Consider the following 230686-nt stretch of genomic DNA (forward strand, 5'->3'; position numbering starts at 1 on the left):
CCCTTATCGTCACGCTTGCCCGGGCCGACGGCCAGGATTTCGCCCTGATCCGGCTTTTCTGCTGCGGCTTCGGGGATCACGATGCCCGACGCGGTCTTGGTTTCTTGATCCAGACGCTTGACGATCACGCGATCATGCAAAGGACGAAGGTTCATACATACTCCTCTCTTGATTGAGACTGAAGAACGCTTGGAAAACCCGGCTGGCCGAGCCAACCGGCGAAGTTGTTAGCACTCTCGTGCGACGAGTGCTAATTATATGGACAGGTGGTGACAAATTCAAGAAGGGAGGGATCGTTGGCGAGTTTCGTCCAACTTTGAAGCTGGTTTACTTCAGCTTGAGCCGCGAGCGTGCGCAGCAGGACAAATTACCCTTGTACATACAAGGGCTTACGGTCACGAATCGCCGTAATCCGACGCGGCAACCTTTACGTTTGGCCCGCCAGATTCGATGTGCGAGGCAACCCACGCAAGGTCGGTAAAAACCCTTACTACCCGGAGCTTCAAGCTACGCTGCTTGAAGCTCTTGAGGGCCGCATAAGGTTTAGGCGGCAACCACGGAACCCGCAGCGAGCCGCTTGCGCCAGGCAATCCAGCCGACAACAATCGATAGTATCGCCACGACAAGCGGCGCCACCCCATGTCCGTATTCGCCGTGCACTGTCACGGTTGCCAGCGCGGCCAACATCACGGTGCAGCCGAGCGCCGCGCCCCACAGCCGTGTCCGTGCTCGCGCCAGCAGAACGGCGGTCATGAGTTCCAGCGAACCGGTCACAAAATGGAACCAGTGCGGGTATCCCCACTTCAGGTATTCCTCGAAGATGGATCGCGGGGCGACGATGTTGCTGAGTGATCCCACGACGAAAAAAGCCGCGAGAACCAAAGGTAATATCTGGCGCCAGGAAAACTTGGACATTCGTTCTACCTTCTCCGATGAGGGCGCTGCCGAGCATCAGTGTGGCCGCCTGGTCGACGAGCCGACACGATCTACTCTGTTCATGCCGTGGTGGCCTTGTAGGCCGCCGCAAAGACATCGCGAGGCGATGTCGTGCCCGCGACGTGCTCGGTGCCCGCAACGCCGAGGTCCATCCAGCCCGCGTTGACGGCATCGAACATCGCTTCGGCGGGTCCGGTGTGGCCCTTCGGAATGCCGAACTGTTCGAACGCTGCCGCCCACCCGGCCCGCGGGATGGCAAAGGCCTTGACGTCGCGCTGCAAGACTTCGCCCAGTTGGGCGGCGACTTCGTCGGCGCTGACCATCGAGCCAAGCTCGACAACGCGATGCCCGGACCACGTCGGCCCGGTCAGCAGCGTCACCACCTGGGCGCCGATATCGTCGGTCGCGATCATGGTCGACTTCCGGCTCGTCGGGTTGTAGTAGACGGGTAGCGTGCCGTCCTGGGCAACGTGCAAGCCGTAAAGGAAGTTTTCGAAAAACCCGCCGGCTCGCACATAGGCGATCGGCAACGTCAGGTGGCGCAGCCCCTCCTCAAGAAGCGACAGGGCCGTGATCATTCCTAGCCCGCTGGTTCTGTTCGCACCCATCGACGACAGCACAACCACCCGCGGCGGCACTGCCCTGGCCAGCGCTTCGACATAGTTCGCGATCACGCTCTTTGCTTCCCTGAAATCCGGCGACGGGGCCCAGACCGCCGGCAGCATGACAAATGCACCTTCGACTCCTTCGAGCGCCCTCTCTACGGCGGCCGCATCATTCCAGTCGCCGTCGACCAGTTCCACACCCTGATCCGCCCAATTCGCCGCCTTCTCGCGATTGCGGACCAGCGCCCGGACTTTCTTGCCTTGCGCCAAAAGATGTTGCGCCGTTGCCCCGCCTACGCGTCCCGTGATTCCCATAACCAGAAACATGTACTTCTCCTGAAATTAGTATCCTGCGACTCCACCACGCGCCCGGCCCAGAGGTCCGTAGGAGTGAGGAACGGTCTTTGTTTGAGGGCAGGTCTATCATAGAGACCTCTGCCTTCCATCGTAAGGAGGCAGTTTTTTGTTACCAGAAGAGTTAAAGGGAACCCGAATGAGCACGTCCCAGAATGCGATCGACAGATTCAGCCGATATCAGCGTCAATTGGCCGACGCCCAGCCGGCACACTGCGCGGTTCGCGACGTGCTGGACCGCATCGGCGACAAATGGAGCATGCTCATGGTCATGGAGCTCGCGACGCGATCGCAGCGCTTCAGTGAGCTTCACCGGGCCATCCCGGACATTTCCAAGCGCATGCTGACCCAGACACTGCGCGATCTCGAGCGCGACGGACTCGTCACTCGCCATGTTTTTTCAACGAGGCCGCCGACCGTCGAATATCGTTTGGCCGCACTAGGCCAATCCCTGCTGGAACCGATGGCGGCCCTCGTCGATTGGGCCGATCGTCGTTATCCGGAGATCCATGCCGCGCGCGTCCGCTTTGACGACGCACCCGGTGATGTCCCGCGCTAGATGCCTGGCCTGATGTGAGGGTGATGGCGAAAGCCTGAAGCGGTCAGCTTATGTTGGGCTTCGCAGATGGCGCGGTAGGACGCATCACTCGTTTAGTACTCGACCTGGGACGCTGAGGCGAAAACCGCATTGAGAACGCGTAGCAGGCGCGCGAAGCACGTTGGCGCCGACGCGGTTATACCGCAGAGGCCATCACATTTTCTCTGACGGCGCGACCCATTGCGTCGCCTTGCCCGAATCCAGGGCTTCCACCAGCGCGGCGAGCGGCATTGGCTTGGCGATGTAATAACCTTGGGCTTGCCCCGCGCCGATTTCGCGCAACGCAGCGAGCGTCATCGCATCTTCGACACCTTCCGCCACTACACGCAGGTCAAGCGATTCCGCCATGCGCACGATCGCCCGAACAATAGCCCGCGTGCGCGGATTCGACGATAGGCCGAAGGTGAACGACTTGTCGACCTTGAGGCCGCTAAAGCGATACTCGTGGACATAGCTGAGTGACGAAAAACCGGTCCCGAAATCGTCCAGTACCACGGACACGCCGTTGTCGGCCAAGCGCTGCATCGTACGCCGTGCTATCTCTGGCTCCGCAATCAGCGCGCCCTCTGTTAATTCCAGACAGATGCGCGACGGCGCGACTCCGTGCTGCTGGAGGAGCGCGAAGACGTCGTCCGCAAAATCCTCGCGAGTCATGCTGTAACTCGAACAGTTCACATGTACGGGCGGCCAGCCGGCGAGCCCCGGCTGGGCGAGTATCACTGCGATACGATTGAGCATGTATAGATCGAGCCGGCCCATGACCCGGAGTCCTTCCATCGCAGGCAGAAATTCTCCAGGAGTGAGCACGCAGCCGTCTGGCTGGCGCCAGCGAATCAGGGCTTCGAGCGCAGTCAAGCGACCGGTGGCGGTACAGACGATCGGCTGAAAGAAAGGCACGAGTTCATCGTCTTTTTTTAGCGCAGCGCGCAAGCTGCCTTCCTGTTGCATCTGATCCGAAACCTGGCGTCGCAATTCCTGATTGAACACCACGTAACTGTCACGCCCGCCGTTTTTTGCCCGGTACATCGCCGTATCGGCATCGCGCAGCAGGTCCGCCGGTTCGCCGTGAAAGTCATCGTCAGCGGAGACAATGCCGATACTGCATGACGAAAAAACCACGTGATCGCCGATAGAAAACGGCACGTCGAATGCTGACAGTATCCGCTCGGCGAGCTCGATAGCGTCTTCGACGGAAGCCTCGGCGGAGAGGATCGCGAATTCATCTCCGCCGAGGCGCGCAAGCATGCATTTATCCGCGAGACAATCACGCAGCCGCGTGGCCGCCGACACCAGCAACTGATCGCCGAAATGGTGACCCAGACTGTCGTTCACGACTTTGAAGCGATCGAGGTCGAGAAACATTACTACCAGTTGCTGCCCGGCGTCGCGGTGCCTCGTCCATTCCGCACCAAGCCGCTCGAGCAAATAACGGCGATTAGGCAGACCGGTCAGTGCGTCGTGAAAGTTCTCGTGCCACAGTTGCGCGTTTGCCTCGTCGAGCTCCCGCGTGCGCTCCTGAACGCGTGCTTCCAGCTCGACGTTGGCAGCATGTAGTGCATCGGCGGCGCTGCGTCGTGATAACGCAGTGTCGATGTGACGTGAAACGAAGGTCAGCAGTTCCTGATCGCGCGGCGTGTAGTGGACGTCCGGGGAATAGCTTTGCACTGCAAGCATGCCCCGCACGTTTCCGCCTTCGAAAAGCGGGATGCCGAGCCAGGAACGCAGCTTGAGCTGATCGTGGTCAAGTTCCACCTTTCCTTCGCGAATGAGGCATTCTGCATCGGCGCGATTCAGTAGACACGGCCGGCGCAGCGAGATCACGTATTCCGTGAAACCTCGTTTGCGACGTCGCGGAGCCGGCTGATGGTGAACGAGTTCATCGGCGTAGTAAGGAAACGAAACCGTTTCGGTATTCTCATCGTAAAGCGCGATGTAGAAGTTATGCGCGTCGAGCAGTTCTCCGAGGATGCCATGCAGATTGCGGAAGAACCCGACCATGTCTCCCGGCGCGCTAGACAGCTCGGCGATTTTGAAAAGCGCACCTTGCAAATGTTCCGCGCGTTTGCGCTCCACTACCTCCTGACGCAACGCAGTGTTGAGTTCTGACAGTTCGGATGTTCGCCGGGTGACGGTTTCTTCCAGATTGGCGCGATGAAGAATCCGGTCCAAGGCCATTGCAACGTGACCCGCGACTACCAGAAACAACGCGCGGTCTTCGGCGCTATAACTGCGCGACACGTCGTACACCTGCATGGCAAGCATGCCGAATACTTCATCCGATGCATTTTTTAGCGGGGCGCCCATCCAGAACTCCGGGCGGTCGCCAACGCAATAGAAACGCCCCTGCTTTTCAGCCTCGATAATCCCCGCAGCGTCGATCAGCAACGGCTGTCCACTGGTCAGCACGTGGCCTGTCAATGACAGGCGGTCCGGGTCGACGACGTCGTAGCTTTCCGGCTCGAGCGCCTCAACGTCGATAACATCGACGTAATACGGATAGGTGATGCGTCCGCTTGCCTGTTCATACAGCGCGAGATAGAAGTTTTCCGCGTCGATTATCGTCGCGAGCTGTCGGTGCACGGCGAGCAGGAAAGCCGAGCGCTCGCGGACAGTGCTGGCTATGTAGGCGATCTCGTACAGTACCTGCTGCGTCTTCTGCGCGCGCGCGAGCGCGTCGGCAAGCAGTTGCACTCCCAGCGCATTCGCGAATGCGGCAAGGGCCGCCTCATGCGGCTGGGCAGGCGGTGCAAGGAGCCATCCGAAAGCGCGGTCGCTGGGTCCCGTCGGCCAGCAATGCAGAGCTTCCGCCTCGCAAAACTCGCTGAGTTTATTGTTGGCCAGAACTTCCGGCCATACCCGGTGTGTGCGGGCATGCGCCGCCAGATGGAGTTTTTGTCCCGCGCGATACCATGCCCATTCTCTCCCGCGCAGAAGGTCGCCCGACGCTCGAAGGAGATTATCGATCGATGCTGTCGCCTCTGTTGACGCAGACAGGTGCATCGCTGGACTTCCGGCAACTGTCGTCGGATTGTCGTCCTTCACTCCTGTCAAGCCGCGATGGTCCCCGGAAACGATATTCATCGACGCTCCATGCAATATTGGTCTTGCATGCCTCCACATCCAGTAACGATCTCTATGGCGTCGGAGCTTTTTTAGAATTTGGCTGCCGACACTCGCTTAACGGCAACTGGGGGGGTTTCCTTTATGGCGACATCATTTCCATGTGGGCAGCGGTTTTAAGGACATCGCGGTACAAGTGCCGCTCCAGGCAACGCCTCACCGTAAAACCTCGGCCACTTCGGCCGTTCGCGACGACCGGGCACTTGAGCGCGTCCGATAATTAATTGAGTGGAAAAAGGTTCAGGGCAATAACCCCGTCCATTCTGGATATCGTTTCCTTTTCAACGCCTCGGGCAGTCCAGTGCCAGGACTCTCCGTGCTCCCGATGTCCCGTCCAAGGGAAATCCCTGCCCTTTTATTCCCATTGAGCGGGAATATGATTTTTGAAATTCGAGAATGGTCTGGCATTCTGCGCTCTTGATGGATCGTGGATAGCGTGATCGTGAATGTGGAACAGGGTGTGACAGGGGCCGAACGGGTGTTGCTGGTGCTGGCCGCGCTCGCCAGTCATGGCAAGGCGATGTCGGTCAAAGATCTGCTAGCCGTGACCGGGCTTGCGCAAAGCACACTGTACCGTCAGATCGCGCTGCTCAAGCGCTGGGGTTTCGTCGCCGAAAACGCCGGTTACTACGCGCCCGGTCCGATCAGCTTGCAACTCGCGCTTGGCTTCGATGTGAATTCTCTGCTCGTCGAAGCGAGCCGCACTGAGATGCAGCAGCTCGCGCGCGCGTCGCAGGAAAGCATTGGGCTGGTGGTCGCGGTCAGGCATCAGGTGATGTGCCTTGAGATGGTCGACAGCCAGCATTCGTTGCGCTGCTCGTTCGAGAAAGGCCGCGCCGTGCCGCTCAAGGCGGGCGCGTCGGCGAAATCCCTATTGGCATTCATGGCCGACAGGGCGCGCGCCGAAGTGCTCGACAGCGTGTTTGGCAACGACCCCGTCGGCCGTGCCGCGATCGAAGCAGAACTTCAACAGATTCGAGCCCAGGGCTACGCCGTTAGCGACAGCGAAGTCGACCTGGGCGTGTGGGGAGTCAGCGCTCCGATCTTTCATCACAGTGGACGCAGCGCCGGCAGCAGCGCGTCGATCACGTTGATGGCGCCATCAACGCGCGCCATCGGACGAGAAAGCCAATTAATCGACGGGACGCTACGTACGGCCCGCGCCATTTCCGAGCATATGCAAACCGATTAGCGGGACGAAGCTTTTTCAATTTCATCCGTAAATTGGGCGCTCGAATTAACCGCATCACTTGATAGAACCACAAGGAGCCTACCCCATGAAGCTGCAACGACTGTTGTCCCTCGCATGCGTGACGTTCGCCGTGACGTTTGGCGGATTTTCCGGCGCGGCGTCAGCACAAACGCCGGAAGTGCTGAACGTCGCCACCGACGCCACTTTCCCGCCGATGGAGTACACCGAGAACGGCGCGCGCACCGGCTTCGACGTCGATCTCATGAATGCGCTCGCGAAAGTGATGGGCAAACGCGTGCAATGGACCGACATTGACTTTAAAGGGCTGATTCCAGGTCTGATCGCGCATCGTTTCGACGCTGCGATCTCCGGCATCTACATCACTGACGAGCGCGCGAAAGTGATCGACTTCACCGATTCCTACTACGCGGGTGGGCTGGCCGTGCTGGTCAAAAGCGATTCACCGATCAAGACGGTGACCGATCTGAACGGCAAAAAAGTCTCAGTCCAGGTGGGCACTAAGTCCGTGAACTTCCTACGCGATAACTTCCCGCAGATCAATCGCGTCGAGGTCGAGAAGAACCAGGAAATGTTCGACCTGGTTGGCATCGGCCGTGCAGACGCTGCTGTGACGGGTAAGCCGGCCGCCTATCAAGTTGCGAAAACGCGCACCGGCTTCCGTGTACTCGACAAAACGCTGACGACCGAAGCGTACGGCATCGCCGTGCGCAAAGACGAGCCGCAGTTGAAGGCAGCCTTCAACACCGCGCTCGCCAGGATCAAAGCTGACGGCACGTATGCGGCGATCGTCAAGAAGTGGTTCGGCGCGAGCGCGCAATAAACGGCTGGACACGAAATGGAACTTGATTTCTCGCCGGTGATTGCCGGTTGGCCAGACATCATGCAAGGCGCGTTAGTGACGGTCGAAGTGACCGCCGCGTCACTCGCGCTCAGTTGCGCGCTTGGCCTGTTGATCGGCATCGGTCGGCTGACGCCGCAGCGGCGCATCGTGTACGGCTTCTGCACCGCTTACCTGACGTTCTTCCGCGGCACGCCGTTGCTTGTGCAACTCTTCCTGCTGTTCTTCGGCCTGCCGCAATTCGGCATCCTGCTGCCGGCGTTCTTGTGCGGCATGCTGGGGCTCGGTCTGTATTCGGCGGCTTACGTATCGGAGATCGTCCGCGGCGCGATTCAGTCGGTCGATCGCGGGCAGATGGAAGCGGCGCGTTCGATCGGCATGTCGTCAGGGCAGGCGATGCGCGCAATCATTCTGCCGCAGGCCATCGTGCGGATGATCCCCCCGCTCGGCAACGAATTCATCGCGTTGATCAAGAACTCGGCGCTGGTGTCGCTGCTCACGATCGACGATCTGATGCATGAAGGCCAGAAGATCATCAGCGTGTCCTATCGTTCGCTTGAAGTGTATCTCGCTATCGCGCTGGTGTATCTGGTATTGACGCAGGCGACCAATTTCGCGCTGCATCGCGTTGAACGTCGTTTGCGTGTGGGAGGAATGGTGCAATGAATACCGTGGCCAAAGTCAACCAGCCTATCGTTAGCATTCGCGGTCTGACGAAATCGTTCGGCTCGCATACCGTGCTCAACGGCATCGATTTCGACATTCAACCGCAGCAGGTCGTGGTGGTGATCGGGCCGAGCGGGTCGGGCAAGAGTACCTTTCTCCGCTGCTGTAATGGACTCGAACAGGCAGAAGGCGGCACGATCGACATTTGCGGGCATCGGTTAGTCGACCACGGCGAGATGCTCAAAGAGCGTTCGCTGAATGCTCTGCGCACCGAAGTCGGCATGGTGTTTCAGTCGTTCAATCTGTTTCCGCACCTGTCGGTGCTGCATAACATCACCGTGGGACCGCGCATGTTGCGTGGCGCCAGCAAGGCGCAGGCCGAAGCGGCTGCTATGGCGTTGCTGGAGAAGGTCGGGCTCGCGCACAAGGCGCATGTGATGCCGGCGAGTCTCTCGGGTGGTCAGAAGCAACGGGTTGCGATTGCTCGCGCGCTAGCGATGCAGCCACGGGTGATGCTGTTCGACGAGCCGACGTCCGCCCTCGATCCCGAACTGGTAGGCGAAGTGCTGCAAGTGATGAAGCTGCTCGCGAGCGAAGGCATGACGATGGTGGTCGTCACACACGAAATGGGCTTCGCGAAGGAAGTGGCCAATGTGGTGGTAGTCATGGACGGCGGTATGATCGTCGAAGCGGGGCCGCCCGCAGAGATTTTCTCTGCGCCATCACAGCCGCGCACACGCGCATTCCTGCAGGCGGTGTTGTCGCGCGCATGAGAGTCCCATTCGATGACAAGGTGTGGGCAGGCCGTTCCGACGACGGCGAACCCGGCGACACACGACGTGTTTTCAATCAGGTGATGCCATTCGGTAACGCTGCGGACGTGCAGCGCGATGCGCCGGTGATCGTCGGCTTCGGCTCCGATGAAGGCGTGCGCCGCAATCAAGGTCGGATTGGCGCAGCGCATGCTCCGAAGGAATTGCGCCGTGCGCTCGCGGGTTTGCCGGCGAAATCGGCGATGGCGGCACTTGCCGACGCAGGCGACGTGGTGTGCGACGACGGCGACCTCGAAGCCGCGCAAGTGGAACTGGCCCAAGTGGTTAGCGAAGTACTGGCGAGCGGTGGGCGGCCGTTGGTGTTCGGCGGCGGTCATGAGGTCGCGTGGGGTACGTATAGCGGTTTGCGGCTGCATCAGCAGCGTGAAACCGACAATGCAGCAACGCCATTGGCATTGCGCAGTTTGCTGATCATTAACTTCGACGCTCATTTCGATCTGCGCCAGAAGCGTCCCGCGAATTCCGGCACCCCGTTCGATCAGATCGCGCTTGACTGTGCGGAACGAGGGGTGCCATTCAACTATGCGTGCTTCGGTATCAGCGATCTCGGCAATACCGCTTCGCTTTTCGCGCATGCGGAGCGACTCGGCGTGCGCTACGTGTTGGACGTCGATACGCAGGAAACGCAACTGCCGCAGCGCCTGAATGAGCTTCAGAAATTGCTGGACGCGGCGGACGACGTCTATCTGACGATCGATCTCGACGTGTTGCCGGCCGCCACGGCGCCGGGTGTGTCGGCGCCCGCTGCGCTAGGCGTACCGCTATCGGTGGTCGAAGCGATGGTGCTGCGCGTGCGGGCTTCGGGCAAGCTGCGCGCGGCGGATATCGCGGAGTACAACCCGGCGCTCGATCAGGACAGGCGCACCGCGAGAGCGGCCGCCCGACTCGCGTACCGGTTGCTTTAAATCACGTCATCGCGCTCACCGTATCGCGTGAGTAGAAAAAACGGCTCGCCGGATTCCCGAACTGGACCGACCGAGTTCAACAGTTCCCGAGTGGGCCCGATGGGGCTGAGTTCCGTATCGCACGGGACTCCGGCGTTTCAGTTTGAGCTCGATGCGTTTGCCGACGCATGCAAGCCAATGCGCGAACGTCTGCTGCAGGCCGATAACTATTTAGCCCCCATCCCAGTACGAACGTCCGTTGTTTGGTGCGCATCTGCCGTTTGAATGGCCCGCTGAACACGAAGGCGAACGGCTGCAACTGGCCGGAAATTGTCCACGATCCAGGCGTCGGCGTCGAACGTCCAGTTCTGGCCGGCTAGTGCCCAACGACCAATGGCGGCTCGTGGCCGCACTGCGTCCCAGGTCCGAGAGGGCCGCGTCTGCGAGGCCCGCGTTTCGTGCGAAAGCATGAACAAGCCGGAACGGACTGATGACGTCACCGCAAGCGGTGGCCATTGATACTCACGGTCTCTGAATATGCTAGTGACAAATGTCGAAGGAGGTATCAGACATACCAGTAGGATGTGTTGCCTTGTTGGTTGGCCGTGACGTTGAAACAATGCTTGTGAGTCAACGGGCTCGATCCCGGTCAGGGAAGCGACGAAACAGACGCGTTCAATTCAACGAGGGAACTGGCGATGCGCATCTCGTTTTTGCATACGATCAATGACAACCAACGCATATTCGAGGACGCGGCAATAAATCTTGGTTTGCGGACCGATAACCTCCGCCATGAAGTCCGGTCGGATCTTCGTGAGGCTGTTCAACAAGCGGGTGCATTCCCAGCCAGCGTGAAGGAGGAGACGAAACGTTGTCTTCTGGCTCTTGCGGCGGACGCAGATGCCGTCATCCTGACTTGCGCGACGCTTGGACCGGCTGTGGAAGGAATTGAAAGCACGTCGGTTCCGATTGTGAGAGCAGATGTCGCGTTAGCCGCGGCGGCAGGCAAGATTGGTGGAAAGACCGCCGTGCTGTGTGCGGTTGAGGCTTCCGTCGAGCCTACGAGACGCCTTTTCGCGCGGTATGCGAGCCACTCTGTTACGTCATTGGACGTCATCCACGTTGAAGGTGTGTGGACGCTGTTCCAGAATGGCGACGTCGACGAATGCTTCGCTGCTATCGCGGCATCGGCGGATCAAGCATATGAAGAAGGCGCAACTCTTGTTGCATACGCTCATCCCTGGATGGCCCCGGCGGTGAACCTCGCGCGCAGAGGAAGGCAGCCGCTTGATAGCCCCCAGGCTGCGTTGCGCGCCGTGATGCAGCGAGGCGGTGACCCTTCGCTCGGCTTCTGACATTCGACGGTGGTGCCGATTGTTGGATTGTTGACGATCTTCGCCGCACCTTTGAATGTCTCAAGTGGCCGACTGCACGCGTTCGTCGCCTGCACCAGATTCGCGTCAACGGTGGACGAACCAAACCGCCCCACAAGCGCCGCTGGTATTTTTTTCGGAGCGGACGTTCGACACGGCGAGTCAGCCGTTTAGCTCATGGTGCCAGTAGTGATTTCGACCAATGAAGTCAAATGGTTCTGGCCACGCCCGCCTGTCCCTGATGGGCTGGTGCCTGGGAACGCTGGAGGAGACCGTTCGCTTCCAGGCCAGAGGGCGCCCGGAGGGTGGCGCGAAGAAGCGTCTTTCCTGGCGCATTGCCGCAGTCAGCGACTGAGTAGTGCTGAACCTGGCCGAAGCGCTCTATCGGCAGCGGGAGCTTTTCACCAATCGGACCATGGTCCTATTGCGCCTAGGTAAAACTGGAACAGATTATATTGGGATGGGGCGCATTCAACTCGGTGCATGTCCATTCATCTGTGAGCAGTTAGGACTAGCGCAACTGGAATGCCGCGCGAACAGCCCGCATCGTGGACCGAGGTCCTTCAACGATCTGTCGTAGCCGATTTGGAGAGAACAATGAAGATGACCAAAACATTCATGATGTTGGTGGGCCAGTAACAAGCTGCTGCTCGGGTCTGCCGCGGCTACGCCGGGTAGATTACTCCCGGGAAAATCCGGGAGCTCGCGCCTTGTCGCCTTCGCGTAAGATCGTCGTCAGACGATCACGATCCGGGTGTACCTGCATCTCACCCTTCGTCCGCCCACGATGCACGACAAATGCAAGCGGTTCCGCTCGAAGCAGCACTCGATACCGTGTCTCGCGGTCGCGAAGGGCTCGCGTGAATCGGGGACCACGGCGTCGCCCCCATTCACGCCTATACGGCCTTTTGATCCTGCGGTGACTACGACGATCTGCGCCGCGGCGGCTTGGATGCCGTGCGCTTGAGGTCAGCCGTTCTGTCGATGGTCGTCAGGCGGCTGGCAGCGTTGCCAAGGTCGTCCGGGGCCGCGAGCACGGTGCAATGTATCGCCCCAGTCAGTGGCGCGTCACAGCGCGCGACTTGAAACCGCTGGCGTCGCTCGCTTGTCTGGTCCATCTTCGAACCTGCGGAGAGCGGCATGATGAACCTACGAAGTCTTGTTGCGGCGATCGTCGTCGTCCTGCTGACTTCGTGCGCAAGCCTTCCACCGCAAGCCGGCCGCGTGCCCACCCACGCGCTCACCGATACGCAGGCCACGCGCCTCGGCGCAGCGTTCACACCGCGAGACCAGCAGCATCCGGGAGAAAGCGCGTTTCACCTGCTGCCCGACTCCGTCGACGCGCTCGTCGCGCGCGTTGTGTTGATGGAATATGCTGACCGCTCGCTCGACCTGCAGTATTACATCTGGCACGCCGACCTGACCGGCCGTGAACTCGCCGCGGCCTTGCTGAGAGCGGCAGACCGCGGTGTGCGCGTGCGCGTCCTGCTCGACGATCTGGGCACGAATGCGGACGACCAGATGCTGCTGGTGCTCAGTTCGCATCCGAACATTGAGATCCGGCTCTTCAATCCTGTCGCAAACCGCCGGTTCAAGACGCTCGGCACGGCCACCGAGTTTGCTCGCGTCAACCGGCGTATGCATAACAAGGCGTTGATCGCCGACAACCAGGGCGCAATTCTCGGCGGGCGCAACATCGGCGACGAATACTTCGGCGCGTCGAGCACCGTCGCGTTTGGCGATCTCGACGTGCTGGTGCACGGGCCCATCGTACGGAATGTTTCGACGGCGTTCGACGAGTACTGGAATTCGGACGCGTCGTATCCGATCGAGAACCTCCTCGGCCGTCAGGCCGATCCATCGGCGCTAGCGGCTGGCCGCGCGAAGCTGGATGCCTGGCTTGCGTCCAACGAAAACGGTGCGTATGTGCGGCAGGCGAAAGCGCGGCTGACGCAGGTGATCCAGTCACGCGATGCCGAGTTTTCATGGGGCAAGGCGACGCTGCTCTATGACGACCCGTCTAAAATCACGCGCACGCCCAGCGACGCTGAGGGACATCTGATCTCGCAGTTCAGGGCGTTGAAGCTGGAGCCGACCCAGCACTTGCTGATCGTCTCGCCGTATTTCGTGCCCGGAAAGCGCGGCGTGGCATGGTTGAGCGGCCTGACGCAACACGGCGTGCACGTGACGGTGCTGACGAACTCGCTGGCGGCAACGGATGTCGCCGCGGTGCATGCGGGCTATCAGCGTTACCGGAAACCATTGCTGGAAGCGGGCGTGCAACTGTACGAACTGAAACCCGTTGCGACAACCAGCGGCACTGTCGACAAGAACAAGTCAGTGTTGGGCTCGTCAAAAGCGTCATTGCACGCGAAAACCTATGTGTTCGACCGCAAAAGTGTCTTCATCGGCTCGATGAATTTCGACCCGCGTTCGGTGGAGTTAAACACCGAGATAGGTATCTACTGCGAAAGCGAGCGTGCCGCCCGGCAGGTGACCGACCATGTGGAGTCGAGCCTCACCCGCGGAGCGTGGCGGCTCGAACTACGCACCGACGTGACCGGCGCGAGCCATATCGTCTGGAACGATACGGCCGAGGACGGCACCGTCACGGTATTAGATTCCGAGCCGGAAGTATCGGCGCTGCGCCGCGCAGGCATCTGGTTTCTCGGCATTCTGCCGATCGAGTCGCAGCTATGAATTCTGTTCTGGCTGGAAGTCGAACGCCATGGAGCCGGTTGCTGGTCGATGAGCGACGGACGCGAACTCGTCGTCCTATATACGATAAGGTCCTCTATCGCATACGGGTCGATCATAAAAAAAACAATCTCACTGTTTGCTCTGGTGACACCAGGCCCTGATCGCTTAAATGAAAATCACCGTCGGGCGTATGGCCCGTCTGCCGAATCATCGGTCGTCGTCGCTTTGCAAAATGGCGGTTCGTCGCTCGTCAACAGACGTTCAGCAACAGAGTGCGGAGGACCGTTCTTGGCCGACTGTACTCGTTTGTCGCCGGCACCAGATTCGGGTCAACGGCGGACGAACCAAACCGACCCACAAGCGCCGCTGGTATTTTTTCGGAGCGGACGTTCGACACGGCGAGTCAGCCGTTTAGCTCATGGCGCCAGTAGTGATTTCGACCAATGAAGTCAAATGCTTCTGGCCACGAGGGTTCGTGGTCCGCCTCTACGTGAAACGTCACGCCGCCCGAAAAACAAAGGCAAAGTACGAAAGCATCTGTCCGTGTGACAGTGGTCACGGACCTACCAATCAATTCGACGAGCGTGTCGCAGAACCCTGCTGCCCCTGCCGAATCAGATTTTCTCCATCTGCAACTGTAGTCTTCCCTTATCTCACCACTCGCTATCCGGAGACGGACACGGAAAGTGTCCACGATCCAGGCGTTGGCGTGGATTGACCGGACGTGCCCCAACCCAAAAGCTCCACCAACGCCCACCCGCCACCCGCACCTCGACGCGACCATCCCTTGTCGCCCCGAAGCGCTCACCACATCAACTCATTTGTCGATAACAGGTTTGCGATCCAAAGCGGCCGTCGTTCTGACCACCGCTGACCGCGAACCGCCTTCCTCCTGCTTTCCACCGCCTAACGCCGTCTCGAGCTTCTTTCGATCGAGTCCGCCTTCCCACGCCGACACCACGATCGCCGCCACCCCATTGCCGACGATATTGGTCAAAGCCCGGCATTCGGACATGAAGCGGTCGATGCCGAGGATCAGCACCATCGCGCTCACGGGAACCGTCGGCACGACCGACAGGCTCGCGGCGAGCGTGATGAAGCCCGCGCCGGTTACGCCGGTCGATCCCTTCGAGGTCAACATGGTGACGAGGAGCAAGGTGATTTCCTGCGCGAACGACAAGTGCGTGTTGGTCGCCTGCGCGAGGAACAGCACGGCGAGCGTCATGTAGATGTTGGTGCCGTCGAGGTTGAACGAGTAACCGGTCGGCACGACGAGCCCGACGACGCCGCGCGGGCAGCCCAGCCGTTCCAGCTTGTCCATCAGTTGCGGCAAGGCCGCTTCCGACGTCGAGGTGCCGAGCACGATCAGCAATTCGTCGCGGATGTAGGCGAGAAAGCGCCACAGACTAAAGCCGCACAAGCGCGCGACGATGCCGAGCCCGACCGCCACGAACAGAAATGCGGTGAGATAAAAAGCGCCGATGAGCTTGAGCATCGGCACCAGCGAGACGATGCCGTATCGGCCGATCGTGAAGGCCATCGCGCCGAAGGCGCCGATCGGCGCAAGACTGGTGACCATCCGCACAATGCGAAAGAACGCTTTCGAAAGTGTCTCGACCAGTTGCGTGACCGGCGCGGCGGGCGCACCCATCAGCGCGAGCGCGGTGCCGAACAGCATCGCGATCAGCAGCACGGGAAGGATATCGCCCTGAACCAGCGCGCCGAGAAACGTCTCCGGGATCACATGCGCGATAAATCCGGTGATGCCCTCGCCATGCGCCGCCTGCGCCGCATAACCCGACACGGCGCGCGCGTCGAGCGTGGACGGATCGACATTGAAGCCCGCGCCGGGCGCGAGCACGTGCGCGGCAAGCAAGCCGATCGCCAGCGCGAACGTGGATGCGGCTTCGAAATAGAGCAACGCCTTGCCGCCGACGCGTCCGACCTTCTTCATGTCCTGCATGCCCGCGATGCCGGTTACGACTGTGCAAAAGATCACCGGGCCGATGATCATGCGCACGAGCTTGATGAACAGATCGCCAAGCGGCTTAAGCGCGACCGCCGTTTGCGGCGCGAAATGTCCGAGCAGCACCCCTGCGGCGATGGCCGCGAGCACCTGAACATAGAGAATCTGGTAGATCGGCTTGCGTTTCATGTGTCTCCTCCGTTTTCGAGGCAAAGGGACGCCCTTCCCTTCTTCGATCGGAGGGGAATCGGCGGGTTTGAAACAAGGAAAGCCGCCGCGTCGCGCGGCGGATGGGTGCTTACATCACCTGCGCCCAGGGATGCCTGGCGAAATGCCGCTGTTCGAAGGCTTCGATCGCGGCGAGCGAGTCGAGCGTCAGATCGACGGTATCCATGCCTTCGATCACCATGCGCTTGTGGCGCGCGCCGATCGCATAATCGAACCGGTTGCCCGAGCCTGATGTCACCGTTTGCCGTTCGAGATCGATCGACAACAGAGTGCCAGGCGTTTCGCTTGCCTCGCGCGTCAGGGCATCGATCGCGTCGCGCTCCAGTTGCACGAGCAACAGGCGGTTGTTCATCGCGTTCGAATAGAAAATCTCCGCGAAGCTCGGCGCAATCACCGCCTGAAAACCGTATTGCTGCAAGCCCCACACCGCATGCTCGCGGCTCGATCCGCAGCCGAAGTTCGCACCGCCGATCAGCACGGTCGCGTTCGCGTACGCGCGCTGGTTGAACACGCAGTCGTCGCGCGGCGCGCCGCGCTCGTCGAAGCGCAGGTCGTACAGCAGACCGTCGGCGAGACCCGCTTTGTCGATGATGCGCAGGAACTGCTTCGGCATGATCTGGTCGGTGTCGAGGTTGTCGATGGGCAGCGGCGCGGCGCTGCCGCGAATGGTCGTGAGTCGGGTCATGATGTGTGCGCCTCCAGCGTGCGGACGTCGGTGATGCAGCCGGTCAGCGCGGCGGCCGCTGCCATCGCCGGGCTCATCAGATGCGTGCGGCCGCCGCGTCCCTGACGGCCTTCGAAATTGCGGTTGGTGGTGGATGCGCAGCGCTCTCCGGCGTCTAGCACGTCGTCGTTCATCGCGAGGCACATCGAGCAGCCCGGCTCGCGCCACTCGAAGCCCGCATCGATCAGTGTCCGCGCGATGCCTTCCTGTTCGGCGGCCCGCCGCACGCTGCCCGACCCCGGCACGACCATCGCGCGCACGCCGGGCGCAACCTGCTTGCCGCGCACGATGCCGGCCACGATGCGCAAATCTTCGATGCGTCCGTTGGTACACGAGCCGATGAACACGCGGTCGACGCGCGTGCCGGCAATCGGCCGCCCGGCGGCAAGTCCCATGTAGTCCAGCGCGCGGCGCAGCGATGCGGCGGCCTCGGGCGTCGCTTGCGCGGCCTCGGCGGGAATCGGCTGATCGATGGCGACGGCCTGATCGGGGCTCGTGCCCCAGGTGACGAACGGCGCAATGTCGCCCGCGTCGAAGCGATGCTCGGCGCCGAAACGCGCGTCGGCGTCGGAATGCAGGCCGCGCCAGTCCGCGAGCGCGGCTTGCCATGCCGCCTCGTCGAGCGACGGCGTGTGGGCGCGCACGTAGTCGAACGTGATCGCGTCCGGTGCGATTAGCGCGGCCCGCGCACCGGCTTCGACGGTCATGTTGCACAAGGTCATGCGCGCCTCGGCCGACAGCGATGCGATCGTCGAACCGGCAAATTCCACCGCGTAGCCGCGCGCGCCCTGTGCGCCGATCCTGCTGATGATCCAGATAACGAGATCCTTCGACGACGTGCCATAGGCAAGCGCGCCGTCGATGGTGATGCGCATGGTCTCTGCGAGCCGGTACACGAGCGTCTGCGTCGCCAGAACGTGCTCGACTTCCGACGTGCCGATGCCGAAGCCGAGCGCACCGAGTGCGCCGTATGTCGTGGTATGGCTGTCGCCGCACAGCACGACCATGCCCGGACGAATCAATCCGAGCTCCGGCGCGACGATATGTTCGATGCCTTGCAGCGGATCGTCGGCGGCGAGAAGCCGTATGCCGGCGCGTTTGCAGTTACGCGCCAGGTTCTGTGCCTGCAACAGCGACGCCGCATCGCGAATCACGCGCGGCGACTCCGCATGCGTCGGAATGATGTGGCTTACGACCGCGAGTTGCTGGCGCGGACGGCGCACCGCGCGGCCGCGGGCATCGAGCCCGCTGAACGCTTGCGGGCTGGTGTACTCGTTCATCAGATGCAGATCGGCGTACAGCAGCACGTTGTGTTCGTCGATACGCGCTACGGTGTGCGAATCGACGAGCTTTCGGTAGAGGGTCTGGTCTGACATAACTTACTCGCTGAGAAAAGGCAGCACGCGCTCGAGCAGCCGCTGTGGCGCTTCTTCGGGAATGTAGTGGCCGCAAGGCAGGGCCTCGCCCTGCACGTCCGGCGCGTACGCCCGCCACTCGGCAAGCGGATCGAAGCATTGCTCGATCACACCCTGCGCGCCCCACAACGCCATGAATGGGCAGTCAATCCGCTGTTGCGAGGCCAGCGTCGCGCGATCGTGTTCAAGGTCGATCGTCACGCTCGCGCGATAGTCTTCGCAGATGCCGTGCGCCGTCGCCGGATCGGATAGGCAGCGCAGATATTCCGCGTAAGCCGCCGGCGTGAACGGCGCGAGGCCGGCGCTGCGCGCGCCGATGGTCTGCTTCAGATAGAGATCGGGGTTGGCGCGGATCAGCGTCTCAGGAAACGGCGCGGGGCGCACCAGCATGAACCAGTGCCAGTAGGCGCGCGCGAAATCGAACGAGGTCTGTTCGTACATGGCGAGCGTGGGCGCGACATCGAGCGTCACCAGGCGCGTCACGACTTGCGGATGATCGAGCGCCATGCGCGCCGCGACCCGCCCGCCGCGATCGTGACCGATCACCGCGAAGCTCTCGTGGCCGAGACCGCGCATCAGTTCGATCTGATCGAGCGCCATGCGCCGCTTCGCATAGTTGGCGTGAGCCGGGTCGCCGGGCGGCTTGCCGCTGTCGCCGTAACCGCGCAGGTCCGCCGCCACCACCGTGAAACGCTCCGCCAGCGCGGGCGCGACTTTATGCCAGATCGCGTGCGTTTGTGGATGCCCGTGCAAGAGCAAAAGCGCGGGACCGCGCCCGCCCTGAATTGCATGAATGCGCACGCGATCGACGGTTGCCGATGCGTCGCTGAAGCCTTCGAACATGGTTGTCTCCTGATCGCAATCCGAGTCTAATTGATGACTCATGCGATTTGGTTTCCTGAAAAGCATTCCGGTAGTAACCCACAGGAACGAATCGACCGAACAAAACGGAGCTCGGGATGGATAGTTTTTCGGATCTGAATCTGTTCGCGCTCGTGGCGCGGCATCGCAATCTGGCGGCGGCCGCGCGCGAGTTGGGCGTGACGCCACCGGCGGTCAGCAAACGGCTGGCGCAACTGGAACGGCGCCTCGGCGTGCGGCTGATGAATCGCACGACGCGGAGGCTGAGCCTCACGCCCGAAGGCGAGCTTTATCTGGCGAACGGCTCGCGCATTCTGGACGAGTTGTCGGAACTGGAGCATCTCGTGATGCAGAGCCGGGGCGAGCCTACCGGCCTGCTGCGCGTGAACGCTTCGTTTGGATTTGGGCGGGCCCGCATCGCGCCGGCGGTATCGGAATTCGTCACGCGTTATCCCGCGATAAAAATCCTGCTGCATCTGACGGACCGTCCGATGAGTCTTCAGGACGAAGGTTTCGATCTCGGCATTCGCTTCGGCGAAGTGCCGGATGCGCGCATCAACGCGCGGCTCCTGCTCGAAAACCGGCGCATGGTGTGCGCATCGCCCGGCTATGTGGCGCGGCATGGCCGACCGTCCGTGCCGCACGATCTGACGCGGCACGCCTGCATCGTCTTGCGCGAGAACGAATCGGCCTACGGCACGTGGCATTTTTCGCGCGGCAAACGCTCGGAAACGGTCAAGGTCGACGGCGCCCTATCCAGCAACGACGGCGGTGTCGTCCTGCATTGGGCGCTCGAAGGCCGCGGGATTGTCGTGCGTTCGCAGTGGGAAGTGGAACGGCATCTGGCGCGCGGCGAACTCGTGACGCTGCTGGACGACTGGGCGCTACCGGATGCCAATATTCACGCGATCTATCTGGAGCGCAATCAGCTCTCGGTCAGGCTCAGGGCCTTTGTCGACTTTCTCGGCGAGTTTCTGCGCAGGCCGGGCGGCTTGATGTAGCTACGTCGAGAAGGAAAGCCGCACCGAAACCATTCTCGCACTCAGCGTGCCCTACATCCCCCAACGCAACGACGGCGTATGAACCGGGCTGTCCCAGTGGCGTGTCATTTCCTCGTCCAGCATACATAACGTAATCGACGCGCCCGCCATCTCGAGCGAAGTCGTCAGCGCACCCACCTGGGCCCGGCCAACCTTCAGGTCGCGTTGCTCAAGCCATGCACGCGTCGAGTTAAAGAGCAGGTAAAGCTCGCCAAGCGGTGTTCCGCCGAGGCCGTTGATGAGCACCAGCAATTCAGCGCCGGGTTGAGGCGCGAGGTCATCGACGATCGCTTTGAGCAGTTCTCCCGCAATCGCATCGGCGCCTGCGAACTTTGCGCGGCGCCGGCCCGGCTCGCCGTGAATGCCCACACCCACTTCGATTTCGTCATCGCCGATCTTGAACGTCAGCGTTCCCGCGGCCGGCACGGTGCAACTGCTGAACGCAACACCCATCGAAGCGGTGCGCTTGTTGATCCGGTCACCGAACGCCTTGCACTGTTCAAGGTCGGCGCCGCTTTCGGCCATGCTGCCCACCAGCTTCTCAACGATCACTGCGCCAGCCACACCACGCCGCCCGGTGGTGTAACTGGAGTTTTCGACTGCCACATCATCGTTGATCAGCACCATCGCGTTCGGGATCTCCGACATCTCCGATGCCATTTCGAAATTCATCAGGTCACCGGAATAATTCTTCACGATGAATAGCACACCCGCACCGGTGTCGACAGCATCGGCAGCGGCCATCATCTGATCCGGCGTAGGAGATGTGAAGACCTGGCCGGGGCAGGCTGCGTCGAGCATTCCATAGCCCACAAAACCGGAGTGCAACGGCTCATGCCCAGAACCGCCACCCGATATCAATGCCACTTTGCCTGGTTTGAGCGTCTTGCGTCGCACGTACACAGGCTCGTTGTTGAGTACGACCAGGTCGCTATGCGCGGATGCAAACCCCGCCAGACTTTCGGCGAGGAAATCGTCGACGTGGTTGATGAATTTTTTCACGGTCTGGCCTCCTTTCACACCGGGTTGCGCGCCAGATGCGCGCATACGGCTGTAATCATGATCTGACTGGAACGCGCACCAGGGTCGATATGACCGCGCGAGCGTTCGCCCAGAAACGATGCCCGCCCTTTGGTCGCGAGCATATCGCGGGTGGCGAGCATGTTCTGCTCGGCCACCTGCGGCAATTCATCCAGCACCGCTTTTCGCAACGTAAGTGATTCGACGGCCGCAAGCTCTTTAAAGCGCTCGGCAACGGGAATCAGCACGTCCATCATCGTCTTGCTGCCTGCGCCCGTCTTACCCCGCTGCGCGACCGCTTCGACGCCCGCCGCAAACATGAGGGCGGTGCCCGCAACATCCAGCGGAGTGTTCGCCGATGCTTTCGCCATCCCGTGCAGCAACGAAAAGAACAGCGGCCCGGATGATCCGCCGACCGTCGACAGCACCTTGTTCGCCGCGAGTTCCAACGCGGCCCCAAACGTTTTCCCTTCGATGTCCGCACGCAAGGCAAGCAACGCCTCCATGCCGCGCAGCAGATTGAAGATGTGATCGCCATCGCCGATCTGCTGGTCGAGCACGGCTATTTCGTCCGTGTGTTCCTTGAGCGCTGCATACGCGGCGTCGATACACTCCATGACCGTTTTGCCGTTCATGTCGGGATCCTCCTGCCGTCTGCACGGAAATATAAGAGGCTGCGTGCGGGCAGCGACACGCCCACGGACTGCCCCGGGCTGAAATTGCGTTCGACCATCGTGGTCGCCACAACCACGGTTCCTGCATGCTCCAGAATCAACAGATGACGCAGCGGCGAGTACTCGAGCACCTTCAGGTCGAGTGCGTCGCGTGCAGGATGGGCGCCGGGTGCATCGCGCGCGTTGCCCTCGTGCAGCAGCACGTCTTCAGGACGAATCGCCACGGTTGCCGTACCGGTCGGCACCGCTGCCGAATCGAACAGCGTTGGCGGCAACAGGTTGATCGGCGGCGAGCCGAGCCGCTGCGCCGCGCTCAATGAAACCGGATTACCGTAGACCTCGCGCGGTGTGCCGAGCTGCACCAGACGGCCGTGTTCAAGAATGCCGATGCGGTCGGCCAGTGTGGTGGCTTCCACCTGATCATGCGTGACATAGAGAATCGTCGCGCCAATCTTACGATGCAGCCGTTTCAACTCGATACGCAATTCCTCACGCAGTTTTGCATCGAGCGATGACAGCGGTTCGTCCATCAGAAAGACTTTCGGCTCGCGCACGAGCGCACGCCCAATCGCAACGCGCTGCATTTCGCCGCCCGACAAATGCGTTGCCATGTTGTCGAGCTTCGCCTCCATGTGCAGCATCTGCGCGACCGCATGCACCCGCGCGCGGACCTGTTCCTCGCTGCTGCGACGACGGGGCGAACGCAGCGGAAACGCGAGATTGCCAAACACACTCAGATGCGGATACAACGAGTATTGCTGAAAGATAAACGCGACATCGCGATCGGAAGGATGCACGCCGGTGGCGAGCGCGCCGTCGATCAGCACGTCGCCGGCATCGGGACCTTCCAGTCCTGCAATGAGGCGCAGCGTAGTGGTTTTGCCCGCGCCGCTCGGTCCGAGCAGCACGACGAATTCGCCGTCTTTCACGTCGATCGACAGGTCGTCCACCGCAACGATGTTGCCGAAGCGCTTCGATACATTGCGTAGCTGGACTTCAGCCATGACCGACTCCGTTGACAGAAAGCGTGGAAGCAGCGCCCGGCAGCAGGCGCTCAGTAGTGGCGTCATAAAGCAGCGTGCGTTCTTTCCGAAACGACAGACCGACGCTCGTGCCCGCGGCAACGCCATCGTCTTTGCTGACGCGCACGCGCACGACGCCGAGCGCCGTTTCAACCGCCAATACCTGATGCGAGCCGAGGTATTCGTCGGCGATCACCCGACCGCGCAGCGGCCCGTGCTCGTCGATCACGACGTGCTCCGGTCTGATTCCCAGCAATACGCGTGCGGCAGCGGCATCGCAACGCGGCACGCAAACCGGCGCGCCATGCAGACTCACCTGCTCCTGACCTGCGGTCACCGCTTCGTCGACGGGCAAGAAATTCATGGGCGGACTGCCGATGAAGTTGCCGACGAACACGGTCGCGGGGAAGTGATAGATCTCATGGGGCGAGCCCGCCTGCAACACTTCGCCCTGATTCATCACGACGATATCGTCCGCCATGGCCATCGCCTCACTCTGATCGTGTGTGACGTAGACCGTGGTGGCAGCAAGCGCGTTGTGCAGTTTGCGTAGTTCCAGGCACATCAGTTCACGAAAGTCCGCATCGAGCGTGCCGAGCGGTTCGTCCATCAGGAATGCTTTCGGTTGCCGCACGATTGCGCGGCCGAGCGCGACGCGTTGCCGGTCGCCACCGGACAGGCCACCGGTCTTACGATCGAGAATGTTCTCGATGCGCAGCATATGCGCCGCTGCATCGACCCGCGCGGCAATCTCGCTGCGTGACACGTGTTCGTTCTTCAGCGGAAACGCGATGTTATTGCGCACCGTCATGTGTGGATACAGCGCAAACATCTGGAACACGAAAGCAATGTCGCGTTGCCGGGCGCGCAACGCAGTGACATCCTCACCGTCGATCAGGATCTGTCCGGAAGTCGGCAGCTCGAGCCCCGCGATCATTCGCAGCGTTGTGGTCTTGCCGCAGCCTGACGGTCCGAGCAGCACGACGAAGCGTCCGGCGCCGATGGTCAGGCTGGTGTCGCGCACCGCGACAAAATCGTCGAAGCGCTTCTGAAGATGAGCGAGAACGATCGTGGACATGATTCAGTCTGGAAAATGGCTGGTGACGACGAACGCGAGCGCGCCCACCAGAAGCACCGGAAACGACCAGGTGAAGAGCGCCAGCGAAAACGGCTGCACGAGCATCGCCGCGCCCAAGCCGATCAGTACCGTCGATGCGCCCTCGCTGTACCTGCGACGTAACAGCCAGCGATGCGGAGCAATGTCTTCGCGTTTCATTTGCGCACGGCTCCGAAGGTGATGCCGCGTAACAGATGTTTGCGCAGCAGAACGGTGAAAAAGAGAATCGGCAGCACGAATAATGTCGTTGCAGCCGCAACGGCCGGCCAGTCCTGACCGCCTTCTCCGATGATGAATGGAATGAATGGCGGCATGGTCTGCGCATCGCCGCTTGTCAGCAGCGAAGCAAATGCGTATTCGTTCCATGCAAAGATCAGGCAGAAGATCGCTGTAGCGGCAATGCCCGTCGTCGCTTGCGGCAACACCACTTTCACGAAGGCCTGCAAACGCGTGTAGCCATCCACTAGCGCGGCTTCTTCATACTCGCGCGGGATCTCGTCCATGAAACCTTTAAGCAGCCACACCGCCAGCGAGACATTCACCGCCGTATACAGCACAATCATGCCGACATAGCTGTCGCTCAAACCGAGCGCGCGATACATCAGGTAGATCGGAATGGCGACGGCAATGGGCGGCATCATCCGTGTGGAAAGAATGAAGAACAGCAGATCGTCGGACAGCGGCACCTTGAAGCGCGAAAACGCGTATGCCGCGAGCGTGCCGAGAAATACCGCGAGAAACGTCGAGCCAAATCCAATGACAAGCGAATTCATGAAGCGCGGCACAACCTTCGAAGGTCCGGCGATCACCATGTTGCGCTTGCGCACCTCACGCTCATACCAGGTCCGCGCAGGCGGCAGGCTCGCAATGAACTCGGGTGTCTGCCGCGACCGGATCGTAAGCAGGTTCACATAGCCTTCCATGGAAGGCTGAAACAGCACGACGGGCGGATACGCTATCGCATCTTCCTGCGTCTTGAAGCTCGTCAGGAAGATCCAGACCATCGGTAACGTAGCTATCAGCGCATATGTGATAACGACCGCAGCCGCGAAGCGCCTGGCGCGCGGAGATGACGCCACCACGGAATGTTGTGTCGCAGTCGGTCTCATCGCTGTTTGATCCGGTTAAGTGCCTTCACGTAAATATTCGCCGCACCGAATACCGTCACGAACAGAATGATCGCGAGCGCGGACGAATAACCTGTCTGCCACTTTTCGAAGGCGGCGCGCTTGAGCGTGATCGATACCGTTTCGGTGACCGAGCCCGGGCCGCCCGATGTCAGCAGGTTGACCATATCGAACATCTTGAAGTTTTCGATGCCGCGAAACAGTACCGCGAGCATCAGGAACGGCATGGTCATAGGCAACGTGATCGACCAGAACTGACGCCACGGCGTCGCGCGGTCCACTTCCGCGGCTTCGTAGATATAGTCGGGAATCGAGCGCAGGCCCGCGAGGCAGATGAGCATGACGTACGGCGTCCACATCCACGTATCGACCATCACAATGGTCCAGGGCGCGAGCGCTACGTCGCCGATCATCTGGAACGACGCCGGCGCGATGCCGGTGAAGAAGCTGACGATATCGTTGAAAAGCCCCGTCTGCGGTTGCAGCAGGAACGTCCAGAAGTTGCCCACTACAGCAGGCGAAAGCATCATCGGCAGCAGGATGAGCGTGGTCCAGAAGCTATGTCCGCGGAACTGCCGGTTGATCAGCAAGGCAAGCCCGAATCCCAGCAGCACCTCCAGCCCGACCGACCAGAACACGAAACGCGCGGTCACCTGCATCGCGTACCAGATATCTTCGTCGGTCAGGATGTCGACATAATTGTCGATGCCGACAAAACGCGCCGGCACGCTCGGCATGTTCGACTTGAAGTTGGTGAACGACAGGCGAAGCGCCCAGATCAACGGAAAGATGTTGATCGCGAGAAGCAGCAGAATGGTCGGGAGGATGAAGAGCCACGCGATGGTCCGATCCGACAGTCCGCTTAACCGCTTCGCTATGCGCGTCGACGCTCCCGCTTCGAGACTCGTGGGAGAAAAAGGCTTATCTGCCAACATGCCTGGCTCCTTTAAGCGGACCGGAGACAGGCCGTTCGGCCGCCGCCGGTCCAGTCAAGCCCAGCTAAAAACTACTTTCCTTCTTGCTTGAAGACCTTGGTCCAGTCTTTCACCAGCAGATCCAGCGCATCTTTGGCCGTGCCTTTATCGGCCACGACGTAATCGTGCACACGCTTTTGCATGTCGAGCAACAGCTCCGCATAAGCCGGCTCTGCCCAGAAGTCTTTGACGATCGCCATCGACTTCAGGAACGCGGGTGCGAACGGCGCGCTATTCGGAAAGTCCGGTGCGTCCACCACTGATTTAGCTGCCGAATAGCCACCCAGTTGCCACCATTTCTTCTGCACGTCGGGTTGCGCGAACCACTTGATATATTCGAGCGCGTCTTCTTTATGGTCCGAGTACGAGACGACCGAGATGCCCTGCCCGCCCAACTGAGTGTATTGCTTCGTCTCACGCGGATTCACGAAGAAGCCGATCTTCTCGCCACCGACATTCGGGTCTTTATAAAGCCCTGGGAAGAACGCAAACCAGTTCATCTGCATTGCCACCTGACCCGACTTGAACGCGTCGAGCCCCTCCTGCATGTAGGCGTTGGTCATGCCTGGCGCCGTGCAGCACTTATAGAGCGCCTTGTAGTACTCGAGCCCCTTCACCGCGCCTGGCGAGTTCACGAAGCCGTCGAGGTGATAGGGCTTCTTGGGATCCTGATACTCGAAGCCGAAGTTGTATAAGGCATTGGTCGCGCCCATCGTGATTCCCTCGGAGCCGCGCTCCGTGAAGATATACACGCCATAGACCGTCTTGCCGTCGATCTTTCGACCCTGGAAGAATTGCGCAGTCTGCTTGAGTTCCTCGAGCGTAGTGGGCGGCGCAAGCTCACGGTTGTACTTCTGCTTGAATTCCGCGCGAAGTTCCGGGCGCGCAAACCAGTCCTTGCGGTACGTCCATCCGACCGCGTCAGCCATCGCAGGTAAAGCCCAATAGTTCGGCGTATTCTTTGGCCACTCCGAATATCCCACCACCGTTGCAGGCACGAAGTCGTTCATGGAAATCTTGTTCTTCGTGAAGAAGTCGTTGAGCTTCACGTAATGTCCATTGACCGCCGCGCCGCCAATCCACTGACTGTCGCCAATGATGAGATCGCACAGCTTGCCGTGCGAATTGAGTTCATTGATGAAGCGGTCAGCGTAACTGGTCCACGGTACGAACTCGAACTTCATCTTGATGCCGGTCTTCGTCGTGAAATCCTTCGACAATTCGACCAGTGCATTGGCGGGATCCCATGCCGCCCAGCAGAGTGTCAACTGCTTGTCCTGTGCCTGCGCGCCCGTTGCAGTGCCGAGCCCCAGCGATATGAGGGTTGCCGCCACTACCCTCGCTGACGTTAGACGTACCATGTCTCTTCTCCTTGTCTTTCTCGCGTCTCCAACCTCATGACATTCAGCGCCCATGCGCCGGGCACCGCATTTCGGCTCTGGCAGATCAGAAGTCGATCCGCGTGTCGCGAGCGTCAGGCATGCGCATTCTCACGAAGATAAATCCGGGTTTCCGGCGTGGGGATGGCAAGCGCTCCCCGAACGTCGTTAAGAAAATTAATCGCGGCGAGCCCCGCCCAATGAACAATGCCGCGCACGTCCTGACCGAGTATCACGTCGATCGCGCGTTCCGAGAGTTGGGTGCGCGTCTCCGCAGTGCATTCGTGGCCAATCAGGACGAGGTGAGCCTTGTCGCCGGACTCCTGCAATGCCGCTGCAATGCCGGAGATGCCGCCGCCCGTCACATACACGCCGACCAGATCTGCATGGCGCGCACGTAGGCCCTGTACCGCGAGGCCGGCACCATCGTCGTCTTCGGCGAAGTCCGGTTCGGCGATCCAGCGCAGGTTGCGGAAGTCCTCCTCCAGCACTTGCGAAAAGCCGGTGCGGCGTTCCACCTGGTCATGCAGACGCGACGATCCCGATAGCACGGCTACCGTGCCGAGCTTCGCGCAAAGGAAGCGCCCCATCAGTAGTCCTGCCGTGCGTCCGGCAATCCGGTTGTCGACACCCACATACGCGGCGCGCCGGCTCGCAGGCAAATCGGAGAACACGGTGACGACCGGCACCTGAGCGTCGCTCATCTCTTCGATGAAACGCTCAACCCACGGATAGTCCAGAGGCGCGAGCACGAGCGCGTCGTAGTCGATCACTTCGGCGGCGAACGCCGCGGTCTCGCGTTGGCTGGAAAAATCGCAGCGGTAAAACGAGGGGATGATGCGGTGCTCGCGAAAGAAGCTGGCCGACAGCGCAATATCGCGCTCGACGTGATCGAGGAAGCGGGAGTTCACTTGCGGCAGCACGAACGCGACCCGGAACGAGTTGACCTTTGCCGGCCGGCCACGGCTCGCCCGCTCGTCACGCAGATTCGCGAGTGCAAGATGCACGCGTTCGGCCGTTTCCGGACGCACAGCCTGATCGTCGCGCAGGACACGATCGACCGTAGCCACGCTGACGCCAGCCCGACGCGCAATCATCGTACGAGTAGCCGGCATGGGTCTCCTCCGGTGCCGAGCGAAAGAATTATTTTGTTTTACTGAAGGTAGTTTTTCCCACGAAAAATGCAAGCTTTTTCGCCGCGGAAAAAGCGTCATCGGTTTGATGGACGTGAACGCGGTGGTCTCTGGTAGCGCCAGCAAGTGCGACGGTCGACGCAGCGGGCCTACAGATCGGGGGATCGCAGGGAAAGTCGATGGCGTGCGGCGGCTATTAGCGCCCGAGGAGAACCCCGGCCAACTGTCGTGTCGACCGCGGTATGGGTATTGGGTGAGTGTTTAGAAAAAGAGGAACTCTCGGTCGTGAGTCAGGACTCATCCTGCCTTTAGGCTTTTAATCGCCGGAGCCATTTCGAACTTCGCGAACCGGACGTCCGACACGGTCGGACGGCGCGGAATTCCTGTGATGAGCCCACTCACGCAGCTTATCCAGTGCGCCGCCTGAATGCGGGTTAGCAAAGTGAAACAGGACCGTCGACCTGATGCTATGCGGCAGACAAGCCTGATTCGCGTGGAGCGATCGCATTCCCCAGAAAAAATACATGTTGCCTGGCTCGAGCGGTACGACGCGTGCGCCGAGCGCGCGCTGCACGCTTTCGGCTGCAAGTACCCGGCGCACCAGCGAGTTTTGCACTACGGCTTTCTCGACCAGGTTGATCACCGATGAAGAGCGGATCTTGCGCAGGTTCGGATACATCACGAGGTCGCCGCGCGGCTCGTTCGGGCCGTTTGGAATGATCAGCGGCAAGAGCGCGGTGACGACGTAGGTGTCGTAGTGGAACAGGTTTGATGCCTTGAGTCCGAGATCACCCGACAGCACCCGAAGCGCGGAGACGATATCGATGTCGGGCACGGCTCGCCCGGTGCCGCGCCGGTACAGTCCGGCGAGTATTCGGCGCAGGTCGGGCGAATCACCGAATGCCGCGAGCGGCGAGGCGTCGAGCCAGGGATGGCCGGCATAGATGAAATGCTGGCGCTGATGCTTGTCCAGTTCGCGCTGGACATAATCGCTCGCCATTGCAAGTTCAACGGGTGAAAGGACATCGTGAAGTGCGCTTATGCCGACCGCGTCCATCTCACGGCTCAATGCGTCGAGGCTTTCATCGGTCACCTGCTTCAATCTGGAGTCCAGAATTTGATCGGGCGGACTTTCCATGATTCCTCACACAAGGTTGTCGCAGGATAGATACGTCGTGTTTTTTCCGAATCGTCCAATTTTGCCTACAGTGTGTCATGCGCCGACTATGAGTTATGTGCGACAGAGCATATGGCGGTTCACGTTCACGTTAAAGAACATCGCGTTCTGCGACTAGTTTTGCGCCCGTGTGCTGAAGGTTGCTTGCCAGGAGCATTCCCGCACGGTGAACTACCGGATAGCCGGCACCGATGTTAAGCACGAGGGGAATGAGATCCAGGCTCCTGAAGCCGACAATAGTGGCGGATGTGAATTCCGTTCATAGCTCTTTCGGTTCTCGCCACACGCTGCCCGAATCGCTCAGCATATTCGCGCAAAGTATTGCGCGCCGACACGCTCTTTTATTAGCGATAGCCCGCGATGTGATCTAAGATCGAAAGAACGTGCGTGCTAAACAGCCTTCTCAATAGGAGATATCCAATGGCAGCATTCGTCGATCATCCGGCGATTTTGTTTCTGGTTCTCTTCGTTTTATTCATTGCGGCAGTTGCATTCGGGGTGTTTGTCTTGCGCCGTCTATCTCCATTGCATGAAGACGAACGCGACGATTTCAGCGCTGTCCAGGGCGCCACGCTCACGTTGTTGGCTTTATTGATCGGTTTCAGTATTTCCATGGCGGTGAACCGCTATGACCAGCGAAAAGTCCTTGAAGAGGCAGAGGCAAACGCAATCGGTACGGAATTCGCAAGGGCCGATTTGACGGAGCCAAACATCCGCGACGAGATGAAGGCCGCATTGATCCAATACACCCGCTTGAGGCTGACAGAGTTTCGGACCCGCGATCACGCCGAGCGCAAACAACTCGACGGTGAACTCGCAGCGCTACAGTCGAAATTGTGGCTGCAGGCAACCCACGTTGGAAAAAGTCAGCCCACGCCCATCGGGGCGCTCGTCGTTGCGGGCATGAATGACGTGCTCAATTCGCAGGACTATTCAGAGGCCGCAAGAATCAATCATATTCCGCTCGGCGCATGGGTTTTGATGATCGTGATCGCAGTTTTCGGATGTGCGGTTCAGGGTTATGGCGCCAAAGGGAAGCGCCGTACTGCACTGCTCATGACTATTCTGCCCGTGACGATCTCATTGTCACTCGCCCTGATTGCCGACATAGACAGTCCGCGCGGCGGGATCATCCGCGTGCAACCGCAGAACCTGGCGAGGCTTCTCCAGTCGCTGGAAAAGTAGTGGCTGGTTCTGACAGCCTGCTTATTCAGATTGGAATGCGCGACAAGTAGTACCGCTGGTTCGTGCTATTAGCTAATGCAGCCCAAACCCGCAAGCGTCGCTTCCACTGCCTCGTCGATTGGCGTATTCGGCTCGTGCCCTAACGCAGCGATCAATCGGGTGTTTCGCATCCGGACAGGCGTTTGCCACAAATAGCGCATCTCGCCCAATTCGCGAAACGTCGCATTAAACGGTGACGCGAGCTTGACGAGCGCCCACGGAAATCCGCCGACGCCCGGTTCTCGCCCCGTGCGCCGCGCCACGACTCTGCGAATGGCCGCCACGAGTTGAGTACCGTCCTCGTCCCAGTGGCCACCCATATGAAAGCGCGCGAAAGGCTCCAGCGTGTCGCGCCGCGCAAGCAGCTCGAGCATCGTATGCGCTACGTCAGGCAAATAAGACCACTGATGGCCGACGCCGCGCGCGCCCGGATAACTGACCTTTGCGACGGGCTTTCCCGGTTTGACGAGACCCTGCGAAAACCAGTTATTGCGCGCTCGCGGGCCGAAGAAATCACCCGCTCGCACAATCAACGCGCGCAACCCTTCTGTGGTCGCGCGTTGCAGCCGAGCCTCCATTTGCACGCGAATTGCGCCTTTCTTTGTCACCGGATGCTGAGGCGCATCTTCATCGAGCAGCGCAAACGCGTCCGGCCCATAGTTGTACACCGTGCCCGGCAGCACGATCGTTGCGCCTACCGCTTTCGCGGCCACGATGGTGTTATCCAGCATCGGCAGAACAAGCTGTTCCCAGCGCCTGTAGCCCGGTGGATTGACCGCATGCACGATGACCGACGCGCCTTGCGCCGCGCGCAGCACGTCCGCATGATTCATCGCGTCGCCCTCCACCCATTCGATGCCGTCCGTGCGCGGTCTTAATGCACTCGACGCACTCGACGACCGCTGCATCGCCCGCACATGCCAGCCTGCTGCAAGCAGTTGCCGCGCAAGTTCCCCGCCGATGCCGCCCGTTGCGCCAAGTACGAGTACCGTTTCATGTGCCACGTCAGTTGCTCCATTCATATTTCGATGAAGCCATTCTCCGACTTTTACTGGCACAATAAAACTAGCGAACTCCGTTGACCCGATATACAAAATTGCATGGCTGACAACATTGGTTGGGAACTGTATCGCACGCTGCTTGCAGTGCTGCAAGAAGGCTCATTGTCGGGCGCCGCGCGCTCACTCGGCATCACGCAGCCCACGGCGGGCCGTCATATCGAAGCGCTCGAACGCGCGCTGAAAGTATCTCTATTCACGCGCTCACAGACGGGTTTGCAGCCGACCGACATCGCCCTCGCCCTGCGGCCGCACGCAGAGACGATGCAGAGTACGGCGGCGTCGCTGGAGCGCGCGGCGAAAAACGACGCCGCCCAGGTGCAAGGCGCGGTGCGCGTGGCGGCGAGCGAGGTCGTCGGTGCGGAGGTGCTGCCGCCCATCATTGCGGCGCTTCGCGAGCGCTATCCGCAACTCGTCGTCGAGCTGGTGCTCTCCAATCGCGTGGAAGATCTGCTCAAGCGCGAGGCCGATGTCGCCGTGCGCATGATGCGGCCGAAGCAGACGCAGCTCGTCGCCCGGCGCATCGGCAACATCGAGCTCGGCCTGCATGCGCGGCGCGATTACCTCGCGAAACACGGAACGCCGCGCAACGCGGCCGCACTGTGGGAACACGCGATCATCGGCTACGACAGGCCGAGCGCGTTCGTGCGGGATGCCAGCAAGGCCTTTCCAGGGTATTCGCGCGCGGGTCTGTCGATTCGCACGGACAACGACCTCGCGCAGCTCGCACTGATTCGCGCGGGTGCCGGCATCGGTGTGTGTCAGGTCGCGCTTGCGCGTCGCGACAAGTCGCTGGTTCGCGTGCTGCCGAAGCTCGTCGCGCTACGGCTCGATACATGGGTGACCATGCACGAGGATCTGCGCAGCAGTCCGCGTTGCCGCGCGACGTTCGATGCGCTCGTCGAAGGACTCACGGGCTATGTGCGGTAGTCCTTGGAGGCGTCGGGATTGTCATGCGTTATGGGCAAGCAACCGCCCGCCATAAGCTCATTCCGTTACCGGCTTTTCCACCGCAGCCGCCTGTCCGCCGACGGTCTCCAGATAGTGTCCGTAACGCCGGCAGCAGGTTTTCCAGCCGAACTCGTCGAGTGCCTTGCGATGACTCGCATTGTTGGCATACGTCTGCCACGACTCGTTGACCGAGCGCAGGATTGCAGGCAGTTCGCTGGCGTCGTTAAAGAGAATCACGTTGTCGAACTTTCTTGCTGCCCATTTCATGAACGGTGTGGAGCGCGCGATCAGAACCGGTACTAGTCCAATAGCCTCGAAGAAGGCGCCGCTGACCAGCATCGAGTCGGCCGAGTGCGGGAGAATCAGCACGTCACTGTCGGCGATGCTTTGCGCAAACTCGGCGTCGGTGAGAAAGCGGGATTCAAGGCGCACCGCGTCTCGCAACGACTTTCTATCGATGATCTCGTTCAGCGTGGAGACGTAAGCGTCGGTGCCGTGCCCCGCTATATGCAACTTGCAATCGGCCGGCCAGACATCGAGCACCGCATCGATCTGCTTATACGGACGGATCACGCCGAGCATCGTATAGAGCGGCGCCGATCGTTCCGGCCTTGCATTACGCGGCTGATGACCGGGCGAGTCCCAATACAGCGGATGAGGCAAATACTGGGCGCGGTACTGCACCTGAAAGTCCGGCGCGTGCACCACGCGAAAATCCGCAAGACGGCGCACGAATGCAATGATGCGCATCGACAGGCGCCGGTTGAATCCCTCCGTATCGTGTACGGCCTGGTCGTGCACGAAGTACACGACCTTGGCTCGCCCGAGCAGCATCAGAGAACAATAGAAAGCGAAAAGCAGTGAGCCGCCGAAGCTCAGTTGCGCAGTGCCCTTCTGTCGCCTGAACGGCCGGTACTCGAGCCAATGAAATACGAGAACATTTTCCGGCTTGAACAGGTCGGCAAAGCCGCCCTTTAACAAGCCCTTGATCGACAACGGAGCAACATCGTAGCCGACCGACCTGTACAGATCTTTTTGAATCTCTATATAGCGGTTGGTCGGATTCGTAAAAGGACACATCAGCACGCGTCGCCGCGGCCGTTTCGCTTCATCGCTTCCATGAGCGCTACTGGCCTCGTGAATAATCTGCGACATTCGACAATCTCCGGTCAGAGTGCACTCGCGGAACAATAGGCGCGAACGTAATTCCGACGTCTTCAATTCCCGTCGTTATGAACGCTTCCAGCGAATATCGAGTGATTTAATCAGTATGTTCAGTCGAGCTTAGCATGCAAAAAACGGCATTGTGTGGCCGCAATCACCTGAAAACGCGCCAAGTTGCGCCCGCGCCGCCGATTCGATGTCCGAAAGTGTGGACCGAAGACATGCGCCCCGGGTCACCCGGATAGCCCCGCCGCCGCTCCAAAAATCGGCACGCGACGAAAGCGGAAAAAACGACTTGCTGCTCTTGGGGTCAAAGCGCAAATAATGCAGGGCGTCCAGTCCCCATACATCAGGCGAAAGCGTGATTTTTTTGGGATACGAGCGTTGATCGGAAACGATCCTGCTTTCTGGCGGAATACGGCTATTTTTCATTTTGAGCCGATGCGGTTCCGGGTAAGATCTACCCCGTTCGCAATAGCAGTCCGCAAAATTTACGCGGTCCGCACGATTCCCGGACAAACGTTTGCGTGAGCGTCCCTGGATGTCGTGGGCCGCGCACGGTGACGTCGGTTGATTTCCTCTGTTGATTGAACCCGTTGGCGCACGCGTTCGTGCACGAGCGTTCCTGCCCGTGCGCGCTGAATCAAGGTTTATTCCGGCGGCTTTAACCAGTTCGATAAAACAACCAGCAAGACGCCTTAAAAGCACGCGGATTTCCTGGACGATCAGTAGTGCCAATAAAAATAACGTTTCGAGTTTCGTAATAAGCAATTAACCAATATAAGAACACAACTTGTCTTTATTCGGGGATCTTCTCGATAGTGGAATAACTCATAATGTTGAAACGACGGCAATTTATTGGTGCGCTGGGCGCACTCGGCGGAAGCGTGATTTTGAGCGCCTGCGGTGGCAGCGGCGCGGAAGATGCAAGCGCAACTACTTCTGGCGCCAGCGCGCAGAAGACAAGCGCGACTGCAAAGAGCGCATCTGCAGACGGCTCGGCAATGCCGCCGGCCGCGTCTCTGATCGATGGCGCGGGCGCTACCTGGACTATTTCGGGCGGTGTGGTTTATCGCAACGGCGCGAAAGCCGGGATCAACTACAACGTCTCGCTCGTGCTGTGGGTCAGCGGCGCGATCTATCACCAGAACACCAGCGGTCAGTTCTATCAGTGGACCGGATCGGCATGGCAGTCCTCGAGCGATCCGCGGCTCGGCACCACGTCGCCGGATGGCACGACCATGCCGTCGGCCTCACGCATCATCGACAAGACCGGCGCAGTCTGGACGCTCACCAATGGCGTGATTTCGAAAAACGGCAAGGTGGTGGGCAACAACTACAACGTGTCGCTCGTGCTCTGGTACGGCGGCAAGATCTATCACCGCAATACGAGCGGACAGTTCTACGCCAATGCCGAAGTCGCCGCTGAATGGCTCGCTTGCAGCGATCCGCGCACTCCCATCGCGGCGAGCGCAGGCAGCTTCTTCGGCATGAACGGTCACTTCGATTACACGTACACGCCCGCGCAGGTCGTGTCGATCCTGAAGGGCCTGGGTTGTACCAGCTACCGCGTCGGCTGCACGGCGGACCCGGCTCAACTGAATGCCGTGGTCAAGCTCGCGCAGGCGTTCCAGTCGGCCGGCATGACGCTGCTCGTCTTGCTCGACCTCGGTCTTCGCGACAGCAGCGGCAAGCTTCTGGCCGGCGAATCCGCCGCCTACAACGCCACTTATGGACCCGCCTTCACGGTCGCCAATACGCTCAAGCAATACGGCGTGACGTTCTATGAATGCGGCAACGAATTGACCCGTGACCGGGCCATCATCATCGATTCGACGAACGCAGGGACCAAGGCACTCGACTTCAACAACGCGAACTGGCCGGTCATGCGTGGCGCAATGCGCGGCATGATCGACGGCGTGAAGGCGGCTCAGCCGGGCGCCAAGTGCGGCGTCAACTTCTGCGTTGCGGATGTCGGTGCGTCGGATGCGTTGTGGGACGGCACGCAACCGGACGGCAGCTTCGGCTATCCGAAGGTGCGCTGGGACATCACGACGTGGCACAACTACGAGGTCTACGGCGACATCTTCAACATCGGCACCGATGGCGCCGGTCCCGGCTTCGATCTGCCTACCTACTGCAAGGCGAGGTACGGCGTGCCGTTCTTCATCACCGAGTGGAATACGGGCCCCGAACAGGCGCAGTCGTACCGCGCGAGTTACATCACTTCGCAACTGGGTTCGTTCTACGCGGCACGCAAGACGCACAACATTCAGACCGTGATGTACTACGTGCTCGATAGCGGCAACAACACGTTCGGCATTATGACGAACGGGACCGCGTTGAATCCGCCGTATGGTGCGTTCACCGCTTTCACGTCGAGCCACGTCGATAGCTGATACGGCGAGTTCCTCGCATCTATACTGCGAATCTGGCCTCCCGCTGCACTCTGGCGGGAGGCCATTTTTTTGCCTGGAAGTGAGCGCAGATCAGCGTCGGCACACGCGCCCCATGCATACCGGCACGCGACGCAGGTATGCTTACTGCTCCATTGCGGCAGTAGACCGCAATGCGTCACAGCCTGTCGCTAGAGAACACGGAGAAACGCCATGCGCCTTGATGATGAAGTGGAAAGCCAGAACGTCGAAGACCGGCGAGGCGGCGGTATGCGGGTAGGCGGCGGCATAGGCATTGGAACGATCGTCATCGCGCTGGCCGCGTCGTATTTCTTCGGCATTAATCCGCTGACGATCATCAACGGCGCGCAAGTGCTGCAAGGCAATGCGCCGCAGGCGAACGCACCGACCAACGCGCGCCCCGCCGACGATGCCGGCAGCCACTTCGTGCGCCGCGTGCTCGGCAACACGGAACGCACGTGGCAACACATTTTCCGCACGCAGTTCAACCAGGATTATCCGGCGCCCAAACTCGTGCTGTTCAGCGACGCCACACCGACGGCGTGCGGCACGGGCCAGTCGGCGATGGGTCCGTTCTACTGTCCGCCCGACAGCACCGTCTACATCGACCTGTCGTTCTATCGCGACTTGCGCGACCGCTTCGGCGCAAGCGGCGACTTCGCACAAGCCTATGTGATCGCGCACGAAGTCGGGCATCACATCCAGAAGGTGCTCGGCATCTCCGACAAGTACGAGGCCGCGCGTGCACGCATGTCGCAAGCGCGGGGCAATGCGCTGTCCGTGCGCCTCGAATTGCAGGCGGATTGTTTTGCGGGCGTGTGGGCCGCGGTCGCACAGCAGATGAACGCGAAGCTGATGGAGCCGGGCGACTTCGAGCAGGGGCTGAATGCTGCCGGCGCGATCGGCGACGACCGGTTGCAGCGGCAATCGCAAGGACGCGTGGTGCCCGAAGCATTCACGCACGGCACGAGCGAGCAGCGGCAACGGTGGCTCAGGCGCGGCATGACGAGCGGCGACATTCGCCAATGCGATACCTTCTCGGCGCAATCGCTATGAGTTTGAGCGCCGGCTAACCAGGAAATACCCGTCGGTGCTATCCCTACAAACAAAAAACTAACATTACATTTCACTTTCGACTATAAAGGCAAGGCACGCGGTGAACAGCCTTGTCTCACTGCCTGCCCTCAGCCCGCCGGCCTTGCCGGCGGGCTTTTTTTGACTCTTTCGAATGAGTCGGCAGCATTCCTTCGTTTTCCTTTCTTATCACAAAAGACGTCGTCAGAACGTCGGGTTTCTTTCGCTTGACTTACTTGATATATCACATACTGTATCGATTCGACCACCGACTTCAAGACGCGTTAAAGACGTCCAACGGTTGTCCGCGGAGCGTGGCGTCCGCAATCACAAGACAAGGCATGTCAAAGGAGACAGCGATGGAAACGGATCACCAGAAGGGAGCGTCGTGGGTAGCGTCACCGTGGGTGCAACTCGTGTTCGGCGTCATCTGTATGGCGATGATTGCGAACATGCAGTACGGCTGGACTTTGTTCGTCAATCCGATCAACGAAAAATACCAATGGGGCCGTGCTGCGATCCAGGTCGCGTTCACGATCTTCGTCGTGACCGAAACATGGCTCGTGCCGGTTGAAGGCTATCTCGTCGACAAATACGGGCCGCGTCCGGTGGTGGTCGGAGGCGGCCTGCTGTGCGCGATCGCGTGGGCGCTCAACTCGGTCGCCGGATCGCTGCCCGTGCTTTACATTGCCGCGGCGATCGGCGGCGTGGGCGCGGGCGCGGTCTACGGCACTTGCGTCGGCAACGCGCTGAAGTGGTTTCCAAACCGCCGCGGCCTCGCTGCGGGGATCACCGCAGCGGGCTTCGGCGCGGGATCGGCGGCGACCGTCATTCCGATTTCGAACATGATCAAAAGCAGCGGCTATGAAGCGACTTTCCTGTGGTTCGGTCTCGGCCAGGGAATCATCGTAGTCGCGCTCGGGCTTGCGCTGCTCGCGCCGCCGGCCAGTCTGCTCGCGTCGGCGAAGAGCGCCCTCAAGCGCGTCGTCTATAACGCGACGCCGCGCGAAGTGGTGAGCTCGCCAATATTCTGGGTGATGTACCTGATGTTCGTGATGATGGCCGCAGGCGGTCTGATGGCGACCGCGCAACTCGGGCCGATTGCGAAAGACTTCGGCCTGCACGATTCGCCCGTTTCGTTGCTCGGCCTGACCTTGCCGGCGCTGACGTTTGCATTGACGATCGACCGCGTATTGAACGGTCTGACGCGCCCGTTCTTCGGCTGGATCTCGGATCGCATCGGCCGCGAAAACACGATGTTTCTTGCGTTCGCGATCGAAGCGGTCGGCATTCTCGCGCTGTCGAAATACGGCCAGAGTCCGGTCGCGTTCGTCGTGCTGACCGGCATCGTGTTCTTTGCATGGGGCGAAATCTACAGCCTGTTCCCCGCGACCTGCGGCGACACGTACGGCCCGAAATTCGCCGCCACGAATGCAGGATTGTTGTACACGGCGAAGGGCACGGCCGCGTTGCTGGTGCCGTTCACGAGCGTGATCACCGCGGCAACCGGCAACTGGCATGCGGTCTTCATGCTTGCGTCAGGCATGGCGGCCGCGGCCGCGCTGCTCGCGCTATTCGTGCTCAAGCCGATGCGCCGCGCACATGCCGCGCGGCACGCGAGCCCTGCAACGGAAAGCGTCTATAGCGGCGGCTCATTGATCAGCGAATCGGCACGCGTGTCTGCCGATGGCGGTTGACGGAAGTTGTATCGAACGCACGGGCGGCATCGCGCGCGTCGGTAACGGCGCGCGCCGCCGCTTTTGGCCCAAGTTTCTGGCCCAAGCTTCTGGCCCAATAAAGTCGACGGAAGCTGGCTCTTCAGGATTGACCCGTTTCGGCGCACACTGCGTGCACGAACTCAACGGAGCAATCATGTACGTCCCAGCCCATTTCAACGAAGCACGCAAAGACGTGCTGCACACGCTCATCGCGCAGAATCCGTTCGGCACGCTGATTACTCACGGCGCGAACGGCCTCGACGCGAATCACATTCCGTTCGAGTTGGCGTCTAACGAAGGCGAGTTCGGCGTGCTGCACGCTCACGTGGCGCGCAATAACCCACTTTGGCAGGACGTGGCCAATGGCGACGAAACGCTGGTCGTGTTCCGTGCCGGCGACGCGTATGTTTCGCCGACCTGGTATCCGAGCAAGCACGAAGCGCACAGACAGGTGCCGACGTGGAACTACGTCGTCGTGCACGCGCATGGGCGCATCACGATTCGCGACGATGAGAAGTACGTGCGGGGCGTCGTCGCGCGCCTCACGCGTACGCATGAGGCAGGCGAAACGCAGCCGTGGAAGATGGGTGACGCGCCGGCCGAATACATCGACGCAATGCTCAAAGCGATTGTCGGCGTCGAGATCGAGATCACGCGGCTCGTCGGCAAGAGCAAGCTCAGCCAGAACAAGGACGCGCGCGACATTCAGGGCGCCGGCGAAACATTGAAGGCGCGCGAGAACCGGATCGGCGATCAGATGCTCGCGTGCCTTGCAGAGAAGCCATAACGCTGCCTGCGTGGCGGCACCCTCCGGACACTTGCTTTATTCCGGAGGAGTGTCGGCAGGTTATTACCCGAACATTTATTGCCCGGTGTAGCCGAGCGGAACCGTCGAGTTGTTCTTCGCCACGGTCGCGTTGCTGGACACAATGTACTGCGGCACTTCGGTAAGGGTCAGCGTCACTGAACCGTTGCTATACGGAACCGTGCTGACGTTCCCGTATCCATCGATCTTCGTCACGTTGCCCGACGTACCGGCATTGTCGACCTGCAGCGTATAGCTCGTCGAATACGTCTGGCTGTACACGCCGCCGCTCGTCGGCCATTGCGCATTGCTGTGCGCCCACGCGGCCGTCACCACCTTGCCGTTGCCCAACTGCTGGAACGCGTACGCGAACGTGCCTGACGGCGCGCCCTTCACGCGGCCCAGCGTGTTGGTGCCGTCGAGAACGCGCGTCATCGTCGCGAACGCCATTGCTTCGGGTTTCGGCGAGAGGTTCGTCGCGCCGAACGCACCCTGGGCGTTGTTCAGATCGAAGAACGAGCCGTATCCGACTTCGCCCGGATAATCGGGACCGTAAAAGAGCGTGGTCACTTGCGCTCCGCCGCCGAGCACGATGATGTGCGAGCGCACGCCGACTGCCGCATGAGCAAACAACTGGTTTTGCGACGGCACGTTCGGGCCATAACTGAGGCCCGGATCGTAGCTCGTGCCCGCTTCCGTGAAGAAGAGCTTCATGTTGGGCTTGCCCGCCTGCATCACCGAACGCAGTTGCGTCATCTGATTGTCGAGCGCATTGGCCTGGTTCGCGGCATCCGGATCGGCGTCCTGCAACTCGGGCGGATGTGCCGGATACGTGCCCGCATTCCAGTAGCCGTGCGTCGACACCGCGTCGATGTAATTCCACAGGCCGAGCGCGCCGAACTTCTTCAGATAGCCGGTCGTGCAGGTATCGCAATTGGCGGCGAACGGGTTGCCCGTGCCCATCACGACCGCGTTCGGATCGGTCGAGTGGATGCCTTCGTAAGCGGCCTTGTACATAGCGACGAAGTTCGCGTCGCTATCCGCCCAGCCAAGGCTCGGCTCCCACGTCACCTGATAGTAGTTCTTCTGCTGATTCGGATAGTTGGCAGCCCGAATCGAACTCGTGTTGGTCCCGACGCGCGCCATGAAGTCCTTGAACTCCGTCATGTTCGACGGCGCGTAATAGCTGTCGTTGAACTGGCCCGTCTTCGAATCCCATGCGGGCAGGCCGTCGAGACGCACGATACGCATCTGATCGGGATTGGCCTTATAGAAAGGATCGAGATCGTTCACGCTCGGCGTGTACGTGTACGGCCCATTGGGTTCCATCGTCGATACCTGGCGGTCGTCGATCGTCCACGAAATGCCGAGCGCACGCAGCGCCGCGATGTTGCCGTTGAAGCCCTGCATGCCGAAGCGATGCTGGTCCTGATGCGCGTAGGCCACCGTGCCGATCGCCGAACTCAGGTCAGGCAGCACGCCGAAGGTTGCAATGCCAGTTGGCCGGGTGCCGCTTTTCGGCAGCGTGCCGCCCGCGGAGCGCAACGTTGCAGTCAGCGCGCCGTAGCCGGCCCACGTCGACTTGCACGACAACGTGTTGGTCTGCACGCCTGAGCTAACCGGGAAGCTGCCCTGCGTCTTGATCGCGCCATTCGAATCCGCGACGGACCAGACGACCGTGTCGGCGCCCGGCGCGTTCGTCGTGATGGCGATCTTGAACGCGGCGTTGTTCGGGAAGACGCGCAGACCATCGCTGGTCGGCGTATCGGCGCTGATGATGCCGTTGGCGGTGCCGCCCGCGGTTTGGGCCGGCGTGCCGCAGGAGATCGCTGCGTTCGTTGCGACGGATTGCGTCGGTGTGGGGCTTGGCGTTGGTGTGGCGGTCGGGGTCGGGGTCGGGGTCGGCGCGGGTGCAGGTGCAGGTGCAGGTGCAGGTGCAGGTGCAGGTGCAGGTGCCGGAGCGGGCGCAGGCGTAGGTGCGGGTGCGGGCGTAGGTGCTGGCGCGGGTGCAGGCGCCGGTGCTGGCGCGGGTGCCGGTGCAGGCGCAGCGGCCGCCCGCATCCAGCAAGCCTTGTCATAGCCATACGCCGGATCAGTTGGCGAAACGGCGCCCATATAGCAACCCACGCCATTGCTGAACGTGCGGGGACTCGTCAGCATCGTCGACGGCGCATTGGGCGGCACCGCACCGAATACGACCGAAGCCGTGCCGAGGAACGAGCACTTGCCGTTCTCCTGCGCGCACAGCTTGTATTGCTGACCCGCGACCGTCACCGTGCTGGCTTGCGCTTGTGCGTTTTGCACACCAAAGGATGCCAGCGCCGTTGTCGCCGCGATCCCAATCAACCTCGAATATCTAACCATTGTCCCTGTCTTGCGAAGAAGAGTTATCCCCGAAAATGGAACGGCATCGGACTGGCCGTGCCGTCTTTGTCTTGTCGGATAAAAAGAAAAAGCGTCCCCCCGGACGCAATGCGGTCCGTCTGAACGTGTCAAACGCGGGACGAGCGAAGACCAGCGCGGCTATGTTTTACGCGCTCATTTAGAAAACAGGACTACAAGAACCGTTTGTCTTTCGTTGTGCTTCCAACCATTAGGATGGCTAACTGACAATGAAAGCCAGTTGTTTTCCCGTCATCGATCAATGCTGTTGGTTGGACACACCGTCTGTCACGCGCGGCACACCCGGCGACAGACGTCAAGCGAGCGGTAAGAAGAACGCAGGCATGCTAGCCGGCGTCGTTGTTACCAGTACTGCGCGGCACCGCAAGGGCACCGGGATGGAAATCTTGCTGAGACTCACCGCGATCCGCGCGCCACAGGTAGTACTTACGGGTGCGCTGGCGGAAGAATTATAAACGTTTCAAAACTGCAACGAAGTGCGCTCACGGGCCGATAAGTAGCGATCCTGCCCCTGCTCCCGATGCTGAGGCCGGACTTTCGCAAATGCGCGGCTCTGCGAAAAGCCTGCCTCGCGATCGCGGCGAAAAGGTAAAACCTGTAATCGTCGGCGGATAGGCGAATTGGGGACGGCGATAGCGCGCCGCGCACGCCGCTTTCCGCCACTACTTCGCCGGTACATCGGCAATACTTCGGCAATACTTCGCCACTGAGTGCCCGCGCGAACGCCGCGTGCCACGCATCGTTCTACTTGCACTATGCTTTTGTGAAGGGCGTCAAACACATGCGAACCCCACGGCGCATGTCCTGATTGGACTGCACCATGGCGTTTTCGCGCGTTATGCAACGCACTGACCTCGCGCACCACAGTGGTACGCTGAGGAAAGCAGCCTTCGCGGCAGTGAACCGCCGTTTGTGCGGCGAGATCCACGCAACCAGAACGCACCGCGAAGCGCAATTGCCGGCGAACGGCTCAACATCGCTGCGGGAGCGACTGCGATGGGATACAAAACCTATACCCTGATGACCTTGATGGCGGTTAGCAACGTGGCCTTCGCGTGGCAGCCGGTCATCTATCCGATTCGAAGTCAAAGCGCGTATCAACGCAGCGTCGACAGCGCGATGTGTTACGCGACTGCAAACAAGCAAACCAAAGTCAACATGGCGCACGAAGCCCAGACGCCGCCGCCGAAGCCGGCTGGGACCAAAACATCGTCGACGGGCGCGCCATCGCGTCCGCCGTTGCCTCCCAGTACTTTTTCCGCGACGCCACCCGGCACCGCGATTCCCGACGGCATGGAGCCAGCAGCACCCACTGCGGCTTCCGCTGCGAAGCCCGGTACGGCAACGGCCGCCGCCGCAAGCAATGCGGCTTCCGCGACACCCGCGGCTCCGGCGAGCGAAGCGCCGAGCGCGACCGCGACGGCGACCGCGAATGCCGGGCACGCAGCATCAGCGACTGCGCCGGCGTCGGCATCGGCGGCAATCGCGGACAAAGGCGCCTCCGAGCCCGCTACCACGGCAAGCGCGCCGGGCGCCTCGCAACCCGGCATGGCCGCCTTGCCGCCTCTGCCCGCGCCCGAGCCGCCCATGACGCGCTACTGGGCCGCCTACGGCGCGTGCATGCAGGCGCGCGGTTACGTCGTCGCACAGTAAGCGCCTGCTGCTGCAAGCATGACTTGCGGCGGCCGCGCGCCGGCTGCCGCAAGCGAATCCGACGCCCGCAACCTCGCCATCAATAACGACATGAATACAGACCAGATCAATACTTCGGGATGCGAACAATGTGGAGCGCCGCTCGCCAACCGCATGATGCCTTGCGCGTCATGCCGTGCGCGCAGCACTCCTTCGTACGGCGCGATGGTGCCGACTCTGACCGTGCGGCTCAACGAAACTCGCCCGCTGCCGCCAAGGCGGCTTCCGGCTCGCAGAGTGTGGAGTCCGTCGCGTGCGCTGGCGAATCCGTATGCGACGATCGAAGAAGCGGTCGTGGTCCAGAGCGCTTATCGGCGACTGCGCGAGCCGCTCGTGCTTGCCGCGTCCGCGCTGGTCGTCGCGTCGGCGGTGTATGCGGGCTTCATACACAGTAGCGATGAGGGTGTCGAAGGGGAACCTGTCGCTGTGTCGGGTGCTGTTAAGAGACCGAGTGTCGTGCCGGCTATCGCAGCCGTCGAGCGCCCTACTCCGGTATCTTCAGTGCGTTCGGCTGCCGAAGTCGCTGCGCCGCGTGGAGAGCCGGCGCCCACGCCGTCGGTGGCAGTGGCGGCTGCATCGCCAAGGTCGTTGCCCGTGTCGTCGTCCACGGCATCGCGAGCACCAGCGTCGCCGTCCGCGTCGCCCTCACTCGCCGCGCGTCGCGTCGCGCCCGCGGCTCCAGTCGTGTCAACTGCCGCAACGCCCGCAGCTACGACCATAGCAATCGCCTCCGCACAACCGAAACCCGTCCCCAGCGCCCCGCCTCCGCTCACCGCGGAAGAAAAAGCGCGCGCCGATCTGTCACGGCATCTGCGCGCCGCGCGCGCGAGCCTGCAGAACAACAATCTCTCGGCGACGAAGGTGCGCGTCGCCGCAGCCATGGTGGTGCAGCCTCAAAGCCGTGAAGCGCAGAACCTGCGCGCCGCCATCAACACGCGCGAACAGCAGCGCGACGCACTGCTGAGTCTCGCGCGAGGCTGCGGCTACATCGCGCGTTGGGACTGCGTGTCGCGCAATGCGGGCAGCGCGTTGGAGATCGATTCGAGCAGCAGGGAAGCGCGGCATCTCGTGACACTGGCGATGCAGGAGTCGGCGCTCGCAAGCGTGCAAGCGGTGGAATCCGAGCCGAGCCCTGCGCCCGATACACGCGACATCAACGCTCATCACTGAACGCGCGACGCACAGCGCCTAACGCGCCGATACCGCCGGGCACACCTGCCGTGCAATCGCGCGGTATCGCTCGGCCGTGTCTCGCAGCGTGAGTCCCACGAGCGATCTTTGCACGCGCTCCTGGCTTAACGCCATGACGATGGCGTCGGCGTAACAACGAATGTCATCAGTGTCGACGAGTTGCACGCCAGGAAAACTATTCGCGAATGCGAACGCCGGTATCCTGCTCGCGACGATCGGCACGCCTGAAGCCAGCGCCTCGAGAAACGCCACGCTATGTCCTTCCGAGCGCGACGGCATCACGAACACGCTCGATTCCGACAGCACCGTCGCGACGTCGCTGCGCGGACCGGCCACGACGACGCGCTCCCCGATGCCCAGCTCCGTTGCAAGCGCAACGACCGCGCGCTGATAGTCAGGGTCCTCGACCACGCCATAGAGCACGAGTCGTGCGTCCTCGATCCGCGTCAGTACTTCGCTAAAAGCCCGCACGGTAAGCAGTTGATTTTTCACCGACGCATATCGGCCGATCTGCACGATTTGCGGCACGCTGCTCACGCGCTCGCCACCGTCGGTGAATGCGAAGCGCGCAAGGTCGACGCCGTTCGGCACGACCGTCATCGACGGATGCACGCCGATCGCCTGGACATAGTCCATCACGCCTTGCTGTGAGACGCCGATCACGACGCGCGCGCGGCCGGACAGCACATGCTCGACGCGCCTGAAGAGCGGCCGCTCGAAGTCATTGGTCGCGGAATGCATCACGTAGACGACCGGCGCGCCGAGCGGCAACGCGCGCGCGTAAAACGAAGGAATTGTTGCGTGCGCGAAGATGACGTCGGGCCGAAACCGCCGCACCGCGACGAACAGATTCCACAGCTTGCCGAGGGCGTGGTGCCGCTTCGGCGGAAACCAGCACTCCACGCCGTGCGCATGCAATTCATCGGCGAGCGACGCGAAATCGGCATGCGCGGGCAACAACGACGCCATGCACACCGCCATTCCTTCGGAGCACTGATCGAGCGCGAGATCTTTCGCGAGCACTTCGGCGCCCGACAAACGCGGCGCCAGTACGAGGTGGAAGACACGCATCATGCCGTCCTTGCCTTTAAGGTTCTGTAGAGCATCCACGCCGCGGCGCAGCCGAGGCCCAGCGTCATCGACCATGCAATGCCCGTCACGCCCCACCAGCGCACCGCGAGCGGCGCGCTGACGAGCAGCACCACCACCTGAATCGCGGACGCATGCACAGTGGCCTTGGCATCGCCGATTGCGCGCAGATACGACACGAGTACCGCGATCAACGCACCGATTGCCATATTGATGACCAGTATCCTGAAGAGCGGCACTGCCGGCAGCCAGGCTGCGCCGAGAATCAATGAGAACATCGGCTCGGCAATGAGCCGCAGCAGTTCGACAAAAGCAGCAAGCCCAACCGCGGCCACGAGCAGATAAATCCTGATGAGCCTGGAAGCCGCCTGCGCATTGCGCCGATGATGCGCGGCAAAAGTCGGAAACAGATACTGCGACATCGCGATCGCCGCATCGGCGAGCAGCATCTGCGCGAGGCGCGACGACATCTGATAGCCGCCTAGTTGCGTCGGCCCGAGCAGCTTGCCGACCACCACCTTGTCGAACTGATTCAGCAGCAGGTTAATGACGCTGCTTGCCCAGATCCATCGGCTGAAACCGACATACTGGCCGATGCCCGACCACACCGCGCGCACCGGCGGCCGCGGCGTCATGGTGACCCACGTCAGCACGCTCTTCAACGTTTCTCCGGCAACGAGGCCGATCAGCACCGACGCCGCGCCCGCGCCGAGATAAGCGAGCGTGAGCCCGACGGAACAATCGACAAACGCGGCCGCCACCTCGACTCCCGCTATATGCTGAAAGCGCCGCTCGCGCTGCACCACGTAATAAGCCGGCGATGCAAGCCCGCGCAACAGCGGCAGCAACGCAGCGAGTTGAATCAGCACGAGCGATCCGTCGAGATGAAACTGACTCGATAACAACGGCGCCGACGCAACCAGCAGCAACGAAATCAACACGCCGCGCGCCGTCAGCGTCGTCCATACGGCGCTGAGCTGCGGGCGCGTCGGCGCATGCTCGCCCTGAATCACCGCTTGCGCGAGTCCCGTGTCGGACAACGCCTCGGCAATCGCAACCGCAAGCAAGGCCACGCTGACGCTGCCGATTGCCGCCGGTCCGAGCATGCGGCCAATCGCCAGAAACTTGATCGCCACCAGTCCCCGCACCGCGAACTGTTGTAACAACACCCATGTCGCCGCGCTCGCGCCGAAGCTGCTCGCTATCGAGAGCGCGGGAAGCCTGATCGCCCGCAAGCTGGTTCTCCGTCGAATTCCAGCGCTGTAGAGCGGTTAGCAGCGCGTCATGACTCGCTGTGAACACCGCCGCGCCGGATTGGATTGAATTGGTCGCGCCAGCAAGCTGGCAATGGTTCATCTGGAACCGTAAGCATGACCTTACCGCGAGAGATTCGCCGTCAACCGCCATCAACCAGGCCGCTTCAGCCGCGGCCCTTGCGTGGTAGTACGTTTACCCACACAACGCGCGAATCAGGCAGTTTTGCGGTTGCTGGCAGTGCTAACGTTATTCATCTGATTGCATCGCAGAGCCCGCGGCGCGCGTCGTTTCGTCCATGCCGCTTGCACTGATGCAATTCCCCAACCCATGCATGTTGACTCCCGCCTATGCCTACCGACGTGATCGAACCTGACTTTGTCCTGATCGTTGAGCCGAATCTCACCGGTCATCGCTGGCGCTACGCGGAGTGGATCATGCAGGCGTGCGCGGAGGCCGGCTATCCATGCATTCTCGTCACGGAATGCGCGAATGAAGATCATCGGCTCGCGCGGCAGATTACCGCTGCAAATCGCGCCGATCAGCAGATTGCATTCGTCGATCCGGAAGAAAGCCGCACGCACCGTTTGCGGGAACGCAATCAGTACTGGCGCTTTCATCACTACTTCGAACGCGCGTATCGCATTCTCAGCCGCGCGCAATCGATCCGGCTTGTCGTCGTGCCGTATGCCGATTACTTCTTCAATGGCCTGCCCTTTCTCGGCTCGCCATTCGGCAAGACACCGTGGATCGGCATCACGATGCGCTCGACGTTTCATCATCACAAGGTCGGCATCAAGGCGCCCGATCGTCCGCTCGTCAATGCGATCAAGGCGCAACTGTTCAGGCGTGCGGTTCGCACGCCGGGTCTGCGCACGTTGTTGAGCATCGATCCGACCTTGCCCGAATGGGCGGCGCACCACGTATCGAAAGGCAGTGCGAAGGTCGCTTATGTGGCCGACCCGTTCCCCGACGAGCGCGCGGAAGATCCCGCGCTTGCGCGCGAGCGACTCGGCCTCGACCCCGGGCAGCGCTATCTGCTCGTCTATGGCGCGATTACCGAACGCAAGGGCATTTACGAACTCGTCCACGCAATGACGCGCCTCGAACACGCGCCGACGTTGATTGTCGCGGGCGAGCAGGATGCAGGCACACGCCACTTCATGCGCAACCATGTGCGCAGTCTCACGCCCGCGCCGGTCGTGCTCGACTCGTTTATTTCCAACGACATGGAGCGCGATCTGTTTTCCGCATGCGATGCGGTATGGCTCGGCTACAAAGGTCACTACGGCATGAGCGGCGTGCTCGTGCAGGCATACCGCTTTGGCAAGCCGGTGATCGCAACGGAAGACGGTTTGATCGGCTGGTTCAGCAGACGCTGCGAATTGGGACCGATTCTGAGCGACCTGAGTTCGGCGTCGATCGGGAAAGCCATTACCGAAACGTTGACCTCGTGGCCGCACGAACATTCGGCTGCGGCCCCGCGCGACAATCTTCTGTCGCAAAACACGCTCGGCGAATTCAAACACACTTTGCTGCAGCAGATGGCGTGATTCAAAAGCTCTCAGCGTGACCTGACGTGACGTGATGCGCCGGCTTAAAAGCCGGCGCACGTCATGAATAAGCCCGCGCTTTCAGGACAACTGCCCGCCTGCCACCGGCACTTCCTCGCGCACCGAGCTGCTGCGCTTTTCCGGGAACAGCGCATTGCGCATCAGCATGAACGGATACTCGATTGCGCGCGTGGTCACATAGCCGATCCCGATCGCAATGACGAACTGCGCGGAAAGCGCCACGATCCAGATGATGCTCGGCGCGAAGCCAAGCGCAGTCGCCTTGCGAATCAGCATCTCGCCCGGCGCAAGCGCGAGCGAGTGCCACAAGTAAATACCATACGAATAAAGACCGACCCACGCGACGCCGCGATAAATCCACGTCGTCCGCAGCGACCCGGAGTACTCCAGAACGAAAACGATGAGCGCGGCAAAGCCGAGTGCCTGAATCGTGTAGCCGATGCTTTCGTCGAGCGCGATATGTTTCGTGGCCAACGCGAGCCATGCGCACAGCAGCCCGACGCAGCCGACCAACAGCCATTTGCGCATCGCGATCTGGTGATAGATGCCGGGCTTCATCCAGTAGATCGCCGAGAGAATCACGCCGATCAGTAAACTGTCGATACGGTACTGCGTGTATGCGAATGCGCCTTGCAAATCCCCATCCGCAACGGCAAAACAACGCGCTATGAGCGTTACCGCACAGATGCCCGACAGTACGCCGATAATCGTCCACGCGCCGAGCCGCAAGCGTGAGAAAAGCAATAAAAGCGCCGGCAGCACGAGATAGAAATGTTCTTCCACCGCGAGACTCCAGGTCTGCGTGATCGAGGTGCCGAAGTAGTTCTGAAGATGCGTGAGGTTCTGGAAAAGAAATGTATTCCACGGATGCCGCCCGGCGAGCATGTGAAATATGATCAGCACGTAATACGCGGGCCAGATGCGGAACATGCGTCGCACAATGAAGCGCCGTGCGTCGACGTGGCCTGTTTCGGCGTATTGCCGCAGCAGCAGTCCGCCCACCAGAAAGCCGCTCAAGGTAAAGAAGAGATTGACGCCCTCTCGCCCGAAGCTCTTTAGCGGGTACTCGATAATCTGGAGTAGAACATTACTGGTGTGAACAGTACGAAAGTGAAAGCCCATTACCGCAATAATGGCGATGCCGCGAACGAAGTCGAGTTCGATCGCCCGTCTGGCTTTCGCGGGTCCCGTCCCGCCAAATAGCTTCATGCTGTTTTCCCCTTTTTCCGTTTTATCGGCCGCATTGTCCTGTTTGCATCATGGGTGGCGGGAAGCAGGTATGAGCGCCAAGATCAAGGCATTCAGCGACAACATCGGCCAGCTTGCGTGCGTCTTGCAGGCATAGCCCTTTCCACTGTCGCCAGAATCCAGGCAGCCGGAGACGAACCGCATTGGCGACGCGCACAAGCATAAGGTTGCGCGCACAATGACCCGACGCGAGACCGTCCGCTTAGACGACGGCAAATGACGGCGACGGGGAGGAAACAAGAATGCGCCATCAGTATGCAACGCCATGGATATGGATCTTTCTTTTACCGCTTGCACTGGACTATAAGGCCACCAACGCAAGCACCGGGCACTTCGCCCAGTTCATCTTTGTCATTCCAGCAATGGCGGCAGGGCTCGCCCTTCTGCTGATCGCACCGCGCTTTCACGAGCGCTCTCCGTTACGCTCGGTCGTCACCGCAAGCATGCTGTTGTGCGTGTTCGGCAGCGTCGTCGCGCAACTGATTCAGGACAACGACAGCGGCAATTATTTGCGCGTGCTATTGCCGTTCATCCTGTTTCTGCTCGGCTACCTGGTCGCGTGCCGGCCGTGGAGCGAGCATCGAATCGCTCAATTCGAAAAAGCACTGTTCCTCGGCAATGTGATTAGCCTTGTGTTCACGTTTGTCTACGGCATTGCAACGGGCGGCGGTCTCGAGGAGGTGCGCTTTCGCATCATCTCCGTGACGCTGCTCGGACTGCAAGGCGTGCTGCTGCATGAGTTCGTCGTCGCCAAACGCTATTCGCTATACACGGTGGCCGTATTCGCGGGCACGGTGATCGTCGAATTGCTGAGCGTCACGCGCAGCCTGCTGGTCGGCACCGTGCTGTTGTTCCTGATCGCGATGGCGCTCAGCGCACCGTCGGTGCGGCAAATCTGGCGCGCCGTCGGTCGCGGTGTCGTGGTCGCCTCGGTGCTGGCGGGCGTGGCGGGCATTGCGGCACTGGCCGTTCCGAATGTCGCGGAACACTGGACGCAGCGCATATTCTTCTCGGAAGCAACTGTCTCCGGCAAGGACCCGACCACCATCACGCGTCTCGCCGAAATGCGCGATCAGTACGACCAGGTGAGTGCGTCGCCGGAAACGCTTCTATTCGGCGCGGGCTACGGGCACTACTACCGCTATTCGCCGGTCTATTTGCCGGACCTTGCGGGCCAGTTCAGCAAGCAGGACTTTTACGCGATCAACGAATGGGCCGCGGGTCACAACTTCTGGGTCTATCAGTTGTTTGCGGGCGGACTCGTATTCGGCATCGCGATGCCGCTTGCCACGCTCGGCGCGCTCGCGATGTGTTTCTTCGCCTATCGCTACTGGCGCAAGGTCGTACCTGATGCACCGATGCTGCCGGTATTCGGACGCGCCATCATGCTGTTTGCCGCATTGCCGGCGACGTCGATTGGCGGCAATCCTCTCGGCCCGCGCTTTTCGGGTCTGGTATTCGGCATTGGACTCGGTCTGATGATCGCCACTTATACGCGTTTGCAGCTCGCGCTGCCCGCACGCGCGAATCGCGTGCGTAGCGCCCGGCGTATGCGGCCCGGCGCGATGCCGGACTTGCCGGGACGCATTCAACCTGGCATGGGCCGCCCGGATCTCGCCGGCACCCTCGGCATGTCGCACACGGCACAACTGCCGGGTTCCAACCGACCGGACATTGCGCGATGAAAATCCTCCACGTGCTTGCAAGCGTCGATCCGCGCGCGGGCGGTCCCGTTGAAGGCGTTCGCCGCAGCGGCATCGCGATGCAGGAAGCCGGCCATGAAATAGAAGTGGCCACTTGCGATGCGCCGGACGACCCGTACCTCGCGGCTTTCCCATTTCCCGTTCATGCGTTCGGCCCGACTTCGAATCGCTATAGCTATAGCGCGTATCTCGCGCCGTGGCTCGCGAATCACGCGAAGCGCTTTGACGCCGTGATCGTTCACGGCTTGTGGCAATACCACGGTTTCGCGACATGGAAGGCGCTGCACGACAGCGACGTGCCGTATTACGTGTACGCGCACGGGATGCTCGATCCGTGGTTCAAGGAAGCGTATCCGCTCAAGCATCTAAAGAAATGGCTTTACTGGCCGTGGGCGGAGTACCGCGTGCTGCGCGACGCGCGCGCGGTGATCTTCACGACCGAAGAAGAGCGCACGCGCGCACGGCAATCCTTCTGGCTCTATCGTGCGCGCGAGCGCATCGTGCCGTTCGGCACCACGGTGCCCGAGGTGGACGTAGCGTCGGCGCGCGAAGCGTTTTTACAGGCCGTGCCGGGCGCACGCGGCAAACGCATCGTGCTCTTTCTCGGCAGAGTACACGCGAAGAAAGGCTGTGATCTTCTGATCGATGCATTCGCGCGCGTGGCGCAACGCGACGACGCGCTGCATCTCGTGGTTGCCGGGCCCGACGAAACCGGCTGGGCCGTGAGCCTGCGGGCTCAGGCGCAAGCCGCCGGAATCGCGCATCGCCTGAGTCTGCCCGGCATGCTGCAAGGCGATCTCAAGTGGGGCGCTTTTTACGCGAGCGACGTGTTCGCCTTGCCGTCGCATCAGGAGAACTTCGGTGTTGCAGTGGCCGAGGCACTCGGTTGCGGACTGCCCGCGCTGATCTCCGACAAGGTCAACGTGTGGCGCGAAATCGAAGAAGACGGCGCGGGACTGATAGCAACCGACACAGTCGACGGAACCGAGAAGAGCCTGATTCGCTGGCTCGAGCTAGACGACGCCGCACGCGCAGCGATGCGTGTGCAAGCCGCGCGCACTTTCCATGCGCGTTTCCGCATCGACACCATGGTGAGTGCGTTGACGAGTTTGCTGGAAACGAGAGGCGGCCGCGACAGCGAAGCGAACCGCAACAAGCTCGCCGGGTTGCGCGAGGCGAGCCAGCCAAGCCGCTGAATCGCACGAAAAAAACGGCGCTCATTCGAGCGCCGTTCACGTTTGCGGCGGCAGCGCGTTGGCCGCGCCGCCTTCTCTTCTACTTCATTGTTCCTTCATCAACGACGTCAATGTAGATGCTGCGATGGGCAACGTCTCGACCGGAGACTGCGCCGGTGCGCTCACGTTATTCGCCGCTTCCGCATGCGTTGCGCCGACGACGTGCGGCACATCGAGCTGACGCGCCAGATGTCCGGCGAGCCTGAGCGACAACGCGGCAATCGTAATGGTCGGGAAGTTTGCGCCGACAGTCGGAAACACCGAACTGCCGCCCACATACAGATTGCTGATGCCATGCACCTTGCAATCGCGATCGACTACGCCTTCGCGCGGCGAATCGTGCATGCGTGTCGTGCCCATGTGATGCCACGTGCCTTCCAGCTTCTCCGGCCACGCCCTGCCTTCGAGCGGCGCGTCGAGCTCGACATCGGCGACTCGGGCCAACTGCAACTCTCTTGCGAATCCGGCGAATGTTTTATCGAACGTGCGCTTCACCTGGTCGCCGAGACGCCACTCCACTTTCACGCGCGGCATGCCGAAACGATCGCGCTTATCCGCGCACAACGTTACACGGCTGTCCGGATTCGGCACTGCCTCGACGATGGCCTGCAGCGTGACGTCGGTGATGAGTGCGGGCCATTGCAGCAAGCGCGCGAGGCCGTACCCGACCGTGTGCAGCGGATGCGCGACCATCGTCGCGATGTCGGCTGTGAGCCTGCGTCCGGGCTGGTCCTTGAGCATCAGCGCTTCCTTGCAGCGAATCAACGCCTCTGAGCCCGCACTCGCCTCGCCGTACCAGCGCGAATAGAGCCACACGCGGGAATTGAGCAGTTGTTCGCGCTCCATCATTTCGCGCTTCGGTGCGAACTGCGACGAGATCTTCGTGCCATGCGCCGAGACCGCGGCATTCTGGTAGTGATACTTGATGTCGTAGAGCTTGTTACGCGGGACGCCCTGGCGGAAGCGAACCTTTCCGCACATCATTCGCGGATGGTCCATGAAATAGCGTCCGACGAGATCGTTAGTGTTCCCAAGTCCTGCTGCATGCACATTGTTCGAAGCGAGCAACAGTCGCGCGTTCTCGATCCCGCCCGCAGCCAGTACGAAGATGCGCGCCTTCACGGTCATCCGGCGGCCGCTGAGCGTGCCCACCTGCACGCGGGTAATCGTGGTGCCTTGCGCATCGGCGTCGATATTGAGGACGTTCGCGTGCAGAAAGACGCGCACCCGCGTGGAGCGCCCCAATTCCTCGCGATACACCTTGCCGAAGCGCACCGGCGGGCTGAACTGCGCAACGGTGTCGCGCATGTCGCCGGTGCCAAGCGGTAGACGGCGCACGTCGGAGCGGCCAATCTCGCGCTCCCAGTATGCGGGGTCGAAGTTCTGCGGACCGAGCTTCAGCAATTCATGCGTGCGCGCGTAGTACGGCGCGAGTTCTTCGAGTCCGAATGGCCAGCCGCTATGCGGAATCCAGTCGCGCTTCTCGAAGTCCCACGGATCGAGCGGACGGCACCAGCCGCCCCAGCAGTTGCTGCTGCCGCCGAAATAGCGGCTGCGCGAGCCGTCCGCGAATCGATACGGCAGTCCGGCATTTTCGCCGCGATATAGGTCGCGCGTTTCTTCGTCAGGCGCAAACCCGCCGCTTTCCAGCAGGCAGGTATCCACCCCGGCGGCCGACATTTCGCGTGCGAGCGTGATGCCCGCGACGCCTCCCCCGATAATGCAGACCGTCGTTTCGATGACCGTATTTTGTTCGACATTGCGAGTATCGATGAACATCCGCAGCTCCCGTGTTCTTCATCATGATTTTTTAAGGCGTCGTCGGCTTGCGGGCCTATGGCCGGCAAGCAACGCGCCCCTATGCCGTGACCGGATGCATCAATTGTCCGGTTGCCACGACATCGGTCTCCTCAGCGTATAAAAGCTGCGGATCTATTTCTGTGCTTCAGGTCACGGAAGAAAACGCTTCCGCAAAAAACGACACGGGTTTCCGCCGTACACGCCGCCGGCTTCGAGCGAGCGATGCACGACGGAGAGCGGTGTGACGACCGCCGAGCGGCCTATCGTCACGCCCATTTGCACGACGCATTTCGACGTGATCCACACGCCGTCCTCGATCACGATCGGCGCGACGCGCAAGTCCATCGTGGTGCTCATATCGTGCGAGCCGGCTGTCAGGAACGTTCCCTGAGAAATGCAAACATTGGAGCCGATGCGAATCGGCGCCTGGTTATAAATCCATACGTCGACGCCGAACCAGCACTTGTCGCCCACTTCGAGATTCCACGGCGCCTTCACCCGCAATGGATGCACGAAGCGGCAGCCAGTACCGATCCGCGCGCCGAACAGACGCAGCAACGCGACGCGCACGGATGAGAGCGGCAGCAGCTTGTTATTGATGACGCACGCCTCGACCACAAACCATATGAGCTCGACGAGCGCGCTGCGCCCCGCACGATAATTGCCCTTTCCGGCGAGGCTCAGGTCGATCACGCGATGCTCGGTGTCGGCACTTTCGGTTGGCGGCGCACAAGCGAGCCGCGGATCGTCTGCAATATTGCCCATGATTCTTCTCCATACCGTGCGCCGTACGCGTATGCGCAGGGATACTAATCAATCTCGATGCCTGTCTTTGGCAGACTCGCTCTTCTTCACTACGTGGCCGCGCAGGCAAGCGTTTTGGCGGCTGCGTGCATGGATTTTGGCGCACGATGTTTTCATTGGACTGCATCAACCCGGGGACCACAATGACAACACTGATTCGACACACCGCCCACTGCATGCTTCTTCTCACCGCCGTTTGCGCAGCACCCGCATTCGCGCAGAAGGCCGCGCCGGCCATGACCGCCACGGCGCCGACCGGCTATGGCGCGCCGGCGCCCGCTCCAGTCGATCGCCGCGCCGTTCAGCGCAAGCGCGAACAGAAGCTGCTGGGCGCGCCTGACGGCTACGTCGCTGGCAATCCGCGGGACGCCAATATCGACAACGGGCGCCGTGCAGCCCTGCTCGACGAACAACGCATGACTGTCACCGATGGCGAGCAAGCCGGCAAGCCGGGTGCAGCGGGCAAGCGCAAGGCGCCGCCCGTCGCGAACGGGCAGTTGCGTGTCGCCGATGCGGCAGCGCGTCCGCGCGCCGACGACAAGCTCGTGCCGCAAGGCGCCGCCAAGGCCACCTACGCCGATCCGTACACGATGGGTAAGCGTTCCGTCTACCGTTCGCCGTGGTGATCGCGCACTCATGATGGCCGCGGCCGGATCATTCCGGCGCGGCGTCCTCCGTGGTCGCCGGCTTCGCATGCGTCACGACCACCGCTGAAGGCCTGGCGTCGAAGTAGGTAGCGCTCGCCTTCAAGCGCCTTCTTCCTGCCGCGCGGCACAGCATGCCGATGCGCTCTTCGAAAGTACTAATTGTCGAGTCCGGCGAAAGCGCGCTCTCCGCGTAATCGCGCGCGGCTCGTCCGAGCGCCGCGCGCCGCTCGGGATCGTTGGCGAGAGCGGTGATCGCGCCGACCAGCGCCTTCACGTTATCGGGCGGCACGACGACGCCGCGCGCATGCACCGCTTCGTGCAGCGCGGTGCCGCGCCGAGCCATCGCGATCGTCGCGCGGCCGCTCGCGAACATGCCGGTCAGCTTCGACGGCATGACGAGATCCGCTGCATCGGCGCGTTGCGGCAGCACGTGAATGTCCGCGAGATTGAGCAGTTCGTTCAGGCGCTCCGCCGGTTGAAGCGGCAAGAAGACGCAGTTCGGCAACGTTGCGCAGCGCTTCTCGAGGTTCTCTCTCGCCGCGCCGCCGCCACAAAATACGAACGTGACGTCAGGACGGGACGCGAGCGAAGCAGCGGCTTCCGCAAGCGTTTCAATGCCCTGCTTCGCGCCCATGTTGCCGGAGTACAGCACGACTTTCTGCGCGTCGGACAGGTTCAACTCGCTACGGTATTCGCTCGCTCGCGACAGCGGATAAATGGCCGACACGTCGACCCAATTGGGCAGACACACCACTTTCGAAGGCGCTACGCCTTTCGCCGACGCGCGCGCGCTCATCTGCCGCGTGATCGACGAGACCGCGTCGAAGCGCCGCAACAACTGGCTTTCGACCCAGCGCGCGATTCGCGCCGCGCGCGAGCCTTTCAGAAGGCCGAGTTCGAACGCCGCATCGACTTCGTAATCCTGAATGTGCAGCCACGCACTGGCGCGCGCCACGCGAGCCAGCGCAAGGCATGCCGGCGCGCATATCAAGGTCGGCGCGATCAACACGACTGCGTCGGGGCGCCATAACGCCTGCAAGGCGAGCACAGGCAGCGAGGTCGCCGCAAAGCTTGCCAGATGAATCATCCGCTTCAGGCCGCTCGGTCGCGACGGCACCCATAGCGGCGCGCGCCAGATCGCGACGCCGTCGCGCTCTTCCCGCCGATAACGCCACGACGCATAGCCCGGCGAAACCTGCCATTCAGGGTAGTAAGGCGGAGCGCATACCACCCGCACCTCGTGCCCTCGACTTGCGAGCAGCGCGGCCATTTCAGCCGTGTACTTGCCGGTCCCCGTGAGCTCGGGCGCGTAATTGAGGCCGTAGATCAGGATCTTCATTGTGCGTATCTAACGTGTTAAAGCTTCCATGCCCGACCTCGCGGCGGCGCCGCGACACCCGTCAATCGCTCAGCATCAGCGCACAGCCCCGGGCAATATTGGCGGCTGCGGAAGGCGGATCAAACCGGCGAATCACTTCCATGCAACGGTGAGCGGTGCCGCTCGCATCGGCGAAGGCTTCCATTGCTTTTAGCAGCGTGCGCTGCAATCCGGCGACGTCGCCGGCGGTAAACGAATAGCCGCTCACGCCGTCGATCACGAGTTCCGGCACGCAGCCGCAACTCTCGCTGACGACAGCCGGACAGCCGTGCGCGAGCGCTTCGTTGACGACGAGACCCCACGGCTCGCTGAAGCTCGGCAGCACCATGCAGGTCGCGCCGTAGTACTCGCGCGTGAGCGGCTCATCCTGCAAGCTGCCCGCGAAGGTCACGGCGTTCTCAAGGTGCAATTCGACGGCCTTCGCACGCAATGCGTCGGCCATCGGCCCAGTGCCGACAATGCGCAATTGCGCAGCGGGTACGCGTTTTTGCAAACCGGCAAACGCTTCGATCAACGTGCCGACGCCCTTCTCTTCCGACAGACGCCCGACGTATAGAAACACCGGCGGATTGCCGGCGCGCGCGGCGACGCGTTCGACCAATGCCCGCTCCGGCGAAAAAGAACCGGGCAGTGCGGCGGCCTGACAGGGTATAAAAATCTTCTCGCGCTTCGCGCCGAGCGACAGCAGATACTCGCGGCTGCGCTCGCCGAAACCGAAATAGCCGTCGCACAGCGAGAAAAACACGCGCTTCGGAATAGACGTGAGAAGCTTCTTCGGACGATCGCGTCCGGTCGAATCGCAGAACACCGCGCGCCGCTTGCCGGTCACAATGCAAGCCGCAAGCATCGCCCAGTATTCCGGACGGTGATAACCCGGCAGCACGATCAGATCGGACTTCGCCTTCAGCACTTCCCACGTCAGCCGCGCGATCATCTTGATCGTCGGCACGTCTTCGTAACAGCCGTCGAAGAGCTTCTGCATCGGATACCGATGGTACGAATAGTCGACCTCGGAAAAGCCGATGCGGTCGTGCTCGGTATCGGCGATCTGCACCATCCGGTAGCGAATTGCTCCGGATGCCGAAATATTATGCAGCGCAGAAAAGACGACACCTTTGTGACGCGACCATACGACGTTATGGAAGATGGTGACGGATGCACTCATTTTTATGCAGCTCCTCGAAAAGACGTCATTGCACGGCGGCCGCGGTCGGCGACCCGGCATAGGATTCGACGAATTCCCGATACGTCGACGCGATTCCCTGCTCCAGTCCGATCGTTGCCCGCCAGCCCATCTGCGCGAGGCGCGAGACGTCGAGCAGCTTGCGCGGCGTGCCATCGGGTTTCGACGCGTCGAACACGAGCTCGCCGTCGAAGCCGACCACCTTGCAAATGCACTCCGCCAGTTCGCGTATCGACAGATCTTCGCCGACGCCCACGTTGAAAAGCCCTTCCATCACGTTGTTTTCGAGCACGAACAGCGTGGCCGCGGCGAGATCGTCGACATGCAGGAACTCGCGGCGCGGTGTGCCCGAGCCCCATACCGTCAGCGTATCGGCGCCGTTCAGCTTGGCTTCGTGCGCCTTGCGCAGGAGCGCCGGCAACACATGACTGCTCTTGAGATCGTAGTTGTCGTTCGGGCCGTACAGGTTGGTCGGCATCAGCGATACGTACTGCGTGTTGTATTCGCAGTTGTACGCCTCGCAGAGTTTCAAACCGGCGATCTTCGCGATGGCGTATGCGTCGTTCGTCGGCTCGAGCGACGAAGTCAGCAGATACTCCTCGCGAATCGGCTGCGGGCATTGCTTCGGATAAATGCACGACGAACCGAAGAACACCAGCCGCTCGACCTGCGCCCGATACGCGGCGTGAATCACGTTCGTTTCGATCACCAGGTTTTCATAGATGAACTCGCCCGGCCGCGACGCGTTAGCGAAAATGCCGCCCACGCGCGCCGCCGCCAGCAGCACGACGTCGATCTTCTCGGCCTCGAAAAAGCGGTTTACAGCGGCCTGATCCATGAGATCGAGCTCGAGCCGCGTGCGCGTGACGACGTTCGTGTAGCCCGCTGCGACGAGCCGCCTGACGAGAGCCGAGCCGACCATGCCGCGGTGCCCCGCGACGAAAATGCGTGACTGTTTGTTCATCGCATCACTCGTGATGTTCGAGCGCCGTGAAGCCGGCGAGCGTGACGAGCGCGTCACGACGTGCAATCTGGAAGTCGGAGCGCACCATCTCCTTGACGAGCGCGGCAAACGGCGTGGTGGGTTGCCAGCCCAGCTTCGCATGCGCCTTCGACGGATCGCCGAGCAGCGTCTCGACTTCGGCCGGCCGGAAGTAGCGCGGATCGACACGCACGATCACGTCGCCCGGCGACATTCTGGTCTCGCGCCCTTCCACTTTGTCGACAATGCCGATTTCGTCGACACCGCTGCCTTCAAAGCGCACCGTGACGCCCAGTTCACCCGCGGCATGCTGGACGAACTGACGCACGCTGTACTGCACGCCGGTCGCAATCACGAAGTCCTCCGGCTGCTCCTGTTGGAGCATGCGCCACTGCATCTCGACGTAATCGCGCGCATGGCCCCAGTCGCGCAACGCCGACAGATTGCCGAGATAAAGCGTCTTCTGCATGCCGACCGCAATACGCGCAATCGCACGCGTGATCTTGCGCGTCACGAAAGTCTCGCCACGCACCGGCGATTCGTGATTGAACAGAATCCCGTTGCAGGCATAAAGACCGTACGCTTCGCGATAATTGACCGTTGTCCAGTACGCGAACATCTTCGCCACCGCATACGGACTGCGCGGATAGAACGGCGTCGTCTCCGATTGCGGCACTTGTTGCACGAGGCCGTAAAGTTCGGACGTCGACGCCTGGTAAAATCGCGTCTTATTCTGCATACCTAAGATACGCACCGCCTCCAAAATCCGCAGTGCGCCAAGACCATCGGCGTTGGCCGTGTACTCCGGTTCCTCGAACGACACCGCAACGTGGCTTTGTGCCGCGAGGTTATAAATCTCGTCCGGCTCCACGCGCTGAATCACGCGCAGAATGCTGGTGGAGTCCGTGAGATCGGCGTGATGCAGAAAGAGGTGCTGTTCCGGATCGTGTGGGTCTCGATAGAGGTGATCGATCCGGTCTGTGTTAAACAGCGACGACCTGCGTTTGATGCCGTGCACGTCGTAGTTTTTGGCGAGCAGCAGCTCGGCGAGGTACGACCCGTCCTGCCCCGTGATCCCCGTGATCAGCGCGACCTTGCGTTTCATGAAGGCTTCTCCTTGTTAACTTTTCAACACTTGTAGCGAGAAACTCGGCCGCGATTTCAGCCCGCTATGCTGTCATATCCGTAATATCCGCCTTGATAACCCGAGCCGAGGAAAGCCCCTTCCTGCGGCACGTCGGTGAGCAATACGCCTCTGAGTCCAACCCCGCCATTACGAAGACGCTTGGCGGTCTCGGCAATTTCATTCAACGGATGACGGCCGTGGCGAACCACCAGCAGCGTCGTGCCCGCGTGCTTGCCGATCAGCGTCGAATCGGTGACGGCGAGTACCGGCGGCGTATCGATGATCACGAGGTCGTAGCGTGATTTGAGTTCGTCGAGCATCGTCTGGAAGCGCGAACTCATCAGCAGTTCCGAAGGATGCGAGGGCAGCGTGCCCTTGGCCAGCACATCGAGTCCGGGCAGCACGTCGCGCTGGATCATCGAAGTCAGGTCGCCGCCGCTCAGCACGTCGGACAAGCCCGGTTGATGTCCGATGCCGAAGTGCGAGTGCACGTCGCCGCGCCGCATGTCGCCGTCGATAATCAGCACGCGCTTATTCGCCGATGCGACGAGCGCCGCGAGATTCACCGACAGAAACGACTTGCCTGCGTCGGGCCGCGAGCCCGTAATCATCACGACGTTATTTGCGGCATGGTCGAGCGAAAGTTGCAGTGAAGTACGGAGATTGCGCACGCCTTCGACCGCAATGTCTTCCGGCGCCTGCTGCGCGAGAACATGCAGACCACGCCGGCGCAGCATGACGTCCTCTTGCAACCGCAACTGCGTCTGGCTGCGCGGCACCACCGCGAACACCGGCACGCCGAGCACGGCTTCCAGTTCGTCGGGACGCTCCACGCCGCCATACATCGCGCGCTTGAAGAAGGTCAGCATGATGCCGAGCACCAGACCGCCGCCCAGCGCAATGAGAATCGCGATCACGCGCTTCGGACGCACCGGCTCATCGGGTGCTTCGGCGAAATCGACCACGCGCACGTTGCCGACCTGGCCCGCCTTCGCGACGCGCAACTGCTGCGCGCTATTGAGCAGATTCGTGTACAACTCCGTGTCGACATGCACGTCGCGCAACAGACGCAACGCGGTTTGCTCCGTATCCGGCATCACCGACACGCTGCGGTTCATGTTGACCTGCGCGCCTTGCAGCGCTGCGATCTGCGCATCGAGCGAAGCGACTGCCGGGTGATTCGCCGTGAAGCGTTGCGACATCTCGGCGCGCTGCGTTTGCAGATCGAGCAGCTTCGTCTTGTTGTCGACGATCTGCTGAAGCAGCAGGCGGCTCTCTTCGCCGAGATCGACCGTGCCGTGCGTATTGCGGAACTTGTTGTAGCGCTGCTCCGCTTCGTCCAGTTCCTTGCGCAAGCCCGGCAATTGCTGGTCGAGGAATGCGAGCATGTGCTCGGCTTCCGTCGAACGGCTTGCAACGTCCTGGCGCACGAACTCACGCGCCATGCTGTTGACGATCGCCGCGGTCAGCGCGCTGTCGCCGCCTTCGAGGCTCGCGCGGATCACGCCGGATTGCAGCGTGGTTTCCTGCACGACGAGCGCCTTTTGCAAGCGGTCGACGGTGCTAAGCGTCGACGCACGCGACAGCTCGAATTGCGAGCCGGCCGCGCCGGTCAGCGCATCGACACGCAACGCGATAGGACCGTCCGCCGTATCCGTCTGGACCGTTTCGCCGACGTGGCCCGACAGGATCGCAATGCCGTTCCTGTCGCGCAGCACGTACGAGCGGTCGTTGCCCGCGACCAGCGTGAAGGTGGTGTCGTACATCTCCTTCGACGTGTCGAAGCGCGACACCGAAATGCTCTCGTTGCCCCACGCATAGCCGGACAGGTTGATGAACTGGGGCAGTTTGAAGCCCCATTGCCCGTTCACCAGCCCGGCAATCAGCCCTCCGATCACCGGCATGTAGCGCGGCGTCGCCGTGATGTCGAGATGCAGCTTCTTGACGGTCTCCTCCGTCACGAGACGCGACTTCAGCAGCTCGATTTCCGCTGCCGTCGACGGTTTCGTGTCGAACATGCCGGTGAGCGGCGGCAAGGAATCCTTGCCGTTCGCGTTGGCATTCGCCGTCTTGTCCTCGACGTGAAACAGCACGTCCGCCCGGTACGTCGGTGGCGCAAGGAAAGCGTACGCGCACCCCAGCGCGAGCGCGATCAGCGTCACGGTTGCAATAGTGCGCCAGCCCCGCACGATAGTGCGGAGATAGTCCGAAAGATGCAACTCATCCGCTGCGGACACGTCCGTATAGCGGTTCTCGAAGTTGATTGCCATGTTTGGTCTCACCCAGCATAACCCGCGGTTTTTCTGAACTGCTTTATACGTTTTTTACTTTGCTGCTTGTTTTGCTGCTTACTTCGCTACTACCACGCCGGTCACAGCCGCATTGATCGCCGGCAACAACAGGTTCAGGATACGGTTGAAACGAACCAGCCCGCCCTGGCCCACATACACGACGTCCTTCGGCTGCAACTCGAACTGGTTCGCAAGGATCATCGATACCGGCGAGCTCGCGTCGAGGTGATAGATCTGCGGCGATTCGCTCGCGGAATTTCGGATCACGAACAATTGCCGCGTGGAAGCCGTAGCCTGGTCGAAGCTGCCGCTGTCCGAAATGGCCTGCGAGAGCGTCAGCGAACCGTTGCGCATCGGCGTGACCGTCGCCGGCTTGTTCACTTCACCCATCACGTAGACACCGCTATCTTCACGCGAGGCCACACGCACTGCGTCGCCCGCCTGCAGATAGATGTTCGACGGGTTCTGTCCGCGCTTGAGCAGGTCGTCCATGTTCAACTGATACGTGACGCCATTGCGGATCAACTCGACACGGCTGCGGTCCGCGTTCGGGCTGAAGCCGCCGCTCTGGCTGATCGCACTCGTCAGCGACATCGTGATGTCGTTCAGCGACTGCGCGCCCGGCGTGCGCACTTCACCGTCGATGAAAATCTGCGCGTTACGGAAAGAGGCCACGCGCACCGTCACTTCCGGCTTCTGGTACACCTTGCTCAGGCGGTTATACAGTTCCTTCTGGATCGCGCTGACGTCTCTGCCCGCCACGTGAACCGTGCCCGCATACGGAAACTGGATATCGCCTTTCTCGTCGATGAGAAAGCCCGAGGCCGCATCCGAAGACTTGGCGTTCTGCGCCGGTTGGCCGAGCGCCGCTGCGAGTTCGGGGTGATCCCACACGACGATCTGCAGCACGTCGCCAGGGCCGACACGGTATGGGCCCGGCTTGCCGAAGAGCGCGAGCGTTGCCGGCGGCAACGGGGCACTGGTCTGGTCCGCGTGCATCTTGCGCACGAGCGACAGATTGATGTCCGTGATGGGTATCGTCTGCTGCTGCGACGGTTCGGTGCTGAAATCGCCGCCCGTCTCCTGAAGAGTGGCCGGCGTGTCCATCCGCTGACCAGGCGCGGCGGCGCAGCCCGCGAGCAGTGCGGCGATTGCGAAAACCGAGAGACTTCCCGTGCGTGTACCAAGCGAGCTCATAACTTTTTCCTCCTTGCGCAAGAGCGAATGTCTCAGGAAAGAGGCACCGCCTTGCGTGCTTTGTTAACAACTAGTAAGCGTTTCGATGCACCAGTCCGGCGACAATCGTCGCGCCGATGATCCGCATGTCGAGTGCAAACGACCAATGCCCCAGGTAGTACAGGTCATGTTCGACGCGACGTTCCATCTTTTCGATGCGGTCGGTCTCGCCACGAAAGCCGTTGATTTGCGCCCAACCTGTAATACCCGGCTTGATCCGATAGCGATTGATGTAGCCCGCGACCACTTTCTGATAGAGGTCGTCGTGCTCGAGCGCATGAGGACGCGGTCCCACGACCGACATGTCGCCACGCAATACGTTAAAAAACTGCGGTAATTCGTCGAGGCTCGTACGGCGCAGGAACGCGCCGACTTTCGTCACGCGCGGATCATTGCGCGTCGCCTGGCTGACGGTGCCCTTCTCTTCCGTATGCATGCGCATCGAACGGAATTTGTAGATCGTGAATACGCGTCCATCAGCGCCCTTGCGCTTCTGCCTGAAAAACACGGGCCCACGCGACGAGAGCTTTACCGCGAGCGCAATAGCAACCAGCAGCGGCGCAAGACAGAAGAGCGCGGTAGCTGCGAACAGGCGATCGAAGATCTCTTTCTTCAGCATCGAGCTCGCCGAAAGAGGCGACGCCACGAGGTTGATTGCAGGCACACCGAGCAACTCGATCACACCGCTGCCCTCGAAAAGCGCGAGACTGCGCACGTCGGGCATGAAGCGGATGTTCACCAGATCGTCGCGAAACTCGCTGACGAGCGAACAGATCAGCGGCTCCTCCGCGAGCGACAGCATCAGCCACAATTCATGAACGTCATTCGTGCGGATGTATTCGGCGAGCGCATCCACGCTATCGAAAACCGGCACACCTTTACTATTCACCGGCGATTGATCCGGCTTCGTGTTGTAGACCGCCGTCGCGCGAAAACCCGTGGTCGGCGCGGAATCGATGCGGCGAATCAGCGCGTCGCATTGCGAGCCGCTTCCCACTATCGCGACCCGATGCAGATTCATCCCCGCGCCGCGTGCACGCGCAAGCACCGCATGCGTGATGAGGCGATACGAGATCAGCAGGCCGCCCGTCACGGCAGTCCAATACGAGAACCACAAACGCGAAACGAAGTCGCTGCGATGCAACGAGTACATCAATACGAGCGCGCTGCCCTGCACGATCAGCCACGCGAGCGACACCTGTCCCGCGAGCGCGAGCTTCGAGCGGCCGCGCCATGATTCATAGACGCCGAACGCCGGAAAGATCGCGAGCGCGAAGGCAGCGGCGAACATCACCAGCGCCCAATAGAAACCCGATTGAGCGAGGTAGTCGAAGCGGATCTGCGACGCCACCGCCGCTCCTACGAGCACCAGCGCGACATCGAACATTCGCGCGAGCAAATCCTGAAACCTGCGCATTTTGCTTACCTCGTACTGACCGTTCCTGTCCGCAACCCGCCGCGACCGCTGCTTATGAGCAGCGGCCGTAGTTGTCGTTGAATCTCACGATGTCGTCTTCGCCCAGATACGTGCCCGACTGGATCTCAATGATCTCGAGCGGCACTTTCCCCGGGTTTTCCAGCCGATGCCGGATGCCAAGCGGAATGTAAGTCGATTCGTTTTCGCTCAGCAGGAATTGCTCTTCGCCGCGCGTGACGAGCGCGGTGCCGCGCACCACGACCCAATGCTCGGCGCGGTGGTGATGCAGTTGCAGCGAAAGCTGCGCGCCCGGCGTAACGACGATGCGCTTCACCTGAAAACGCTCGCCGTGGTCGATCGAATCGTAAAAGCCCCACGGACGATGCACCTTGCGATGCGCGTCGGCCTCCGGTGCGTTCTGCGCCTTGATGCGCGACACGAGGCCCTTGACGTCCTGCACATGCGAGCGGTCCACCACGAGCACTGCGTCGGCGGTTTCTACCACCACCACATTCGTCGTGCCGACGCAGGCGACGAGGCGTCCTTCCGAATGCGCATAGCTCGACACCGCGCCCTCGAACGCCACGCGGCCACGGCCCGCATTGCCGTTGGCGTCTTTTTCCATCGCCGCCCACACGGCGTCCCATGAACCGAGATCGGACCAGCCGGCTTCGAGTCGGACCACCACGCCTGCGGGCGACGCATCTTTTGCGTTGGCGTTGGCGTTGGCGTTTGCCGTGTCGGCGGCAGCCGCGTCCGCTGCTTCACTCAAACGCTCCATCACCGCGTAATCAATCGAATCGGCAGGCGAACTCAAAAACGCATCGACGAGCGGGCGGAAATACCCGCCTTCGCTACGACCGCCGCTGAACGCGCGCTCGCAAGCCGAGTGCATGTCCGGCTGCAAACGCGCGAGCGTGTCCAGCCAGACGCTTGCGCGTACAACGAAGATGCCGCTATTCCACCAATACGTTCCCGCTGCGACGTACTGCGCCGCGATCTCTTCCGCTGGCTTTTCCACGAAGCCGTCGATGGCATGCGCGCCGTCGCCGACCGTGGCGCCGATGCGGATATAACCGAAGCCCGTATCCGGACGCGTCGGCGGCACGCCAAGCGTCGCGATCGCGCCGCGTTCGGCGTAACGTGCCGCGTTTTCGAGCGCGGCCTGCAACGCGTTGACATCCGCGATCGAATGATCCGCCGGCATCACGACGAGAATTCCGTCCTGGCCTTCGGCGCAAGCGAGCGAGGCCGCGAGCGTCAGCGCGGGTGCCGTATCGCGGCGCGCAGGCTCGACAATCAGACGCGCTTCCACACCGTTCTCATGAAGCTGCTCGGCGATCACGAAGCGGTGTTCTTCACCGCATACGATGATCGGCGAAGCATCGACCTGCCAGCCCGCGGGAAAATCGTTCATGCGTCGTGCGGTGGCTTGCAGCAGCGAATCGGAGCCCACCACGTCGATGAGCTGCTTCGGAAAGTTTTCGCGCGACACGGGCCAAAGACGCGTGCCGGAACCACCCGCGAGAATGACCGGGACGATGCGCGTGCAACGCGCGCCGCGTGCGTCCTCACCAGCATGGGACGACGTATTATTTCCAGCTCCCTGATTCAACATATCTGCAATCCTTATGACTCTTGCAAAACAACCCGCCGATGCTACTGGCCGACCATGCGGCGGCTCTGTATCCGGAACTCGGTCGGCGAAATTCTCATTCGCTTGCGAAACACCTTGGCGAGACGGTCGCCGTTGCCCATGCCCGTGCGGCGCGCGATTTTGTCGACCGGCAATTCGGATTCGGTCAAGAGGCTGCACGTCACGGCAAGGCGTTCGTGCAACAGAAAACTCGATGGCGTGATGCCCATTTCCATCTTGAAGCGGCGCAGGAAGTTGCGTTCGCTCATCGCCGCGAACTGCGCGGCGTCCGCAATCGAAATCGATTGCTGGCAGTTTTCCTGCAGCCAGCGAGCCGCCGCGCGTACCTTGTCGCCTGGCGTCAGCGCGCCGTCTTCGCTAAGAAGCGGCGCGAGGTTCGAGCACGAATCGGCAAGCAGGCGCTCAGCAACGGTGCGCGCAGCCGCCGCGCCCAGGTCGCGCTTGATCATGCCGAGCGCGCTGCGCATCGACTCGAGACGATCGCCGGCGTCGGCGCCCTGCTCGCTCTGACGCGGTGTTTTCGCCGACTCGTCGCGCAATGCATAGGTGCCGCTTGCGTCGGGCAAGTAGGCCGCGTCGAGCAGCGCGCGTCCTTCCGCGATCGGCCGGATCATGCCGGTGTTGTGCCGCACGCGGCGCAGCCACGCGATCAGGCGCTCGTCCCGCGCCGCCGCGATGGCGCCCTTGCCGCCTGCTACGTACAGCGCGTCGAAGCCGCTGTAATGTCGCGCGTCGAGTCCATCGGTCCACACGCGCAGAGCCGACGACGACGTCACCATGCCGCCATCGGCGGAGAGGAAGCACACGTCGTATGAACAGCCGCTCGGGCCCGAGGAAGCCAGTTCATTCGCTGCCTGGAACACTTCGGCTACAACGCCGGCGCCTTGCAGCGAGCAGTCGTTGAACATCAGTATCGCGATGCGGCGCATGCCTTTGTTCGGTGCGTGCACCCAACGCAGCATGGCAGACTCGAGACTCGCGCAGGTCATAGCTATCCTCACCAGAAAACGGATTTACTTTCACCATCAACGGCCACGCCGGGGCCGACTCTGAGCAGTGCATCATAGCCACCACTAGTCAAGTATTTAGCCGCCATGACCGATAGTGCTGACATGTTGGCGCATTGACAGGAGTAGCTCGCGGTGATTTTCGGCAATATTCCGCCAACACCGAATTGCACCGAATTAATTGCCGATTCGACATATCATTGAATTGGCGTTGTGCGAATCTTAGTTCAAAGCAGAAGTCGATTTCGTTCGCCACCGCACACTGGTTCGCTACTCAAAAAAGGGCGGTTACAATTCGATCCGCACGGAACCAGGGCCAAAATAAAGGCGTTTTCGCCAATGAATGGAGCGGTTGCGCACAAACTCTCCCGCTTGTGGAGATTTCCCCGCGCAACCGCCGCGCAGGTTTCGGCTGACGATAGGAACCGCGCACTTCAATAACGCGAAGCAGTGTCTAATATAGGCACCTTGCACGGCCTTTCGGTTATTTAATTTGTTCTTATTGGGTGCATTCAATATAAATACGGCGATTAATGTTTCAGACCTGAAACATGGGGAATAACGGCCGTTAAGATGACAGCGCAATTGACGGACCCGCGGCGGATCGCGCGAGACGCGCGCCAGTCGGAAACGGCCAGAAGCTTGCGGAAATGCACTATGCGGTTTCCGCAACATGCAGCAACGGACACTACGTCGCGGCGGCTCTGGCCTGGTGAATTAGCAGTTTGACGACGTTCGCGCGACGAGACACAGCGCGAGCAGCACGGGATACACGGGGGATGGTATGTCGAATTCAAACAGGCATCGCGCAGTGCGAAGCATTATAAGGTCCATGTCGGGGCGCACGGCTGCATGTGCGGTTCTTTTCGCGGCGCTCTGCGTATCGGCAGTTGAATGCCAGGCAGCGGCGGCGCAGGCCGATACGAAGGCGTCTGACGGCAAGGGCCTGCGTTGCTCGGCGCCTTCGTCGCAAGCAAGCGCGGCATCCACAGGCGATCTGATCGAAGCGGATACACCGAGCGACGGCACGCGTCTCTTCGCCGCATCGAAACCGTTTGCGCTTGTGTTCACCACGCGCGCGCCGCAAAACGATACGCTCATCTGGCAGATACGCGACACGTGGAATGTTGTGCGTGCAAGCGGTCGCTTCAGCGTCGCCGCTGGCGCAATGTCATGGACGCTCAATTGCGCATCGCCGATAGCGGGCTATTTCGCCGTGTCCGCATCGCTCGAACGCGCGCAGGGTGAACTGTCATCGCGCGGCACGCGGCCGGCCGGCATCGCCACGTTCGGCGTGCTGCCCGATACCGCGGCCACGCTACCGGCCGTACGCTTTCCGTATGAAGACCTGCATCGGTTCGGCGGCCAGGGCACCGCGTATCTCGCGCCCGGTCAGCATTGCTGCGACGGCGACGGTTATCGTCCGGTCTATACCGCGCTCGGCCTCACGTGGATAAACGACAACCGCAACTGGTACATGGAAGAGCCGGACAAGCCCGGCACCTTCGATCCCGCGAAGAAGCAACTCACGCCCTACCTGCAACGAGGCGACCTCTTGCGTCTGATCCAGCTCGACGGCATTCCCAAATGGGCGAGCACGACGGGCAAGCAAACTCATAGCTATGCACCCACTTCACTCGCGCAGATGAAGGAGTACATGGCGAAGGTCGGCGCGGAATCGAATCGCGTTCGCACGACTTATTTTCCGAAGCAGCGCGACAACTACTATCAGGTCACCTGGGAGCCCGACGCCGACGGCGGTTTGCCGTGGCGCGACAGCGACGCGAATTTCGTCGCGATGTACCAGGCCGTGTGGGAAGGCATCCATCAGACAGATCCGCATGCGGTGGTGATGGGCCTCACGTATTCATCGGTGCAAGGCAACGTGACGTGGATGCGCCGCTTGGGTCCGCTCGGCATCGGCCGCTATATGGATGGCATGACCGTGCACGGCTATTACGACATTGGCACGACGCCGTCGCATCCGCCGGAGCGCGTGGCCGACACGCGCAATCAGGGCACGGTGTCGGGCGCGCTCGCTGCGTCGATGCGCGCGTTGCGCCATGAAATGCGGCAATACCTGAAGCCCGGCGCGCCGCTGTTCGTGACCGAGACGGGCATCAGTTACGACATCGGCGAATCGTATGGCAAGCGCTATCCGGGCGCTGACGTGCTGTATGCGCAAGCCGCGGTCGTCGCGCGCACGCATCTGATTCTGCTCGGCGAAGGCGCCGACATGACCTACGTGTTCTATCTCGCGGACATGCCGGACGCGGCGCCCGGCTACGGCATCTTCTTCGAACTCGAACACGCCAAAGGCGCGTATGGTCCATCGCGCATCAGCCCCAAACCGGCGGCGCTCGCGGTGGCGGCGATGACGCGCATCGTCGACGGAACGAGCACGCTCGGGCCTCTCAAAGCGTTGCCGAACGGCGTCCATGCGTACGCATTTCGAAGGCTCGGCGGCGGCAAGATCGTGACCGCGCTCTGGACTCACGACAACGACAAATGGAGCGCGAAAACCGGCTTCAACGCGGGGCAAAGCGTCGAATATCGCTTGCGTGTCGACGCGCCCGGCACGAGCGGCGAAGTCACCACGCTCGACATGATGGGCAACGCGGCGGCGGTGCCGTATCGCGACGGCGTGGCAACGTTGAAACTGTCGCCCACGCCTTTATACGTGGTGTCGAGTAACGCCGACGTATTCAAGGACGCTGTCACTACGCCGGAAGGTTACGTCGCCCGCTAGCCAATCCGGCTCGAAGTCATGCGGCGAGAACTAGGCGAACTACGAGATCTACGAGAACTACGCGAACCGCGATAGCTAGCGCACAGAACACCGCGGCCGCCGCAATTAGCATCTGTATCGACGCGCGGGGGGCGCTAATAATGAACGGGGTTGCGTGGATCATGCTCGTGCTGGGCGCGATAGCCGGCGCATTCGCGTTTGCGGCGGCAGGCACACTCATGCTTTTGCTGCTGATCGCGGACGTCGCGCAAAGACTGACTCGCGACGACGACAACCGTGGCGACTATTAACACTGCTTGCGCCACGGAAATCGCCGTGGCAATAGCGAGCTTGCTCGGGAACCCGCATGCTGACGGAAATCGACTTCCTCGATGTTGTTCGTTTGACGCCGCTCGTTGCGATCGATCTGCTCGTTCGCGATGCAGACGGACGCGTTCTGCTCGGTCATCGCCGCAATCGGCCCGCACGCGGCACATGGTTCGTTCCCGGCGGCCGCATCCTCAAGGACGAAACGCTCGACGCCGCTTTCTCGCGCATCGCCGACGCCGAACTCGGCATCGCGAAACTCGCACGTTCCTCGGCGCGCTTCGAAGGCGTATTCGAACATCACTACAGCGATAATTTCGCGGGCGAGCCTGGCGTGTCGACGCATTACATTGTGCTTGCTTATGCGTTGTCGGTAGCGAGTGCGCAGCCGGTCGGCCGGCCCGATCAGCACAGCGAATATCTGTGGCTCACGCCTCACGAACTGCTCGCACGCGACGATGTCCATGAAAACACCAAGGCGTATTTCCGTTAGTGTTTCCGCTAGTATTCCCGCTAAGCAGCCACCGTATGCGTAGTGTTAGCCCGCCAACGCGGAACGTCAGATGATTGCAGTATGATCGAGCGCACTATAAAAGGCTCGAATGCACATGCGATCATCGGCGGCCCGTGTTGTTCGGAGAATATGCGTAGCGCTGCTCGCGTTGGCCGTGTTACCAACGGCAGCGCGCGCGGCGGACTGCAAGGCGGGAACGCTCGTCACCGTCGTTGCGCATCTGGACGACGATCTGCTGTTCGTCGATCCCGCGATTAGCGAGCGTCTCGATGCCGGATGGTGCATCACCACAGTTCATCTGATCGGCGGCGCAAACGGCGCGAGGCTGCCCTATGTGCTGACGCGCGAGCAGGCCTCGCGGCTCGCGTATGCGCGCATGGCCGGTGTGCCCGACGCATGGAACGAGTCGAGCGTCGAGATCGCCGGCAAGCTCGTGCATGAAATGGTGCTGAAAGCCAAGCCGCAGGTTCGGCTGCTCGAACTGCGGCTGCCGGGCGGCGGCGTGCGCGGCGGCCGCGAGCCGCTCGGCTTGCTATGGGAACAGCGCGCAACGCTATCCACGTATCCGATCAACGCGGACGGCTCGGGGCGCATGAAGTACGATCGCGAGTCGCTCTCCGCGACACTGAAGGCGATTCTCGCTCAGGCCACGCTGATCTACACACTTAATCCGGACACCGTACCATTTGTCGAGCACCCGGATCACATTCTCGCCGCGCGCATAACGCGTCATGTCGCGCAGACGCTCGGCAACAGCGTGCCGATCGTCTACCACGTGACCTATCCCACCGGCGGCTGGCCCGGCAATCTTCCTGCTGCCGAGGTGCAACGCAAGCGCGACATCGTCGCGAGCTACTTTTCCGTCGACGGAAGCGAGTCGTCGCATGTGTTCGGCGAATTCCAGTGGGACGGCAACTGGATCGCCCGACGCTATGCGTTCGCGGACCGCAGCGATCGCCGTGTGCCGGACTTCGTCGCGCGCCCGATCACGCTATTCAACGTGGCGACGAACCGCTGTGTGACCGCGCCCGGCATGAACCAGGCGCCCACACTCGGCGCGTGCAACGGATCGGCCGCGCAGCAATGGCGATGGGAACCGCTCACGGTGTATCCCGGCAATGCGCGCAACGCCGCGCTCGTGAGTGTGGCCACGTCGCAATGCATTGCCGAGCGCGACGGTTATCTGCGCGCGGAAAGCTGCGATCAATGGGACCTCGCGCAACGCTGGACGCCTTGGGACTTCGGCCTCGTCTACACGCCGATGCGTCACTGCCTCGGCGAAACCGGCGGCAAGCTGACGATGCGCGGCTGCGCGGCGCTCACCACGCGTTACCGCTGGGCCACGACACAGCACATTCAGGCCAACGATCTGCGGCTCGCGACCGCCATGTATGCCGACGTGACGGGAACGGGCGACGCGTCCGCCGTCTACGTGCAACGGCAGCACGACGGCCCTGGATTCGATGTCTATGTCGCGTCGCTGGAACGCGCCGCGCCGCCGGCGCTGTGGTACAAGGCCGCGGTTCCATTCGATGCACGCGCCACCGCGCCAAGCTGCGCGGGCGACAAGTTGTGCTTCGACAGCGCGCGCTTTCTGCTCGGCGACTTCGACGGCGACGGCAAGGCGGATCTGATGATCGTCACCGCGCGCGAGAACGGCACCGCCTTCTGGCTGCTGCGCAGCGCGGGCGATCATTTCGACGCGCCGCGCATCTGGCTGCAAACAAGTACCGCGTTCAAGCCCGAGCTGACGCAGCAATACGTCGCCGCGGATTTCACCGGCACGCATCGCGCGAGTGTGCTGTTTGCACAGAAGCGCGCGGACAGCGGACTCGATCTGTGGCTCGCGTCCTCGAACGGCGCGGCAAGCACTGCTGCGGCGCCCACGCTCGTCGTGGAAGCCAAAGGTCTCGCGCAGAATGCGACGCTCTTGCCGTTCGGCAAGGCGGGCTCGCGCTCATCGCTCGTCGCGCTGGAGACGGGGCAAGAACGCGTGTCGCTCACGGTCATACGCAACGGCAACGCGGGCATGACGATCGGCGAACGCAAAATGCTGCCGGCCGGCTTCATGCCAGGCTTCGTGAAGCCCGCGGTCGCGTCGCTGCACGGCGAAGATCGCGACACGCTGCTGCTGGTCACGCCGCGCCTCGACGGCACTGACGCCGACGAGTTGATCGACATTGCCGCGCTTGCCATCGCCGACGCGACTGTCGTGCCCGCGCATGTCGCTTCGTTGCGCGGCATGTCGTGGTCGGATGTATTCCCGGCTTACGTGCGGGATAGACATGGCGCGGCGCTCGCGCTTTATCGTCGAGTGGACGCGACGCTCGGCGACTTCTACTTCACGGGCGGCGCTCCGGCGCTGTCGCGCTATCCGCTGAAAAACGGCCTGACGCCGGGCACGCCGCAGGATCTCGGCGAATTGCCGGGGCTTTTTTCGGAGACGGTGCGAATCGACCGGCTCGCTCAATAACGTCGTGTGACGCGTAAAGAAGCGGCCGGTCGATCGTGTCAGGCAGACATGCGCAAAGGCTCGGCGAACTTGCGCACGATCGACATGTAGCGATCCGCCGTGTCATGCAACGTATAACCGGCGAGCTGCCGGTGCGCGCGCGGCGTATTCAGCGCGTTAGCGAGCGCATGGCCGTACGCTTCGACATCCGTCGTATCGACGAGGCTCACGCCGGGCAGGCTGCTCGCAAAGCCGAACGAAGGAATCCGGTTCGCGACGACCGGAATGCCGGACGCCAGCGCCTCGAGAAAGCCAATGCTCTGCGCTTCGAAACGCGAGGGCATCGCGAACACGCGCGACGAACGCAACACCGCGGCGACGTCCGAGCGCGGTCCGCATACGGTCACTTTGCTCTCGAGTCCAAGCTCTCTGACTAGCGACACCACCGCGCGGTGATAGTCGAGTTCTTCGACCACGCCGCAAAGCAGCAGACGCGCTTCGGGCTCCACCTGCAAGACGCGCTCGAACGCGCGAACGGTGTGGAGTTGACTCTTTGCTTCGATGTACCGGCCGAGCTGCACGATCTGCTTCGGCGGCACCGCGCTGTCATGCGCAGGCGTGGCGTCCGGCGCGGCGAATTGCGACGCGTCCACTCCATTAGGAATCACAACCATCGACGGATGTCTGCCGATCTCGCGCATATAGTCGTCGAGATTCTGCTGCGAGACGCCGATGATCGCGCTTGCCCGGCGCGACAGCAATCGTTCCGCGCGTTTGAGCGCGCCGTTCTCGAAGTCGTTGACGCCCGAGTGCATTACCCATGCGATAGGCGTATGCACCGGCAACAAACGCACATAGAGCGCCGCAAGCGTCGCATGCGCAATGATGAAATCCGGCCGAAACTCGCGCACTACGCGATACAGGTGCACCAGCTTGCCCGCGCGTCCATGACGCACTTGCGGAAAGCGGCACATCACGCCGGCCGCGTTGAGTTCCGCGCGAATGTCGGCGAAATCGTCCTGCTGCGGCAGCAGCGAAGTCATACAGACTTCATGCCCGGCACGCTGATGATGAATTGCAAGCCCTTTGACGAGTACTTCTGCCCCCGACAATCGTGGTGCGTGAACCAGTTGAAGAATCCTCACGATTTATCTCTCTGATGACCGCCCGCTTCACAGCGGCGAGATGATCCGCGCACGTGACCAAAAACGGCCCACTCGACGCTCTCATCCGATAGTTAGTATGTGGCGCGCATTCGTGACGCGCGTCGTCTCCGAAACCCGCGACTTGCCGATGCACCGGCAACCGTCGCCAGAAAACGTTACACCCAACATCCTGCAAATTTGCGCCAAGGCCAAGACTTCTTCCGCTGTGAAATGCGCGGTATCGCCCATTCCGGACGCAAATCCGCCGCCGCTGCCGTTGCGATCCGAACGACCGCGCGGCGCCGCGAACTCGTGGCGGCAATCAACGTGCGCTACCGCACATTGCCGGAAAGATTATTGAAGCGCGAGCACGTTTGTTCTCGCGCCCAGTGCGCTACTTCGAGATGTCCTCCAGTGCGACGTCGCGCGTCTTCGGCCCGAGTGTGCCGATAGCGAGCATCACGATCACCATCGCACTCGAAATGAATGCGAACACGCCATTCACTCCAAACTCTCTCAGGCATCCGGCGATCACGAATGCGGAGAACATCGCCGAAATCCGGCTCCACGAATAGACGAAACCGACCGCGCGTGCGCGAATGCTGGTGGGAAAGAGTTCGGCCTGATACGCGTGATAACTGTAGGAAATGATGTTGCCGGCCAGCACGAGACACACGCCGAGACTCACGAGCAGCACCGTTTCGCGCGCCTGGCTGAACAGCAGCCCGCACACGACGTTGACCGCGGCCATGCAGATGATCACCGTCTTGCGCTCGAAGCGGTCCGCGATCAGCAAGCCGAGCAGAGGTCCGAGCGGCGCGGCCACGGCGATGATGCTCGCGTACATCAGGCTCGTCGTCACCGTGATGCCCTGCTTGATCAGCAAGGTCGGAATCCAGTTCGCAAAGCCGTAATAGCCCATCGTCTGGAAGACGTGAAAGATGATCAGCATCAGCGTGCGCTTGCGATACGGCGGCACGAGCAGATCGCGGAACGCAGCGCGCGCCCGCACCGGCTCGGGCAATGCAGGCTCCGGCAGTGCACGTCCATACTCGCGTTCGACTCGCGCCTCGAGCCGCGTCATGATCGCGTCCGCTTCGTCGAGGCGGCCTTTTTGCGCGAGCCAGCGCGGACTCTCCGGCAAACCGAGGCGAATCCACCAGACGACGATCGCGCCGACCACGCCGGTCAATACGACGAGACGCCAGCCGTCGAGACCGAAATATCGATGCGGCACCAGCAGATACGAGAGAAACGCGACGATCGGCACCGCGCAAAAACCCACGGCCTGCGAGCACGCGGACGCGCGGCCGCGCACATGCTTCGGCACCAGTTCGGAGATGTACGTGCCGATCGTCACGATCTCCACGCCGATGCCGATGCCCGCGATGAAACGCCACACGTTCAGCCCGAGCGCCGTGTCCTGAAACGCCATGACGATGTTCGCCGCCGTGTACCACAGCAGCGACCACGTAAAGATCGCGCGCCGCCCGAAGCGATCAGCAAGAAAACCGCAAGCCGCCGTGCCGATGAAAAGCCCCGCGAACAATGCGGCGATAAAGCTCGCGACACCGCTCGTGCCAAACAGACCATGCGTCGTCGCGGTGAGAATGCCGCTCTTCACGAGGCCCGGCGCGATGTAGCCGGAGAACATGAGGTCGTATAGTTCGAAGAAGAGCCCGAGGCTCAGCAACATCACCAGCTTCCAGATGGAACGCGTGGCCGGCAGGCGGTCGAGCCGCGCCGAAATGCGCGCGCCGCCCAAGGCGATTTCTTCGGCACGGCCGCCCGCCGCTGCGCCGGCGCCCGAAGGCAAGCCGAGCGCGCCGGCATCGCCGAGCGCTGTTGCATACACTGTTTGATTCGACGACTTCATCGTCTGTCTCCTTGAATGCCGGTCTGTTGCCGGTTAAGCCTTGGTTGACCGCGTGCGCGACAAGAAACCCGCTATGCGGCTTCGCGCGGCGTCTGATTTGAACCGCTCGTCAACGAGGCGATCCGCGCGTCGTCATAACCGAGTTCGCGCAGCACCTCAGCCGTGTGCTCGCCGATCTTCGCGATCGGCTGACGCGGCTGCAAACGCTCACCGTCGATTGAAATGGGCAGCAGCGGCATCGCGGTTTCGCTGCCGTCGTCGAGCGTGAGACGCGCGAGGCCGCCGCTTTCGTTCAGATGCGGATCGTCGAACAGTTCTTCGGGCTTCACGATCGACGCGAACGGAATATGGTCGCGTTCGAACAGCGGCACGAGCGCCGCGCCGTCGAATTGCTTCAGCGTTTCGCCGAGCGTCTGCAACAGCCATGAGCGCGCGAGCACCCGATCGTTGTTGGTTGCGAGACGGGGGTCGGCGAGCAGATCCGCGCGGCCGAGAATCCCGCACAACGCGCGCCATTGACCGTCGCCCGTTGCGGCGATGAACATCTGCTGGTCGCCGGCCAGCGTGAACACGTCATAGACGGCCCATGCGCTGATGCGCTCGGGCATCGGCGCAGGCGCCACGCCGGTGGCCGCGTACTGCTGCATGTGCTGCGCGGACAGCAGCACGCAGTTCTCGAAGAGCGCGCTCTGCACTTCCTTGCCGCGTCCGCTCACATGCCGTTCGTGCAGCGCGGCCAGCACGCCGATCGCGCCGAACATGCCGCCCATGATGTCGTTGACCGAACTGCCCGCGCGCAGCGGACGGCCCACGGGGCCCGTCATATACGCGAGGCCGGCCATCATCTGCACGACTTCGTCGAGCGCGAGCCGGTGCTCATAAGGCCCGTTGAGAAAGCCCTTGTGCGAAACGTAGATGAGCTTCGGGTTGCGCTCGCGCAGCGACGCGTAGTCGAGACCGAGGCTCGCCATGCGGCCCGGCTTGAAGTTTTCGACGAACACATCGGCGGTATCGACGAGCTCATGCAGCGCGGCAAGTCCCGCCTCGCTATCGAGGTCGAGCGCGACGCTCTTCTTGTTGCGATTGAAGGTGCGGAAAAAACCCGCGCCGGTGCCGAGCAGGCGCCGCGTGCCGTCGCCGCGCGGCGGCTCGACCTTGATGACTTCGGCGCCGAGATCGCCGAGGATCATCCCGCACGTCGGACCCATCACCATATGCGAAAGCTCGATCACGCGAATGCCGGCGAGCGGCAACGCGCGTTGCGGCGCGTCGGCGGCGGAATTGTCGGTAAAAGAAGAGGCGTTCATTGCGGCACCTGCGAGCGCGAAGAGGTTGAAGATTGGCTGGGTTGGGAGATCGCGAACTGCTTCGGCACACCGGCGCGCGCGAGGTAGCCGTAGAGCGGCTCGCCCGGCAAGGCATCGGCGAGCACGTCGCGCGACGCGATCAGGCGGGCAAGGTCGATGCTCGTTTCATAGCCCATGCTGTCGAGCATGAACACGAGGTCTTCGGTGTTGACGTTGCCCGTCGCGCCAGGCGCATGCGGGCAGCCGCCGAGGCCGGCGAGCGACGCGTCGAATTCGCGGATGCCGTGTTGCAGCGCGATCAGCGTATTCGCGAGGCCGAGGCCGCGCGTGTCGTGGAAATGCAGCGAGCGCAGCTTGTCGCCCGCGACGCCGCGCACGAGTTCGATGATCTCGCCGACCTGACGCGGCGTGGCTTCGCCGGTGGTATCGCCGAGCGCGATCACATCGGCGCCTGCGTTGACGGCGTCGCGTGCGATCGCCGCGATGTCCGCGTAAGGCACCGCGCCTTGCAGCGTGCAGCCGAATACCGTCGACAAACCGGCGATCAGTTGCACACGCCGCGTGCCTGCGCCTTGCGCGCTGTCGATCGCGTCGCGCATGGTTGCAAACGCATCGATCATTTCGGCGGGCGTCTTGCGCACGTTCGCGAGGCTGTGCGCGGTGCTCACCGAAATCGGCGCGACGATCCGATGGACGCCCGCTTCGAGTGCGCGTTGCGCGCCCTTCAGATTGGGCACGAGCGCGGTCACGATCAGATCGCGGTAGCCGAGTGCGTGAGCGATGACTTCGTCGGCGTCGGCCATCTGCGGCAACAGTTTCGCCGGCACGAACGACGCCACTTCCATGTACCGCACGCCGGCGGCATACGCGGCATCGATCCAGCGGCGCTTGAATTCGGTGGGCATGGTTCGCGCGATGCTTTGCAGACCGTCGCGCATGCCGACTTCGGTTATGACGACGCGTTCCTTCGTATCGCTCATGTCGCTCATGTCGCTCATGGGTTGAATTCCTGCGGAGAAATGCGGGGAAATGAAGCACGGATCACAGCGTGCCTGCGCGCGTGCGCGTAGCAAAGTCTGCGTTGACGAAGCACTCCATCGCCGTTGACGATGGCCGGCGAAGCAAGCGGGACGGCCGTGCGGCGTCGCAGAGGGGAAACCCTTAAGGGCTTTTCAGAAGGGGCGGCGCGTGCGTGGAGCGTGAGTAGTTAGCGCAACCGCGGCGCAACACCCTAAACCGCGCGCAGCAAATGCTCCAGCAGATGCGACGCGGCAAGCGTCAGCGCGCCGCGGTCGCGCACGCAGATCACGAAGCGCCGCTCGGCCCATGCGTCGCGCAACGGCACGGCGACGATGCCGTATTCGTCCGCGGCATGGCGCGGCAGCGCTTCGCCTGGCAGGATCGCCACCGCGAGGCCGGCCTGGATGAAGCGATACGCGGCGTCGAAGGTCGACACGTACGTGCGGTAGTTCAACTCGCGCCCTTTCTCGGCCGCGATCCGCTGCATCAGCGCATTGACCGATGCATTCGACGAGAGCCCGAGATGATCGAAGGCGAGCGTTTGCTCGAAGTCGACGTTGGCCTCGGCGGCGAGAGGATGACCGCGCGGCACGATCAGCGCGAGATGGTCGGCACGGTACGGCAGCGCGTCAAGACTGCCCATCGACACGACGTCGCGGCAAATGCCGAGATCGGCAACGCCTTCCTCGAGACCGCGCACGATCTCCGCGCTCACGCGCTCTTCGACATCCACGCGAATCTGCGGATTGGCCTTCAGGAATTCGGACAAGGCCTCGGGCAGAAACTCCACCATCGACGACACGTTCGCCAGCACGCGCACGTGCCCGCGCGCGCCGGCTGCGTACTGGCTGAGTTCGGCCTGCATGCGTTCATGGCCGCGCATGATGAGCCGCGCGTGCCGCAACAGCGCCTCGCCGGCGGCCGTCGCGCGCACGCCGCGCTGACTGCGCGAAAGCAGCGCGACGTCGACGAGCGCTTCGAGATCGGCGAGCCGCTTGCTGACCGCCGAAGGCACAATGAACTCGCGCTCCGCGGCGCGCGCGATGGTGCCTTCCTCGCACACGGCGATGAACAAGCGCAACGTCACCTGATCGATCTGCCACATGGGCATCGGCTCCAAGGATTTGAGTGCGGAAAATTATGCCCGAGGAGAAGCGGCAGCCGTGCGAGGCCAGGGTATTCACGGTTAGTGACATTGTGGGGAGTGGAAGCTTGCTCGCGGGATGCGCTGTGGCTATGCTGGGCGATGGTCGTGGGAGGCGGCGGGTTGCAGCTTTTAGACACACATCGCTCGCCCCACGCTATCCGAACAACAACCACCGGAACCCGCCATGTCGATGACCAGCCTCTTCTTCACCGCCGCCGGCGTCGGCCTCGCGATTGCCGCGCCGGTCGGCCCGATGGGCATGCTCTGCATTCGCCGCACGTTGACCGGCGGTCCGCGGGCGGGGCTTGCCATTGGCCTCGGCATTGCAACGGGCGACGCGTTGTATGGCCTGATCGCCGCGCTCGGCCTCGTCAGCATCTCGCAGTTCATGCTGGCTTATGACCGGCCGCTGCATCTGCTCGCCGGCTTGTTCCTGCTGTATCTCGGCGTGCGCACGCTGCTGCAAAAAGCGCCGGCAGACACGGCCAACGGCGAACCAGACGGCAACAGCAACGGCAAGCTCGCGCAAGTGGGCCGCGCCGGCGCGTTGCGTGCCTACGCAAGCTCGCTGCTGCTCACGCTGACGAACCCGCAAACGGTCATCATGTTCGCCGCGCTGTTCACGACACTCGCGCCGCGCGGCGCATTTTCATCGACGATCGCGCTGACGACCGTCGGCGGCGTGTTCTGCGGCTCGATCGCGTGGTGGTGTTTCCTCGTGACCGCGGTGTCGCTCGCGCGGCATGCGATCGGCAGCAAGCTGCGGCTCGCGATCGACCGGTTCGTCGGCATCATGCTGGCGGCGTTCGGCGTCGTCGAAATTCGCCGCGCGCTCTGAGCGGCGCGCCGCTCACAACCCTCGCGGCACGCCCGCTTCCGCGCATTCCGTACGCTCCGGCGTCAGTTTTGCGACAATAGCGGCTTTCGCCGCGCCGGGCGCCGCCTTCTTTCCAGTTTGCCGACCCGCGTCGGCGGTCGAGGCACGCGCGCCGCCCGTGCCCTAACCGTCAATCCACCGACCGCCCGCGGTCTCTTCAATGGCTCTTCCGCATATCGATCTGCTGTACTCCGCGTCCGGCCTGTTCGTCGGCTTTCTGGTCGGACTGACGGGCGTGGGCGGCGGCTCGCTGATGACGCCGATTCTGGTGCTGCTCTTCAACGTGCATCCGGCGACGGCCGTCGGCACCGACCTCCTGTACGCGGCCGCCACCAAGGCGACGGGCACGCTGGTCCACGGCCTGAAGGGTTCCGTCGACTGGCAGGTGACGCTGCGGCTCGCGGCCGGCAGCGTGCCCGCCGCGACCATCACGCTGCTGCTGTTGCACCGCTACGGGATGGACACGCCGGGCGCGAGCCGGCTGATCCAGCTTGTCCTCGGCGCCGCGCTGCTCGTGACCGCGGTCGCGCTCGTGTTCCGCCCGCAACTCGCCGCGCTGGGCGCGCACCGCCGCCGCACGCCGAGCCAGGGGCGCACGCTTGTGCTCACCATGCTGACGGGCGCGGTGCTTGGCGTGCTGGTGTCGCTGACTTCGGTGGGCGCGGGGGCGATCGGCGTGACCGTGTTGCTGCTGCTTTATCCGCTGCTGCCGACCATGCGCATCGTCGGCTCGGACATCGCGCATGCGGTGCCGCTCACGCTGCTCGCGGGAGCGGGCCATTGGCTGCTCGGTTCCGTCGACTGGTCGATGCTGCTGTCGCTGCTGGTCGGCTCGCTGCCGGGCATCGCGATCGGCAGCATGCTGTCCGCGCGCGCACCCGATGCGCTGCTGCGCAATCTGCTCGCCGCCACGCTCACGCTGGTCGGCGTGCGTCTCGTGCTGGCCTGAGAGCGGCGCTGGGGGTGGTGCTGAGGGTGCCCGCCGCCGTGACGCGAATCATCTGAAGAAGCGGCAGGTGAGATCGGCCTCGAACTGTCTGACCCATTGACCCTGACGGTCGTAATAGGATTGCGCCCAGCCGCCGCGCCGCACGGTGACGAGGCGTCCCTGGGCGGGATCGGCCGGATCGGCGTGAACGCTGACGTCGAAATGCGCGGGCGCGAAGCCGTGCCGCGCGCAGACCAGTTCGAAAGCGGCGCGGTCGGTGATGGGCAGATCGGTATAGCGCAGGAGCGTGGTTTGCATGGCGATGACTCCGGTTCTCCATGCACACAGTACGCTTTGGGCAGCGTCCCAAATGTGTCATTGCGCACAGTCGGACGACGGCGCAGCGCCGCACCGCATCGAGCTGCGGCGACGCCATCGTCGCTGCTTGCGAATGATCGCGCGTAATCGCGTGACGAAAAAAAGCTCCGGCAGGATTGCCGGAGCTTTTTCGCATGCATCGAACGGCGCATTGCGTCGGGAGCCGCGCTGAGAGCCGAATAAAGAGCCGTGTAAAGAGCCGTGTAAAGAGCCGTGTAAAGAGCGGCTTCCGGCGCTATCTCGCCCACTCACGCAGCCGGTCAGCGCGCCGTCATGGCGGGCTGACCGATGCGCCCGCTCGTCACGCTTACTGCTGCATCACCGACAGCTTGTTCGACACCGACGTCACGCCCGCGACGCCCTTCGCTGCCTCGCCGGCCGCGTCGATCTGGCCTTGGTCGGGCACCGAACCCGTCAGCGTCACCGCGCCGCCGCGAGCACGCACGGAGATGTTCGACACGTCGACGCCTTGCGTCTTCGAGATCGCGGCGCGCACCTTGCGGCCGAGCTGGCTATTGGCCTTCTTGCTCGCCTTCGCGCTGGCGGCGGGGGCGGCTGTCGTGCCGGTTGCCGTTGCATCGCTTGCCTGAGCATAGACGTTGCATGCCACCACCATTGCCACCACCGAGCCCAGCGTCTTCAGAAAACCGACCGATTTCATATTTCTTCTCTCCTTAGCTTCATATTGGACCGCTTGAATAAGCGGCTTCGTTACGACTACCTGCGGCCCTGGCCGAGGCGCGACAATGCGCGCGGCGAGGCAATGGCCGGCTATGGGCGGCGACACGAGATGCGAGAGGCACAAAGAGAGACCGGCTGCCTATACCGCACGCGCTGACGATACTGACGTGCATGCGATGCGGTACGGAAACCGGCAAGCCGCGAGATCCGCCGACGCGCCCGGTTCTTGTCTGTCGTGCCGGGTCGCGCCGCGCGAGACGTGTGTTCGCGGCAGCGATGCACAATTTAATCTAGCCGGGCCAGAAGCGCAAAGGGTTTAGTCATACGCGATGCGGGTCAGTGGCGATTCACCGGCGGGCGCAGTCACCCCGCAGTCACCCGCAGTCACCTTTTGTTACGGCTTTCTCGGCGCGCGCCGACGCCGCGCATTCCGCCGCCGCGGCAATCTCAGGTACCATCGGCGCCACGCGCAGCGCCGCATTTCAGTTCACCTTCGACAGTCGCCGTCCCCGTCATCCGATGAAGCCAGTCCCCGGCCGCCTACGCCCTCCCCGCCTCGTCGCGCGTTTTGTCGCGATCTCATGGCGCGACCTCGCGGTCTCGTTCGGACCGATCTTCCTGATCGCCGTGGCCGCGATCTGGGTCGCCGTGCGCCTGATCCAGCCCGCGCCGCCCAGCACGCTGACCATCAGCGCCGGTCCCGAAGGCAGCACCTTCTGGAACGCCGCGCAGAAGTACAAGGAGATTCTGGCGCGCAACCGCATCACGTTGAAGGTGCTGCCCTCCGAAGGATCGCTGCAAAACCTCAAGCGGCTGTCCGACCCGAACTCGGACGTCGACGTCGGCTTCGTGCAGGACGGCATGGCGCCCGGCGCGGCGAGCAACGGGCTGATATCGCTTGGCAGCGTGTCGTATGTGCCGCTCGCGATCTTCTATCACGGCCCGACGGTTGCGCGGCTCGCCGAATTCAAGGGCCAGCGCCTCGCGGTCGGCGCCGAGGGCAGCGGCACGCGACAACTGGCGCTCGCGCTCCTCAAGGCGAACGGCATCGAGCCCGGCGGCACGACGAAGCTGCTGCCGCTTTCGGGCGACGACGCCGCGCAGGCGCTCGTCTCCGGCAAGGTGGATGCGGCTTTTCTGGCCGGCGATTCCGCGCAGCCCGCGGTCATGGGCAAGCTTTACCGTACGCCGAATGTGCAGTTCTACGATTTCGTCCAGGCCGACGCGTACACACGGCGCTTCCCGTATCTGACGCAGCTGGAATTGCCGATGGGCGCGTTCGACCTCGGCAAGAATCTGCCGTCCGCGCCGATTCACATGGTCGCGCCGACCGCCGAACTGGTGGCGCGCGACTCGCTGCATCCGGCGCTGTCGGACCTTCTGATCGACGCCGCGCGCGAGGTGCACGGCAAGGCGAACATCATGCAGCGCGCCGGTGAATTCCCCGCGCCGCTCGCCCACGACTTCCCGATCAGCGACGACGCCGCGCGCTACTACAAGTCGGGCAAGGGCTTCCTGTACCGGGTGTTGCCGTTCTGGCTCGCGAGCCTCGCCGACCGTCTGCTGGTGGTGGTCGTGCCGCTTATCGTGCTGCTGATTCCGGCGCTGCGGCTCGTGCCGTCGCTGTATGCGTGGCGCGTGAAGTCGCGCATCTATCGCTGGTACGGCGCGCTGATCGCGATTGAGCGCAGCGCGCTCAGCGATCATTCGGCGGCCGAGCGGGCGTCGCTGCTGCAACGGCTCGACGCGATCGAGGATTCGGTGAACGGTCTGAAGATGCCGCTCGCCTATGCCGACCAGTTCTATGTGCTGCGCGAGCATATCGGCTTCGTGCGGGCAAGGCTCACGCAGAGCCGCGATGGCCGGCGCGAGATGTCGGAAGCGTTCGATACCGCGGACGACGAAGCCGAGGAAGCGGAAGCTGCGGCCATCGAAGCAGACGGCACCGACCAGGCGGACAGCGCGGACCAGCCCGGCAAACCCGCCGAAACCGACGCCGCGCCCGCCGCGCCGAATGAAGCCGCCGAGATCGGCGAAACCCGCGCCGACGAGCGCCGCAAACCAGATTGACGGTGCAAGCCGCTGCGGCACCGCGTAAGATCATTACAATTCCGACGATCTAGCAGACGCATCCGCCGATCTGTCGGACAGGCAATCCGGGAGACATATATGACCGTTGGCATCGACGCCGCGCAGCCGCTGTGGTTCTACGATTTCGTCTCGCCGTTCACGTACCTGCTGCTCGAGCAACACGACAAATGGCCGGGCTTCGACTTCGCCTTCACGCCCGTGGTGCTGAACGACCTGTATCGCCATTGGGGGCAGCGGCCGGCGTACAGCGTGCCGGCCAAGCGCACCTTCATGTACCGGCACGCCCTCTTTCGCGCGGAACAGCTCGGCATTCCCTACAAGATGCCGCCGGCCCATCCGTTCGACTCGATGAAGCCGCTGTTGCTCGCCACTGCCGCGCAGGCGGACGTGGTGTGCGTGCGCGAAATCTTCCGCTTCATCTGGCGCGAGGGCCGCGATCCTTCGACCGACGAGGCGTTCGCCGAACTGTGCGAGCGCGTCGGCATGCCCGATGGTCCGGAGCTCATCAAGAGCGAGGAAGTGCAAGCCCAGTTGCGGCGCAATACGGCGGATGCAATCGGGCTCGGCGTCTACGGCGTGCCGACCTTTCGTCTGAACGACCAGTTGTTCTGGGGCGAGGACGCGCTGCCGATGGTGCTGTACTGCGCGCGCACGCCGAACTGGCTGGAATCGAGCGAAGTCAAGCGGATCAGCGCGTTGCCCTCGGGTCTCGCGGACCTTTGAACGCGGAGCACGCGGCGTGACGCGTGGTGGCCGCAAGCGCGGCATGACGCTCGGTGGCCGCGCTTGCGGGGCTGATGCCGGTCATACCGTGGCCGCTATGGCCGCCGCGGTGCAATCGGGCCTAAGGTTATAACCTTTGCGCGATGCATGACCCGCGTGTTGCCGGGCCTGCGCGCGGCTGACTTTCGGGCACCGGGGCACAACGCCCGCTCGCCTTCGCTTGGCTTCTACCATGGACGACACCGCCGCCTCCCTCGACATCTGGCTCGTGCGCGTGCTGCGCACGCTGCTTGTCGAGCGCAGCGTCACGCAAGCCGCGCTGCGGCTCAATCAGACTCAGCCCGCGATCAGCACGGCGCTGCGCAAGCTGCGCGAGACGCTGAACGACCCGATCCTCGTACGCGGCAAGTCGGGCATGGTGCCGACCGAATACGGCGAATCGCTGCTGGCGTCGGCGCAACGCGTGCTGCGCGAAGTCGATTTCGTGGCCACGCCGCACGGCGATTTCGATCCGGGCCGCTCGCGCCGCACGTTTCGCGTGGCCGCGCCCGATTATCTGAACGACTTCTTCATGCCGACCGTGATCGCGCAGTTTCGCGAGGCGGCGCCGCATGCGCGGCTCGAAATCGATTCGCTGAATCCGATGCTCGATCATTCCGCCGCGCTCGATGCCGGCGAGCTCGATCTCGTGATCGGCAACTGGCCGAAGCCCGATCCGCGTTTCGAGCGCAGCGATCTGTTCTCGGACACTGTCGTGTGCATGATGCGCGCGGATCATCCGCTGACGCGCGCGCCGCTCACGCGCGAAGCCTATCTCGCCGCGCCGCATCTCGCGCCGACGCCGTATAGCGGCGCGCGCGGCGGCGCGATCGACACGGGTTTCGCGCGCGCGAAAGCCGAGCGGCGCATCGTCGCCACGCTGCCCTACTTCGGCCTCGTGCCGCAGACGCTGCTGCAATCGGATCTCATCTTCACGACGACGCGTCGTTTCGCGACCCACTATGCGAGCATTCTGCCGCTCGCGGTGGTCGAGGCGCCGATTCCGTTTCCGCGTATCAAGTGTTATCAGATGTGGCATCCGCAGCCGGATCGCCCGAGTGATCTCGGCTGGCTGCGTGCGTTGATGTCCGGGGTGTCGGATGGGCTGGTCGCGCAGAAAGCGCGGGGGGCGAGGCGGGCGCGGTGAGTTGTGGCGTGATGGACTCACGCGCTCGATGCGTTTAAGGCTGTCCGGGCGCGTTGGACGTTTATCGCTTAGACGCTGAGAGGCCGCTTGTATTCCGCCTCCGTTTGCATTGAAGCACACGCAGCAGCCCGCCGCGCGCGAACCTGCAGCAACTCCGCGCACACCGCGACGGCGATCATCGCAGGCGCCTTATCGACGATGCCGGGCACGCCGATCGGACACGTCATCTGCTCAAGCCGTTCAAGCTCCACGCCACGCTCCAGCAAACGCCGCTCGAACCTCACGCGCTTCGTCTTCGAACCGATCATGCCGAAGTAAGAAAAGTCGGTCCGCCGCATGATGCGTTCGGCGAGCGAAAAATCGAGCGCATGGTTATGCGTCATCACGAGAAACCAGGCGCCGGGCGGCGCGGCGTCGACGATCGCATCGGGCGTGTCGGTAGCTTCGATCTGCACGTTCGCGGGCGTTTCGTCGGGAAAGAGTTCGTCGCGCTCGTCGACCCACTGAACCACGCACGGCAGATTGCCGAGCAACTCGATCAGCGCATGACCCACGTGTCCTGCGCCGAACAGCACGATGTGCATCGGCGCCGCGCGCGGTGCTTCCACCGCGCTGCGCCGCCCGATCTGAATGGAAGAGCAGTCTTTCATCGCGCTCATCCCTCTTCTCTGTTAGCGGCGCGCCGCGGACGTGGCCGCCCGCACCGCACCGATTGCCTTGAGGATCTCCTCGCTCGTCGCGGGCGCGTTCAGCGGCGGATTCACCTTGTGATCGCCGACCGCCGACACCGCGTCGCGAATCGCAAAGAACACGGAAAACGGCAGCAGCAACGGCGGCTCGCCGGTTGCCTTCGAACGATGAATGCTGTCCTCCGCGTTGCGGTTCTTGAAGAGGCGCACGTTGAAGACCGGCGGCGTATCGTTGACGGTCGGAATCTTGTACGTGGACGGCGCGTGCGTCATCAGCTTGCCGCCTGCGTTCCACCACAGCTCTTCGGTGGTGAGCCAGCCCATGCCCTGAATGAACGCGCCTTCCACCTGGCCGATGTCGAGCGCCGGGTTCAACGACGCGCCCACGTCATGCAGCGCGTCCGCGCGCAGCACGCGCATTTCGCCGGTCAGGGTGTCGATCACGACTTCCGATACGGCCGCACCGTACGAGTAGTAATAGAACGGCCGGCCTTGCAGCTTGGCCTGATCCCAGTAGAGCTTCGGCGTCGCGTAAAAACCGTCGGACCACAACTGGATTCGCGCGAGGTACGCCTTCGCGATCACTTCTTCGAACGGCAAGACCGCCTCGCCGACGATCACGCGATCATGCGCGAAGCGCACGTCCGAAGCCTTCACCTCGCCCGCGCCAAAACGCTCGGCGGCGAACGCGGCGAGGCGCTCGCGCAGTTGACGCGCCGCGTCCTGCGCGGCTTTGCCGTTCAGATCGGAACCGGTCGATGCCGCCGTCGCCGATGTATTCGCGACCTTGCTCGTATCGGTCGCGGTCACGCGAATGCGATTGAAGCCGACGCCGAGTTCATGCGCGACGACCTGCGCGACCTTCGTGTTCAAGCCCTGGCCCATTTCGGTGCCGCCGTGGTTCACGAGCACCGAACCATCGGTATAAATATGCACGAGCGCGCCGGCCTGGTTGAAATGCGTGACGTTGAACGCAATGCCGAACTTGACCGGCGTGAGCGCGAGGCCTTTTTTGAGCACCTCATTGTTTGCGTTGAATTCGTCGATGGCCGCGCGGCGCGCGCGGTATTGGCTCGTCGCTTCGAGTTCGTCGATCAGTTCGTGAATCACGTTGTCTTCGACGACCTGGCCATACGGCGTCTGATTGCGCTCGGTCTTGCCATACAGATTGCGGCGGCGCACGTCGAGTGAATCTTCGCCGATGGAGCGCGCGACGTTGTCCAGAATGTATTCGATCGCGAACGCGCCTTGCGGACCGCCGAAGCCGCGAAACGCGGTGTTCGATTGCGTGTTGGTCTTGCCGCAAAAGCCGTCGATGGCGACGTCCGAAAGCCAGTACGCGTTGTCGAAGTGACACAGCGCGCGCGTCATCACGGGGCCGGACAAATCCGCTGAAAAACCGCAGCGCGAAGTCATATCGACGGCGACGCCTTCGATCACGCCCTTGTCGTCGTAGCCGACTTCATACGTGTAGTGGAAGTCATGGCGCTTGCCGGTGACCATCATGTCGTCGTCGCGATCGGGGCGCAGCTTGACCGGGCACAATAGCTTCCAGGCGGCGAGCGCCGCGCAGCACGCGAACAGACCCGACTGCGATTCCTTGCCGCCGAACCCACCGCCCATGCGCCGGCATTCGATCAGCACGTTATGCGATGCAACGCCCAACGCATGCGCGACGAGATGCTGCATTTCCGTCGGATGCTGCGTCGAACAGTAGACGTGCATGCCATCGTCGTCCTTGGGCACCGCGTAGGAAATCTGGCCTTCGAGATAAAACTGTTCCTGGCCGCCGAGCAGCATTTCGCCGGCCTCTCGATGCGCGGCTCGCGCGATCTTCGTTCCCGCTTCGCCGCGCGCGAGCTTCATCGGCGGCAACACGTATTGATTGGCGGCGCGCGCCTGCTGCGCAGTGAGGATCGCGGGCAGTTCCTCATAGACGATCTCGGCGCGGCGTGCGGCGAGCCGCGCGATTTCGTGCGACGTCGCGACCACGATGAAGACCGGCTGACCGACGTATTGCACGATGCCATCAGCGAGAATCGGATCGTCGCCGTGGACGATCGGCGCGACATCGTTCGCGCCGGGAATGTCGTCGGCCGTGAAGACGGCGACGACGCCGGGCGTCGCGCGCACTTTGTCGAGCGACATCGACACGATCTTCGCATGCGCTTTGGCCGACAGCCCGAGCGCCGCGTGCAGCGTGCCCGCGACCGTGGGAATGTCGTCGGTGTAGGTGGCGCGGCCACTCACGTGCAGATGCGCCGATTCATGCGGACGCGATACGTGGACCTGCGTGAAGTCGTCGAGTGCCTGAGCGTCTTTCAGGAATGGTTCGGCATGCTGATTCATTGTTGTGTTCTCCGTGTTGCTCGTGGATCGCGCGCGTCAGGCGCTTGCGGCGGCGTTAAGCTGCCCGCCGATGTCAACGTCAACGTCGACGCCGGCAGGCGCGCAGGCCGCCTCGACGGCGCGCACGTCGAGCGCGCTTTTCGGCAGCGGATTATGCGGACGCGTTTCGAGCCAGAAACGATACAAGGTGTTTTTCGCGGCTTCCAGACGATAGTTGCTGGTCGCGCGCATGTCGGAGAGCGGCGCGTAGTCGTTGCCGAGCGCGAGCATCGCGGCCTGTGCCGTCGCTTCGTGCCATTCGGCATCGCGCAGCACGGCTTCGGCATGCGCCGCGCGCTTCGGCGTTGCGGCCATGCCGCCGAATGCGATGCGCGGCTCGCGAATCAGCTTGCCGTCCGCGATGAACGAGAACGCCGCGCACACGGCCGAGATGTCCGAGTCGAAGCGCTTCGACAGCTTGTACGTGCGAAATTGCAGCTTCTCGCGCACGCCGGTGCGAGTCGGCACCTTCACGCTCACGACGAACTCGTGCTCGGCCATATCCTTCTTCTGATAAGCGAGGTACAAATCTTCGAGCGGCATTTCGCGTTCGATCGCACCGCCGCGCACAATCACGCGCGCGCCCAACGCGATGAGGCCGGGCATGGAGTCGCCAATCGGCGAGCCGTTGGCGATATTGCCGCCGAGCGTGCCTGCGTTGCGGATCGGCAGCGACGCGAAGCGTTGCCACATCTCCGTCAGTTCGGGGTACTGCCTGGCGATCTCCGCATAGGCTTTTTCGACGGTCACGCCCGCGCCTATTTCGATCCACTCGCCGCGCGTTTCGAGCTTCTGCAATTCGGCGATCTGCCCCACGTAGACCACATTGCCGAGCTCGCGCATCTGCTTGGTGACCCACAAGCCGATGTCCGTGCTGCCCGCGAGAATGCGCGCGGCCGGCTCGGCCTCTTTGATCTGCGCGAGCGCTTCGACGGTGCGCGGCGCGTGAAAGCGCTGACCGGCGTGTTCGTAGTGGAAGGTGTCGTCGCGTTGCAGTGTGGCGAGCGAGCGCGCCAAGGCGTCGACGTTGACCGGCGCCTTGGGCGCGGGCGCTTCGAACATGCGCACGGCTGCATCGACGATCGGACGATAGCCGGTGCAGCGGCACAGATTGCCCGTCAGCGCATTGCTGATCGTTTCGCGCGACGGCACAGTCCGGTTCGCGCAGCTATGTTCGTGACCGTGCTTTTCATACAGCGACCACATCGACATGACAAAGCCCGGCGTGCAGAAACCGCACTGCGAGCCGTGGCATTCGACCATCGTCTCCTGCACCGGATGCAGCGAGCCGTCAGGCTGGCGCAGGTCTTCGACGGTGAAGAGCGCCTTGCCGTCGAGCGTCGGCATGAACTGGATGCAGGCGTTGACCGTCTTGAAGTCGACGCCGCCCGCTTCGTTGCGCTCACCGATCACGACCGTGCAGGCGCCGCAATCGCCTTCGGCGCAGCCTTCCTTGGTGCCCGTGCAATGCGCGTCCTCGCGCAGATACTGCAAGACGGTGCGGGTGACGGGCGCGTCCGTGATCTCGCGGATCGCGTTGCGGTGGTAGAAGCGAATCGGCTCAGTCATGTCTCGTGCTCTCGATGTTCTCGAATCTCGTGTGCGGCTGCCAGCGCCGCGGGGATGGTTCGAAAACTATCACCGTCAATAAATAGAACCCATAGCGGCAATCGCATGCGGGACATATTCGCAAAGCGATATTGAGATGAGTTTGGCGGGCAGTTGGCTTATGTTGGGGTGGCCGGATTGAGGTGTTTTCCGTGCTGACGCTGCATTTCGGACAGTGTTTGTGTTTCCCCGCGGTCGTGTTGCTCGGCGAACGGAGCGTTTCATGCGACGTAAGCGGCATTTTCGCGGCGTTTCACGCCCGCTTTCGTCCGATCATTATTAAGCAAACGCTGCACGAGGATCGGTTCCATGGGAAAATCACGCCTTCCCGCCGTTTTCAAGTCTCGTTTTCCCCATGTCCACCGATTCAGCCACACCTCGCAGCGAACTGGCGACGACCCTCCAGATCATTCCGGTCGTCTTTTTCACGTTTCTTTGCTACCTGACGATCGGCATTCCGCTCGCCGTGCTGCCGGGCTACGTCCACGACGACCTTGGCTACAGCGCCGTGCTCGCGGGCGCGGCGATCAGCGTGCAATACCTGGCGACGCTGGCGTCGCGGCCGCTCGCCGGCCGTTCCGCCGACACGCTCGGGCCGAAGCGCACGGTGTCGATCGGCTTGCTCGGATGTGGCGCGAGCGGCGTTCTGTTGCTGCTGGCCGTGTTGTGCGGACGCTGGCCGGTGGCGAGTCTCGCGCTGCTCGTCTGCAGCCGGCTCGTGCTCGGATTCGGCGAGAGCCTGTGCGGCACCGGCGCGATTCTCTGGGGGATCGGCCGCGTGGGCACGAGCAACAATGCGCGGGTCATCTCATGGAACGGCATTGCCACGTATGGCGCGCTCGCCGTCGGCGCGCCGCTCGGCGTGGCGATTGAGCGGACGGTCGGCTTCGCGGCGCTCGGCATTCTCGTAATGCTGCTGGCGGCGCTCGGCTTCTATCTTGCGCGCTCGATCGCGCCGGTGCCCCTCGTGCATGGCGAGCGCATGTCGTACCGAAGCGTATTCACGCGCGTGCTGCCGCACGGCATCGGCCTCGCGCTCGGCTCGGCCGGTTTTGGATCGATCGCGACGTTTATCACGTTGTTCTATGCGGCGAAGCAGTGGCCGAACGCGGCGTTGTCGCTGACGGTATTCGGCACGCTCTTCATCGGCGCGCGCCTGCTGTTTGCCAACACGATTAAAACCTATGGCGGATTCCGCGTTGCGATTGCTTCGTTTTCGTTCGAGTGTGCCGGCTTGCTGATGCTGTGGCTCGCACCCGAGCCGCATGTGGCGCTGGCGGGCGCGGCGCTGACGGGGTTCGGATTCGCGCTGGTTTTTCCGGCGCTTGGCGTCGAAGCCGTCGGGCTCGTGCCGCCCGCAAGCCGGGGCGCGGCTTTGTCGGCTTATTCGGTGTTTCTCGACTTGTCGCTCGGCATTACCGGTCCGTTGGCCGGATACATTGCCGGCGAGTTTGGATACGGGTCGGTGTTTCTGTTTGCGGCTATTGCGGCGGCAGCGGCTGTTGGGCTTTCGTCCTTCCTTTATCTTCGCGATGCGAGGGTTGGGAAGATGCCTGCGGCGCTTTGAGGTGCAGCTGCGTCGGTGGGGTTCCGACGCAGATGATTCGTCCTGTGGTGTTGCACCTATCCCGCCTGTGGTCCGTACTCGGTGACCACAGGCGGCTTCGGTTTCGGGTTCGGCGGATTCGGCACGCTCTGCTGCGGTGCGTTGCGCCGGATCGTGTCATCGCTGGCACCCATCAGATTCAACGTGTTGTCGCGCGCCTCGATTTTCACGGGGTCCGTTTTCTTCCACTGCTTCTTCGGGATCACCAGCTTCCACGTCGCGTCCTTGCCGGCGTTGCGGAAGAAGGCGACCACTCCAACGTATTCCGCGTCGCCGTTCATCGGCTCGCTAATGCTCGCGCTCGCGTCGGGCCGTAGCACGACGTCTTTCGTCGCCAGCAGGTCCGCTTTTAGCGCATCCAGATCGTTCGTTTGCAATTGCTGGTAATCGAGCTGCTGGAACGTCTGCGGCGTCTTCAGTTGATAGATCCGCACCACCGTCGACAACGATTGCCCGTCGCCGTTTGCATTCAACGATGACCGGCTCACGAGGTCCACGTTCATCGTTTTCACTTGCGTCGTGAACGCCCATTTCGCTGCGTCCACTGTGCTGTCCGTCACCGCCTGCCCGACCCCGCAGCCGGTGACGGCAAGCATGGCCAGGACAACGATTCCACTGGTTCGAAGCTGCCGCATCATCCTTTGTTCCTTTTAAGTCCCACGTCCGTTTGAACGCCTGTTAGTGCGCGGGTCGCGATGAATCGCGCCCGTGGCTGTTGCCGTGAGTGGCGTGCTGTTCGCTGCTGCCGGTCCACTCGCCGAGCTGGACGCGTGCAAGCGCCGCAGTTGCGTCGTGTCGCCGAGACTGCACAAATGCTATGCCAGCGTCACGGCTCGCGCCGGGTCGAGCGCGGTTAGCTCGCCCGTCAACGCGTCGATCCGCGCGCCGAGCGCAATTTTGTCGGCATCCTTACGATTCGTCCGGATCTTCAGGAGGCGCAGCAGGTGATGCTTGGCTTCGAACGCAAGAGACGGCTCCCACGCGGCCAGCTCGAACCGTTGCGCGGTGCGATCGACTGTGGTCAGCAGATGGAGCGCCGTGTCCGCGCGGTCGGCGCGCTCGGCCACGCGCGCCATCACCAGTTGCCGCACGAAACGCTCGCGCTCGCCCAGTCCGCCGTGCTGCACGGGCAGGCGTTGCAGCCATGCAAAGGCCGCGTCCAGTCCCTGCTGTGCGGCAAGATCGGACGCCTGCGCCTCGGTTTCCGCCCAGTCGCTATCCGCCGACGAAGCGCTCACCGGCGCTACCGCATCGCCGCGCTCGACGTCGCGCACGGTCGCATAGCGCGCGATCCATTCGAGCGTCGCGTCGTCGGCGAACGGCGAGCCGTCGGAGAACGCAAGCTGGTCCAGGCCCGGTAAGCGCTCGAGCGTCAGCGCGCAGTCGGTTGCCGCCAGATCGCGGACCTGCGCATATTCACCGCCCGCCTGGTCCTGGGCGCTGAATGCGTAGTACTGCAGGTCGAGCCAGAAATGATTTGCGCCTTCGGCAAACGCCGCCTCCACGCGATCCAGCAGTTCGGGCCATTGCTTTTGCAACAGCAGGCGCTTCAGGTGCGAGCGCAGTTCGGCACGCGGCGCGACGAGCCGCGTCTTGCCGCCCGCTTCGTGCGGCGGCACTTCGGTGAGCGTGTCCCAGCGCACGCAGCGCATCAGACGGTAGGCCGCCAGATACCCATGCGGCTGCTCGCGCAGAAACTGCGCCATCTGACGCGCGCGATCCAGCAGTTCGCGGGTCGAAGAGACTTCGGTGGCCATTGCCGGCAACGCGGACGGAATCGAGCTGGACGGCGTGTCGCTACTCACACTGTGCGCAGGCAGCGGCGTTTCCACGCGGCTTTCGAAGCGGCGAAATAGCGGGTCGAGCTGAGGGCGCGCGTCTTCCGGCCATTGCGCCGTGCGCTCGGTGATCAACGCGAGCGCGGATAGCGTGCGTTCGAGCAGCGTGTCCGACAGACCTTGCACGCGGTCGAGCCGGTCCGCGAAGGTACTGCCCGCGAGCCATTCGAGCGCGGCCTTGCGCGTCCCGGCGCGAGCGGGCAGCAACGCCTCGCCAAAACGGTCGATGAGCGCCGACAGCAGCTCGAATCCCGACGCAACGCCTTCGGCGCCGTCGCGACGCATGCGTCCATAGACGTTGTACACGGCGAGGCGCGCGTCTTTCGCGTTCTGCTTAAGCAGGCGCTCGGTGGTGTCGACGATCAGCGTGTCGTCGATGTCCGACAGCCGCGCGACCTCCTCCTTGATCGCGAGGAAGTCGTCGTCGTAACCGGGGTCGGCGCCGACAGGTGCTCCCTCGCTGATCGGGCGCAGCCAGTCGTCCCACCGTCCCTGGGTCGAACGGGCAAGGTCGGACGGCGTGCGTGCGCCGAACAGCGCGCTTAGAAGATTGGTCAGCATGAGGGCCCTGCGGATCGTTCGACGGCCAACGCAGCGACTGCCACGTTTCCTGCGGGTTGCAGTAGTGCAGGCTTTGCCCGTCGAGCGTCTCGAGCATCAATAGCGTGCACGTCACGCCCGCTCACCAATCTCGGGTTTGTTACGTACTTGTCGAAGTTTTCCTGCAGATCGGCCATCGCTCACGCTCCCCTTTTGGTATCGCCGCGCACGCGCTCCTTTCGTGCTGCTTACTAGTACTGCCACATGTTTTTGGGGAGTAACGGTAACCGTTTCCGCACGCGCCGTGAATAGCGTCGAAGCTATTTTTTCAGTCTTGACGAATTTTTTCAAAATGCAAATTTCAAGACGAAATCCATGTGTTAAATATTCGCCATTGACGTTGGTTGTACTGATTGATGTCTCAACACTCAAGATCCTTAAGGACATAAAAAATGGCAAACAGCTTCCAGAACGAAGTACCAAAAGCAAGAATCAATATCAAGCTGGACTTGCACACTGGAGGCGCGCAGAAGAAGGTGGAACTCCCGCTCAAGCTGCTAGTCATGGGCGACTACAGCAACGGTCAGGACACGCGAGCGCTCGCGGAACGGACCAAGGTCGACATCAACAAGAACAACTTCAATTCGGTGCTCGCGGATTACAGCCCGAAAGCAAAGATCGCTGTCGAGAACACGCTTGCAGGTGACGGCTCGGAATTGCCGGTCGCGCTCGAATTCAAGTCAATGGACGACTTCAGGCCGGACGTCGTGGCGAGCAAGGTGCCCGAACTTCGCGCGCTGATGGCCGCGCGTAATCTGCTGCGCGATCTCAAGTCGAACCTGCTCGACAACGCAACGTTCCGTCGTGAACTTGAAAAGATCCTCAAGAACCCGGCCTTGTCCGATCGCCTGCGTACCGACCTGCAGCAAATCGGTGAATCCGCACCGGCAGCACAACAATAATCGCCGATCATCGAGGAATCTCAACCATGGCAAACAACCAAACGGCAGTTCACGATTCGGCGGCGGCAGACACAGTTGTGCTGGACGCCCCGGGTAAAAGCGTCTACGAATCCCTCTGCGAAAAAATCAACCTGACGCCTGTCAAGCAGACGCGTCCGTTCGACTCGTTCCAGAACGCGGACTCGCTGTCGGAATCCTCGCTCGACGAGCGCGTCGCCCAGGCAATGGGCGTGTTCCTGAAAATGATCAAGGACTCGTCGCAGCAGGTGGATCGTCTCGACAAGAGCCTGCTCGACTTTCATATCGCCCATCTCGATCGGCAGATCAGCCGTCAGCTCGACGCGATCATGCACAACGAAACGTTCCAGCAGATCGAATCGGCATGGCGCGGGCTGAAGTTCCTGGTCGATCGCACAGACTTCCGCAAGAACGTGCGGATCGAAGTGCTGGACGTGTCGAAGGAACAGTTGCGCCAGGACTTCGAGGACACGCCCGAAGTCATTCAGAGCGGCCTGTACCTGCACACCTACATTCAGGAATACGATACGCCGGGCGGCGAGCCGATCGGCTCGATCATCTCGAACTATGAGTTCGACCGCAGCGCGCAGGACATCGCACTGCTGCGCAATATTTCGAAGGTGTCGGCGGCTGCCCACATGCCGTTCATCGGCTCGGTGTCGCCCAAGTTTTTCGGCAAGGATTCGATGGAAGAAGTCGCGAGCATCCGCGACATCGGCAACTATTTCGACCGCGCCGAATACCTGAAGTGGAAGAGCTTCCGCGAATCGGACGACGCCCGTTATATCGGTCTCACGCTGCCGCGCTTCCTCGCCCGCTTGCCGTATGGCCCGGACACCGCGCCGGTGCGTGCGTTCAACTATGAAGAAGCGGTCAAAGGCCCGGATCACACGCGTTATCTGTGGGCGAACGCGTCCTTCGCGTTTGCCGCCAACATGGTGAAGAGCTTCATCAAGAACGGCTGGTGTGTGCAGATTCGCGGTCCCCAGGCAGGCGGTCTCGTCGAAGATCTGCCGATCCACCTGTATGACCTCGGCACCGGTAACCAGGCCAAGATTCCGAGCGAAGTGCTGATTCCGGAAACGCGCGAGTTCGAGTTCTCCAACCTCGGCTTCATTCCGCTGTCGTACTACAAGAACCACGACTTCGCGTGCTTCTTCTCGGCACATTCGGCGCAGAAGCCGGCGCTGTACGACACGAAAGAAGCCACGGCGAATAGCCGCGTCAACGCCCGTCTGCCGTACATCTTCCTGCTCTCCCGTATCGCGCATTATCTGAAGCTGATTCAGCGCGAGAACATCGGTACGACAAAAGATCGCCGTCTGCTCGAGCTCGAACTGAACACGTGGGTCAAGTCGCTTGTCACCGAAATGACGGACCCGGGCGACGACCTGCAGGCATCGCACCCGCTGCGTGAGGCGAAGGTGATCGTTGAAGACATCGAGGACAACCCGGGCTTCTTCCGCGTCAAGCTTTTCATCGTGCCGCACTTCCAGATAGAAGGGATGGACATCAACCTGTCGCTCGTCTCGCAAATGCCGAAGGCAAAGAACTAGGTATCGCTGTCAGACCGGATTGAGTACTTCCCGCGTCGCGGCCCACGTGGCGCCGCGCGGGTATGCAGTTCGCGGTTTGCAGTCGATGCGAAACCGTGCGTCCAGGGGATTTGTTCGGGACGTTTCAGGCATTAATCAATAACGATGAAGATAACAAGACCGCTGTGGGCACACGGCATTTTCATGACGCCCCAGCATTTCCAGCAACAGGCGCTGTGGGACCGGTATGCTGACGAGCGCATTGCGCGCATCGGCAGTCCCGATCCTTGGGGAGTCAGCCGCGTTGCTTTCGACACGCAAGCGTTGTCGATCAATCGTTTGCAACTGTCGTCGCTCGACGTGCGCCTGCCCGACGGCACTTTCTTCGACACCGAATCCGCCGATCACCTGCCGCCCGCGCGGGACCTGAGTGAAGTGCCGGCGCACGCCGAATCGGTCGTCGTGCTGGCTGCGCTGCCGCTGATTGATCCGCAGGGCGGCAACTGCATCGAATCCGGTGAGAAGCCGGCGCGCCCGCGCCGCTTCACGCGGGAATATCTGCAAGTCGCGGATCTCAACGGTGAGGGCAAGGAAGAAATCAGCGTCGAGCGGCATGCGCTCGCGCTGCTGTTCGATTTCGAAGAGGCGGGCGACTACGTGACGTGTCCGGTCGGCCGCTTCGTGCGCAACGCGCAAGGCCGCTTCGAAATGGATGCTGCGTTCGTGCCGCCGTGCCTCGTGCTGTCGGCGAGCGGTCAATTGACGAGCCGCATGAACCGGCTGTCGGAAATTCTGAGCGCCAAAAGCGCCAGCCTTGCGGTGCGCCGGCGGGAGCGTTCGGACCAGATCGCTGATTACGCGGTCGCGGACGTGTCGCTCTTCTGGCTGCTGCACAGCGTGAATAGCACGTGGCCCGAACTCGCCCGCCTATGCCAGGCGCCTAACCAACACCCCGAGCGGCTCTACGGCGTGCTGGCCCGCCTGGCCGGCTCGCTGCTCACCTTTTCGACCACCGAAACGCTGCAGGCCATTCCGCCGTATGCGCACGATGCGCCGGAGCCGGTATTTGCGGAACTCGAATCGCTGATTCGTACGCTGCTCGATACGGTGATCCCGTCGCGCGTCGTGCCGATCGCTCTGGAACGGATTCGCGGCACGGCATGGCTCGGCAAGATCAACGACGAGCGGCTGGTCGAAGGCGCGGACTATTACCTGTCCGTTCGGTCCGGCTTGCCCGCTCACGCGCTGCTCGAACAGTTGCCGCGCTTGTGCAAGGCAGGCGCGCCCGACGAGGTCGAGCAGATCGTCAACTCCGCGCTGTCCGGCATCCCGCTGCGCACCATGTCGCGGCTTCCCGCAGCCATTCCTGTTCGCATCGAGAATCAGTATTTCGCGCTCGATAGCGCGCACCCGGCGTTCAAACGCATGGTGGATGCACGCGCGTGCCAGTTCTATATTCCGGCCTCGATGCCGGACATTTCGCTCGAACTCTACGCGGTGCTGCCGACATGACGTCCATCCCGATCGGCCGCAACCTCGCGCCGCCTTCGCTGCTGCCCGTCGCATTGCGCAACACGGCGTTGACGGTCGCCCTTCTCGACACCGATCCCGCGCCGCAGTCGTTCAATGCCTTCAAGGGCAAGTGCAAGGAGCAGGTGCGAAGCCTGCGCGAGGAACTGCAGTCCGCGGGTCATCCGCAAGACGTGATTGAAGATGCCGTCTACGCTCAGTGCGCGCTTCTCGACGAAAAGGCGCTCAGCAATTTGAAGGGCGACGACCGCGACGCATGGGAGCGCGTGCCGCTGCAAGTCGACGAGTTCCACAGCAACGAGGCGGGGCATGAACTGATCGCGCGTATCGAACGCCGTCTGGCGCAGCCGCAACCTGTGCTGCCGCTCCTGGCCATCTTCGGCGCCGTGCTGGACCTCGGCTTCACGGGCAAATTCGCCCTCGCCGCGAGCGACGCTCGCGTCGCCCTCGTCAAGGCAATCGGCGAACGGCTCGGCCGCGCGCACGACACATCCGGCCCCGTCGCGATCAAACCGCTTGCGTCGAACCACTGGGCGGGGCGGCTCTCGCCGCTCGCCTGGGTTGTCATCGCGTGCGTCGTCGCGGGTGTCGCCTATGTGGCGCTCGATCAATGGCTCAATGCGGCCGTCGCCCGGATCGCACATTGATGGAGCCGCGTTTGACTGGTTACCCGAGCGGTTATCCGTACCGCACGCTGTTCGTGTGGGTCGCGCTGCTGGCGCTGACCTGGCTCGGGCTATGTTCGCCCTGGCCGGCGGGATGGAACGCGTTTGTCGCGGCGCTCGTGGTTTTTGCCGCGCTGGTCGCGGTCGTGCTCGGCACCAAGCGCGCGCGACTGCGGGGCGAGGCGACGCACCATGTGCTGCACGCCGTCGATGCGGCGCTCAGCTCGCTGCCTGCCGACGTCAAACGCAATACGCCGCTCGTGATCGCCGTTGCCGACGGCGGCGAACTGCCGGGCCCATTCGGCTCGGATTTCGTCCGCATTACCGACGCCGCCATCTGGGTGCGCAACGACGACCCGGCGAAGCTGATGTATCTCGCCGACGCACTGAAACGCTGGCGTGACGGCCAGGGGCCCGACGCGGTGGCCTATCTGCTGGCCGCAGATCAGGCCACAGGCGCCGTCACGTTGCAGGCGGCGTTGAGGCGCTGGCGTTCCGCAATCGGGGAAGCGAGCCGTGCCGTCGGCTATCCGTTGCCCTTGTGCGTCGCGTTATACGCGCGAGAGGCCGGACAAAGCCCGGATGACTGTCCCTGGTTCGGTGTGTCGGGCGTCGAGGGCATGCAGCCGGAGACCTTGCCCGACATCGTTGCTGCGCGGCTTGCGCAATACACGTACATGGCCAGTCCGGAAATCGCTGATGAGCGCAAGTGGCGGGCATACCGCGCCGCGCGTCTCGACGCTTTGTCACGTTGGGCAGGTCAGCTCGTTGTGCCCACATTCGTCAGTAATCACCGCGGCGCGCTGCAGCTTGCGGCGCTGGGCGTGACGGCGATCGAAGGACGCCCAGCCGCGGAATCGTTATACGGCCAGTTCGTCAGCGGCATCACCGAACTCCCGCTCGCTGCTGCAAACGGCGGCGTCCGCGCGCCGCGCCATTGCCCGCTGCCCGAGCCGTTGATTCGCGGAATACGGCCTCAGCCTGCAAGACGCGCGCTGCCGCGTGCGCTCGCGCACGCGTTCATCTGGCTCGCCGCCGGCTTCTGCGCGGCCGCCGCCGCGTCGGCCTGGCAGAATCGCGCGCTGGTCGAGCGGGTCGCGGGCGATATGGCTCGCTACAAAGCCATCCCGCCTGCGCAGGACGCGGCGCGCGTCGACGCGCTCAAAGCCGTCAAGCACGATCGCGACGAACTCGAGCGCTATGCGAGCGCCGGCGTACCGCCGCGGCTCGGCCTCGGCTTCTATCGCGGAACCCCGCTGGTCGCGCCACTCAACGCGCTGATTGCCGGCTATCAGCCGCCGCCCGCGCCGGTCGTGCCGCCCACCATCGAGTTGGACAGCATGTCGCTGTTCCGTTCGGGCAGCGCGGTGCTGAATCCCGGTTCCAACCGGGTGCTGATCGGCGCACTGGAAATGATCAACGCATACCCGGACAAGCGCGTACTGGTCGCGGGTCATACCGACTCGATCGGCAGTCCGGCGAGCAATCTCAAGCTGTCCGAAGCGCGCGCCGCATCGGTGCGCGACTGGCTGGCGGACGCATCCGGCATCGCGCCGACGCGCTTCGCCATCCAGGGCTACGGCGACACGCGTCCCAAAGCTCCTAACAGTACGGAAGCGGGACGCTCGGCGAATCGCCGGGTCGAGATCACACTGGTCCCGGATTGCCGGGACACGTTTGAAGAAAGCAGGAATGGCAACGGCCGTTCCATCCCCCAAGGCCACACGGCCTGTTCATTCGAGTAGAAGGAGAAAAACAAAATGGCTATTCCGGCATACATGTGGATCAAGGACGACGGCGGCGCGGACATCAAAGGCTCGGTCACCGTGCAGGGTCGCGAGGGCAGCGTCGAAGTCGTGGCGTTCCAGCACGGCGTAAGCATTCCGACCGATTCGAACACCGGCAAGCTGACGGGTGCCCGCGTGCATCTGCCGATCACGTTCACGAAAGAAACGGACGCGTCGTCGCCGTACCTTTATAAGGCAGTGACGAGCGGCCAGACGTTGAAGTCGATCGAAATCAAGTGGTACAAGATCGACGACGCCGGCAAGGAAAAGGAGTACTTCAACACCAAGCTGGAGAACGTGAAAGTCGTGGCCGTGAATCCGAAGATGCACGACATCAAGAACCCCGAGTTCGAAAAACACAACCATCTGGAAGACATCCAGTTGCGCTACGAGAAGATCACGTGGTCGTACAAGGACGGCAACATCATTCACACCGACACCTGGAACGAACGCTCGTAATCGCGCGCTCGGTTCGGCACTGACGAGAGCTGGTCCTTACGATCTTCGGAAAGTACGGACCGGCCCTTCGTCGGTCATTGCCTGCCAGCGCATACGCGGACCGGCGCTCACCGTTCTCTCACAGCCTCCACTCGCCGCATTTTTAGCCGCTCGCCGCCATGACTCATCGCGACTTCTCCCCGTATCTGCGCCGCCTCAACGATCACTGCGCTCAAGCGCTCGCCGACGCCGCGAGTCTGTGCGCGACGCGCGCCCATCGCGACATCGAGGTCGAACACTGGTTCATCAAGCTGCTCGAACTGGGCGACGGCGATCTCGTGGCGATCATGCGCCGCTATACGCTCGACGTCGACGGCATCTGGAACGGTCTGCTTAGTGCAATCGACCGCTTGCCGCACGACTTGCGCGGCAAGCCCGGCTTGTCGCATCGCCTGGGGCAACTGCTCGAGGCCGCGTGGCTGCGCGCATCGCTCGAAGCGCAAGCGCCGCTGATCCGCTCCTCGCATCTGCTGGCGGCGCTCGCCGATGCGCCGCATCTGCTGCGCGCGCCCGACGCGTGGGCGCTGCTGTCGCTGTCGTCCACGCAGATCGAGCGCCTCACGCCGGAACTCAACTGGACGTCGATCGAAGCGCCCGCCGCCAAGCCCTCCACGCAGCACGCGGACAGCACACCGACTACCGGGCACGCGCCGGACAGCGCGATGCAAGACGACTTCGACTTCGATTTCGACCCGGACCTCGATCCCGATCCGCTCTCCGCGGCGCCGCGCGCAAACGGCTTCGCGAACCCGGTATCGGAAGCGTTAGACCGCTTCACGATCGACGTCACGCAGAAAGCGCGCGACGGCAATATCGACCCCGTGTTCGGCCGTGACACCGAAATCCGTCAGATGGTCGATATTCTCGCGCGCCGCCGCAAGAACAATCCGATTCTGGTGGGCGAGCCTGGCGTCGGCAAGACCGCGCTCGTCGAAGGTCTCGCGCTGAAAATCGCCGAGGGCGACGTGCCCGCAGCGATCCGCGACGTGCGCCTCTTGACGCTCGACCTCGGGCTGCTGCAGGCAGGCGCGGGCGTCAAGGGCGAATTCGAGCAACGTCTGAAAAACGTGATCGAGGCGGTACAGCAATCGGCCACGCCGATCCTGCTCTTTATCGACGAAGCGCATACGCTGATCGGCGCGGGCAATTCGGCGGGCAGCGGCGACGCGGCGAATCTGCTGAAGCCGGCCCTCGCGCGCGGAGAGTTGCGCACGATCGCGGCGACCACATGGTCGGAATACAAGCAGTACTTCGAGCGCGACGCGGCGCTCGAACGGCGTTTCCAGATGGTCAAGGTCGACGAGCCCGACGACGACAACGCGTGCCTGATGCTGCGCGGCCTGAAGGAGCGTTATGCGCGGCACCACAACGTGCACATCACCGACGCCGCAGTGAGCGCGGCCGTGCGTTTGTCGCGCCGTTATCTGACGGGGCGTCAATTGCCCGACAAGGCCGTCGACCTGCTCGACACCGCGGCGGCGCGCGTGCGCATGAGCGTCGATGCAACGCCAATCGCTATCGCCGCGCGTCGCGCGGAACAGGCCGCGCTGCGTGTCGAGCGCGATGCGCTGGTCGACGATCAGGGCGCGACATCGGTGGATATGAGCGCGCGGCTTGCAGCCATCGACGCACGCCTTCTGGCAGTCGCCGCCGAAATAGACAACCTCGAACAGAATTACGCGGAGCAGAAAAAAGCCGTCAGCGCGCTAACGGATCTGCGCGCGCAGTGGCGCGCCGCATCGGACGAATCCGCGCGGCGCGATCTCCAGCCGGAGATCAAAGCGGCGCACGCGCTGCTGACGAAGCATGGCGACGAAGCGCTGATTCACGCGGAAGTCGACGAAGCCACGATCGCAAGCGTCATCGCGGACTGGACGGGCGTGCCGGTCGGCAGCCTGCTCGAAGACGAACTCACCACGCTGCTCGAACTGGAGACGCGGCTCGCGCGAACGGTCGTCGGCCAGGACGACGCACTCGCCGCGCTCGGCAAATCGCTGCGGGCCGCCAAAGCCGGCTTGAAGTCCGAAGACGCGCCGCTCGGTGTGTTCCTGCTCGCCGGTCCGTCCGGCGTCGGCAAGACCGAAACGGCGCGGGCACTCGCTGACCTGATGTTCGGCGGCGAGCGCGCGCTCGTCACCATCAACCTGTCCGAGTATCAGGAAGCGCACACGGTCTCGCAACTGAAGGGCTCGCCGCCCGGCTACGTCGGCTATGGGCGCGGCGGCGTGCTGACCGAAGCGGTGCGTCAACGTCCGTACAGCGTCGTGCTGCTCGACGAAGTGGAAAAAGCGCATCGCGACGTGCTGAATCTGTTCTATCAGGTGTTCGATCGCGGCTTCATGCGCGACGGCGAAGGTCGCGTGATCGACTTCCGCAATACCGTCATCGTGATGACGTCGAATCTCGGCAGCGACGAAATCATGGCCGCGGTCGAGGCGGCGCAACAGGTGTCGCAAGAAGTGTCGCAAGAACCGCCGCAACACGCATCGGAAGACCAGACCACCATCGACGCAAACGCCAACGCACCAGCAGGCGCCACCGTCACCACCGCGATGCTGATGGAAGCCATTCGCCCGCAACTGGTCCAGCATTTCCAGCCCGCGTTGCTCGCGCGCTTTCAGACCGTCGTCTATCGGCCGTTGTCCGCGGAAGCGCTCGCGCAAATCGTGCGGATGAAGCTCGGCAAAGTCGCGCAACGCATCGAGAAGCGCTTCGCGGTGCCGCTCGCCTGCGACGATGCGCTCGTCGCCGAACTCGTGCGTGCGTGTCTGTTGCCGGACTCGGGCGCGCGCAACATTGACAGTCTGCTCGATCAGCAGATTCTTCCGGTGCTGTCTCGTGAACTGCTCGAACGGGTCGCGAATCGGCAGTTGCCGTCGCAAATTCGCCTGGGCTATGCGGACGACGCAGGCATTACCGTCGATTTCGACTGCGACCCCGCGCATATGGAAGAGGCGACAGCATGAGTCGCGGCGGCCCGGTCTCTTCGAAACAGTGACCGGGCATTTTGCCAACGGCGCGCGCATTGACGACTACGAGGCCGCGACGCCGCGACGCAGAAGTTCTATTCGGTGCAGGACAACATCCAGCGCATTCTAATAGCCGGCGCAACGGGCTTGCTCATTTGCCGGACTATGGGCTCGACGATCTGTCGGAGATTTATCGGCACTTGCCCTCATGCGCGCACCAGCTTCAGCGCGTGATCGAAACCACCGTGCTGAAGTACGAGCCGCGCGTGCGGGCGGTCCGGATGGGGCAGACGCGCCTCAACATGCTGAGGCCCGATCTGGATCGCACCTGAGCGTCGCACCGCCTGCCGTGAATGCTGCGAATGCAGCGCATGCGGCAAACGCCAAAGCGCGATCCAAAGCCCTACTTCCCTTCGGACAATCCCCGCTCCAACGCCGCGACGCCGGCCGGCAAATCGACCTTAACCCCAAGGTCCACCATCGTCCGACCCAACGCGTGCACGGTCCTGAACAGATTGTGCTCGCGGCACTGCTCGCCCATCTGACCGATGCGGACAATCGGCAATCCAAACGATCCTGAAATTTCCACCTGATGCTGCCGCGAAATATGCGCGCACACGTCGCCGGGACTCAAGCCATCGGGCACCTCGATGCCCACCACCGAATTCAACCGGCACGCCTTCGGCGCATACAACTGCAAACCGAGCGCCGTCACGCCTTCCTGCAACGCGACCGAACACTTCAGATGCCGCGCGAAACGCTTCTCCAGCGTCTCGGCGCACACGAGCCGCAACGCCTCGTGCAACGCAAGCACGCCCGACACTGGCGCCGTGTAGTGATACCCCGCGTTGTGCCAGAAGTTTTCCGCGAGCGACGCATCGAGACACCAATGCGCATTCGGCGCGGTGCGTCCCTTCACCCGCGCCCAGGCGGCATCGGAGAACGCAATCAGCGAGACGCCGGGAATCGACGACAAACCCTTTTGCCCGCCGGTGATCACGGCGTCGATGCCCCATGCGTCCATCGCGAGCGGCATTGTGCTCAACGTGCAGACGGCGTCGACGATCACCAGCGCGCCCGCCGCTTTCGCCAACGCCGCGATGTCCTTCAGTTGATAATTCCAGACCGTATTCGACGTCTCGCCTTGCACGACCGTGACGATCTCGGGGCGCTCGCGGCGAATCGCCTCGGCAATCTCGTCAAGACTCGCCACCGACTGGTCGCCGACTTCAAGCGTGCTCACACGCGCACCGACGCGGCGGCCCATCTCGGCCATCCGTCCGCTGAAAAAGCCGTTCTTGATGCTGAGCACGCGCGTGCCTTCCCACGCGAGATTGGAGATCGCCATTTCCATCGCGGCCGAGCCCGGTCCCGCGACGCCCAGCACCCACTTCGAATGAGTCTGGAACACGTAGCGCGCCATGGTCTTCACCTGGCTGATCACCTTCACCATGGTCGCGCCCAGGTGATTGATCACGATCGTGTTGGCCTTGGCGACGGCGGCGGGAATCGGCACGGGGCCGGCGCCCATCATCAGCAACGGCTCTTCGGGAAGAATGGCGTCGAGCGATTCGACAACCGGACATGGCACAGCAGTAGACGTAACGTTGAACGATGAAGTCGGCATGATCGGCACTTGAAGGAAACGGCAAACACGGAACGCACAGCAGCCAACGGCCTCGCCAGCAGTGACACTGGCGAGGCCGGTTTTCGATCATTCACCGATCCGCGCAATTGCGCAAGTTTTTTGACCATGCCCGAGCGGGCGGCGTCATTTCACCTTGCTTTTATCGAGCTTCTTGCCTGTCTCCGCATTGAAGCGCTCGACGTATTCCTCGATGAGCCGCCGCATCGCGCGTCCGATCTGCCGGTAGTCCGACTCGTTGAGATTGGCGAGCGACACGCGCCCCGACGCATGCTGCGTGCCGAAGCCGAGCCCCGGCAACAGCACCACCCGCGCCTCGCGCGCGAGCCGGAACAGCAGTTCGGTGGGCTGCGTGTTCTTCAATTGCCACTCGACGAACTCGCGCCCGAACATCCGTTCGCCGAGGAACTCGGCGTCGAGAATCGTGTAGTAATCGACCTGGTTCGGATCGTCGTCCTCGAACGAAATGCCGAGTTCTTCGTAGAGCGCCTGCTTGCGCTTGCGGATCAGGCGCTTCAACGCGTTCTTGTACGCGTCGGGCGTGTCCATCAGCGAGAACAGCGAAAAGAGCACCATCTGCACCTGCTGCGGCGTCGACAAGCCCGCCGTGTGATTGAGCGCGACGGTACGGCTGTCGGCAACCAGACGGTCGATGAACTTGAGCTTCTCGGGCTCCGTCGTGATCGATTCATAACGCTCGTGCAACTGCTCCTTCGCCTCTTTCGGCAACTCGGCAATCAACCTGTCGAGCACATTGTCGCGATGCGTCGCGATGGTGCCGAGACGCCAGCCGGTCGCGCCGAAGTACTTCGAGTACGAGTACACGAGAATCGTATTCTTCGGCGCGAGCGCGAACAGCGACACGAAGTTGTCCGCGAACGTGCCATACACGTCGTCGGTGAGAAGGATCAGATCCGGGCGTTCCTTGACGATGTCGGCAATGTATTGAAGGCTCTCGTCGTCCATCTTCACCGAAGGCGGATTGCTCGGGTTCACGAGAAAGAACGCCTTGACCTTTGGATCGCGCAGCTTGTCGAGTTCCTCTTTCGAATACTGCCAGTTGCTCTCGACGGCGGCGTGAAGATTCACCACGTTCAACTGATAGTCGTTCAGTCGCGGAATCTCGATGTACGGCGTGAAGATCGGCATGCCGAGCGCGATCGTATCGCCGGCTTTGAGCAGGTGATTCTCGCGCATCGTGTTGAAGATATACGTCATGGCCGCCGTGCCGCCCTCCACGGCGAACACGTCGAACTCGCCGACGAACGGATGCTGCCCGATCATCTCGCGGCGCAGATACTGGCCGACAATTATTTCGGATAGCTTAAGCATCCGGTCCGGCACCGGATAGTTCGATGCGAGGATGCCTTCGCACATTTCATACAGGAAATCGCCCGCGGAAAGTCCCAACTGATCGCGCACATACGACACCGCGCCGCGCAGAAAGTCGATGCCGGGCACGCCCTTGTTCTCGCGCAGGAACAGATCGAAGCGCTCTTCGAGACCATCGCGCCGCGGGAATCCGCCGACGCCCTCCGGCATGTACGCGAACGAACGCTCCGACTCGCGCATCGCAAAGAGGCCGAGTTGCCAGAAGCCGTGACGCGGAATCGTCGCGAGAAAATTCGGGTTGCCGCGCCCGGCGTTGAGCATCGCCGCGTTGGCCGGACGCTCGACCGCGCCGCCGCCCGCGGCCTTGATGAGTTCATCCTTCAATTCGAACGGGCTCAGCGCGGCTAGACCCGCTTGCGCCATATCGCCATGTTTGCTGTCGCCCTTCTCTTTTGCCATGATGCGTTCTCCAATGAGCCAGATGAAAGCGCCGCCGCGAGTTGCTCTGCGTGATGCCGCGGCCGGCGCGAAGAGACCGATACAACGCTCCGCTAGACGAGCCCCACCACCAGCGGCCCGAGCAACGTCAACGCGACGTTTGCAATCGCATACGTGATGGCGAACGGCACGGTCGGCACCGCGCTTTCCGCCTTGTCGAGCACGCCGCCGAACGCCGGGTTGGCGCTGCGCGAGCCCGTCAGCGCGCCCGCCAGGATGGCCGCGTTGTTGTAGCGAAGCACGTAGCGGCCGAACAGCATCGTGAGCAGAAGCGGGAACAGCGTGACGAATACGCCGAGCAGGAAGATCGTCATGCCGCTCTGCTTGACGGTCACCACCGCCTGCAAGCCGGAATTCAGGCCGACCACGGCGACGAACGCGGCGAGTCCGAAGTCCTTCAGCAACTGCGAAGCGGCCGTGGGCATCACGCCGTACATCGGATGCTTGCCGCGCATCCAGCCGAACAGTAGGCCGGCAAGCAGGCAGCCGCCGCCGGAACCGAGCGTGAGCGGAATGCCGCCGACATTGACGACGATCAGCCCGATCAGCAAGCCGAGCACGAGACCTACACCCATGTAGATGAAGTCGGTCTTGATGGTGTACGGCAGTTCGTAACCCGCGGCGTCGACGGCACGCTTTGTGTCTTTCGGCGATCCGTAGAACGTGATGACGTCGCCGTGTTCGAGCTTTGTCTCGGGCAAAAGCGGCAGCGGCTGACCGGCGCGCGAAATGCTCTGGATATACACGCCGTGGCGCATGTCGCGGTCCACGATCTCGCGTGCCGCGGCGATTGTGGTGTGGTTCATGCCTTTGCGCGTGAACACGCCTTCGCGCGTTTGCATGACGACGCCCACGTCGCCGATGTCGGCGACCTCGCTGCCGTTCGAGCCGAATTCGACGACGGCTTCGCGACGGCCCACGACCAGCACGACGTCGTCGGGTTCGAGGATCAGATCGGGCGTCGGGTCGAGCGTATGACCGCCGCGCTTGACGCGCTCGATGGTCAGCAGATCGCGATGCAGCGTCTCGACCTCCTTCACGGATTTGCCCGCGCTGACGTCGATCCGGTACGCGCGCCCCACCAGTTCCGGCAACGCGCGCAGTTGTCCCGGTCCTTGCGCCGGCGCGCCCGCTGCAAGCTCGCGTTCGGCTTCGATGGACGCATCGCGCAGGCTCTGCCCCATGAACTTCGGCAAGATGTTCACGCACACGATGATCGCGCCGAGCGAGCCGAACACGTAGGTCACCGCGTAGGCAATCGCGACGTCCGATTGCAGCGCCTTGACCTGGTCCGCTGGCAAGCCGAGGCGCGCGATCGCGTCGCCCGCCGTGCCGATAATCGCCGACTGCGTCAGCGCGCCGCCTGCGAGGCCGGCCGCGAGTCCCTTGTTCAAATGGAACAGCTTCGCGCACACCACGACGGTGATGAGCGCCGTGACCGCGAGAAAGACCGCCATCGCGATTTCGCGCAGCGTCTTGCGGTTCAGCGAATTGAAGAAGCCGGGACCAGAGTCATAGCCGACCGCGTAGATAAACACCGCAAACATCACCGATTTCACGCCGTTGTCGATCGTCACGCCGGCCTGGCTGATGACCACGGCGGCAAGCAGCGAGCCGCCCACGCCGCCCAACTGGAATTTGCCGAAGTTGATCTGGCCGATGAAGTAACCCGCCGCCAGCGACAGAAACAACGCTATCTCAGGTGATTTCTGGAAGATTTGGTGTAGCCAGTCCATCGTGCCCTCGCTTTTTAGTTTGTCATACTAATTACCAGCCACTGCCGCGAGCGCACGAGCGACGCCAGACGGCACTGCTGACTGCCTAACCCAACTTGCCGGCAACGCCGACCACGACCGGACCCATCAACGGCAAAAGGATGTTGGAGAGCGCATAGGTGATCGTGTAGCCGATCACCGGCGTCGAATTGCCGGCCACGCCGACCAGCGCGCTGATCGCGGGCGTGCTGCACTGCTGACCGGCGATCGCGCCGAGCAGCATCGGCGTGTCGAGCTTGAGGAACACGCGGCCGATCCATAAGGACAACAGCCCCGGCACGAGCACGAGCAGAATGCCCGCCGCCGGCAGCGCGAGGCCGTACTCGCGCACGAGCCTGATCGCATCCGGTCCCGCCGACAAACCGACCGCGGCGATAAACGTGGCGAGCCCGAAGTCCTTGAGAATCTGCGCCGCCGCCGAAGGCAACGAGCCGACGAGCGGATAGCGCGAGCGAATCCAGCCGAATAGCAGGCCCGACAACAGACATCCGCCGCCCGTGCCCAATGCGAGCGACACGCCGCCGATGCGCCCGCCGAGATGACCGATCGCCATGCCCGCGAGCACGCCGAGGCCGAGATAGACGAAGTCGGTCTTCTGCGTGGCGACGAGCACATAGCCGAGACGCCGGGCGCCGCGCTCCACGTCGGTCTTCGCGCCGACGAGCGTCAGCACGTCGCCGCGATTGAGTTCCGTGCCGGGCAACGCGGGGATCGTCGAGTCGAGCCGTGTGACGGCCGCGATATAGACGCCGCGTCCCTGCTCCGGGGCCGCGCGTTCGCGCAGTTGAGCGACGGTGAGACCGTGCGCGTCGCGCCGCGTCAGCACGACGTCGCGCGTCTCCGCGAGGACCTGGCCGAAGTCCGCGCCGTCCACTTCATCGCCGAGACCCGGCCCCGCCGCGACGATCGCTTCGCGCCGGCCGCCTACCAGCACGAGGTCGCCGGACGCGAGCGCGAGTTGCGGCTCGACGGGCACGTCCGAGCCGTTGCGCCGCACCTGCTCGATGGTGAGATTGAAGCCGTGCTGCTGTTCGATGGCGAAAACCGTCGCTCCATGAGCGCCGTCGATGCGGAACGCGCGGCCCACCAGCGCAGGCGCGGCGGCGCGCTGTCCGTCGCCTAGTGCGCCATCGCCGCCGAGCGTGCGCCACATTTTTTCCGCCTCGGCGCGCAAATCGATGCGCAACAGCAAGGGCGCGAACTGACTGGTAAAGAGCACGATGGTGATAAGCCCGAACAGGTAACTCACGCTGTATGCAGTGACGACGTTGGCCTGCAGGCGCACCGTCTCAGCTTCCGCGAGACCGAGCTTCGCGATCGCCTCCGACGCTGTGCCGATCACCGCGGACTCCGTTGCCGCGCCGGCCAGCAGGCCGGCTGCGGTGCCGGCGTCGAGCCGCATCACGGCCACCGCGATGACGATCAGCGCGAGCACCGACACGATCTCGATCACCGACAGCAGCCCATAGCGCCAGCCCCGGCCGATATTGGCGAAAAACTGCGGCCCGCCCGTGAAGCCCAGCGCAAAGATGAAGAGCGCGAATGCAATGTTCTTCAAATCGGGGGCGAGCCGCGCGCCGGTCTGACCCAATAGCAGCGCGACGATCAACGTGCCGCAAACGCCGCCCAATTGAATAGGGCCGATACGAAAGGAGCCGATCAAATAGCCGATTGCGAGGCTCGTGAACAGCGCGATCTCCGGTTGAGCCCTCAGCAATTCAGCGATCATGTTGGCCGGCCAATTTATAGGTTCGATTAGCGATCTGCTCAATAACGCCGACTGCAAATTGCGTGACTGCTTTCGTGAAGACTGTTCTGATCTGGGTCAATGGTTCAACTGGACGGTTCAATTAAACGCCATATGACGGAACAGGCAGGCAGCGCAATACGAACGCCGCACTGAACTACTGCGTCATTGAAAAAGACAGCATTTGCAATCGGACCACGCCGATGGCTTTGCAGGGACAAATTGCCACACGTACCGTGCGTGCGGCGCGTTTTACCGTTTCCGCCCAAGACAGCCTCTGGCGCTCACGGGCTTTTTTAAATTATGTAAGTTGAGAAGACCTGTCAATGTTATTTTTTTCGCAGTTGTTCTTGACTTCGCGAATAGCGGACCTATGGAAAGGCACCGTCTAGCCGTTTTATTGCATTGCACCTTTTGATGAATTCCTTATACTCGTTTTCATTGAGCGCTAAAGCGCCGTCTTCATAAAACTGCGAATTGCGCAGCGCCGGTATGCGATTAAATGGAGTGAGCAATGCGCATGATCCTGTTCAGCAGCCGTCAATACGACGTCGAGACTTTCACCGAAGCCAATGCCGCGCATCGCTATGAACTGCATTTCCAGGAATCGCATCTGAACAGCGAAACCGCCGTGCTCGCGCGTGCCTATGAGGTCGTGTGTCCGTTCGTCAACGATCGTGTCGATGCCGCGACGCTCGAACATCTGCATGCCGGCGGCACGCGCATGATCGCTTTGCGCTCCGCAGGCTTTAATCACGTCGATCTCGCAACGGCCGAGCGCCTCGGCATTGCCGTCGCCCGCGTGCCCGCTTATTCGCCGCACGCCGTCGCCGAGCATGCGGTGGGCCTCGTGCTCGCGCTGAACCGGCGCCTGCCGCGTGCGGTCGCGCGCACGCGGGAGGGCGACTTCTCGCTGCATGGACTATTGGGCTTCGATCTGCACGGCAAGACAGTCGGCGTGATCGGCACCGGCATGATCGGCCGCGTGTTCGGACGCATCATGTCGGGCTTCGGCATGCGCGTGCTGGCGTACGATCCCGGCACGCCCGCCGACGATCTGCTCGCGCTCGGCGCGCGCTACGTGACGCTCGACGCGCTTCTCGCGGAATCGGACATTGTCAGCCTGCATTGTCCGTTGCTTCCGGCAACGTACCATCTGATCGACGCGGCCGCGCTCGCCCGAATGAAGCGCGGCGCGATGCTGATCAACACCGGGCGCGGCGGGCTCGTCGAAAGCAATGCGCTGGTCGGCGCGCTGAAGGACGGTCAGCTCGGCCATCTGGGGCTCGACGTCTACGAGGAAGAAGGCGGTCTGTTCTTCGAGGACCATTCGAATCTGCCGCTGCAAGACGACGTGCTCGCGCGTCTTCTGATGTTCCCGAATGTGATCGTCACTGCGCATCAGGCGTTTTTTACACGCGAGGCGATGAACGAGATCGCGCAGACCACGCTCGCGAACGTCGCCGCGTGGCAAGCGGGCACGCCTCGCAACGCGGTGCATGCGAACGACCAGGCGTCGTCGGGCCTGCCTGGCTGAAGCCGGAAATCTACCCGCCGCCCGCGTTCAGCGGAACGGGGCGAATCGCCGTGCGGGCGTCGTCCGGTGCGCCGCATATCTCGCGCAGCAACGCAGCCTCGCGCTCGTGCACTTCCACCGGAAACCAGCGCGCCCCGGCATCGGCGAGATAGCGCGCGCGATGCTGCCCGTTGCGAAACGCCACCACGCCTTCGCGCTCGAAACCGAGCCACCCGAGCAGGCCCGGCGCGCGGCGCGTCGAGATCGTCACGTAGGGCATCTGCGGAATGCGCGGATTGTCCGGATCGAGAAACTCGCGAATGCCGCGCACCTTTCCCGCATGCCATTCGGCAACGGGCTTCAGAACATAATCGGTGTTGTCGCGATCGGCGCACGCGAGCAGCTTGCGCACGTCGACCACGACGACCTGATGCCGCGTGCCGTCGGCGACAAAGACGCGTTTCAGACGCACGTGGTCGTACCATGAATGCCGGTCGAGCGGGACGATCCAGACGGTCTCCGCGCAGGCCGGCGCACCCGCGGACGGTGAATTGGCGAGAGGCAAAGGCAGGCTCGATAAGCTGGCGGCAGCTCGCCAGCGCGTTAAGAGAGCGCTAACGCTACGAGTCGATTGTGAAAGAAGCATGTCAAGCCACGGTATTAACTGCTGTGCATGAGCGCTGCACTGGCGCCCGAACGAATCAACGAACGGGCGAACGCGGACCTTCAGGGAGACGACGATGATAAGCACGCAAAATTTCAACCAATATGTGCGTATCGAAGCTAACCGTGATAACGGCGTAGCAACCATCGTGCTTGAGCGTCCGGAGCGGCGTAATGCGGTCGACCGTCTCGTCGCCGATGCGTTGAGCGCCGCGTTTCAATGCTTCGAAGCCGAGCCCGCGTGGCGCGCAGCCGTGCTGTTCGGCGCGGGCGGCACCTTCTGCGCGGGCGCGGATCTGAGCGCGCTCGCCGACGACACGCGCCGCAACGAGATTCACGCGGACGGCAGCGGTCCCGGACCGATGGGACCGACGCGCATGCATTTCACGAAGCCGGTGATCGCGGCGATTACGGGCTATGCGGTCGCGGGCGGCCTGGAGCTGGCCGCCATGTGCGACCTGCGTGTCGTCGAGGAGGAGGCGGTGCTCGGCGTGTTCTGCCGCCGCGTCGGCATTCCGCTGATCGACGGCGGGACGATTCGCTTGCCGCGGCTGATCGGCATGTCGCGCGCGCTCGATCTGATACTCACCGGCCGCGCGGTGAGCGCGCAGGAAGCGCTCGCTTTTGGCCTCGCGAACCGCGTGGTCGCCAAAGGCGAGGCGCGCGCGGCGGCCGAGCAACTGGCCGCCGAACTCGCGGCCTTTCCGCAGGCGGCGCTGCTGGCCGACCGCCGCTCGGTGCTGGAAAACAGCATGCTGGACGATCTCGCCGACGCGCTGCGGCGCGAAGGCGCCGGCGGCTATGCGGCGGTTTTCGACGAAGGTGTTGCGGGCGCCGAGCGTTTTACGAAGGGCGCGGGACGTCACGGCAAGGCGTCGGATTAAAAACAACAGCCGCGCCGTGCACACGACTGAGCGCCCAGCACTATCGTTTTGACTTAGGTAAAATCCCTAACTGTTTTGCTTTCAGCACGGCGCACGCGCTTTCGCCCCGAAAACGCGCGCCGTCCGCGCGACGTCTCGCGCCGCGCCGATCCACAGTCCGCCGCCATGCCTTTGCCCCTGCTTGCTCTCGCCATTGCCGCCTTTGGCATCGGCACCACCGAATTCGTCATCATGGGGCTCCTGCCCAACGTCGCCCGCGATCTGTCGGTGTCGATTCCGGCTGCCGGCATGCTGGTCTCCGCTTATGCGCTCGGCGTGACGATCGGCGCGCCGATCGTGGCGATCGCCGTCGCCAACATGCCGCGCAAGAAAGCGCTGATGAGCCTGATCGGCGTATTCATCGTCGGCAATCTGCTGTGCGCGCTTGCGCCGGGCTACGCGGTGCTGATGGCCGCGCGGATCGTCACCGCGTTCTGCCACGGCGCGTTCTTCGGCATCGGCTCGGTCGTGGCCGCGGGGCTCGTCGCGCCGAACCGCCGCGCGCAGGCCATCGCGCTGATGTTCACCGGCCTCACGCTGGCGAATGTGCTCGGTGTGCCGCTCGGCACGGCGCTCGGCCAGGCCGCCGGCTGGCGCGCGACCTTCTGGGCGGTGACGGGCATCGGCATCGCCGCGGCCGCCGCGCTCGCGGTCTGCCTGCCGGCGAAGATCGAGATGCAGAAAGCGAGCCTCGTGCGCGAATTCGGCGTGCTGAAAAATCCGCAAGTTCTGATGGTGCTCGGCATCAGCGTACTGGCGTCGGCAAGCCTCTTTTCCACTTTCACGTACATCACGCCGATTCTCGAAGACGTGACCGGTTTCACGCCGCACGCGGTCACGCTCGTACTGTTGCTGTTCGGCTTGGGGCTGACCGTTGGCAGCACGCTCGGCGGCAAGCTCGCGGACTGGCGGTTGATGCCGTCGCTGGTGGCGTTCCTGCTCGCCATCGTCGCGATTCTGACGATCTTCGCCGGCACCATGCATGCCGAAATTCCGGCGATGATCACGATCTTCGCGTGGGGCGTTCTGGCGTTTGCGATCGTGCCGCCGTTGCAGATGCTGATCGTCGACCGCGCGAGCGATGCGCCGAATCTCGCGTCGACGCTGAATCAGGGTGCCTTCAACCTCGGCAATGCGACGGGCGCCTGGCTCGGCGGCATGGCGATCGGCGCGGGCGCGCCGTTGACTACGCTGCCGTGGGTCGGCGTCGCCACTTCCGTCGGCGCGCTGCTGCTTACGCTGTGGTCGGTGTCGATCGACCGGCGTGCACAAAGGATGGCGGTGGCGGGGTGAACGCCAGGAGCGCAGAGTGAGGCCAGCCGGGCGGCCTTTCTGGGCCATAGCCGGCCGGCGCCTCAGGTTCACCCCCGCGCCGCCACAATCTCCCCGACGCAAGCCCCAAAGCCCACGCGATACCCATCGCCCTGACACCATCCGGCGAGCGTCAATTCATCGCCGTCCTCAATGAACGTGCGCGTGCCGCCGTCTTTCAGTTCAAGCGGCTTCTTGCCGTTCCACGTGAGTTCGAGCAGGCTGCCGTACGAGTCTTCGGTCGGGCCGCTGATCGTGCCCGAGCCCATCAGGTCGCCCACTCGCGTATTGCAGCCCGACACCGTGTGATGCGCGAGTTGCTGCGCCATCGTCCAGTACATGTGCCTGAAGTTGGTTCGCGCGATGGTCGTCGCCTGTTTCGCTGCATGAGGCCGCAGCTTCACTTCGAGCGCGATGTCGAACGCATGGTCGCCGTCGTGCCGCAGATACGCAAGCGGCTCTGGCTCCTGCACCGGCTGCGCGACGCGGAACGGTTCCAGCGCATCGAGCGTGACGATCCACGGCGAGATCGTGGTCGCGAATGTTTTTGCATTGAACGGACCGAGCGGCACGTATTCCCATTGCTGAATGTCGCGGGCGCTCCAGTCGTTCAGCAGCACCATGCCGAAGATGTGCGCTTCCGCGTCCGCACATGCAATCGGCTCGCCCAACGCGTTGCCGCCGCCGATCACAAAGCCGGTCTCGAGTTCGATGTCGAGCTTGCGGCACGCGCCGAACACCGGCCGGTCCTGATCGGGCAACTTCAATTGACCATTGGGCCGACGCACCGGCGTGCCGCTCACCACCACCGACGACGCGCGTCCGTTGTAGCCGATGGGCATCTCCGACCAGTTCGGCAACAGCGCATTCTTCGGATCGCGAAACATCGAGCCGACGTTCGTCGCGTGCTCTTTCGAAGAATAAAAGTCCGTGTAGCCGGGAATCTCCACGGGCAAATGAAGCCGCGCGTCGGCCGCACGCACCAGCACTTTGGCGCGCAGTGCCGCGTCGTCGCGCAACGTCGCGGTGTCGCGTGAAAGCAGGTTGCTCAACTGGATGCGCACGCTGCGCCACGCGTCGCGGCCTAGCGCGATGAAGTCGTTCAGCGTATCGCGCGCAAAAACATCGGCGTTCGACGGCAGCTTCAATAGCCCCGCCGCCTGCAATGCGGCCAGATCGACGATCTCATCGCCGATCGCCACGCCCGCGCGGCGCGTGTCGTTGCTCGTGTCGTTGGCCGTGTCGCTGAAAATGCCGAACGGCAAATTCTGGATCGAGAAATCGTGACTCGGCTCGTTGGCCGACTCGACCCAGCTTTTGCGCGACGGATCGAGCGTCGCCTGAAGATCGCTCACTGCGCTCATCGTTGCTCCGGATTGAAGTGTTTCTTGAGACCTTGCCAGCACTCGTAGTAATGCGCCTGAAGCTGCGCGGTTTCGAGCGCAAAGCGCGTCGGCTTGATCAGCGTGCGCGTTTCGAACATGAAGGCCATCGTGTCGCCGACCTTGTTCGGTTTCGACGTGTCGCTATGCGACGCTTTCTCGAAGGTCTCCGCGTCGGGGCCGTGGCCGGACATGCAGTTATGCAGGCTCGCGCCGCCCGGCACGAAGCCTTCGGCCTTCGCGTCATAGACGCCATGCACGAGGCCCATGAATTCGCTCGCGACGTTGCGATGGAACCACGGCGGGCGGAACGTATCTTCGGCGGCGAGCCAGCGCGGCGGAAAGATCACGAAGTCGATCGTATCGACGCCCGGCGTGTCGCTCTGCGATTGCAGCACGAGAAATATCGACGGGTCCGGATGATCGAAGCTGATCGAGCCAATCGTGTTGAAGCGCCGCAAGTCGTACTTGTACGGCGCGTAGTTGCCGTGCCACGCGACCACGTCGAGCGGCGAATGGCCGATGTCCGCGCGCCACAAATTGCCGTTCATTTTCGCGACGAGTTCGAAGTCGCCTTCGCGGTCCTCGTAAGCGGCATGCGGCGTGAGAAAGTCGCGCGGATTGGCGAGACCGTTCGAGCCGATCGGGCCGAGGTCCGGCAAGCGCAGCAACGCCCCGAAGTTTTCGCAGATGTAGCCGCGCGCATTGCCGTCGGGCAGGCTCACCGCGAAGCGCACGCCGCGTGGAATCACCGCGATCTCGAACGGTTCGACGTCCAGCCGGCCCAGTTCGGTTGCGATATGCAGGCGCCCTTCCTGCGGCACGATCAGCAGTTCGCCGTCGGCGCTGTAGAAGAAGCGGTCTTGCATCGAGCGATTCGCCGCGTACAGGTGGATCGCGCAGCCGCTCATCGATTCGGCTGCGCCGTTGCCGGCCATCGTCACCCAGCCGTCGATGAAATCCGTGGGCACGGTCGGCATCGGCAACGCGTCCCAGCGCAACTGGTTGGGCGGCGTCGGCGGGACGTCGGCGAAATTGGCGACGAGCCGCTCCGAAGGCAGCGGCGCGAACGGCTTGTGCACCGCCGCCGGACGGATGCGGTACAGCCACGAGCGCCGGTTGTGGCCGCGCGGCGCGGTGAACGCGGTGCCCGACAATTGTTCGGCATACAAACCATAGGCGACGCGCTGCGGTGAATTGCGCCCTGCGGGCAGCGCGCCCGGCAGCGCTTCGGTCGCGAATTCGTTGGCAAAGCCGGACTGATAACCGGGCTCGATTTCGAGCCGCGAACTGGCGCTATCCGGCTGACGTGTTGAGGTGTCCATGCAAGTTCTCCGTTGACTCTGTATTTCGTCTCACGCGGGTTTCGTCACGCGTGTTTCGTCACGCCGTTTGCGGCTGCGACGGGCGGTTGCGTTGCCGCGTCGCCGCGGCGAGCGCGATCACGAGCAGCGCGGAACACAGCACCGGCACGGCGGCCGCATGAAACAGCGATTCGTTCGACCAGTTCAATGCGATCAACTGGCCACCGACGAGCGGTCCAATCACCGAGCCGATCCGTCCGATGCCGAGGCTCCAGCCGATGCCCGTCGAGCGCAGCGTGGTCGGATAAAAGTGGCCGGCCAGCGCGTTCACCGCCGGCTGTCCGCCCACCACGCAGAAGCCGCCCGCGAACACGACGAGCAACAGCCACGGCAACGCATGCGCGACCGTCCCGATGGTTCCGACGGCGAGCGCCGCGCCCGCAAAGCACACGAACAGCACGCGCACAAAACCGAACCGTTCGATGAACCAGCCGAGCAGCAACGTGCCCACGACGCCGCCCGTCTGCAACACCGTGCCGACGATCACCGCCGTGCTCGGCGAATAACCGGCGTCGCGCATGACCGTAGGCAGCCAGTTCGACAGGAAGTACAGATCGATCAGATTCATGAAGCTGATCGCCCACAGGATCAGCGTCACCGGCGCCCGGCCCGCGCGGAACAGTTCCGCGACCGGCGCACCGTCATTGCCCTTTTCACGCACGACGACGCGCGTGTTGGCGTCGATCGGCAGGCTCGGATCGAATCGGGCGAGCCAGCGCAACGCGCGCTCGCTGCGGCCCTTCAGCACCAGAAATTGCAACGACTCCGGCAGCAAGGCAAGCATGGCGACGGCGAGCAGCAGCGGCACCACGCCGCCGACCCAGAACACCGCGCGCCAGCCGTAGGCCGGAATCAACGCGGCGCTGATGAATCCGCCGAGCGCGGCGCCCAACGTGAAACCGCACGACACCAGCATCATGCGCTTCACGCGATGCGCCGGCGTCGAGAATTCGCCGACGAGCGCCATCGCGTTCGGCATGATGCAGCCGAGGCCAAGACCCGTGATGAAGCGCAGCGCGATCAACGCGGGGATCGTCGCGACGAAGGGCGTGGCGAGCATCGACAGCGCGAAGAAAAAGGTCGCGCCGATCAGCACCGGACGACGCCCGATGCGGTCGGCCAGCACCGACAACCCCAATGCGCCGAGCAGCATGCCGAACAGGCTCGCGCTGAAAACCGGACCGAGCGCCGCCTTCGACACATGCCATTCGCCGATCACGCTCGGCGCGACATAGCCCATGGCCTGCGCGTCGAAGCCGTCGATGACGAGGCACAGTCCGCACAACGCGAGCAACATCAATTGAAATGCCGGGTGATGCGTTTCGCCGAGCACCTGCTCGACTTCGATCACGTTGGCGGCGGCTGCGGCCGGCTTGGCGCTCATGAGGGTTGTCTCCGGATAGGGTCTTCGAACGCTTACGCGAGAATTTACGCATAGTAAAACGAATTACGTTAAGTGAAATTAACGTATACCCTGGAGCTTGCGTGACACACGCGCCGCGGCCCGCGCAGACAGGCATCCGCGGGATATGGTTATCAGCATTTTGTTCATGTGACGGCGGTGCGGACTGCTACCATCGGAAGATGCGGTGTACGCGCGTTGTCCCGGCGCCGACACGCCACCAAGTGATCCATTCGCCTAAATGATTCCGCCGACCATCCCCACTCTCGTTGCGCGCGCCAGTGACCATCCCTTTCTCGGCAAACATCTGGCGATGGGCTCCGGCAGCCACGGAGACTTCGCGCTCGCGCGCTTTAACGACCTCGAACTGACGAGCGGCTACGAGCCGATCTTCGACATCAGCGTGCATGCGTTGGCGCAGTCGCTGTCGTCGGATGTGGAAAACGTGGATCGTTTCGGCGATGAGCTCGGCTTCCAGGCGGTCACGCAGCGGCTCGACGCCGCGCCGTTCGATATGTTCGACGCGTTCGACCGCATCGGCGACGACCAGCAACTGGTCTCGCTGGATCGCATGTCGCGCGCGCTGCATGCGATCAATTTCTTCGGCGCACAGCGGCACGGCCTGCTATTTCTGCGCGTGCACGAGCGGCTGTTGAAGAGCGTGAAGTACGACCACGGGCGGCATTTTTCGAGCGTGCTGACGTCGTTCGGGCTGAATCCGGCGAGGATCGTGATCGAGCTGCCCGCGGCGGCCGTCGCGCATAAGACTTTTCTCGGCTATCTGACCAAGAGCTATCAGCACTACGGCTTCAAGGTCGCGGGCAATCTGTCAAACGCGGGGCAGATTCTGTCGGTCTCCGATACGGCGCGGCTCGACTTCCTCAAGATGGATGCGGCAGTGGCGTTGCGCGACGCGACGGTCAAGCCGTTAGTCGGCTACGCGGGCCGGCTGCGGATTCCGCTGATTTTTAATCGCGTGATGGACGAAGCACAGTTCGAAGCGTTGCAGCAATACGATGTGCGCTTTGTGCAGGGGCCGCTGTTTAATGCGCATTATCATGATCGGGCGGCTTGAGCGTGGCCTGATCCCGGCTTGATTTGCGCCACGGACTGCTAGCCCACGTCTCCCAGACGCCGCGCAAGCGCCTTCAATCTCGGCGCTACTTTCTCGCGAAACACATCTTCTCCCATCGACGAAGCCGGCCCGCTGCAACTCAGCACGAGCCAGCGTCCTTCGCGCGGCTCGCGAAACGGCACCGCAACGGCGTTCACGTCGTCGTGCCACGCGCGAAACGAATAACAGCAGCGCTCCTCGGCGAACGCCGCGATCTCCTTCACGGCCTCGGCCACCAGCGCCGCGCCGCCCTTGCCCGCCGCTTTCTTCAGCTCGGCGAGCAGCGCGTGGCGCACGTCGGCAGGCTGCACGGCGAGATACGCGCGGCCCATTGAGCTCGTCAGCATCGACAGTTTCGAGCCGGGCGCGAGGCCGAGCGTGAGCGCCGTTTCGCTGCGAATCGTGTCGAGATAGATCATGTCGAGTCCGTCGCGGCAGCCGAGCGACACCGCCGCGCCGACTTCGCGCGCGAACGCGCGCATATGCGGGCGCGCGAGTTCCAATGTGTCCGTGCCGGACAGCAACGCGAAACCGAGCGACAACACGCCGGCATCGAGCGCATATTTGCCTAGCGCCTCGTCGAGCCGCAGATAACCGAGCACGGTCAGCGTGTACGCGAGACGGTTGACGGTCGCCTTCGGCAAACCCGTGCGTTCGACGAAATCGCGGTTGCCGAGCATCGTTTCGCCCGGCTTGAAAGCGCGCAGTAGCTCGAGCCCGCGCGCAAGGGCGACGACGAATTTGCGCTCGTCGAGCGGCTCGGTGAAAGTGGCTGCGGGCGTCATCGGGTGATACACTCGGGTGTCGTTTGCAAAACATTGTTTCGCATAGCGGAACTCAAGTCAAGCTTGGATTACGCAAGAATCAGGAGATATGTCATGGCCGAGGCCGCGCAGTTTCACTGGGAAGACCCGTTGCTGCTGGATCAGCAGCTCACCGAAGACGAACGCATGGTGCGCGACGCCGCCGCCGCGTATGCACAGGACAAGCTCCAGCCGCGCGTGCTCGAAGCGTTCCGTCACGAGAAGACGGACATCGAGATCTTCCGCGAAATGGGCGAGCTCGGCCTGCTCGGCCCGACCATCCCCGAGCAATACGGCGGGCCGGGGCTCAACTATGTGGCGTATGGGCTGATCGCGCGTGAAGTGGAGCGCGTGGATTCCGGCTACCGGTCGATGATGTCGGTGCAGTCGTCGCTCGTGATGGTGCCGATCTACGAATTCGGCTCGGAGGCGCAGAAGCAGAAGTATCTGCCGAAGCTCGCCACCGGCGAATGGATCGGCTGCTTCGGGCTCACCGAGCCGAATCACGGCTCCGATCCGGGCAGCATGGTGACGCGCGCGAAGAAGGTCGACGGCGGCTACTCGCTGTCGGGCTCGAAAATGTGGATCACGAATTCGCCGATCGCGGATGTGTTCGTCGTATGGGCGAAGCTCGAGGAAAACGGCAAGGACGCGATTCGCGGCTTCATTCTCGAGAAGGGCTGGAAGGGACTGTCGGCGCCGACCATCCATAGCAAGGTGGGTTTGCGCGCGTCGATCACCGGCGAAATCGTGCTCGACGAAGTGTTCGTGCCCGAAGAGAACCGCTTTCCCGAAGTGAGCGGGCTGCGCGGTCCGTTCACCTGCCTGAACTCGGCGCGCTATGGCATCGCGTGGGGCGCGCTCGGTGCGGCCGAATCGTGCTGGCATACCGCGCGTCAGTATGTGCTCGATCGCAAGCAGTTCGGCCGGCCGCTCGCGGCCAATCAGTTGATTCAGAAGAAGCTCGCCGACATGCAGACGGAAATCACGCTCGGCCTGCAAGGCGTGCTACGCCTTGGCCGCATGAAGGACGAAGGCACCGCGGCCGTCGAAATCACGTCGATCATGAAGCGCAATTCATGCGGCAAGGCGCTCGACATCGCGCGGCTCGCGCGCGACATGCTGGGCGGCAACGGCATTTCGGACGAATTCGGAATTGCGCGGCATCTGGTGAATCTGGAAGTCGTGAACACCTATGAAGGCACGCACGACATTCACGCGCTGATTCTCGGCCGCGCGCAAACGGGCATTCAGGCGTTTTTCTGAGGCTTGTCTGAGCATGTACGGAGCGCCGCTTGCGTCGATAACGGCGCGCTCTGGCGAGCAATAAAAGAAGGCCGGTTCGCAATGAACCGGCCTTCTTGCATTTGACGACGCGCCGGGGTTTTCCCGACGCACCGAACGCGAGCTTACTTGTTCGGCTGCGGCGTCATGCGCAGATACGGACGCAGTGCCTTGTAGCCCTTCGGGAACTTCTGCTTGATCACTTCTTCGTCCTTCAGCGACGGCACGATCACCACGTCGTCGCCCTGCTTCCAGTTGCCGGGCGTCGCGACCGAGTGGCTGTCCGTAAGCTGCAGCGAATCGATCACGCGCAGAACTTCGTCGAAATTGCGCCCCGTGCTCGCCGGGTACGTGATGATAAGACGCACCTTCTTCTTCGGATCGATCACGAACAGCGAGCGCACGGTGAGCGTTTCGTTCGCGTTCGGGTGAATCATGTCGTACAACTCGGACACCTTGCGGTCGCCGTCGGCCAGAATCGGGAAGCCGACGCTCGCGGCCTGCGTTTCATTGATGTCCTTGATCCACTCCTTATGCGACTCCGCGCTGTCGACCGACAATGCAATGGTCTTGACGTTGCGTTTTGCGAATTCGTCGGCGAGCTTGGCCGTCAGACCGAGTTCAGTGGTGCAGACCGGCGTGAAGTCGGCCGGATGCGAGAACAGGACGCCCCAGCTATCGCCGAGCCATTCATGAAACTTGATGCGGCCGATACTCGACTCCTGCTCGAAATCCGGTGCGATATCGCCAAGACGTAGACTCATTTGCATCTCCTTAAGGTTCTGAAAAACTGGCGTGGGCGTGTGCCCGTGTGGTTCCGCAAAGATAAAGCATACGGCAGCAACCGTACATGGCGAACCAACATCGGCTCAGTACTTTATGCGGTTTTGTAATTTTCGCCGATTTAGTGGAAACTTTGCGGGACAGATCAACTCCATCATGCACTAACATCAACTGCGGAAGTGGCGCAGTGGATGTTCGGGGAGTTTCGCCTCGCCGGGAACGGTTCGTGCATTCGCTCGGTGCAACCGGGCAGTGCGCTCGCCAGTCGCCGTTTCTTTGGTTACGATTCACGCGTGGCGTGAGACGAAGGGGGAGCTGTCAATGTCGGAAGTCAACAAGGAGAGATTGATGTCGGATATCAAAACCGTCCTCGCGGACGCGGAAGACCTGCTGAAACAGGCCGCAAGCGCAACGGGCGAGCGCGCTTCGGAATTGCGCGAAACGGCGCTGTCCCGCCTGAAGCAAGCCAGGGAAAAAGCGGCCGACGTGCAGGTCGTCGTAGTCGAGAAAGGCAAGAAGGCTGCTCGCGCAACCGACGACTACGTTCACGAGCACCCGTGGGCATCCATCGGCATCGCTGCGGGCGCCGGCGTGCTGCTGGGTCTCCTGATCAACCGCAAGTAACACTGCACCGCAGGTGCCGGACACGCGATGTCCGGCATGCCAGCCAATCGAGCGGACCGGCGCACGTCAGGCCGGTCAGCTTATCCCGGCGCGCACGTTTGCCACGCGCCGCTTCGGCCAACCCGCGCAACGCCCACAGCCATGACGATCGACACACAATCGCAGCGCGAACAACATAGTCCGTTACGCCGCATCATCAGTTCGGTGTCGGCGATTCTGCAAACGCGTCTGGAACTGATCGGCATTGAACTCGCCGAAGAAAAGGATCGCCTCCTCGGCGTGCTGTTCCTCGGCCTTGCCGCGATGATGCTGACCACCATGGCCCTGATCGCGCTCACGGCGCTGATCGCGATTGCGTTCTGGGACACCTACCGATGGCAGGCGCTTGCCGGAATCACGCTCGTCTACGCGATTGCCGGACTGGTGTGCGCGCTGAAAGCGCGCAGCGGGCTGCGCAATGCGCCGATGGTGTTCGATGCCACCATCGCCGAATTCGAGAAAGACCGCGACGTGTTTCGCAAACCGTAGCGCGGCGAACGAGTGTGGTGCTTTGCGAGCCGTTCGTTGCACTGTTTGTTGCCCTGTTCGTTGCGCTGTTCCTTGCCCCTCTCACTGCCGACACGCCATGAGCCATAGCTACTCCAGCACCGCCTACCGTAACAAGCGCCAGCCGGCGAGAGACTTGAGCGCACCGCAGTTGCGCGAATTGCGCAAGGAACTGCTGCTCGTGCGCGCGGACGTCGAGCGCATGGAATTCGCTCAGGCCACGCTCGAATTACGCGAGGCCGTCACCCACTTCAGTTGGCTCAAGTTCATCGTGCCAGGCTTCGGCGGGCTGCGCATGGGCAGCGGCGCCAAGGCTAGCCTTCTGAACGCCGGAACCATCGGCGCACTTCTGAAGCAATATCCGGTGATCAGTTCGATCGTGTCGCTCGTGCTCGCGAAACCGTTGCGCGCGACGTTCGCAGCCGGTGCGAAGCCCGCACTCAAGTGGGGCGGTCTCGCATTCGCCGCGTGGGAAGCGTATCGCGTATGGCAGCAGATCAAGGGCGAGTCGCGTGCTTCGGCAAGGTCTGGCGACGAGGGTTGAATTCGTCGCTTATGGCTCCTGGTATCAGACAGCTTCCGGCGCGAGCAGCAGCCCCGTTGCTAGCCTGTGGCCCAACACTGCGCGGTCAGCGGTGCCGAACCGTTTCCCGCAGTCTTATTGCTTCGCATGCCGGTCGCGTCGAGCGTAAAGACGCCGCACGCGTCGTCTCGCATCGGTCCCGATTCGTCGGGCGCCGCTTCGATCGAATAGCCGCCGTTTGCATCGTCCGCCGGCAACACGCGCAACCGATAAACAGCCGAGCCGAATGACGGAGCCTGGTTGAAGCCGGGCGGCAGCGCAAGAACGCTGTCGCTTGCCGCGCCCTCGACGAATTGCGCCGCGCGCAACAGCGCCGATGCCGCGTCCATCCGATACGTGCGCGCAATATGGCTGCGATACGAAGGCACCGCGAACAAAGCCAGCACAGCGACGATCGCGAGCGTGATGATCAGCTCGAGCAAGGTGAATGCGGATAGATGCAGCCTTCTCATTTGCAACCTCGCTAAAAGGGCCGTGCGGCGACACGCCGCCAATGGCGCTCGATCCGCTCGCCGTCGATAACTAGTTGCATCTGCAGCCATACCTGCGACTCGCGCTTGTTGCCGAAGCCGCGCGCCGTCAACAGATACGCGCGTGCATCAGGGCGGCCAGGGAGACGCCACTCTTCGGCCACGCATTGCGGCGCGCGCAGCGAGCCGGGCCATTGCGCCAAAGGTGTCGCAGCGGCGCCTTCGAACGTGGCCTCGACTTTCCATTGCGCGGGCTCATGAGCGGCGGGCTGCGATGCGATCACACCCAGGCCCGTGGATGCAACGGCGCTGCGGGCGCATAAGGTCAATGCCGAATCGGCGGCGTGAAAGGCCTGCAAATAGTCGCGCACGTTTACCGCGCTACGCGCTGCCGCGAGCGATGCCTCGAACCACGCCGCGGACGTCGCGAGCAGCATCGCGGAAATCAGCAGGACGATGGGTAATACGGTGCCGCGCTCCTGCATGCGCGGGGCGTGTCTGCGGAGGCGGCGAGGTCGATCCGATTGCTTTACGGAGCTGCGCCCAGTTTCATTCACGTGACGGCATTCGGTCGTGATTTGTATTTCGCTCACGACAAGCCCCCTGCGTAATTGCGCAACGCAACTCGCCGCCAGAACGCTTGCCGCGGACGCAGATCCGTCGCGATACCGCTTACGCCGTCGCAATCGACATAACGTGAGCGCTGCCCTTGCGGCGCGCCGCGCACTAGCACGCAGAGGTCAACCGCGACCACGTTGGCCCACTGGTCGGCCGTCACCGCCGAGGCGTCGAGTGCGTTCGCCGCGCCGGCAAGCCAGTACTTGAGACGCAGCCGCTCCACACCTTCGACAAGCGGTTGCGCGGACCCTGTCTTGCCGTTGCCTTCGCAGTAAAGTTCCGGCTCGCCGGTCGAGCTGCTCGCCTTCGCGTAAAAGCGATTGACCACCGGCACGCCGCGATCGCCGAGCGCAGCGCTATTGCCCGTAACAGCTTGTCCGAGGCAGTCCGTCGTCTGCCCCGTGGCTGACGGCCAGGTCGACACGCTGTCCCCGACGTATCGCACCGCGACGCCGTCTGATTTGCCGGTCAACGTCTCGCACGTCGGACGGCTGTCGTCCGTGCCTGTCGGATGCCCGCCCGAACAGCCGAACAACGGCGTTGGCGCTCGATATTGCGTGGCGTCGGCCGGCACGAAGCCCGCCATCTGCAACTGCTGCCCAACGACGGTCAACGCGGTCAAGCCGGCATCGCGCATACGCAGCGCATTGTTCGCGCGGTCGAAGGCGGCGCGCTGCGTCGTGTAAAGCGACACGGCGCCCGCGGTCACGATGAGTCCAAGCGCAAGAGCGATCACGAGCTCGATCAGCGTATGGCCGCGCACGTCATGCGCATGCACATGCGGCATCATTTGACGAACGCCAATGCGACGCAGGAAAAGCCCACGGGCGCATCCACTCCGCCGCACGGCTCGGGCTTGTCGATCACGTCGTCGGCGGCGTGCGGCGCGTTGCGCGGAGCCGTCCAAGTGACGCGGGCCGCCGACACACCTCCTATGCCGATCACCGACGCGTCGCCGCCCGGCAGCAGCGTCGCCGCACGCGAGCGCCATGCGTTAAGCGCGGCGTCGTTCGCTGACGGCGCAGACACCGCTTCAGCGACCGAATCGGCGATCCATGCGGCGTGTTCGCGCATCGACATCGCTCGCGCCTCGCGCGCCATCCACAATTGCCCGGCGATGAGACCGAGCGCCGTGACTGCCATCACCGCAACGGCCAGCATCACTTCGATCAACGAACTACCGCCGCGCTTGTTGCAACTGCGGTGAGGCCGTGCCTGCAGCCGCCGCAAAGACCTTCTGACCAGCGGGCTCACGACGCCGCCCCACACGCGCCGTCCGTAATTCGCGTGCGACCACCCGCCGCGATGCGAATGCAGCGCCGCCACTTATCGCCCTGCGTTGCTTTCGATGGCGCTCGCGGCGCAACGTCGAAGCTGCGAAACGTGCCGATCAGTTGTCCGGCGGGCGGTGTGAACGTGAGATTCGTCTGCGTGCCGGCGATGCTCACCGCCGCAACCGAGGCATGCGCGCGCAACAGCGTAGACGTGCCGCCGCGCTCGGCCAATACGGCCCAGCCGCAAGACCAGTCGGCGACGCCATTGCCGCACGGCTGCCCGGCGGCAAGACAGTGACGCGCCGCGTCCGTCCTGCATACGATCACCCGGGCGCCGCGGCGCAATGCCTCACTGCGTGCATACGCAAGCGTGGACACGAGCGCGTTCGCACGTGCGTCGACCTGATCGCGCACCTGCCAGGCTACGAACGATGGCGTCGCCATCATCACGATCACCGCGAGCAGCGCGATCACGACCAGCGTTTCGACAAGCGTAAATGCGCCGCATGGCGACGAAGCGATTGCATGTTGTTTCATCTGCATCCCTGAACGTTTTCAAAGAATGCAGCCAATCTAGCGATTCGCGGACCGCTCAACAATCGGCCGAATGGCCAGGTGGTATTCAGACGCTACCGCACGCGAGAATTCACGCGACGAACCACAATCGGAGCGGCAAATGCAGAAACGTCAAGCCACGCGGCAAAACAGAAACGACAGGAAGTGCCGGGCGGCGGGCTTCCGATCAGCGCTTGCGGGAAGGCTTGGGAGGAGAAGAGGCGCGGCGGAACTCTTCGATCACGTCTTCGAATTCGGAGACGTCTTCAAAGCGCCGGTAGACAGAGGCGAAACGAACGTAGGCAATGGTGTCGAGCGCGCGCAACTCGTTCATGACGAGTTCGCCGAGACGTTCGCTGCGCACTTCGCGCTCGCCGCTGCCCAGCAGTTGATACTCGATACGGGCGACGGCCGCGTCGATCGCGTCCGCTGCAACCGGACGCTTGCGCAGCGCCAGTTGCATGCTCGCGACAATCTTGCGGCGATCGAATTCCGTGCGGCTGCCGTCTTTCTTGACGACCGCCGGCAACGCCAACTCGACCCGCTCATACGTCGTAAAACGCTTGTCGCAGGCCGGGCAGCGGCGGCGCCGGCGAATCGTCGCGCCGTCTTCCGAGACACGCGAGTCGACGACCTGCGTATCGGCGTGACGGCAGAAAGGGCAATGCATGGCGGCTTAGCGGTAGACCGGGAAGCGCTGCGTCAACTCGGCGACCTGACCACGCACGCGTTCGATCGTGGCGGCGTCTTCCGGGTTGTCGAGCACATCGGCAATCAGGTTACCCACCTGCTCCGCTTCCTTGACGCCGAAGCCGCGCGTGGTCATGGCCGGCGAGCCGAGACGGATACCGCTCGTCACGAACGGCTTTTCCGGGTCGTTCGGAATCGCGTTCTTGTTGACCGTGATGTGCGCTGCGCCGAGCGCGGCTTCCGCAGCCTTGCCGGTAATCTTCTTCGCGCGCAGATCGACCAGCATGACGTGGCTTTCGGTGCGGCCCGAGACGATGCGCAGGCCGCGCTTCACCAGCGTTTCCGCCAGCACGCGAGCGTTTTCGACAACGTGCTGCTGATACGTCTTGAACTCCGGCGACAGCGCTTCTTTGAATGCGACAGCCTTGCCGGCGATCACATGCATCAGCGGACCGCCCTGAATGCCCGGGAAGATGGCCGAGTTGATCTGCTTCTCGAATTCGGCCTTCATCAGGATCACGCCGCCGCGCGGGCCGCGCAGGCTCTTGTGCGTGGTGGTCGTGACGAAATCCGCGTGCGGCACCGGGTTCGGATAGACGCCCGCGGCGATGAGGCCGGCGTAATGCGCCATGTCGACCATGAAATACGCGCCGACCGACTTCGCGATCTTCGACAGACGCTCGAAGTCGATGCGCAGCGCGAAAGCGGACGCGCCTGCGACGATCAGCTTGGGCTTGTGTTCCTGGGCGAGCTTTTCGGCAGCGTCGTAGTCGATGTCTTCCGCTTCGTTCAGGCCGTAGCTGACCACGTTGAACCACTTGCCCGACATGTTGACGGGCGAGCCGTGCGTCAGGTGGCCGCCGTGCGCGAGGCTCATGCCCATGATCGTGTCGCCCGGCTTGAGCATCGCGAAGAACACGCCCTGGTTCGCCTGCGAGCCCGAGTTCGGCTGCACGTTGGCGGCTTCGGCGCCGAACAGTTGCTTCACACGGTCGATCGCAAGCTGCTCGGCCACGTCGACATATTCACAGCCGCCGTAGTAGCGCTTGCCCGGATAACCTTCGGCGTATTTGTTGGTGAGTTGCGAGCCTTGCGCAGCCATCACAGCCGGGCTCGTGTAGTTTTCCGACGCGATCAGTTCGATGTGCTCTTCCTGACGGCGGTTTTCCTGCTCGATCACCTTCCACAGTTCAGGGTCGACGTTGGCGATGGTGCTTTGGGCTCTGTCAAACATACGGATTCCGTTGAGTGTTTTCAGGTTGACCGGATCGTGCGCCGAATCTTGCGTAGAGGGTACGCGGCGCTGCTGGCGGCTGGGCTTGGCCTGACGTGGCGGAGGAAGAGTCGCCGCACACGCAAGGCAGGACAGCCACCGTCAGCGCAGATGAATGCGCGCGGATCACGGCTGCCCAGGCGAACGGCAAAACGGCACCCCGCGCTTCACGGTGGGTTTTTCCACCTTGAACCCGATTGTCAAAACCGGTTCTATCGCCAGTCACGCAGGGATGAGCGCGTTAGTTTATTGGAAGAGGATCGAATAGGCAACCGGCTTTCGGCCGCCGCAAAGGGCGCCGAAAAAGACCCGGCAGAAGGCCCGACAGGCAGTGCCGAACCGTGCCGCGAAAGCCTGTCCCGCGGCGGCTGCGCAGTTCTCGCGACGCAACTGCTCCGGCTCGTTGATCCTTGCCGCAGCGCCGCATTGGAAGTAGGCTTGGGGCCTTTCTCTCCTACCGACCAGGGAACTGCAATGATCGTGTTCGTCACCGGGGCGTCCGCAGGATTCGGCGCCGCCATCGCTCGTGCCTTCGTGAAAGGCGGCCACCGCGTCGTCGCCACCGCCCGCCGCAAGGACCGCCTGCAAGCGCTCGCCGACGAACTCGGCGACGCTCTCCTGCCCTACGAGCTGGACGTGCGCGACCGCGCGGCCGTCGAGGCGGTGCCCGCCTCGTTGCCGGCCGACTTCGCCGCCATCGACGTGCTCGTCAACAACGCCGGCCTCGCGCTCGGCGTGGAGCCGGCTCATAAAGCGAGCCTGGACGAATGGCAGACGATGATCGAAACGAACTGCACCGGGCTCGTTCAGGTCACGCATGCACTGTTGCCCGGCATGGTCGAGCGCAACCGCGGCCATGTGTTCAACCTTGGCTCGGTCGCGGGCCACTGGCCTTATCCGGGCGGCAACGTCTACGGCGCGACGAAGGCATTCGTGCGGCAGTTCAGCCTGAATCTGCGTGCCGACCTTGCCGGCACCGCGCTGCGCGTGACCGACATCGAGCCAGGCCTGTGCGGCGGCACGGAGTTCTCGAACGTGCGATACCGCGGTGACGACCAGAAGGCCGGCAAGGTCTACGAGAACGTGCAGCCGCTCACGGCCGAGGACATCGCCGATTCGATCTACTGGATCGCCACGCGCCCGGCGCACGTCAACATCAACACGATCGAACTGATGCCGGTCGCGCAATCGTTCGCCGGTTTGAGCGTTCATCGCGGCTGAGGCCCGCCAGGCCGCGCGCACATCTTGAAACAGACCTCGCGGTGTGCGTTCCGGTAAAATGCGCCGCATGAATATGACGACAAGCCAGCCAGGCGCGGAAATCGGCCACACGTGGGGCATCCGCGTGTATTACGAAGATACCGACGCCGGCGGCATCGTGTTTTACGCGAACTACCTGAAGTTCTTTGAACGGGCGCGCACCGAATGGCTGCGCGCCTGCGGGATCGACCAGAACCGGCTCGCGGACGAAACGGGCGCCATTTTCATCGTCCGTAGCACGGCGGTCGATTATCGGGCGCCGGCACGTCTCGACGACGTGGTGAAAGTCGTCAGCCGCATCGAGCGCCTCGGCAAGGCATCCGTCGACTTCGTGCAGGAAGCGTGGCGCGACGGCACGTTGCTTGCTACCGGCTCGATCCGGGTCGGCTGCGTCGAGCGCACAGCGCTGCGCCCCGCCGCTATTCCTTCGCCGGTGCTGGCCGCTTTGCGGCGCGGACCCGGCGTCAGCGAGGGCGGCGTGTCAACGAACGCAGGCTGACTCCCGTTGTTACGGCGCCAGTGAACTCGCATCGATCAAGCAGCACCAAGCATGGTTCGGCTTGCGTCACCGCCGAAGCTTCCGTTTTGCTCACGGCAAGCTTCGTGTGGCCTTGCAAAGCCGGACGCCCCCTTTCGGGACGATAAAACGAACCTTTATGAACACTACACAAGATCTGTCGATCGTTTCTCTCGTACTCAATGCGAGCCTGCTGGCGCAGGCCGTCATGGCCCTCCTGCTGCTGCTGTCGCTGTTGTCGTGGACTTTCATCTTCCGCAAGTGGTTTGCGATCCGCCGGGCGCGCGCGCAAACTGAGCGTTTCGAACGCGATTTCTGGTCGGGCGGCGACCTGCAGGCGCTGTATCAAAGTGCCGCGAATAACCGTCACACCATCGGCGCGCTAGAGCGAATTTTCGAATCCGGCATGCGCGAATTTCTCAAGGGCAAGGAGAAACGCCTGAACGACCCGGGCGCGATTCTCGACGGCGCGCGCCGTGCAATGCGTGCCGCGTTCCAGCGTGAAATGGACGTGCTTGAGGCCAACCTCGCGTTTCTCGCGTCGGTCGGTTCGGTCAGCCCGTATATCGGTCTGTTCGGCACGGTCTGGGGGATCATGAATGCGTTTCGCGGACTCGCCAACGTGCAGCAGGCCACGCTTGCGAACGTCGCGCCGGGCATCGCCGAGGCATTGACCGCCACCGCGATCGGCCTCTTTGCCGCGATTCCCGCGGTGGTCGCGTATAACCGCTACGCGCACGACATCGACCGTCTGGCGATCCGCTTCGAGACCTTCATCGAAGAGTTCTCGAACATCTTGCAGCGCCAGGCGCACTAAGGAGTCCACGATGGCAGGCTCTCGCTCCTCCAGCATGCGCGGCGGCCGCTCGCGCCGCGCGATGTCCGACATCAACGTCGTGCCGTATATCGACGTGATGCTCGTGCTGCTCGTCATCTTCATGGTGACCGCGCCGCTCGTCGCGCCGTCCATCGTCAATCTGCCGACAGTCGGCGGCGCCGCGCCGCAGCAGCAAACGCCGCCCGTGATCGTCAACATTCGCGCGGACGGCAACATGAGCGTCAAGTACAAGGACGACGCGGGCGCGCAGCAGCAGGAGGACATGACGAAAGCCGGGCTTAACGGCTTCATCGCCGACCGCGCGCAGTCGCATCCCGATCAGCCTGTCGTGATCGCCGCCGACAAGACCGTGAAGTATGAAGTCGTGATGAATGTGATGTCCGAGCTCAAGGCTCGCGGCGTCAAACGCGTTGGATTGCTCGTCAAATCGCAATGATCCGTAAGAACACCGACTATCCGCTCCAGCCACCGCGTGAACGCGGCACCGGGCGAGCCTTTGCGTTCGCGCTGGTGATGCATGCGCTGCTCGGGTTCTTCCTGTATCACGGCATCCAGTGGCAAAACAGCACGCCCGAAGGTGCCGAAGCGGAACTGTGGACCGAGGTGCCGGACAGCGTGATTCCGCGCCCGGTCACGCCGCCGCCCGTACCTGTTGCGCCTGCTCCGCCGGTGCCCGACGAACAGGCCGACATCGCGCTGCAGGAAAAGAAGCGCAAGCAGCAGGAAGCGGCGCGCGAGGCGCAGCTCGCGGAACAGCAGCGTCAGCAGAAGCTCCAGGCTCAGCAGGAAGCCGAGGCTAAGCGCGAGCAGCAACTCGCGGCCGAACAGGCAGCGCAACTGGCTGCGCAGAAGGCCGCGGCGGCGAAGCAGAAACAACTGCAACAGCAGCAACAGGCGGACAAGCTCAAGCAACAGCAACTGGCCGAGCAGAAAAAGCAGCAGCTGAAAGAACAGCAGGACGAGCAGCAGAAACAGGCCGAAGCCGAAGCGCAGAAGAAGGCTGATGCGCAAAAGGCGGCCAAGGCAAAGGCGCAAGCCGAAGCCGCGGCGCAGGCGAAGAAACTCGACGCGGAACGTCGCGCGCGCCTCGCGCAAATGCAGGGCATGGCCGGGCCTCCGGGCTCGACCGGCAATGGCCTCGGCAAGAGCGGCACGGGCAGCGGCTCGGGCGGCAATGCGGCATCGCCCGGTTATGCGGACAAGGTTCGGCGCGTGGTGCGGCCGAACATTTCGTGGGGTGGCGAGACCGAGGGTCTCGAGACCGTGATCGCCGTTCGTTGCTCGCCGACCGGCACGCTGTTGAGCGCGACCATCGCGCACAGCAGCGGCAATGCGGCGTGGGACGATGCCGCGCTGCGAGCCGTTCAGCGTTCCGATCCGATGCCTCAGGACATCGACGGAAAAACGCCGGGGAGTTTCAGGATCACGTTGCGGCCGGCCGGTTGACGGCAGCCTGACAGTGGGTGACAGCAGGCCCCGCGCCCCTTTCGGCGCGGCGCACTCGGGAACGAAATAGTTGTTTTCCGGTCTGTCTGCTGTCGCGAAGCTTTAGTAAAACCGTTTTTGGGGAATCCATACAGCATGAGTTTGATGACCAAGCTAGGCCTGCGGACACTTGTAGCGTCGTGCCTGATCGCCGCCGGCGGCGCCGCGAACGCGCAACTCAACGTGCTCGTCACGGGCGTCGGGTCCACCCAGTTTCCGATCGCAACGGCGAACTTCGCCAATGAAGCGAACTCGCCGCAGCAGGTCAGCACCATCGTGCGTCAGGACCTGCAGCGCAGCGGCAAATTCACCAACATCGACGCGGGTTCTGCGCCCGTTCCCGAAACGGCTTCCGTCGATCTCGGAAGCTGGAAGGCGAAGGGCGCGAATGCGTTCGTGGCCGGCAGCGTGAACCGCCTGCCGAACGGCCAGTACGAAGTGCGCTTCAAGCTGTACGACACGGTCAAGGGCGAAAGTCTCGGCGGCCTCGTGCTGGTGAGCCCGGAAAGCGGCCTGCGCATGAGCGCGCATAAAGTGGCCGACTACATCTACGCCAAGCTGATGGGCGGCCGCGGCGCGTTCGCCACGCGGCTGTCGTATGTCATCAAGAGCGGCAACCGCTATCAGTTGCAGATTTCGGATTCGGACGGCCAGGACGCGCACATCGCGCTGTCGAGCCCCGAGCCGATCATCTCGCCGGCATGGTCGCCTGACGGCACCAAGGTCGCTTACGTTTCGTTCGAGAAGAAGAAGCCGATCGTCTATATTCACGATCTGCCTACGGGCCGCCGCATCGTCGTGTCCGATCAAAAGGGCAATAACAGCGCGCCCGCATGGTCGCCGGACGGCCGCACGCTCGCCGTCGCGCTCTCGCGCACCGGCAACACGCAGATCTTCGCGGTCAATGCGGACGGCAGCGGCCTGCGCCGTCTAACACAGGGCAGCTCGATCGACACCGAGCCGACCTTCTCGCCCGACGGCCAGTCGATCTACTTCACGAGCGACCGCGGCGGCCAACCGCAGATCTACAAGATGTCGGCGCAAGGCGAAAGCGCCGGCGGCGCACAGCGCGTCACGTTCACCGGCAGCTACAACACGAGCCCGCGCGTGAGCCCGGACGGCAAGCAACTCGCGTATATTTCGCGCGTCGGCGGCGGCTTCAAGCTGTATATCCAGGACTTGCAAGGCGGAACCGCCACGGGCCTGACGGACACGACACATGACGAATCGCCGAGCTTCGCGGCGAACGGTCAGTACATTCTTTACGCCACTCAGGTGAACGGCCGTGGCGTATTGGCCGCGGTTTCGACCGACGGTCGCACCCGGCAGGTCCTGTCAGTGCAGGGAGGCAGCGTACGCGAGCCGTCCTGGGGCCCTTTCATGCAATAACGTTGACGCAATAACTGATGCAATAACACAAGGAGAGTACAAAATGATGTCCAAACTTCGCTTCGCATTTGCAGTCCTCATGGTCGGCGCATTGGCCGCGTGTCACTCGGGCGTCAAGCTCGACGAAAACGCTAACAAGGGCGGCGCAGTCTCGACGCAGCCGAACCCGAACGATGTCGCGCAAGTGAACGTCGATCCGTTGAACGACCCGAACAGCCCGCTCGCGAAGCGCAGCATTTACTTCGACTTCGACAGCTACTCGGTGAAGGACGACTACCAGTCGCTGCTGCAGCAACACTCGCAATACCTGAAGAGCCATCCGCAACGCCACGTGCTGATCCAGGGCAATACCGACGAGCGCGGCACGAGCGAGTACAACCTGGCACTCGGCCAGAAACGTGCTGAAGCTGTGCGCCGTTCGCTGTCGCTGATGGGCGTGACGGACTCGCAAATGGAAGCCGTGAGCCTCGGCAAGGAAAAGCCGCAAGCCACGGGTCATGACGAATCGTCGTGGGCACAGAACCGCCGCGCCGACCTCGTGTACCAACAGTAAGTAACGGGTGATGAGCCGAATGACGCATCGTTTCTCCTGGCTGCGATTTGCCGCAGCGGCCTGCGTCGCGGGCACGGTCTTTACGGCTGTGCCCGCGCACGCCGGCATCTTCGACGACGATCAGGCCCGCCAGGCCATTCTCGATCTGCGGGCGAAGACCGATAGTCTGTCGAGCCAGTTGTCGGCAGCGCAGCGCACGATCCTCGATCAGTCCAACCGTCTCGACCAGTTGAATCAGCAGGTCGCGACGCTGCGCGGGCAGAACGAGGACATGGGCAATCAGCTCGCCACGCTGCAAAAACAGCAGAAGGACTACTACACCGACCTTGACACGCGCCTGAAGAAATTCGAGCCGCAGCAGCAAACGGTCGATGGTGTCCAGGGCGAAGTTCAGCCGGGCGAAACCGATGCGTTCAATGCGGCTTCACAGCAGTTCCGCAACGGCGACTTCAAGAACGCGGCGGCGTCGTTCCGTAGCTTCATCGCCAAGTTTCCGAGCAGTCCGTATCAGCCGACCGCGCAGTACTGGCTCGGCAATGCGCTGTATGCGCTGCGCGATTACAAGGGCTCGACGGCGACCTGGCAGGGTGTCGTGAAGAACTATCCGCAGCATCCGCGGGCGCCGGAGGCGTTGCTCGCAATTGCGAACAATCAGCTCGAGCAAGGCCAGAAGGCTGCGGCCAAGAAGACGCTCGAGCAGATCGTCGCGCAATACGGCGGATCGGACGTCGCACAGTCCGCACAGAGCAAGCTGTCGCAGATCAAGTAGGCGGTTTGGTGGTCGTCGCGTTGGCGTAGCCGGTCGTTGAGCAGTTGAGTTTTTGCTTGAGTCGTTGCTTGAGTTGTCGCTTGAGTCGTCGGCTGTAACGCGCAGTGTCTGCAAAGTGTCAGAAAGATAGTCACGCGCGCCTCTCGCTGGAAAGCCCGGGTCTCCACATCGGAAGCCCGGGCTTTTCACTATCCGGATTGCTTCGCACAGTCATTGGCGGATGCGCGGAATGGGTTGACAGCCCCTTCGGGCCGTCGATATAATTTCGCTTCTCTTTTGGGTCGTTAGCTCAGCTGGTAGAGCAGCGGACTTTTAATCCGTTGGTCACAGGTTCGAATCCCGTACGGCCTACCAAAAGATTCAAGGGCTTACACGCGTCAGCGTCGTAAGCCCTTTTCTTTTTGCGTCGCAGTTTCTCTGCTCGCTCCAGAAACGCCCAAGCCCGAACCCAAGTCCAAGCAAAGCCCAAAAAAGCAGAAGCCTCCGCTCAACTCTCTGCACTTTTCCACAGCACCCCAACGCCCGTTCACCAACGCAACTTCGCACATTCCGACAACGCTACGGACTCCGAACGTCAGCATTTATTGAGACATAAAGACGTGCAATGATCGCCGCAGTCTGACTCAGCCGCTGTCAAGCAGCGCAGGCAGACGCTCTCGCAACACCGCAACGTGCGGCGCTTTCATTCCATCGATATGACCAATTTTCTGTTCGATCTCGCCTCGAATCTTGCGTTGCTGGCAATGGTGCTGGTTGCATGCCATCTGTGTAATCGTCTGATACCGGGCGCTGCGCTAAACGGTTCGCGCGTCTTTGCCGCGCTCGTGTTCGCCGCGGTGCTGCTCGACGCGGCCCTCACCTTTCTCGTGTTCGCGGACGCCCGAACCCGTTATGGCCAGTTCAGCACGTCGACGGCGTTTTTTACGCGTAGCGCGGCGTACGCGCTCGCTGTCGTTGCCGCGTTTGTCTGGAGCAGTCGCAGCCGTCGCAACGTGCTCGCGAAAGCAGGCGCGGACAAAGCGCTCGTCATCCCGACATCGCCGTACACGGAATCTCATTTGCCGATGTGAACCGCCGCGTCCTTAACGTGTCGGTGGTCGCGCAAAATAAAAACGGCGTCGCGTAAAATCGCGACGCCGTTTGTTCATGCAGAAACCTGAGCGATGCCGGTTTAGCTCGGCTTCGACGCGTTCTTGCGCGTCATCTTCCACAGCGCGCCGAGCACGACCGGCACAATCGCCGCGCCAATGCCGACCAACACGATCACATTCAGGTATTGGCGGATGAACGGAATGTTGCCGAAGAAATAGCCGAGCAGTACGAGCAGCAACACCCAGAACAGCGCACCGGCGATATTGAAAAGCTGGAACCGGCTGACCGTCATCTCCGACGCACCGGCGACAAACGGCGCAAACGTGCGCACCACCGGAATGAAGCGCGCGAGCACGATCGTCTTGCCGCCGTGCTTTTCATAGAAGTCGTGCGTTTTCTGCAGCGCGCGCCGATCCAGGAAACGCTCGAGCATGGGAATGCGCGAGTTGAAAACCTTGGGACCGATCGATCGTCCGATCATGTAGTTGACGGTATTGCCGGTCGTTGCCGCGACGAACAGCAGCAGAATCAGCAAACCGAGATTCATCTGTCCAGCCGCGCAAAACGCGCCGCCGATGAACAGCAGCGAATCGCCCGGCAGAAACGGCAGAATCACAAGCCCCGTTTCGCAGAACACGATCAGGAAAAGGACCGCATAGACCCAGGCGCCGTACACGTGGATGAATTCCCCAAGGAACTTGTCGATGTGCAGCACGAGGTTGGCGAGATGTAGCAGCGTGTCCAAAAAGCGTCCTTTATCAAGCGAAAATGAGCGTGGCGGGAAAATCCGGCGGAGTTTTACTGGCGATCGCGGCAAGCGTCGCCGACCCCGCAAATTGACCGCGTCATGATACAGAAAGTGCCCGGTCGATCCTGGAAAATCTCCGGCACGTTTACGCCATTCCAGGACGGCCGCGCCGAATCGCTATAATTTCGCCATGTCCGAATTCCCCGAAACGCCCGCCCGCGCCGACGCCTCCGCCGCTGCTGCCAGCACACAGAGCACGCCGAGTGCGCCGGGCACGCCCGCGCCGCGGCCGCTGCGCGCGATCCAGCCGCTGCCCGATCAGCTTATCAGCCAGATTGCCGCCGGCGAGGTGGTCGAGCGGCCGGCATCGGTCGTGAAGGAGTTGCTGGAAAACGCACTCGACGCAGGCGCGCAGACGTTGCGCATCATGCTCGATGAAGGCGGCGTCAAACGTATTTCGATTACCGACGACGGCTGCGGCATTCCCGAGAACGAACTGGCGCTCGCGTTGATGCGCCACGCGACCAGCAAGATCCGCTCGCTCGCCGAACTCGAGGCAGTGGCCACGCTCGGGTTTCGCGGCGAGGCGCTCGCGTCGATTGCATCGGTCGCGCAAATGACGATCACGAGCCGCACGGCCGATGCGCCGCACGCGATGCGCGTCGATGCGCAAACGGGTGTGCTGAGCCCCGCCGCAGGCACGCAAGGCACCACGATCGAAGTGCGCGAGCTGTACTTCAACACGCCGGCGCGCCGCAAATTCCTGAAGAGCGAACAGACCGAACTCGGGCATTGTCTCGAGCAGATTCGACGCGCCGCGCTGGCGCGTCCGGACGTCGCGATTTCGGTGCTGCATAACGGCAAGGCGGTCGAGCATTGGAACGCGAGTGAACCGCCGGTCCGGGTCGCGAAGATACTCGGCGAAACTTTCGCGACTGCTCATCTACCGCTCGACGAGTCGGCCGGCCCGCTCGCCGTCTACGGTTGCGCGGGTCTGCCGACCGCAAGCCGCGGGCGCTCGGATCAGCAGTACTTCTTCGTCAACGGCCGTTTCGTGCGCGACAAGCTGCTCACGCACGCGGTGCGCGCCGCTTATGAAGACGTGCTGCACGGCGATCGTTATCCGTCGTATGTGCTGTTTCTCGATCTGCCGCCCGAAGCGGTCGATGTGAACGTGCATCCGTCGAAGATCGAAGTGCGCTTCCGCGATTCGCGCTCGATTCATCAGTTCGTTTTTCACGCGGTTCAGCGGGCGTTGGCGCGTCATGCGGGCGCGTCGCCCGAAACGACGGCGGGCGGGCATGCGGCGCATTTGCAGGCGTCGGCGGGCGGAGCGGTTTCGTTGGGGACCCCGGCGTTTGGGGCGTCGTCCTTTGGCACGTCGCCGTCTGGCGCGTCGCCCATTAGCGGGGCGGGGTTTGGCGCGTCAGCGTCAGCCGCAACCGGTGCAGGCGGTGCCGCAGGCGGCTTCGGTGGGAACGCACCGAGCGGTGCGGTGGGCAGCGGCTTCAACGCGTCGCAGCCGGGCAACACCTGGATGCGCCAGTCGCGCATGACGCAGGGCACGCTGCCCGTCGCGCAGCCGCTCGCTTTCTACGACGCGCTGTTCGGCCGCAAGGACAACAGCGGGGTCGCGCAGCAAGGCGCGACGCTTTTCGAAGCACGCGATTCCGCCGCCGAAGGCGCGTCGCCGTATAACACGTCGGCGCCCTACGCCTCGCCCACGTTCAATCCCGCCGACGATCAGCCACTCGGCTTCGCGCTCGGCCAGATTCACGGCATCTATGTGCTCGCGCAGAATGCGCACGGGCTCGTGATCGTCGATATGCACGCCGCGCACGAGCGCATTCTGTACGAGCAGTTCAAGAATGCGCTGGCCGATCGCACGATCGCCGTGCAGCCGCTTCTGATTCCGCAGACGATGCAGGCCGATGCGGTTGAAATCGGCACCGTCGATGAAGAGCGCGACACGCTCGATGCACTCGGCTTCGATCTCGCCGTGCTGTCGCCGACCACGCTCGCCATCCGTGCAGTGCCGGCGCTGCTGAAAGACGCCGATTTGCAGGCGCTGGCGCGCGCGGTGCTGTCCGATCTGCACGCGTACGGCGGCTCGCGTGTGTTGACCGAGCGTCAGCACGAACTGCTCGGCACGCTCGCATGCCATCACGCGGTGCGCGCGAACCGGCGTCTGACGCTCGATGAAATGAACGCGCTGCTGCGGCAGATGGAGGCGACCGAACGCGCCGATCAATGCAATCACGGGCGTCCGACGTGGTATCAATTGACGCTGTCCGATCTCGATCGGCTGTTCATGCGCGGGCAGTGACGGTGGGGGTTTTGGTGCGCGTGGTGGGCTCGATGGTCTTGACGCGCGCGACGCCCGCGATGTTCTCGATGCGCCTGATGTTCTCGATGCGCTTTGTACGCTTGGTCCGCTCGATGGTCCTGATGCGCGCGACGCCCGCGATGTTCCCGATGCGCCTCATGCTCTTGATGCGCTCGATGTGCTTTGTGCGCTCGGTCCGCTCGACGGTCTTGATGCGCGTGACGCCCGCGAAGTTCTCGATGCGCCTCAACCCCTCGATGCTCTTGATGCCCGCGACGCGCTCGATGCCCTTGATGCCTTCGATGCTCTTGATGCCCGCGACGCGCTCGATGCCCTTGATGCCTTCCATGCGCCTGATGTTCTCAATGCGCCTGATGCGCTCGATGCGCTTAACGCCCTTCATGCCTTTGGCGCCCTCGATGCTCCCGACGCCCGCAACACACCTGATGCGCTCCACGCACGCAACCCCCTTAATACGCTCAACGCCCCCAGCGTCCGACTCTCCCCCGCCGGCCCGCCCATGACCGCCCGCCCCCCCACGCCCATCCCCTGCCTACTCGGCCCGACCGCCTCAGGCAAGACCGCAGCCGCGCTAGCACTGGCCACCCGGCGCCCAATCGAAATCGTCAGCGTCGATTCCGCACTCGTCTATCGTCAGATGGACATCGGCACCGCAAAGCCGACCGCCGAAGAACGCGCGATCGCGCCGCATCATCTGATCGATATCGTCGACCCGGCCAACGCCTACTCAGCCGCCGAATTTCGCGCCGACGCGTTGCGCCTCACGGCCGAGATCCAGGCGCGCGGCCGGCTGCCGCTGCTGGTGGGCGGAACGATGCTGTACTACAAGGCGCTCACGCAGGGGCTCAACGACTTGCCCGCCGCCGATCCCAACGTGCGCGCGCAACTGGACGCCGACGCCGCGCGCGACGGCTGGCCGGCGCTGCATGCGCGCCTCGCCGCCGTCGATCCCGCGACAGCCGCGCGCCTCGCACCCAATGACTCGCAGCGCATCCAGCGCGCGCTCGAAGTCTTCATGCTGACCGGCGAGGCGATGTCGACGCTGCTGGCCGCGCCCGCGCGCACCGACGATGCCGCGGCCGATTGGCGCTTCGTGCCGATCGCGCTCGAGCCTTCCGACCGGAGCGTGCTGCACGCGCGCATCGAGCGGCGTTTCGACGCGATGCTGGAAAACGGTTTCGTCGATGAAGTGGTGAAGCTGCGGGAACGCGGCGATCTGTCGCCCGAGATGCCGTCGATGCGTTGCGTCGGCTACCGGCAAGTCTGGGAATATCTGGACGGCGCGGTCGACTATGCAACCATGCGCGACAAAGGCGTGTTCGCGACGCGGCAATTGTGCAAGCGGCAGCTCACATGGCTGCGCAGCATGGACGAGCGCGTGGTGGTGGACTGCTGCGATCGAGAAGCAACGGCGCGCGTGCTCGAGGTGATTGAAGCGTTGACGTAAAGCGTAAAGCGTAAAGCGCGGGATATGAAGCAACGCCGTGAGGCGCGAAAAGCGTGAAAGCAAACCGGCGAAAGCAAACCGGCAAACGCAAGCCGGCAAATCACAGCCCGCGCGGCGCAATCCATCGCAACGCCGCGCGAACCACCGACCTTTTAAACCACAACCGTCTGCGCTTCACCCGCAGCGCTTTCGCGAATCACGCCGATCTTCCACACCTGCTCGCCGGCCGCCGACAACAGACCGATCGCGGCATCTGCGTCCGCAGCCGACACGACGACTGCCATGCCGATCCCGCAATTGAACACGCGATGCATTTCCGCGTCCGCGACGCCGCCGTGCTTTTGCAGCCACGAGAACAGCGGCGGCAGCGGCCAGCCACGATGATCGAGTTCGGCCGTCAGACCTTCGCGCAAAACGCGCGGAATATTTTCGACGAGCCCGCCGCCCGTGATGTGCGCCATGCCCTTCACGGCGATCTGCTGCATCAGCGCGAGGAGCGGCTTCACGTAGATATGCGTGGGCGCCATCAACGCGTCGGCGAGCGAACGGCCGTCGAAATCCGCGTTCAGATCGGGCTGCGCGCGCTCGATGATCTTGCGCACGAGCGAAAAACCATTCGAGTGGATGCCGCTCGAAGCGAGGCCCAGCACGACGTCGCCGGGGGCGATCGTGCTGCCGTCGATAATCTTGCTCTTTTCGACCGCGCCGACCGCGAAGCCCGCCAGATCGTATTCGCCGTCGGGATACATGCCCGGCATTTCAGCGGTTTCGCCGCCGATCAGCGCGCAGCCCGCCAGTTCGCAACCATAAGCGATGCCCTTGACCACGGTCGCCGCCGTGCCCACGTCGAGCTTGCCGCACGCGAAGTAGTCGAGGAAAAAGAGCGGCTCCGCGCCTTGCACGAGAATGTCGTTCACGCTCATCGCGACCAGATCCTGGCCCACGGTGTCGTGCTTGTTCAACTGAAAGGCGAGGCGCAGCTTCGTGCCCACGCCGTCCGTGCCCGACACCAGCACGGGTTCCTTGTACCGCTTCGGCACCTCGAACAGCGCGCCGAATCCGCCGATGCCGCCCAGCACGCCGTCGCGCATCGTCTTTTTGGCAAAGGGCTTGATTGCGTCGACGAGAGCGTCGCCCGCGTCGATGTCCACGCCAGCGTCCCGATACGACAGACCTTGGGCCGAATCAGTGGAATTCGGGGCGGATTTCGGTTGATTCATGGGGGGAGCGCTCGAAGGTCGGTAAAATGCGATTTTACCCGATGCCGATCGAGAGTTGGCGCTTCAGCGCTTACTCCGGTCCCATAGAGAGTTGCCGGCCGGCTGGCTGGAATTTGATCATCCGGTTCCGACGACACCAGGGAAACAACTTTGCAACAGAATTCCTCGATACTGACTCCGGTGCAGCGCCGCGCCTTCATCTGGCTCGCTATTGCGCTCGGCGTCGGCATTCTGCTGTGGCTGCTGAGTCCGGTTCTCACGCCCTTTCTGCTCGGCGCGATTCTCGCCTACATCCTGCAGCCCGGCGTCGCGTGGATGGTGCGCCGGCGCGTGCCGCGCGCACTCGCCGCCTTGCTGATGATGCTGCTTTTCACGTTGCTGATGACGCTGCTGGTGCTGCTCGTGTTCGCCGTCATCCAGAAGGAAGGGCCGCAGTTGCGGCAGCAGGTGCCGCAGCTTTTCGCGCATGTGAATGCGTGGCTGCAACCCAAGCTCGCCATGCTCGGCCTCGCCGATTCGCTCGACTTCGCGAGCGTGCGCGACATGGTGATGGGTCAGCTTGAAGGCAGTGCGCAGACGGTCGCACGGTATGCGTGGACGTCGATCGTGACAAGCGGCAACGTCATGATGACCGTGGTCGGCAATCTCGTGATGGTGCCGCTCGTGCTGTTCTATCTGCTTTACGACTGGAACCGCATGCTGCTGCGCATGCAGAGCGTGGTGCCGCGGCGCTGGCTCGACAAGACGCTGCAACTCGCGCGCGACATGGATCAGATGCTGTCGCAATACCTGCGCGGCCAGTTGCTCGTGATGGGCGTGCTCGCCGTGTTCTACGCGGCCGCGCTCAGCATCGCCGGCTTCGAGATTGCGTTGCCCGTGGGCATTTTCACGGGGCTCGCCGTGTTCATTCCGTATATCGGCTTCGCGACCGGTCTTGCGCTTGCGCTGCTCGCGGCGCTGCTGCAGTTCGGCAACTGGTACGGCTTCGGCGCGGTCGCGCTGATTTACGGCGTCGGGCAGATCGTGGAGAGCTTTTATCTCACGCCGCGTCTCGTCGGCGAGCGAATCGGCCTGCACCCGCTCGCGGTTATCTTCGCGCTGCTCGCGTTCGGGCAGTTGTTCGGCTTTTTCGGCGTGCTGCTCGCGCTGCCGGTCAGCGCGATTCTGTCGGTGGCGATGCGCGAGTTGCGGCAAAGCTATCTGCAAAGCACGCTCTATAACAATTGATGTTCTGCTCCGGCGTCCCGGCTCAGCGGGACACTTCGCGGCTTCAGCCTTACTTTCGGCATTAACCTACTGTGCTTCGTCAACTGACGCTCGATCTCGGCACGCCGCCGCCATCGACATTCGACAATTTTTTCGCCGGCGCGAACGCCGAGCTGGTCACGCGCCTGCGTGAGCTCGATAGCGCGCTCGCCGCCGGGCCGGTCGCCGATCGCACGTTCTACATCTGGGGCGAAGCGGGCAGCGGCCGCACACATCTGCTGCAAGCACTCGTGCACGAAGCGCCGCGCGGACATGCGCGCTTCGCCGGTCCGCAAAGCAGCCTCGCCGCGTTCAGTTTCGATCCGCGCGTCGCGCTGTATGCAATCGACGATTGCGACGGCCTCTCCGCCGCGCAGCAGGTCGCCGTGTTCAATCTCTTCAACGAAGTGCGCGCGCATCCGACCAGCGCGCTCGTCGCCACCGGCAACGCGCCGCCGATCGGCATGACGGTGCGCGAAGATCTGCGCACGCGGCTCGGCTGGGGCCTCGTGTTCCATCTCGCGCCCTTGCCCGACGAAGGCAAAGCCGCCGTGCTGAAGCACGCGGCCCGCGAGCGCGGCATCATGCTCGCCGACGACGTGCCCGCCTATCTGCTCACGCACTTTCGCCGCGACATGCCGAGCCTGATGGCGCTGCTCGACGCGCTCGACCGCTTCTCGCTCGAACAGAAGCGCGCGGTCACGCTGCCGCTCTTGCGCACGATGCTGGCTTCGCCCGGCCAGGACGGCCCCGCCGCGTCGTCCGCCGCTTCAAGTAAAATAGACCCCCATGGCTAATCTCGCACTCTTCGACCTCGATCACACGCTCATTCCCACCGACAGCGACCACGAATGGGGCCGCTTCATGGTGAAACACGGCATGGTCGACGCCGAAAACTTCGCCCGTGACAACGACCGCTTTTACGCCGACTACAAGGCCGGCAAGCTCGACATTCACGCCTATCTGATCGCCATGCTCACGCCGCTCGCCAAGTACACGCGCGCGCAACTCGCGGACTTTCACGCGCAGTACATGCATGAAGTGATCACGCCGGCCATCCTTCCGGCGGCGGTCGAACTGGTCAAGCGGCACCGCGAAGCGGGCGACCTGTGCTGCGTGGTCACGGCCACCAACGAATTCATCACCCGTCCCATTGCGAGCGCGTTCGGCGTCGACACGCTGATCGCCTGCGAAGCGGAAACCGTCGACGGCCAGCCGCATTCGGCCTACACGGGCCGCCCCACCGGCACGCCGAGCTACAAGGAAGGCAAGATCGTGCGCACCGAGGCATGGCTCGCATCGCTCGGCAAAAGCTGGAGCGACTTCGAGCACAGCTATTTCTACAGCGATTCGCACAACGACATTCCGCTGCTCGAAAAGGTCACCGACCCAATCGCGACCAATCCGGACGACACATTGCGTGCTCATGCACAAGCCAAGGGCTGGCGCATCCTCGAACTCTTTCAACCCCAGTGATCAAAAAACTCATTCGCAAGCTATTCGGCCAGGACACAGCATCCGCCGACGACACGCTGCCGGCTGAAGCCGACGCAGACGAAACCGGCAGCGCACCGGCACACCATGCACAAGGCGCCGCGGGCGCGGGCCGCGCGCGCCGCAAGCCGGCTCGCGGCGGCGCGTCCACCAAACCACAGGTGCCGGACCCCGACGTGCCGGTCATCATTCCGCACGACGTGCACGGCATCGACCCCACGCTGATCTCGCGCAACGCGATTCGCGTGACCGAAGGGCTTCAGCAGGCGGGGCACCGGGCGTTTATCGTCGGCGGTGCGGTGCGCGATCTGCTGCTCGGCATCAAGCCGAAAGATTTCGACGTCGCGACCGACGCCACGCCCGAGCAGGTGCAGAAGCTGTTTCGCCGTGCGCGCATCATCGGCCGCCGGTTTCAGATCGTGCATGTGCAGTTCGGCCAGGAAATCATCGAAACGTCGACGTTCCGCGCGCTGGTCGATCCGCCCGCCGCTGACGCTGCGCCGCCGCGGCGCCTGAAGCGCGACGAGCTCGATCGCCGCACGCACGCGGTGGACGCGAGCGGCCGCGTGCTGCGCGACAACGTGTGGGGCGAGCAGCACGAAGACGCCACGCGCCGCGACTTCACGATCAACGCGATGTACTACGATCCGGCCACGGAGACCGTGCTGGATTATCACAACGGCATGGCCGACGTGCGCGCGCGTCTGTTGCGCATGATCGGCGATCCGGCCACGCGTTATCGCGAAGATCCGGTGCGCATGCTGCGCGTCGTGCGTTTCGCGGCCAAGCTCGACTTCGAGATCGAAGACGCGACGCGCGACCCGATCGCGAAAATGGCCGATCTGATCAACAACGTGCCGGCCGCGCGTCTCTTCGACGAGATGCTGAAGCTCATGCTGTCCGGACACGCGCTCGCCTGTCTGAAGCGCTTGCGCCAGGAAGGTCTGCATCACGGACTGTTGCCCTTGCTCGACGTCGTGCTCGAGCAGCCGACCGGCGAAAAATTCATCACGCTCGCGCTCAACAATACCGACGCACGCGTGCGCGCCGGCAAGCCAGTGTCGCCGGGTTTTCTGTTTGCAACACTTTTGTGGCACGACGTACAGCAGCGCTGGCAGAAATTCGAAGCGAACGGCGAGTATCCGGTGCCCGCGCTGCATCGCGCGATGGACGAAGTGCTCGACATGCAGACCGAGAAACTCGCTATCCACAAGCGTTTTTCGTCCGATATGCGCGAGATCTGGGGCTTGCAGTTGCGCCTCGAAAAACGTTCGGGAAGAAGCGCGCTGAAGCTGCTGGAACACCAAAGATTTAGAGCGGGGTATGATTTCCTCCTGTTGCGCTGCGAATCGGGCGAACTCGACGAGTCGGTCGGAGCGTGGTGGACGGAGTTCATCGAAGGAGACATCGCGGCGCGTGAGGCATTGCTCACGCAAGGCGGGAAGGACCGAAGCCCCAGAAAACGACGGCGGCGCGGCGGTGGCGCCAGAAACCGCAAACCGGGCGACGGAATGGAGGGCGGCACGCCAGCCGAACGCACAGACGCCGAAGCGGGCCACGACAGCCCGCACGAAGACTGAAGCAGCGTTCGCTAACGCAGCGCTGGTTCATGCAGCGTCGGCTGAAGCCGTCGAACGATAGTTGCAGGAAGTTATGCCATGACGGTTGCTTATCTCGGCCTCGGCGCGAATCTCGGGGACGCGCGCCAGACCCTGAAAGACGCGGTGGTGTGCCTCGCACAACAGCACACCATCACCGTGCTCGCCAAGTCGAGCCTGTATCGCACTGCCCCGATCGACGCGGGCGGTGACGACTATTTCAACTGTGTCGTGAAGATCGACACGACGCTCCCCGTGCGGCATCTGCTTGCGCTGTGCCACAAGATCGAGCATCAGTTCGGCCGTGAACGGCCCTTTCGCAATGCACCGCGCACGCTCGATCTGGACATCCTGCTCTTCGGCGATCAATCCATCGACGAAGCCGACTTGATCGTTCCGCATCCCCGTCTTGTCGAACGCGCGTTTGCGCTGGTTCCGCTCGTCGAGATCGACGCCGCGCTGATCATTCCGCGGCATGGCCGCGCTGACGCGCTGCTCGACGGCGTACGCGAACAACGCATCGAGAAGGTCAAAGGGCCTTGCCAGTGCCCGACGCTCAACGCCCTCAACGCCGGCAAAGGCCGCTGCGAATGAATTCACCGCCACTCACCGTCACCGCGCCGCAATTGCGGCCTCCGTTCGGCTATCTTGCGATCGAAGGGCCGATCGGCGTCGGCAAGACATCGCTCGCGCGGCGTCTCGCGCAACGCTGGTCGATGCAGGAATTGTTCGAGCGGCCCGAAGACAATCCCTTCCTCGAACGCTTTTATCGCGACACCACGCGTTATGCGTTGCCCGCGCAATTGCATTTCGCGTTGCAACGCGCGCAGCAGGCGCAGGACGTGAACGCGGTACAACTGGCCGGCACGCCGCTCATCGCCGATTTCATGACGCAGAAGAACGACATCTTCGCGCGTCTCACGCTGCAGGAAGACGAGTGGCATTTGTACCGCGCGCTCGCCGCGCGGCTCGAAGTGAGCGCGCCGGCGCCGGACTTCGTCGTGTATTTGCAGGCGAGTCCCGAGGTGCTGTTCTCGCGCATTCAGAAGCGCGCGGTGCCTATGGAATTGCAGATTTCCGACGCCTATCTGCATGCGCTCTGCGACGCGTATAACGAGTTCTTCTATCACTACGACCGCACGCCGGTGCTGACGGTCAACGCCGAACATCTGAATCCGCTCGACTCCGACGCGGACCTTGCGCTGCTCGCCGAACGCATCGAAACCATGCGCGGCCGCAAGGAATTCTTTGTCAAAGGCACGTCGCTTTAAGCGGCGCGCGCCCCTCTTTCAACGGATCGACCCATGACCTATTTGCAGGAAGCGAGCCGGAACGCGATCACCGTGCCGAAACTGCAGGCAATGCGCGATGCGGGCGAGAAAATCGCCATGCTCACCTGTTACGACGCGAGCTTTGCGGCGCTGCTCGATCGCGCGGGCGTCGACGTTTTGCTGATCGGCGATTCGCTCGGCAACGTGCTGCAAGGGCAGACCACGACGCTGCCGGTGTCGCTCGCCGATATTGCGTATCACACGGCCAGTGTGGCGCGTGCCCGGCCGTCGGCGTTGATCGTCGCCGACTTGCCGTTCGGCACTTACGGTACGGCGGAACAGGCGTACCGAAGCTCCGTCGAACTGATGCGCGCCGGCGCACAGATGGTGAAGCTGGAAGGCGGCGAGTGGCTTGGCGACACCGTGCGCTTTCTGGTCGAGCGCTCGATTCCGGTGTGCGCGCATGTTGGACTGACGCCGCAGTCGGTGCATGCGTTCGGCGGCTTCAAGGTGCAAGGCAAGACCGAGGAAGGCGCGAACCAGTTGCTGCGCGATTCACTCGCGATGCAAGCGGCGGGCGCGCAGCTCATCGTGATGGAAGCCATTCCGACGCTGCTCGCCAGCGAAGTCACGAAGCAGTTGCGTATTCCGACGATCGGCATTGGCGCCGGGCTCGATTGCTCAGGTCAGGTGCTGGTGTTGCATGACATGCTGGGGATTTTTCCCGGCAAGCGACCGCGCTTCGTGAAGGATTTCATGCAGGGCCAGCCGAGCATTCTCGCGGCGGTTGAAGCCTATGTGCGTGCGGTGAAGGATGGGGCGTTTCCTGGGCCCGAGCATACGTTTTGAGGGTTTGGGTGGCGCGGGATTAGGACCGTTCTAACGGATAACCCGCGCCGGCAGCGCTCCGCGCAGCGCATTGCAGATCATCAGCGCTTCGGCGTTCAACAGATCCGCCTGCGTCAGCACTCTTTCTTTCGCCTGCAAGCTCGCGTCGTCCTCGAGCAGCACGCTTCGCATCACGCCCGGCAACACGCCCGACCCGAGCGGCGGCGTCCACCACTTGCCCGCCAGCTTCACAAACACGTTCGACCGCCCGCCTTCCGTCAACTCGCCTCGTTCGTTGAAGAACAGCGTGTCGAACGCGCCTTTCGCCTCGGCCTCGCGCCAGCCGCGGTCATATTCGGCGCGGCGCGTGGTCTTGTGGTGCAACAGCGGATCGCCGGATTGCATCGTCGGGAAGCCGTGATCCGTTGCGAGCAGCACGCCGACCGTCGAGTCGGCCAACGGCGTCAGGATCGCAGCCGTGATCTGCGTTGCGCCATTCTTGGCTAGTGCGAGACGCATGCGATGCGCAGTCTTTGCAGGCAACGCCGCGCATTGTTCCGCAATCTGTGCGCGCACGGCTTCGGCATCGAATGGAAAGCCCAACGCCGCGGCACTTGCCGAGAGTCTCGCGAGATGGCGCGACAGATAACGCACCCCATCTTCGCGCGTCGCGTGCATGGTTTCGAACAGTTCGAATCCCGGCTCAGCGCCGGTCAGAAAGCGCGCTTTCAATCGACACTCCGCGTATTCGTCTTCGGCGACGCTGTCGAGCACGATGCCCGCGCCGATGCCCATCGTGCCGCGCAACGAGCCTGCTTGCGCCGACGGCTTCAACGTCAGCGTGCGAATGGCGACCGACATGCAGAAGTCGCCGCACGCATTTCCACCCGAGCCCGCCGGTTCCGACGCGGCCGCGTCCAGCCAGCCGATCGCGCCGGTATAGAGTCCGCGCGGCGTGCTCTCGAGTTCGTCGATCAACTGCATCGTGCGATGCTTCGGCGCGCCGGTGATCGAGCCGCAAGGAAACAGCGCGCGCAGTATGCCGGCGAACGACGTGCCGGGCCGCAAAGCGGCCTCCACCGTCGACGTCATCTGCCAGACCGACGCATATGGCTCGACCGAAAAGAGCGCCGGCACCTTGACCGAGCCCGTCTGCGCGACACGCGACAAATCGTTGCGCAACAGATCGACGATCATCACGTTCTCGGCGCGATTCTTCGGATCGCTGCCAAGGAATTCTGCGACGCCGCGATCCGTTGCGGGATCGTCCGAGCGCGGCGCCGTGCCTTTCATCGGACGGGCGCGCAACGTAGCGCCCTGCTTCTCAACGAACAGCTCGGGCGAACACGACAGCACCCACGCGCCGCCCGGCAGTGCGATCAACGCGCCATAGCGGACCGGCTGCCGCGCCCTCAACCGCCGATACAGCGCGACGGGCGAGCCGAACACGTCGAAGCCAAGACGGTATGTGTAGTTGACCTGATACGAATCGCCGGCGTGCAGCGCGCTGTGAATCGCGCCGATCGCCGCGTTGAACTGCTCGGGCTCGACGCTCTCGCGCACATTCGCCGTGCCCGCCACCGACGGCTCAGCAAGACCCCCGTCTTCGTTCACGAGCCACGCGTCGACTGCATCGCGCGAAAGTTTTTCGCAACGTTCGAACAATAAAAAACGCAGCGTGGCATCGCCATGCTGCGTTTTGAACGACGGACCCGATTCCCCGTCGAGAAGATGCCGGCCGAATTCATAGTCGGCGAGCACGACGGCATGCAGACCGAGCCGCGCGTCCGCTACCGCGGCTTCGCACACGGCTTCGAGCTGCGCGGCGTTCGCGCACACGCGCTCATGCACGAGGCGCGTGTACAAACGGCTTGAGCGGCGCGCCGCCGACGCGTCGCAATCATCGAGCAATGCAAACACTGCGCCGCGCTCATCTGCCGTCATGCTGACCGCCAACCTCAAACCGCCATTAATCGAAGAAGCTCTTCACCCGGTCGAACCAGCTCTTGCTTTGCGGGCTATGCCGCGCGCCGCCTTCCACCAAGGCCTTCTCGAATTGCTTGAGCAGATCGCGCTGCGGTTCGGTGAGCTTGACCGGCGTTTCGACCTGCACATGCACGTACAGGTCGCCGGGAATGCTCGAACGCAGGCCCTTGATGCCCTTGCCGCGCAACCGGAACGTCTTGCCCGATTGCGTGCCTTCGGGCACCGTGAAGCTCGCGCGGCCGGCAAGCGTCGGCACTTCGATCTCGCCGCCCAATGCTGCCGTGGTGAACGGAATCGGCATCTGGCAATGCAGATCGTCGCCGTCGCGCTCGAACACCGAGTGCTGCTTGATGTGAATCTCGACGTACAGATCGCCCGACGGTCCGCCGTTGATGCCCGGTTCGCCGTTGCCGGCGGAACGGATGCGCATGCCGTCGTCGATCCCTGCCGGAATCTTCACTTCGAGCGTCTTGGTTTCCTTCACCTTGCCCGCGCCGTGGCAGTGACCGCAAGGCTCGGGAATATAGGTGCCGGTGCCGTGACACTTCGGACACGTTTGCTGAATGCTGAAGAAGCCTTGCGACATGCGCACCGCGCCCGAACCGCTACAGGTCGGACAGGTTTCCGGCTTCGTGCCGGGTTTCGCGCCCGAGCCGTGACAGACTTCGCACGAGACCCAGCTCGGCACGCGGATCTGCGTTTCGTAGCCGTGCGCCGCCTGCTCGAGCGTGATTTCCATGCTGTAGCGCAAGTCGGCGCCGCGATACACCTGCGGGCCCGCACGGCCACCGCCGCGCGCGGCGCCCCCGGCCGCCTGGCCGAAGATGTCGCCGAAGATATCGCCGAACGCATCGGCAAAACCGCCGAAGCCTTGCGCGCCGGCTCCGCCCATGTTCGGATCGACGCCCGCGTGACCATACTGGTCATACGCGGCGCGCTTTTGCGAGTCCGAGAGCATTTCGTAGGCTTCCTTCACCTCCTTGAAATGCTCTTCCGCATCCTTGTTGCCCGGATTGCGGTCGGGGTGATGCTTCATCGCCAGCTTGCGATAAGCCTTCTTGATTTCGTCGTCGCTCGCGTTCTTTGCGACGCCCAGAACCTCGTAGTAATCCCGTTTCGCCATATCGGTTCAACGCCCCTCGCGCAATGCCGCGCGGTGGCTCCTCTTGAATGCTGGAGTCTCACGACTCGTCCGGCCGCTGTTTCATGCCGCCTGAATACGGCAAAAAACAACGCCCTCCATAAAACAAATGTGCCCGGAGAGCCTAAAAGGCTCGCCAGGCGTGATAACCGCTCTTGCACGTTCCCGCGTCCGGATGGGCGCGGTCCCTTGTGCAGCCGGGCCGCACACAAAACCCGTGTGCGGCTTTACGGTCGGAATGCGACCTGGCTTTAGTCTTTCTTGACTTCCTTGAAGTCGGCGTCGACCACATCGTCCTGCGGCTGGCTCGCGCCACCCGCCGATGCACCCGCGCTCGCGCCCGCCGCGCCTGCTGCCGCAGCTTCGGCACCTTGCGCAGCCTGCATGTCGGCGTACATCTTCTCGCCCATCTTCTGCGAGGCCGTGGCCACTGCTTCGATCTTGGCTTCGATCGCCGCCTTGTCGCTCGAACCGCTCTTCAGCGTTTCTTCGAGGTCCTTCAGCGCGGATTCGATCTTTTCCTTCTCGGCAGCTTCCAGCTTGTCGCCGTATTCGGTGAGCGCCTTCTTCGTGCTATGGACCAGCGCGTCGCCCTGGTTGCGGGCATCGGCCAGCTCACGCAGCTTGTGATCTTCTTCCGCGTTGGCTTCGGCGTCCTTCACCATCTTCTCGATTTCGGCTTCAGACAGACCCGAGTTCGCCTTGATCGTGATACGGTTTTCCTTGCCGGTCGCCTTGTCCTTCGCGCCGACGTGCAGAATGCCGTTTGCGTCGATGTCGAAGCTCACCTCGATCTGCGGCGTGCCGCGCGGTGCCGGCGGAATACCTTCCAGGTTGAACTCGCCGAGCAGCTTGTTGCCCGCTGCCATTTCGCGTTCGCCCTGATACACCTTGATCGTCACGGCGCTCTGGTTGTCGTCGGCCGTCGAGTAGACCTGCGAATGCTTGGTCGGGATCGTGGTGTTCTTGTTGATCATCTTCGTCATCACGCCGCCGAGCGTTTCGATGCCGAGCGACAGCGGGGTCACGTCGAGCAGCAGAACGTCCTTGCGGTCACCCGACAGAACCTGACCTTGAATCGCGGCGCCAACGGCCACGGCTTCGTCCGGGTTCACGTCGCGGCGCGGGTCCTTGCCGAAGAATTCCTTAACCTTTTCCTGCACCTTCGGCATGCGGGTCATACCGCCGACCAGAATCACGTCGTCGATTTCGCCGACCTTCACGCCTGCGTCCTTGATCGCCACGCGGCACGGTTCGATCGTGCGTTCGATCAGCTCCTCAACCAGCGCTTCCAGCTTGGCGCGCGTGATCTTCAGATTCAAATGCTTCGGACCCGACGCGTCAGCCGTGATGTACGGCAGGTTGATTTCGGTCTGCTGGCTCGACGACAGCTCGATCTTGGCCTTTTCAGCCGATTCCTTCAGGCGCTGCAGCGCGAGCACGTCTTTCGACAGATCGACGCCTTGCTCTTTCTTGAACTCGCCGATGATGTAGTCGATGATGCGCTGGTCGAAGTCTTCACCGCCGAGGAACGTGTCGCCGTTCGTGGACAGCACTTCGAACTGCTTCTCACCGTCGACGTCCGCGATTTCGATGATCGACACGTCGAACGTACCGCCGCCCAGGTCATACACGGCGATCTTGCGGTCGCCCTTCTCGTTCTTGTCGAGACCGAACGCGAGCGCGGCTGCGGTCGGTTCGTTGATGATGCGCTTGACTTCCAGACCGGCGATGCGCCCCGCATCTTTGGTTGCCTGACGCTGGCTGTCGTTGAAGTACGCGGGAACCGTGATCACGGCTTCGGTGACCGGCTCGCCGAGGTAGTCTTCAGCGGTCTTCTTCATCTTGCGCAGCACTTCCGCGGAGATCTGCGGCGGAGCGAGCTTCTGATCGCGCACTTCGACCCATGCGTCGCCGTTCTCGGCCTTCATGATCTTGTACGGCATCAGGCCGATGTCTTTCTGAACTTCCTTCTCTTCGAAGCGGCGGCCGATCAGGCGCTTCACCGCGTACAGCGTGTTCTTCGGGTTCGTGACCGACTGACGCTTGGCAGGCGCGCCGACGAGAATCTCGCCGTCTTCCATATACGCGATGATCGACGGCGTGGTGCGCGCACCTTCCGAGTTCTCGATCACCTTGACCGAATTGCCTTCCATGATCGCCACGCACGAGTTGGTCGTGCCGAGGTCGATACCGATGATTTTGCCCATTTTTACTAATCTCCTGACTTTGATCGCTGCGGGAAGCGCCCTGTTTGCCGTTCGGCGGCAAGGCGATCCGCCCTGAATTCACACTGCACTGAACATAAGTGCGTCCGCATCGTTTTCAAGACCTCTTTTGCGATGCGGTCTTTAATTTTTTTCAATCGGCCGGCGTTTCACCCGGCGTTTGGCCAGAAACCGCCTGAATCTTCTGCCGCGCCGCGGCGACAGCGGCCTGGAACTGCCCAAGACCGTGCCAGCCGGTTGCGCGGCCAAGCCGTTTGCCGCGATGAAAAAAGAACCACGTAGGCACGCCGTGAAGCATGAAGCGCCGCCCGAGCTCGCGGTGCTCGTAGACATTGCTGTGAAACCACCGCAGACCGAGCGCCCGGATCGCCTCAGGTTGCGCCAGCATCGCCTTCTTCGCGATCTCGCAATTGAAGCAGTCGAGGCCCCAGAAGAACACCACCGCGAGTTCGTCGCCTGCTTCGGCGAGGCCCGCGTCGAACGATTCGGCGCTCAGCTCCTTCATGTCGAAGACCGAAAACGCGGTTGCGTCGACGGGAATGTTGGCCATGATCGGGTTACCTGGTGTCTACGTGGACCTGGCGAACTGCCTGCGACGGGCGCTTACTTCGGCGCGGCCACCGTCACGAGCGCCGGACGCAGCACGCGGTCGGCGATCACGAAGCCCTTTTGCAGCACGGCGACCACCGTGTTCGGCTCCTGATCCGCCGGCACCATCGAAATGGCCTGATGGCGATGCGGGTCGAACTTCTCGCCCACCGGATTCAGTGCGACGACGCGGCCCTTCTCCAGCGCGCCCGTGAGCTGGCGCAGCGTGAGCTCGACGCCTTCGCGCACTTTCGCGAGGTCGTCGGAAGAATGGGCGACGGCAGCTTCCAGGCTGTCGATCACCGGCAGCAGGTGCTCGGCGAAGCTCTCGATAGCAAATTTATGCGCCTTCGCGACGTCTTCCTGCGCGCGGCGACGCACGTTCTCGGTCTCGGCCTTGGCCCGCAGGAAGCTCTCCTGCAACTCGGCGATCTTGGCCTGCGCTTCAGCCAACGCAGCTTCGGCACCCGTGGCTGCCGGCGTGTCCGTGGCGACGCTCGCCGCGGCTTCCTGCTCGGGAGTGACCGCCTCGGCGGCCGGGCGCTCGGTTTCGTCCGCGGGCGTGGGATTCTGGCTCGTCGGGTTCTCTTGCGTGTTTTCCATGTCGCTGAAAGTCGTTAAAGATTTAAAAGCCAACGGCGGCGGCAACGCATGAATGCGCCGCGACTTTTGTGCGTTGCAAAATCGCGACAAACATTCGAACGCGCCACCGCGTATCGGAACGGCAGGTGGGGCCGCAAGCGCCCATTTCAAGCGCCTCGGCCGAAATTTTCAGAGCGGGCGCCGCTGGCGGAAACGCGCGGTTACAACCATTAGCGCGGCGCAATCAGATTCAGATTGAGCGCGAACAGCAAGTGACCTATGCTCCAGTAACGCAGCGGAAAAACCTCGTTAACCCTAATCTGACGTAATCCTTTCCGCCCTCTTGCAATTTCCACCCGGCTAGCTCGTTTCTTTGCTGCAACATCCCATAAGGGGGTACCGTGAAACTGACCTTTGCAATCTCGGTGGTCGCACTGGTACTCGTTGCGGGCACCACGACCATCTGTATGTCCGGGGCGGTCAACGACCACACCACCGAATACGGCGGCGTGAACGCGACCATGGAACAGCTGTTCAATCCCCACCTGAAAATCTGTCGATAGTGCGGCGGTCGCGCTTGGTCGGGCGGCCATGCAATGCCTCGGCCGGCTCGCGATAAGTTTTGCGGCGCTCCTGCTCGGCCTTGCGTTTTTCGCGGCTTTCGTCGGTCTCGGCGTAGAGCGTCTGCGCGACGGTCGCCGGACCGCGCACCTCGCACACGCCCAGCACCTGCACCTGCCACACGAAGCGCTCGATCTCGATCTCGACCAGGTCGCCGACCCGCACGTCCTTGGCGGGCTTCACATTGGCCCCGCCGATGCGCACGCGGCCTTTCTCGACAGCATCCGCCGCGAGCGAACGCGTCTTGAAGAAGCGCGCCGCCCAAAGCCATTTGTCGATGCGCAGTTTCGCGCCCGGTTCGGTTGAAATCCTGTAGTTCATGAAGTCTCGTCAAGCCGCTGTGTTATGCGGCACGGGTACTGCCTGCACCGGCCAGCCTTGCAGATTCTGCGCGACGATTTCGCCGAGCGCGGCGATCCATGCCTGCGACGCGTTCACACACGGAATGCGGTGAAATTCCTTGCCGCCCGCATGCAGGAATTCGTCGCGCACTTCCATGCCGATTTCTTCGATCGTCTCCAGGCAGTCGGCCGTGAAGCCCGGACAAAACACATCAGCACGCCGCACGCCTGCCGCGCCGAGTTCCTTCAACGTGGGCGCCGTGTAGGGCTGCAGCCACTCGGCCTTGCCGAAGCGCGACTGGAAGGTGATGCGGCATTCCACCGACGTCAGGCCAAGCGCCTGCATCAGCAACGCGCCGGTTGTCTGACACTGCTCGTGATACGGATCGCCGAGATCCAGCGTGCGTTTGGGCACGCCATGAAAGCTCAACACGAGTTTGTCGCCCGCCGCGAAATCCGGCTGGCCATGAAGATGCCAGTAGTGACGCACCTGCGCCGCGAGCGCCGCGATATATGCCGGATGATCGGCGTATTGACGCACCGTGCGGATCTCCGGCTGATTGCGCATGCGCTTCATCGCGGAGAAGGCGTCGTCGAAAGCGGTCGCCGTGGTCGACGACGAATACTGCGGATACATCGGCACGAGCAGCACCCGCTCGGCGCCCGCGAGCTTGAGCTGATTCAGCATCGCCGGAATGCCCGGCGTGCCGTAACGCATCGCGTATTCGACGAGCACCGTGTAGTCGTTCAACTGCAGCAGATGGCGCAACGCTTCCACCTGCTTTTCCGTATAGACGCGCAGCGGCGAGCCTTCGGGCATCCAGACGGCCGCATATTTCTTCGCGGACGCGCGGCCTCTGAACGGCAGGATCAGCAACCGCAGAATGATCTGCCACAGCAGCGCCGGAATCTCGACCACGCGAGGGTCGGACAGGAACTGCGCGAGATAGCGGCGAACCGCCCGCGGAGTTGGCGCGTCGGGCGTGCCGAGGTTAATCAGCAGCACGGCAACACGGTGCGACGTGGCGTTCTGCGAAGGCCGCTCGAGGTCGAAGCGCATAGGCTATAGCCGGATAACCGCAGTGAGCGGAGGGTTGAACAGGTGAGATTCATTATAGCGGTGCGCCCTATGGCGGCGGCCTTCGTGGCCGCGCGCCCCAGGCGCCCCTGGCCGTTCGGCTAATTGGCAAGCGGCGCGCGCTCGCGCATGATGTGCCGCATCGACCGCCGCGGCGTTGACCGCTACTGCTGACTTACTGCTGACTTAGCGTGAGCGAAAGCAGTCTTGCCGTGATGTCCACAATCGGGATGACGCGGTTGTACGCCATCCGCGTCGGGCCGATCACGCCGAGCGTGCCGACGATCTTGCCGTTCACCTCGTAGGGCGCGGTGACGACGCTCATTTCCTCGATAGGCACGAGGTTGGACTCGCCACCTATGAAGATCTGCACGCCGGCCGCATGACTCGACACATCCAGCAACTGAAGGAGACTGGTCTTTTGGTCGAACACATCGAACAGCTTGCGCAGGCGCGCCATGTCCGAGGAAAGATCGGCTACTTCGAGCAGATTGCGCTCGCCCGAAATCAGCACGGTCTCGCCGGTGTCGGATTCGTCCGTGCTCGCCGTGACGGCCGCGTGCATGAGCGTGGTCATGTCGCCGCGCAACTGGTCGATTTCTTCGCGCAGGCGGCGGCGCACTTCGTCGAAAGACAGGCCGGCGAAGTGCGCGTTGATGTAGTTCGAAGCCTCCACGAGCTCGGACGGCGAAAAGTCGCGCTGGGTCGCCATCATGCGGTTTTGCACGTCGCCTTCGGGCGTCACGATGATGAGCAGAATGCGCTTGTCCGACAGCCGCATGAACTCGATCTGCTTGAACACGTGACTGCGCCGCGGCGTCAGCACGACACCGGCGAACTGCGACAGATTCGAGAGCACGCTCGCCGCGGCCGCGACGATTTTCTGCGGCTCGCCTGCCTGCAGCGTAGTCTTGACCGTGCGGGTGACGGCTTCTTCGTCCGCGGCGGATTCGACCGTGAGCATGGTGTCGACGAACAGCCGGTAGCCGCGCGGCGTAGGAATGCGTCCCGCCGAAGTATGCGGACTGATGACGAGCCCGAGATCCTCGAGATCCGACATGACGTTGCGGATGGTTGCCGGGCTCAACTCCAGGCCCGAATAGCGCGACAACGTGCGCGAGCCGACCGGCTGACCTTCGGCAATGTAGCGCTCGATCAGCGTTTTCAGGAGGGTTTGTGCGCGAGGATCTAGCATGACGAAAAATTTTAGCTCAATGAGGCGACTACCGCGAGCGCCGACGGCGCCCATCACCGGCGAATTTCCCGCCGCCCGCCGGGACCGCGCCTTGCGCTCGTTCCAGCACAACGTGCCGCATTGTGTCGGGCGTGCCGCCGGCCCCGTTGCCGACGGTCCGGCCAGCCGCGCGCCGGTGCGGTTTGCGCGGCGCGCATGTCATCAAGGCTTCACCATTCTAACGATAATCCCGCACTGCGCTCACGGCCCGCTGCGAACGGCCGGCCGCCGCGTCCCGGCCCCGTTCTTTTCAGGCCCTACCTATGGTGTAATGCCGGCATGCAAGTAACCAGCCAGTTCAAGACTGTCGCGCTCGTCGGGCGCAACAATACGCCGGGCATCCGCGACCCGCTGACCGCGCTCGCCACGTGCATCGCGAAGCGCGGCTTCGAAGTCGTTTTCGAAGCCGACACCGCGGCCGAAATCGGCGTGACCGACTATCCGGCGCTGCGGCCGGCCGAAATCGGCGCGCGCGCCGACGTGGCTGTCGTGCTCGGCGGCGACGGCACGATGCTCGGCATCGGCCGGCAACTGGCGCCGTACCGCACGCCGCTCATCGGCATCAATCACGGGCGGCTGGGCTTCATTACCGACATCCCGATCTCCGACATGAGCGTGACCGTGCCGCAAATGCTGGCGGGCAACTTCGAGCGCGAGGAACGGGTGCTGCTCGAAGCGCGCATCATGCGCCAGGGCAATCCGATCTATCACGCGCTCGCGTTCAATGACGTCGTGGTCAATCGCAGCGGCTTTTCGGGCATGGCGGAGCTGCATGTGTCGGTGGATGGCCGCTTCATGTACAACCAGCGTTCGGACGGACTGATCGTCGCCACGCCGACCGGCTCGACGGCGTACGCGCTGTCGTCGCAAGGGCCGATTCTGCATCCGCAACTGCAGGGCATCGTGCTCGTGCCGATCGCGCCGCATGCGCTGTCGAACCGGCCGATCGTGCTGCCGGACGATTCCAAGGTCAGCATCCAGATCGTTTCGGGGCGCGAGGTGAACGTCAATTTCGACATGCAGTCGTTCACGTCGCTGGAACTCGGCGACTCAATCGAAGTGCGCCGCTCGCGTCATACGGTGCCGATGCTGCATCCGGTCGGCTACAGCTATTTCGCGACGCTGCGCAAGAAGCTGCACTGGAACGAATACCCGTCGCACGAGGAAGATCCCAAGCCGTGACCGGCGCGGACGCCGGACCGCAAGCGCGCAGTTCGTAAAACCCGATACCAAGCTCACCGACAAGCACAAACGACTTCCATGCTTCGCCACCTCTCGATACGCGACTTCGTCATCGTCGCCGCGCTCGACCTCGAATTCGACAGCGGCTTTACCGTTTTCTCCGGCGAAACCGGCGCCGGCAAGTCGATCCTGATCGACGCGCTGGCGCTCGCGCTGGGTGCGCGCGCCGACGCGAACGTCGTGCGGACGGGCGAGACCCGCGCCGACATCACCGCCGAATTCGACACGCACGCGCAAGTGGACCAGTGGCTCGACGAGCAGGCGTTGAGCGCGGCCGCGGCGGACGGCCAGCACGGCGGCACTGTTATGCTGCGCCGCGTGGTGGATGCGAACGGCCGCTCGCGCGCGTTCATCAACGGCACAGCGGCGACGCTCGCGCAACTGCGCGAAGTCGGCGAAATGCTGGTGGATATTCACGGCCAGCACGCGCATCAATTGCTGATGCGGCCCGACGCGCAGCGCGAGCTGTTCGACACGCATGCAGGGCTGACCGAGCTGTCCGCGAGCGTCACGCGCGCGTGGCGCGCCTGGCGCGAGAAGGTGCAGGCGGTCGAGCACGCGCAAACCCGCGACCGCGAATTGCAACTGGAACGCGAGCGTCTGGCATGGCAGCTTGCCGAGCTGGACAAGCTCGCGCCGCAGCCGGGCGAATGGGAAGAAGTCAACGCGGAGCATCGGCGGCTGTCGCATTCGGCGAATCTGATCGACGGTGTGCAAGGCGCGCTGAATGCGCTCTCCGAATCGGACGAGGCAATGATCACGCACCTGGCGTCGATCGTCTCGAAGGTGCGCGACCTTGCCGATATCGACCCGGCCTTGAACGACGTGCTGGCCGCGCTCGAACCCGCCGAGATCCAGCTTCAGGAAGCCGCGTATTCATTGAGCCATTACGCGCAAAAGCTGGAACTCGACCCGGACCGGCTCGCACAAGTCGAAAAGCGCCTCGACGCATTGCACTCGGCGGCGCGCAAGTTCCGTTTGCAGCCCGAAACGCTGCCCGAGGAACACGAGACGCGCCGCGCGCAGCTTGCCGCGCTCGACGCCGCCGCGGATCTCGACAGCCTGCACGCCGCCGAAGCCAAAGCGCGCGAGGACTTCCTCGCCGAAGCAAAGAAGCTCTCGAAGGCGCGCGCCAAGGCCGGCAAAGCGCTCGGCGCCGCGGTCACCACAGGCATGCAGGAACTGTCGATGAAAGGCGGCAGCTTCGAGGTCGCGCTCGTGCCGTTACCCGAAGGCGGCGCGCATGGCCTGGAGCAGGTCGAGTTCCGCGTCGCGGGTCATGCGGGCGTGCCGCTGCGGCCGCTCGCGAAGGTCGCGTCGGGCGGCGAACTCGCGCGTATCAGCCTTGCGCTCGCCGTGATCGCGAGTGCCGCGAGCCCGACGCCCACACTGATCTTCGACGAAGTGGATACTGGAATCGGCGGCGGCGTCGCCGAAGTGGTCGGACGGCTGTTGCATCAACTCGGCGAAGCGCGCCAGGTGCTTTGCGTCACGCACTTGCCGCAGGTCGCCGCGCGTGGCGATCATCATTTCCAGGTGGCGAAAGCCGGCAACGGCAAGGGCGGTACGGTGAGCAGCGTCGTTTCGCTCGACAAGGCGAGCCGCGTCGAAGAAGTCGCGCGCATGCTCGGCGGCCTGGAGATCACGCCGACCACGCGCAAGCACGCGAAGGAAATGCTGGCGGCGTAGGTGGGGGTTGAGGGCGGCGGTCGGGCTCCGGGCCGTCGCTGGCCGTTGCAGGCCGTTGGCTCCGGTCGCCGCTGGCCGTCAGTCGACCGCAGCGACCCGTCGCCCGTTACCCGCCCCCATCCTCAAAAATCCCACCTCACCCTCGCCCAAACACCCGCTCCCAAAGCCCAAGCACCGCATCTCTCTCGGCCGCGACCAACCCCGGTTCCACCCGCGCCTTCTCCATCCCATCAAGCCGCAGCTTGTGCTGCAGCTTCCGGTACGTGCGATAAGCGGCGCCGACCGTCTCAGCTTCCGCCTCGCTCATCAGCCCAAGACGCGACACCTCGCGCAACAGCGCAATGTTGCCCGTATTGCGGATCAGCTCGGGATCGCGCGCCGCATGCAACAGCACCCAATACTGCACGGTGAACTCGATATCGACCATCCCGCCGCGATCGTGCTTGAGATCGAACAGCGTCGTGTGGTTCGGATGCCCGGCGGCGACGCGCTCGCGCATCTCCACGATTTCGTCCGCAAGCTGCGCGGCGTCGCGCGGCGTCGTCAGCACCTGTTCGCGGATCGCCTCGAACTGCGCGCCGATCTGCGCGTCGCCCGCGCAGTAGCGCGCGCGAGTCAGCGCCTGGTGCTCCCACACCCACGCGGTGTTGGCCGCGTCGCCCTCGCGCAACTGATAACGGCGGAACGCGTCGAGATCGGTAACGAGCAGGCCCGACTCGCCGTTCGGCCGCAAGCGCAGATCGACGTCGAACAAGGTGCCCGCGCCGGTCGCGGTCGTCAGCCACGTAATCAGGCGGCGCGTGTAGGTGGAGTAGATATCCGAAGCGGCATCGTCGGGATCGTCGTAGAGAAAGATCACGTCGAGGTCCGATGCATAACCCAACTCCTTGCCGCCCAGCTTGCCGTAAGCGATCACCGCGAATCGCGGCGCGTCGCGGTGGCGCTTCGGCAACTGCTTCCAGACGGCTTCGAGCGTGACGTCGAGCACGGCATCGGCGAGTTCGGACAGACGGTCGCTCACATGCTCGACGCTCAGCTTGCCCGCGAGGTCGATCAGCAGAATACGGAACACCTCGGCCTGGTGCGCGTGGCGCAGCAAGTCCATCTGCTGCTCGACGCCGTCCGCCGCGGCCAGCCGCAAGCGCAGCGTGCGCTTGAACTCGGGCCAGTCGAACGGCGTGTTCAGCGCTTCGTCGTCGAGCAGTTCGTCGAGCAGTTGCGGATGGCGGATCAGATAACCGGCTGCCCAGCGCGACGCGCCCAGCACCGACAACACGCGATGCAGCGCTTGCGGATACTCGGTGAGCAGCGCGAGGTACGCGCCGCGCCGGCCCACGGCTTCGAGCAGATCGAACAGACGCGCGAGCGTGTCGCCGCGCCGCTCGGGCGGCTCGAGCGTGCGCGCGGCTTCGAGCGCGCGCTGCGCGACGATGTCGAAGCGCTGCCGGCTGCGCTCCGCGAGTCCGGCATAGCGCGACGACTGCCAGACGCCGCGCAGCCGCGCGAGCAGATCGGCGGGCTCGGCCACGCCCAGCTCGACGAGACGCGCATGCAGCGCGTCCGCCGCGCTGTCGTCCGCGAGCGCGCTGCTCCAGACCCACACTGCCGCGCCGTCTTCGGGCGCGCCGCAGCCGTCGCGGCCGCTCACCTTGTCGGCGAAAATCTGGTCGAACTGCTGTTCGACGAATTCCCGATGCGCGTCGAGCCGCTCCATCAGCATCGGATAGTCGTCGCAGCCCATTGCGCGCGCGAGCGCCACGCGTTCCTCGGAATCGACCGGCATCGCGTGCGTCTGCGCGTCGTTGCGATATTGCAGCCGATGTTCGAGCTCGCGCAAAAAGCGATAAGCCTGTGAGAGCTTCACGCACACCGACGTGTCGATCAGCCCGTGCGTCGCGGCGTGCCGCAACACGGCGAGCGTGGGACGCACCCGGAAACCGGCGTCCTGGCCGCCGCGAATCAGTTGGAACACCTGCGCGCTAAATTCGATTTCGCGGATGCCGCCGCGTCCGAGCTTGATGTCGTCGGCCTTGTCGGGACGCATCGACGCACGGCGTTGCGCCTCCTGGCGAATCTGCAGATGCAGCGCGCGGATTGCGCTGATCACGCCGAAGTCGAGATAACGGCGGTAGACGAACGGCGTGACGATTGCATCGAGTTGTTTCGACAGGCGCTGCGCCGCGTCGCTCGTGCCTTCGGACACGAGCCGGCCTTTGATCCACGCATAACGCTCCCACTCGCGGCCTTGCACGTAGAAATATTCCTCGAGCATGCCGAGGCTGCACACGAGCGGTCCCGAATCGCCGTTCGGGCGCAAACGCATGTCGACGCGAAACACGTAGCCGTCGGCGGTCACTTCGGCGAGCGCGCCGATCAGGCGCTTGCCGAGGCGCGTAAAAAAGTCTTGCGTGGCAATCGGCGCGCGCTGGCCGCCCGCCGTCTCGCCGTCCTCTTCGTAGATGAAGATCAGGTCGATGTCCGACGAGACGTTCAGCTCGCGGCCGCCGAGCTTGCCCATGCCGACGACGCCGAGCGTGAGCCGTTCGCCCTGCGGGCCGCGCGGCTCGCCGAAGAGCGTTTCGAGTTCAGCGGACAGCACCGCGAGCGAGCGCTGGATCGTGGTCTCGGCGAGATCCGTCATCGCTCCGGTGACTTCGGCGACGTCCGCCTCGCCGGCCAGGTCGCGCTCCATCACCGCGCAGAAGACCTCCGTGCGCAACTGGCGCAACGCGCGCTTCAATGCGGCCTCCGTCAACGGCGCGTCGGCGCCGCCGGCCGCTTCGGCACACAGCGCGTCGAAGCGGGCGTCGATGCGCTCGCGCGTCAACGGCCCGGACGCAAGCTCCGCCACCTGCGCGACGAGTTGCGGACGGGCCGCCACGGCGCGCGCCGCGTAATGTGAATAGCTGGAACTCAGGAGAGTGGCGTGAGTCATCAAAGGTCTGGCTCGCTCGTTGCTTGATTGGCATGAACCGCGGATCAGCGGCTCGTCGCACGACGGTTTGCTGCGCGCCGATGTGGGTCGTGCAGCGGGCCCCTGACAGGGTTTTCCGGAAGTCCTGTCGACGCTTTCCCGTGTGTTACATTTCGTCGTTAATCCGCAAAACTACCATACGCCCACCCGCCGCAGCATGTCCGAGCGAAACGAATCCGCCGACCCGCAGGAAACCGGGCCGGCCCGGCCTGTGAGCGGAAGCGACCACGTCGTCTTGCGCCGGACGCTCCACGTTGTTCTCGCGCTCGCGCTCGTCCTCTATTTCATCGCGGCGGGGCTGTTTCTCGGCTTGCGCTACGTGGTGCTGCCGCGCGTCGACACGTTCCGGCCGCGAATCGAAGCGACCGTCTCCGACAAGCTGCATGCGCAGTTCACCATCGGCAAACTGGCGCCGCATTGGAGCGGGTTTCAGCCGGGGCTCGACATCACGAATCTGGTGATCCGCGACCATGACGGCAAACCCGCGCTCACCATTCCGCACGCCACCGCGACGCTGTCGTGGCGCTCGCTCTGGCAATTCCATCCGGCGCTGTCGAGTCTGATCGTCGACCAGCCCGACGTGCTGATTTCGCGCGGCGGCGACGGCGTGCTGTCGGTCGCCGGCGTGCCGGTGCCGACGCGTCATAGCGGCAACGACACGTTGTCGACGTGGCTCGTGCGCCAGCAGGCGATCGTCGTGCGCGGCGGCGTGCTGCGCTGGCGCGACGCCCAGCGCGACGCGCCGGAGCTCGCGCTGCGCGACATCCGCATCGCCATTCTCAACGACGGTTACGATCACCGCCTCGCGCTTCAGGCGCCGCCCGACGGCCAGTTGCTGCGCGGCCCGCTCGATTTCCGCACGCATTTCCGGCACGCGCCGCTCGCCGCGATCGGCAAGCCGATCAACTGGAAAGGACAGGCGTATGTCTCGACCGGGCCAGTCGATCTGCCGACGCTCGCTCGCTACATCAAATTCCCGATCGAGACGTTTGCGGGCCGCATCGACAACGCGATCTGGGTCGATTTCGCCGACGGCCGCATGACTTCGGCAAGCGGGCAAATGGCCGGCGCCGACGTCGCGCTGCGAGTTCGGCCCACGCAGCCCAAGCTGCTGTTGCCGATCGCGAATTTCGGCTGGCGCCTGCAAGCGCAGCAAGGCGATTACGAGCTGCAACTGAACGACATGCGCGCCGAACTCGGCCAGCCGCCGCTCGAAGACGGCACGCCGCTCACGCGCACGCTCGCGTTCCAGACGCTGAACGGGCACTACCGGACGGCTTCGCAGCAACACGGGCAGTTCATCAGCGTGTCGGGCGATCGCGTCGACCTGGGCATTCTCGCGGAGTTCAGCCGCGCGCTGCCGCTGCCGCGTGCGCTCCTGAACAGCCTCGTGCGCTATAACCCGCGCGGGCTCGTCGCCAACTACCTGATCGAAGTCGAGCGCGGCAAGCCGGAATCCGGCGAGCCGGGCGGCGACCGTCATGGGACCGGCGCGGAGCCGATCGAGCGCTACCGCTTCACGGGCGACCTGCAAGGCATCAGCGTCGCCGCGCAGGAGCCGCCGCCGGGGCTCACGGCGCGCAATCACCCGCGCGCCGGCATTCCGGGCATCGAAAATCTGTGGGGCCGCGTGGACGCCGATCAACGCCGTGGCACCGCCACGCTCGACACGTCCAACGTCGCGATCACGCTGCCGGGCGTGTTCGACGATCCGCGCCTCACGCTCGACCGGCTGCATGGCCGCGCCGACTGGACGATTTCGCCGAAGGCGCCCGGCGAGAACCATCCGGCGTTCACGGTGAAGCTGGCCGAGCTAGGCGTCTCCAATGCGGACGTCGCGGCGACAGCAAGCGCGGACTACAGCAATCCGGGCCACGGCCGCGGCTCGCTGGATCTGACCGCCGACTTCGAGCGCGCGCAGGTGTCGCGCATCGTCCGCTATCTGCCGACCAGCATCAGCGAGAAGCTGCGCATGTATCTCGGCCACGGCTTGCAGGCCGGCATGTCGCGCGGCGCGAAGATCGAAGTGCATGGCGACCTCACCAAATTCCCCTACTCGCGCGATCCCGAAGCGGGCATCTTCCATATCGTCGCGCCGTTCAAGGGCGGCAAGTTCGACCCGTCGCCGTACCCGCCGCGCAACATGCGCAACGGCACGCCGAACGTGTGGCCGGCGTTCGACGGCATCGACGGCGTGTTCGAGATCAGGCAGAACGTGCTGCGCTTCGACATCGACCGGGCACGCTACAAGCGCGTCGCGCTGCACGGCGTGAACGGCAGGATCGACGACCTCGGCACGCGCGAGTCGAATCTCGTCATCAAGGGCGACGGGCTCGGGCCGCTCGCCGACATGCTCGACTACGTGAACGAAAGCTCGCTCGGCATCATGGCGCGACATCAGACCGAGAAAATCCGCGCCGAAGGGCCGGCGTCGCTCGCGCTCAAGCTGACGGTGCCGCGCACGCCGAAGCCGCATATCGGCGTGGAAGGCGCGCTCGGTTTCCAGAACAATCGTTTGAGCGTGGCTAATGTGCCGCCGCTGTCGCAAGTGAAGGGCAAGGTGCGTTTCACCGAGCGCAGCGCGCAGACCGAGCGGCTCACCGCGCAGTTCCTCGGCGGCGATGTGCGGGCGAGCGGCGGGCTGAAGCAGGACGGCACCTACGCGCTCGACATGAACGGCCATATCGCCGTCGAGGCCGCGCGCGGCCTCGATCTGCATGGCCCGGCCGCACAGGTCCTCACGCGCATGAGCGGCAGCGCGCCGTATGCGCTCACGGTGCGCGGCGCCAAAGGCAAGCTGCCGCAACTGACCGCGAACTCCGACCTGACCGGCCTCGCGCTCGACTTCCCCGCGCCGTTCAACAAGCCGGTCGGCACGCCGATGCCGCTGCGCGCCAGTGCCGGTCCGTCGACGCTCGCCGGCGAAAGCGGACTCGAGCGCGCCGAGCTCGACTTCGGCCCCATCGCCGCGCGCTATCTGCTGCATTACGACCCGAAAAGCCCGCCGACGGTGGTGCGCGGCGCCATCGGCGTGAACCGGCCGGCCGACTTGCCGAGCGAAGGCGTGATCGCCGCCGTGGACGTCGACGCATTCGACGCCGATGCGTGGCGCGCGCTGATTACACAACTGCGCAGCAACGAGGCGCCCGCCGCGCCCGTCCCGCCCGCAACCCCGAATCCGACCGTCGCGCAGTTTCTGCCAAGCCGCTTCGCGCTGCACATCGGCACGCTGACGCTGCTCAAGCGCCACTGGGAGAGCGTGATCGTCGGCGCTTCGCACGCGGACGGCAAATGGCAGGCGAACATCGCGTCGAATCAGGTGTCCGGTCACGTTTCGTGGCTGCCGGGCGCCGACAAGGCATCGCCGGGCACGCTGCAGGCGCGCTTTGCACGCGTCGTGATTCCGTCGGTCGCCGACAAGGATCTGCTCGGCCAGGCGATGTCGGCGCCGGCGCAAAACATGCCGTCGATCGATCTGGTCGTCAACGAGCTGATCGTGCGCGACCGCGACATCGGCCGGCTTGAAGTGCTCGCGCACAACTTCAACGAAGACGGCGTGCCGGTCTGGCAACTGGACAAGCTCGACATCGCGAATCCTGCGGCCACGTTAACCGCGACGGCGAACTGGCGCACATCCACGGAACTCGGCAACGCCGCGGACGAAAGCACGCCGCGGCGCACGGTGTTCGATTTCAAGCTCGACATCAAGGACGCGGGCGGTCTGCTCGAGCGCTTCGGCCAGCCACGCACGCTGAAGGCGGGCAGCGGCACGCTCAACGGCAAGATGGTGTGGCGCGGCGGCCCGACGGCGATCGACTATCCGACGCTCAACGGCAATATCGCCGTGGATCTGCGGCATGGGCAGATTCTCAAGGTCGATCCGGGCGTCGCCAAGCTGCTCGGCGTGCTCAGCCTGCAAAGCCTCGCGCGCTTCGCGACGCTCAATTTCCGCGACGTGATCGGCGAAGGTCTGCCCTTCGAGCACGTCACGGGGACGGCGCAGATTCGCAACGGCATCGGCCGCACGGAAAACTTCGAGATGGTGACCGCGCCGGCCCGCGCCGAGATGAAAGGCTCCGTCGACCTGGCGCAGGAAACGCAGGACATGCACGTCAAGATCGTGCCGACGGTGAGCGCCGGCGCGGCGGTCGTCGCGGCCGCGGTCATCAACCCGCTGCTCGGCTTGGGCGCGCTGGTGGCGGACCTCGCGTTCAGCAAATCGGTGTCGCACGCGTTCGCGCGAGACTATGCGATAACGGGCTCCTGGTCGAAACCGCACATCGAGCGGGTCAAGAGCGATCGGGGTAAGATGGACGCTCCAGCTTCGACCGCCGGCGCGAACTGAGCCTGCAAGTTAGCGCGTAACCGTGGCTTCGTTCATCGCGATCGGACGGCTTCGGTCAGCGCATCGAGTAGGCGCTTTCGAGTGACGCACACCGGCGGCACGAGCCTGCCCTGAACGACGTATGCGGCGCCGGCTGTCGCGCCGCCTTGCCGGGAGTTTTCCGAAACGCTCATGAGCGAAACACACGTCTCTTCGTCTTCATCCCACGCTTCGTCCGACACTGCGCTTGATAGTGCGCAGCGCGAACGGGCGAGCAGTCAGTCAAGCAGCTTCCGGGTCGCCGCGCTGCAAATGGTGAGCACGCCGGATCGCGAGCGCAATCTCGCCGACGCCGAACGTCTGATCGCCGAAGCCGCCGCCGACGGCGCGCAGCTCGTCCTTCTGCCCGAGTACTTCTGCTTCATGGGCTTCAAGGACACCGACAAGCTCGCGGTTCGCGAAGCGTATCGCGACGGCCCGATCCAGCGTTTTCTCGCCGATGCCGCGCGCCGCCACAAGGTATGGGTGATCGGCGGCACGTTGCCGATCACGGCGCCGGAGCCGTCGCGCGTATTGAACACGACGCTCGTGTTCGACCCCGAGGGTAACGAGGCCGCGCGCTACGACAAGATCCATCTGTTCAACTTCGAAAAGGGCGAGGAATCGTTCGACGAGGCGCGCACCATTTGCCCCGGCGGCGAAGTCCGCACCTTCGAGTCGCCGTTCGGCCGCGTCGGTTTGTCGGTCTGCTACGATCTGCGCTTCCCCGAGCTGTACCGGCGCCTGGGCGATTGCGCGCTGATGGTGGTGCCGTCGGCGTTTACTTACACGACGGGCCGCGCGCATTGGGAAATGCTGCTGCGCGCGCGCGCCGTCGAAAACCAGTGCTACGTGCTGGCCGCGGCGCAAGGCGGCAAGCATGAGAATGGCCGCCGCACGTGGGGCCACAGCATGCTGATCGATCCGTGGGGCGAAGTCGTCGCGGTGCGCGACGAAGGCGCCGGCGTGGTCGCGGGGACGCTCGAACGCACGCGCATCGACGAGGTGCGGCAGAGTCTGCCCGCATGGCGTCATCGGGTGCTGAGCTAGAACACGTGACATTGAAACTGCGGCGTCCGTCACTCATATAGTGAGCGTGGCGCTAACCGAATCCTTCGTATCGAGCAGAACATACTTCGCATGAACATCATCGAACCTGGTATCCGCAATCTCGCCACCGCCAAGGACATCCTCCTGACGCCCTACGGTCTCGACGAATCGCTGCTCACCCGCACGCTCGCCGAGATCTTCACGCATCGCGTCGATTACGCGGACCTGTACTTCCAGGCCACGCGCAGCGAAGCGTGGAGCCTTGAGGAAGGCATCGTGAAGTCGGGCAGCTTCAGCATCGACCAGGGCGTCGGCGTGCGCGCCGTGTCGGGCGACCGCACGGCTTTCGCCTATTCGGACGATCTGTCGCCCGAGGCGATCCGTCAGGCGGCGATCGCCACGCGCGCCATCGCGAAGGCGGGCGGCGGCAAGCAGAAGATCAAGGTGGCGTCGTCGCTGACAGGCATCGCCGGGCGCGATCTGTATCTGCCCGCCGACCCGCTGCATTCGCTCGACGCCACCGCCAAGGTCAAGCTGCTCGAGCGCATCGAACACATGGCGCGCGGCCGCGACCGGCGCATCCAGCAAGTGATGGCGGGCCTCGCCGGCGAATACGACGTCGTGCTGGTCGCGCGCAGCGACGGCGGCTTCGCGGCCGACATCCGGCCGCTCGTGCGCGTCTCGGTCACGGTGATCGCCGAACAGAACGGCCGCCGCGAAATTGGCAGCGGCGGCGGCGGCGGCCGCTTCGACTACAGCTATTTCACCGACGAAGTGCTGTCGCGTTACGTCGACGACGCGGTGCACGCGGCGCTGGTGAATCTCGAAGCGCGCCCCGCTCCGGCCGGCGCGATGACGGTCGTGCTCGGGCCGGGCTGGCCGGGCGTGTTGCTGCACGAGGCGATCGGCCACGGGCTCGAGGGCGACTTCAACCGCAAGGGCTCGTCGGCATTCGCGGGACGCATCGGCGAGCAGGTCGCGGCGAAGGGCGTGACGGTTGTCGACGACGGCACGCTGCCGAATCGCCGCGGCTCGCTCAATATCGACGACGAAGGCAATCCGACGCAGTGCACGACGCTGATCGAGGACGGCATTCTGAAGGGCTACATTCAGGACACGCTCAACGCGCGCCTGATGAAGATGCCGGTCACGGGCAACGCGCGTCGTGAATCGTATGCCGCGCTGCCCATGCCGCGCATGACGAACACGTACATGCTCAACGGCGACAAGGACCCGCAGGAAATCATTCAGTCGGTGAAGAACGGCTTGTATGCGGTGAACTTCGGCGGCGGCCAGGTCGACATCACCAACGGCAAGTTCGTGTTCTCGGCGTCCGAGGCGTACATGATCGAGGACGGCAAGATCACGTACCCGGTCAAGGGCGCGACGCTGATCGGCAGCGGCCCGGAATCGCTCAAATACGTCAGCATGATCGGCAACGACATGAAGCTCGATTCGGGCGTCGGCGTGTGCGGCAAGGAAGGCCAGAGCGTGCCGGTGGGCGTCGGCCAGCCGACGCTGCGTATCGACCGGATGACGGTGGGCGGCACGGCCTGACGAGACTCCGGCCGCACGATTCATGCGTGAAAGCGCTGGATCGTGCGGCTTTTCCGCATTTTTAGACCGCATAGCTTGCCAGCCGAGCTTCCCCGGGTTATAAAGTCAATCACCCTTTTTTGACCAGCGACTCCATTTCGCCATGTCCGCCAAGTTTTACTTTTACTTTTTTTGGTATCTCAGACCGCTGGCGGATCGAGAGGGGTGTTAGTGCACGCAGAACACCGAGAATTCCCGAAAAACCGCCAGCGAGTCTGGCGGTTTTTTTTCGCCTTCAGTCTTTGCTCATTCAGCCTTTGAACACTTTGCCTTGCACGCGCCGCCCGCGTGAACACGCTACGAACCGATTCAGGAGAACAACATGCCCCCGCACAACACCGACGATGTCCGCATTCGAGAATTGAAAGAGCTCACGCCCCCGGCGCACCTGATCCGCGAATTTGCCTGCGACGAAGCAGTGTCCGACCTTATCTACAGTTCGCGCACCGCCATGCATCGGATCCTGCATGGCATGGACGACCGCCTGATCGTGATCGTCGGACCGTGCTCGATTCACGACACCAAAGCGGCAATGGAATACGCGGGGCGTCTCGTCGAACAGCGCAAGCGCTTTGCGGGCGAACTCGAAGTCGTGATGCGCGTGTATTTCGAAAAGCCGCGCACGACGGTGGGCTGGAAAGGCCTCATCAACGACCCGCACATGGACAACAGCTTCAAGATCAACGAGGGTTTGCGCACCGCGCGCGAGCTGCTGTTGCGCATCAACGAACTGGGTCTGCCGGCGGGCACCGAGTACCTCGACATGATCAGCCCGCAATACATCGCCGATCTGATCTCGTGGGGCGCGATCGGCGCGCGGACCACCGAGTCGCAAGTGCACCGCGAACTCGCGTCGGGACTGTCGTGCCCGGTCGGCTTCAAGAACGGCACGGACGGCAACGTCAAGATCGCCGTCGACGCAATCAAGGCCGCGTCGCAGCCGCACCATTTCCTGTCGGTCACGAAGGGCGGGCACTCGGCGATCGTATCGACGGCGGGCAACGAGGACTGCCACATCATCCTGCGCGGCGGCAAGACGCCGAACTACGATGCTGCGAGCGTGAACGCGGCGTGCTCGGACATCGGCAAGGCCGGACTCGCGGCGCGCCTGATGATCGACGCAAGCCACGCGAACAGCTCGAAGAAGCACGAGAACCAGATTCCGGTGTGCGCGGACATCGGCCGCCAGATTGCTTCGGGCGACGAACGAATTGTCGGCGTGATGGTGGAGTCGCATCTGGTGGCGGGCCGCCAGGACTTGCAGGAAGGCTGCGCGCTCACGTACGGTCAGAGCATCACCGATGCATGCATTGGCTGGGACGAAAGCGTCGCCGTGCTGGAAGGTCTCGCCGACGCGGTCAAACAGCGGCGCGTGGCGCGGGGAAGCGGCAACTGATTTTTTGTTTTGTGGTTTTACCGTTTGACCGCATCGCAAGAATGCGGTTTGCAGCGTTAAGAAACCCGGCTCGTGCAGTTCACAGCCGGGTTTTTTTATTTCGTTGGCCGAACGGACGAATGGTGGAGATGCCGCCGTCTATGTACCGTAGCAGTTCATCGCCGGGTCGCGAATGACTTGACCAGGCGGGAATTTGCGTATAATATTTTGTACATGGAAGGCGGTTATGACGCTGGAAAAAGAAGTTCGCTGGCTAGGCTCCAGCTATCGCGATTTGCTCGCCTTTCCAGAAGAGGCACGTCGGCAAGCCGGGTTTCAGATCGGCAAGATCCAGGCGGGTCTCGACCCTGACGACTGGAAACCGTTCGACTCGGTGGGTCCTGGAACGCGCGAAATTCGCATCCGGGAAGAGAACGGCATTTATCGCGTGATGCACGTCACGAAGTTTGCAGAAGCGCTTTACGTGCTTCATTGCATGCAGAAGAAAACCCAGAAGCTCGCGCCGCACGACAAACTGATTGCCGAAACGCGGTATCGCGCCATCATTAACGATAGGAAACCTTAACAAATGACGATCGACACCAAAATTCGTCACGTGACAAAGCCCGGCGCAAACGTGTTTCTCGAACTCGGCTTTTCCGCCGACGAGGCGAAGCGTCTGCACGCGGCGTCGCAAAAGCAGATCAACGACACGAGGCTGCTCAAGGAGCAGCTCATGACGGAATTGTCCACGTGGATCGAGCAGCATCATCTGAAGCAAGCGGAGGCCGCGGAAATTCTCATGGTCTCGCGCCCGCGGGTCTCGGACGTGGTGAACAAGAAAACCACCAAGTTCACCATCGACACGCTCGTCGAAATGTTGAGCCGGATTGGCAAGCCGGTCACGATGGCGGTGGGAAAGCGCGCGAGGTTGGCGGATTCGCGCGGCTCGCTGCTGGCAGCGAGCGCGCGCGCTTTGCCTGACCTGCTACATCGACCGGCTTACTCGACCGCGCCCGAACCGAACACTTCAGTGTGAATGTGCGTCGGCTCCACGCCCAATGCAACCAGCGCGTCGCGCTGCGCGCGCATGAAGGGCACGGGGCCGCAAATGTAGTAGTCGGCATCCAGCGCGATGACGCGATCCGCGATTTTCGTCACGTCGAGACGGCCTTCGAAATCGTAGTCGATGCCCTGCCGGTCGCTTGCATCAACGGCTTCGTAGAACACGACACGCTTCACGTTCGCATGCGACGCAGCGGTATCGTCGAGCCACTCGCGGAACGCATGCACGCGGCCGTTGCGGCATGCGTGAACGAAAGTGACGCTCCGCTCGCTGCCGTCGGCGAGCAATGTCGACAGCATGGACGTCATCGGTGTGACGCCCACGCCGCCGCTCATCAGCACGACCGGCGTGATCTTCTTGCGATCGAGGGTGAAGTCGCCCATCGGCGCGCTCACGTGCACGATCGTGCCCTCCTCCACGCCCGCATGCAGCAGGTTCGACACGTGACCCGGCGCGGCGTCCTCGCGGCCGTCTTCACGCTTGACCGAAATGCGCAGCCACTTGCCATGCGGCGCATCCGACAAGCTGTACTGCCGCGGCTGGTCGACGCCCAGCTTGTCGACAAAGCGCGTGACGCTCACGTATTGGCCGGGTTCGAACTCACAGGCTGCGGTGCCGTCGGCAGGCGTCAGATAAAAGGACGTGATCTCGTCGCTCTCCACCTGCTTGCGCGCCACCTTGAACGGGCGGAAGCCGCTCCATGCCGCGCCTTCGTACAGCTTCGCCTCGGTGCCGACGAAAATGTTCGCGAGTTGGCCATACGCGACCTGCCACGCGTCGAGCGTCGGCTGATCGACCGCGTCGCCGAGTACGTCGACGATCGCACCCAGCAGATGGCGGCCGACAATCGGATAGTGCTCGGGCCGAATGTTCAGGCTCGCGTGCTTGTTGGCGATTCGCGAGACGGCCGGGCCGAGCGCGCCGAGATTGTCGATGTTGGCCGCGTACGCGTACACGGCGCGAGCGAGCGTCTCGGGCTGATTGCCGCTTTGCTGATGCGTCTGGTTGAAGAGATTCTTCAGTTCCGGGTGATGCGCGAACATGCGCTTGTAGAAATGCTTGGTGATGGTCGTGCCATGTTCGGCGAGCACGGGAACCGTGGCTTTGACGCGGGCAATCTGGTCGGCGGTAAGGGCGGTCATTTGTACTTCTCCTTAAAGATGCGCATACGATACATCTTATAGAGCGCCCTCGCCCAGACAGATTGTCGCAGGCTGAATTGCCCTGGCGTTGATGCCTACAGAATCGCGTCTGCTGCCTAGCCGTGACCGCGGTCGTGCTGCCAGAGGACGTCGGTGCCGCCGTCAGCGCGATTGAGCACGCGAGCGAGCACGAAGAGCAAATCCGACAGACGGTTCACATACTGGCGCGGTGCCGCGTTGATCGTCTCTTCTTCGCCGAGCGCGACAATCGCCCGTTCGGCGCGGCGGCAAACCGTGCGGCAGACGTGAGCAAGCGACGCCGCCCGCGAGCCGGCCGGCAAGATGAACTCCTTGAGCGGCGGCAATGCGGCGTTGTAGTCGGCGAGCCAGCCGTCGAGTTGTGCGAGGTGGCGGTCGGCGATCATCGTGTGGCCAGGAATGCAGAGCTCGCCGCCGAGGTCGAACAGGTCGTGCTGGATCGCCACCAATGCCGCGCGCACGTTCTCGGGCAGGTTTTCGCACAGCAGCACGCCGAGATTGGAGTTGAGTTCGTCGACGTCGCCGATTGCCTCGATGCGGGCGCTGCTCTTGCGTATGCGCCGGCCGTCGCCGAGGCCGGTGGTGCCGTCGTCGCCGGTGCGGGTGGCGATTTTGGTTAGGCGGTTACCCATGGTGATCCTCTGGTTGGTCGGTCGGGATGCGGGTGGTGTGGCGGAGTCGCTGATGCCTCGGCCGATACGTTGGCCGGTGGGCGTTGATCATGCTTGGCGGCGGCTGGTTAGTCGCGGCGCAGCTATCGCATCGAACATATTGCGCGCATCGGGCGGCCGCCGCCATTATAGGAGCGACGTCCCGGCCGCAGTGATCGTCGGCGGCCTGCAAGGACTCGAGCCGGCCTGCAAACGATCGGCGTAAAATGAAACGGTTGCTGCAGAATCGCTTCGGCTGACAATGATTGATAACCGTGGTTGATGGACTGGGGTAAGCGCTGAGGTGCCAGACTTGGGTTGACCGCTAGCATGGGACCGGAGTAAGCGCTAAAGCGCCAACTTGGATCGACCGCTAGCATGGGACCCACGTAAGCGCTGAAGCGCTAACTCCAGTCGACCGCTAGCATGGGACCGGACTAAGCGCTGAAGCGCTAACTCCAGTCGACCGCTAGCATGGGACCGGACTAAGCGCTGAAGCGCTAACTCCAGTCGACCGCTAGCATGGGACTGGAGTAAGCGCTGAAGCGCTAACTCCGGTCGACCGCTAGCATGGGACTGGAGTAAGCGCTGAAGCGCTAACTCCAGTCGACCGCTAGCATGGGACTGGAGTAAGCGCTGAAGCGCTAACTCCAGTCGACACAGGAGACATGCGTGAATTATGGTGTTCCGCCGGCCGCGCTGCGCCGGCCATTTCCCCCCGAATTGCTAAACGCCCTCACCGACGCCTTCGGCGAACGTGTGTCGGTCGCCCAGGCCGTGCGCGAACATCATGGCCGCGATGAATCGCCGTTCGACCCGCAATTGCCCGACGCCGTCGTGTTCGCGCGCAACACCGAAGACGTGCAAACCATCGTCAAGCTCTGCGGCCAGTACAACGTGCCGATCATTCCGTACGGCAACGGCTCGTCGCTTGAAGGACATCTGCTCGCGGTGCAAGGCGGCGTGTCCATCGATCTGTCGGAAATGAACCGCGTCCTGTCGATCAACGCGGAAGATCTGACGGTCACCGTCGAGCCCGGCATCTCGCGCAAACAGCTCAACGAGGCGCTGCGCGACACCGGCCTCTTTTTTCCGATCGATCCAGGCGCGGACGCCAGCATCGGCGGCATGTCGGCCACGCGCGCGTCCGGCACGAACGCGGTGCGCTACGGCACGATGCGCGAGAACGTGCTCGGCCTGACCGTCGTGCTCGCCGATGGCCGCGTCATCAAAACCGGCACGCGAGCACGCAAGTCGTCCGCGGGTTACGACCTCACGCGTCTTTTCGTCGGCTCGGAAGGCACGCTCGGCGTCATCACCGAAATCACCGTGCGCCTTTATCCGCAGCCGGAAGCGGTCTCCGCGGCCGTCTGCGCGTTTCCGTCGATGGGCGATGCAGTGCGCGCCGTCATCGAAACGATTCAGATGGGCGTGCCGATCGCCCGCGTCGAATTCGTCGACGCGCTCGCGATCCGCTCGATTAACCGGCATTCGAATCTGACGCTGCGCGAGGCGCCCACGTTGTTCTTCGAGTTCCACGGCACCGAGGCCGGCGTGAAGGAACAAGCCGAACTCGTGCAGGAACTGGCCGCGCAGAACGGCGGCGAAGGCTTCGAATGGGCGACGCGGCCGGAAGACCGCAGCCGTCTGTGGAACGCGCGTCACAACGCCTATTTCGCGATGCTGCAATTAAAGCCGGGTTGCCGCGCCGTCACGACCGACGTCTGCGTGCCGATCTCGCGCCTCGCCGAATGCGTCGTCGAAACAGAGCAGGACCTGAAGACGTCGCCGCTGCCCTGCCCAATCGTCGGCCATGTCGGTGACGGAAATTTCCACGTCGCGATCCTGATCGATCCGAACAAGCCGGAGGAACTGGTCGAGGCCGAACGTCTGAATCATCGCATCGTGCAGCGCGCGTTACGCATGGACGGCACGTGCACCGGCGAGCACGGCGTCGGTCTGCACAAGATGAATTTTCTGCTTGAGGAACACGGCGATGTCGCGATCGACACGATGCGCTCCATCAAGCACGCACTCGATCCGCACAATCTGATGAACCCCGGCAAGATCTTTAGCTGGGCGGCTTGACGCGTCGGCAGACACACAGGCGAGCGCAAGCCAGCGCAATTCAGGCGCAATATGAGTAGTAGCAACGGTAGCAAACGCGGCATGAGCGCGGACCACCCCGCCGGCCGCAACAGTCGCCGCAATACAAGCGCGCGGGAAGCGCCCGGAAGTGCCTGAAAGCGCGCGCGGCGAAAGACAAGAGGAGACGACGCACATGAACGCACCCGCCGAACTGTCGGCAGAAGTTCTCGCCCAGCGCCAGCGCGAAGTCGTGCAGGCGCTGATGGCGGCCCTGCCGAACCACTGTCTGCTCTATCGCGACGAAGATACGGTCGCCTACGACTGCGACGGCCTCGCCGCATATCGTCGGCTGCCGCTTGCCGTCGCGTTGCCGGAGACCGAGTCGCAAGTCCAGCGCATCGTGCAGATCTGCCATCGCCTTGGCGTGCCGATCGTGCCGCGCGGCGCGGGAACCGGCCTGTCCGGCGGCGCGATGCCGATTCGTCACGGCGTCGTCGTGTCGCTCGCGCGCTTCAAAAAGATCATCGAAGTCGACTCGTACGCGCGGACCGCCACGGTGCAGCCCGGCGTGCGCAATCTGTCGATCTCCGAAGCCGCGGCGCCGTACGGCTTGTACTACGCGCCGGACCCGTCGTCGCAGATTGCATGCACGATCGGCGGCAACGTCTCGGAAAATTCGGGCGGCGTGCATTGCCTCAAGTACGGCCTCACCGTGCACAACGTGCTGCGCGTGCGCGCGGTGACGATGGAAGGCGAGATCGTCGAATTCGGTTCGCTCGGACCCGATGCGCCGGGGCTCGATCTGCTCGCGGTGCTGATCGGCAGCGAAGGCATGTTCGCGATCGTCACCGAAGTCACCGTCAAGCTGATTCCGAAACCGCAAACGGCGCAGGTCATCATGGCCAGTTTCGACGACGTCGTGAAAGGCGGCGATGCGGTCGCCGGCATCATCGCCGCGGGCATCATTCCGGCGGGGCTCGAAATGATGGACAAACCCGCCACGCGCGCCGTCGAAGAATTCGTCCACGCGGGCTACGACCTCGACGCGGCGGCGATTCTGCTATGCGAATCCGACGGCACACCCGAAGAAGTCGCCGACGAAATCGTGCGCATGACGGCGGTGCTGCGCGAGCACGGCGCAACGCGCATCGCGATCTCGCGCACGGAAAACGAGCGGCTGCGCTTCTGGTCCGGCCGCAAGAACGCGTTTCCGGCCGCCGGCCGCATCTCGCCGGATTACTACTGCATGGACGGCACCGTGCCGCGCCGCAGTATCGGGCCGCTGCTGTCGCGCATCGAGGAGATGGAGAAGAAGTACCGGCTGCGCTGCATCAACGTGTTTCATGCGGGCGACGGCAACATGCATCCGCTGATTCTCTTCAACGGCAACGACAAGGACGAGTGGCACCGCGCGGAAGCGTTCGGCTCCGACATTCTCGAAGCCTGCGTCGAACTGGGCGGCACGGTGACGGGCGAGCATGGCGTCGGCATCGAGAAAATCAATTCGATGTGCGTGCAGTTCTCGCCCGAGGAGCGCGATGCGTTTCACGCGGTCAAACGGGCCTTCGATCCGCCCGGCCTGCTGAACCCGGACAAGGGCATCCCCACTCGCGCGCGCTGCGCCGAATACGGCAAGATGCACGTGCGCGGCGGTCTGCTGCCGCATCCCGAGTTGCCGCGCTTCTAGCATCCACGCATCGCGCATAGCCCGTCGCGGCGGGGTTTCGCGTCATGTCACCCTGATTACCCGATAGGGGTCCGCTCCGGGTTGTCAGCGCGGCCCCGCCCGGTACAATCGTTCGAAACATAACGAAGCAGGGCATCATGGAAGAGGACGACATCGTCGCCATGTGGTCGGAGCGCGTGCGTTCCGCCAGCGCCGAGGGACGCGCGTTACGCGTGCGCGGCGGCGGCACGAAAGACTGGTACGGTCAGACGCTGGAAGGCGAGATCCTCGACACGCGCGCTTATCGCGGCATCGTCGCGTACGACCCGGCGGAGCTGGTCATCACCGCGCGCGCCGGCACGCCGCTCGTCGAGATCGAAGCGGCGCTCGCCGAACACAATCAGATGCTTGCGTTCGAGCCGCCGCACTTCGGGCCGCAGGCCACCTTCGGCGGCTGCGTGGCCGCGGGCATTGCGGGTCCACGCCGCCCGTCGGCCGGCGCGGCGCGCGACTTCGTGCTCGGCGCGGTCATCATGAACGGCCAGGGGCAAACGCTGCACTTCGGCGGCCAGGTCGTCAAAAACGTCGCCGGTTACGACGTCTCGCGCTTGATGGCGGGCTCGCTCGGCACGCTCGGGCTGATCCTCGAATTGTCGGTCAAAGTGCTGCCGCAGCCGCAGGCCGAAGCCACGCTCAAGTTCGACATGAACGGCACCGACGCCGTACGCAAGCTCAACGAATGGGGCGGCCGGCCGTTGCCGATCACCGCGAGCGCCTGGCGCCACGGCACGCTCGCCGTGCGTCTCGCGGGCGCGGAGAGCGCGGTCAAATCGGCGCGCTCGTCGCTGGGCGGCGAAGTCGTCGATGCGGTGGAAGCCGAACGCTTCTGGGCCGGCCTGCGCGAGCAGACCGACTCGTTCTTCGCCGCGATTCCGCCGAAGGCCGCGCTGTGGCGGCTCGCGTTGCCGTCCATCACCGAGCCGCTGCAACTGCCCGGCGCGCAACTGATGGAATGGGGCGGCGCGCAGCGCTGGTGGATCACGGACACCGACGCGCAAACGGTGCGCATCAGCGCGAAGCAGGCCGGCGGCCACGCGACGATCTTCCGCACCGGCCTCGGCTACGACCGCGGCGCGGGCGTCTTCACACCGCTTCCCGCGCCGCTGATGAAAATCCATCGCGGCCTGAAAACCGCTTTCGACCCGGCCCGCATTTTCAATCGCGGCCGTCTCTACCCCGACTTCTGAGCGCGCGATGCAAACCAATCTCGCGGACTTCATTCGCAATACGCCCGACGGCGACGAAGCCGACGCCATTCTGCGCAACTGCGTGCACTGCGGCTTCTGCACGGCCACGTGCCCGACCTATCAACTGCTCGGCGATGAACTCGACGGCCCGCGCGGCCGCATCTATCTGATCAAGCAAATGGTGGAAGGCGCGGAGGTGACGCGCAGCACGCAGGTTCACCTCGACCGCTGTCTGACGTGCCGCAATTGCGAAACCACCTGCCCGTCCGGCGTGCAGTACGGCAAGCTGGTCGAAATCGGCCGCAAGATCACCGAGGAAAAAGTGACGCGCCCGCTCGGCCAGCGGCTCACGCGCCGGCTGCTCGCGAGCTTCGTGCCGAACAGCGCGCTGTTCACGCCGACCATGCGCGTCGGCCAGCATTTTCGTGCGCTGTTGCCAAGAAAACTGCGCGACAAGGTGCCCGCGCGGCAGCGTCCGCTGACATGGCCGAGCGCGACGCACACGCGCAAGATGCTGATGCTGGCCGGCTGCGTGCAACCGTCGATGATGCCCAACGTGAATACCGCCACCGCGCGCGTGCTGGATGCGCTCGGCATCGAAACCGTGATCGCGCCGGACGCCGGCTGCTGCGGCGCGATCCGTCTGCACCTCGGCTACAACGACGAAGCGCTCGACGACATGCGCGCCAACATCGACGCATGGTGGCCGCATGTCGAACAGGGCGTCGAGGCGATCGTGATGAACGCGTCGGGTTGCGGCGCGACGGTGAAGGAATACGCGCACCTGCTGCGCGACGATCCGGAGTATGCGGAAAAAGCGCGCCGCATCGTCGAATTGACGCGCGACATCGCCGAAATTCTGCCGGATTTCGAGGAAGAGCTCGTGGCCGTCACGCGCCGCCGCGCGATCCATACGGTCGCGTTTCATCCGCCGTGCACGTTGCAGCACGGGCAAAAAGTGCGCGGCACGGTCGAACATCTGCTGACGAGGCTCGGCCTGGAAGTGCGACTGCCGGCCGACAGTCACCTGTGCTGCGGCTCCGCAGGCACCTATTCGCTGACGCAGCCGAAGCTCTCGTATGCGTTGCGCGATCAGAAGCTCGAGCGGCTGCATGCGCAGGAACCGCAGGTGATCGTATCGGCGAACGTGGGCTGTATTTCACATCTGCAAAGCGGCACGTCGACGCCGGTTGCGCACTGGATCGAACTGGTCGAGCACATGCTGTCCGTATAATCGGGGCATCGACTTCATCGACCCATCGACCTTTGGTCCGCTCCGGTTCGTTCCATGCCCGATCTGATTCATAACCTCGAAGCGGTGCAGCAACGCATCGCCCTCGCCGCGCACGTGGCGGGACGCGACGCGCGTTCCATCGCGTTGCTTGCCGTCTCCAAGACCTTTCCCGCCGAAGACGTACGCGCGGCCCATGCCGCCGGTCAACGCGCATTCGGTGAAAACTACGTGCAGGAAGCGCTCACGAAAATCGAAGTGCTCGCCGATTTGCGCAGCACGCTCGAATGGCATTTCATCGGCCCGTTGCAGTCGAACAAGACGCGGCCGGTGGCCGAACAGTTCGACTGGGTGCATTCGGTGGATCGCCTGAAGATCGCGCAACGGCTTTCCGAGCAGCGGCCGGAAACGCTGCCGCCGCTGAACGTGTGCTTGCAGGTCAACATTAGCGGCGAGGCGTCGAAAAGCGGCGTCAGCGTCGACGAAGCCGTGCAAGTCGCGAAAGACATCGCCGCGCTGCCGCGGCTCAGGTTGCGCGGCCTGATGGCGATACCCGAGCCGGCCGGCAGTATCGACGACCAACGCGTGCCGCATCGCCGCTTGCGCGAACTGTTCGAGCGTCTCGTCGGCGAGGGGCTCGAACTCGATACGTTATCGATGGGTATGTCGAGCGACCTCGAGGCCGCCGTGCTCGAAGGCGCGACCATCGTGCGCGTGGGCACGGCCATCTTCGGCGCGCGCGATTATTCGCACTAGCGTTGCGATTAACGTTGCATTAACGGGCGCACACGCGGTTTCACAAGCTCAATCCAACCTTCGCGGAACATCATGAAAATTGCTTTTATCGGCGGCGGCAACATGGCTGCGGCGTTGATCGGCGGCCTTATCAAGCGCGGTGTCGCGCCCGCCGATCTCTACGCGATCGATCCCAACGAAGACGCGCGCAAGCGCAATGAAGCGCAGTTCGGCATCAAGACCGGAGCGGCCGCGGACGCCGCGCTCGGCACCTATGACGCCGTCGTACTCGCGGTGAAGCCGCAGATCCTGAAGAGCGTCGCCGAAGCGCTCGCGCCGCATCTGAAGGCGGCGCAACTCGCGATCAGCATCGTCGCCGGCATTCGCATGGATGACATGTCGCGCTGGCTCAACGGCCATACGCGCATCGTGCGGGTCATGCCGAACACGCCGGCGTTGATCGGCATGGGCGTCGCCGGCTTGACCGCGACCGCGAGCGTCGACGATGCGGGCCGCGCGCTCGCATCGCAGGTGCTCGGCGCGGTGGGCGAAACCGTATGGTTCGACGACGAAGCGAAGATCGACGCCGTCACCGCGATTTCGGGCAGCGGGCCGGCCTACGTCTTTTACTTCATCGAAGCATTGCAGGAAGCCGCACGCCAACTCGGCATGGACGAAGCACAAGGCCGCGCGCTCGCCGTCGCGACTTTCACGGGCGCCGCGCAACTGGCCGCGAATTCCGACGAGCCGCCGGCCGTGTTGCGTGAGCGCGTGACGTCGAAGGGCGGCACGACCGCCGCGGCGCTTGCATCGTTCGACGCGAGCGGCATCAAGGAAGCCATCGTGCGCGGCGCGCTGGCCGCCGATGCGCGCGCGAAAGAAATGGGCGATGAATTCGGCAAGCAGTGAGCGGTTGTTGCTTGCTGAAACGTGACAAGCCGTGGAGCGCGGAGTCTTTATTCAATAAAGCCGGCGCCTCACGACACGAGGCCAACCGTCCACCCACGCCGCGCTAAAAACTAAAACGAAGCCACCGCATAATGCGCGGCAATGCCGACGAACAACGCGCCGCCGAGCCAGTTGTTATGCAGGAACGCCTTGAAGCACGGCATCCGTTCGCGGTGGCGGATCAGCGTGTAGTGATAGATCGCGCAGCCCGCCGCAGCCGCCCAGCCCAACCAGTACAGCACGCCAAAACCCAGCATCACGCCGATGCCGACATAGATGCCGAGCGTCGCCGCATAGCAGAGCATGATCGCCGCCACGTCGAAGCGGCCGAACGTGAGCGCCGACGTGCGAATGCCGATCCGGATGTCGTCGTCGCGATCGACCATCGCATATTCGGTGTCGTACGCGACGGACCAGAACACGTTGGCAAGCAGCATGACCCACGCGAGCATCGGCACCTGATTCTGCACGGCCGCGAACGCCATCGGAATGCCGAAGCCGAACGCGATGCCGAGATACGCCTGCGGAATCGCAAAGAAACGCTTCGTGAACGGATACGAGCCCGCGACGAACAGCGCCGCCACCGACAATTCCTTCGTCAGCGTGTTCAGCGGCAGAATCAGCAGAAAGGCCAGCAACGACAGCCCGGCCGCGAGCGCCACCGCTTCCCACGCCTTGATCTTGCCGGACGTGATCGGACGATTCTCGGTGCGCTTCACATAACGGTCGAAATCGCGATCCGCGTAGTCGTTGATCGCGCAGCCCGCCGAGCGCATCAATATCGTGCCCACCGTGAAGATGACGAGGAGCGGCCAGGACGGATGACCGTCGGACGCGATCCACAGCGCGTTGAGCGTCGGCCACAGCAGCAGCAGACTGCCAATAGGCTTGTCCATGCGCACGAGGCGCAGATACAGGGGAAGTCGGGCGAACATGGCGGACTCGTTGAATGCAGGCGAAGTGCGAGGACGGTGCCGTTATTTTACGGGATGCGGAAGGCGTGGCGCGTCGGTGCGAACTGCTACCGACGAAAGCAGATGGCAATGGCGACCCCGCCACAGCGTTCTCACAAACGGCGCGCAAAAAACAAAGCCTCCCGCGAAGGGAGGCTTTGCATCGTGCCACGTTACATCCGGCCATTCGGCTTCTGCGAAACGAACGCGAACAGCAACCGCAACCGACTCAAACCATCAAGCCAGCATCGAGCGCAGCATCCACGCGGTCTTTTCATGCGTTTGCATGCGCTGTGTCAGCAGGTCGGCGGTCGGCTCGTCGTTGGCGGCTTCCGTCGACGGGAAAATCGCGCGCGCGGTGCGCACCACGGCTTCCTGCCCTTCCACCAGCTGACGGATCATCTCTTCGGCGGCAGGCACGCCGTCCGCTTCGGGAATCGACGACAGCTTCGCAAAATCTTTATAGCTGCCCGGCGCATGCACGCCCAGCGCGCGAATCCGTTCAGCGATCGAATCGACGGCCAGCGCCAGTTCGTTGTATTGCGTTTCGAACATCAGATGCAGCGTGTTGAACATCGGACCCGTCACATTCCAGTGGAAGTTGTGGGTCTTCAGGTACAGCGTGTAGGTGTCCGCGAGCAGACGCGACAGACCTTCCGCGATCTTCTTGCGGTCCTTGTCGCTGATCCCGATATTGACGTGCTGTACAGCTTCTTTTTTGGCCATGATGACTCCTTCGAGAGTGATACGAACCGGTGACGAAGTAACGCGTGCGAGCGGCCTGCCGGCAGCAGGCCCGGCAAAAACGAGCGTTCGACAGTTTATCTTAGAACGGCGAAATGTTCGTGTGAGGTGTCGCCGCTACGCCGCGCCGCTCAGCCGCCAAACGCGTGTTGCAGCATTTGCGCCGCGATCACCGCGAATCCGCTCGTCACGATGGCGAAGCCCACGGCTCTGCGCAAGTTGAGCGTCTGCTGCTGTTGCGCGCGATGCATGGCCGGCGATCTGCCGGCGGTGGCTTTCATCAACTCGATCATGAGCGTGCTCCCTGTTCGTATCGATACTCGCGGGGCACACGCGCAAGCAACATGCACGCGCGCCCCGCTTTACACACTGCGTTACTTCTTGCCTTCCGCGAGTTCGGCCATCGCGGCGATCACGCCTTCGGCATAAGCGGGATCGATGCGGCGGAAATGCTCGACCGCACGCGCGACGATGTCCTGCGGCACACCGTTGATATGCCGCGCGATGTTGCCGAACAAACGTTGGCGCTGCGCTGCATCGAAGAGCGCGAACAGCATGCCCGGCTGCGTGTAGTAGTCGTCATCCGCGCGATGGTCATAGCGGTCCACCGCACCCGCGGCGAGCGCCGGCTCCAACGCATTCGCATCCTGAGCGAAGTCGCCGAAGCGATTCGGCTCATAGTTCACGTTGCCACCCAGGTTGCCGTCCGTGCGCATCGCGCCGTCGCGATGGAACGAATGCGGGTTCGCAACGCGCGACGCGTTCACCGGAATCTGATGGTGATTGATGCCGAGGCGATAGCGCTGCGTGTCGCCATACGAGAACAAACGGCCTTGCAACAAACGGTCCGGCGAGAAGCCGATGCCGGGCACCACGTTGGCCGGCGTGAACGCAGCCTGTTCCACGTCCGCGAAATAGTTGGCCGCGTTGCGGTTCAACTCGATCGTGCCGACGTCGATCAGCGGATAGTCTTTCTGCGACCACACTTTCGTGATGTCGAACGGATTGAAGCGATACGCCGCGGCTTCCGCCTCCGGCATCACCTGAATCGCAAAGCGCCACTTCGGGAAATTGCCTTCGTCGATGCTGCCAATCAGATCGCGCTGCGCGCTTTCGCGGTCTTGCGCGACGACTTGCGACGCTTCCGCATCGGTGAAATTTTCAATGCCTTGCTGCGACTTGAAGTGGAATTTGACCCAGAAACGCTCGTTGTTCGCGTTGATGAACGAGTACGTGTGCGAACCGAAGCCGTGCATCTGACGGTAGTTCTTCGGAATGCCGCGATCGCTCATCAGGATCGTGACCTGATGCATCGACTCCGGATGGCGCGTCCAGAAATCCCACGCGGCAATGTTGTTGCGCAGGTTCGTGTACGGATCACGCTTTTGCGTGTGAATGAAGTCCGGAAATTTCAGCGGATCGCGGATAAAAAACACCGGCGTGTTGTTGCCCACCACGTCCCAGTTGCCTTCGTCCGTATAGAACTTGATCGAGAAGCCGCGCACGTCGCGCTCGGCGTCGGCCGCGCCGCGCTCGCCCGCCACCGTCGAAAAGCGCATGAAAAGCGGCGTTTCCTTGCCGACTTGCGCGAACACTTTCGCCTTCGTGTAGCGCGAGATGTCGTGGGTGACCTTCAGCGTGCCGAATGCGCCGGAGCCTTTCGCGTGAACGCGGCGCTCGGGAATCACCTCGCGATCGAAGTGCGCGAGCTTTTCGAGCAGCCATACGTCTTGCAGGACGACCGGGCCGCGCACGCCGGCCGTCATCGAATTCTGGTTATCGGCGACGGGCGCGCCGGCGGCATTGGTGAGCTTCTGTTCGGACATGCGGGACTCCTGGATGGTTTTCGTTCAAAACGGATTGGGGGGAGAAGCGCGGCAAGGCAATGCCGAAAGCTTAGACGAACAATTAGCGGACTACGCGGACAAAGCGCGGTCGACCAGCAACGAAAACGCGGCCGTGCGCATGCCGAGCATGGCCGCCGCCAAGCCGGCATTGGCGCTGGCCGGTTCAGCGGCGAAGGTCTGAGTTTGCGGCACGTTCGATTGCGTCATGATGTCCTCCGGGTTTTTGTCATCGGGCGATGTATGAGGAAGACTATATCAACACTATCGAAATCGTGTGTTTTATAAATTTAATCTATGTCATAGGCGCAAGGCGGGCGCGAGTTGGGCCCCGCCTGCGGCTGCTGTTGCTTCCGCGCTCAACGCGCGTCAGTTCACCGCAACCGGCAAATCCAGCTTCTTCACGCCCGGCAAGTCGCAGGCGTTGATGGCGTCGCAGATCGCGTCGATGGCGGGCATCCGCGTAAAACTCTTGCGCCACGCGAGCACGACGCGGCGATCGGGCACCGGCTCGCCGAACGCGACATAGGACAGCAGGCCCGAGTCGATGCCGCCCGCGTGCGGCTTCACCTCATGCACCGACATGCGCGGCAGCACGGTAATGCCGACGCCGCTCGCCACCATATGGCGGATCGTTTCCAGCGACGACCCCTCGAACGTTTTCTGGATGCCGTCGGCGTTCTGCGAGAAACGCATCAGCTCCGGACACACGCCGAGCACGTGGTCACGGAAGCAGTGACCGCTGCCGAGCAGCAGCATGGTTTCCTGCTTGAGATCGTCGGCGTCGATTTTCGGACGGTTTTCCCACGCGTGACCGGACGGCAGCGCGACGACAAACGGCTCGTCGTAGAGCGGACGCAGCATCAAGCCCGTTTCCGGGAACGGCAGCGCCATGATCGCGACGTCGATCTCGCCCTGCTTCAGCAGTTCGATCAGCTTGAGCGTGTAGTTTTCCTGCAGCATCAACGGCATTTGCGGCACGCGCTTGATCATCTGCTTGACGAGCGTGGGCAGCAGATACGGTCCGATCGTATAGATGACGCCAAGGCGCAGCGGCCCGACGAGCGGGTCTTTGCCCTGCTTGGCGATTTCCTTGATGGCGAGCGTCTGTTCCAGCACCCGCTGAGCTTGCGTGACGATCTGCTCGCCGATCGGCGTGACACTGACTTCGCTCGTGCCGCGCTCGAAAATCTGCACGTTGAGCTCGTCCTCGAGCTTCTTGATGGCCACGGACAACGTCGGCTGGCTGACGAAACACGCTTCGGCGGCCCGGCCAAAGTGCCGCTCGCGGGCAACGGCGACGATGTACTTCAATTCGGTGAGCGTCATTGGGGGACCAATCAGTGCGGTGGATTCGATAGGTTCTAGTTATACACCCATAGGGTCGGTTCGCCAACCGGGTTCGCCGGTTTTCAATATCGGCGAAATACGCCATGCCGCGGCGCCGCCAACAGCAGCGTGTTCAAGCCTTCAGATACTGTTCGCGCGCGCCGAGCCAGCGCGCCAGATGCTGGGCGACGACTTCCGGATATTGCTCGAGCAGCGCCGCGGCCGCCTCGCGCGCGGGCTCGATCAGCCATTGATCGTTTTGCAGGTCGGCGAACCGCAGCATCGCCGCGCCCGATTGCCGCGCGCCGAGAAACTCGCCGGGGCCGCGAATCTCCAGATCGCGGCGCGCGATTTCGAAGCCGTCGGTCGTCTCTCGCATGGTTTGCAGGCGCGCGCGGGCGGTCATCGACAGCGGGCCGGTGTAGAGCAGCACGCACACCGACGCCGCGCTGCCGCGCCCCACGCGTCCGCGCAACTGGTGCAATTGCGCGAGGCCGAAGCGCTCGGCGTGCTCGATCACCATCAGCGACGCGTTCGGCACGTCGACGCCCACTTCGATCACCGTGGTCGCGACCAGCAATTGCACTTCGTTGCGCGTGAAGGCATCCATCACCGCGGCTTTTTCAGCCGGCGCGAGACGCCCGTGCACCAGCCCCACCTTCAATTCGGGCAACGCCGCGACGAGGGTTTCGTAAGTCTCGACGGCGGTCTGCAATTGCAGCGTCTCGCTTTCCTCGATCAGCGGACACACCCAGTAGACCTGACGCCCCGTCAGCGCGGCTTCGCGCACGCGGCCGATCACTTCTTCGCGGCGCGCGTCGGACACAAGCTTGGTGAGAATCGGCGTGCGTCCGGGCGGCAATTCGTCGATGGTCGAGACGTCGAGATCCGCGTAATACGTCATGGCGAGCGTGCGCGGAATCGGCGTGGCCGACATCATCAGTTGATGCGGCTGAAAATCGCGCGCGCCGTCGGCGGCGTTCTGCGCTTTCGCGCGCAGCGCGAGCCGCTGTGCGACGCCGAAGCGATGCTGTTCGTCGACGATCACGAGCCCGAGCCGCGCGAACTCCACCGTGTCCTGAATGATCGCGTGCGTGCCGATCACGAGTTGCGCGGTGCCGAGCGCGGCCGCTTCGATGGCCGCGCGCTTTTCCTTCGCCTTCAGACTGCCCGCGAGCCACGCGACGCTCACGCCGAGCGGCTCGAGCCAGCCGCGCAGCTTGCGCGCGTGCTGCTCCGCGAGGATTTCGGTGGGCGCCATTAGCGCGGCCTGATAACCGGCGTCGATTGCCTGCGCGGCCGCGAGCGCGGCGACAATCGTCTTGCCGCTGCCGACGTCGCCTTGCAAGAGCCGCTGCATCGGATGCGGCTGCGTGAGGTCGAGCGCAATCTCGCCGCCGACGCGCTCCTGCGCCTTCGTCAGCGAAAACGGCAGCGCTTTGAGCAAACGCGCGACCAGCGCCGCCTCATCGCCGAGCTTGCGGCGCGGCATGGCCGGCGCGGCGCGCGTGCGGCGCTCGTCGTGCGCGCGCTTGAGCGACATCTGCTGCGCGAGCAGTTCCTCGAACTTGATGCGCACCCACGCCGGATGCGTGCCGTCGATCAACGCGGTTTCGTCCGATTGCGCGTCCGGATGATGCAGCGTGCGCACCGCGTCCATCAGCGAGGGCACGCCAAGCGGCTGCAACCATTGACGCGCGACGGCCTCGGGCAACAGTTCGGGCAGCGACGTGCGCGACAACGCGTTGTCGATGGACTTGCGCAAATACGCCTGCGTCACGCCCGCGGTGCTCGGATAAACCGGCGTGAGCGCTTGCGGCAGCGGCGTGTCTTCATCGACGACGCGCACGGCCGGATGCACCATCTCCATGCCGAAAAAGCCGCCGCGCACGTCGCCGCGCACGCGCAGCCGTGCGCCGATCGCCATCTGCTTGACCTGTGAGCCGTAGAAGTTGAGGAACCGCAGCACGAGTTCGTCGCCGGCGTCGTCGCGCAGTTTGACGAGCAACTGGCGGCGCGGCCGATAGGCGATCTCGTTGTCGAACACGACGCCCTCGGTTTGCGCGATGCCGCCCGGCAGCAGATGGCCGATCGGCGTGAGGGAGGTTTCGTCCTCGTAGCGCATCGGCAGATGCAGCACGAGGTCGATGTCGCGCGTGAGGCCTAGCTTGGCGAGTTTGTCGACGGGCTTGTCGGCAGCTTTGGCTGCGGGCCTGGCTGCCGATTTGGCTGCCGATTTCTCGGCGGCTTTGGCAGACCCCGTTCGCGCCGCCCGTTTGCCTTGCGCCGCCGCGCCGCCGCGCGCGACGCCGGGTGCCGGCTCGGCGCTCGCATCATCGGTAGCGGAAGGCAATCGGCGGTCGGACAAAGGCATGGGCTGCTTCGCAAGTACAATATCGGCTGTCAAAAGTATCGAAGGCCGCGCGGCTGTTCGCGGGCTGCGCAAGCGCGCGGGCTCGCGGGCCGCCGCGGCGTCCCGCAATCATAGCCGCCCGGCTCAGGCTTCGGCTCAATTCAGTTTCCATTCGCTTCCAGTCGTTCGCATGTTTACGCTTTCCGATTTCGATTTCGATCTGCCGCCCGAGCTGATCGCGCAAGTCGCGCTGCCCGAGCGCAGCGCTAGCCGGCTGCTTCAGGTGGACAACGCGGCCGACGCCGATCGCGCCGCGCGCCTCATCGACCGCCGCTTCGCCGAATTGCCCGACTGCATTGCGCCCGGCGATCTGCTGGTCTTCAACGATACCAAAGTCCTGAAGGCGCGCTTCCTCGGCCAGAAGGCCAGTGGCGGCAAGATCGAGGTGCTGGTCGAACGCCTGACCGGCGAGCGCACGGCGCTCGCGCAAATCCGCGCGAGCAAGAGCCCGCAGCCGGGCACCACGATCCGTCTTGCCGATGCGTTCGACGTCACCGTCGGCGAGCGCGTCGAGCCGTTCTACACGCTGCATTTTCCCGCCGACTGCCTGACGCTGATCGAGCAGTTCGGGCGGCTGCCGCTGCCGCCGTACATCGAGCACGACCCCGACTCGATCGACGAAGCCCGTTATCAGACCGTGTACGCGCAAAATCCCGGCGCGGTTGCGGCGCCCACGGCGGGCCTGCATTTCGACGACGCGCTGTTCGCGCGGCTCGACGCGCACGGCGTGGAGCGCGCGACGCTGACGCTGCATGTCGGCGCCGGCACGTTCCAGCCAGTGCGCGTCGAGAATCTCGCCGAGCACAAGATGCATAGCGAGTGGTATCACCTGCCGCAATCGCTCGCCGACAAGATCGCCGCGACCAAGGCGCGCGGCAACCGCGTGATCGCGGTGGGCACGACGTCCATGCGCGCGCTCGAAGCCGCCGCGCGCGACGCCGAAGCCGCAGGCCGCCCGCTTGCGGCGACGAGCACGGAAACCGATATCTTCATCACGCCGGGCTACCGCTTCCGCGTGGTCGATCGGCTGGTGACGAATTTTCATTTGCCGAAGTCGACGTTGCTGATGCTGGTGTCGGCGTTCGCCGGCGTGGAGACGATCCGCGCCGCTTATCGTCATGCAATCGAACAGCGCTATCGTTTTTTCAGCTACGGCGACGCGATGCTTCTGACGCGGCGCGACGGTTGAGCTAACCCGGCGCTTCTTGTTTTCGTCGTTCCCTGAAGCCGCTGCGAACACTCGCGGCGGCGTTTTCTTATCGCGCCGGACTGTTTTCCGGTAGCACAGGAGTCATTTCAATGACCATCGGTCATCAAACGCAACCACCCGCCGACGGCCTCAAATTCGAACTGCTCGGCACCGACGGCCAGGCGCGGCGCGGCCGCGTCACGCTGAATCACGGCGTGGTCGAAACGCCGATCTTCATGCCGGTCGGCACGTACGGCACGGTGAAGGCGGTGCAGCCGCGCGAACTCGAGGAAATGCACGCGCAGATCATCCTCGGCAATACGTTTCACCTCTGGCTGCGGCCTGGGCTCGAAACCATTGGCGCGCATGGCGGGCTGCACGGCTTCATGGGCTGGAAAAAGCCGGTCCTGACGGACTCCGGCGGCTTCCAGGTGTTCTCGCTCGGCGACCTGCGCAAGATCACCGAAGACGGCGTGACGTTCGCTTCGCCGATCAACGGGGACAAGCTGTTTCTGTCGCCGGAAGTGTCGATGCAGATCCAGAAGGTGCTGAACTCGGACATCGTGATGCAGTTCGACGAATGCACGCCGTACGCGACCAACAACGTGCCGACCTCGCACAAGGAAGCCGCGGATTCCATGCGCATGTCGATGCGCTGGGCGCAGCGTTCCATCGACGAGTTCCGGCGCCTGGGCAATCCGAACGCGCTGTTCGGCATCGTGCAGGGCGGCATGTTCGAAGACCTGCGCGACGAGTCGCTCGCGGGTCTCGCGGAGAAGGATTTTCACGGTCTCGCGATCGGCGGGCTGTCGGTCGGCGAGCCGAAAGAAGACATGATGCGCGTGCTGAATCACATCGGCCCGAAGCTGCCGGCCAACAAGCCGCACTATCTGATGGGCGTCGGCACGCCGGAAGATCTGGTCGCGGGCGTCGCGGCCGGCGTCGACATGTTCGACTGCGTGATGCCGACCCGCAACGCGCGCAACGGCTGGCTCTTTACGCGCTTTGGCGACATCAAGATTCGCAATGCCGCGCACAAGAATTCGCTGCGTCCGCTCGACGAGCAATGCGGTTGCTATACATGCAGAAATTTCACTCGCGGCTATCTGCATCATCTGCATCGTGTGGGGGAAATTCTCGGCGCGCAGTTGAATACGATCCACAACCTGCACTACTACCTGGAACTCATGCAGGAAATGCGCGATGCAATCGACGCGAAAATGTTCGAGCCGTTCCGCAAGCGCTTTCACGAGAACCGCGCGCGCGGCATCGACGACGCGCCATGACGGCGAACGTAATCTGATTGCGGACAAGAATCATCAGACAGCGAGCGAAAAACCTTACAATCCACTTTCGCGGACGGCAAAAATCGGCTTTAAGCGGTTGATCGCAAAGCCGAAACGCCGCGCCGACGCGCGCAATGCCGGTGGTAGAATAACCGGCTGATTTTTTTGATTGAATTGATCTATAACGGAGAGACCAACGTGTCGTTCATTTCCAATGCCTTCGCCCAAGGCACGGCCACAGGTGGTGGCATCGAATCAAACCTGATGAGCTTCCTGCCGCTGATCCTCATGTTCGGCGTGCTGTACTTCATCATGATTCGCCCGCAAATGAAGCGCCAGAAGGAACACCGCAACATGCTCGCCGCCATGGCCAAGGGCGACGAAGTGGTGACGAATGGCGGCATCGTCGGCAAGGTCACCAAGGTGGGCGAGGCTTACGTCGGCGTCGAAATCTCGGAAGGCACGGAAATCACCGTGCAGAAAGCGTCGGTCACGACGATTCTCCCGAAGGGCACGATCAAGTCGCTGTAAGGCCTGCTCTCTCGCGTCCGGCGCGGCCTCGCCGGCGATCCACGCATACCTGACCGGATCGCCCGCGCTCATCGCCGGGCGCATCGCTTTCAAGCCAACCTTCCGTTGGACCACTCATGAATCGTTACCCCCTCTGGAAATATGCCGTGATGCTGGTGGCTTTGGTCATCGGCCTCGTGTACACGCTGCCCAATCTGTTCGGCGAAGCGCCGGCGGTGCAGGTGTCGAGCGGCAAGGCAACGGTCAAGCTCGACTCGACCACGCTGTCGGCAGTCGAAGCCGCGCTCGCAGCCAATCAGATCAAGCCGGAAGACGTCACGTTCGACAACACGTCGGCCAACGCGAACATCCGCGTGCGCCTTGTCGACACCGACATGCAACTGCGCGTGAAAGACCTGCTGCAAAAGTCGCTGAACACCGATCCGAACGACCCGCAGTTCATCGTGGCGCTGAACCTGCAAAGCGCGTCGCCGCGCTGGCTGACCGCGTTGCACGCGCTGCCCATGTATCTCGGTCTGGATCTGCGCGGCGGTGTGCACTTCCTGCTGCAAGTGGACATGGCGGGCGCGCTGAACAAGAAGCTCGACTCCGACGCGTCCGACGCCCGCACGCTCCTGCGCGACAATAATATCCGCGACGGCGGCGTGAACCGCGTCAACCAGACGGTGGTGATCAATTTCGCCGACCAGGCGACGGCGGATGCGGCGGCGAAACAACTGGGCCGCGGCATCGGCGAATTGCAATGGGCGTCGCAAAACAGTCCGGACGGCTCGGTGCAACTCGTCGGCACGTTCACGCCGACGGTGCAGAAAGCCGTGCAGGACGCCGCGCTCAAGCAGAACATCACCACACTGCATAACCGCGTGAACGAACTCGGCGTGGCCGAGCCTGTGATCCAGCAGCAAGGCACCGACCGGATCGTGGTCGAACTGCCGGGCGTGCAGGACACGGCGAAGGCGAAGGACATCATCGGCCGCACGGCGACGCTCGAAGCGCGCCTCGCCGATCCGGTCAACACGCATCCGAATCCGTCCGATCCGGTGCCGCCAGGCGACGAACTGTTCACGCAAGGCAACCAGACGCCGGTGCTGCTGAGAAAGCAGATCATCTTCACGGGCGACCGGATTATCGACGCGTCGGCGGGCTTCGACGAGCATCAGCGTCCGTCCGTCAACATTCGCCTCGACTCGGCCGGCGGCCGCGCGGTGCGCAGTGTCTCGCGCGACAACATCGGCAAGCCGATGGCGATGGTGCTGTTCGAAAAGGGCAAGGGCGAAGTGCTGACGGTGGCGACCATCCAGTCGGAACTGGGCGACCGCTTCCAGATCACCGGCCAGGCCACGCCGCAAGGCGCCGCCGACCTCGCGCTGCTGCTGCGCGCCGGTTCGCTGGCCGCGCCGATGGACATCATCGAGGAACGCACCATCGGCCCGAGCCTCGGCGCCGACAACATCAAGAAGGGCTTCCACTCGGTGGTGTGGGGCTTCGCGGCCATCGCCGTCTTCATGATCGCGTACTACATGCTGTTCGGCGTGATCTCGATGATCGGCCTGTCCGTGAACCTCTTGCTGCTCGTCGCGGTGCTGTCGATGTTGCAGGCCACGCTCACGCTGCCGGGTATCGCGGCTATCGCGCTCGCGCTCGGCATGGCGATCGACGCCAACGTGCTGATCAACGAACGCGTGCGTGAAGAACTGCGCAACGGCGCGCCGCCGCAACTGGCGATCCAGAACGGCTACGCGCATGCGTGGGCGACGATTCTCGACTCGAACGTCACCACGCTGATCGCCGGTGTCGCGCTGCTCGCCTTCGGCTCCGGTCCGGTGCGCGGTTTTGCAATCGTCCACTGTATCGGCATTCTCACGTCGATGTTCTCGGCGGTGTTCTTCTCGCGCGGTATCGTGAACCTCTGGTACGGCGGCAAGAAGAAGCTGAAGTCGCTGGCCATTGGCCAGGTGTGGCGTCCGGAAACCGCGGCCGCGGGCTCGGCTGCTTATCTGGGTAATGACCTGACCGCAGACGACGCTGCAACCGACACCGCGCAAGCCATGCGCGCGGCAAGCGCAGCCGCCGCCGCGAAGCAGAAAGCGCCGGCCGCCGCCGCGCAGTCGCGCGCGGGCAAGCCGACCGTGCGTCGCCGCAACGCGCCGGGCACGCCGAGCTCGTCGCAGAAACCGGGTTCATCCCGCTGAGTCCCGGAGAACAAGACCATGGAATTTTTCCGCTTTCGCAAAGACATTCCGTTCATGCAGCGTGCGTTGATCTTCAACGCCATTTCGCTGCTGACGTTCCTCGCCGCCGTGTTCTTTCTCGTGCATCGCGGGCTGCATCTGTCGGTGGAGTTCACCGGCGGCACGGTCATCGAAGTGCAGTATCCGGGCGCGGCGCCGCTCGACCCGGTGCGCGGCACGTTGAACAAGCTCGGCTATGGCGACGCGCAGGTGCAGAACTTCGGCACCTCGCGCGACGTGCTGATCCGTTTGCCGCTCAAGCAAGGGCTGACGTCCGCGCAGCAGAGCGACCAGGTGATGAGCGCGCTCAAGACCGATACGCCGCAGGTGCAGTTGCAGCGCGTGGAGTTCGTCGGCCCGCAGGTCGGCAAGGAACTCGCCACCGACGGCCTGCTCGCGCTCGCCTGCGTGGTTGTGGGCATCGTGATCTATCTGTCGTTCCGCTTCGAATGGAAGTACGCGGTGGCCGGTGTGATCGCGAACTTGCACGACGTCGTGATCATTCTCGGCTTCTTCGCGTTCTTCCAGTGGGAGTTCTCGCTGTCGGTGCTGGCTGCGGTGCTCGCGGTGCTGGGTTATTCGGTGAACGAATCGGTGGTTATCTTCGACCGGATTCGCGAGACCTTCCGCCGCGAACGCAAGATGACGGTGATCGAAGTCATCAACCACGCGATTACGAGCACGATGTCGCGAACCGTCATCACGCACGGCTGTACGCAGATGATGGTGCTGTCGATGTTCCTGTTCGGCGGCCCGACGCTGCACTACTTCGCGCTGGCGCTGACGGTCGGTATTCTGTTCGGTATCTACTCGTCGGTGTTCGTCGCGGCGGCGCTCGCAATGTGGTTCGGCGTGAAGCGCGAGGATCTGGTGAAGGACAAGAAAGAACGCGTTGATCCGAACGATCCGAATGCGGGTGCGCAGGTGTGATGGCGTTTAACTAACGCGCAGTGCATCGTTGTAAAGCAAAAGGCCGGTTCATCGACGAACCGGCCTTTTGCGTTTACCGCGCGATGTCCGCTTACGAGCCTACCGGAACCCCAACTTCCGTCGCGCCGCCACCAGCGACGCCAGGCTCAACAGCGCGGCGAAAATCAGGTAATAACTCGGCGCGGCCTTCGAACCGGTAAAGCTGATCAGCCACGCGATGATGAACGGCCCGAAGCCGCCGAACACCGTGACCGCGATGTTATAGGCGAGCGACATGCCGGTCGTGCGCGTTTGCACCGGAAACATCTCCGACAGCAAGCCCGGCAGCGCCGCGAAATAGCCGGTCATCAGGAAACCGAGCAGGATTTGCAGCGCGATCAGCGTGCCGAACGTAGGATGTGCGACCAGATAGACGAACGCCGGATAGATCAGCACGAGCAGCAGCACGCCGGAGATCAGCATGATCGTCGTGCGTCCGTGCCGATCCGACAGATGCCCAACGAGCGGCGCAAACACCATCTGGATCAGGCCGGTCAGCGCGATCGCCGAAAACGCAACCGATGGCGCGAGCCCCAGTTGCTTCACGCCGAAGGTGGGCATGAACAGCACGAGGTAAGTCGACACCGTGCCGAGCACGACCGCGCCGATTGCGATCAGGAGCCGCAGCTTCTGGCTCGTGAAGGTATCGCGCAGCGGCGTCGTGGTGGTATCCGCGGCGAGAAACTCGGGCGTCTCGTCGAGCTTCGTGCGAATGTACCAGGCAACCGGTCCGATCAGCAGCCCGAAGAAAAACGGCACGCGCCACCCCCAGGCCGCCATCTGCTCCGGCGTCAGATTGCCCGTCAGCACGACGCCGAAACCGGCCGCGAGCAGCGTCGTGAGCCCCTGGCTCGCGACCTGCCAGCTTGCGAAAAAGCCGCGCCGCGCCGGCACATGCTCCGCGAGAAACGCCGTCGCGCTGCCGAATTCGCCGCCGGCCGAGAAGCCCTGCATCAAACGCGCGATGACGAGAATCACCGGCGCCGCGATGCCGATGCTTCGGTACGTCGGCAAAATCGCGATGATCAGCGTGCCGCCCATCATCAGCAGGATGGACAGCGTGAGCGCCGCCTTGCGTCCGGCGCGGTCGGCGTACGCACCGATCACGATGGCCCCGAGCGGCCGCATGAAGAACGACACGCCGAACGTGCCGAGCGTGAGCAGCAGCGACACGGTGTCGTTGCCGGCCGGAAAAAACAGCTTCGCGATCACCACGGCAAAAAAACCGTAGACCACGAGATCGAACCATTCCAGCGCGTTGCCGATGGACGCGGCGATCACCGCCCGCCACGAATTTCGCCGGCTTCCCGCAAGGCTTGCTGCAGTCGTTGCGTTCATGCAGATCTCCAGTTCGCGCGAATATTATGGATGCGAGCCGACGCCCGATCTCGCCGCATTGGATGCGCGCACAACCAATGCGGTGCCAGCGCTCTATGTACCCGAAAAATTAAAGCGGCGCGAGTGCGAAATGTCGAACCGGCCTCACATAACGCCTCGATCGCCTTCGATTTCCGGCGACGCCATGAAAAAGCCGCTTCGTCGCGAAAGCGACGAAGCGGCCGGAACAGCGGTAAAACGCGCGGTAAAACGGACCGTTTGCTTTTTGATGCGCCGCGACGGCGGCATCCTCTCAAGCGCAACCGCAAGCGGCAGGCGCAAGCGGGCAGGCGCCCGCTGCGCCCTCACCAGCGCTTATTGCTTGATGCCCTCAGCCTGGATATGCAGCTTCGTCTCCATGCTAAAGCCGTACTTGCTGCCGAAATCCATGCCGTAATCCGCGCGATTGAATTGCGCGCTGGCCTCGACGCCGCACACTTCGCGCTTGAGCACCGGGTGCTGCATGCACTTGAACGACTCCACCTTCAGATTCAGCGGCTTCGTCACGCCGTGCAGCGTCAGGCTGCCGACCACTTCCGACGGCTTGTCGCCGTCGAACTTGATGTCGGTGCCTTTGTACGTCGCGGCGGGAAACTTGGCGACGTCGAAGAACTCCGCCGTCTTCAGGTGATCGTCCAGCTTGCCGTTGCCGGTGGAAATCGACGCCGCATCGACGTTCACTTCGACCGTGCCGGTCTTGGCCACGCGGTCGAGCGTGACCGTGCCCGAGCTTTTCGTGAACTTGCCGCGCCACACCGACAGGCCGCCGAAGTGGTCCGCCTCGAAACTCGGATAGGTGTGCGTCGGGTCGAGCTGATAGGTGTCGGCTGCGGCGAATGCGCCAAGCGAAACGCAGGAGGCCAATGCACCGGCGGCGATCAACGTGGATGTCTTCAATTCATGCTCCCAGTCAGGTAAGAACGGCTGCGCTCAACGCGCAGCGCAAGTCACTTGCGTGCGGCTACGATATGAAACTTGATGACGACGTCGTCGGCAACCACGGACGTGTCTTTCCACTCGCCCGTGCCGATGTCGAACTGCGAACGCTTGATCGGCAACGAGCCGTCGAACGCCTGCGTCGCGCCCTGCTGCGTCACGGTGACGGGCACCACGACCGTCTGCGATTTGCCCTTGATGGTCAGCTTGCCCGTCACCTTGTACTGATTGCCGCCGGCCGGCGCAATCGCGCTCGAAACGAAGGTCGCGCTCGGATAGGTCTTCGCGTCGAACCATTCCTTGCCGCGGACCTGATCGTTATAGCTCTCGTCGCCGAGATCGTAGCTCGCCACGTCGATGTTCAGTTGCGCGCTGCCCTCGGCGGGCTTGGCCGGATCGAACTTGACCTGCGCGGTGAATTTGCCGAACTTGCCTTCGACCGGCACGTTCATCTGCTTCGAGGTAGCCGTCACCGAACTCTTCGCGGTGTCGACCTGGGCCAGCGCGCCGCCGGCCGCGGTCAGCGAGGCTGCGGCAAACGCCGCCAGCATGTAGCGATAAAACGAGACCTTCATGGTGGTCCTTATTTGAGGAAGGGAATCATGCGCGACAGCAGCCCGTCGCGGTCCAGCCACTGATGCTTGAGCGCCGCCGCGACATGCATCGCGACCAGCGCCAGCAACGTGTAATTCAACACGATGTGGACGTTCTTGAGCAGTTCCTTCAGATGCGGGTCCGGCGCGATCAGCCGCGGCAGCGGGATCAGACCGAGATAGACGACCGGCACGTTCGCCGCCGAGCTATACAGATAACCGGAGACGGGAATTGCAATCATCAACGCATACAGCAGCAGATGCACGAGATGGGCGGCGCCGCGCTGCCAGGCGGGCATGCGGCGCGGCATCGCCGGCGCGCCGTGCGTGGCGCGCCACAGAATGCGCACGACAGCGAGCGCGAACACTGTCACGCCGATCCACTTATGCCACGAAAAATAGCGCAGCTTGGTCGGCGTGAAACCGGGAATGTCGGTCATCACCCAGCCGAGCGCGAAGCCGCAAACGATCAGCAGCGCGATCAGCCAATGAATCGCAATGGCGGTCCGCGTGTACGACTCCCGGCCGCCGAATGAAGGATTGTGTGCCATGACAGGTCAACGCTTGCTAAGAGAGGTTAACGGCGCGGCACCCCCGGCTATTCCCCGCCGATGTAAAGTCCATCGCCAAAGTGCCGGGCGCCGCGGCCTTCGAGACGCACCAGGCCGCCATGCTACCCGAAGCGCAAAAAGCTGGCTGCGGCAAAGCGAAATTGACCGAAGGACGCCTTCACGTTCCCGGATCAGCCGGTTGAACAATTGGGGACGGACGCTGTCAGAACCGTTGCGCGCCAAGCGTTTCGCGCTCACCGGCGCGGCGCGGCAATGCCTTTTGGTACTATTGCTCCACGAATTTTTACAGACCCGCCGAATCGGCTACATTGCGACCCGCATTGCAACCAGTATTGCCACCGAAATTGCGACCGGCATTGCACGCTCACTTACATATCGTTGGCCCGCTGCCGCATGGAACATGACAACCTGATCGCGTGCCATGAATGCGATACGCTGTTCCGCAAGCCACGGCTTGTCGGGCGCAAAGTCGCCCGCTGTCCGCGCTGCGGCGCCACGCTCTACGCGGGCGTATCGCGCAAGCTCGACGGCATCAGCGCCATGACGCTCGCCGCGCTGATCACGTTCCTGATCGCGCAGGGCTTCCCCATCGTCGAGCTGGAGACTAATGGCATTACCTCGCAGACCACGCTGTTCGGTGCGCTCGTCGCGCTGTGGAACGAGAACATGCAGATCGTCGCCGTCATGGTGTTCTGCTCGACGATTCTGTTTCCGCTCACCGAACTCGTCGCGCTGCTCTACGTACTGGTGCCGCTGCGCGCCGGCTATGTGCCGGGAGGCTTTAACCGCGTGTTGCGCGCGATCCAGTTCGTGCGGCCCTGGGGCATGATCGAAGTGTTCATGCTCGGCGTGCTCATCACCATCGTGAAGATGGTCAGTCTCGCGCGCGTGATTCCGGAAGCGGCGCTCTTCGCGTTCGGCGCGCTCACGCTGATGTTCGCCGTGGTCGTCACGTTCGATCCGCGCATTCTGTGGGACCTCGCCGACGAACTCGGCGCGCGCGGCCAGCGGCCGCTGCCGCGCACGTCGGCCGACAGCGCGGCAGCCGCGCTCGGCTCGATGGCCGGCCCGCCCGCGCCGCCGCTGCTGCAAGCCGGCGACGAAGCCGACTCCAGCCGCGACACACGCAGCGACCTTGGCCGCGGCACCACTCCCGGCGCCCCGCCGGCCTCCAATCGAGGATGACCCGCGCGATGAAATACGTCACCGCAAAACGCGCGGGGCTCGTGGCCTGCCATGCGTGCGGACGCGTCGAGCCGCGCATCCGCTCGGTCACGCCGCAGCACTGCGGGCGTTGCGGCGCACATCTGCACTCGCGCAATCCCGACAGCCTGATGCGAACCTGGGCGCTGCTGATCGCCGCAGCCTTGCTGTATATTCCGGCAAATTTGTTGCCGGTCATGCACACGTCGTCGTTGCTCGGTTCCGAGGACGACACCATCATGAGCGGCGTCGTTTATTTCTGGACCTCCGGCGACTGGCCGCTCGCGGTGATCGTGTTCATCGCCAGCATCATGGTGCCGATGCTGAAGCTGAGCGTGCTCGTGCTGCTCACCGTCACCGCGCAGCGACGCTCGCGCTGGCGGCCGGAGCAGCGCACGACGCTCTATCGGATGGTCGAGCGGATCGGCCGCTGGTCGATGCTCGACGTGTTCGTCGTCACGTTGACCGTGGCGCTCGTGCGTTTCAAATCGCTTGCCGTGATCACGGCCGGCCCGGGCGCGATTGCGTTCGGCTCGGTAGTGATCCTGACGATGATGGCCTCCATGCAATTCGATCCACGGCTCATCTGGGACCACGTGGACGGCAGTACCCAAAAACCTCAGGACCTCGAACATGACTAGCCCGCCAGGACCGACGCCCGCCTCCGATGCGCCGCGCAACGATTCGAACGGACCGAAGCTGCCGCCCCAACTGCCCGACCCCGACATCGAGCCGCGTAGCCGCTGGCTGCCGTCGCTCGTCTGGGTGATCCCTCTGATTGCCGCGCTGATCGGCATTGCGCTCGTCATCAAATCGGTGACGGAAAAAGGCCCGACCATCACGATCAGTTTCATCAGCGCGGAAGGGCTAGAGCCTGGCAAGACCAAGGTCAAGTACAAGGACGTCGACGTCGGCGCGGTCAAGTCGATCACGTTGTCGAAGGATCTTTCGCACGTGCTCGTGCAGGTGCAGTTGACGAAGGAAGGCGAAGACTTCGCGGTCAAGGATTCGCGCTTCTGGGTCGTGCGGCCGCGCGTGGGCGCGAGCGGCGTGTCGGGCCTCACCACACTGCTCTCCGGCGCCTATATCGGCGCGGACGCCGGTCATTCGCCGGACAGCGAGAAGAACTTCGTCGGCCTCGAGACGCCGCCGCCGATTACCGGCGACCAGAAGGGCCATCAGTTCATTCTGCATGGCGATTCGCTCGGCTCCATCGACATCGGCTCGCCGATTTTTTATCGCCGCGTGCAGGTCGGCCAGGTGGTCGGCTTCTCGCTCGACAAGGACGGCACCGGCGTGACCATGCAGGTGTTCGTGTCCGCGCCGTTCGACCAGTACGTCGGCACCAATTCGCGCTGGTGGCATGCGAGCGGCGTCGATCTGCGGCTCGATTCGAGCGGCTTCAAGCTGAACACGCAGTCGCTCGCGACGGTGATCGTCGGCGGCTTGTCGTTCCAGTCGCCGCCGGGTCAGGGCGTGGGCGCGCAGGCGCCGAACAACATGACGTTCCGCCTCGGTTCCGACGAAGGCGACGCGATGCGCGAGCCGGACGGCGTGCCGCTGCGCGTCGTGATGAACTTCAACCAGTCTCTGCGCGGTCTGTCGGTCGGCGCGCCGGTCGATTTCCGCGGCATCGTGCTCGGTCAGGTGACCAACATCGGCATCGACTACGATCCGAAGACGCGCAGCTTCACGATGCCGGTGACGATGAACATCTACCCTGACCGCCTCGGCAAGCGCTTCCGCGAAACCGCGCCGACGCCGGGCAGCCTCGCCGGTCAGACGCTGCTGCAACAACTCGTCAAGCACGGACTGCGCGGCCAGTTGCGCACGGGCAATCTGATCACGAGCCAGTTGTACGTCGCGCTCGACATTTTCCCGAAGGCGCCGCCGGCCACCGTCGACGTAGCCAGCGACCCGCTCGAATTGCCGACCATTCCGAACACGCTCGACGAGCTGCAATTGCAGGTCGCCGACATCGCGAAGAAGCTCGACAAGGTGCCGTTCGATCAGATCGGCAACAACCTGAACAGCGCGCTGAAGAATGCCGACCAGCTCTTCAAGCGACTGGACACGGAAGTCGTGCCGCAAGCCCGCGACACGCTGGCCGCCGCGAAACAGACGTTCGGCTCGGCCGAGGCGACGTTGCAGCAGGACTCGCCGTTGCAGTCGGATGTGCATCAGGCGTTGCAGGAATTGACGCGCACGTTGCAGTCGCTGAATGCGCTGTCGGATTATCTCGAGCGCCACCCGGAATCGTTGTTGCGCGGTAAAGCAGGAGACAAGCCATGATGTTCGTTCGACTCCCCCGTTTGTCGCGCGTAGTGGCGCGCAGCGCTGTTCGTGCCGGTGCGCTCGCCGCGGTGCTGGCGGTCGCGGCGTGTGCGTCGCCGAGTAGCCGGTTTTATACGTTGGGCGATGTGAATGGCGCTGCGTCCGCTGCGGCGTCGGGCTTGCGGACGTCGGCGGCGCCTGCGTGGCTGATCGAAGTCGCGCCTATCGATGTGCCGCCGCAAGTCGCGAAGACTCAGCTCGTCGTGCAGACGGGACCGACGCAGGTCAAGGTGCTGGAAGAAGATCGCTGGGCGTCGCTGCCCGGCGATGAACTGCGCCGCGCGTTGTCGACCAGTCTCACTCAGCAACTCAATACGATTGATGTGTACGGGACGGCTTATTCCGATGCGACGCCGGTGTATCGCGTGAGCATGAATGTGCAGCGGTTTGAGTCGTGGCCTGGGTCGCATGCGCTGATCGATGCGGTGTGGAGCGTGCGGGCCGTGCGCAGTACTGCTGTGATGACTTGCAGGAGTGTTGTTAGTGAGCCTGTCGGTGGTGGGTATGATGCGCTTGTTGATGGGCATCGGCGGGCTTTGATGCGCGTTTCTGCGCAGGTGGCTGCTGCGTTGCAGGCTATGGCTGCTGCTGCGGGTTCTGCTTCTGCTTCGCAGGGGACGAAGGCGAGTACTCGCGGTAGTGTGCCGGGGTGTCCTGCTTTGGATGCGGGTGTTGCTGGGCGGTGATTGGTTTTTGTGCTTTTCACGTTGGTTTTTTTGCTTTCTTTTTTGCCTTTCCTTGAATTCGTTGTGGTCTATTCGTGTTGCCCCTGTGCGGGGCGGCACTTACTTTCTTTGCCGCCGCAAAGAAAGTAAGCAAAGAAAGCGGGCTTACACCGCTAGCTTATAAGTGGAGCCCCTTGCTCGGAGATGGCGGTGGCACGCCTTACATCCGTGCTCTCGCGCACTCCGCACTTGTGACAAGGCAGTCATGCTTCCCGACTCGCACTCGTGCTCGTCGGAAGGGTTCGCTGTGGTGTCTGTTTCGCTCTTCGCTCTTCGCTTTTCGCTTTTCGCTTTTCGCTTTTCGCTTTTCGCTCTTCGCTTTTCGCTTTTCGCTTTTCGCTCTTCGCTCTTCGCTCTTCGCTCTTCGCTCTATTGAAGGGTCAGCGCTCGCTCATTGCGTTGGTTGCTTTGGGTCGGGGCCGAAGCGGTTTTGGCCTCGCGTTCCCTCGAAGCAGGCAAACACCAGGTTGGCGACGGGGCAAAGGGCCCACCAACCGCTTCGGTTGGAATCGTGCATGCGACGAACCAGCGCCGCCAGGCCCGGAAGGAACACCAGCAAGGGATAAAGGTTGCGCCAGAACCTGGACTCTTCCAGATCGAGGATGACCAGCACGACTCCGTAGGCAATCCCGATGATTACGTTGAACAGTAGGAACATCCAGTATTCCTTGCGACGCGCTCGTCCACTGAATTCAACGTACTTCGAAAGCACTAGCAGATACCATTTCATGTTTTTTCTCTTTCTGATAGAAACGACCGAAAAAACCGCGCGCCGTGACGGACGCCACGCGATAGATGCCATTAAGACCGTGGAAACGTGTGCAGCGCTGGTTGCGACGGCTGTGCAGCTCTGACCAGACTTCCACGTGGCACCCAATACAAGACTACGCCGGCGAGAACGGGATAGGCGCGGGACATTTCGCAAGACAACAGGCGCGATTTCCGGTCGTGCGCGAAGCGGCGTGCGCGCCGGAAGCAACCCTTCCGGCGAGCACGCAGTGCAAGTCGGGAAGCATGACTGCCTTGTCACTAACGCCGAATGCGCGAGAGCACGGATGTCTGCCGCACCACTGCCCGCACCGAGCAACGGAACCCACTTATAAGCTGGCGGTGTGAGCCCGCTTTCTTTGCTTACTTTCTTTGCGGCGGCAAAGAAAGTGAGTGCCGCCCCGCACAGGGGCAACACAAATAGACCACCATGAAAACAAGGAAAGGCCAACGGCGTTAACAAGCAAGCGAGAGGCTCTAAGCGAACCCTTCCGGCGAGCACGCAGTGCAAGTGGGGAAGAATGACTGCCTTGTCACGGGCGTCGAATGTGCGAGGGCACGGATGTCAGGCGCACCACTGCCGCCTCAGAACTGGGGGAGCCATCTATAAGCTGGCGGTGTAAGCCCGCTTTCTTTGCTTACTTTCTTTGCGGCGGCAAAGAAAGTGAGTGCCGCCCCGCACAGGGGCAACGCCAATAGACCACCGAGAAAACAAGGAAAGGCCAAAGCAAGCCAGGTGCAACACAAATAGACCACCGACAAAAAACAAGAAAAGGCCAAAGGGCCAAAAAGCACCCCCCACACCCCACCGCGTACAATACCCCCTTACCCACAGCCCACCGGCTAGCCCCTCCATGTCCTTCGATTTCTTCCTCCCCTGCCCGCGCGGTCTCGAAGCCGCGCTCGCCTCCGAACTCGCCGAGATCGCCGCGAAGCATCTGCACGGCGCGCCGTTCGCGCCCGGCTCGCAAGTCCCCGGCGGCGTGCATTTTCGCGGCGGCTGGGCAGCCGGCATGGCGGCCAATCTGCATTCGCGCCTCGCGAGCCGCGTGCTGCTGAAAATCGCGCATCGTCCGTATCGCAGCGAGCAGGACATCTACGCACTCGCCGTCGAACAACGCTGGGAGCAATGGTTCTCTGCGAACGAAACGCTGCGCGTCGACGTCACCGCGATCAAGTCGCCGCTGCGCAGCCTCGAATTCACCACGCTGCGCGTGAAGGACGCGATCTGCGACCGTCTGCGCGAAGTCAGCGGCGCGCGCCCGAACATCGACACTGCGACGCCCGACGTCCGCGTGTTCGCGTTCCTCACCGCGACGGACTGCACGCTTTACCTCGACACGTCCGGCGACCCGCTCTTCAAGCGCGGCTGGCGCCTCGACAAGGGCGCGGCGCCGCTGCGCGAAAATCTCGCGGCGGGCATTCTGCGTCTGACGGGCTGGAGCGCCGGCACGCCGCTATACGACCCGATGTGCGGCAGCGGCACGTTCCTCGCCGAAGCCGCGCAGGTCGCGCTCGACATCGCGCCCGGCGCCGAACGCCGCTTCGGCTTCGAAAAGCTCAAGCAGTACGACAGCAAAACGTGGCAGACGCTGAAGGCCGCCGCGCTCGACGCCAAGCACGCCGCCCGCAACTCGCGCGCCGACCTGCAGATTTTCGGCAGCGATATTTCCGGCGACATGCTCGACAAGGCGCGCGCGAATTTCCAGCGCGCCGGCTTGCCGACCATTCCGCTCAAACAGGTCGACGCGCGCGGCATGACGCCGCCGACTTCGGCGCCGGGCATTCTCGTCGCCAATCCGCCGTATGGTGAGCGGATCGAAGTGCGCGGACGCAACGCGCGCGGCGAAATCCGCGAAGGACGTGAAGGACGCAGCCGCGACAACCGCGAGGACGACAGCTTTCGCCGCGCCCAGGAAGAAGCGCCCGACAGCGAGTTCTTCCAGTCGCTCGGCGACGCGCTCAAGCAGCGCTTCACCGGCTGGCACGCATTCATCCTGACGTCGGATCGCAAGCTGCCGGGCCAGTTGCGCCTGCGCGAATCGACGAAGACACCGCTCTTTAACGGAGCGCTCGAATGCCGGCTGTTCCGCTTCGATCTGATCGCGGGCAGCGTGCGTCAGCGGCCGCAAGGCGATACGCCTGCCGGTTAAGACAAGCGGCAAGCGACAAACAACAAGCGCCAAGCAAACGCAGCCAGAAACAAACCGCGGCCACACACAGTGCCGCGGTTTTTTCTCACCTCGCCCATCCGCACGATCGCACGACCCAGCCCGACCGCCCCACCCTACTGACACCACGCTGTCAGTAGCACCCCCGCACACTCCTCCTCACGCCATCCGGCGATTTATCCGGCTTACCGCCATCCACAGGAGAGTGTCATGTCCGCATCGTCCAAAGTTGTTGCATGGTTCGAAATCCCGTCCGTCGATTTCGACCGCGCCGTGCGCTTTTATGAAGCCGCGCTCGACGTGAAGCTGAACCGCCAGGAAATCGGCGGCCAGCCCATCGCCGTGTTCGGCTACGAAGAACCGGCGACGGGCGGCGCGATCGTCCACAGCCCGTCGATGACCCCGAACGGCGACGGCGTGCTCGTCTACCTGAACGCGCAGCCGACCGTCGACGCTGCGCTCGCCCGCATCGAAGAAGCCGGCGGCAAGACCGACGGACCCGTCATCAAGCTGCCGCAGGACATCGGCTATATCGCGTTTTTCATCGACAGCGAAGGCAATCGCCTCGGCCTGCATTCGCGCACCAACGGCTAACCGCGCTGCGGACAGCGGCCATCGAACGGGTAACGCCCGCGCGGGCGACACACGCATCGAACCCGCCGTCCGAACGCTCACCTGAGCATCCACTCAAACGCTCGCGCGAACGCACACCCAAGCGCTCGACTCAACGCCAACCCGAACGCTGACCGGAGCGCGGCATGCGGCGCTATCATCGCGGGACTGTCCCTGTCCTCTTCTACAAGACGCCCACGATGACGCGCCGCGCCGACCGTCTGTTCCAGATCGCCGAATTGCTGCGCGGCCGGCGTTTGACCACCGCGCAACAACTCGCCGACTGGCTCAACATCTCGCTGCGCACCGTCTATCGCGACGTGCGCGACCTGCAGCTATCCGGCGTGCCGATCGAAGGCGAGGCCGGCATCGGCTACCGGCTGAGCCGCAGTGCGAGTCTTCCGCCGCTGACCTTCACCGCCGATGAACTCGCGGCGCTCGCCGCCGGCGCGCGCATGCTCGAATCGTGGGGCGGCGCCGGCTTCGCGAGCGGAGCGCGCGGCGCACTGGCCAAGATTGCGTCGGCCATGCCCGCAGACAAGCGCGCGTCCCTTGAAAGGCTCGCGATCTTCGCGCCGTCGTTCCACATCAAAAGCGATTTTTCGACGCAGCTCGACACGCTGCACCGCGCGATCGACGCGCGGCATGTGGTGAGCTTTGCGTACACGGATGCCAACGGCGCGGCGACGGAGCGGCGCGTGTGGCCGCTCGCACTCGCCTATTGGGGCGCGCGCTGGACGCTTGGCGCGTGGTGTGAATTGCGCGGCGATTTCCGCAACTTCGGGCTCGAGAAGATCCAGCAACTCGAAGTGCGTGAGCCGTATCCCGATCAGGAAGGCAGACGGCTCGCGGACCTGCTGCGGCATGTGAACGCCAAACCGAAACAGAAGTGAGCATTGCGCGGCGCAGACCTTCGCGCGCCGCGCAATTTATCGCGTGTTATTCGACCGCCTTGACCATGTCCTCGATCACTTTCTTTGCGTCGCCGAACACCATCATCGTCTTGTCCATGTAGAACAGATCGTTGTCGAGCCCCGCGTAACCCGCCGCCATCGACCGCTTGTTGACGATCACCGTGCGCGCTTTATAAGCCTCGATGATCGGCATACCCGCAATCGGCGACTTCGGATCGTTCTTCGCAGCCGGGTTCACGACGTCGTTGGCGCCGAGCACGAGCACCACGTCGACCTGACCGAACTCGCCGTTGATGTCGTCCATTTCGAACACCATGTCGTACGGCACTTCCGCTTCGGCGAGCAGCACGTTCATGTGACCGGGCATGCGTCCGGCGACCGGGTGAATCGCGTACTTCACCTCGATGCCTTTCTCGACGAGCTTGTCGGTCAACTCCTTCAACGCATGCTGCGCGCGCGCGACGGCAAGGCCATAACCCGGCACGATCACCACGGTTTCGGCGTTGCCGAGCATGAACGACGCGTCGTCGGCAGAACCCGATTTCACCGGACGCTGCTCAGCCGATCCGCCCGCCGCAGCCGCGCCCGGCTCGTTGCCGAAGCCGCCGAGAATCACGTTGAAGAACGAGCGGTTCATCGCGCGGCACATGATGTACGACAGAATCGCGCCCGACGAGCCCACCAGAGAGCCCGCGATGATCAGCATTGGATTATTCAGCGAGAAGCCGATGCCCGCCGCCGCCCAGCCCGAATACGAATTGAGCATGGATACGACGACCGGCATGTCCGCGCCGCCGATCGGAATAATGATCAGCACGCCGAGCACGAACGCGATCAGCGTCATGATGATGAACGGCAACCACGACTGCGTGAAAAAGAAGATCACGCCGAAGCCGAGCATCGCAATCGCGAGCATCAGGTTGATCAGATGCTGACCCGCATAGACGACCGGCGCGCCCTGAAATAACCGGAACTTGTACTTGCCCGACAGCTTGCCGAACGCAATAACCGAGCCGCTAAACGTAATTGCGCCGACGAACGTGCCGATGAACAACTCGACGCGATTGCCATAAGGCAGAAAGCCCGGCACCGGATTCTCCGGATCGATCAATCCGAATGCCGCCGGCTCCGACACCACCGCATACGCGATGCACACCGCCGCGAGACCGATCAGCGAGTGCATCGCCGCGACGAGTTCCGGCATCTTGGTCATCTCGACGCGCGCGGCGACAAACGCGCCAATCGCACCGCCGACGATCAGCGCGGCGAACAGCAAGCCGAGCCCGAGCGCGAGATTCGAGCCGAGTGCATTCGCCTGTTTGGCGATCAGCGCGATGGTCGTGAGAATCGCAATCGCCATCCCGACCATGCCGAACGTATTGCCGATGCGCGCCGTCTTCGGATTCGACAGCCCCTTGAGCGCCTGAATGAAGCAGACCGACGCAACCAGATAAAGCAGCGTGACGACGTTCAGACTCATTACGCGTTCTCCTTGCTCTTATCGGCGATGAGCTTTTTCGGCTCTTTCTTGCGGAACATCTCGAGCATTCGCCGCGTGACGAGGAAGCCGCCGAACACGTTGACCGCCGCGAGCGCGACGGCGAGCGTGCCGAAGAACTTGCCCGGCGTGCCGAGCGTAAGGCCGGTCGCGAGCATTGCGCCCACAATCACGATCGCGGAAATTGCGTTAGTCACGGCCATCAGCGGCGTGTGCAGCGCGGGCGTGACGTTCCAGACGACGTGGTAGCCGACGTAAATCGCCAGCACGAAAATAATCAGGTTGATGACGGTGTGGTTGAGCACTTCCATCGCCGTTTCTCCAGGTGAATTCGCGTTATGCCTTGCGCGCGACTTCGCCGTCGCGGGTGAGCAGCGTGGCCGCGACGATGTCGTCGGCGAGGTCGATGTTGAGCGCGCCTTCCTTCGTGATAATGAGCTTGAGGAAGTCGAGCAGGTTGCGCGCGTAGAGCGAGGACGCGTCCGCGGGCACCATCGAGGCGAGATTCGTGTAGCCGACAATCGTCACGCCGTGCCTGACGATCACTTTGTCGGCTTCGGTGAGCGGGCAGTTGCCGCCGCGCCGGCCTTCATAGTCCGCGCCGCGGCCCGCCGCCAGATCGACCAGCACCGAGCCAGGTTTCATCGCCTGCACGGTCTCGACGGAGAGCAGCGTCGGCGCCGCGCGGCCCGGAATCAAGGCGGTGGAGATCACCACGTCGGCCTGCTTCGCGCGTTCGTGGACGAGTGCCGACTGGCGTTGCAGCCAGGAAGGCGGCATCGGCCGCGCATAGCCGCCGACGCCTTGCGCGGCTTCGCGCTCTTCATCGGTTTCGTAGGGGACGTCGAGAAACTTCGCGCCGAGCGATTCGATCTGCTCTTTCACGGCGGGACGCACGTCGGATGCCTCGATCACGGCGCCCAGGCGCTTGGCGGTCGCGATCGCCTGCAAGCCCGCCACGCCCGCGCCCAGAATCAGCACGCGCGCGGCTTTCACCGTGCCCGCGGCGGTCATCAGCATCGGCATGAAGCGCGGATAAAGCGTCGCGGCGAGCAGCACCGCCTTGTATCCGGCGATGTTCGCCTGCGACGACAGCACGTCGAGGCTTTGCGCGCGCGTGGTGCGCGGCGCGGCTTCGAGCGCGAAGGCGGTGACGCCCGCCGCGGCGAGTTGCTGCGCGTTCTCCGCGTTGAACGGATCGAGCATGCCGACCAGCGTCGCGCCGCGTTTTAGCAGCGGCAGTTCGGCTTCGGTGGGAGACTGGACTTTGAGGACGAGGTCGGCGCCAAAAGCGGTGGCCGCATCGACGATTTCCGCGCCGGCTGCCGCGAGAGCGTCGTCGGGAAAGCTCGCGCCGCCCCCGGCGCCGCTCTGGATGGTGACCCGATGGCCCTGCGCCACGTACTTCTTGACGGTCTCGGGCGTCGCGGCGACGCGGGTTTCGTGCGCGCGCGTCTCGGCTGGCACTCCGATGTGCATCGTGTTCCTCCTCGACTTACTGTTTGACGACAGATCGGCCGACGAGGCACGCCGGCTTGCAAGTGCAACGGCTAACGCCTCACTTTACCCGAAACATGGGGGGCGGCAGAAATCGGGGACAATCCGGGGGTGCGCGCGGATACGGGGCTCCGAGGCGTGTGGGCGGCGGCAGTCGCATGCGGCAAGTCGCCGCAGCCGGCCGCATGTCACCGGTCACCGCCGGCCGCCGCAATGAACCGGCAACGACCCGGCCGCGTCCCGCCCGCATCCCGGCAGTGAGCGGCCATAAACGGTAAAATGCGCACCCATGAAACCGGAAACCTGGCTGCCGCATGTGACCGTCGCGGCCATCGTCGAGCGTGACGGGCGCTTTCTCGTGGTCGAGGAACACACGGCCGCCGGGCTGCGCCTGAACCAGCCGGCCGGCCATCTGGAAGCCGGCGAAACGCTGCTGGAAGCGGTGATCCGCGAAACGCTCGAGGAAACCGCGCATCCGTTCACGCCCGAGGCGCTGGTCGGCATGTACATGACGCATTTCGAACGGCCGGACAACGGCGGCGTCACCTATTTGCGCTTCACGTATTGCGGCGCTGGCGGCGAACCGGAAGCAGAGCGCGCGCTCGATCCCGACATCGTTCGAACCTTGTGGATGAGCGCCGACGAACTGCGCGCCTGCCCCGAAAGGCACCGCACGCCGCTCGTCATGCAATGTATCGACGATTACCTGGCAGGCCGGCGTTTCCCGCTCGATTTCGTGCATACGCATTCGGTCGGGCCAAAGAGGTAGCCGTCACGAGCGGTCACAAGCCGCCACAAGCGGCCATCTCCACGATCCATGAAGTCACGCAGTACCCAGTGAGCATCTTATGAGCAAGCAGAAAGTCGTAGTAGGCATGTCGGGCGGCGTCGATTCGTCGGTCACCGCGTGGCTGCTGAAGGAACAGGGCTACGACGTGGTCGGCCTCTTCATGAAGAACTGGGAAGACGACGACGACAGCGAATACTGCTCGACGCGCCAGGACTGGATCGACGTGGTGTCGGTGGCGGACCTGATCGGCATCGACGTCGAAGCGGTCAACTTCGCGGCCGAATACAAGGACCGCGTGTTCGCCGAATTCCTGCGCGAATATTCGGCGGGCCGCACGCCGAATCCGGACGTGCTGTGCAACGCCGAAATCAAGTTCAAGGCGTTTCTCGATCACGCGATGTCGCTCGGCGCTGAAACCATCGCGACCGGCCACTATGCGCGCGTGCGCGAAAACAATGGCCGCTTCGAGCTGCTGAAAGCGTTCGACCATACGAAAGATCAATCGTACTTTCTGCATCGGCTGAATCAGGCGCAGTTGTCGAAAACGCTGTTTCCGCTCGGCGAAATTCCGAAGACGAAAGTGCGCGAAATCGCCGAACAGATCGCGCTGCCCAACGCGAAGAAGAAAGATTCGACGGGCATCTGCTTTATCGGCGAGCGGCCGTTTCGCGATTTTCTGAACCGCTATCTGCCGACCCAACCCGGCCCGATGAAAACCACCGACGGCAAAGTGGTCGGCGAGCACATCGGCCTCGCCTTCTATACGTTCGGACAGCGCAAGGGCATCGGCCTCGGCGGCAGCAAGGACGGCAGCGGCGAGCCGTGGTTCGTCGCGGGCAAGGACATTCCTTCGAACACGCTGTATGTCGCGCAAGGGCACGATCATCCGTGGCTGTTGAGCCATACGCTGAGCGCGGGCAACACGAGCTGGGTCGCGGGCGAGCTGCCGGCGGAAGGCTTCGCGTGCGGCGCGAAGACCCGCTACCGGCAAGCGGACGCGCGCTGCACGTTCAGCCGCGCGAATCAGCGCGAAGGTCTGTTCGAACTCACCTTCGACGATGCGCAATGGGCTGTCACACCGGGGCAATCGGCCGTGCTTTACGATGGCGATGTTTGCCTCGGCGGCGGCATCATTGAACACGCGGCGACCGGGCAGCCGGCCGTGCGCGAGCCGCAAAAGGCGGCACTGCTGAGCGCGCGCTAGCTTGCTGCGTTTCGCTCGCCGACTTCAACTCAGCAAGCCTTTGCACGACGTTTAAACCTCACCAACGACCCGCTCACGTCTTCCCGACAGGCAGTCGCTCGTTTTTCCCACGGTGGATCTGCCTGTGCTCCGGGCCCGGCAATCCCTCCGTGACGATTCACTGCACCGGAGTCCTCATGTTTTCTCGACGTTATCTGGCCATGTGGAGCGCCATCGCGCTCCTCGGTTTGTCCACGGCGCTCGCCGCGACGCAACACGTTTCGTGGTTGTGGATCGTCGTGCCGCTCGCGCTCGTCGCGCTCGGCATTTTCGATCTGACGCAACAGCGCCACGCGATTCTGCGCAACTATCCGCTGTGGGGTCATTTCCGTTTTCTGTTCGAGTTCATCCGCCCGGAAATCCGCCAGTATTTCGTCGAAAACGATACCGACGAAAAACCGTTCTCGCGCGCTCAACGCAGCATCGTCTATCAGCGCGCGAAGAACGACGTCGACAGCCGGCCCTACGGCACCGAACTCGACGTGAAGGCCGTCGCGCACGAATGGATCAGCCACTCGCTCGCGCCGACCACGCTCGATAGCCACGACTTTCGCATCGTGGTCGGCGCCGATCGCGCACAGCCTTATTCGATGTCGATCTTCAACGTCTCGGCGATGAGCTTCGGCTCACTGTCGGCGAACGCGATCATGGCGCTGAACCTCGGCGCGAAGAAAGGCAACTTCGCGCACGACACCGGCGAAGGCTCGATGTCGAAGTATCACCGCGAGCATGGCGGCGACATCATCTGGGAAATCGCGTCGGGTTACTTCGGCTGCCGAAACGACGACGGCACGTTCAGCGCCGACAAATTCGCGAAGCAGGCCGCCGAGCCGCAGGTGAAAATGATCGAGGTGAAGCTGTCGCAAGGTGCGAAGCCCGGTCATGGCGGCGTGCTGCCCGCCGCGAAGATCACGCCGGAGATCGCAGAAACGCGCGGCGTGCTGATGGGCCGCGATTGCATTTCGCCGGCCACGCATTCGGAGTTTTCGACGCCGCGTGGGCTGCTCGAATTCGTCGATCGGCTGCGCACACTGTCGGGCGGCAAGCCGACCGGCTTCAAGCTGTGCATCGGGCATCCGTGGGAATTTTTCGGCATTGCGAAGGCGATGCTCGAGACGGGCATTCTGCCGGACTTCATCGTCGTGGACGGCGCCGAGGGCGGCACCGGCGCGGCGCCGCTCGAGTTCACCGATCACGTCGGCGTGCCGTTGCAGGAAGGCTTGCTGCTCGTGCACAACACGCTGGTCGGCATCGGCTTGCGGCAGCGGATTCGCATCGGCGCGAGCGGCAAGATGATCACCGCGTTCGACATCACGAAGACGCTCGCGATCGGCGCGGACTGGGTCAACGCGGCGCGCGGCTTCATGTTCGCGGTCGGCTGCATTCAGGCGCAGACGTGCCACACCGGACGCTGCCCGACCGGCGTCGCGACGCAAGACCCTGTGCGCCAGCGCGCGCTCGTCGTGCCGGACAAGGCCGACCGCGTCTTCAGCTTCCATCACAACACGCTGCATGCGCTGAAGGAGATCGTTCAGGCTGCGGGTTTGAAGCATCCTGCGGAACTGCGCGCGCATCACATCGTGCGACGTGTGTCGTCGCATGAGGTGCAGTTGATGTCCGAGCTGCTGAAGTATCTCGAGCCGAACGATCTTCTCAACCGGAATTATCGTTACTCGTTGTATGAGAAATGGTGGCCGGTTGCGCAAAGCGATTCGTTTTCGCCGAAGGTGGAGTTGGCGGTGGCGTGAAGGCCTCCGCTGACGAGAGCCGCTCCCCCTCCCAAAACGGACACCCCCCCGCCTTTCCGTTAAAATCTCCGGTTTAGCACTTCGCTCCACGGCCGCCCCGCGCGCTCACGCGCCCGCGGCGCGGCCCCATGCCCGAAAGGCACTTCATGCTCACGTTTCAGCAAATCATCCTGACACTGCAGTCCTATTGGGATAAGCAGGGTTGCGCGTTGCTCCAGCCGATCGACATGGAAGTCGGCGCGGGCACCTCGCACGTCCACACCTTCCTGCGCGCGATCGGCCCGGAGCCGTGGCGCGCGGCGTACGTGCAACCGTCGCGCCGCCCGAAAGACGGCCGCTACGGCGAGAATCCGAACCGTCTGCAGCATTACTACCAATACCAGGTCGTGCTGAAGCCGGCGCCGGAAAATATCCTCGATCTGTATCTCGGCTCGCTCGAAGCGCTCGGCTTCGATCTGAAGCAGAACGACGTGCGCTTCGTCGAAGACGACTGGGAAAACCCCACGCTCGGCGCCTGGGGCCTCGGCTGGGAAGTGTGGCTAAACGGCATGGAAGTGACGCAATTCACGTACTTCCAGCAGGTCGGCGGTCTGGATTGCAAGCCGGTGCTCGGCGAAATCACCTACGGCCTCGAGCGTCTCGCGATGTATCTGCAAAAGGTCGAGAACGTCTACGACCTCATCTGGACCGAGTGGGAAGAGCAAGGCCCGAACGGCCCGGAAACGCGGCGCCTGACCTACGGCGACGTGTACCACCAGAACGAAGTCGAACAGTCCACGTACAACTTCGAGCACGCGAACGTCGATCTGCTGTTCACGTTCTTCAACAGCTACGAGGCGGAAGCGAAGCGCATGATCGAAGCGCAGATCGCGCTGCCCGCCTATGAACTCGTGCTGAAGGCCGGCCACACGTTCAACCTGCTCGACGCGCGCGGCGCGATTTCCGTGACGGAGCGCGCGGCCTACATCGGCCGGATTCGCGCGCTGTCGCGTCTTGTCGCGCAGGCTTATTACGATTCGCGCGAGAAGCTCGGCTTCCCGATGCTCGGCAATCCGGTGCACGGCGTGCCCGGCCTCACGACCGACGAGCAGGACGCCGCCATGCCGGCTTGGGCGCCGCCGCTGAAAGTCGAACGCAAGATCGACCAGGACTGACGAGAACATCAAGAAATGACTCAATCCCATCAAGCTACCCTGCTGGTCGAACTGCTGACCGAGGAACTGCCGCCCAAGGCGCTCGCCCGTCTCGGCGACGCTTTTGCCGAAGGCATCGCGGAACGCCTCGCCGGGCGCGATCTGATCGAAGGCCAACTGTCGTTCGAACGTTACGCGACGCCGCGACGCCTCGCGGTCACGGTGAAAAACGTGCGCACGGTCGCGCCGGAAAAACACGTTCGCGAAAAAGTGCTGCCGGTTTCCGTCGCGCTCGATAAAGACGGCCAGCCCACCGCGCCGCTCGCGAAGAAACTGGCCGCGCTCGGCTTCCCCGATTTTTCCATTAGCGACCTCGAACGCGCGCAAGACGGCAAGGCCGAAGCCTTCTTCCTGCGCTATGCCGCGCCGGGCGCGACGCTCGCGGAAGGCTTGCAAGCCGCGCTCGACGAAACGCTCAGCAAGCTGCCCATTCCGAAGGTGATGACGTATCAGCGTCCCGACGGCTCGAACGTGCAGTTCGTGCGTCCGGCGCATCGCCTGACCGCGCTGCATGGTGACCAGGTGGTGCCGGTCAGTGCGCTCGGCATCGACGCCGACGACACCACGCTCGGCCATCGCTTCCTGTCCGAAGGTTTCGTGCAGATCCAGCACGCCGATTCCTACGCGGACACGCTGATGCACAAAGGCCGCGTGGTCCCGAACTTCGCTGATCGCAAGGAAACGATCCGCACGCATCTGCTCGCGCACGCTGACGGCGACCAGGTCGTGATGCCCGAATCGCTGCTCGATGAAGTGACGTCGCTGGTCGAATGGCCGGTGGTCTACGCATGCCGTTTCGAGGACGAGTTCCTGCAAGTGCCGCAGGAATGTCTGATCCTCACGATGCAGACGAATCAGAAATACTTCGCGCTGACCGATGCAAACGGCAAGCTGCGTTCGCGCTTCCTGATCGTGTCGAACATTGAAACGGCCACGCCGGGCGACATTATCGAAGGCAATGAACGTGTGGTGCGTCCGCGTCTTGCCGACGCGAAGTTCTTCTTCGAGCAGGACAAGAAGAAGCCGCTCGCCGATCGCGTGCCGTTGCTCGCGAACGTCGTGTATCACAACAAGCTCGGCTCGGCGCTGCAACGCATGGAGCGTGTCGAAGCGCTGGCCGGCGCGATCGCCGCGTTGATCGGCGCCGACGTCGCGCTCGCCAAACGTGCCGCGCGTCTCGCGAAGGCGGATTTGATCACCGACATGGTCGGCGAATTCCCCGAGCTGCAAGGCACGATGGGCACGTACTACGCGCGCCACGACGGCGAGCCGGAAGAAGTCGCGCTCGCGTGCTCGGAACACTATCAGCCGCGTTTTTCGGGCGACGCGTTGCCGAGCACAGCGACCGGTACGGTCGTCGCGCTCGCCGACAAGCTCGAAACGCTCGTCGGCATCTGGGGCATCGGCCTGCAACCCACCGGCGAAAAAGACCCGTTCGCGCTGCGCCGTCATGCGCTCGGCGTGCTGCGCATTCTTGTTGAAAAGCAACTGGCCGTGGACTTCGTCGAACTGCTGCGCACGGCTTACGCGCAATTCGCCGCGGTGCCGAACGTCGCCGATTCGACGCAAGCCATTTACGACTTCAGCATGGACCGTCTGCGCGGTTTGCTGCGCGAACGCGGCCACGCGCCGGGCGAAATCGACGCGGTGCTCGCGCTCAATCCGACGCGCCTCGACGACATCGTCGCGCGTCTCGATGCCGTGCGCGAATTCGCGGCGTTGCCCGAAGCGGCATCGCTCGCGGCAGCCAACAAGCGCATCTCGAACATTCTGAAGAAGTCGGAAAGCGCTAGCGCGAGCGGCGGCGTGCAGCCCGCGTTGTTAGTTGAAGCAGCGGAAAAAGCGCTGCATGCACAGCTCGAACAGGTTGCGCCGCGCGTGCAGTCGCAACTCGCCGCACGCGACTACACCGGCGCGCTGACCGCGCTCGCCGCGCTGCGCGAACCGGTCGACACTTTCTTTAACGACGTGATGGTCAACGCGGAAGATCCGTCGCTGCGTGCAAACCGCCTGGCCCTGCTCGGCGCGCTGCATCAGCAGATGAATTGCGTCGCGGACATTTCCCGGCTCGCCGCCTGAGCCGCACGCCATGCCGACCAAGAAAGTAGTCATTCTCGACCGCGACGGCGTGATCAACGTCGATTCGGACGCGTTCATCAAGTCGCCGGACGAGTGGGTCGCGCTGCCGGGCTCGCTCGAAGCCATCGCGCGTCTGAGCCAGGCGGGCTATCGCGTGGCGATCGCGACGAACCAGTCGGGCATCGGCCGTGGTCTGTTCGACATGAACGCGCTCAACGCGATGCATCTGAAGATGCATCGCATGGCGGCTTCGGTCGGCGGGCGCATCGACGCCGTGTTCTTCTGCCCGCACACGGCGGAAGATCACTGCGAATGCCGCAAGCCGAAAGCCGGCATGCTGAAGATGATCAACGAGCGTTTCGAGGTCGCCCCTGAGAACACGCCGGTAGTCGGCGACGCGATGCGCGATCTGCAAGCGGGCGCGTCGCTCGGCCATCCGGTTCATCTGGTGCTGACTGGCAAGGGCCGCAAAACGCTCGCGGCCGGCGGACTGCCGGAAGGCACCACGGTCCACGACGATCTGCGCGCGTTCGTGCTCGACTTCCTCGCCGACGCTCAAGAGTGACGCGCACGTCGCGCGTCCCCAACCCTCACAGACCACGCCGATGCGCTTCATTCGTTCCTTGCTGCTGCTGATCTACTTCGTCGTATTCACGGTGCCCTACGCGACCGCGTGCTTCATCGCGTTTCCGTTCATGCGCGCCGACAAGCGCTACTGGATGGCGGCGGGCTGGTGCCGTGTCACGGTCATCGTCGCTCGCTGGCTGACCGGCATCCGCTACACGCTCGAAGGCATGGAGAACCTGCCCAACGGTCCGGCCGTGCTACTGTCGAAGCATCAATCGGCATGGGAGACGCTCGCGTTTCCCGCATTGATGCCGCGGCCGCTGTGCTATGTGTTCAAGCGCGAGCTGCTGTACGTGCCGTTTTTCGGCTGGGCGCTCGGTCTCCTGAAGATGGTTCACATCGACCGCAAGGAAGGCAAATACGCGTTCGAGTCGGTGATCAGACAAGGCAAGGCGCGCATGGCCGAAGGCGCATGGGTCATTATGTTTCCGGAAGGCACGCGCACGCCGACCGGCAAGCAGGGCAAGTACAAAACCGGCGGCGCGCGCTTCGCGATCGCCACCGGCGCGCCCGTCGTGCCCATCGCGCACAACGCCGGACGCGTGTGGCCTCGCAACTCGTTTCTCAAATATGCGGGTATAGTCACAGTGTCAATCGGCAAGCCGATCGACACCACGGGGCTCACGCCCGATGAAGTGAACACGCGCGTCGAACAGTGGATCGAAGCTGAAATGCGTCGCATCGATCCCACTGCGTATCGCGCGGCGGATAGCAGTTCCGCCGCCGCACCAATCTGACGCGCCCACGCCCTCGAAGGCGTACTTGCGCGAAGCCGAATCCGATGCAGAAGTCTCCTACGCCGCAGCCCGCCGCGGCGCTCGATAACCGGCAACTCGATCTCCCGCTCTTTGCAGAGCCGGGTTCGACGTCGTCGTCTCCTTCGCCGTCCGCACCTACAGCGACGCCTCACGGGCAGCAGCCCGCTGTCCCGCTTGCACCCGACGGCAGCAAGCTGCGCAAACTGGTGATCGGCTCACGCACGCTGCATTACGCGCTCAAGCGTTCGGCGCGCCGCTCGATTGGCTTTGCCATCGACAGCACCGGCCTCACGATCACGGCGCCGCGCTGGGTCACGCTCGCCGATATCGAAACCGCGATCACCGAGAAGCAGCGCTGGATTTTCACGAAGCTGATCGAATGGCAAACGCGCGTCGAACAGCGCGCGTTGCCGAAGGTCGACTGGAAAGACGGCGCGCAAGTGCCCTATCTCGGTCAGCCGGTGCATGTGAGGCTCGGCTCGCCGCAAGGCACGCTCGCGTTCAGCGCGGAAGATTCCGCGCTGCAAGTGCCGCTGCCTTTGCAAGCCGATCCGCAGCAGATCAAGGACCGCGTGCAAGGCTGGTTGCAGGGCGAAGCGAAGCGTGTGTTCGGCGAGCGCCTTGCAATTTACGCGGAGAAGCTGGGCGTCAACTATCGCGCGTACGCGCTTTCGTCAGCGGCCACGCGCTGGGGCAGTTGTTCGAGCGACGGCAAGATTCGCCTGAACTGGCGGCTGATTCACTTCCCGCTTTCGATTATCGATTACGTGGTTGCGCACGAACTCGCGCATCTGCGCGAAATGAACCACAGCCCGCGCTTCTGGCAAACGGTCGAATCGATCTTCCCGGAATTCCGCGAAGCGCGGCAGACGCTCAAGTCGCATCCGCCTGAACTGCTGCCGACGCTTTAAGGCCCGTGGCCCGCGTTACTTCTTCTTCTGGATGAACTCGATCTTGTAGCCGTCCGGATCGGTCACGAATGCGATCACGGTCGTGCCGTGTTTCATCGGGCCCGCTTCGCGCACCACCGTGCCGCCTTGCGCCTTGATTTTTTCGCAGGCGGCGTAGGCGTCTTCCACTTCCACGGCGAGATGGCCGAAACCGTTGCCGAGGTCATAGGACGGCGTGTCCCAGTTATGCGTCAATTCGATGACGGTGCCGTCGCGCTCATCCGTGTAGCCGACGAACGCCAGCGTGAACTTGCCATCCGGATAATCGTCGCGGCGCAGTAACTTCATGCCGAGCAGTTCGGTGTAAAACGCGATTGAACGGTCCAGGTCGCCGACCCGGAGCATGGTGTGAAGCAGGCGCATCGTGTACTCCCTGTTGCTTTGACGTCGAGACCGTCAATGTACCCGGAATCGCCCGCCGTTGCAGCGGACGCAATGCTCGCAATCGACGTGTGAAACGCGCTTCGCAACGCTTCAGAACTGATGCCGCAGCCCCGCCATCAAGCCGATTTGCGAGCCTTTCTGCGCGAGGCCCACGGCATTCACGCCCTGCAATTGCGCGCCGATCAAGTCGCCGCGATACAGCGAATAATCGCCTTCGACGTAGACGTCCGTGCGCTTCGACAGGTTGTAGTCGGCGACGAGCTGGTATTGCCACGCCGAGCCGTCTTTCGCGGGAGTTTTGCCGTCCTGCAAGGTCCGCCAGACATTCGCCGCCACATGCCACGCGTTGCCGATCTGCTGCGTGATGCCGCCCATGAACATGCGTCGTCGCGAGAAGTCGGTGTACTTGAGCGCGGTCAGCGAGGCGGCGGAAAAGGGTCCGTTGGCGAACGTGGAGAAACCGGCGTCGGCCCGATTGACGATATAGCCGAGCGAAAAGCGCGTCTTGTCCCACGTGTACGAGCCGCCGAATGTCCACGCTTTCGCCGACGCGCCGTTGACCGAGTCTTTCGACTCCTCATACGCGCCGCCGACGGTGAACGGTCCTCCCGCCGGCGCATAGGCCGCCGCCGCGCCGATCTGGCTGCCGTACGAGTTGCCGGCATTGCCGCCGAACGCGTAGCCCGCTGCAAAGGTGAGTCCGTTGTACTTCGCCTGATACTGCACCTGGTTGCTGGTCCAGATGCCGCCTGTCATCGTCACTTCGGGCTGAAAGCTGAAATCGTACGGAATCCACGGATTGCTGCCGTAGCCGCCTACCGTGATGCCTTCAATCATCACGTTGTACTGACGGCCGAAAATCACCTGGCCGTAGGAAGTGGAGCGCACACCGATCTGCGCTTCGTTGAAGAACGGCAAGGTCGGGTCGCTCTGCCCGCTGTTGATGTAGATGCGGTTCTCGAGCTTGAAGAAGGTCGACCAGCCGCCGCCCAGATCCTCGACGCCCTTGAGCCCCCAGCGGCTTTGCGTCATGCCGCCGGTGCCGAGTCCGAGCGACGAATCGCCGGCCTTGTTGGCATGCGTCAGATAGCGCACGCTCTCGTCGACCACGCCGTACAGCGTCACGCTCGATTGGGCGTGCGCGGCCGGACAGCCGAGCGACATCAACGTGACAACGGCCGCGCCTCTGCTGAGGGTCATCATGTCGTTTCCTCGTATCGGCTCCGCTTTGCGCGGATAGAGTTTGACTGCTGACGCGGCGCAGCGTCCGCGAGGTCGGCTTCCTACAGAAGCCCGGAATCGGCGACACAGTGCGCACTAACGTACTGACAGGCAGTGCTCACGGCGCTGTCGTCGAACCTTAGCGCGAAATAAGGACGGTAAGAAATAGGTGTTGCGCGAGGTGTTGCGCGGGCGTTGCGCAAAATCAGCAAAAGGACTTGCGAGTTATAGGAAGCACGCGTAGGCGGTGGGGGCATCGGCCGGGCGGGCCGGCGGGTTTGATATGGTACGTGCTGCGCCGTTCAACCGTCTTGCCTTCCTCTCACGACATCGCCCATGAGCACCACCGCCCTGCCCGCGCGCCGCGCCCCCGATGGCTTCGCCGTCCTGCTGATGGTCGGCTTGTGCGCGATCTGGGGCTTCCAGCAAGTCGCCATCAAAAGCACCAACGCCGCGTTGCCGCCGCTATTTCAGGCAGGCTTGCGCTCGACCATCGCGGCGTTGCTCGTGTGGGGCTGGGCTCGCTCGCGCGGCACGCCGCTCTTTCGCGACGACGGCACGCTCGCCGCAGGTCTCCTGGCGGGCGTCCTGTTCGCCGCCGAATTCGTGTGCATCTTCCTCGGGCTGACGCTGACCAGCGCGTCGCGCATGGCGGTCTTTCTGTACACCGCGCCGTGCTTTACGGCGCTCGGGCTGCATTGGTTCGTCGACGGCGAGCGGATGCGGCGCATCCAATGGATCGGCATTGTCGTCGCGTTCGCGGGCATCGCGCTGGCTTTCGCGGATGGCTTCCTGCATGGCGCCACGGCGAGCGGCTCGTCACTGGCCGCGGTGGCCGGCGACGCGCTCGGCGTGCTGGCAGGCGTCGCGTGGGCCGCGACGACCGTCGTGGTGCGCGCCACGCGGCTCGCGCAGTCGAGCGCGAGCAAGACGCTCTTCTATCAACTGACTGTGTCGGCCGTGGTCCTGCTCGTGATGGCGCTGGCGCTCGGCGAGGCGCATGTCGATACGGTCACGCCGCTCGCGGTCGCGAGCCTCGCGTATCAGGCGGTGGTAGTCGCGTTCGTCAGCTATCTGGTGTGGTTCTGGCTGCTCACGCGCTATGTCGCGTCGCGGCTGTCGGTGTTCTCGTTTCTGACGCCGCTCTTTGGCGTGACCTTCGGCGTGCTGCTGCTCGGCGAGTCGTTCAGCTTGCGCTTTCTGATGGCCGCGGCGCTCGTGCTGACCGGTATCGCGCTCGTCAATGCGCCGGGGAAACGGGCGGGAACGTAGCGCGCACTATCCGCTATACGCTCGCTATATGCCGGCTATAAAAGCGGCGAGGCGTCCGTCGCAAAGCCACGCCGCCACTGAGCCGCGTATCAGGCCCTGGCCGCCACGATCTGCGCGACGCGCACATATTCGGCGACCGGCACATCTTCGGCGCGGCGTTGCAGGTCGAAGCCGATCGCCTCGAAGTCGACGCGATCGCGGAATGCAGCCAGCGTGTTGCGCAGCATCTTGCGACGCTGCGAGAAGGCCGCGGTGACCACCTCGCCGAGCACGCGCTCGTCCACGGGCGTCAGTTCGTGCGGTGCATATGGAATCATTCGCACGATCGCGGAATCGACTTTCGGCGGCGGCTGGAACGCCTCGGGCGGCACGTCGAGCTGCTTGTCGATCACATAGCGATATTGCAGCATCACCGAAAGACGGCTGAACGCCTTCGTGCCCGGCTCGGCCACCATCCGCTCCACCACCTCGTTTTGCAGCATGAAGTGCTGATCGATCACGCGAGGCGCGAACGACACGAGATGAAACAGCAGCGGGCTCGAAATGTTGTACGGCAGATTGCCGACAATGCGCAGCGACGGCGCGTCGCCAGGCGCGGCCAGCGAGCCGAAGTCGAACGCGAGCGCATCGCCCGCATGCAGTTCGAGCAGCTCGCCGAACTTGTTCTTCAGACGCCCGATCAGATCGCGGTCCAGCTCGACGGCATGCAGCGGCGCCTCGGGCGTGGCGAGCCGCTCGATCAGCGGCTGCGTGAGCGCGCCGAGCCCCGGCCCGATTTCGACCATGCGCTCGCCGCGTTGCGGCCGGATCACGTCGACGATCGAATCGATCACGCCCATGTCGACCAGAAAGTTCTGCCCGAAACGCTTGCGCGCGATATGACCTTGGTGGCGGCCCTGCTGCTGTCTGCTGGTGGACATCGAAGAAACGCTAAAGAAAGAGCACTGCTTGAAAAGAGACGACGCGCGAGGCTGCCGCGGCAGCGTTGAATCAGCCCGCGCGGCGATGTTGCGCCATGGACACCGCTGTGTCGATGGCGGCGATCAGGCTGCCCGCGTCGGCGCGGCCGGTGCCGGCGAGATCGAGCGCGGTGCCGTGATCGACCGACGTGCGGATGATCGGCAAGCCCAGCGTGATGTTGATGCCTTCGCCGAACGTCGCGTACTTCAGTACCGGCAAGCCCTGATCGTGGAACATGGCAAGCACGCAGTCGGCTTCGTCCAGATAACGCGGCTGAA

General features: G+C 63.1%; 198 protein-coding genes, 1 tRNA gene, 2 pseudogenes and 1 riboswitch (2 of these 202 only partly in view). Of the genes and pseudogenes, 103 read left to right on the forward strand and 98 right to left on the reverse strand.

What is annotated here, in order from left to right; all coding sequences use genetic code 11:
- The 3 genes from groES to C8K18_RS08890 all read right to left on the reverse strand — a co-directional run.
- Nucleotides 1–155, reverse strand: the 5' portion of a protein-coding gene (gene groES / locus C8K18_RS08880) for a co-chaperone GroES (protein ID WP_006047749.1). The gene continues 136 nt to the left of window position 1, outside the view; the window shows 155 of its 291 coding nt (coding positions 1–155); the start codon lies at nt 153–155; its stop codon lies off the left edge, out of view.
- 388 nt (nt 156–543) lie between these two features.
- A complete protein-coding gene (locus tag C8K18_RS08885; RefSeq protein ID WP_006047750.1) occupies nt 544–915 on the reverse strand; it encodes a DoxX family protein in 372 nt (123 codons plus the stop codon).
- Nucleotides 916–995: 80 nt separating this feature from the next.
- On the reverse strand, nt 996–1868 hold the full coding sequence (locus C8K18_RS08890; RefSeq protein ID WP_107707255.1) for an NmrA family NAD(P)-binding protein: 873 nt from the start codon (nt 1866–1868) through the stop codon (nt 996–998).
- A 166-nt stretch (nt 1869–2034) separates the two neighbouring features.
- Between C8K18_RS08890 and C8K18_RS08895 the strand changes: the two genes are divergently transcribed.
- On the forward strand, nt 2035–2454 hold the full coding sequence (locus C8K18_RS08895) for a helix-turn-helix domain-containing protein (RefSeq protein ID WP_107707256.1): 420 nt from the start codon (nt 2035–2037) through the stop codon (nt 2452–2454).
- Nucleotides 2455–2646: 192 nt separating this feature from the next.
- Here the strand turns inward: C8K18_RS08895 and C8K18_RS08900 are convergent, their stop codons facing one another.
- On the reverse strand, nt 2647–5574 hold the full coding sequence (locus C8K18_RS08900) for an EAL domain-containing protein (protein WP_107707257.1): 2928 nt from the start codon (nt 5572–5574) through the stop codon (nt 2647–2649).
- Nucleotides 5575–6055: 481 nt separating this feature from the next.
- Here C8K18_RS08900 and C8K18_RS08905 point away from each other — a divergent pair, with 481 nt between their 5' ends.
- The 7 genes from C8K18_RS08905 to C8K18_RS08935 all read left to right on the forward strand — a co-directional run bounded on the left by C8K18_RS08905 (nt 6056) and on the right by C8K18_RS08935 (nt 14120).
- Complete coding sequence (locus C8K18_RS08905; RefSeq protein WP_107707364.1) at nt 6056–6805, forward strand: IclR family transcriptional regulator; 750 nt, start codon at nt 6056–6058, stop codon at nt 6803–6805.
- A gap of 85 nt (nt 6806–6890) precedes the next feature.
- A complete protein-coding gene (locus C8K18_RS08910) occupies nt 6891–7646 on the forward strand; it encodes a transporter substrate-binding domain-containing protein (RefSeq protein WP_006047755.1) in 756 nt (251 codons plus the stop codon).
- A gap of 15 nt (nt 7647–7661) precedes the next feature.
- Entirely contained in the window at nt 7662–8330 is a 669-nt protein-coding gene (locus C8K18_RS08915) for an amino acid ABC transporter permease (protein WP_107707258.1), read from the forward strand.
- A complete protein-coding gene (locus C8K18_RS08920) occupies nt 8327–9103 on the forward strand; it encodes an amino acid ABC transporter ATP-binding protein (RefSeq protein ID WP_107707259.1) in 777 nt (258 codons plus the stop codon). Before C8K18_RS08915 ends, C8K18_RS08920 begins: the two co-directional genes overlap by 4 nt.
- Complete coding sequence (gene hutG, locus C8K18_RS08925; protein WP_107707260.1) at nt 9100–10068, forward strand: formimidoylglutamase; 969 nt, start codon at nt 9100–9102, stop codon at nt 10066–10068. The genes C8K18_RS08920 and hutG overlap by 4 nt, the downstream gene beginning before the upstream one ends.
- A gap of 677 nt (nt 10069–10745) precedes the next feature.
- Nucleotides 10746–11402, forward strand: a complete 657-nt coding sequence (locus C8K18_RS08930; protein WP_044020459.1) for an arylsulfatase — start codon at nt 10746–10748, stop codon at nt 11400–11402.
- 1158 nt (nt 11403–12560) lie between these two features.
- Nucleotides 12561–14120, forward strand: a complete 1560-nt coding sequence (locus C8K18_RS08935; RefSeq protein WP_053857602.1) for a phospholipase D family protein — start codon at nt 12561–12563, stop codon at nt 14118–14120.
- An 817-nt stretch (nt 14121–14937) separates the two neighbouring features.
- Here the strand turns inward: C8K18_RS08935 and C8K18_RS08940 are convergent.
- From C8K18_RS08940 to C8K18_RS08955, 4 genes are all read right to left on the reverse strand, one after another.
- Nucleotides 14938–16275: a dicarboxylate/amino acid:cation symporter gene (locus C8K18_RS08940; protein WP_107707261.1), complete on the reverse strand. Its 1338-nt coding sequence runs from the start codon at nt 16273–16275 to the stop codon at nt 14938–14940.
- 109 nt (nt 16276–16384) lie between these two features.
- Nucleotides 16385–16999 (reverse strand): 3-isopropylmalate dehydratase small subunit, encoded by a 615-nt coding sequence (leuD, locus tag C8K18_RS08945; RefSeq protein WP_107707262.1) that lies wholly within the window; start codon nt 16997–16999, stop codon nt 16385–16387.
- Nucleotides 16996–18414, reverse strand: coding sequence for a 3-isopropylmalate dehydratase large subunit (leuC, locus tag C8K18_RS08950; protein WP_107707263.1), 1419 nt, complete (start codon nt 18412–18414; stop codon nt 16996–16998). Before leuC ends, leuD begins: the two co-directional genes overlap by 4 nt.
- 3 nt (nt 18415–18417) lie before the next feature.
- Complete coding sequence (locus tag C8K18_RS08955) at nt 18418–19296, reverse strand: alpha/beta fold hydrolase (RefSeq protein ID WP_107707264.1); 879 nt, start codon at nt 19294–19296, stop codon at nt 18418–18420.
- A 116-nt stretch (nt 19297–19412) separates the two neighbouring features.
- On the opposite strand from C8K18_RS08955, the gene C8K18_RS08960 reads away from it, so the two are divergent.
- On the forward strand, nt 19413–20315 hold the full coding sequence (locus C8K18_RS08960) for a LysR family transcriptional regulator (protein ID WP_107707265.1): 903 nt from the start codon (nt 19413–19415) through the stop codon (nt 20313–20315).
- 51 nt (nt 20316–20366) lie between these two features.
- On the opposite strand, the gene dhaK is transcribed toward C8K18_RS08960, so the two are convergent.
- The 10 genes from dhaK to C8K18_RS09010 form a co-directional block, all read right to left on the reverse strand.
- Nucleotides 20367–21356, reverse strand: coding sequence for a dihydroxyacetone kinase subunit DhaK (dhaK, locus tag C8K18_RS08965; protein WP_107707366.1), 990 nt, complete (start codon nt 21354–21356; stop codon nt 20367–20369).
- A gap of 14 nt (nt 21357–21370) precedes the next feature.
- Complete coding sequence (gene dhaL / locus C8K18_RS08970) at nt 21371–22009, reverse strand: dihydroxyacetone kinase subunit DhaL (protein ID WP_107707266.1); 639 nt, start codon at nt 22007–22009, stop codon at nt 21371–21373.
- Nucleotides 22006–23052: an ABC transporter ATP-binding protein gene (locus C8K18_RS08975; protein ID WP_107707267.1), complete on the reverse strand. Its 1047-nt coding sequence runs from the start codon at nt 23050–23052 to the stop codon at nt 22006–22008. The genes dhaL and C8K18_RS08975 overlap by 4 nt, the downstream gene beginning before the upstream one ends.
- Entirely contained in the window at nt 23045–24148 is a 1104-nt protein-coding gene (locus C8K18_RS08980) for an ABC transporter ATP-binding protein (RefSeq protein ID WP_107707268.1), read from the reverse strand. The genes C8K18_RS08975 and C8K18_RS08980 overlap by 8 nt, the downstream gene beginning before the upstream one ends.
- A gap of 3 nt (nt 24149–24151) precedes the next feature.
- Entirely contained in the window at nt 24152–24346 is a 195-nt protein-coding gene (locus C8K18_RS08985; RefSeq protein WP_006047772.1) for a hypothetical protein, read from the reverse strand.
- Nucleotides 24343–25296 (reverse strand): carbohydrate ABC transporter permease, encoded by a 954-nt coding sequence (locus C8K18_RS08990; RefSeq protein WP_006047773.1) that lies wholly within the window; start codon nt 25294–25296, stop codon nt 24343–24345. The genes C8K18_RS08985 and C8K18_RS08990 overlap by 4 nt, the downstream gene beginning before the upstream one ends.
- Entirely contained in the window at nt 25293–26249 is a 957-nt protein-coding gene (locus tag C8K18_RS08995) for a carbohydrate ABC transporter permease (protein WP_006047774.1), read from the reverse strand. Before C8K18_RS08995 ends, C8K18_RS08990 begins: the two co-directional genes overlap by 4 nt.
- Nucleotides 26250–26320: 71 nt before the next feature.
- Nucleotides 26321–27649, reverse strand: a complete 1329-nt coding sequence (locus tag C8K18_RS09000; RefSeq protein ID WP_107707269.1) for an ABC transporter substrate-binding protein — start codon at nt 27647–27649, stop codon at nt 26321–26323.
- A gap of 113 nt (nt 27650–27762) precedes the next feature.
- Nucleotides 27763–28782, reverse strand: a complete 1020-nt coding sequence (locus C8K18_RS09005; RefSeq protein ID WP_029970345.1) for a LacI family DNA-binding transcriptional regulator — start codon at nt 28780–28782, stop codon at nt 27763–27765.
- Between the two features lie 334 nt (nt 28783–29116).
- On the reverse strand, nt 29117–29857 hold the full coding sequence (locus C8K18_RS09010) for a hypothetical protein (protein WP_258196090.1): 741 nt from the start codon (nt 29855–29857) through the stop codon (nt 29117–29119).
- A 540-nt stretch (nt 29858–30397) separates the two neighbouring features.
- Here C8K18_RS09010 and C8K18_RS09015 point away from each other — a divergent pair.
- A complete protein-coding gene (locus C8K18_RS09015; RefSeq protein WP_107707271.1) occupies nt 30398–31162 on the forward strand; it encodes a hypothetical protein in 765 nt (254 codons plus the stop codon).
- A 68-nt stretch (nt 31163–31230) separates the two neighbouring features.
- Here C8K18_RS09015 and C8K18_RS09020 read toward each other — a convergent pair whose 3' ends face one another.
- Nucleotides 31231–32223 (reverse strand): NAD-dependent epimerase/dehydratase family protein, encoded by a 993-nt coding sequence (locus C8K18_RS09020; protein ID WP_107707272.1) that lies wholly within the window; start codon nt 32221–32223, stop codon nt 31231–31233.
- A 78-nt stretch (nt 32224–32301) separates the two neighbouring features.
- Between C8K18_RS09020 and C8K18_RS09025 the strand changes: the two genes are divergently transcribed.
- On the forward strand, nt 32302–33189 hold the full coding sequence (locus tag C8K18_RS09025; protein WP_053857591.1) for a LysR family transcriptional regulator: 888 nt from the start codon (nt 32302–32304) through the stop codon (nt 33187–33189).
- Nucleotides 33190–33246: 57 nt separating this feature from the next.
- On the opposite strand, the gene C8K18_RS09030 is transcribed toward C8K18_RS09025, so the two are convergent.
- Together C8K18_RS09030 and C8K18_RS33070 are read right to left on the reverse strand one after the other, a co-directional pair.
- Entirely contained in the window at nt 33247–34365 is a 1119-nt protein-coding gene (locus C8K18_RS09030) for a glycosyltransferase (RefSeq protein ID WP_107707273.1), read from the reverse strand.
- 129 nt (nt 34366–34494) lie between these two features.
- A complete protein-coding gene (locus C8K18_RS33070; protein WP_132384550.1) occupies nt 34495–34806 on the reverse strand; it encodes a hypothetical protein in 312 nt (103 codons plus the stop codon).
- Nucleotides 34807–35210: 404 nt separating this feature from the next.
- Here C8K18_RS33070 and C8K18_RS09035 point away from each other — a divergent pair, with 404 nt between their 5' ends.
- From C8K18_RS09035 to C8K18_RS09050, 4 genes are all read left to right on the forward strand, one after another.
- The gene (locus C8K18_RS09035) at nt 35211–36773 is read left to right on the forward strand and encodes a hypothetical protein (protein ID WP_107707274.1); all 1563 of its coding nucleotides are present in this window, start codon (nt 35211–35213) and stop codon (nt 36771–36773) included.
- 210 nt (nt 36774–36983) lie between these two features.
- Nucleotides 36984–37847: a neutral zinc metallopeptidase gene (locus tag C8K18_RS09040; RefSeq protein ID WP_053857588.1), complete on the forward strand. Its 864-nt coding sequence runs from the start codon at nt 36984–36986 to the stop codon at nt 37845–37847.
- 377 nt (nt 37848–38224) lie between these two features.
- Nucleotides 38225–39562 carry an oxalate/formate MFS antiporter gene (oxlT, locus tag C8K18_RS09045; protein ID WP_006047786.1) on the forward strand — a complete coding sequence of 446 codons (1338 nt, stop codon included), beginning with the start codon at nt 38225–38227 and terminating at the stop codon, nt 39560–39562.
- A 175-nt stretch (nt 39563–39737) separates the two neighbouring features.
- A complete protein-coding gene (locus C8K18_RS09050) occupies nt 39738–40370 on the forward strand; it encodes an FMN-binding negative transcriptional regulator (protein ID WP_107707367.1) in 633 nt (210 codons plus the stop codon).
- Nucleotides 40371–40445: 75 nt separating this feature from the next.
- Here the strand turns inward: C8K18_RS09050 and C8K18_RS09055 are convergent, their stop codons facing one another.
- Complete coding sequence (locus C8K18_RS09055) at nt 40446–42752, reverse strand: hypothetical protein (protein ID WP_107707275.1); 2307 nt, start codon at nt 42750–42752, stop codon at nt 40446–40448.
- Between the two features lie 1035 nt (nt 42753–43787).
- Between C8K18_RS09055 and C8K18_RS09060 the strand changes: the two genes are divergently transcribed.
- The gene (locus C8K18_RS09060) at nt 43788–44444 is read left to right on the forward strand and encodes a hypothetical protein (RefSeq protein WP_053857584.1); all 657 of its coding nucleotides are present in this window, start codon (nt 43788–43790) and stop codon (nt 44442–44444) included.
- Between the two features lie 276 nt (nt 44445–44720).
- Complete coding sequence (locus C8K18_RS09065) at nt 44721–45653, forward strand: hypothetical protein (RefSeq protein ID WP_258196092.1); 933 nt, start codon at nt 44721–44723, stop codon at nt 45651–45653.
- An 18-nt stretch (nt 45654–45671) separates the two neighbouring features.
- Here C8K18_RS09065 and C8K18_RS09070 read toward each other — a convergent pair whose 3' ends face one another.
- Together C8K18_RS09070 and C8K18_RS09075 are read right to left on the reverse strand one after the other, a co-directional pair.
- The gene (locus tag C8K18_RS09070) at nt 45672–46745 is read right to left on the reverse strand and encodes a glycosyltransferase family 4 protein (protein ID WP_107707369.1); all 1074 of its coding nucleotides are present in this window, start codon (nt 46743–46745) and stop codon (nt 45672–45674) included.
- Nucleotides 46745–47998 carry an oligosaccharide flippase family protein gene (locus C8K18_RS09075; protein ID WP_107707276.1) on the reverse strand — a complete coding sequence of 418 codons (1254 nt, stop codon included), beginning with the start codon at nt 47996–47998 and terminating at the stop codon, nt 46745–46747. The genes C8K18_RS09070 and C8K18_RS09075 overlap by 1 nt, the downstream gene beginning before the upstream one ends.
- Before the next feature lie 369 nt (nt 47999–48367).
- Here C8K18_RS09075 and C8K18_RS09080 point away from each other — a divergent pair, with 369 nt between their 5' ends.
- Nucleotides 48368–49570, forward strand: coding sequence for a glycosyltransferase (locus C8K18_RS09080; protein ID WP_006047794.1), 1203 nt, complete (start codon nt 48368–48370; stop codon nt 49568–49570).
- A gap of 81 nt (nt 49571–49651) precedes the next feature.
- On the opposite strand, the gene C8K18_RS09085 is transcribed toward C8K18_RS09080, so the two are convergent.
- Entirely contained in the window at nt 49652–50800 is a 1149-nt protein-coding gene (locus C8K18_RS09085) for an acyltransferase (protein WP_107707277.1), read from the reverse strand.
- Nucleotides 50801–51081: 281 nt separating this feature from the next.
- Between C8K18_RS09085 and C8K18_RS09090 the strand changes: the two genes are divergently transcribed.
- Together C8K18_RS09090 and C8K18_RS09095 are read left to right on the forward strand one after the other, a co-directional pair.
- Nucleotides 51082–52524 carry a hypothetical protein gene (locus C8K18_RS09090; protein ID WP_107707278.1) on the forward strand — a complete coding sequence of 481 codons (1443 nt, stop codon included), beginning with the start codon at nt 51082–51084 and terminating at the stop codon, nt 52522–52524.
- On the forward strand, nt 52521–53738 hold the full coding sequence (locus C8K18_RS09095; protein ID WP_107707279.1) for a glycosyltransferase: 1218 nt from the start codon (nt 52521–52523) through the stop codon (nt 53736–53738). The genes C8K18_RS09090 and C8K18_RS09095 overlap by 4 nt, the downstream gene beginning before the upstream one ends.
- Nucleotides 53739–53822: 84 nt before the next feature.
- On the opposite strand, the gene C8K18_RS09100 is transcribed toward C8K18_RS09095, so the two are convergent.
- Nucleotides 53823–55556: an FAD-dependent oxidoreductase gene (locus C8K18_RS09100; protein WP_107707280.1), complete on the reverse strand. Its 1734-nt coding sequence runs from the start codon at nt 55554–55556 to the stop codon at nt 53823–53825.
- A gap of 171 nt (nt 55557–55727) precedes the next feature.
- Complete coding sequence (locus C8K18_RS09105) at nt 55728–56342, reverse strand: DapH/DapD/GlmU-related protein (protein WP_107707281.1); 615 nt, start codon at nt 56340–56342, stop codon at nt 55728–55730.
- A gap of 215 nt (nt 56343–56557) precedes the next feature.
- Between C8K18_RS09105 and C8K18_RS09110 the strand changes: the two genes are divergently transcribed.
- The gene (locus C8K18_RS09110; RefSeq protein WP_370882097.1) at nt 56558–57007 is read left to right on the forward strand and encodes a hypothetical protein; all 450 of its coding nucleotides are present in this window, start codon (nt 56558–56560) and stop codon (nt 57005–57007) included.
- Nucleotides 57008–57035: 28 nt separating this feature from the next.
- Here C8K18_RS09110 and C8K18_RS09115 read toward each other — a convergent pair whose 3' ends face one another.
- The 9 genes from C8K18_RS09115 to C8K18_RS09155 all read right to left on the reverse strand — a co-directional run bounded on the left by C8K18_RS09115 (nt 57036) and on the right by C8K18_RS09155 (nt 69287).
- A complete protein-coding gene (locus C8K18_RS09115; protein WP_029970366.1) occupies nt 57036–58367 on the reverse strand; it encodes a glycosyltransferase WbuB in 1332 nt (443 codons plus the stop codon).
- A 61-nt stretch (nt 58368–58428) separates the two neighbouring features.
- Entirely contained in the window at nt 58429–59571 is a 1143-nt protein-coding gene (locus tag C8K18_RS09120; RefSeq protein ID WP_006047802.1) for a glycosyltransferase family 4 protein, read from the reverse strand.
- A 25-nt stretch (nt 59572–59596) separates the two neighbouring features.
- Nucleotides 59597–60553 carry a GDP-L-fucose synthase gene (locus tag C8K18_RS09125; RefSeq protein WP_006047803.1) on the reverse strand — a complete coding sequence of 319 codons (957 nt, stop codon included), beginning with the start codon at nt 60551–60553 and terminating at the stop codon, nt 59597–59599.
- Nucleotides 60554–60557: 4 nt separating this feature from the next.
- Entirely contained in the window at nt 60558–61676 is a 1119-nt protein-coding gene (gene gmd, locus C8K18_RS09130; RefSeq protein ID WP_006047804.1) for a GDP-mannose 4,6-dehydratase, read from the reverse strand.
- Nucleotides 61677–61732: 56 nt separating this feature from the next.
- Nucleotides 61733–63967, reverse strand: coding sequence for a polysaccharide biosynthesis tyrosine autokinase (locus tag C8K18_RS09135; protein WP_006047805.1), 2235 nt, complete (start codon nt 63965–63967; stop codon nt 61733–61735).
- Between the two features lie 78 nt (nt 63968–64045).
- Nucleotides 64046–65185: a polysaccharide biosynthesis/export family protein gene (locus tag C8K18_RS09140; protein ID WP_006047806.1), complete on the reverse strand. Its 1140-nt coding sequence runs from the start codon at nt 65183–65185 to the stop codon at nt 64046–64048.
- 70 nt (nt 65186–65255) lie between these two features.
- On the reverse strand, nt 65256–66641 hold the full coding sequence (locus C8K18_RS09145; RefSeq protein ID WP_006047807.1) for an undecaprenyl-phosphate glucose phosphotransferase: 1386 nt from the start codon (nt 66639–66641) through the stop codon (nt 65256–65258).
- Between the two features lie 52 nt (nt 66642–66693).
- A complete protein-coding gene (locus tag C8K18_RS09150) occupies nt 66694–68259 on the reverse strand; it encodes a sugar phosphate nucleotidyltransferase (RefSeq protein ID WP_107707282.1) in 1566 nt (521 codons plus the stop codon).
- A 41-nt stretch (nt 68260–68300) separates the two neighbouring features.
- Nucleotides 68301–69287, reverse strand: a complete 987-nt coding sequence (locus C8K18_RS09155) for a helix-turn-helix domain-containing protein (protein ID WP_029970371.1) — start codon at nt 69285–69287, stop codon at nt 68301–68303.
- Nucleotides 69288–70137: 850 nt separating this feature from the next.
- On the opposite strand from C8K18_RS09155, the gene C8K18_RS09160 reads away from it, so the two are divergent.
- The 4 genes from C8K18_RS09160 (at nt 70138) to C8K18_RS09170 (ending at nt 75347) form a co-directional block, all read left to right on the forward strand.
- The gene (locus tag C8K18_RS09160) at nt 70138–72054 is read left to right on the forward strand and encodes a hypothetical protein (RefSeq protein WP_258196093.1); all 1917 of its coding nucleotides are present in this window, start codon (nt 70138–70140) and stop codon (nt 72052–72054) included.
- Nucleotides 72055–72194: 140 nt separating this feature from the next.
- Nucleotides 72195–72344: a hypothetical protein gene (locus tag C8K18_RS33250; RefSeq protein WP_165919807.1), complete on the forward strand. Its 150-nt coding sequence runs from the start codon at nt 72195–72197 to the stop codon at nt 72342–72344.
- A gap of 56 nt (nt 72345–72400) precedes the next feature.
- Nucleotides 72401–72853 (forward strand): GDP-mannose mannosyl hydrolase, encoded by a 453-nt coding sequence (locus C8K18_RS09165; RefSeq protein ID WP_006047812.1) that lies wholly within the window; start codon nt 72401–72403, stop codon nt 72851–72853.
- Between the two features lie 115 nt (nt 72854–72968).
- A complete protein-coding gene (locus C8K18_RS09170; protein WP_107707370.1) occupies nt 72969–75347 on the forward strand; it encodes a PIG-L family deacetylase in 2379 nt (792 codons plus the stop codon).
- A 38-nt stretch (nt 75348–75385) separates the two neighbouring features.
- On the opposite strand, the gene C8K18_RS09175 is transcribed toward C8K18_RS09170, so the two are convergent.
- From C8K18_RS09175 to C8K18_RS09195, 5 genes are all read right to left on the reverse strand, one after another.
- Nucleotides 75386–76471, reverse strand: coding sequence for a glycosyltransferase family 4 protein (locus C8K18_RS09175; RefSeq protein WP_029970375.1), 1086 nt, complete (start codon nt 76469–76471; stop codon nt 75386–75388).
- Between the two features lie 394 nt (nt 76472–76865).
- On the reverse strand, nt 76866–78347 hold the full coding sequence (locus C8K18_RS09180) for an MFS transporter (protein WP_107707284.1): 1482 nt from the start codon (nt 78345–78347) through the stop codon (nt 76866–76868).
- Between the two features lie 71 nt (nt 78348–78418).
- Nucleotides 78419–79654, reverse strand: a complete 1236-nt coding sequence (locus tag C8K18_RS09185) for a CaiB/BaiF CoA-transferase family protein (protein WP_107707285.1) — start codon at nt 79652–79654, stop codon at nt 78419–78421.
- Nucleotides 79651–80634 carry a hydroxymethylglutaryl-CoA lyase gene (locus C8K18_RS09190; RefSeq protein WP_107707371.1) on the reverse strand — a complete coding sequence of 328 codons (984 nt, stop codon included), beginning with the start codon at nt 80632–80634 and terminating at the stop codon, nt 79651–79653. The genes C8K18_RS09185 and C8K18_RS09190 overlap by 4 nt, the downstream gene beginning before the upstream one ends.
- A gap of 251 nt (nt 80635–80885) precedes the next feature.
- Nucleotides 80886–81779 (reverse strand): LysR family transcriptional regulator, encoded by an 894-nt coding sequence (locus C8K18_RS09195; protein ID WP_107707286.1) that lies wholly within the window; start codon nt 81777–81779, stop codon nt 80886–80888.
- Nucleotides 81780–82005: 226 nt separating this feature from the next.
- On the opposite strand from C8K18_RS09195, the gene C8K18_RS09200 reads away from it, so the two are divergent.
- Complete coding sequence (locus C8K18_RS09200; RefSeq protein ID WP_107707287.1) at nt 82006–82659, forward strand: LysE family translocator; 654 nt, start codon at nt 82006–82008, stop codon at nt 82657–82659.
- A gap of 199 nt (nt 82660–82858) precedes the next feature.
- A complete protein-coding gene (locus C8K18_RS09205; RefSeq protein ID WP_006047821.1) occupies nt 82859–83647 on the forward strand; it encodes a sulfite exporter TauE/SafE family protein in 789 nt (262 codons plus the stop codon).
- 48 nt (nt 83648–83695) lie between these two features.
- Here C8K18_RS09205 and C8K18_RS09210 read toward each other — a convergent pair whose 3' ends face one another.
- Entirely contained in the window at nt 83696–83944 is a 249-nt protein-coding gene (locus C8K18_RS09210; protein ID WP_006047822.1) for a hypothetical protein, read from the reverse strand.
- A 367-nt stretch (nt 83945–84311) separates the two neighbouring features.
- On the reverse strand, nt 84312–84665 hold the full coding sequence (locus C8K18_RS09215; RefSeq protein ID WP_006047823.1) for a BON domain-containing protein: 354 nt from the start codon (nt 84663–84665) through the stop codon (nt 84312–84314).
- A 539-nt stretch (nt 84666–85204) separates the two neighbouring features.
- Here C8K18_RS09215 and C8K18_RS09225 point away from each other — a divergent pair.
- From C8K18_RS09225 to C8K18_RS09235, 3 genes are all read left to right on the forward strand, one after another.
- Nucleotides 85205–86755: a TAXI family TRAP transporter solute-binding subunit gene (locus C8K18_RS09225; RefSeq protein WP_107707372.1), complete on the forward strand. Its 1551-nt coding sequence runs from the start codon at nt 85205–85207 to the stop codon at nt 86753–86755.
- A gap of 99 nt (nt 86756–86854) precedes the next feature.
- Nucleotides 86855–87499, forward strand: coding sequence for a 2-hydroxychromene-2-carboxylate isomerase (locus C8K18_RS09230; protein ID WP_053857569.1), 645 nt, complete (start codon nt 86855–86857; stop codon nt 87497–87499).
- A 232-nt stretch (nt 87500–87731) separates the two neighbouring features.
- On the forward strand, nt 87732–88685 hold the full coding sequence (locus C8K18_RS09235; RefSeq protein ID WP_107707289.1) for a LysR substrate-binding domain-containing protein: 954 nt from the start codon (nt 87732–87734) through the stop codon (nt 88683–88685).
- A gap of 68 nt (nt 88686–88753) precedes the next feature.
- On the opposite strand, the gene xdhC is transcribed toward C8K18_RS09235, so the two are convergent.
- From xdhC to xdhA, 3 genes are read right to left on the reverse strand one after another with little or no spacing between them, the layout of a single operon-like run.
- Nucleotides 88754–89335: a xanthine dehydrogenase accessory protein XdhC gene (gene xdhC / locus C8K18_RS09240; protein ID WP_107707373.1), complete on the reverse strand. Its 582-nt coding sequence runs from the start codon at nt 89333–89335 to the stop codon at nt 88754–88756.
- Nucleotides 89336–89356: 21 nt separating this feature from the next.
- A complete protein-coding gene (xdhB, locus tag C8K18_RS09245) occupies nt 89357–91723 on the reverse strand; it encodes a xanthine dehydrogenase molybdopterin binding subunit (protein WP_107707290.1) in 2367 nt (788 codons plus the stop codon).
- A 36-nt stretch (nt 91724–91759) separates the two neighbouring features.
- Entirely contained in the window at nt 91760–93331 is a 1572-nt protein-coding gene (gene xdhA / locus C8K18_RS09250; protein ID WP_107707291.1) for a xanthine dehydrogenase small subunit, read from the reverse strand.
- 394 nt (nt 93332–93725) lie between these two features.
- Between xdhA and C8K18_RS09255 the strand changes: the two genes are divergently transcribed.
- Nucleotides 93726–94937: an MFS transporter gene (locus tag C8K18_RS09255; RefSeq protein ID WP_053857565.1), complete on the forward strand. Its 1212-nt coding sequence runs from the start codon at nt 93726–93728 to the stop codon at nt 94935–94937.
- 56 nt (nt 94938–94993) lie between these two features.
- Here the strand turns inward: C8K18_RS09255 and tssJ are convergent, their stop codons facing one another.
- Complete coding sequence (gene tssJ, locus C8K18_RS09260; protein ID WP_107707292.1) at nt 94994–95614, reverse strand: type VI secretion system lipoprotein TssJ; 621 nt, start codon at nt 95612–95614, stop codon at nt 94994–94996.
- Nucleotides 95615–95791: 177 nt separating this feature from the next.
- On the reverse strand, nt 95792–97375 hold the full coding sequence (gene tssA, locus C8K18_RS09265) for a type VI secretion system protein TssA (RefSeq protein ID WP_107707293.1): 1584 nt from the start codon (nt 97373–97375) through the stop codon (nt 95792–95794).
- Nucleotides 97376–97806: 431 nt separating this feature from the next.
- Here tssA and tssB point away from each other — a divergent pair, with 431 nt between their 5' ends.
- From tssB to tssE, 8 genes and pseudogenes are all read left to right on the forward strand, one after another.
- Nucleotides 97807–98316 carry a type VI secretion system contractile sheath small subunit gene (gene tssB, locus C8K18_RS09270; protein ID WP_053857562.1) on the forward strand — a complete coding sequence of 170 codons (510 nt, stop codon included), beginning with the start codon at nt 97807–97809 and terminating at the stop codon, nt 98314–98316.
- 26 nt (nt 98317–98342) lie between these two features.
- On the forward strand, nt 98343–99890 hold the full coding sequence (tssC, locus tag C8K18_RS09275; protein ID WP_053857561.1) for a type VI secretion system contractile sheath large subunit: 1548 nt from the start codon (nt 98343–98345) through the stop codon (nt 99888–99890).
- Nucleotides 99891–100034: 144 nt separating this feature from the next.
- Nucleotides 100035–101381 (forward strand): type VI secretion system baseplate subunit TssK, encoded by a 1347-nt coding sequence (gene tssK, locus C8K18_RS09280; protein ID WP_107707294.1) that lies wholly within the window; start codon nt 100035–100037, stop codon nt 101379–101381.
- Nucleotides 101378–102046, forward strand: coding sequence for a DotU/TssL family secretion system protein (locus C8K18_RS09285; RefSeq protein WP_107707295.1), 669 nt, complete (start codon nt 101378–101380; stop codon nt 102044–102046). The genes tssK and C8K18_RS09285 overlap by 4 nt, the downstream gene beginning before the upstream one ends.
- Nucleotides 102046–103809, forward strand: coding sequence for an OmpA family protein (locus C8K18_RS09290; protein WP_107707296.1), 1764 nt, complete (start codon nt 102046–102048; stop codon nt 103807–103809). The genes C8K18_RS09285 and C8K18_RS09290 overlap by 1 nt, the downstream gene beginning before the upstream one ends.
- Nucleotides 103810–103824: 15 nt before the next feature.
- Nucleotides 103825–104310, forward strand: coding sequence for an Hcp family type VI secretion system effector (locus tag C8K18_RS09295; protein WP_053857557.1), 486 nt, complete (start codon nt 103825–103827; stop codon nt 104308–104310).
- 158 nt (nt 104311–104468) lie between these two features.
- Nucleotides 104469–107315 (forward strand): type VI secretion system ATPase TssH, encoded by a 2847-nt coding sequence (gene tssH / locus C8K18_RS09300; RefSeq protein ID WP_107707297.1) that lies wholly within the window; start codon nt 104469–104471, stop codon nt 107313–107315.
- Nucleotides 107293–107596 (forward strand): annotated as a pseudogene (tssE, locus tag C8K18_RS34125) (type VI secretion system baseplate subunit TssE); the annotation flags it as partial. The gene tssH and the pseudogene tssE, both read left to right, overlap by 23 nt.
- Before the next feature lie 125 nt (nt 107597–107721).
- Here tssE and C8K18_RS09310 read toward each other — a convergent pair.
- The 4 genes from C8K18_RS09310 to aspT (C8K18_RS09325) all read right to left on the reverse strand — a co-directional run bounded on the left by C8K18_RS09310 (nt 107722) and on the right by aspT (C8K18_RS09325) (nt 114297).
- Nucleotides 107722–108945 (reverse strand): alanine--glyoxylate aminotransferase family protein, encoded by a 1224-nt coding sequence (locus C8K18_RS09310; protein WP_107707374.1) that lies wholly within the window; start codon nt 108943–108945, stop codon nt 107722–107724.
- Between the two features lie 144 nt (nt 108946–109089).
- Entirely contained in the window at nt 109090–110754 is a 1665-nt protein-coding gene (locus C8K18_RS09315; protein WP_053857555.1) for a bifunctional aspartate transaminase/aspartate 4-decarboxylase, read from the reverse strand.
- Between the two features lie 92 nt (nt 110755–110846).
- A complete protein-coding gene (gene aspT, locus C8K18_RS09320) occupies nt 110847–112529 on the reverse strand; it encodes an aspartate-alanine antiporter (protein ID WP_006047833.1) in 1683 nt (560 codons plus the stop codon).
- 85 nt (nt 112530–112614) lie between these two features.
- Entirely contained in the window at nt 112615–114297 is a 1683-nt protein-coding gene (gene aspT / locus C8K18_RS09325; protein ID WP_107707298.1) for an aspartate-alanine antiporter, read from the reverse strand.
- A 532-nt stretch (nt 114298–114829) separates the two neighbouring features.
- On the opposite strand from aspT (C8K18_RS09325), the gene C8K18_RS09330 reads away from it, so the two are divergent.
- On the forward strand, nt 114830–115852 hold the full coding sequence (locus C8K18_RS09330) for a 2-hydroxyacid dehydrogenase (protein WP_107707299.1): 1023 nt from the start codon (nt 114830–114832) through the stop codon (nt 115850–115852).
- Nucleotides 115853–115862: 10 nt separating this feature from the next.
- Here the strand turns inward: C8K18_RS09330 and C8K18_RS09335 are convergent, their stop codons facing one another.
- Nucleotides 115863–116477, reverse strand: a complete 615-nt coding sequence (locus C8K18_RS09335; RefSeq protein ID WP_107707300.1) for a hypothetical protein — start codon at nt 116475–116477, stop codon at nt 115863–115865.
- 94 nt (nt 116478–116571) lie between these two features.
- On the opposite strand from C8K18_RS09335, the gene C8K18_RS09340 reads away from it, so the two are divergent.
- Together C8K18_RS09340 and C8K18_RS09345 are read left to right on the forward strand one after the other, a co-directional pair.
- A complete protein-coding gene (locus tag C8K18_RS09340) occupies nt 116572–117378 on the forward strand; it encodes a crotonase/enoyl-CoA hydratase family protein (RefSeq protein ID WP_107707301.1) in 807 nt (268 codons plus the stop codon).
- Between the two features lie 165 nt (nt 117379–117543).
- Entirely contained in the window at nt 117544–118710 is a 1167-nt protein-coding gene (locus C8K18_RS09345; RefSeq protein ID WP_107707375.1) for an MFS transporter, read from the forward strand.
- 68 nt (nt 118711–118778) lie between these two features.
- On the opposite strand, the gene fahA is transcribed toward C8K18_RS09345, so the two are convergent.
- The 3 genes from fahA to C8K18_RS09360 are packed head-to-tail and all read right to left on the reverse strand — an operon-like array spanning nt 118779 to nt 122858.
- On the reverse strand, nt 118779–120092 hold the full coding sequence (gene fahA / locus C8K18_RS09350; RefSeq protein ID WP_107707302.1) for a fumarylacetoacetase: 1314 nt from the start codon (nt 120090–120092) through the stop codon (nt 118779–118781).
- Entirely contained in the window at nt 120089–121435 is a 1347-nt protein-coding gene (gene hmgA / locus C8K18_RS09355; RefSeq protein WP_107707303.1) for a homogentisate 1,2-dioxygenase, read from the reverse strand. The genes fahA and hmgA overlap by 4 nt, the downstream gene beginning before the upstream one ends.
- 58 nt (nt 121436–121493) lie before the next feature.
- Nucleotides 121494–122858, reverse strand: a complete 1365-nt coding sequence (locus C8K18_RS09360; protein WP_053857549.1) for an MFS transporter — start codon at nt 122856–122858, stop codon at nt 121494–121496.
- Nucleotides 122859–123117: 259 nt separating this feature from the next.
- Between C8K18_RS09360 and C8K18_RS09365 the strand changes: the two genes are divergently transcribed.
- On the forward strand, nt 123118–123951 hold the full coding sequence (locus tag C8K18_RS09365) for an EAL domain-containing protein (protein WP_006047843.1): 834 nt from the start codon (nt 123118–123120) through the stop codon (nt 123949–123951).
- Between the two features lie 38 nt (nt 123952–123989).
- Here C8K18_RS09365 and C8K18_RS09370 read toward each other — a convergent pair whose 3' ends face one another.
- Nucleotides 123990–124775 (reverse strand): IclR family transcriptional regulator, encoded by a 786-nt coding sequence (locus tag C8K18_RS09370; RefSeq protein WP_107707304.1) that lies wholly within the window; start codon nt 124773–124775, stop codon nt 123990–123992.
- 93 nt (nt 124776–124868) lie between these two features.
- Here C8K18_RS09370 and C8K18_RS09375 point away from each other — a divergent pair, with 93 nt between their 5' ends.
- Nucleotides 124869–126059, forward strand: a complete 1191-nt coding sequence (locus tag C8K18_RS09375; RefSeq protein ID WP_006047845.1) for an acyl-CoA dehydrogenase — start codon at nt 124869–124871, stop codon at nt 126057–126059.
- A gap of 143 nt (nt 126060–126202) precedes the next feature.
- On the opposite strand, the gene C8K18_RS09380 is transcribed toward C8K18_RS09375, so the two are convergent.
- Nucleotides 126203–126841, reverse strand: a complete 639-nt coding sequence (locus C8K18_RS09380; protein ID WP_006047847.1) for a peroxiredoxin — start codon at nt 126839–126841, stop codon at nt 126203–126205.
- Nucleotides 126842–127181: 340 nt separating this feature from the next.
- Here C8K18_RS09380 and C8K18_RS09385 point away from each other — a divergent pair, with 340 nt between their 5' ends.
- The 3 genes from C8K18_RS09385 (at nt 127182) to C8K18_RS09395 (ending at nt 128574) form a co-directional block, all read left to right on the forward strand.
- Nucleotides 127182–127484: a YqjD family protein gene (locus tag C8K18_RS09385; RefSeq protein ID WP_006047848.1), complete on the forward strand. Its 303-nt coding sequence runs from the start codon at nt 127182–127184 to the stop codon at nt 127482–127484.
- 141 nt (nt 127485–127625) lie between these two features.
- Entirely contained in the window at nt 127626–128012 is a 387-nt protein-coding gene (locus C8K18_RS09390; RefSeq protein WP_006047849.1) for a phage holin family protein, read from the forward strand.
- A gap of 97 nt (nt 128013–128109) precedes the next feature.
- Entirely contained in the window at nt 128110–128574 is a 465-nt protein-coding gene (locus C8K18_RS09395; protein ID WP_006047850.1) for a DUF3318 domain-containing protein, read from the forward strand.
- Between the two features lie 59 nt (nt 128575–128633).
- On the opposite strand, the gene C8K18_RS09400 is transcribed toward C8K18_RS09395, so the two are convergent.
- The 7 genes from C8K18_RS09400 to glyA form a co-directional block, all read right to left on the reverse strand.
- On the reverse strand, nt 128634–129065 hold the full coding sequence (locus C8K18_RS09400) for a type IV pilin protein (protein ID WP_006047851.1): 432 nt from the start codon (nt 129063–129065) through the stop codon (nt 128634–128636).
- 11 nt (nt 129066–129076) lie between these two features.
- Nucleotides 129077–129568: a pilus assembly protein gene (locus tag C8K18_RS09405; protein ID WP_107707305.1), complete on the reverse strand. Its 492-nt coding sequence runs from the start codon at nt 129566–129568 to the stop codon at nt 129077–129079.
- Nucleotides 129569–129672: 104 nt separating this feature from the next.
- Nucleotides 129673–130491, reverse strand: a complete 819-nt coding sequence (locus C8K18_RS09410; protein ID WP_107707306.1) for a PilW family protein — start codon at nt 130489–130491, stop codon at nt 129673–129675.
- A complete protein-coding gene (locus tag C8K18_RS09415) occupies nt 130488–130922 on the reverse strand; it encodes a prepilin-type N-terminal cleavage/methylation domain-containing protein (protein WP_374710198.1) in 435 nt (144 codons plus the stop codon). Before C8K18_RS09415 ends, C8K18_RS09410 begins: the two co-directional genes overlap by 4 nt.
- Nucleotides 130923–130951: 29 nt before the next feature.
- Complete coding sequence (locus C8K18_RS09420) at nt 130952–131512, reverse strand: GspH/FimT family pseudopilin (RefSeq protein WP_181324839.1); 561 nt, start codon at nt 131510–131512, stop codon at nt 130952–130954.
- Between the two features lie 205 nt (nt 131513–131717).
- A complete protein-coding gene (gene nrdR, locus C8K18_RS09425) occupies nt 131718–132200 on the reverse strand; it encodes a transcriptional regulator NrdR (protein WP_006047856.1) in 483 nt (160 codons plus the stop codon).
- A 6-nt stretch (nt 132201–132206) separates the two neighbouring features.
- Complete coding sequence (gene glyA, locus C8K18_RS09430; protein WP_029970409.1) at nt 132207–133454, reverse strand: serine hydroxymethyltransferase; 1248 nt, start codon at nt 133452–133454, stop codon at nt 132207–132209.
- Nucleotides 133455–133620: 166 nt separating this feature from the next.
- A riboswitch (ZMP/ZTP riboswitch) is annotated at nt 133621–133729 on the reverse strand.
- A gap of 238 nt (nt 133730–133967) precedes the next feature.
- Between glyA and ydfG the strand changes: the two genes are divergently transcribed.
- The 10 genes from ydfG (at nt 133968) to C8K18_RS09480 (ending at nt 141374) form a co-directional block, all read left to right on the forward strand.
- Nucleotides 133968–134714 (forward strand): bifunctional NADP-dependent 3-hydroxy acid dehydrogenase/3-hydroxypropionate dehydrogenase YdfG, encoded by a 747-nt coding sequence (ydfG, locus tag C8K18_RS09435; protein WP_006047858.1) that lies wholly within the window; start codon nt 133968–133970, stop codon nt 134712–134714.
- A gap of 58 nt (nt 134715–134772) precedes the next feature.
- Nucleotides 134773–135252, forward strand: coding sequence for a tol-pal system-associated acyl-CoA thioesterase (ybgC, locus tag C8K18_RS09440; protein WP_006047859.1), 480 nt, complete (start codon nt 134773–134775; stop codon nt 135250–135252).
- A gap of 157 nt (nt 135253–135409) precedes the next feature.
- Nucleotides 135410–136087 (forward strand): protein TolQ, encoded by a 678-nt coding sequence (gene tolQ, locus C8K18_RS09445; protein WP_006047860.1) that lies wholly within the window; start codon nt 135410–135412, stop codon nt 136085–136087.
- Between the two features lie 10 nt (nt 136088–136097).
- Nucleotides 136098–136544 (forward strand): protein TolR, encoded by a 447-nt coding sequence (gene tolR / locus C8K18_RS09450; protein WP_006047861.1) that lies wholly within the window; start codon nt 136098–136100, stop codon nt 136542–136544.
- On the forward strand, nt 136541–137554 hold the full coding sequence (tolA, locus tag C8K18_RS09455; protein WP_006047862.1) for a cell envelope integrity protein TolA: 1014 nt from the start codon (nt 136541–136543) through the stop codon (nt 137552–137554). The genes tolR and tolA overlap by 4 nt, the downstream gene beginning before the upstream one ends.
- A gap of 135 nt (nt 137555–137689) precedes the next feature.
- A complete protein-coding gene (gene tolB, locus C8K18_RS09460; protein ID WP_006047863.1) occupies nt 137690–138982 on the forward strand; it encodes a Tol-Pal system beta propeller repeat protein TolB in 1293 nt (430 codons plus the stop codon).
- 43 nt (nt 138983–139025) lie between these two features.
- Nucleotides 139026–139535: a peptidoglycan-associated lipoprotein Pal gene (pal, locus tag C8K18_RS09465; protein WP_006047864.1), complete on the forward strand. Its 510-nt coding sequence runs from the start codon at nt 139026–139028 to the stop codon at nt 139533–139535.
- Between the two features lie 19 nt (nt 139536–139554).
- Nucleotides 139555–140304 carry a tol-pal system protein YbgF gene (gene ybgF / locus C8K18_RS09470; protein ID WP_029970412.1) on the forward strand — a complete coding sequence of 250 codons (750 nt, stop codon included), beginning with the start codon at nt 139555–139557 and terminating at the stop codon, nt 140302–140304.
- Between the two features lie 278 nt (nt 140305–140582).
- Nucleotides 140583–140658 (forward strand) — tRNA-Lys (locus tag C8K18_RS09475).
- A 341-nt stretch (nt 140659–140999) separates the two neighbouring features.
- On the forward strand, nt 141000–141374 hold the full coding sequence (locus C8K18_RS09480; RefSeq protein ID WP_107707308.1) for a hypothetical protein: 375 nt from the start codon (nt 141000–141002) through the stop codon (nt 141372–141374).
- A gap of 101 nt (nt 141375–141475) precedes the next feature.
- On the opposite strand, the gene C8K18_RS09485 is transcribed toward C8K18_RS09480, so the two are convergent.
- Entirely contained in the window at nt 141476–142141 is a 666-nt protein-coding gene (locus C8K18_RS09485; protein ID WP_006047867.1) for a VTT domain-containing protein, read from the reverse strand.
- 193 nt (nt 142142–142334) lie between these two features.
- On the opposite strand from C8K18_RS09485, the gene mutL reads away from it, so the two are divergent.
- Complete coding sequence (gene mutL / locus C8K18_RS09490; protein WP_107707309.1) at nt 142335–144470, forward strand: DNA mismatch repair endonuclease MutL; 2136 nt, start codon at nt 142335–142337, stop codon at nt 144468–144470.
- Here the strand turns inward: mutL and C8K18_RS09495 are convergent.
- Nucleotides 144454–144873, reverse strand: coding sequence for a hypothetical protein (locus tag C8K18_RS09495; protein ID WP_107707310.1), 420 nt, complete (start codon nt 144871–144873; stop codon nt 144454–144456). The two genes, mutL and C8K18_RS09495, sit on opposite strands and share 17 nt — an antisense overlap.
- Before the next feature lie 117 nt (nt 144874–144990).
- Here C8K18_RS09495 and miaA point away from each other — a divergent pair, with 117 nt between their 5' ends.
- On the forward strand, nt 144991–145938 hold the full coding sequence (miaA, locus tag C8K18_RS09500; RefSeq protein WP_107707311.1) for a tRNA (adenosine(37)-N6)-dimethylallyltransferase MiaA: 948 nt from the start codon (nt 144991–144993) through the stop codon (nt 145936–145938).
- Nucleotides 145939–146090: 152 nt separating this feature from the next.
- Here miaA and purM read toward each other — a convergent pair whose 3' ends face one another.
- Entirely contained in the window at nt 146091–147158 is a 1068-nt protein-coding gene (gene purM / locus C8K18_RS09505) for a phosphoribosylformylglycinamidine cyclo-ligase (RefSeq protein WP_006047871.1), read from the reverse strand.
- A gap of 150 nt (nt 147159–147308) precedes the next feature.
- On the opposite strand from purM, the gene C8K18_RS09510 reads away from it, so the two are divergent.
- The 7 genes from C8K18_RS09510 to panB all read left to right on the forward strand — a co-directional run bounded on the left by C8K18_RS09510 (nt 147309) and on the right by panB (nt 153615).
- Nucleotides 147309–148385, forward strand: coding sequence for an AI-2E family transporter (locus tag C8K18_RS09510; protein ID WP_006047872.1), 1077 nt, complete (start codon nt 147309–147311; stop codon nt 148383–148385).
- A gap of 71 nt (nt 148386–148456) precedes the next feature.
- Complete coding sequence (hda, locus tag C8K18_RS09515) at nt 148457–149200, forward strand: DnaA regulatory inactivator Hda (protein WP_029970417.1); 744 nt, start codon at nt 148457–148459, stop codon at nt 149198–149200.
- Nucleotides 149193–149879, forward strand: coding sequence for an HAD family phosphatase (locus C8K18_RS09520; protein WP_006047874.1), 687 nt, complete (start codon nt 149193–149195; stop codon nt 149877–149879). Before hda ends, C8K18_RS09520 begins: the two co-directional genes overlap by 8 nt.
- The gene (gene pcnB / locus C8K18_RS09525) at nt 149876–151477 is read left to right on the forward strand and encodes a polynucleotide adenylyltransferase PcnB (protein ID WP_006047875.1); all 1602 of its coding nucleotides are present in this window, start codon (nt 149876–149878) and stop codon (nt 151475–151477) included. The genes C8K18_RS09520 and pcnB overlap by 4 nt, the downstream gene beginning before the upstream one ends.
- 78 nt (nt 151478–151555) lie before the next feature.
- Nucleotides 151556–152089 carry a 2-amino-4-hydroxy-6-hydroxymethyldihydropteridine diphosphokinase gene (folK, locus tag C8K18_RS09530; protein WP_006047876.1) on the forward strand — a complete coding sequence of 178 codons (534 nt, stop codon included), beginning with the start codon at nt 151556–151558 and terminating at the stop codon, nt 152087–152089.
- Nucleotides 152086–152766 (forward strand): deoxynucleoside kinase, encoded by a 681-nt coding sequence (locus tag C8K18_RS09535; RefSeq protein WP_053857538.1) that lies wholly within the window; start codon nt 152086–152088, stop codon nt 152764–152766. Before folK ends, C8K18_RS09535 begins: the two co-directional genes overlap by 4 nt.
- A 33-nt stretch (nt 152767–152799) precedes the next feature.
- On the forward strand, nt 152800–153615 hold the full coding sequence (gene panB, locus C8K18_RS09540; RefSeq protein ID WP_107707312.1) for a 3-methyl-2-oxobutanoate hydroxymethyltransferase: 816 nt from the start codon (nt 152800–152802) through the stop codon (nt 153613–153615).
- Nucleotides 153616–153645: 30 nt separating this feature from the next.
- Here the strand turns inward: panB and pabB are convergent, their stop codons facing one another.
- The 5 genes from pabB to grpE form a co-directional block, all read right to left on the reverse strand.
- On the reverse strand, nt 153646–155538 hold the full coding sequence (gene pabB, locus C8K18_RS09545) for an aminodeoxychorismate synthase component I (protein ID WP_107707377.1): 1893 nt from the start codon (nt 155536–155538) through the stop codon (nt 153646–153648).
- 25 nt (nt 155539–155563) lie between these two features.
- A complete protein-coding gene (gene dnaJ / locus C8K18_RS09550) occupies nt 155564–156703 on the reverse strand; it encodes a molecular chaperone DnaJ (protein WP_006047880.1) in 1140 nt (379 codons plus the stop codon).
- Nucleotides 156704–156972: 269 nt separating this feature from the next.
- Nucleotides 156973–158931, reverse strand: a complete 1959-nt coding sequence (dnaK, locus tag C8K18_RS09555) for a molecular chaperone DnaK (RefSeq protein WP_006047881.1) — start codon at nt 158929–158931, stop codon at nt 156973–156975.
- A gap of 151 nt (nt 158932–159082) precedes the next feature.
- Entirely contained in the window at nt 159083–159499 is a 417-nt protein-coding gene (locus tag C8K18_RS09560) for a co-chaperone YbbN (RefSeq protein ID WP_107707313.1), read from the reverse strand.
- Between the two features lie 53 nt (nt 159500–159552).
- The gene (gene grpE / locus C8K18_RS09565; protein WP_006047883.1) at nt 159553–160140 is read right to left on the reverse strand and encodes a nucleotide exchange factor GrpE; all 588 of its coding nucleotides are present in this window, start codon (nt 160138–160140) and stop codon (nt 159553–159555) included.
- Between the two features lie 380 nt (nt 160141–160520).
- Between grpE and C8K18_RS33255 the strand changes: the two genes are divergently transcribed.
- A complete protein-coding gene (locus C8K18_RS33255; RefSeq protein ID WP_006047884.1) occupies nt 160521–160682 on the forward strand; it encodes a hypothetical protein in 162 nt (53 codons plus the stop codon).
- Here the strand turns inward: C8K18_RS33255 and C8K18_RS09570 are convergent.
- The 3 genes from C8K18_RS09570 to hrcA form a co-directional block, all read right to left on the reverse strand.
- Complete coding sequence (locus C8K18_RS09570) at nt 160654–161061, reverse strand: RNA-binding S4 domain-containing protein (protein WP_006047885.1); 408 nt, start codon at nt 161059–161061, stop codon at nt 160654–160656. The genes C8K18_RS33255 and C8K18_RS09570 overlap by 29 nt on opposite strands.
- Nucleotides 161062–161070: 9 nt before the next feature.
- Complete coding sequence (gene hemH, locus C8K18_RS09575) at nt 161071–162141, reverse strand: ferrochelatase (protein WP_006047886.1); 1071 nt, start codon at nt 162139–162141, stop codon at nt 161071–161073.
- Between the two features lie 193 nt (nt 162142–162334).
- Nucleotides 162335–163354 carry a heat-inducible transcriptional repressor HrcA gene (gene hrcA, locus C8K18_RS09580; protein WP_025601566.1) on the reverse strand — a complete coding sequence of 340 codons (1020 nt, stop codon included), beginning with the start codon at nt 163352–163354 and terminating at the stop codon, nt 162335–162337.
- A gap of 318 nt (nt 163355–163672) precedes the next feature.
- Between hrcA and C8K18_RS09585 the strand changes: the two genes are divergently transcribed.
- On the forward strand, nt 163673–164575 hold the full coding sequence (locus C8K18_RS09585) for an NAD kinase (RefSeq protein WP_006047888.1): 903 nt from the start codon (nt 163673–163675) through the stop codon (nt 164573–164575).
- Nucleotides 164576–164653: 78 nt separating this feature from the next.
- Nucleotides 164654–166324, forward strand: a complete 1671-nt coding sequence (recN, locus tag C8K18_RS09590) for a DNA repair protein RecN (protein ID WP_029970425.1) — start codon at nt 164654–164656, stop codon at nt 166322–166324.
- Nucleotides 166325–166460: 136 nt separating this feature from the next.
- Here the strand turns inward: recN and glnE are convergent, their stop codons facing one another.
- A complete protein-coding gene (glnE, locus tag C8K18_RS09595; RefSeq protein ID WP_107707314.1) occupies nt 166461–169259 on the reverse strand; it encodes a bifunctional [glutamate--ammonia ligase]-adenylyl-L-tyrosine phosphorylase/[glutamate--ammonia-ligase] adenylyltransferase in 2799 nt (932 codons plus the stop codon).
- Nucleotides 169260–169455: 196 nt separating this feature from the next.
- Here glnE and C8K18_RS09600 point away from each other — a divergent pair, with 196 nt between their 5' ends.
- The 6 genes and pseudogenes from C8K18_RS09600 to C8K18_RS09625 form a co-directional block, all read left to right on the forward strand.
- Nucleotides 169456–173643 (forward strand): YhdP family protein, encoded by a 4188-nt coding sequence (locus C8K18_RS09600; protein ID WP_006047891.1) that lies wholly within the window; start codon nt 169456–169458, stop codon nt 173641–173643.
- Nucleotides 173644–173814: 171 nt separating this feature from the next.
- Entirely contained in the window at nt 173815–174711 is an 897-nt protein-coding gene (locus tag C8K18_RS09605; protein WP_107707315.1) for a carbon-nitrogen hydrolase family protein, read from the forward strand.
- Nucleotides 174712–174801: 90 nt separating this feature from the next.
- A complete protein-coding gene (tldD, locus tag C8K18_RS09610) occupies nt 174802–176268 on the forward strand; it encodes a metalloprotease TldD (protein WP_006047893.1) in 1467 nt (488 codons plus the stop codon).
- 361 nt (nt 176269–176629) lie between these two features.
- Nucleotides 176630–177703 (forward strand): 3-deoxy-7-phosphoheptulonate synthase AroG, encoded by a 1074-nt coding sequence (gene aroG, locus C8K18_RS09615; protein ID WP_006047894.1) that lies wholly within the window; start codon nt 176630–176632, stop codon nt 177701–177703.
- 226 nt (nt 177704–177929) lie between these two features.
- Nucleotides 177930–178268 carry a type II toxin-antitoxin system RelE/ParE family toxin gene (locus C8K18_RS09620; protein WP_107707316.1) on the forward strand — a complete coding sequence of 113 codons (339 nt, stop codon included), beginning with the start codon at nt 177930–177932 and terminating at the stop codon, nt 178266–178268.
- Between the two features lie 3 nt (nt 178269–178271).
- Nucleotides 178272–178601: pseudogene (locus tag C8K18_RS09625) on the forward strand (helix-turn-helix domain-containing protein); the annotation flags it as partial.
- A gap of 83 nt (nt 178602–178684) precedes the next feature.
- Here the strand turns inward: C8K18_RS09625 and hmpA are convergent.
- Both hmpA and C8K18_RS09635 read right to left on the reverse strand, forming a co-directional pair.
- Nucleotides 178685–179890, reverse strand: a complete 1206-nt coding sequence (gene hmpA, locus C8K18_RS09630; protein ID WP_107707317.1) for an NO-inducible flavohemoprotein — start codon at nt 179888–179890, stop codon at nt 178685–178687.
- A gap of 116 nt (nt 179891–180006) precedes the next feature.
- Entirely contained in the window at nt 180007–180561 is a 555-nt protein-coding gene (locus C8K18_RS09635; protein ID WP_107707318.1) for a cob(I)yrinic acid a,c-diamide adenosyltransferase, read from the reverse strand.
- 690 nt (nt 180562–181251) lie between these two features.
- Between C8K18_RS09635 and C8K18_RS09640 the strand changes: the two genes are divergently transcribed.
- From C8K18_RS09640 to proC, 6 genes are all read left to right on the forward strand, one after another.
- Nucleotides 181252–182667, forward strand: coding sequence for an FAD-linked oxidase C-terminal domain-containing protein (locus tag C8K18_RS09640; protein ID WP_053857528.1), 1416 nt, complete (start codon nt 181252–181254; stop codon nt 182665–182667).
- Nucleotides 182668–182860: 193 nt separating this feature from the next.
- Nucleotides 182861–184354, forward strand: coding sequence for an FAD-linked oxidase C-terminal domain-containing protein (locus C8K18_RS09645; RefSeq protein ID WP_107707319.1), 1494 nt, complete (start codon nt 182861–182863; stop codon nt 184352–184354).
- Between the two features lie 137 nt (nt 184355–184491).
- Nucleotides 184492–185580, forward strand: coding sequence for a glycolate oxidase subunit GlcE (gene glcE / locus C8K18_RS09650; protein ID WP_006047901.1), 1089 nt, complete (start codon nt 184492–184494; stop codon nt 185578–185580).
- A 7-nt stretch (nt 185581–185587) separates the two neighbouring features.
- On the forward strand, nt 185588–186814 hold the full coding sequence (gene glcF / locus C8K18_RS09655; protein ID WP_107707320.1) for a glycolate oxidase subunit GlcF: 1227 nt from the start codon (nt 185588–185590) through the stop codon (nt 186812–186814).
- Nucleotides 186815–186868: 54 nt separating this feature from the next.
- Nucleotides 186869–187567 carry a YggS family pyridoxal phosphate-dependent enzyme gene (locus tag C8K18_RS09660; RefSeq protein WP_029970439.1) on the forward strand — a complete coding sequence of 233 codons (699 nt, stop codon included), beginning with the start codon at nt 186869–186871 and terminating at the stop codon, nt 187565–187567.
- 72 nt (nt 187568–187639) lie between these two features.
- Entirely contained in the window at nt 187640–188455 is an 816-nt protein-coding gene (proC, locus tag C8K18_RS09665; RefSeq protein WP_107707321.1) for a pyrroline-5-carboxylate reductase, read from the forward strand.
- Between the two features lie 110 nt (nt 188456–188565).
- On the opposite strand, the gene ubiA is transcribed toward proC, so the two are convergent.
- The 7 genes from ubiA to recG all read right to left on the reverse strand — a co-directional run bounded on the left by ubiA (nt 188566) and on the right by recG (nt 195738).
- On the reverse strand, nt 188566–189429 hold the full coding sequence (gene ubiA / locus C8K18_RS09670; protein ID WP_107707322.1) for a 4-hydroxybenzoate octaprenyltransferase: 864 nt from the start codon (nt 189427–189429) through the stop codon (nt 188566–188568).
- Between the two features lie 255 nt (nt 189430–189684).
- Nucleotides 189685–190173 carry a Dps family protein gene (locus C8K18_RS09675; RefSeq protein ID WP_006047907.1) on the reverse strand — a complete coding sequence of 163 codons (489 nt, stop codon included), beginning with the start codon at nt 190171–190173 and terminating at the stop codon, nt 189685–189687.
- 149 nt (nt 190174–190322) lie between these two features.
- On the reverse strand, nt 190323–190484 hold the full coding sequence (locus C8K18_RS33260; RefSeq protein ID WP_165919808.1) for a hypothetical protein: 162 nt from the start codon (nt 190482–190484) through the stop codon (nt 190323–190325).
- 81 nt (nt 190485–190565) lie between these two features.
- Nucleotides 190566–192017 (reverse strand): catalase, encoded by a 1452-nt coding sequence (locus tag C8K18_RS09680; protein WP_006047909.1) that lies wholly within the window; start codon nt 192015–192017, stop codon nt 190566–190568.
- Between the two features lie 90 nt (nt 192018–192107).
- Nucleotides 192108–192245, reverse strand: a complete 138-nt coding sequence (locus C8K18_RS33265; protein WP_006047910.1) for a hypothetical protein — start codon at nt 192243–192245, stop codon at nt 192108–192110.
- A 159-nt stretch (nt 192246–192404) separates the two neighbouring features.
- Nucleotides 192405–193364, reverse strand: a complete 960-nt coding sequence (locus C8K18_RS09685; protein WP_006047911.1) for a LysR substrate-binding domain-containing protein — start codon at nt 193362–193364, stop codon at nt 192405–192407.
- A 133-nt stretch (nt 193365–193497) separates the two neighbouring features.
- On the reverse strand, nt 193498–195738 hold the full coding sequence (gene recG / locus C8K18_RS09690; protein ID WP_107707323.1) for an ATP-dependent DNA helicase RecG: 2241 nt from the start codon (nt 195736–195738) through the stop codon (nt 193498–193500).
- A gap of 169 nt (nt 195739–195907) precedes the next feature.
- Between recG and queA the strand changes: the two genes are divergently transcribed.
- From queA to secF, 5 genes are all read left to right on the forward strand, one after another.
- Nucleotides 195908–196966, forward strand: a complete 1059-nt coding sequence (gene queA, locus C8K18_RS09695) for a tRNA preQ1(34) S-adenosylmethionine ribosyltransferase-isomerase QueA (RefSeq protein WP_006047913.1) — start codon at nt 195908–195910, stop codon at nt 196964–196966.
- Nucleotides 196967–197076: 110 nt separating this feature from the next.
- A complete protein-coding gene (gene tgt, locus C8K18_RS09700; protein WP_107707324.1) occupies nt 197077–198252 on the forward strand; it encodes a tRNA guanosine(34) transglycosylase Tgt in 1176 nt (391 codons plus the stop codon).
- A 198-nt stretch (nt 198253–198450) separates the two neighbouring features.
- Entirely contained in the window at nt 198451–198783 is a 333-nt protein-coding gene (yajC, locus tag C8K18_RS09705) for a preprotein translocase subunit YajC (RefSeq protein WP_006047915.1), read from the forward strand.
- A gap of 116 nt (nt 198784–198899) precedes the next feature.
- On the forward strand, nt 198900–200975 hold the full coding sequence (secD, locus tag C8K18_RS09710) for a protein translocase subunit SecD (RefSeq protein WP_107707325.1): 2076 nt from the start codon (nt 198900–198902) through the stop codon (nt 200973–200975).
- Between the two features lie 18 nt (nt 200976–200993).
- Nucleotides 200994–201944: a protein translocase subunit SecF gene (secF, locus tag C8K18_RS09715; RefSeq protein WP_006047917.1), complete on the forward strand. Its 951-nt coding sequence runs from the start codon at nt 200994–200996 to the stop codon at nt 201942–201944.
- A 99-nt stretch (nt 201945–202043) separates the two neighbouring features.
- Here secF and C8K18_RS09720 read toward each other — a convergent pair whose 3' ends face one another.
- From C8K18_RS09720 to C8K18_RS09735, 4 genes are all read right to left on the reverse strand, one after another.
- Nucleotides 202044–203321 carry an MFS transporter gene (locus C8K18_RS09720; protein WP_107707326.1) on the reverse strand — a complete coding sequence of 426 codons (1278 nt, stop codon included), beginning with the start codon at nt 203319–203321 and terminating at the stop codon, nt 202044–202046.
- 354 nt (nt 203322–203675) lie between these two features.
- Nucleotides 203676–204257 carry a YceI family protein gene (locus C8K18_RS09725; RefSeq protein WP_107707327.1) on the reverse strand — a complete coding sequence of 194 codons (582 nt, stop codon included), beginning with the start codon at nt 204255–204257 and terminating at the stop codon, nt 203676–203678.
- A 50-nt stretch (nt 204258–204307) separates the two neighbouring features.
- Complete coding sequence (locus C8K18_RS09730) at nt 204308–204871, reverse strand: YceI family protein (protein ID WP_006047920.1); 564 nt, start codon at nt 204869–204871, stop codon at nt 204308–204310.
- 8 nt (nt 204872–204879) lie between these two features.
- Nucleotides 204880–205440 (reverse strand): cytochrome b, encoded by a 561-nt coding sequence (locus tag C8K18_RS09735; RefSeq protein ID WP_029970446.1) that lies wholly within the window; start codon nt 205438–205440, stop codon nt 204880–204882.
- A 199-nt stretch (nt 205441–205639) separates the two neighbouring features.
- Between C8K18_RS09735 and C8K18_RS33075 the strand changes: the two genes are divergently transcribed.
- The 5 genes from C8K18_RS33075 to C8K18_RS09755 are packed head-to-tail and all read left to right on the forward strand — an operon-like array spanning nt 205640 to nt 209684.
- Nucleotides 205640–205873, forward strand: a complete 234-nt coding sequence (locus tag C8K18_RS33075; protein WP_132384551.1) for a hypothetical protein — start codon at nt 205640–205642, stop codon at nt 205871–205873.
- Complete coding sequence (locus C8K18_RS09740) at nt 205855–206646, forward strand: paraquat-inducible protein A (protein WP_053857523.1); 792 nt, start codon at nt 205855–205857, stop codon at nt 206644–206646. The genes C8K18_RS33075 and C8K18_RS09740 overlap by 19 nt, the downstream gene beginning before the upstream one ends.
- An 8-nt stretch (nt 206647–206654) precedes the next feature.
- Nucleotides 206655–207305 (forward strand): paraquat-inducible protein A, encoded by a 651-nt coding sequence (locus C8K18_RS09745; RefSeq protein ID WP_006047923.1) that lies wholly within the window; start codon nt 206655–206657, stop codon nt 207303–207305.
- Complete coding sequence (locus tag C8K18_RS09750; protein WP_029970448.1) at nt 207298–208956, forward strand: intermembrane transport protein PqiB; 1659 nt, start codon at nt 207298–207300, stop codon at nt 208954–208956. Before C8K18_RS09745 ends, C8K18_RS09750 begins: the two co-directional genes overlap by 8 nt.
- Nucleotides 208953–209684 (forward strand): PqiC family protein, encoded by a 732-nt coding sequence (locus C8K18_RS09755; protein ID WP_107707328.1) that lies wholly within the window; start codon nt 208953–208955, stop codon nt 209682–209684. Before C8K18_RS09750 ends, C8K18_RS09755 begins: the two co-directional genes overlap by 4 nt.
- A 430-nt stretch (nt 209685–210114) precedes the next feature.
- Here C8K18_RS09755 and C8K18_RS09760 read toward each other — a convergent pair whose 3' ends face one another.
- On the reverse strand, nt 210115–210453 hold the full coding sequence (locus C8K18_RS09760) for a DUF805 domain-containing protein (protein ID WP_029970450.1): 339 nt from the start codon (nt 210451–210453) through the stop codon (nt 210115–210117).
- Between the two features lie 892 nt (nt 210454–211345).
- Between C8K18_RS09760 and C8K18_RS09770 the strand changes: the two genes are divergently transcribed.
- The 3 genes from C8K18_RS09770 to C8K18_RS09780 all read left to right on the forward strand — a co-directional run bounded on the left by C8K18_RS09770 (nt 211346) and on the right by C8K18_RS09780 (nt 214167).
- A complete protein-coding gene (locus C8K18_RS09770) occupies nt 211346–212644 on the forward strand; it encodes a class I SAM-dependent RNA methyltransferase (RefSeq protein WP_029970451.1) in 1299 nt (432 codons plus the stop codon).
- Nucleotides 212645–212872: 228 nt separating this feature from the next.
- Nucleotides 212873–213256 carry a VOC family protein gene (locus C8K18_RS09775; protein ID WP_006047928.1) on the forward strand — a complete coding sequence of 128 codons (384 nt, stop codon included), beginning with the start codon at nt 212873–212875 and terminating at the stop codon, nt 213254–213256.
- Nucleotides 213257–213420: 164 nt separating this feature from the next.
- Nucleotides 213421–214167 carry a YafY family protein gene (locus C8K18_RS09780; protein ID WP_006047929.1) on the forward strand — a complete coding sequence of 249 codons (747 nt, stop codon included), beginning with the start codon at nt 213421–213423 and terminating at the stop codon, nt 214165–214167.
- 46 nt (nt 214168–214213) lie between these two features.
- On the opposite strand, the gene C8K18_RS09785 is transcribed toward C8K18_RS09780, so the two are convergent.
- Genes C8K18_RS09785 through C8K18_RS09795 form a run of 3 tightly spaced genes read right to left on the reverse strand, consistent with a single transcriptional unit; the run spans nt 214214 to nt 217165 of the window.
- Nucleotides 214214–215668 (reverse strand): NAD(P)(+) transhydrogenase (Re/Si-specific) subunit beta, encoded by a 1455-nt coding sequence (locus C8K18_RS09785; protein WP_006047930.1) that lies wholly within the window; start codon nt 215666–215668, stop codon nt 214214–214216.
- Nucleotides 215668–215997, reverse strand: coding sequence for an NAD(P) transhydrogenase subunit alpha (locus tag C8K18_RS09790; RefSeq protein ID WP_006047931.1), 330 nt, complete (start codon nt 215995–215997; stop codon nt 215668–215670). The genes C8K18_RS09785 and C8K18_RS09790 overlap by 1 nt, the downstream gene beginning before the upstream one ends.
- Before the next feature lie 25 nt (nt 215998–216022).
- A complete protein-coding gene (locus tag C8K18_RS09795; RefSeq protein WP_107707330.1) occupies nt 216023–217165 on the reverse strand; it encodes a Re/Si-specific NAD(P)(+) transhydrogenase subunit alpha in 1143 nt (380 codons plus the stop codon).
- Between the two features lie 307 nt (nt 217166–217472).
- Between C8K18_RS09795 and C8K18_RS09800 the strand changes: the two genes are divergently transcribed.
- The 8 genes from C8K18_RS09800 (at nt 217473) to C8K18_RS09835 (ending at nt 226532) form a co-directional block, all read left to right on the forward strand.
- Nucleotides 217473–217952, forward strand: coding sequence for an NUDIX hydrolase (locus tag C8K18_RS09800; RefSeq protein ID WP_006047933.1), 480 nt, complete (start codon nt 217473–217475; stop codon nt 217950–217952).
- Nucleotides 217953–218031: 79 nt separating this feature from the next.
- Complete coding sequence (mnmA, locus tag C8K18_RS09805) at nt 218032–219177, forward strand: tRNA 2-thiouridine(34) synthase MnmA (protein WP_107707331.1); 1146 nt, start codon at nt 218032–218034, stop codon at nt 219175–219177.
- A 176-nt stretch (nt 219178–219353) separates the two neighbouring features.
- Nucleotides 219354–220964, forward strand: coding sequence for an FMN-binding glutamate synthase family protein (locus C8K18_RS09810; RefSeq protein ID WP_107707332.1), 1611 nt, complete (start codon nt 219354–219356; stop codon nt 220962–220964).
- Between the two features lie 146 nt (nt 220965–221110).
- Nucleotides 221111–222118 carry a glycine--tRNA ligase subunit alpha gene (glyQ, locus tag C8K18_RS09815; RefSeq protein ID WP_006047936.1) on the forward strand — a complete coding sequence of 336 codons (1008 nt, stop codon included), beginning with the start codon at nt 221111–221113 and terminating at the stop codon, nt 222116–222118.
- A gap of 15 nt (nt 222119–222133) precedes the next feature.
- Entirely contained in the window at nt 222134–224236 is a 2103-nt protein-coding gene (gene glyS / locus C8K18_RS09820; RefSeq protein WP_107707333.1) for a glycine--tRNA ligase subunit beta, read from the forward strand.
- Nucleotides 224237–224246: 10 nt separating this feature from the next.
- Nucleotides 224247–224801 (forward strand): D-glycero-beta-D-manno-heptose 1,7-bisphosphate 7-phosphatase, encoded by a 555-nt coding sequence (gmhB, locus tag C8K18_RS09825; protein WP_006047938.1) that lies wholly within the window; start codon nt 224247–224249, stop codon nt 224799–224801.
- Nucleotides 224802–224841: 40 nt separating this feature from the next.
- Nucleotides 224842–225600: a 1-acyl-sn-glycerol-3-phosphate acyltransferase gene (locus C8K18_RS09830; protein ID WP_006047939.1), complete on the forward strand. Its 759-nt coding sequence runs from the start codon at nt 224842–224844 to the stop codon at nt 225598–225600.
- Between the two features lie 44 nt (nt 225601–225644).
- Nucleotides 225645–226532, forward strand: a complete 888-nt coding sequence (locus C8K18_RS09835) for a M48 family metallopeptidase (RefSeq protein WP_006047940.1) — start codon at nt 225645–225647, stop codon at nt 226530–226532.
- 15 nt (nt 226533–226547) lie between these two features.
- On the opposite strand, the gene gloA is transcribed toward C8K18_RS09835, so the two are convergent.
- Nucleotides 226548–226934 carry a lactoylglutathione lyase gene (gloA, locus tag C8K18_RS09840; RefSeq protein WP_006047941.1) on the reverse strand — a complete coding sequence of 129 codons (387 nt, stop codon included), beginning with the start codon at nt 226932–226934 and terminating at the stop codon, nt 226548–226550.
- Nucleotides 226935–227045: 111 nt separating this feature from the next.
- Nucleotides 227046–228158 carry a porin gene (locus tag C8K18_RS09845; RefSeq protein WP_006047942.1) on the reverse strand — a complete coding sequence of 371 codons (1113 nt, stop codon included), beginning with the start codon at nt 228156–228158 and terminating at the stop codon, nt 227046–227048.
- Between the two features lie 354 nt (nt 228159–228512).
- Between C8K18_RS09845 and C8K18_RS09850 the strand changes: the two genes are divergently transcribed.
- Nucleotides 228513–229448 carry a DMT family transporter gene (locus C8K18_RS09850; RefSeq protein ID WP_107707334.1) on the forward strand — a complete coding sequence of 312 codons (936 nt, stop codon included), beginning with the start codon at nt 228513–228515 and terminating at the stop codon, nt 229446–229448.
- An 89-nt stretch (nt 229449–229537) separates the two neighbouring features.
- On the opposite strand, the gene rsmA is transcribed toward C8K18_RS09850, so the two are convergent.
- Nucleotides 229538–230368: a 16S rRNA (adenine(1518)-N(6)/adenine(1519)-N(6))-dimethyltransferase RsmA gene (rsmA, locus tag C8K18_RS09855; RefSeq protein WP_107707335.1), complete on the reverse strand. Its 831-nt coding sequence runs from the start codon at nt 230366–230368 to the stop codon at nt 229538–229540.
- Between the two features lie 70 nt (nt 230369–230438).
- Nucleotides 230439–230686, reverse strand: partial view of a 4-hydroxythreonine-4-phosphate dehydrogenase PdxA gene (gene pdxA, locus C8K18_RS09860; protein ID WP_107707336.1) — the 3' end only. Its footprint extends 763 nt past the window's final position; the window shows 248 of its 1011 coding nt (coding positions 764–1011); its start codon lies beyond the right edge, outside the window; its stop codon occupies nt 230439–230441.

The organism is Paraburkholderia sp. GV068, assembly GCF_003058125.1.
Classification (GTDB): domain Bacteria; phylum Pseudomonadota; class Gammaproteobacteria; order Burkholderiales; family Burkholderiaceae; genus Paraburkholderia; species Paraburkholderia graminis.

Coding starts and splice junctions, on each gene's coding strand:
- C8K18_RS08885 (WP_006047750.1), bottom strand. CDS start 915: ATGTCCAAGTTTTCCTGGCGCCAGATATTACCTTTGGTTCTCGCGGCT.
- C8K18_RS08890 (WP_107707255.1), bottom strand. CDS start 1,868: ATGTTTCTGGTTATGGGAATCACGGGACGCGTAGGCGGGGCAACGGCG.
- C8K18_RS08895 (WP_107707256.1), top strand. CDS start 2,035: ATGAGCACGTCCCAGAATGCGATCGACAGATTCAGCCGATATCAGCGT.
- C8K18_RS08900 (WP_107707257.1), bottom strand. CDS start 5,574: ATGAATATCGTTTCCGGGGACCATCGCGGCTTGACAGGAGTGAAGGAC.
- C8K18_RS08910 (WP_006047755.1), top strand. CDS start 6,891: ATGAAGCTGCAACGACTGTTGTCCCTCGCATGCGTGACGTTCGCCGTG.
- C8K18_RS08915 (WP_107707258.1), top strand. CDS start 7,662: ATGGAACTTGATTTCTCGCCGGTGATTGCCGGTTGGCCAGACATCATG.
- C8K18_RS08920 (WP_107707259.1), top strand. CDS start 8,327: ATGAATACCGTGGCCAAAGTCAACCAGCCTATCGTTAGCATTCGCGGT.
- hutG (WP_107707260.1), top strand. CDS start 9,100: ATGAGAGTCCCATTCGATGACAAGGTGTGGGCAGGCCGTTCCGACGAC.
- C8K18_RS08930 (WP_044020459.1), top strand. CDS start 10,746: ATGCGCATCTCGTTTTTGCATACGATCAATGACAACCAACGCATATTC.
- C8K18_RS08935 (WP_053857602.1), top strand. CDS start 12,561: ATGATGAACCTACGAAGTCTTGTTGCGGCGATCGTCGTCGTCCTGCTG.
- C8K18_RS08940 (WP_107707261.1), bottom strand. CDS start 16,275: ATGAAACGCAAGCCGATCTACCAGATTCTCTATGTTCAGGTGCTCGCG.
- leuD (WP_107707262.1), bottom strand. CDS start 16,999: ATGACCCGACTCACGACCATTCGCGGCAGCGCCGCGCCGCTGCCCATC.
- leuC (WP_107707263.1), bottom strand. CDS start 18,414: ATGTCAGACCAGACCCTCTACCGAAAGCTCGTCGATTCGCACACCGTA.
- C8K18_RS08955 (WP_107707264.1), bottom strand. CDS start 19,296: ATGTTCGAAGGCTTCAGCGACGCATCGGCAACCGTCGATCGCGTGCGC.
- C8K18_RS08960 (WP_107707265.1), top strand. CDS start 19,413: ATGGATAGTTTTTCGGATCTGAATCTGTTCGCGCTCGTGGCGCGGCAT.
- dhaL (WP_107707266.1), bottom strand. CDS start 22,009: ATGAACGGCAAAACGGTCATGGAGTGTATCGACGCCGCGTATGCAGCG.
- C8K18_RS08975 (WP_107707267.1), bottom strand. CDS start 23,052: ATGGCTGAAGTCCAGCTACGCAATGTATCGAAGCGCTTCGGCAACATC.
- C8K18_RS08980 (WP_107707268.1), bottom strand. CDS start 24,148: ATGTCCACGATCGTTCTCGCTCATCTTCAGAAGCGCTTCGACGATTTT.
- C8K18_RS08985 (WP_006047772.1), bottom strand. CDS start 24,346: ATGAAACGCGAAGACATTGCTCCGCATCGCTGGCTGTTACGTCGCAGG.
- C8K18_RS08990 (WP_006047773.1), bottom strand. CDS start 25,296: ATGAGACCGACTGCGACACAACATTCCGTGGTGGCGTCATCTCCGCGC.
- C8K18_RS08995 (WP_006047774.1), bottom strand. CDS start 26,249: ATGTTGGCAGATAAGCCTTTTTCTCCCACGAGTCTCGAAGCGGGAGCG.
- C8K18_RS09000 (WP_107707269.1), bottom strand. CDS start 27,649: ATGGTACGTCTAACGTCAGCGAGGGTAGTGGCGGCAACCCTCATATCG.
- C8K18_RS09005 (WP_029970345.1), bottom strand. CDS start 28,782: ATGCCGGCTACTCGTACGATGATTGCGCGTCGGGCTGGCGTCAGCGTG.
- C8K18_RS09010 (WP_258196090.1), bottom strand. CDS start 29,857: ATGGACGCGGTCGGCATAAGCGCACTTCACGATGTCCTTTCACCCGTT.
- C8K18_RS09015 (WP_107707271.1), top strand. CDS start 30,398: ATGGCAGCATTCGTCGATCATCCGGCGATTTTGTTTCTGGTTCTCTTC.
- C8K18_RS09020 (WP_107707272.1), bottom strand. CDS start 32,223: ATGAATGGAGCAACTGACGTGGCACATGAAACGGTACTCGTACTTGGC.
- C8K18_RS09025 (WP_053857591.1), top strand. CDS start 32,302: ATGGCTGACAACATTGGTTGGGAACTGTATCGCACGCTGCTTGCAGTG.
- C8K18_RS09030 (WP_107707273.1), bottom strand. CDS start 34,365: ATGTCGCAGATTATTCACGAGGCCAGTAGCGCTCATGGAAGCGATGAA.
- C8K18_RS33070 (WP_132384550.1), bottom strand. CDS start 34,806: ATGAAAAATAGCCGTATTCCGCCAGAAAGCAGGATCGTTTCCGATCAA.
- C8K18_RS09035 (WP_107707274.1), top strand. CDS start 35,211: ATGTTGAAACGACGGCAATTTATTGGTGCGCTGGGCGCACTCGGCGGA.
- C8K18_RS09040 (WP_053857588.1), top strand. CDS start 36,984: ATGCGCCTTGATGATGAAGTGGAAAGCCAGAACGTCGAAGACCGGCGA.
- oxlT (WP_006047786.1), top strand. CDS start 38,225: ATGGAAACGGATCACCAGAAGGGAGCGTCGTGGGTAGCGTCACCGTGG.
- C8K18_RS09050 (WP_107707367.1), top strand. CDS start 39,738: ATGTACGTCCCAGCCCATTTCAACGAAGCACGCAAAGACGTGCTGCAC.
- C8K18_RS09055 (WP_107707275.1), bottom strand. CDS start 42,752: ATGGTTAGATATTCGAGGTTGATTGGGATCGCGGCGACAACGGCGCTG.
- C8K18_RS09060 (WP_053857584.1), top strand. CDS start 43,788: ATGGGATACAAAACCTATACCCTGATGACCTTGATGGCGGTTAGCAAC.
- C8K18_RS09070 (WP_107707369.1), bottom strand. CDS start 46,745: ATGCGTGTCTTCCACCTCGTACTGGCGCCGCGTTTGTCGGGCGCCGAA.
- C8K18_RS09080 (WP_006047794.1), top strand. CDS start 48,368: ATGCCTACCGACGTGATCGAACCTGACTTTGTCCTGATCGTTGAGCCG.
- C8K18_RS09085 (WP_107707277.1), bottom strand. CDS start 50,800: ATGAAGCTATTTGGCGGGACGGGACCCGCGAAAGCCAGACGGGCGATC.
- C8K18_RS09090 (WP_107707278.1), top strand. CDS start 51,082: ATGCGCCATCAGTATGCAACGCCATGGATATGGATCTTTCTTTTACCG.
- C8K18_RS09095 (WP_107707279.1), top strand. CDS start 52,521: ATGAAAATCCTCCACGTGCTTGCAAGCGTCGATCCGCGCGCGGGCGGT.
- C8K18_RS09100 (WP_107707280.1), bottom strand. CDS start 55,556: ATGTTCATCGATACTCGCAATGTCGAACAAAATACGGTCATCGAAACG.
- C8K18_RS09105 (WP_107707281.1), bottom strand. CDS start 56,342: ATGGGCAATATTGCAGACGATCCGCGGCTCGCTTGTGCGCCGCCAACC.
- C8K18_RS09110 (WP_370882097.1), top strand. CDS start 56,558: ATGCTTCTTCTCACCGCCGTTTGCGCAGCACCCGCATTCGCGCAGAAG.
- C8K18_RS09115 (WP_029970366.1), bottom strand. CDS start 58,367: ATGAAGATCCTGATCTACGGCCTCAATTACGCGCCCGAGCTCACGGGG.
- C8K18_RS09120 (WP_006047802.1), bottom strand. CDS start 59,571: ATGAGTGCATCCGTCACCATCTTCCATAACGTCGTATGGTCGCGTCAC.
- C8K18_RS09125 (WP_006047803.1), bottom strand. CDS start 60,553: ATGAACAAACAGTCACGCATTTTCGTCGCGGGGCACCGCGGCATGGTC.
- gmd (WP_006047804.1), bottom strand. CDS start 61,676: ATGAAACGCAAGGTCGCGCTGATCACGGGGATCACGGGGCAGGACGGG.
- C8K18_RS09135 (WP_006047805.1), bottom strand. CDS start 63,967: ATGGCAATCAACTTCGAGAACCGCTATACGGACGTGTCCGCAGCGGAT.
- C8K18_RS09140 (WP_006047806.1), bottom strand. CDS start 65,185: ATGAGCTCGCTTGGTACACGCACGGGAAGTCTCTCGGTTTTCGCAATC.
- C8K18_RS09145 (WP_006047807.1), bottom strand. CDS start 66,641: ATGCGCAGGTTTCAGGATTTGCTCGCGCGAATGTTCGATGTCGCGCTG.
- C8K18_RS09150 (WP_107707282.1), bottom strand. CDS start 68,259: ATGTTGAATCAGGGAGCTGGAAATAATACGTCGTCCCATGCTGGTGAG.
- C8K18_RS09155 (WP_029970371.1), bottom strand. CDS start 69,287: ATGACCTGCGCGAGTCTCGAGTCTGCCATGCTGCGTTGGGTGCACGCA.
- C8K18_RS09160 (WP_258196093.1), top strand. CDS start 70,138: ATGTCGGGGCGCACGGCTGCATGTGCGGTTCTTTTCGCGGCGCTCTGC.
- C8K18_RS33250 (WP_165919807.1), top strand. CDS start 72,195: ATGAACGGGGTTGCGTGGATCATGCTCGTGCTGGGCGCGATAGCCGGC.
- C8K18_RS09165 (WP_006047812.1), top strand. CDS start 72,401: ATGCTGACGGAAATCGACTTCCTCGATGTTGTTCGTTTGACGCCGCTC.
- C8K18_RS09170 (WP_107707370.1), top strand. CDS start 72,969: ATGCGATCATCGGCGGCCCGTGTTGTTCGGAGAATATGCGTAGCGCTG.
- C8K18_RS09180 (WP_107707284.1), bottom strand. CDS start 78,347: ATGAAGTCGTCGAATCAAACAGTGTATGCAACAGCGCTCGGCGATGCC.
- C8K18_RS09185 (WP_107707285.1), bottom strand. CDS start 79,654: ATGAACGCCTCTTCTTTTACCGACAATTCCGCCGCCGACGCGCCGCAA.
- C8K18_RS09190 (WP_107707371.1), bottom strand. CDS start 80,634: ATGAGCGATACGAAGGAACGCGTCGTCATAACCGAAGTCGGCATGCGC.
- C8K18_RS09195 (WP_107707286.1), bottom strand. CDS start 81,779: ATGTGGCAGATCGATCAGGTGACGTTGCGCTTGTTCATCGCCGTGTGC.
- C8K18_RS09200 (WP_107707287.1), top strand. CDS start 82,006: ATGTCGATGACCAGCCTCTTCTTCACCGCCGCCGGCGTCGGCCTCGCG.
- C8K18_RS09205 (WP_006047821.1), top strand. CDS start 82,859: ATGGCTCTTCCGCATATCGATCTGCTGTACTCCGCGTCCGGCCTGTTC.
- C8K18_RS09210 (WP_006047822.1), bottom strand. CDS start 83,944: ATGCAAACCACGCTCCTGCGCTATACCGATCTGCCCATCACCGACCGC.
- C8K18_RS09215 (WP_006047823.1), bottom strand. CDS start 84,665: ATGAAATCGGTCGGTTTTCTGAAGACGCTGGGCTCGGTGGTGGCAATG.
- C8K18_RS09225 (WP_107707372.1), top strand. CDS start 85,205: ATGAAGCCAGTCCCCGGCCGCCTACGCCCTCCCCGCCTCGTCGCGCGT.
- C8K18_RS09230 (WP_053857569.1), top strand. CDS start 86,855: ATGACCGTTGGCATCGACGCCGCGCAGCCGCTGTGGTTCTACGATTTC.
- C8K18_RS09235 (WP_107707289.1), top strand. CDS start 87,732: ATGGACGACACCGCCGCCTCCCTCGACATCTGGCTCGTGCGCGTGCTG.
- xdhC (WP_107707373.1), bottom strand. CDS start 89,335: ATGAAAGACTGCTCTTCCATTCAGATCGGGCGGCGCAGCGCGGTGGAA.
- xdhB (WP_107707290.1), bottom strand. CDS start 91,723: ATGAATCAGCATGCCGAACCATTCCTGAAAGACGCTCAGGCACTCGAC.
- xdhA (WP_107707291.1), bottom strand. CDS start 93,331: ATGACTGAGCCGATTCGCTTCTACCACCGCAACGCGATCCGCGAGATC.
- C8K18_RS09255 (WP_053857565.1), top strand. CDS start 93,726: ATGTCCACCGATTCAGCCACACCTCGCAGCGAACTGGCGACGACCCTC.
- tssJ (WP_107707292.1), bottom strand. CDS start 95,614: ATGATGCGGCAGCTTCGAACCAGTGGAATCGTTGTCCTGGCCATGCTT.
- tssA (WP_107707293.1), bottom strand. CDS start 97,375: ATGCTGACCAATCTTCTAAGCGCGCTGTTCGGCGCACGCACGCCGTCC.
- tssB (WP_053857562.1), top strand. CDS start 97,807: ATGGCAAACAGCTTCCAGAACGAAGTACCAAAAGCAAGAATCAATATC.
- tssC (WP_053857561.1), top strand. CDS start 98,343: ATGGCAAACAACCAAACGGCAGTTCACGATTCGGCGGCGGCAGACACA.
- tssK (WP_107707294.1), top strand. CDS start 100,035: ATGAAGATAACAAGACCGCTGTGGGCACACGGCATTTTCATGACGCCC.
- C8K18_RS09285 (WP_107707295.1), top strand. CDS start 101,378: ATGACGTCCATCCCGATCGGCCGCAACCTCGCGCCGCCTTCGCTGCTG.
- C8K18_RS09290 (WP_107707296.1), top strand. CDS start 102,046: ATGGAGCCGCGTTTGACTGGTTACCCGAGCGGTTATCCGTACCGCACG.
- C8K18_RS09295 (WP_053857557.1), top strand. CDS start 103,825: ATGGCTATTCCGGCATACATGTGGATCAAGGACGACGGCGGCGCGGAC.
- tssH (WP_107707297.1), top strand. CDS start 104,469: ATGACTCATCGCGACTTCTCCCCGTATCTGCGCCGCCTCAACGATCAC.
- C8K18_RS09310 (WP_107707374.1), bottom strand. CDS start 108,945: ATGCCGACTTCATCGTTCAACGTTACGTCTACTGCTGTGCCATGTCCG.
- C8K18_RS09315 (WP_053857555.1), bottom strand. CDS start 110,754: ATGGCAAAAGAGAAGGGCGACAGCAAACATGGCGATATGGCGCAAGCG.
- aspT (WP_006047833.1), bottom strand. CDS start 112,529: ATGGACTGGCTACACCAAATCTTCCAGAAATCACCTGAGATAGCGTTG.
- aspT (WP_107707298.1), bottom strand. CDS start 114,297: ATGATCGCTGAATTGCTGAGGGCTCAACCGGAGATCGCGCTGTTCACG.
- C8K18_RS09330 (WP_107707299.1), top strand. CDS start 114,830: ATGCGCATGATCCTGTTCAGCAGCCGTCAATACGACGTCGAGACTTTC.
- C8K18_RS09335 (WP_107707300.1), bottom strand. CDS start 116,477: ATGCTTCTTTCACAATCGACTCGTAGCGTTAGCGCTCTCTTAACGCGC.
- C8K18_RS09340 (WP_107707301.1), top strand. CDS start 116,572: ATGATAAGCACGCAAAATTTCAACCAATATGTGCGTATCGAAGCTAAC.
- C8K18_RS09345 (WP_107707375.1), top strand. CDS start 117,544: ATGCCTTTGCCCCTGCTTGCTCTCGCCATTGCCGCCTTTGGCATCGGC.
- fahA (WP_107707302.1), bottom strand. CDS start 120,092: ATGAGCGCAGTGAGCGATCTTCAGGCGACGCTCGATCCGTCGCGCAAA.
- hmgA (WP_107707303.1), bottom strand. CDS start 121,435: ATGGACACCTCAACACGTCAGCCGGATAGCGCCAGTTCGCGGCTCGAA.
- C8K18_RS09360 (WP_053857549.1), bottom strand. CDS start 122,858: ATGAGCGCCAAGCCGGCCGCAGCCGCCGCCAACGTGATCGAAGTCGAG.
- C8K18_RS09365 (WP_006047843.1), top strand. CDS start 123,118: ATGATTCCGCCGACCATCCCCACTCTCGTTGCGCGCGCCAGTGACCAT.
- C8K18_RS09370 (WP_107707304.1), bottom strand. CDS start 124,775: ATGACGCCCGCAGCCACTTTCACCGAGCCGCTCGACGAGCGCAAATTC.
- C8K18_RS09375 (WP_006047845.1), top strand. CDS start 124,869: ATGGCCGAGGCCGCGCAGTTTCACTGGGAAGACCCGTTGCTGCTGGAT.
- C8K18_RS09380 (WP_006047847.1), bottom strand. CDS start 126,841: ATGAGTCTACGTCTTGGCGATATCGCACCGGATTTCGAGCAGGAGTCG.
- C8K18_RS09385 (WP_006047848.1), top strand. CDS start 127,182: ATGTCGGAAGTCAACAAGGAGAGATTGATGTCGGATATCAAAACCGTC.
- C8K18_RS09390 (WP_006047849.1), top strand. CDS start 127,626: ATGACGATCGACACACAATCGCAGCGCGAACAACATAGTCCGTTACGC.
- C8K18_RS09395 (WP_006047850.1), top strand. CDS start 128,110: ATGAGCCATAGCTACTCCAGCACCGCCTACCGTAACAAGCGCCAGCCG.
- C8K18_RS09400 (WP_006047851.1), bottom strand. CDS start 129,065: ATGAGAAGGCTGCATCTATCCGCATTCACCTTGCTCGAGCTGATCATC.
- C8K18_RS09405 (WP_107707305.1), bottom strand. CDS start 129,568: ATGCAGGAGCGCGGCACCGTATTACCCATCGTCCTGCTGATTTCCGCG.
- C8K18_RS09410 (WP_107707306.1), bottom strand. CDS start 130,491: ATGATGCCGCATGTGCATGCGCATGACGTGCGCGGCCATACGCTGATC.
- C8K18_RS09420 (WP_181324839.1), bottom strand. CDS start 131,512: ATGAAACAACATGCAATCGCTTCGTCGCCATGCGGCGCATTTACGCTT.
- nrdR (WP_006047856.1), bottom strand. CDS start 132,200: ATGCATTGCCCTTTCTGCCGTCACGCCGATACGCAGGTCGTCGACTCG.
- glyA (WP_029970409.1), bottom strand. CDS start 133,454: ATGTTTGACAGAGCCCAAAGCACCATCGCCAACGTCGACCCTGAACTG.
- ydfG (WP_006047858.1), top strand. CDS start 133,968: ATGATCGTGTTCGTCACCGGGGCGTCCGCAGGATTCGGCGCCGCCATC.
- ybgC (WP_006047859.1), top strand. CDS start 134,773: ATGCGCCGCATGAATATGACGACAAGCCAGCCAGGCGCGGAAATCGGC.
- tolQ (WP_006047860.1), top strand. CDS start 135,410: ATGAACACTACACAAGATCTGTCGATCGTTTCTCTCGTACTCAATGCG.
- tolR (WP_006047861.1), top strand. CDS start 136,098: ATGGCAGGCTCTCGCTCCTCCAGCATGCGCGGCGGCCGCTCGCGCCGC.
- tolA (WP_006047862.1), top strand. CDS start 136,541: ATGATCCGTAAGAACACCGACTATCCGCTCCAGCCACCGCGTGAACGC.
- tolB (WP_006047863.1), top strand. CDS start 137,690: ATGAGTTTGATGACCAAGCTAGGCCTGCGGACACTTGTAGCGTCGTGC.
- pal (WP_006047864.1), top strand. CDS start 139,026: ATGATGTCCAAACTTCGCTTCGCATTTGCAGTCCTCATGGTCGGCGCA.
- ybgF (WP_029970412.1), top strand. CDS start 139,555: ATGACGCATCGTTTCTCCTGGCTGCGATTTGCCGCAGCGGCCTGCGTC.
- C8K18_RS09480 (WP_107707308.1), top strand. CDS start 141,000: ATGACCAATTTTCTGTTCGATCTCGCCTCGAATCTTGCGTTGCTGGCA.
- mutL (WP_107707309.1), top strand. CDS start 142,335: ATGTCCGAATTCCCCGAAACGCCCGCCCGCGCCGACGCCTCCGCCGCT.
- C8K18_RS09495 (WP_107707310.1), bottom strand. CDS start 144,873: ATGAAGGGCGTTAAGCGCATCGAGCGCATCAGGCGCATTGAGAACATC.
- miaA (WP_107707311.1), top strand. CDS start 144,991: ATGACCGCCCGCCCCCCCACGCCCATCCCCTGCCTACTCGGCCCGACC.
- purM (WP_006047871.1), bottom strand. CDS start 147,158: ATGAATCAACCGAAATCCGCCCCGAATTCCACTGATTCGGCCCAAGGT.
- C8K18_RS09520 (WP_006047874.1), top strand. CDS start 149,193: ATGGCTAATCTCGCACTCTTCGACCTCGATCACACGCTCATTCCCACC.
- folK (WP_006047876.1), top strand. CDS start 151,556: ATGACGGTTGCTTATCTCGGCCTCGGCGCGAATCTCGGGGACGCGCGC.
- C8K18_RS09535 (WP_053857538.1), top strand. CDS start 152,086: ATGAATTCACCGCCACTCACCGTCACCGCGCCGCAATTGCGGCCTCCG.
- panB (WP_107707312.1), top strand. CDS start 152,800: ATGACCTATTTGCAGGAAGCGAGCCGGAACGCGATCACCGTGCCGAAA.
- pabB (WP_107707377.1), bottom strand. CDS start 155,538: ATGACGGCAGATGAGCGCGGCGCAGTGTTTGCATTGCTCGATGATTGC.
- dnaJ (WP_006047880.1), bottom strand. CDS start 156,703: ATGGCGAAACGGGATTACTACGAGGTTCTGGGCGTCGCAAAGAACGCG.
- dnaK (WP_006047881.1), bottom strand. CDS start 158,931: ATGGGCAAAATCATCGGTATCGACCTCGGCACGACCAACTCGTGCGTG.
- C8K18_RS09560 (WP_107707313.1), bottom strand. CDS start 159,499: ATGGCCAACATTCCCGTCGACGCAACCGCGTTTTCGGTCTTCGACATG.
- grpE (WP_006047883.1), bottom strand. CDS start 160,140: ATGGAAAACACGCAAGAGAACCCGACGAGCCAGAATCCCACGCCCGCG.
- C8K18_RS09570 (WP_006047885.1), bottom strand. CDS start 161,061: ATGAACTACAGGATTTCAACCGAACCGGGCGCGAAACTGCGCATCGAC.
- hemH (WP_006047886.1), bottom strand. CDS start 162,141: ATGCGCTTCGACCTCGAGCGGCCTTCGCAGAACGCCACGTCGCACCGT.
- hrcA (WP_025601566.1), bottom strand. CDS start 163,354: ATGCTAGATCCTCGCGCACAAACCCTCCTGAAAACGCTGATCGAGCGC.
- C8K18_RS09585 (WP_006047888.1), top strand. CDS start 163,673: ATGCAAGTAACCAGCCAGTTCAAGACTGTCGCGCTCGTCGGGCGCAAC.
- recN (WP_029970425.1), top strand. CDS start 164,654: ATGCTTCGCCACCTCTCGATACGCGACTTCGTCATCGTCGCCGCGCTC.
- glnE (WP_107707314.1), bottom strand. CDS start 169,259: ATGACTCACGCCACTCTCCTGAGTTCCAGCTATTCACATTACGCGGCG.
- C8K18_RS09600 (WP_006047891.1), top strand. CDS start 169,456: ATGTCCGAGCGAAACGAATCCGCCGACCCGCAGGAAACCGGGCCGGCC.
- C8K18_RS09605 (WP_107707315.1), top strand. CDS start 173,815: ATGAGCGAAACACACGTCTCTTCGTCTTCATCCCACGCTTCGTCCGAC.
- tldD (WP_006047893.1), top strand. CDS start 174,802: ATGAACATCATCGAACCTGGTATCCGCAATCTCGCCACCGCCAAGGAC.
- aroG (WP_006047894.1), top strand. CDS start 176,630: ATGCCCCCGCACAACACCGACGATGTCCGCATTCGAGAATTGAAAGAG.
- C8K18_RS09620 (WP_107707316.1), top strand. CDS start 177,930: ATGACGCTGGAAAAAGAAGTTCGCTGGCTAGGCTCCAGCTATCGCGAT.
- hmpA (WP_107707317.1), bottom strand. CDS start 179,890: ATGACCGCCCTTACCGCCGACCAGATTGCCCGCGTCAAAGCCACGGTT.
- C8K18_RS09635 (WP_107707318.1), bottom strand. CDS start 180,561: ATGGGTAACCGCCTAACCAAAATCGCCACCCGCACCGGCGACGACGGC.
- C8K18_RS09645 (WP_107707319.1), top strand. CDS start 182,861: ATGAACGCACCCGCCGAACTGTCGGCAGAAGTTCTCGCCCAGCGCCAG.
- glcE (WP_006047901.1), top strand. CDS start 184,492: ATGGAAGAGGACGACATCGTCGCCATGTGGTCGGAGCGCGTGCGTTCC.
- glcF (WP_107707320.1), top strand. CDS start 185,588: ATGCAAACCAATCTCGCGGACTTCATTCGCAATACGCCCGACGGCGAC.
- C8K18_RS09660 (WP_029970439.1), top strand. CDS start 186,869: ATGCCCGATCTGATTCATAACCTCGAAGCGGTGCAGCAACGCATCGCC.
- proC (WP_107707321.1), top strand. CDS start 187,640: ATGAAAATTGCTTTTATCGGCGGCGGCAACATGGCTGCGGCGTTGATC.
- ubiA (WP_107707322.1), bottom strand. CDS start 189,429: ATGTTCGCCCGACTTCCCCTGTATCTGCGCCTCGTGCGCATGGACAAG.
- C8K18_RS09675 (WP_006047907.1), bottom strand. CDS start 190,173: ATGGCCAAAAAAGAAGCTGTACAGCACGTCAATATCGGGATCAGCGAC.
- C8K18_RS33260 (WP_165919808.1), bottom strand. CDS start 190,484: ATGATCGAGTTGATGAAAGCCACCGCCGGCAGATCGCCGGCCATGCAT.
- C8K18_RS09680 (WP_006047909.1), bottom strand. CDS start 192,017: ATGTCCGAACAGAAGCTCACCAATGCCGCCGGCGCGCCCGTCGCCGAT.
- C8K18_RS33265 (WP_006047910.1), bottom strand. CDS start 192,245: ATGACGCAATCGAACGTGCCGCAAACTCAGACCTTCGCCGCTGAACCG.
- C8K18_RS09685 (WP_006047911.1), bottom strand. CDS start 193,364: ATGACGCTCACCGAATTGAAGTACATCGTCGCCGTTGCCCGCGAGCGG.
- recG (WP_107707323.1), bottom strand. CDS start 195,738: ATGCCTTTGTCCGACCGCCGATTGCCTTCCGCTACCGATGATGCGAGC.
- queA (WP_006047913.1), top strand. CDS start 195,908: ATGTTTACGCTTTCCGATTTCGATTTCGATCTGCCGCCCGAGCTGATC.
- tgt (WP_107707324.1), top strand. CDS start 197,077: ATGACCATCGGTCATCAAACGCAACCACCCGCCGACGGCCTCAAATTC.
- secD (WP_107707325.1), top strand. CDS start 198,900: ATGAATCGTTACCCCCTCTGGAAATATGCCGTGATGCTGGTGGCTTTG.
- secF (WP_006047917.1), top strand. CDS start 200,994: ATGGAATTTTTCCGCTTTCGCAAAGACATTCCGTTCATGCAGCGTGCG.
- C8K18_RS09720 (WP_107707326.1), bottom strand. CDS start 203,321: ATGAACGCAACGACTGCAGCAAGCCTTGCGGGAAGCCGGCGAAATTCG.
- C8K18_RS09730 (WP_006047920.1), bottom strand. CDS start 204,871: ATGAAGGTCTCGTTTTATCGCTACATGCTGGCGGCGTTTGCCGCAGCC.
- C8K18_RS09735 (WP_029970446.1), bottom strand. CDS start 205,440: ATGGCACACAATCCTTCATTCGGCGGCCGGGAGTCGTACACGCGGACC.
- C8K18_RS09740 (WP_053857523.1), top strand. CDS start 205,855: ATGGAACATGACAACCTGATCGCGTGCCATGAATGCGATACGCTGTTC.
- C8K18_RS09745 (WP_006047923.1), top strand. CDS start 206,655: ATGAAATACGTCACCGCAAAACGCGCGGGGCTCGTGGCCTGCCATGCG.
- C8K18_RS09750 (WP_029970448.1), top strand. CDS start 207,298: ATGACTAGCCCGCCAGGACCGACGCCCGCCTCCGATGCGCCGCGCAAC.
- C8K18_RS09755 (WP_107707328.1), top strand. CDS start 208,953: ATGATGTTCGTTCGACTCCCCCGTTTGTCGCGCGTAGTGGCGCGCAGC.
- C8K18_RS09760 (WP_029970450.1), bottom strand. CDS start 210,453: ATGAAATGGTATCTGCTAGTGCTTTCGAAGTACGTTGAATTCAGTGGA.
- C8K18_RS09770 (WP_029970451.1), top strand. CDS start 211,346: ATGTCCTTCGATTTCTTCCTCCCCTGCCCGCGCGGTCTCGAAGCCGCG.
- C8K18_RS09775 (WP_006047928.1), top strand. CDS start 212,873: ATGTCCGCATCGTCCAAAGTTGTTGCATGGTTCGAAATCCCGTCCGTC.
- C8K18_RS09780 (WP_006047929.1), top strand. CDS start 213,421: ATGCGGCGCTATCATCGCGGGACTGTCCCTGTCCTCTTCTACAAGACG.
- C8K18_RS09785 (WP_006047930.1), bottom strand. CDS start 215,668: ATGAGTCTGAACGTCGTCACGCTGCTTTATCTGGTTGCGTCGGTCTGC.
- C8K18_RS09790 (WP_006047931.1), bottom strand. CDS start 215,997: ATGGAAGTGCTCAACCACACCGTCATCAACCTGATTATTTTCGTGCTG.
- C8K18_RS09795 (WP_107707330.1), bottom strand. CDS start 217,165: ATGCACATCGGAGTGCCAGCCGAGACGCGCGCGCACGAAACCCGCGTC.
- C8K18_RS09800 (WP_006047933.1), top strand. CDS start 217,473: ATGAAACCGGAAACCTGGCTGCCGCATGTGACCGTCGCGGCCATCGTC.
- mnmA (WP_107707331.1), top strand. CDS start 218,032: ATGAGCAAGCAGAAAGTCGTAGTAGGCATGTCGGGCGGCGTCGATTCG.
- C8K18_RS09810 (WP_107707332.1), top strand. CDS start 219,354: ATGTTTTCTCGACGTTATCTGGCCATGTGGAGCGCCATCGCGCTCCTC.
- glyQ (WP_006047936.1), top strand. CDS start 221,111: ATGCTCACGTTTCAGCAAATCATCCTGACACTGCAGTCCTATTGGGAT.
- glyS (WP_107707333.1), top strand. CDS start 222,134: ATGACTCAATCCCATCAAGCTACCCTGCTGGTCGAACTGCTGACCGAG.
- gmhB (WP_006047938.1), top strand. CDS start 224,247: ATGCCGACCAAGAAAGTAGTCATTCTCGACCGCGACGGCGTGATCAAC.
- C8K18_RS09830 (WP_006047939.1), top strand. CDS start 224,842: ATGCGCTTCATTCGTTCCTTGCTGCTGCTGATCTACTTCGTCGTATTC.
- C8K18_RS09835 (WP_006047940.1), top strand. CDS start 225,645: ATGCAGAAGTCTCCTACGCCGCAGCCCGCCGCGGCGCTCGATAACCGG.
- gloA (WP_006047941.1), bottom strand. CDS start 226,934: ATGCGCCTGCTTCACACCATGCTCCGGGTCGGCGACCTGGACCGTTCA.
- C8K18_RS09845 (WP_006047942.1), bottom strand. CDS start 228,158: ATGATGACCCTCAGCAGAGGCGCGGCCGTTGTCACGTTGATGTCGCTC.
- C8K18_RS09850 (WP_107707334.1), top strand. CDS start 228,513: ATGAGCACCACCGCCCTGCCCGCGCGCCGCGCCCCCGATGGCTTCGCC.
- rsmA (WP_107707335.1), bottom strand. CDS start 230,368: ATGTCCACCAGCAGACAGCAGCAGGGCCGCCACCAAGGTCATATCGCG.